Here is a 226,239-nt window from a genome sequence, read left to right as displayed (position 1 = left end):
TGTACACGGCGGCCGGCGCCGCGGACGACGAGCGCCCGGACGGGGCCTGGCACGCCGAGTGGCCCGCGCTGCGCCGCCTGCTGCGGGTGGCCGGCGGGACCGCGGCCCTGACCCGCGAGCTCGTCTCCGGCCTGCGCGTCCACGAGGACCGCATGCGGCGCAACCTGGAGCTCACCGGCCCGCTGCTCGTCTCCGCGCCGATCATGGCCGAGCTGGCTCCGGAGCTGGACGAGGCCTCCGGCGAGCCGGGCTCCGGGAAGCGGCTGATCCAGGACGTCGTGGACCGCTCCCTGGCGTGCGAGGGGAACTTCCGCGCCCTGCTGCGCGCGGCGGTCCCGGAGTCCGTTCCGGACGCCCGCCTCGACGACCTCCTCGACCCCGCCGCCTACACGGGGGAGGCCGAGGCCCTCGTGGACCGCCTCCTCGCCGCCCGCCGGGGCACGACGACGCCGCCCCGCACCTGAGACCATCTCCGTCAGAACCGGCCGCGCCCCTCGGGGTGCGGCGCCGCCGCAGAGGAAGGACCGCCCATGAGCACCCCCCGTGTCACCACCACCCTCCTGAAGCCCGCCCAGGACCCCGCCCGCGTGCTCGTGGTCGGCGCCGGCCTCGGCACCGGCGTCCAGGCCCTGTGGAGCCTCGCCGCGCAGCAGCTCCCTGAGGACACCGTGGTGGTCGGCTACGACCTGCCCGGCCACGGCGCCTCCGAGCCCCACGCCGAGCCGTTCTCGATGGCGGAGCTGGCGGACGCCGTCGTCGCCGCCGTGCAGGCGCTGCAGGAGGACGGCACCGTTCCCGCGGACCTGCCCGTGCACTTCGCGGGCGTCTCCCTCAACGGGTGCGTGGCGCTGCAGCTGGCCCTGGACCACGCGGACACCGTCTCCGGTGTGGCCGTGATCTGCTCCGCCGCGAAGATCGGCGAGGCGGGGTCCTGGCGCGAGCGCGCCGAGCTCGTGGAGCGTGCCGGCACCCCGACCCTCGTCGAGGGCTCGGCGCAGCGCTGGTTCGCCGACGGGTTCATCGCGGCCCACCCGGAGCGGACGACGGGCCTGCTGCACACCCTGCAGGAGGCGGACCGCCATTCCTACGCGCGCTTGTGCGAGGCGCTGGCCGACTTCGACGTGCGCGGGCGCCTCGGGGAGATCGCCGTCCCCGTCCTCACGATCCACGGCGTGGCGGACCAGGTCACCCCGCCCTCGGCGGGCGAGGAGATCGCCGCCGCGGTGCCGGGCACCGTGACCCACGTGTTCGACGAGACCGCCCATCAGGCCCCCCTCGAGCAGCCCGAGCGCACCGCCGCGGCCCTGGCCGCCTTCCCGGCGCGCTGAGCCGCCCGCCCCCTCCCGCCCTGCCCCGCACGACGACGCCCCCACCACGAGGAGAGACTGCGCATGAGCGCCGAGCAGCCCATCGGGCACGACATGGACCGCACCTCCCAGGAGGTGCTCGACGCGGGCATGGCCGTGCGCCGCGAGGTCCTGGGCGACGCCCACGTGGACCGCGCCGAGGCGAGGAAGGACGCCACCACCGAGGACTTCCAGAACCTGATCACCCGCTACGCATGGGGGACGATCTGGACGCGGCCCGGTCTGGACCGGCGGATGCGCTCAGCCGTGACCATCTCCGCCATGGTGGCCGGCGGCTACTGGGACGAGTGCGCCATGCACCCGCGCGCCGCCCTGCGCAACGGCCTGACCCGGGAGGAGATCCAGGAGATCCTCCTGCAGACCGCGGTCTACGCCTCCGTGCCGGCGGCGAACATCGCGTTCAAGCTCGCCCAGGAGGACGCCGACCTCGCCGAGGGCAGGCCGCTCTGAGCGCAACGTTCACAGCGCGCACGAGGCCCCATGCCCGGGAAGGACATGGGGCCTCGTCTGCGCGCTGATCAGTCGAGCTCGACGACCACCGGCTGATCGAGGGAGAGGCCGCCCCCGGAGACCTTGACCTGGGTGATCTCGGTCCCTGCCGGAACGTCGAACCACAGGTAGCCGCTGGCCACGTTGCCCGGGTTGGTCGGCTCGATGTTCATGCCGTTCTCGGTGCCGTAGATCGATGCGTCCGTGCTGTAGCTGTACTCGGCCCCGTCTGCGCTGACGAGCTTCACGCTGTCGGCGAAGAACGTCCGCTCCTCCTTGGCGTTGTTCTTCGCGCTGATCTGCACGGGCACGAACTCGCCCTGGGCCTCCGTGGAGAAGCCGGACGGGCCGACGCTCGCGACGGGCGTATCGACCGACTCAACGGTCGTGGCCCAGTCGCCCACGGTGAACTCCTGGCCGAGGCCGACCTTGGCTGCCTCGTCGCTGGAGCTGGTCTCGCCCTGGGAGGCGGCCTCTCCGCCCCCCTCCGAGGTGCTGTTCGAACCGCCGCCCATCATGGAGGCGAGGACGGCGATCACGATCAGGGCGAGCAGGCCGATCAGGGCGTACTTGAGACACCCCCCTTTCTTCTTCGCGGGGGGCTGCACGACATTGCCGTTGGCGTCGTAATACACAGGATTGCTCTTGCGGGCCACGATGCTCCTTCGGGAGGGCGCAGTGATGTCACATGCCGTTGTGGCCAACGGCTGCCATGCACGGCGCGTGAATTGAGTAATGAATGATGGGAGTATCGCATGCCGTAGAGGAAGCTGGGAGTACTCCCCGGAGCATCGCGTTCCAGCTGGCCCAGGAGGTCTTCGCCCGGCACGATGCCGACCTTGCCGACGCCGGGTCCGGCGTCGTGCTGGGCATGTGGGACCCGGCCGGCCTCCTCTACGGCCTCGGACTCATGGCCGTGGCGGCCGTGACCCTTGTCCGCCGCGCCCCGTTCGGCGGGTCGATCATGGTGCGGGTGGCCCGCTGCACTTGTGACCCTTCTGGCGGCCGTTCCACCCCGGAGAAGGGTCAGAACCGCAGTCGATTCGCGGGGGCCGGTGCTACGGTCGGGCCGAGCCGCCCCACCCCCACTCTCGGAAGGACACCCATGCGTGAGCGCGTCGCCCTGATCGGAGCCGGCCCGTCCGGCATGGCCCTGCTGAGGAGCCTCGCCCTGGCCGAGGACGCGGGGGCGGCGGTCCCGGAGGTCGTGGCGTTCGAGCGCCAGGACGACTGGGGCGGCCAGTGGAACCTGGACTGGCGCACCGGCGCGGACCGCCACGGCGAGCCCGTGCACTCCGCCATGTACCGGGACCTGTGGATCAACGGGCCCAAGGAGTGCATGGAGTACCCGGACTACCCGTTCGATGCGCATTTCGGCCGCGCCGTGTCCTCGTACCTCCCGCGGGAGGCCATGCGGGACTACATCGTGGGCCGGGTGGCCGAGGTGGCCGGGCGCATCCGCCCGCAGATCCGGTTCGCCACGGCCGTCCGCTGGGTGCAGCCGCTCGACGACGGCGGGTTCGGGGTGACCTCGGAGGACCTGGTCACGCGCGAGGCCGTCACCGAGCGGTTCGACCGCGTCGTGGTGGCCACCGGGCACTTCCACACCCCGCACCTGCCGTCCTGGCCCGGCGTGGAGACCTTCCCCGGGCAGGTCCAGCACGCCCACGACTACCGAAGCCCGGAGCCGTACACGGGCCGTCGCGTGCTCGTGGTGGGCTCCTCCTACTCCGGGCAGGACCTGGCCCTGCAGCTGCACCGCGCCGGCGCCGCCCACGTGACCACCGCCTACCGTGCCCGCCCGCAGGACATCGCGTGGCCGGCCGGCATGGACGAGGCCCCCGAGGTGCAGGGGTTCGACGGTGCGGAGGTCACCTTCGCGGACGGCTCCACCGCCGAGTACGACGCCGTGCTGCTGTGCACCGGCTACCGCCACCACTACCCCTTCCTGCCGGGCGAGCTGGCGCTGGCCGGCCCGAACCTGCTGGCCCCGTTCGGGCTGTGGAAGGGCGTGGTCTGGCACGCCGACCCGCGCGTGCTCTACCTGGGTGCCACCCAGCAGCTGTTCACCCTGACGCTCCTGGACGCGCAGGCCTTCTTCGCCCGCGACGTGCTGCTCGGCCGCGTCCCGGTGCCCGGCGATGAGGAGCGTCGGGCCGACATGGACGCCTGGTTCGAGCGGATGACGCGGATCGACGGGCCGCCGGCCGCGCTGGCCTACCAGGGCGCGTACATCCAGGACCTGTCCTCCCACACGGACTGCCCGGAGGTGGACGTCGAGGCGGTGGCCCGCACCTTCCTCGAGATGCGCGACGCCCGGATCGAGGACGTCCGGACGTTCCGCGACCGGCGGCACCGCTCGACCGTGACCGGCACGCTGGCCGCGGCGCACCCGGTGCCGTGGATGGACCGCCCGGACGACTCCCTCGAGGAGTACCTCCGCCGCTTCCCGGCCTGACCCCCCACCCTGCCCTTCCCGTTCCGAATCCACTGCACTTCCGACCCTTCTGGCGGCCGTTCCGGGCCTCAGAAGGGTCAGAACCGCAGTCGATTCGCGGGGGCGGGTGCTGGTGCTGGTGCGGATGCGGGTGCGGGGAGTGCTGAAGGGGGTGGGCGCTCAGCGCTGGAGCGCGGCCAGGGCGGCCTCGGCGTCGTCCGCGGCGGCGCGCAGCACCGGCAGGGCCTGCACGACGGCGGCCGCCACCTCCGGCGTGCGCGGCGCCGGGACGCGGGCCCCGGTCCGCAGGGCCGCCCGGCGCGCGCCCGGGTCGCGATGGTCCGGCCCGAGGGACAGCGCCGTGTTGATCGCCACGGCCACTCGCCCCTCGGCGTCGCGCACGGGCACGGCGACGCTGCTCAGATGGGCGTCCAGCTCCGCGGTCACCACGGCGTGGCCCTGCTCCCGCACGCGCGCCAGCTCGGCCATCAGCGCGTCCACGTCCGTGAGGGTGTGCTCCGTGGCGGGGGTGCGCGGGGCGCCTGCGAGCAGGGCACAGGCCTCGTCCTCGGGCAGGTCGGCCAGCAGCACGCGGCCCATGGACGTGGTGAACGCGGGCAGGCGCGTGCCGACGTCGAGGTTCACCCGCAGGATCCGCTCGGTGTGCACACGCGCGATGTACATCAGGTGCGCCCCGTGGAGCACGCCCGCGGAGCAGGACTGGTGCAGGCGCTGCGAGGCCTGGGTGAGGATCGGCCGGAGGATCTCGGAGACGGACCGGCCGGACCAGTAGCCGTGGCCGAGCTCCAGCACGCGCGGGGTCAGCGCGAACCGCCGCCCGTCCTGCACGGCGTAGCCGAGCTCCGTGAGCGTCAGCAGCATGCGCCGCGCCGTGGCCCGGGTGACCCCCGCGGCGGTCGCGGCCTCGCTCACCGAGAGCGTGGGGGTGTCCGGGGTGAACGCGCGCAGCACCGCCAGACCGGACGCCAGGGCGCGCACCACGTCCCCGCCCGACGCGGGACGTGCGCCGGGGGCGTCGACGTCGTCGGTCATGTCCGCCAGCGTAGTCCGCTATGCGCACAGCGCACGCCCGTGCGCGTCACGCACACACCCTTCCCCGCCCGCCGAGGCGGTCCTACGGTGAGGCCATGAGCCTCACCGATGCCTACGTGTTCGACGCCGTCCGCACCCCCTTCGGCAAGGTCGGCGGCGCGCTGTCGGGGGTGCGCCCCGACGACATGGCCGCCCACGTGGTCCGCACCCTCGTGGACCGCGCCCCGGGCCTGGAGGGCCTGCGCGCCGCGTCCGCCCAGGCCGTGGCCGACGCCGCCGCCGGCCGCCCGATCGAGGCCGGCACGGACGCCGCCGCCCCGCAGCGGATCGACGAGGTCGTCTTCGGCAACGCCAACGGCGCGGGCGAGGAGAACCGCAACGTGGCCCGCATGGCCACCCTCCTGGCCGGCCTGCCGCTGTCCATCCCCGGCACCACCGTGAACCGCCTCTGCGGCTCCTCCCTGGACGCGGCGATCATCGCCTCCCGCCAGATCAACACCGGCGAGGCGGACGTGGTCCTCGTGGGCGGCGTGGAGTCGATGTCCCGTGCCCCGTGGGTGCTGCCCAAGACCACCCGCCCGTTCCCCATGCACGACCTGGCGGCGGCGAACACCACGCTCGGCTGGCGCCTGATCAATGACGCGATGCCGCCGGAGTGGACCGTCTCGCTCGGCGAGGCCACGGAGCTGCTGCGCGAGCGCTTCGGCATCTCCCGCGAGCGCCAGGACGAGTTCGCCGCGCGCTCGCACCGCCTTACCGCGCGGGCGTGGGACGAGGGGCGGTATGACTCCCTCGTGGCCGCCGTGCCCGGCACGGACCTGGAGCGGGACGAGACCGTCCGCCCGGACTCCACCCCCGAGACCCTCGCCGGCCTGCGCACCGTGTTCCGCCGGGAGAACGGCACCGTCACGGCGGGCAACGCCTCGCCCATGAACGACGGCGCCTCGGCCGCCCTCCTGGGCTCGTCGACGGGCGCCGATGTGCTCGGCCTGGAGCCCCTGGCCCGCATCGCCGGCCGCGCCACCGCCGCCAACGAGCCCGACTTCTTCGGCTACGCGCCGGTGGAGGCGGTGAACCGGGCCCTGTCCCGCGCCGGGATCGGCTGGAAGGACGTGGCCGCCGTCGAGCTCAACGAGGCCTTCGCCGCCCAGTCCCTGGCCTGCACGGACGCCTGGGGCGTGGACCCGGAGATCGTGAACGCCTGGGGCGGCGCGATCGCGATCGGCCACCCCCTCGGGGCCTCCGGCACCCGCGTGCTCGGCACGCTGGCCCGCCGCCTCGAGGCCTCCGGTGAGCGGTGGGGCGTGGCCGCGCTGTGCATCGGCGTGGGCCAGGGCATCGCCGTCGTCCTCGAGAACGTGGCCGCGCGCTGACGCGTCCGGCCGAGCACCCACCCGACCCCCTCATCCAAGGAGTCCCCATGCTGGAGTTCGTGGACACGGCCGCGCAGGCCGTCTCCCGCATCACCGACGGCGCCACGGTGCTGATCGGCGGGTTCGGCAACGCCGGCCAGCCGATGGAGCTGATCGACGCGCTGCTCGAGTCCGGGGCCACCGGCCTCACGGTGGTCAACAACAACGCGGGCCAGGCGGACGCGGGCCTGGCGCTGCTGATCAAGGAGCGGCGGGTCGCCAAGATCATCTGCTCGTTCCCGCGCCAGTCCGACTCGTGGCATTTCGACGAGGCCTACCGTGCCGGGGAGATCGAGCTGGAGCTCGTCCCGCAGGGCAACCTGGCCGAGCGCCTGCGCGCCGGCGGCGCCGGCATCGGCGGCTTCTTCACGCCCACCGGCTACGGCACGCAGCTGGCCGAGGGCAAGGAGGTCCGCGAGATCGACGGCACGCACTACGTGCTGGAGGCCCCGATCCGCGGCGATGTCGCGCTCATCAAGGCGTACGCGGCGGACCGCCACGGCAACCTCGTGTACCGCAAGACCGCCCGCAACTTCGGACCCGTCATGGCCGCGGCCGCCGCCACCACGATCGTCCAGGTGGACGAGGTCCGCGAGGAGCCGATCGACCCGGAGCACGTGGTGACCCCCGGCATCTACACGGACACCGTGGTGCGGATCGACACCGAGTCCGGGGAGAAGGAGCGCGCCGAGCGGGCTGCCCTGGCGGAGGGCCGGCCGAAGCCGTGCGCGGCCACGACGACCGCGGCCGAGCCGGCCGCCGAGGGGAAGTGAGGAGAGCGATGAGCATCACCCAGACCGACACCCCGCTGACCCAGGACGAACTGGCCCGTACGATCGCGGCGGACATCGCCCCCGGCTCCTTCGTGAACCTGGGCATCGGCCAGCCCACCACGGTGTCCAACTACCTGGAGGCGGAGAAGAACGTCACCCTGCACACCGAGAACGGCATGCTGGGCTTCGGCCCGCAGGCCGAGGGCGAGCAGATCGATGAAGACCTCATCAACGCCGGCAAGATCCCCGTCACCGAGCTGCCCGGGGCCGCGTACTTCCACCACGCCGACTCGTTCGCCATGATGCGCGGCGGCCACCTGGACGTGTGCGTCCTCGGCGCCTACCAGGTCTCCGCGACCGGCGACCTCGCCAACTGGTCCACGGGCAAGCCCGGGGCGATCCCCGCCGTCGGGGGTGCGATGGACCTGGCGATCGGCGCCAAGGACACCTACGTGATGATGGATCTCTTCACCAAGAAGGGCGATCCGAAGCTGCTGGCCGAGTGCACGTTCCCCCTCACCGGCGTCGGCTGCGTCTCCCGCATCTACGCGGATCGGGGCGTCTTCCTGCTGGACGCCTCCGGGGTCGTGCGGGTCCGCGAGCTGCACGGCATCACGTGGGAGGAGCTGGAGGCGGCGCACCCCGGCGTGCGGTTCGAGAAGCTCGAGGACTGAGCCGCGGCGCCGCAGCCACCGGCCCCACGGGCTCTCGGAGGCCTGCGCCCTCGTCGACTTCTCGTGGGGAGCAACGTCGGTTGACTTATCCCGGGTGCAGCGGCCTGCGACCGGTGATAACTCAACCGACGACGGCGGCCCGCACCTTCACGCGCAGGTGCGGGCCGACGTCGTCCCGGCGGGGCGCTCAGGCGGTGCGCAGCACCATGCCCGGGTGGAGCATGGTCGAGACCGTCATGCCGTTGAGGCGTTGCAGGCGCTCCATGGAGACGCCCGTGCGCTGGGCGATGAGCCACCAGCCGTCGTTCGCCTGGACCACGTACGTGGCGGGCGAGGGCGCCGGGGCGGAGGCGGTCTGGCCGGTCCGCAGCACCATCCCCGGGTGCAGCACGGTGGTCGCGGTCATGCCGTTGAGGCGCTGGAGGGTCTCCATCGTCACGCCGGTGCGGTGGGCGATGATCCACCAGCCGTCGCCCTCGCGGACCGTGTACGTGCCCGGGGCGGGGGCCGGGGCGGGCGTGGGCGTGGCGGCCGGCGCCGTGGCGGCCGTGATGAGCACCATCCCCGGGTGCAGGACGGTCGACGCCGTTATGCCGTTGAGCCGCTGGAGCTCCGCGGCGGACACGCCGGTCCGTCGGGCGATGACCCACCAGCCGTCGTTCGGCTGCACCGTGTACGTGCCGGTGGTGATGGGGGTGGGCTCCGGGGCGGTCGGGTCGGCGACGGTGCGCAGCACCATGCCCGGGTGGAGCACGGTCGACTCGGTCATGCCGTTGAGCTCCTGGAGGGTGGCCGCGGGCACGCCGGTGCGGCGGGCGATGGTCCACCAGCCGTCGTTCGGCTGCACCGTGTACGTGCCGGCGGTCGACGGCTCGGTCGACGGGGCCGGCATCGGCGCCGGGGTGGCCGGTGCCGGCGGCTGGCCGGCCGCCGTCGCGATGGCCTCGGCGCGGTCCCGCAGGTCGTCGAAGCGGGCCATCAGGTGCTGCCCCGGGCACGCGGTCGCGGACGTGGCCCGGTGCGGGAAGATCGTGTCCACGGTGACGGGCGTGCCCGCGGCGTACTTCGTGCTGCCGCCCGAGGTCAGGGTGACTCGGCCCCGCGCGTCGATGCCGTCGCGGTACAGGTAGTAGGCGGTGGCGCGGGCCATCGCGTCCACCACCTCCTCGGACGGGGCGAGCACGTCGTAGTTGCCCATCGTGGAGACGCCCATCGTGCCCCGGTTGAACCCGCCCGCGTGCGTGCCCAGCGGGTTCGAGTCCAGGGCGCCGCGACGGCCCTCGTAGATGTTGCCGAAGCGGTCCGTGATCAGGTGGTACGGGAAGTCGCCCCAGCCGAGGGTCTTCGTGTAGTACGCGTAGATGCCGCGCATCTGCTCCACGGCCTGGGCGCGCGAGTAGTCGTTGGTGCCGGCCGTGTGGTGGATGGTCAGCGCGCGCACCTGGTCGAACTGCGGGGAGTCCTCCGCCCAGGACTCGTCCGCGCCCCACTGTGCGCGGGTGATCACGTCCGGGAGGATCTTCGCGCGCGCATCCGAGGCCGTGGCCACGGCGTGGCCCTCGGCGGGCTCCGCGCCCCCGACGACGGCGCTCGACTTCACGCCCCGGGGCAGGCCGGCCGTCTCCGCGGCCTGCTCGGCGGTCACCGCCGGGTGCGCGCTCGCAACGGTCTCGTCCGTGGCGGCCGTGCCCGGGTCGATGAGGGACAGCTCGAGGCCGGCCGGGGCCGCGCCGTCGACGGTGGTCACGCGCAGCTGGGCGCCGTCCGCGCCGAACGCGACGAACGGGTCCGTGCCGGTGCGCGCGGGGGCGGCGTCCTCGGGCAGGACGGGCCGATCCAGGACCTGCCACGGGCCCCAGGCCCCGTCCTGACGCACGCGGATCTCCACGCGCTCGACGGCGTCGTCCGCCGCGGCGTCCCACACGGCGGCGGCCACCGTGAACGGGCGGTCCACCACGGGCTCGCCGAGCACGACGCCGGCCGGAGCCTCCTCGGCCGGGACGAGGTTCTCGCCCTCCTGCGGGACGGTCGCGACGCCGGCGACCGCGACGGCGGGCGCGAGCGGGCGGGGGGACGCGGCGGAGCCCGGCAGGAGAATCTTCATGCGGATGCCTTCGGAAGGTGGAGTGCCCGAGGAATGACAGGCGCGGGCCGTGTCGCTTTCCCGGGTCGGTGACGTGGTGCGGGCGGGATGACGGCCGGAGAGCCGTCGTGATCGTAGCGTGATCGACCATTACCGGGAACCTTTTTCTCAGGCTTGTCGGGTCATTTCATGCCCCCGTGATGTCCGGTTCATCCATTCACAGGTGGGCACGGTGTGGCGCCGGTGCGGTGCACAGCGGAGGGGTGTCGGGTCCGCGCCGGGGGATACGGTGACGGGAGACCACCACGGGCCGCCCGGCCCGGGAACCAGAGGAGGCAGACCATGGCGGAGCCGATCCACATCGGCGCGGCGGCGGACGTCCCGGAGGGTGAGGCGATCGTCGTCCCGGCGGCGACGGCGGGGACGAGGGACGACGTCGCGGTGTTCCACACGGACGCGGGCGAGTTCCACGCGATCGACGACACCTGCACCCACGAGGACGCCTCGTTGGCCGAGGGCTGGCTCGAGGACGACCGCGTGGAGTGCCCGCTGCACGCCGCGCAGTTCTGCCTGCGCACCGGCGAGGCGCTCTGCCTGCCCGCCACCAAGGGCGTCGGCGTGCACCGCGTCGAGGAGCGCGAGGGCCAGCTCTACCTCGTCCCCGGCGCATGAGCCACGACGTCGAGGCCCCGGCAGGCGTGCCCGGCTCGGTCGCGGTGGTGGGCGGCGGCGTCGCGGGCTTCGCCGTGGTCCGCGAGCTGCGGCGTCGCGGTTTCGCGGGCGAGATCGCCCTCGTGGACCCGCAGGGCGTGCCCTATGACCGGCCACCCCTGAGCAAGGAGTTCCTGACCGGCGACGCGGACGCGCGCCGCCTGCTGCTCGCCCCGCCGGCGTGGTTCGCCGAGCACGGGGTGGAGCTGGTGGAGGACCTGGCGGTCCGGGTGGTGCCGGGCGGTGTCCACCCCGACGGCGGCCCCGCGCCCCACCGGGTGGAGACGGCCTCCGGGCGGGTCCTGGAGGCGGACGCGGTCGTGCTCGCCACGGGCGGGCGACCCCGGGCCCTCGACGTCGCCGGCGCCGACCACCCGGACCTGATCACCCTGCGCACCCGCGCCGACGCCGAGACCCTGCGCGACCGCCTGACGTTCGGGACCGAGGTGGCGGTCGTGGGCGGCGGCTTCACGGGGGCGGAGGTCGCGGCCGCGGCGCGCCGCTCGCTCGCCGCGGTGACGCTCGTGACCGGGACGGACGCCCCGGCTCGCGCGGCGGTCGGGCCAGCGCTGGCCGCCCGCCTGCACCGGATGCACGCCGAGCACGGGGTCGCGGTCGAGGTCGGGCGGGCGGCCTGGATCGAGCACCGGGACGCCGACGGCGGCGCCGCACTGCCGGCCGCCCACCGGCTCCACCTCCACGACGGGCGGACCGTGGACGCCGACGTCGTGGTGCTGGCCGGCGGCACCGTGCCGGACACCGCCCTCGCCGAGGACGCCGGTCTGGAGGTGGCCGACGGCGTGCTCACGGACGCGACGGGCCGCACGACCGTGCCCGGGATCCTGGCCGTGGGCGATGCCGCGCGGGCCCGGGGGTCCGCGTGGGCGCCGTCGCGGCACTGGGAGCCGGCGCTGCGTTCCGGTGCGGCCGCCGCGGCGGCGATCCTGGGGGAGCAGGCGGACGCCCCGGGCGCCCCGTGGTTCTGGTCCGACCGGTACGACGCCCACGTGGAGGCCGTGGGGGACATGACGGTGCCGGCCGGCGGGCGGATCGTGGACCGCGAGGTGCGCGGCGTCGTGGTGGCGAGCTTCGCCCTGGCCGCGGACGGGACCCTGCGCGGGGCCGCGTCGATCGACGACCCCATGACCGTCAAGGCCGCCCGGCGCATCATCGACCGGGGGATCGTGGTGGACGCCGCCGCGCTCGCGGACCCGGCCGTGCCGGTCAAGTCGCTGGCGCGGGGGTGAGAGCGCCCGTTTCGTCAACGAAAGTGCCCTGGAGGGCGTCCGTTTCGTCAACGACAAGCGGTCAGGTGCCGCAGTAGGTGACGAACGGGGCCCCGTCCGCCGGACCCGGCTCCGCGTACCGCTCGAACCCGGGGCGCGGAGTGAAGGGATCCGTGACGGCCTCGAGCAGCCGGTGGACGGCGGTGAGGTCCCCGTCCTCCGCGGCCGTCAGGGCCTCGTCGAGCAGGTGGTTCCGCGGGATGTAGACGGGGTTCACCGCGCGCATGCGGGCCGGATCGGGACCCATCGCCCGCCACTCCGCGAGCCAGGCGGCGAGCCCCGCGGGGTCCGGGGCGCCGGGGACGAGCCGTGCCGCCTCGGTGCGCGCCGCGTCGTCGTCCACGGGCGCCGCCGTGTGCTCGGCCAGCCGCACCCAGAACGAGGTCCAGTCGGCCCGCGCCGCGGCCAGCCACGGGAACAGGCGGTCGGTGAGCGCGGCGACGTCGTCCTCCGCCACGGACGCCGGGAGGCCGAGCTTGTCCCGCAGTCCGCCCCGCCACGCCGCGAGATGGGCGCCGTGGAACCTGCCCAGCGCCTCCTGGGCGAGTGGGACGGCGCGGTCGGGGTCGTCGTCGAGCACGGGCACGAGGGCCTCGCCGAGTCGGGCGAGGTTCCACGCGGCGATGGGCCCCTGGTTGCCGTACGCGTACCGGCCCTGGGTGTCGATCGAGGAGAAGCTCGCGGCCGGGTCGAAGGCGTCGATGAACGCGCAGGGGCCGTAGTCGATGGTCTCGCCGGACAGGGTCATGTTGTCCGTGTTCATCACACCGTGCACGAAGCCGACGAGCATCCAGCGGGAGACGAGCTCGGCCTGCGCGGCGATCACCGCCTCGTAGAGCGCGAGCGCGGGGTGCTCGGCGTCGGTGGCGTGCGGGTGGTGGCGGGCGATGGACTCGTCGACGATCCGGCGCAGCACCTCCGTGGGGTGCGCCTGCTCGGGGAGGGCGGCGGCGTACTGGGCCGTGCCGACGCGCAGGTGCGACGCGGCCGTCCGGGCCAGCACCGCGCCCGGCAGCACGGTCTCGCGGCGGACCGGGTGGCCCGTGGCGACGACGGCGAGCGCCCGCGTGGTCGGCACGCCGAGGGCGTGCATCGCCTCGGAGACCACGTACTCGCGGAGCATGGGGCCGAGTACGGCCTGCCCGTCGGCGTTGCCGCGCGCGAAGGGCGTGCGACCGGAGCCCTTGAGATGCAGGTCGTGGAGCCGACCGTCCGGAGCCGTGAGCTCGCCGAGGAGGAGGGCGCGCCCGTCACCCAGGCGGGGGGAGTAGTGGCCGAACTGGTGGCCCGCGTACGCCTGCGCGACCGGCCGCGCGTCCGGGCCGGACTGCTCGCCGGTGAGGAAGCGGACGCCGTCGTCGCTGGCGAGCCACTCGGCGTCGAGGCCGAGCTCCGCCGCGAGGCCGGCGTTGAGCAGGACGAGCCGCGGGCCGTCCGTGGCCTGGGCCTGCCAGGGCAGGGCGAGCTCGGGGAAGGTGTCGGCGAAATGCGAGCTCAGGGCGGGAACGGACGTGGTCATAGGGCCACGCTACGTGGGGGAGGACGGGTGTTCACGGGCCGACTCCCACCGCACCCGTCCTTTCGAGGCGGGAAATCGACCCCACGGGCGTGGACCAGAGCGCTTTGACCTGGATTTCCCGCCTCGAAACGGGGGGCCGTGGCGGACTGCGGTGACCGTGGATCTCACCGGGTCACCCACCGAACGCGGCCGCCCGGCGCCGCACCCGCGCGACGACGTCCGCGTAGTCGTTCCGAGCGTCGGCCCACATGACCTTGATCGAGAGCCAGTCGTGGTCGGCGCACCAGCGGTCGCGCAGCACGTCGCGGGCCTGCTGCTCGGCGGTGCGGTGGTGCTCGCCTTCGTATTGCAACGCGAGGCGCCACGGCCGATACCCGAGGTCGACCGTCGGAGCGCGGCGGTCTGACGGGTCCAGCCGGCACTGCACCTCGGGCTCCGGCAGCCCGGCATCGACGAGCGCCAGCCGCAGACGCGTCTCGCGCGGCGAATCCGCCCCCACGCGCATCCTCGCCAGCGCTGCCCGGGCCAGTCCGCGCCCCCGGAAACGTCCCCGTTCGGCCAGCGATCGGACGAGCTCCTCCGGGGTGTAGGCGGGATCCCCGCGTCCGCCGCCGGGCAGCCACGGCGGGCAGAGCAGGGCGTCACCGGCGACGACGACGTCCCGCTCGGTGAGCGCCGACCGTGCCGCGCACAGGTCCCACAGCGTGCGGGCCGGCGTCGTCACGAGCACGCCGCCCCGCGTCATCCGCTGTCCCTCCGGCACCTCGATGCGGTGCGGCACCAGACCCGCCTGGACCGGCCGGCCGCCCGAGGTGCCGACGCTGACGTGCACCGCACCGGGGGCCAGCAGCCGTGCGGGCACGGTCAGGCCGTGCAGGCGGGCGGCGGTCTCATGGCTGACGACGACGCCGGGGTGGCGCCGCTGGTACGCGCGGACCTCGTCCATCGTCCACTCACGGACGGAGGCCGCCGCAGGGCCGGCCGGCCCGTAGATGCCGTGGCGCAGCCGCCGCAGGTCTGAGGACTGCAGTCGGGACCACGTCACACCCGCCCGGCGCGCGTCGTCGACCGTGAAGGCGGCGGGGTCGATCGACGGCGGCAGCGGGGCGGGACGACGGGGCATGCGGCGAGCGTGCTCCGTCGGTCGGCATCCCGAGACAGACGAGCGGGGGCCTGGGGACGCGCGAGGGGGCCCGGCGCGGTTGTGCAGGAGGCGGTGACGTCCCCCGGGGCGCCGGCCCCGAGCCATTCGAGGCGGGAAATCCACGTCATGGGCCAGGATCGGGCGTCCATGGGGTGGATTTCGCGCCCCGAAGTGAGGGGATGACCGGATCAGTACGACGCGCGGGGCGCGCTCTGCCCGTCGGCCGCGGCGTTGCTCGGGGCCGGGCACCAGCGGTCGGCGAGGGCCTCGGCGGCGCGGGCCAGCAGGGCGACGTCGGCGCCCACGTTGACGTAGTCCGCACCGGCGGCGGCGTAGGCGTCGGCCTGCGCGGGCACGAACGCGTTGACGCCCACGATCTTCCCGGCGGCCTTGACCTTCGTGATGACCTCCTCGACCGCGGCCACCACGTCCGGGTGCGACTGCTGGCCGAGCAGGCCCAGGGACGCGGAGAGGTCCGAGGGGCCGATGAAGACGCCGTCGATCCCGTCCACCGCCGCGATCTCGTCCGCGTTCCGCACGCCGGCGGCCGTCTCGATCTGCACGATCACGGAGACGTGGTCCGCCGCGCCGGGCAGGTAGCCGGGGATCCGGTTCCAGCGGCCCGAGCGTGCCAGGGCGGAGCCCACGCCGCGCACCCCGCCCTCGGCGGAGCCGTCCGGGTAGCGGGCGGCGGCCACGGCGCGGCGGGCCATCGCGGCGTCGTCGACCATGGGCACCAGCAGCGACTGGGCGCCCAGGTCCAGGAACTGCTTGATGGCCACGGTGTCCAGCGCCGGCACGCGCACCAGGGTGGGCACACGGTAGCCGGCGATCGTGCGCAGCTGGGCGAGGACGTCCTGCAGGGTCAGCGGTGCGTGCTCGGCGTCGATGAGCAGGTAGTCGAGGCCCGCGCCGGCGCAGATCTCCGCCGTCGTCGGGTCCCCGGAGGAGAGGAACATGCCGGCGGCGGGGCGGCCCCCACGGGCGGCGACGGCCTCGGGCGTGAAGAGGTCGCGGAACAGCGGCTGCGGGTTGTGGCGGACGGGCATGGGACGTTCCTCCGGGGTTCTCCGCGCCCTCCACCCGACGCGGGTTGAGTTGTCGCGGGTGGAGCGGGGTCGTACTGGTGATAGGTCAACCCGCGTTGCGGGGCGGGCGGGGCGGGACGACGACGGCGACGCGGGCGGGGCGACGACGACGGGCGGGTCAGGCGAAGCGGCAGGTGATGGTGCCGAGCGGGCCGTAGTCGGCGTAGACGGTGTCGCCCTCGTACACCCACATCGGGCGGGTGAAGGAGCCGGCGAGCACGATCTCACCGGCTTCGAGCGCGTCTCCGTGCTCGGCGATGCGGTTGGCCAGCCAGTGCACGCCGTTGGCCGGGTGGTTCAGCACGCCCGCGGCCACGCCGGTCTCGATGATCTCCTCGTTGCGGGAGAGGATGCCGGAGACCCACCGCAGGTCGACGTCGTGCACGCCCACGGGGCGGCCGCCGATCACCAGGGAGCCCAGGGCGGCGTTGTCCGAGATGGTGTCCGTGATGGTGCGGCCGGCCATCTCGATGCGCGAGTCCAGCACCTCGAGCGCGGGCACCACGTACTCGGTGGCGCGCAGCACGTCCATCAGGTTCAGGCCGGGCCCACGCAGCTCGTCCTTGAGCACGAACGCCAGCTCCATCTCGATGCGCGGATGGGTGTACTTCTTCCACTCGTACACGTGGCCGGACTCGAACACCTGGTCGTCGAAGATCACGCCGTAGTCCGGCTCGTCGATCCCGGTCGCGTCCTGCATGGCCTTGGAGGTCAGGCCGATCTTGTGGCCCACCTTGCGGCGGCCCGCCTCGACCTGGCGCTCGGCCCAGATGCGCTGGACGGCGTACGAGTCCTCGATTTCCATCTCCGGGTAGCGCGCGGTCAGCCGCGGCACGGGCACGCGGTCGATGCCCGCGCGGTGCAGCTCGTCGGCGATCTTGACGTGGGTCTCGTGGTCCAGCACAGCGGTCTCCTTCACGACGACGGGCAGGGGCCTGGCCTTGATCGTATACGATTACGCGGCTCGGCCCCGTCGCCATCCTGTCACCGCCCCGGATCAGTCCGGGGTGCGCGTCCCGATGCCCAGCCCGGGCTGGCGGCGGTGCACCGTGAGGCAGGCCCGCCCCTCGACGCCCGTCTGCGAGGCGGGACACCCCTGCTCCCCACGCTTCGAGGCGGGAAATCGAGCTCAAACCGGCCCTCCCGGCTCGAAAGAGGTGGATTTTCCGCCTCGAACGGCGTGGGGCGGGGAGACGCGGAGGATGGTAGGGAGGGCGGACGCCGACGGCGGGCACCTGCGTTGGGTGCCCGCCGTCGTCGTGGTGTCCCGAAGCGGTGCCGGCCGTGCCGGTCAGAGCTGGTTGCCGAGCTTGTACTCGCCCTGCTTCCACTCCGGCATGGACTCCTCGCCCTGCCCCTCGCGGGTGTAGGAGAAGCCGTCGGCGCCGATGGTCACGGCCATCTCCGAGTCGTCGGTGCGGGAGACCAGCGGCTGCAGGTTGCCGTCGAGGTCCAGCACGCGGGAGGCATCGGTGTACCAGGACGGCACGATCGGGGTGCCCCACCAGTCGCGGCGCTGGTTGTCGTGCACGTCCCAGGTGACCACGGGGTTGTCCGGGTCACCGGTGTAGTAGTCCTGGGTGTAGACCTCCACGCGGTGGCCGTCCGGGTCGCGCAGGTAGAGGTAGAACGCGTTGGAGACGCCGTGGCGACCCGGGCCGCGCTCGATGTGGTCGGACATGCGCAGGGCGCCGAGCTTGTCGCAGATCGCCAGGATGTTGTGCTTCTCGTGCGTGGCGAAGCACACGTGGTGCATCCGGGGGCCGTCGCCGCCGGTCATGGCGGTGTCGTGCACGGTGGGCTTGCGGCGCATCCACGCGGCGTAGACGTTGCCGTTCTCGTCCTGGATGTCCTCGGTGACGCGGAAGCCCAGGTCCTGCATGTAGCGGGCGGCGCGCGGCACATCCGGGGTCACCTGGTTGAAGTGGTCCAGGCGGACCAGGGCGCCCGGGGTGTAGAGGTCGTAGCGCCAGGCCAGGCGCTCCACGTGCTCGACGTCGTGGAAGAACTCGTAGGGGAAGCCCAGCGGGTCCTCGACGCGCACGGAGTCGCCGACGCCCTTGACGAAGCCGTCCTTCCGGCGCTCCACGCGGCAGCCCAGCTCCTCGTAGAAGGCGACCGCCTTGTCCAGGTCCTCGGGGGTGCGCACGCGGTAGGAGAACGCGGCCACGGCGGCGGTCTCGCCCTGGCGCAGCACCAGGTTGTGGTGGATGAACTCCTCCATGGAGCGCAGGTAGACGGTCTCCTCGTCCTCCTCGGTGACCACCAGGCCGAGCACGTCCACGTAGAACTCGCGGGAGACGGCGAGGTCCGTGACCACGAGCTCCATCGAGGCGCAGCGCAGGATGTCCGGTGCCTCGGACGTCGGGGTGGGGAGGGGGTTCTCCGGGTCGATGGGGGCTTCCTTCGTGACGAAGAAGCCGGAGGAGGTCTTCTGGCGGCTCTCGAGGTTGGTCATCGGTGCTCCTTGGTGAGGGGGCGGTGCGCTGTGGCCTGGGACACGGTCAGTGGCTCGATCGTATACGATCCGGGCGACCGACGGAAAGGCTCTCGAGGAACGCGGGTTGAGTTGTCGCGGGTCCGGGGCGCCCGCACCCGCGACAACTCAACCCGCGTCGGGTGGGCCGGGGGAGGAGCCCGGCCCGGCCCCACCACGACGACGGCGCCCGCACCGTCGCGGGGACGGTGCGGGCGCCGTCGTGGTCACCGGTCGGCGCGGGCTCAGCCGTCGATCTTCGCCGCGGCCTGCTCCTGCTTGCCGAACACCGGGTTGTGGACCTCGCCGAGGTTGATGTGCACGGCCTGCTGATCGGTGTAGAAGTCGATCGAGCGGTAGCCGCCCTCGTGGCCCAGGCCGGAGGCCTTCACCCCGCCGAACGGGGTGCGCAGGTCCCGCACGTTGTTGGAGTTCAGCCACACCATGCCGGCCTCCACGTTCTGCGCGACGTTGTGGGCGCGCTTGAGGTCGTTGGTCCAGATGTAGGCGGCCAGGCCGTACTTGGTGTTGTTGGCCAGCTGCAGGGCCTCCTCCTCCGTGTCGAAGGGGGTGATGGCCACCACCGGGCCGAAGATCTCCTCCTGGAAGATCCGGGCGTCCGGGGCCACGTCCGCGAACACGGTGGGCTGCACGAAGTTGCCCTCCGGGAAGCCCTCCGGGCGGCCGCCGCCGGCCACCAGGCGAGCCTCGGTCTTGCCGATCTCCACGTAGGACATGACCTTCTCGAAGTGCTCCGGGTGCACGATGGCGCCGACCTCGGTGGTCTCGTCGTCCGGCAGGCCGACCTTCACACGGGAGGCCTGGGCGGCGTAGCGCTCCACGAACTCGTCGTAGACGGAACGCTGGACCAGGATGCGGGAGCCGGCGGTGCAGCGCTCGCCGTTCAGGGAGAACACGCCGAAGATGGTCGCGTCGATCGCCGCGTCCAGGTCCGCGTCCTCGAACACCACGGCCGGGGACTTGCCGCCGAGCTCCATGGACAGGCCCTTCAGGTGCGGGGCGGCGTTGGCGAAGATGATCTGGCCGGTGCGGGACTCGCCGGTGAAGGAGATCAGCGGCACGTCCGGGTGCTTCACGAGCGGGTCGCCCGCGTAGCCCTCCTCGCCGAAGCCGTGCACCATGTTGAACACGCCCTGGGGCAGGCCGGCCTCCTCGAAGATCCCGCCCCACAGGGAGGCCGAGAGCGGGGTGAACTCCGCCGGCTTCAGGACCACCGAGTTGCCGGTGGCGATGGCCGGGGCCAGCTTCCAGGACTCCAGCATGAACGGGGTGTTCCACGGGGTGATCAGGCCGGCGACGCCGATCGGCTTGCGGTTCACGTAGTTGATCTGGCGACCCGGCACCTTGAAGGTGTCGTCGTGCTGGGCCACGATCAGGTCCGCGAAGAAGCGGAAGTTCTCGGCGGCGCGGGCGGCCTGGCCCCTCGCCTGCTTGATCGGCAGGCCGGTGTCGAAGCACTCCATCTCGGCCAGCTGGTCGCCGCGGGTCTCCATGATGTCGGCGATCCGGTGCAGCACACGGGAACGCTGGCGCGGCAGGGCCTGGGACCATTCGCCGGACTCGAAGGCCCGCTTCGCGGCGGCGACGGCGCGGTCGATGTCCGCGGCCTTGCCGGAGGCGGCCGTCAGGTACGGCTCGTTGGTCACCGGGTCGAGCACCTCGAAGGTGTCGCCGTCGATCGAGTCGACGAACTCGCCGTCGATGTAGTGGCGCAGGACGTCGGGCAGGCCCTCGGGCTTGCGGGCCTCGATGCTGGTCTTCTCCGTCATGGTGTCTCTTTCGCTGAGTGCTTCGGGGGCGGATGGTCGGGGTCTGGCGCCGACGACGTCGGCGCCGGTCCGGCCGGCGGTCACGCGGACGGCTCGGCGCTGTGCTCCAGGTAGGCGCGCAGGGTGTTCAGGCGGTGGGCGCGGGCGGCGGCCTCGATCTCCTCGAAGCGCGCCCCGTCCTCGATCAGGCGCAGCAGGTGCTCGTGCTCGTCCACGGAGGCCACCGCCCGGCCGGGCACGTACGCGAACGTGGAGGAGCGCAGCGCGGCCAGGCGGTTCCAGCCGCGGTGCACCAGGTCGTGCACGTGCTCGTTCTGGTGATGCTCGAACAGGATCGAGTGGAAGCGGCGGTTGAGCTCGGTGAACGTCACCGGGTCCCAGGCCGTCTCCGACTCCGTCATCGCGCGCATGGTCGCGTTCACCTCGCGGGCCGCCGCGAGGTCCTCGGCGGTCACGTGCGGGGCGCACTGGGCGGTGGAGAACCCCTCCACCAGCGCCAGCGTCTCCATGGTGTGGCGGTACTCGACCGGGTCGATGCCCACCACGGTGGCGCCCACGTTGCGCTCGTAGGCCACCAGCTTCTCGGACTGCAGGCGGCGGATCGCCTCCCGCACGGGCACCACGGACATGCCCAGCTCCGCGGCGATCTGGGACAGCACCAGCCGATCGCCCGGCTCGTGGCGCTGGTCCCGGATCCCCTCCAGGATCGCCTGGTAGGCACGGTCCGCCTTGGAGACGGGGGCGCTTCCGAGGCTGACCGTTCCGATGCCCGTACGGCTCATGCTCGCCCGTCGCCCTCCGGGGCCGGGGCGTCCGGCAGGGTCTTGCGGTACTCGTCGAATTTGGCCTTCCACTCGGCGTTCGGGGGGAACATCCCGTCCACCGGGTGGCCGGCCTTGACCTGCTCGTACGCCCAGGCGTCCTGGAGCTCCTGCTCGTAGGCGTCGTCCACGACCTCCTGGAGCAGGGACGGCGGGATGACCACCACACCGTCGTCGTCGCCGACGATGATGTCGCCGGGCTGCACGGTGGTGCCGCCGCAGGCGATGGTGCCGCCGACCTCCCAGGGGATGTGACGGCGGCCCAGCACGGCCGGGTGCGTGGCGCCGGCGTACACCTGGAGGCCGACCTCGGCGACGGCGGCGGAGTCGCGGATGCCGCCGTCCGTGATCACGGCGTTCGCGCCGTTCACCTGGGCGCGCAGGGCCAGGACGTCCCCGAGGGTGCCGGTGCCGTGCTCGCCACGGGCCTCCATGACCACCACGTCGTCCGGCTGCACCGAGTCGATGGCCCGCTTCTGGGCGTTGAAGCCGCCGCCGAACTCCTTGGCCAGGTCCTCGCGCTTGGGGATGTAGCGCAGGGTCTTGGCGTAGCCGAGGACGCGCCGACCCCGGTGGATCGGGCGCGGGCCGTCGATGGTCGCGTTCTGGACGCCGCGCTTCTGCAGCTGGGCGGTGAGGGTGGCCACCGCGATGGCGTCGATCTTGGCGCGCAGCTCCGGGGTCAGCAGGGAGCGGTCCGGCTGCGGGGCGCTCGCGACCCAGTGGCCGTTCTCGTCCACCGCGGACGACGACGGCGCCGCGGCCTGCGGGGCCAGGCCGGCGGCCTCGCGGGAGCCCCAGGCCTCCTCGCGCTGCACGTCGTCCACCTGCGGCTGCGCGCCGAACGGGGCCAGGGAGTGCTCCGAGTCGACGACCGTCGTCACCAGGCGGCCGGTGGTCGGTGCGCCGGGGGCGCTGGGGGCGTCCACCTCCACCTCGACGACGTCGCCCGGCTGGGCCACGGAGGACCCGGCGGGGGTGCCGGTGAGGATGACGTCGCCCTCCTCGAGCGTCATGAGCTGCGAGAGGTCGGCCACGAGCTGGCCGAACGGGAAGACGAGGCCCTCGGTGGTGTCGTCCTGGACGATCTCGCCGTTGACCCAGGTGCGCACGCGCAGGGCGGCCGGGTCCAGGCCCGCGGCGGAGATCACCGCGGGGCCGAGCGGGGTGTAGCCGTCGCCGGACTTGTTCTTGACGTTGGAGCCCTTGTCCGCGTGGCGGAGGTCGTAGAGGCCCCAGTCGTTGGCGGCGGTGATGCCGGAGACGTGCGACCAGCCCTCCTTTGGGCTGACGCGCCGGGCGGTGCGGCCGATGATCAGCGCGATCTCGCCCTCGTAGGCGAGCAGCTCGGTGCCGGCGGGGCGCTCGATGGTGTCGCCGGTGCGGGCGAGGGAGGTGCCGGCCTTGAGGAAGTAGCCGGGGGCCTGCGGGGACCGGCCGCGCTGGGCGATGCGGGAGGGGTAGTTCAGGTGGACGGCGAGCACCTTGCCCGGCCGGTTCTCCCGGACGGTGAAGTCGTGCTCGGTGACGGTGGGCGTGGGATCCGGTGTGCTCTGCGTCATGGTCTAGATCGTATACGATCTCGCGGGCCCGGGGAAGAGGTCGCACGTCCGGCAGACGCGCCGGGCCGACGTCGTCGTGGGCGCCCGCCGCGGCTCAGCGGGCCCGGTCGATCGACTCGTTCACCGCCGGGGCCAGGCGCCGCACGCCCTCCAGGAGCTTCTCGGCCGCCACGAACGAGTACGCCAGGCGCAGGGTGGAGTGCGTGCCCTCGACGGGGGTGAAGGCCGCCCCCGGCACGAACACCGCGCCCGCCTCGATGCCGCGGTGCATCACCTCGAGGGTGTCCACCCCGGCCGGCAGGGTGGCCCACAGGAAGAAGCCGCCCTGCGGGGTGATGAACTCGACCGCCGGGTCCCAGTGCTCACGCACCGCGTCCACGAGCGCCGCGGCCCGCTCGCGGTACAGCCCGGTCACGTGGCGGACGTGGCCCTGCCAGTCCAGCTGCGTGACGAAGGCGGTGGAGAGCATCTGCGAGTACGTGGACGCGTGGATGTAGGCGGACTCCGCGCACAGGTAGAACTCGCGCTTGAGCGCAACCGGCACGAGCGCCCAGCCGATGCGCACGCCCGGGGAGAAGATCTTGGACATCGTGCCGAGGTGGACCACGTTGTCCCGGTGGTCTGCGGCGATCGGGGCGACGGGCTCGCCGTCGAACGCGATCTGCCCGTACGGGTTGTCCTCCACGATGAGCACGCCGTGCTTCTCGCAGATCGCGCCCACCTCGGCGCGGCGGCCCGGGGGCAGCAGGGCGCCCGAGGGGTTCGCGAACGAGGGGATCGTGTAGAGGAAGGCCACGCGGCGGCCCTCGGCGGCCAGGCGGGTCAGGGTCTCGTCGAGGGCCGCGGGCACCAGGCCGTGGTCGTCGGTGCCCGTGGCCACGGCCTCGAGCTGCCAGGTGGTGAAGGTGGTCAACGCGCCCACGAACGTGGGGTCCTCCACCACGACGACGTCGCCCGGGTTCGCGAACGCCCGGCAGGCGGTGTCGATCGCGGCCTGCGAGCCGGGGGTGATGACCACGAGGTCGGGATCCGCGTCCGGGATGCCGTCGGCGGCCATCACGGCGGTCGCGGCGGCACGCATCTCCTCGGTGCCCTGGCCCGGGCCGTACTGCAGGGACTCCGTGCCGAACCGGGTCATCAGGTCGGAGGCGATCCGGCCCAGCTCGTCGAGGGGCAGGTCGGCGAGCCACGGGTTCCCGCCCGCGAGCGAGATGAGGTTCGGGTCCATCGCGATGTCGAAGACGTCGCGGACCGCGGACTGCTTCACGCCGACGGCGCGCTGGGACAGGTGTTCTCGGAGGTTCCGCACGCTCGGCACCCTATAGCACGACGCGGCCGACGATGCAGGCCCGATGACGGGCGACGACGGCGGGTCGCGCGATCAGGGGGTGCTCGGCTCCTGGGCGGGGGACCACGTGCCCTGGGTCGGCTCGGCGGGACCCCAGGACGACTCGCCCTCCGGCGCCCACGTCTGCTCACCGGATCCGTCGCTCGGCTCCCCACTCGGCGCGGGGTCCCCCTGCGGGACGTCCACGGGCTCGCCGAGGCGGAGCGGCTCGAGCCCCAGCACGTCGTCGAGGTCCCGGCCGTCCACCTCGAGCCGGACCTGTCCCGCTGACGTGAAGGCGGCGGCGGTCGCCTGCAGCTGGGCGCGGATCCGCTCGGCCGTGCACTCGTCCTCCGGCGTCACGGTGCCGGTGAAGGTGAAGATCTCCACGTCGCCCGCGCGGCGGTGCCCGGTCGGGGTGAGGGTCTCGCGCGCGTCGAACACGGCGTTCCACAGCGACGGGTCGCCGTGCCAGCCGCGCTCGTCCGCGAACAGGAAGTCCAGGGCGGTGTCCGCCTCGTCCTCGGTGTCCGTCGGCACGGTCTGCACGGGCACCAGCAGGTCGCCGCAGCCGAAGGGCCGGCCGCTCGTCCCCGGGACCGCCTCCGCCTCGGCGACGGCGAGGTAGACCGTCAGCGGCTGATACCCCTCCGTCGCGGGCAGGGGCACGCCGTCGTCGGACGCCGAGTCCTCGGCCAGTCCGGGGTCGACCGCGCAGCCGGCCAGCAGGCACGCGGCGGCCACGGCACCCGTGATCCGCAGGGCGCGGGAAGGGGAGGTCGGGCGCATCGGGTACTCCTGGCGGTCGGGGGTCGGCGGCGTCGGACGGACCGACGGCCTCTCCATGCTACGGCCGTCCGTCTCGCCCGCCGCGAGCGGATGTGAGGCCTCCCGCGGGTGGGAAGGGGCCCGCGGGCGGACGGCCGCGGCGGGCTAGGCTGGAGGCCATGCCCGTGAGGAACCGTCGCGCCGCCGCCCTGCCCGCCAAGCTCAGCCGCTCCTGGCTGCTGGTCAACGCGGCCACCCCCGACGCGTTCGCCCCCGCCCTGGCCTCCGAGGCCGACTCCGTCATCTTCGACCTCGAGGCCGCCGTGCCGGAGGAGCAGAAGGACGCGGCCCGCCAGCACGTCGTGGACGCCCTCTCCGGCGGCATGACGGCGTGGGTGCGCATCTCCGCGACCTCCACGGACCACTGGCAGCGGGACCTCGAGGCGCTCACGGGTCTCGACGGCGTGCGCGGCGTCGTGCTGGCCGAGACCGAGGAGCCGGAGCAGGTCACGTTCACCGCGATGCGTCTGCGCGCCGGCACCCCGGTGATCGCCCTGCTGGAGTCCGCCCTGGGCATCGAGAACGCCACGGCCGTGGCCAAGGCGCCGGGCACGTTCCGTCTCGCCTTCGGCGTGAACGACTTCCGCAAGGACGTCGGCGTCGGCGAGGACCCGCTGGCCATGGCCTACGCCCGCTCCCGCATGGTGATCGCCTCCCGCGTGGGCGGTCTGCCCGGGGCGATCGACGGACCGCCCGGCAACACGGACGGTGAGGACGCGGTCATCCGCTCCTGCGCCGTCACCGCCTCGATGGGCATGACCGGCCGCCTCGTCCTGAACCCGGATCAGGTGGACTGGGTCAACCGGGCGATGTCCCCGTCCGAGGACGAGCTCGCGTGGGCCCGCGACCTGCTCGAGAAGCACGCGCAGGGCGCCGCCGTCGGCGACGGCTCGTACCTGCCCCGCGTGCTGCGTGCCCAGAAGATCGCGGACCTCGCGGACTCGTACGGGCTCTGGAACGCGTGAGCACGGCCGGGGCGCGCGCTTGAGTCCCCGCACCGACGGGTGGCTCCGCCCATGATGGCGTGGATCGACGGGCTGCCGCTGCTGTGGTCCATCGGGTTCTTCTGGATGCTGGCGATCCTGCGCACCCTGATCGTGTTCTCGCTCGGGCGGGGGCTGGCCTCCGGCGTCGAGCGGACCCGATGGTTCGCCCGCGTGATGGAGGGTCCCGTCTATGTCCGAGCCCAGCGCTTCATCCAGCGCCACGGGGTGTGGGCCATCCCGTTCTGCTACCTCACGGTGGGCATCCAGACGGCGGTGATCGGCTCCGCCGGCGTCGCCCGCATGCCCTGGCGCCGGTTCCTGCCGGCGGCCGCGCTCGGCACGTTCCTGTGGGGCGTGGTGTACGGGACCGTCGGGATGGCCGTGGTGTGGGCCGTCATCGGCGCGGCGCTCGGAGAGGGCCGGGGCGTCCTCGCCCTCGTGCTGATCCTCGCGGCCGTGGTCGCGTTCGTCGTCTGGCGCCGACGCCGTACGCTGCGCCGGCACGGGGCCGGGTGACGTCGTCGTCCGTGACGCGGGCCGGGGTCCGCCGCCGGGGGACTAGAGTTGGCCGCGTCTTCGCCCCGGCCAGCCGCCCCGCGGCCGGGGCCGCCACCCCTTCGGAAGGACCACCATGAGCGACGAGCGCGCCCGCAGCTTCTCCGCCTCCACCGCCTCCGCCGCCGACGACGGCGCCCGCGGCACCGGCACGACCCGCGTCAAGCGCGGCCTGGCGGACATGATGAAGGGCGGCGTGATCATGGACGTCGTCAACGCGGAGCAGGCGCGCATCGCCGAGGACGCCGGTGCCGTGGCCGTCATGGCGCTCGAGCGGGTCCCGGCCGACATCCGCGCCCAGGGCGGCGTGGCCCGCATGTCCGACCCCGACCTGATCGACGGCATCGTCGAGGCCGTGTCCATCCCCGTGATGGCCAAGGCGCGCATCGGCCACTTCGTGGAGGCCCAGGTGCTGCAGGCGCTCAAGGTGGACTTCATCGACGAGTCCGAGGTGCTCTCCCCGGCGGACTACGTGAACCACATCGACAAGTGGGACTTCGATGTGCCCTTCGTGTGCGGCGCCACCAACCTCGGCGAGGCCCTGCGCCGCATCACCGAGGGCGCGGCCATGATCCGGTCCAAGGGCGAGGCCGGCACCGGCGACGTCTCCGAGGCCGTGAAGCACATCCGCACCATCCGCAAGGAGATCGCCCAGCTCCAGGGCCTGGCCCAGGATGAGCTGTACGTGGCCGCGAAGGAGCTGCAGGCGCCGTACGAACTGGTGCGCGAGGTCGCCGAGACCGGCGCCCTGCCCGTCGTGATGTTCACCGCCGGCGGCGTGGCCACCCCGGCCGATGCGGCCCTGATGATGCAGATGGGCGCCGACGGCGTGTTCGTGGGCTCCGGCATCTTCAAGTCCGGCAACCCGGCCGAGCGCGCCCGCGCCATCGTCAAGGCCACCGCCCAGTTCGATGACCCGATGGCGGTCGCCGAGGCCTCCCGCGGCCTGGGCGAGGCCATGGTGGGCATCAACGTGGGCGACCTGCCCGCCCCGCACCGCCTGGCCGAGCGCGGCTGGTGAGCCGCGGAGTCCCGGGTGCCCGGAGGCCCTAGGGTCGGGGCCATGGTGAGTCCACAGAAGACCGTCGGCGTGTTCGCGCTCCAGGGCGATGTGCGGGAGCACGCCCACGTGCTCGGGTCACTGGGCGCGCGCACGCGCCCGGTGCGCCGCCCCGCGGACCTCGAGGGTCTGGACGGCATCGTGCTGCCCGGCGGCGAGTCCTCCGTGATGGACCGCCTCGCCCGGATCATGGGGCTCAAGGACCCGCTCATCGCCGCCCTCCGCGACGGCCTGCCCGCCTACGGCACGTGCGCGGGGCTGATCATGCTGGCCCGGGAGATCCGCAACCCGGCGCCGGATCAGGGCGGGCTCGGCGTGCTGGACGTGGCCGTGCGGCGCAACGCCTTCGGCGCGCAGGTCGACTCGTTCGAGGAGGACCTGGACGTCCCCGCGGTCGCGGCGGAGCCGGTGCACGCCGTGTTCATCCGCGCCCCCGCCGTCCTCCAGGCGGGGGAGGGCGTCGAGGTCCTGGCGAGCGTGCCGGCGTCGCGTCTGTCCGTGCCCGCGGCGGACCCGGGGCTCGACGGCGACGCGCGGCTGCCCGTGGCCGTGCGGCAGGGCCACCTGCTCGCCACGGCCTTCCACCCCGAGGTGACCGGCGACTGGTCCTTCCACCGGGCGTTCCTCGCGGGGCTCTGAGCGGCCGGCCCCGCGCGCGACGGGCGCGGGGCTCAGGCCTCCGCGAGGACCTCGGAGGTGACGCGGACGTCCTTCCGGGGGTCCAGGCCGAGCTCGTCGGCCACGGCCGTGGCGACGGAGGGCAGGGTGAGCACGCCGTCGTGCGCGTTGAGGCCCCCGGCGAAGCCCTCGTCCGCGGCCAGGGCCGCACGCCATCCGAGGTCGGCGATGCGCTTGATGTAGGGCAGCGTCGCGTTGGTCAGGGCCGAGGTGGAGGTCTGCGGCACGGCGCCGGGCATGTTGGAGACGCAGTAGTAGATCTTGTCCCCCACGAGGTACGTCGGATCCTGGTGGGTGGTGGCCCGCGAGTTCTCGAAGCAGCCGCCCTGGTCGATCGCGATGTCCACCAGCACGGAGCCGGGCCGCATGGACTCCACCATCTCGGCGGTCACCAGCTTCGGGGCCGCAGCGCCGGGGATCAGCACGGAGCCGATCACGAGGTCCGCGTCGGCCACGGTCTCGCCGATGTTCAGGTGGGACGAGGCCAGCGTGCGGATCCGGCCCTGGTGGACGGCGTCCAGCTGCGCGAGCCGCTCGAGGGAGATGTCCAGGACGGTCACGTCCGCGCCCATGCCCGCGGCGATCACGGCCGCCGCCTCGCCGGCCACACCTCCGCCGATCACGGCCACCCGGGCGCGGCGGGTGCCGGGCACGCCGCCCATCAGCACGCCCGAGCCGCCCTGCGGCTGGAGGAGGTGGTAGGCGCCCGCGGCGGGGGCCAGACGGCCGGCCACCTGGCTCATGGGGGCCAGCAGCGGCAGGGCGCGACCGCGGGTGACCGTCTCGTAGGCGATCGCCGTCGTCCCGGCGTCCAGGATCGCCCGCGTGCACGCGGGGGAGGCGGCCAGGTGCAGGTAGGTGAAGAGGACCTGGCCGCGGCGCAGGCGGCCGTACTCCTCCGGCTGCGGCTCCTTGACCTTGAGGACCAGCTCGGCGCGCTCCCAGAGCTCGTCGACGTCGTCGACCAGCTCGGCGCCGGCGTCGCGGTAGTCCTGGTCCGAGGCGCCGGAGCCGACACCGGCCCCCGACTGCACGAGGACCTGGTGGCCCGCGCGCACCAGCTCCTGGACCCCGCCCGGCGTCAGGGCGACACGGAACTCGTTGTTCTTCACTTCGGTGGGCACGGCGACCAGCATGCGGCGAATCTAGCCCATCCGGCCCGTCCCGTCATACTGGTGCGGTGACTCCCGCGCTGATCTCCCTCGTGGCCGTGCTCCTGCTCCTGGTGGGGCTGGTGGGCACCGTGTACCCCGTCCTGCCCGGCTCGCTGCTCAACCTCGTGACGGCTCTCGGCTGGGCCGCGCTGCTGGGTTCCCCCGCGTCCTGGACGTTCGGCGTCATCGCGGCCGGTCTCGCCGTGGCGGGGCTGAGCGCGTCCGCGGTGCTGACCGGCCGGCGGCTGCGGCGTGAACGCGTCACCCGTGGCCCGATCCTGTGGGGGGTGGCCGGCGCCGCCGTCGGGTTCTTCGTGATCCCGGTGGTGGGTCTGTTCCTCGGCTTCGCCGTCGGCCTGTTCGCCTCCCAGTGGGCCCGCACCCGGGACGCCCGGACCGCCCTGAGCAGCTCGATCGGCGCGCTCACGGCCATGGGTGTGGGCATGCTCGTGGAGTTCTGCTGTGCGCTGGGCTCGCTGACCGCCGTGGGCGTGGGCGCCCTGGTGCACGGCGTCACCGCCTGAACCGCCCGAGCCGTCCGCCCGGGTCACCCGGCGGCGGGCACCCTGCCGGTCTGGGCGAGGGCGGCGAAGCCGAGGACGTGCTCCCGCAGCTCCTGCGCGGCCGCCCGGCCGTCCCCGGTGGTGGAGGCGGCGAGGATCCGCCGATGGTCAGCCTGCAGGCCGGCGCGGACGGCGGGCCAGTCGGACAGCCCGGCCACGGTCTCGGTCACGTAGCCGATGGTCGCCTGGCGCAGGGAGTCCAGCATCATCGCCGTCACGACGTTCCCGCCCAGCGTGGCCAGCCGCACGTGGAACTCGGTGTCGAGCAGGTGGAAGTCCTCCTCCGGCAGCGCGGGGTCGTCCATCCGGTCCAGCAGGGCTTCCGCCTCGGCCAGGACGGCGACGCTCTCGGGGTCGCCGGACGTGGCGGCGGCAGCCTGCGCCGCATCGGTCTCGAGGAGCACGCGCGCGGCGACGACGTCGGCCATCGGCAGGGACCGCGTGGCGATGTGCAGGCGCAGCGCCCAGCCCAGCGCCGCGGACGGCTCGGAGACGACGACGGCGCCCGAGTTCGGCCCGGAGCCGGCGCTGGCGCGGATCAGGCCCATGGCGTCGAGCATCCGGGTGGCCTCCCGCACGGACGCCCGGGAGATGCCGAAGCGTTCGGCCAGGGTGCGTTCGCCGGGCAGCTTGTCCCCCACGGCCACGGCGCCGGAGCGCAACTCGGCCTCGAGCCAGTCGAGCACGATGGTGTAGGCGGGGGCAGCGGTCATGGACGGACCTTCCGAGGGGGCGGGACGGCGACCGCCCATCCTATCGACGGACGCCGCCCCGCTCGGGTGGTGCAGGTGGTCAGCCCGCCGCCGGCAGCATCCATGCCAGCACGTTGGACTGCAGGTACACGAGCGTGCACACCGCCAGCAGGAGCACGAGCGACCACACCACCACGCGGCGCAGGATCTCGGACTCCCGGCCCTCCATGCCGACCGCCGTCGCGGCGATCGCCAGGGACTGCGGGGAGATCATCTTGCCCACGACGCCGCCGGAGGTGTTGGCGGCCACCAGCAGGGCCGGATCGGCGCCGATGTTCGTGGCGGCGGTCTGCTGCAGGGTGGAGAACAGCGCGTTCGCGGAGGTGTCCGAGCCGGTCACGGCGGTGCCGAGCCAGCCGAGCACCGGGGACAGGAACACGAAGGCCGTGCCCAGGCCGGCCACCCACGTGCCCATGGCGACCGTCTGGCCCGAGAAGTTCATGACGTAGGCCAGGGAGAGCACGATCACGATCGTCAGGGCGGACCAGCGCATGCGGGCGAAGCAGCGGCCGATCTCGGCGAGCGCGTTCCCCACCGAGAGCGGGAACCGGCCGTCATGGTCGAACCGGGAGTAGACCACGGCCATGATCAGGCCGGCGATCAGCAGCAGCGTGCCGGGGGAGGCCAGCCACTCGAACTTGTACACGGTGCTTGCCAGCGGTGCGCCGGAGGCGTCGACGAGGTGCCCGTCGAGCCCGGGCCACGGGATCTTCGCGGTGACGGAGTTCAGGGCCGCGGTGATCGGGGGGACCAGCTTGGCCAGGGCGAACACGGCCACGACCACGATGTAGGGCAGCACGGCCATGAAGATCCGGCCGGGGGTGAGGTCCTGCGCCGCCGCGCGGGCGGGGGCGTCGAGGCGCTGGCGGGCCTCCTCGGCGCCGCGCGGCCGCCAGAAGCGCAGCAGCAGGACGGCGGCGGCGAGGGAGACCAGGGAGGCCACGACGTCGGTGAGCTCGTAGGAGAAGTGGGTCGAGGCCAGCCAGATGGCGACGGCGAAGCTCGTGCCGATCACGATCAGCGCCGGCCACGTCTGCCGCACGCCGCGCAGCCCGTCGATGATGAACACGAGCAGGAACGGCACGAACACGGCCACGAACGGGGCCTGGTGGCCGACGATCGCACCGATGTGCGAGGCGGGGATGCCGGTGAGCGTGCCGGCGGTGGTGATGGGGGTGCCCACGGCGCCGAAGGCCACGGGCGCGGTGTTCGCCAGCAGCACGGCGGTGGCCGCCCGCAGCGGGGGCACACCCAGGCCGAGCACCATGGTGGCCGTGATGGCCACGGGGGCGCCGAAGCCGGCGAGGGCCTCGAGCAGGCCGCCGAAGCAGAACGCGATGAGCACGGCCTGGATGCGGATGTCTCCGCCGCCGAGCGAGTCGAAGATCGCGCGCATGTCGTCGAATCGCCCGGAGAGCACGGTGACCTGGTAGAACCACAGCGCCATCACGACGATCCAGACGATCGGGAACAGGCCGAAGGTCGCTCCCTGGGCGGCGGCCAGCGCCGCCAGGTGGGCCGGCATGTGGAAGCCCAGCACGGCCACGAGCAGAGCCACCACGAGCGCGGCGAGTCCCGACTGCCAGGCCTTGAGGCGCAGGCCGAGGAGGGTGGCGAAGAACGTCAGCAGGGGCAGGACGCCGAGCGCGGCGGAGAGCGCGACGCTGCCGGCGGCATCGGGGGTGGGGGTGAAGGTGTGCACGGGGGTCTCCCGGTGGGCGAGGGGACGGGGCGGAATCCGGTCGGGCCGGTGATGGTCGGACCACTGTGGTCAGACCAAGGAGCGTACTGTGAGGGCGGTCACCTTGCAAGGGGCTGGCGTGATATGGTCTGACCACTACGGCACCCGTGTGCTGCCGCACCGCACGGCGCCCCAGGCGCCCCGTCCGGAACGGAGACCGGCATGAGAATCGCCCTGTTCGCCACATGCATCGTGGACGCGATGTATCCCAAGGTGGCCCTCGCCACCGTCCGCATCCTCGAGCGGCTCGGCCATGAGGTGGTCTTCCCGCCCGGCCAGGGCTGCTGCTCGCAGATGCACGTCAACAGCGGGTACGTGGAGGACGCCCTGCCCGTGGTGCGCAACCACGTCCGCACCTTCATGGAGGCCGACTACGATCTCGCCGTCGCCCCCTCCGGCTCCTGCGTGGCCTCGCTCGGCCACCAGCAGCCGGACGTCGCCCGCTCCTGCGGGGACGAGGGGCTGGCCCGCGACGCCGAGGTCGTCGCCTCCCGCACCCTCGAGCTGTCCCAGCTGCTCACGGACGTCCTCGGGGTGACGGACGCCGCGGCCCAGCTCGGCTCCTGGTTCCCGCACACCGTGACCTACCACCCCTCCTGCCACGGCATGCGCCTGCTGCGCCTGGGCTCGCGCCAGGAGGACCTGCTGCGCACCGTGGCGGACATCGACCTGCGCCCCCTGCCGGACGCCGAAGAGTGCTGCGGCTTCGGCGGCACCTTCGCCCTCAAGAACCCGGACGTCTCCGCCGCCATCGCGGAGGAGAAGATCGAGAAGGTCACCGCGTCCGGCGCCTCCCTCTGCACGGGCGGGGACGCCTCCTGCCTGCTCCACCTGGACGGGGCCATGCACCGTCGAGAGGCGCGCGGCCAGGACGGCCGCCCGCTGCGCACCGTGCACCTCGCCGAGATCCTCGCGGCCACCCGGGAGAACCCGCTCGAGGTCGACGGCCCCGTCGAACTGTCCATCCCCGCGTCCGCCGGCGTCCGCCGCGGACTGTCCGCCCGTGTACAGGAGGCCCGCCGATGAGCACCGCACCCACCCGCGTGCGCCTGGGAATGCCCACCGTCCGCCCCGTCCACGGCGAGGGCGAGATCCTGCTGAACACCCCGTTCCCCGAGTCCGCCCGCGAGCAGCTGAAGAACGGCCAGATGCGCGCCAACATCCGCCGGGCCACCCACACCATCCGTGCCAAGCGTGCCGGCGTCGTCGAGGAGCTGCCGGACTGGCAGGAGCTGCGCGCCGCCGGCTCCGCGCTGAAGCAGTCCGTCATGGCGGACCTGCCCGCGCTCCTGGAGCGGCTCGAGTCCGAGGTCACCGCGCGCGGCGGCGTCGTGCACTGGGCCCGGGACGCGGCCGAGGCCAACCGCATCATCACGGAGCTCGTCACCGCCAAGGGCGTGGACGAGGTGATCAAGGTCAAGTCCATGGCCACCCAGGAGATCGGCCTGGACGCCGCGCTCGAGCATGCCGGCGTGGCCGCCGTCGAGACGGACCTGGCCGAGCTCATCGTCCAGCTCGGCCACGACCGGCCCAGCCACATCCTCGTCCCGGCGATCCATCGCAATCGCCGGGAGATCCGGGACATCTTCCTCCGGGAGATGCCGGACACGGACGAGAGCCTCACCTCCGAGCCGGCCGATCTGGCCGAGGCCGCACGCCGGCACCTGCGCGAGAAGTTCCTGAGCACGAAGGTGGCGATCTCCGGGGCGAACTTCGGCGTCGCCGAGACGGGCACGCTCTCCGTCGTCGAGTCGGAGGGCAACGGCCGCATGTGCCTGACCCTGCCGGAGACGCTGATCACCGTGATGGGCATCGAGAAGCTCGTGCCCACCTTCGAGGACCTCGAGGTGTTCCTGCAGCTGCTGCCGCGCTCGTCCACGGGCGAGCGGATGAACCCGTACACCTCCATGTGGACGGGCGTCACCGAGGGCGACGGTCCTCAGGAGTTCCACCTGGTCCTGCTGGACAACGGCCGCTCCGCGGTGCTGTCCGACCCGAAGGGCCGTTCCGCGCTGCACTGCATCCGCTGCTCGGCGTGCATGAACGTGTGCCCCGTGTACGAGCAGACCGGCGGCCACGCCTACGGCTCGGTCTACCCGGGCCCGATCGGCGCCATCCTCTCGCCGCAGCTCACCGGTGTGGACGCGGGGGAGAACGGCACCCTGCCCTACGCCTCCACGCTGTGCGGGGCGTGCTACGACGTCTGCCCCGTGGCCATCGACATCCCCTCGATCCTCATCCACCTCCGGGACGAGGACGTGCAGGCCACCCACGCCGCCCGGAAGGCGCTGCGCACGGAGGAGGACGCCGCCGGCGGCCCCCTGGCCCGCGCCAAGGCGGCGGTGGAGTCCGTCACGCCCTCGCAGATGGACGTGGCGATGAAGGGCGCCTCCGTGGTGATGTCCTCGGGTCGGCGCATGTCGCTGGCCGAGCGGGGCCTGGGGCTGGGCCGGGTCGCGGCCGGGCCGGACCGGGTGCTCGGCTGGCTGCCGGGCATCGCCGGCGGCTGGACCGACGAGCGCGACGTGCCGGCGCCCCCGCGGGAGTCCTTCCGCAACTGGTGGGCCCGCCACAAGGATGAGACCGAGCACCGGACCGCCCTGGACGGCGTCACCGGGCTGGACCGGCCGGAGGACGAGCACGTCGAGGAGGACGGACGATGAGCGAGGCGAAGGCCGAGATCCTGCGGCGCATCCGCGAGGCGACGGCGGACGGGCCGGTCGCGGACCCGGTGCAGCGCACCTACCGGCGGACCTCCTCCCGGGACCGGGCCGAGGTGGTGGAGATGCTGCGTGACCGGCTGATCGACTACCGCGCCTCCGTGCGGGACGAGACCGAGGAGACGGTGGCCGCGGCCATCGCCGAGCTGCTCGGCCCGGACGCCCGGTACGTGGTGCCGGCCGGTCTGGAGCCGGACTGGCTCCCCGCGGACTCGCGCGGGGCCGGCCGGGAGCGCATCACGGAGCCCGCGGTGGGCCACACGGGGGAGCGGGCCGCGGTCCGCGGCGCCCACGACGGCGAGCGCGAGCCCCTCAGCGTGGACGCGCTGAACGAGGTGGACGCGGTGGTGACGTCCTCGACGGTCTCCTGCGCGGAGACCGGGACGATCTTCCTGACCGGCCGCCCGGACGAGGGCCGCCGGGCGATCACCCTGGTCCCGGACCACCATGTGTGCATCGTGCCGCTGGACTCCGTGGTGGAGCTCTTCCCGGAGGCGCTGGCCCGTGTGGAGGCGACGGCGCCGATCACCATGATCTCCGGGCCCTCGGCCACGAGCGACATCGAGCTCGAGCGGGTCGAAGGCGTGCACGGGCCGCGCCGCCTGGACGTGATCCTGCTCGACCGCGCTCGCTGACGCGGGCGCGGCCGGGCAGGGGTCGGGCGGCTCAGGCCCCCTCGACGACGGCGCCGCCGACGCGGCCCGTCTCGAGGCGGGCCTGCCGCTCGCGCACACCGCTGTACAGGGCGACGAACAGCAGCGCGAGACCGGCGGTCACGAGCATGTGGCCGAGTCCGGCGATGCCCGGGATGACGGCCGAGGTCTCGGCGGGGGTCAGGCCGTCCACGGTGAGGACGCCGCGCACGGCCATCATCACGGACGTGACCAGGACGCCCAGGTGGAAGAGCCAGAAGAACCAGGTGAACGGGCCGCGGCCGGTCAGGCCGAAGACCGCGTCGAGGGCGAGGACCACCAGGGTCACGGTCAGCCCCAGGCCCAGCAGATGCGTGTGCACGGTGCCGAGCTCGGTGGCGCCGGTGAACTCGTGGGCCTGGGTGTACTCGCGGTAGAACAGGCCCGAGGCGAGGCCGAGGACGGTGTACATCAGGGCGGCGTAGTAGTGGCGCATCATGCCCTCCACGCTAGGGAGCGACCCGTGCCGGGGCATCGCCCGAACGGTTGATCCGGGCCGCTCGGCGTGGCCGGTCAGCCCCAGGCGGATGCCTCAGATGATCGAGCGGCCCTCGCGGCGGGCCGCGGCCCAGTCGGCGAAGAAGCCGCGGGCGATCGAGACGAGGACGGCCAGCACGAGGACGGGCCACATCAGGACGTACAGGGTCAGACCGACGGTCATGCGGATGCTCCTTGCGAGTCGGGGGACGGGGGATCAGGACACGGGGGCCGAGGCGCGCTCGACCTGCGGCAGGTCCTCGGTCGCGGGGTCGAAGTCGCCGGTCACGCGCGCGATCCGGTCGAAGTCGAAGTCCTGGCCGGAGCGGACGGACAGCCCCCAGCACACGAGGAAGGACACGGCGTAGGCCACGAGCGAGCCCGTGAGGGTGGCGTAGTCCCGCAGGAAGCCGTAGCCGAGGAACAGCATCACGACCGAGGCGATCGCGCCGACCACGGCCGCCGGACGCAGGCCGAAGAAGCCGAAGCACATGATGCCCAGCACGACGCCCACGCCGAGGATCGCGAGGGTCTCCACCACGAACGCCCAGGCTCCCTCGATCGGGATCCACTCGAAGCGCACGGGCAGGAACACGGCCAGCGCGGCGAGCACGGACGCCGTGAACGCGACGTTGGTGATCCTGCCCCAGTAGAAGGACGCGATCACGGGGAACACGAGGCAGCCCCACAGGGCGCCCACGAAGACCAGCAGGTCAAGGATGTCGAACTTGGCGGTGGCGAAGTACAGGGCCGCCGCCGTCGCCACGATCATGGTGATGCGGCCGATCAGCAGCATGGTCTTCGGGTCGGCGTTCTTGCGGCCGACCGACTGGCCGTAGACGTCCGTCATCACGATCGACGAGAGGGCGGACAGGTCCGAGTCGGCGGTGGAGGACAGCGAGCCGATGATCATCAGGAACGCCAGGGCCACGAGCGCCAGCGGCAGGTGGTCGGCGACCATCTGCGGCAGGAGGTTGTTGACGTCGCCGTCGAGCGGCTCGACGCCCAGGTAGAGCGCCATGACGCCGAGCATGCCGACGCCGATCACGGTGCCGCCGTAGCCGAGGGTGGCCGTGACGAAGGTGGGCTTGATGAGGTCCTCACGCACGGCGAAGAGGCGCTGGGCGATGGTCTGGTTGCCGATCGCGTAGGCCAGCACGGCGGCGATGTACGGCGCCCCCTGGTTCATGAACGCGTCGGAGGAGAAGAAGCTCTGCTGCTGGGCCGTGACGTGGCCCGCCTCGACGCCGGCCTGGAACATGTCCGGGCCGCCGGCGGCGAAGAACACGGCGGGGATGATGATGACGGTCGCGCCGAGCATGGCCATCACCTGGGCGAAGTCGGTGAGCACGGAGGCGCGGAAGCCGGACCACAGGGTGTACAGCAGCACGCCCGCGGCCACGATCAGGATGCCCGCGCCGAAGGACAGCGGGGACAGCAGGGAGATCAGGGCGCCGCCGGCGATGAAGTTGGAGGTCAGGGAGATGACGGAGCCGAGCACGGGAGACGCCGTACGTGTAGCCGGCGGTCACGGAGGCGTACATGGAGGCGGCCCAGATCCAGGTGGCCGTCATGGAGGCGGCGGACACGCCGAAGCCGATCCGATTGCCGGCCGTCATGTAGGCGTCGGCGTTCTCCTTCTTCTTGGAGATGGCCACGGACATGATCATGGTCCCGCCGTAGAACAGCGCGACGAGCAGGATCACCCCGATCACGCCGAGCTGGGTCAGGGATGCTGCGTCCTGGGAGGGCGGCATCGAACTTCCTTTCGCGCGAGTGACTACGGACGTCCCGATCTCCCGGCGCGGTCCGGTCCGGGCATGGCTCCGCAGGGCGGAGGGTGGCGTACCGATCACGTCGCGGCCAGGGGCCGGGGAGGTGGAGGGCATCCCGCCGGGTCCCGAGTCCACGAACGGCGAGCTCTCTGCTCAAGCCATCGCGGTCCCTCGGCCCTGGGCGGCGCTGTCAACACCGGCATCCCGGCGGGACGAGCCCGCCCGGATGGGCTGATCCTCACATGGTCGGCGCAGAAATGGCAAAAACATAGAGCCTTTTCAGCGGGGTCGGGATCAGGAGCGCCCGGCACGGAAGCCGGACAGAATGGGCGGATGACCGTTCCCTCCGGCTCCCCGGCCGCCCCCTCCGCCCCCGCTTCCCGACGACGGCGCCGCGCCCTGGCGGCGGCGCTGGCCGTCGCCGTCGTGGTGCAGCTGGTGGTGCTGTACCTGCCGGGCGAGCAGGTGCCGGAGGCCGGGTTCGCCGTGCCGGGGCTGGACAAGGCGATCCACGTGGCCGTGTTCGCGCTGCCCGCGTTCCTCGCCGTGTGGCGGGGGCGGAGCGCGTGGTGGGCGCTGCCGTTCGCGGTGCACGCGCCGGTGAGCGAGCTCGTGCAGCACGCGTGGGTGCCGCTGCGGACGGGGGACCCGGTGGATGTCGTCGCGGATCTGGCGGGTGTGGTGCTCGGCGTGGTCGCCGCGCGGCGTCGCCGAATTGGAGGATCGGGGGCGTCGGGCGTATGATGGTCCGGTGCACTCCCGCGGGAGGGCACGACCTGGGGCTATAGCTCAGTTGGTAGAGCGTTTCGTTCGCAATGAAAAGGTCAGGGGTTCAATTCCCCTTAGCTCCACGGACCGTCCCGGTCCGCGATCCTCGAGGTCGCGGGCCGGGACTTTCTCGTGACGGGGGCGTGAGCGCCTGCCCTGCCCTCACCCCCGGGAGGGGGGCCGGCGCTTCCGGGGGGACCCCCCGGGTGTCTACAGTGCCGGGGTACGTCAGCGCGGACGTGATGCGGTCGTCTCACCGCAGGTCAGTCGCGCTTCTGCCGCCCCGCACGGGGCCGTTCGGCCCGGCCCGGGCCGGGAAGGGGACGCCGATGCGCATCAGCGTGCTCACCCACATGCTCCACCCCATCCGTTCGCCCTACGAGGGCGGGCTGGAGATGCACACGGCCATGACCGTGGAGCACCTCGTGCGCCGGGGCCACGACGTCACCGTCTACGCGCGGGAGGGCACCCGGCTGCCGGGCGACGTCGTCGCCGTGCTGCCCGCCGAGGGCGCCGGCCCGGGCCGCGCGGGCACCCGCGTGCGCGAGGCGGCCGCCCGCCGGGCCTGCGCGCTGATCCTCGACGACGACTCCGACGCCGTCCTGAACAACTCCCTCTCCCCGGCGCCGCTCGAGCTGCTGCGCGCCCGCCCCGTGGTCACCGTCCTGCACACGCCGGCCACGCTGGCGGAGGTGCTGGCCGTCGTCGACGCCCCGGGCTGGACGGCTCCCGACCACCACCGGTGGGCCTCGGTGTCCGCGTCGAACGCGCTGGCCTGGCAGCACCGGCTGCCGCGCGTGGACGTGGTGCCCAACGGGATCGAGCTGCACCAGTGGGTCTCCGACGCCGTCCCCGTGCGCGGCCGCGCCGTGTGGTCGGGCCGGATCACGGCGGAGAAGGGCCTGCACGTGGCGATCGACGCCGCCCGGATCGCGGGCATGGAGCTGCACTTCGCCGGGCCGATCTCGGACGAGGAATACCACGCCCGGGAGGTCGTGCCGCGGCTCGGCCCGGACACCGTCTACCACGGCCACCTCGACCACCAGACGCTGCCGCACATGCTGGCCACGGGCGAGGTCTTCCTGGCCACCCCCCTGTGGGCCGAGCCGTTCGGGCTCGCCGTGGTCGAGGCCATGGCGCTCGGCGTGCCGGTGGCCGCGCTGCTCAGCGGCGCGATGGGGGAGATCGTCGCCCCGCAGGCCGGCGCGCTGGCCGTGCACCACACGGCGCAGGAGCTCGCGGTCTCGATCCGCCACGCCCGCCGCAAGGACCGGGGACGCGTGCGTGCGTGGGCCTGCCGGTTCAGCGCGGAGACCATGGTGGAGGGCTACGTGGACCTGCTCGAGCAGGCCGCGGAGGACGCCCGCGACCTCGCCGCCGGCGAGGACACGTACGGGTTCGACCCGCAGGGGGTCCCGCGCCCGTCCGCCGACGCGGCAGACCTGGAGTCCCTCTGATGGCCCCGGCCCGCAGGCGGGTCCTCTACTACGCCCACCAGCACGGGGCGGGGCACCTGCGGCACGCCGCCGGCCTGGCGTCGACCGGGGCGTTCGACGTGACGGTCGTGACCGCCCACCCTCGGGCGGCCGAACTGCTGCCTGCGGACGTCCCCGTCATCCCGCTGCCCTCGGACCTCGTGCCCGGCCACGAGCAGCCGGCGCGCTCGCCCCTGCACTGGTCCCCGGCGGGGCCTGAGATCCGGGCGCGCTTCGACGCCCTCCACGCGGCGGCGCGGCGGGTGGGCCCGGACGTGTGCGTGGTGGACGTGTCCGTGGAGGCGGCCCTGTTCCTGCGCCTGGCGGGCTGGCCCGTGCTGCACCGCCGCATGCACGGCGAGCGCACCGACCCCGCGCACGCCCTCGTCTATGCCGAGGCCGACGGCCTCTTCGCCCACTACGCCGCCGAGCTCGAGGTCCCCGCCTGGCGCGCTGCCCACGCGGACCGGGTCACCTACCTCGGGGTCGCGGACGTCACCGGCCGGCTCGGCACCCGCACCACGACGACGTCGACGGCCCGCGCCGCCCCGCGCGTCGCCGTGATCGCCGGGACGGGCGGCGGCGGGGTGCGGGCAGCGGACCTGGCCCGGGCCGCGTCCGCCGTGCCGGAGGCGACGTGGGAGGTGTACGGCCCGATCGCCGGGGTGGGCGAGCCGGAGGCGCCGGGCGGGCTCGCGGCGGAGGCGATGCCCGCCACCGTGACGCTGCACGGCTGGGTCCAGGCGCCGGCCCGCCGGGCCGCGGACGCCGACGTCGTGGTGGTCTCGGCCGGGCACAACGCCGTGGTGGACGCCGCCCGCTCCGGCCGCCCCGTGGTGCTCGCCCCCGAGCCGCGGCCGTTCGACGAGCAGCGCGTGTTCGTCCGCGAGATCCACCGGGCCGCGGGCGTGCCGTGGTGCGCGTGGGAGGACCCGGACGCGGACTGGGCCGGCGCGGTGCGCGGCGCCCTCGCGGACCCGGCCGCCGCCGATCGGCTCGCGGGCCTGCTGCTCGTGGCGCCGGACGAGTACCGGCGGCGCTGGGAGGCGGCGATCGAGGGCGCCCTGGGCTGAGCCCCGATCGCCCCCGGCGCGTCGCCCCTCAGTACGCGGCGTCGTCGCGGCGGGCGGCCGTCAGCTCCGCCTCCGTGGGGTGACGCAGCAGCTCGAGCCGCTCGCCCTCGGGGTCCCACGCGATCAGCCCCGCGTCCGCGAACGCGCGCAGCCACCCCTCCATGGCCCAGCGGCCGTGCACCTGCCGGAAGCGGCGGGCGTTGACCAGGATGTCCTCGAGGTGGTGCAGCGGCGGGGTCATCACGCCGTGGTGCTGGTGGAACGCCTCGGCGGGGCTGAACCGCAGCGTCAGGCCGGCGCCGCGGGCGCGGAAGGCCAGGTCCGTGTCCTCGGCGCCGTAGCCGGTGAAGCCCGCGTCGAAACCGCCGATGCGGGCCAGGTCCGCGCGCCGCAGCGCCAGGATCAGCGTCCACACGAGGTGCCACTCGTCCGAGGGCCCGGCGGTCAGGTGCGCGCGCGCCCGGTGGGGCACGGAGAGGCGGCGCAGCAGGGCGTCCGCGCGATGCGAGGTCAGGTCGGCCTCCTCGACGGCCCGGGTCCAGCCCGGCCGCAGGTAGCGGGGCCGGCCCATCACCACGGACCCGGGGTGGGCCGCGACCTCGGTGGCCAGCACGCCGACGGTCTCGGCCGCCGGGATGCAGTCCACGTCGAGGAAGACGAGGATCTCGCCGGTGGCGAGCTCGGCCGCGCGGTTGCGGGCCCGCGCCAGCGGCAGGCCGGCCTCGGCGGCCACGTGCCCCACGGTGACGGGCAGGTCCGTGGCCGGGACGCGGCCGTCCGGCTGGCCCATGAACACCACGACGACCTGGTCCGGGCGGCGGTGGGAGCGTTCCAGCCCGGCGATCACGCGGGCCAGGTGTTCGTCCCGATGCCCCGTGATGACCAGCACGGACACGCTCGGCAGCGCCCCGCGCGCCCGGGCGAGGGCCTCGCGGTAGACCGCCACGTGGGCGGCGGCCACGCGACGGCGCTGCCGGGCCCGGGCGGCCGGGTCGGCGGGGGCCGTGCGCGCGCGGGCGCGCACCAGCGTCTCGAGCGCGTCGGCGAGGGAGTCAGGATCCTCCGGGTCGAACGCGGCGAGCGAGTCGGGGGTCAACCAGGCGCCGGACTGGTCCGCGATGTGCCCGATGTCCGCGACGGCGACCGGCACCCCCAGGTCCCGGCACATCTCCACCCAGCCCGAGTGGGTGCCGATGCGGTACGGCAGTACGGACACGTCCACGTCGCGCAGCAGCGCGTGCAGGGCGGGGTCGTCGAGCCGGTCGTGCTGCCACAGCTCGAAGCCGTGGTGGGCGCAGCCTGCGCGCAGCGCGGCCAGGGCGTCCTCGTCCTGCACGGTGTCCTGGACCTCCACGGTCACCCGCGCGTCGACACCGCGCTCGGCCAGCGTCCCGACGGCGGCGGCGAGCACCGGCAGCAGCGCCACCGGGGCCACCTGGGCCCGCAGGTCCTTGGCGTGCACCAGCAGGCGGGCGGGGACGGGCGCGCCGTCGCCGTCGTCGGACGCGTCGGGGGGCAGCAGGCCGGGGGCGTCGTCGTCGCCCTGCGCCACGAGGTCCTCGAGCGGGACGATGTGCGGGTGGGGGACCACGAGGGCGCGCACGCCGTAGTCGCGGGCGAGGGTCGCCGCGGCGCCGGGGGTGAGCGTGAGCACGGCGTCCGCGCGGCCCAGCAGCACGGCCAGGCGGTCTCGGTGGGGGCCCTGGTCCGTCAGGTGCGGGTTCTCGAGGTCGTGCACGGTCACGACGACGGCGCCCCCGTGCGCGTGCTGCGCGTCCAGGGCGGCGGCCAGCTGGGCGGGGCTGAAGTGCTCGAAGCCGAAGTGTACGTGCAGCACGTCCGGGCGGTGCTCGGCCAGCCACTCCGCGTGCAGGGCCCGGGGCGGCCACCACTGGTGCGCGGGCGCGCCCGGCACCGGCGGGTCCGGCAGGAACTCCACGTCCGGCGCGGCGCCCGGGTCGAGGGGGCGGATCGCGCGGGTGTACGGGTGCTGCGCGGGCACGTGCTGGACGGTGATGCTCACGGGGGAGGGCCTCCTGACCTGGGGGATGCGATGCCGCGCGGGCGGCGTGTCCCCGTCCCGGGTCGGGGGTCGCGAAATCTAGTCTGTCAGGGCAGGATCGGAGAAACGGAGCAGCGGCATCCTGTCCGTTCCGGCGCGCCGCCGCGTCGAGGAGCGCCGCCGCAGGTGAAGGGGATCGTGGACGTGGACTCGCAGCCGCAGGGACGTGTGCTGTACGTGACCGTGGGCGCACCGGAGCACGGCGTGGTGCGCCACGGGCGGCAGACCGCCGCCGCCCTCCGGCGGGTGGGCGCCGAGGTGGAGCTGCGCACGGCGGAGGACGTCGCGGCGTTCCGGGGCCTCGTGCCCCTGATGGAGGAGGCGCGCGCGCTGGGCGCCGCCGTGCACCTGGACGTCACGGACGCACTGTTCGGCCCCACCGCGACCGCCGCCGCGGACCTGCTCGTCGACGTCCTGCCCGCGGGCGCCACGCTCACCCTGCACGACATCCCGCAGCCCGCCGAGGGCGACGGCCGCTACCGCCGCCGCGGCGAGGCATACGCGCGGCTCGCCCAGGCGGTGGACGGCGTCGTGGTCTCCTCGCAGCACGAGCGGGCGCTGCTGGCGGACCTGGTGGACGTGGCCGCGGACGTGGTCCCGCTGCCCGTTCAGGACCGCCGGGCCGCGGCCGCCCGCGCCGAGCCGGTGGTGCCGGAGAGCATGGCCGGCCTCGACCGGGACCTCGTGCTCTTCGGCTTCGTCTACCCGGGCAAGGGGCACGCCCTCGCCCTGGAGGCCCTCACCGAGCTGCACCGCCAGTGGGGCCCGGACTCCGGGGCGCCGCGCCGGCTGACGGCGCTCGGACCCGTCAGCATCGGGCATGACGACCTCGTGGCGGAGCTGACCCGCGACGCCGAGGCGCGCGGCCTGGAGTTCCGCGTCACCGGGTTCGTGCCGGACGAGTTCGCGGACGCGGCCCTGCTCTCGGCGGGCATCCCGTTCGCGGCGCACCGCAACGTGTCCGCGTCCGGGTCCCTGGCGGCGTGGACCTCGGTGGGGCGGCGGGCCATCGCCTCCGCCGGCCGCTACACGGAGGAGATGGAGCGCCTGCGCCCGGGCACCCTGCGGCTCGTGCACCCCAACGGGTCGCCGGCCTTCGCGATGGCCGAGGCGATCGCCGAGGCGGTCGAGGACCCCGAGCGCACGTGGCTCGACCCCGCCGTGGACCTCTCGCCCGGGGCCGAGGACTGCGCGCGGATGCTCTTCGACGTGCTCCGCCGCGTGCACAGGTGGACGTGAGCGCCGCCGTCTCCGTGGTGGTGCCCTACTACCGGGCCCAGGCGGACCTCGACCGGCTCACGGCCGCGCTCGCGGCCCAGCGCGGCCTGACCGGCGGGCTGCAGCTCGTGGTGGCCGACGACGGCTCGCCCGTCCCGCCCCGGGTGGACCCGGGCCTGCCGTTCGACGTGGTGACCGTGCGCCAGCAGGACCGCGGGTTCCGCGCCTCGGCGGCCCGGGCGCTCGGGGCGGAGGCGGCCGACGGCGACGTGCTCGCCTTCCTCGACGGGGACATGCTCCCCGAACCCGGGTACCTCACCGCGGCGCTGACCGCGGTGGCGCAGGCGCCCCGGGACGCCGCGGTGGTGGGCCGGCGGCGGCACCTGGCCGAGGCCTGGCTGGAACGGGCCTGGGCGCACGGATGGCGGCCCGGGCACGAGGTGCCCGCGGACGCCCGCCTGGCCGAGCCGGCCTGGCTGCGCGAGGGGTACCGCGCCACGGACGACCTGCGCCGCGCCGACTCCACCGGCTACCGGTACGTCATCTCGGCCGTGCTCACGGTGGCGCGCGAGGTCTACGAGGACGGCGGCGGCTTCGACCCCGCCTTCGTGGGCTACGGCGGGGAGGACTGGGAGCTGGCGTACCGGCTGTGGCGCGTGGGGGCAGCGCTGCGCCACGCGCCGGACGCGGTGGCGTGGCAGGCCGGCGCCGACTTCGGCGGACGCGGCGACGCCGCCGAGGCCGCCCGGGTGAAGGCCCGCGAGGCGCTCGTGCTGGCCACCCGCATCCCCGCGACGACGGCCCGCGGCTACGGCCTGTCCCTGGCCGGCCCGCTGCGGGTCGAGGCGCGCGTGCGGGTGCCGGAGGGCGCGGACGGCGCGGCGGCGGCCGTGGTGGCGGTGGACGCCGTGCTGCGCGCGGCGCCGGGGGCGCGGGTCGGCGTCGTGGGCGGCCTCGACGAGGCGGCGGCGCGCGCGCTCGGCGACCCCCGCGTGCGGCTGTTGGGCGAGCCCGACGGCGGCGCGGCGGCGCCCGAGGACCTGCCGCCGACGCCGGCGCGCGGCGACCTCGAGGCCGTGCGGTCGGTGCCCGACTGGTCCGTGGACGTGCGCATGCCGCTGCGGCCCGCCGCGGCCGGAGCCCGGCCTGACGCGGACGCCGTCGCCGCGTGGCTGCTGCGCCTGGAACGGGCCGGCGTCGAGCGCGTGGAAGTGCTGGGCGAGCCGGGCGAGCCGGGCGAGCGCGACGTGCTCGCCGTGCTGACGTGCGCGCGGGCGCGGTGGCGGCGTCGGCGGGGCGGGACGGCGCGGGTGTGGCGGGTGCCCGCCTCCCGGCTGGGCTGGGCGCCCGTGGCCGCCGTGCCGGACCTCGAGGCGTGGTGGGGCGGCTGGGGCTGAGCGGGCCGGTGCCCGCGGGGCGGGGCTGGCACAATCGCGGACAGGACGGAACACGGGAGGACCGATGAGCGAGCTGGACGAGCTGGACTTCGCGGCGCTCGCCGCGTTCCTGGCCTGGTGGTTCGGGACGGCGGGCGTCGGCTGGATCCGGCGCGTGGACGGCTGAGGAGAGAGGACGCACGGATGCAGTGGGATGAGGGACGACGCCGGCACTACGGGCACTTCTACGGGCTCGAGGACCTGCCCGAGGGCGACCTGCTGCTGGTGTGGGGCAACTGCCAGGGCGAGTCGTATCGGCGGCTGCTCGGCGGGGAGCCCGGCACACCGCTGCACGGGGCGGACCTGGTGAGCGTGCGCGTGCCGCCCGCCTTCGAGGTCCAGCCGGACGAGGTCGAGCACCTGGAGCGGCTGCTGCCGCGCGTGAAGGCGCTCGTCACCCAGCCGATCCCCCACGACTACCGGGGCATGCCCATCGGCACGGACCAGCTCGTGGCCCGGCTGCCGAAGGACGCCGCCGTGGTGCGGATCCCCGTGGTGTACGACGTCTCGCGCTTCCCCTGGCAGGTCACCCTCCGCAACTGGAAGTTCGCGCCCGGGGCGGCCGAGCGGCCGGGGGAGGACCCGCCCGTCGTGCCATACCACGACCTGCGCGTGCTGGCCGAGGCGGCGACGGGCCGTCGCCGGGAGGTGGCGCCGGCGGCGATCCGCGAGGCCGCGGCCGCGTCCGTGCAGGCGCTGCGGGCGCGGGAGGAGGCGAAGGGGACGCTGTCCATGGCGGATCTGGTGGCGGCGGAGCGGGGCGTCGGCTTCTACACCGTGAACCACCCGACCAACACGCTGCTGACCCGCGTGGCCGAGCGCGTGGCCGAGCGCCTGCCGGGCGACGTCGCCGTCCAGCCCGTGCCCGCCTCCCGCGTGCTCCTCGGCGGGGTGCGCGCGCCCCTCGAGGCGGTCGTGGTGGAGGCCCTCGACCTCGACGCCGAGCCGACCGAGGACTGGACCGTGGCCGGACAGACCGTCCCGGCCGAGCAGCTGCGACAGACCCACCTGGACTGGTACGCGCAGAACCCGCAGGCCGTGGAGGCCGGGATGCGCAAGTACGCAGACCAGCTGCGGCTGCTGGGCCTTACGGGCTAGCGCCGGCCCCGGCCACCAGTGGAGGATGGGCGGCACGTCCCGTCTGCCGCGGAGCACGTCTGCGGGGGCGGCCGTACCGTTCCTTTGACCCCGTCACCCCACGGAGGACCACGTGACCGAGCAGTACGACATCCTGATCGTCGGCGGCGGCAACGCCGGCGTGTCCTTGGCCGCCGCACTGCGGCGGAAGCGGCAGGGTCGGGTCGCCATCGCCGACGGCCACCAGCTGCACCGCTACCGGCCGATGCTGAACTACGCGGCGGGCGGGCAGGCGGACATGGCCCGGTTCGAACGGCCGATGCGGGCCGTCATCCCGGACGGGGTCGAATGGATCCCGGACCACGTCGTGGCCGTGGACGCCGAGGAACGGACCGCGGTGACGAGCACCGGGCTGACCGTGGGCTTCCGCCACCTCGTGCTCTGCCCGGGGCTGACCCCGTGGTGGGGTGCGATCGACGGTGGGCTGACCCCGTTTCGTAGGTCCAGTCGTTATGAGAGTCGTCCTGTTGCCCGCGGTCGCGGGCAGGGAGACTGGTCAGATCATGACGAACAGCAGGAAGCGTCACACCCCCGAGCAGGTCGTCCGTAAGCTCGGGCAGGCCGACAGGATGCTCGCCGATGGTCAGGACGTCGCGGCGGTGTGCCGGGAGCTCGGGGTGTCCGAGCAGACGTACTACCGGTGGCGGAACCAGTACGGCGGCCTCAAGGCCGACGACGCAAAGCGCCTGAAGGAGCTGGAGAAGCAGAACGCGACCCTGAAGCGTCTGCTCGCGGAAGCGGAGCTGGAGAAGGCCGCGCTCAAGGAGCTGGCTGAGGGAAACTTCTAAGCCCGGACAGGCGCCGCGCCGCCGTCGATCACCTCAAGGGCAAGTTGCGGGTGAGCGAACGGATGGCGTGCCGTCTGGTCGGGCTGAGCCGCTCCGCGTACCGGCGACCGCTCAAGGGCGACACGGTCGCGGACCCGGATCGGGCGCTCAGGGAGTGGCTGCGCGCCTGGGCGAAGGACCATCCCCGCTACGGGTATCGGCGGGCGTATCACGACGCCCGCGCCGAGGGGTGGGTGGTGAACCACAAGAAGATCCAACGCCTGTGGCGTGACGAAGGGCTCCGGGTCCCGCAGCGGCGTCGACGCAAGCGCGTCGGGTCCTCGACCGTCGACGCGCCGACGGCGGACGCGCCGAACGTGGTGTGGGCGGTGGACTTCCAGTTCGACGCCGACGAGCACGGACGACCGATCAAGATCTGCTCGATCGTCGACGAACACACCCGGGAGTGCATCGGCGGGCTCGTGGAGCGCTCGATTGCCGCCGACCGACTCACCGCCCACCTCGGGGACCTCGTCGCCGCCCGGGGGCGTGTCAACTTGTCTGTGTAAGCGGGGTGGTCACAGGTAGGGGTTGATCCGGTCGGGGTAGGCCGCGGCGAGCTGGGCGAGGGCCTGCTTCCAGTTCGTGACGGCCTGACCTTCGACGAGCCGGCCCTGGGCTTTGCGCTGGCCGGCGGGTTTGCCCCGGTCCCGAGCGCGTTCGGCGGCGCGTTTGTCTTCGATGTTGCAGATCGCCAGCCAGAGCAGCTTCACCGCCGCCTCGGTCGAGGGGAAGTGGCCGCGGTTCTTGGTCACCTTCCGTAGCTGGAAGTTCAGCGACTCGATGCTGTTGGTCGTGTAGATGACCTTGCGGAGCATGGGTGGGAACTGCAGGAACGGGATGAACCGCTCCCAGGAGTTCGCCCAGGTCGCGGCTGCAGACGGGTACTTCGTGCCGAGCTCGGAGGCCTCGAACTCGGCCAGCGCCTTCCTCGCGGTCTCTTCGTTGGGGGCGGTGTAGATCGGCTTCAGCGCGGCGGCGACCTTCTTGAGTTGAGTCCCGGATAGTGGTGTAACCCTCCCCGGTGGCCACGACCATCTTCGAGACGGACGCGGTCACCGTGGGAGCCTTCGAGCGAACCTTCCACAGCACTCTCGAAAGGACATCACCACGATGACCGCTCCTCATATTGTCGACCCTGAACGGCTGCTGCGCGAAGCTCTCGGGGAGGCCTCTCCCGATCTGTTGCGCCACCTGCTGCAGACCGTGATCAACGCACTGCTCTCCGCCGACGCTGACGCGGTCTGCGGGGCCGAGTACGGCAAGCCCTCCGAACATCGGACAGCGCAGCGCAACGGCTACCGCCACCGACCCCTGGACACCCGCGCCGGCACGATCGATGTGGCCATCCCCAAACTCCGGGCCGGCACGTACTTCCCCGAATGGCTGCTCGAGCGCCGCAAACGGGCCGAGTCCGCACTGATCACCGTGGTCGCGGACTGCTACCTGGCCGGGGTCTCGACCCGGCGCATGGACAAGCTCGTACGGCAGCTGGGCATCGACTCGCTCTCGAAGTCCCAGGTCAGCCGGATGGCACAGGAGTTGGACGAGCACATCGAGGCTTTCCGCCACCGGCCTCTGGGCGAGGCCGGCCCGTTCGTGTTCCTCGCCGCCGACGCCCTGACCATGAAGGTGCGTGAGGGCGGGCGTGTGGTCAACGCGGTGGCCATGGTCGCCACCGGGGTCAACGCGGACGGGCGCCGCGAGGTCCTCGGGCTGAGGGTGGCCACCACGGAGTCCGGGGCGGGGTGGAACGAGTTCTTCGCGGATCTGGTGGCCCGGGGGCTGGCCGGGGTGGCACTGGTGACCTCGGACTCCCATCGCGGCCTCGTGGAAGCAGTGGCGGCGAACCTGCCCGGGGCCGTGTGGCAACGCTGCCGCACCCATTACGCGGCGAATCTGATGGCCGTGACCCCGAAGAGCATGTGGCCGGCGGTGAAGGCCATGCTGCACAGCGTGTATGACCAGCCCGACGGGCCGGCCGTGCACGCCCAGTTCGAGCGCCTGTTGGACTACGTGCAGGACAGGTTGCCCGCGGTGGCCGCCCACTTAGACGCCGCTCGACAGGACATCCTCGCGTTCACCTCGTTCCCGAGGGACGTGTGGTGCCAGATCTGGTCGAACAACCCCGCCGAGCGGCTGAACCGGGAGATCCGGCGCCGCACGGACTCGGTGGGGATCTTCCCGAACCGGGATGCCGTGGTGCGCCTGGTCGGGGCCGTGCTGGCCGAGCAGACAGATGAATGGGCCGAAGGCCGCCGGTATCTCGGCCTGGAACTGCTCGCCCGGTGCCGTGAGCCCCTGACCACGGAGCAAGAGACCGTGATGAGCACGGAGGTGATGCCGACCCTGCAGACCTGACAGGTACAAGCCCCCTACAACCTCGAAGACGGTTACACCACTTCCAGGGACTTGACCTCCGAGGCGAACAGCTGACGCTTCAGTGCGGTGAACTTCGCTCCAAAGCCTCGTGCGGCAGACTCCGGCATGACGAATCCGGCATAACCGAAGGCTGGGCTTGTCCGGAAGCGAGGATGGTCCGGGCCGACGTAGGCGCCCGGCTCGCCGATCTCGTCGATGTACGCCAGCAGCATCTGACCATTGTGCAGGGCACAGCGGACACTGCAGACAAGCGCAGAGGCCCACGCAAGCGTGGGCCTCTCGAATTGGTGCTCGGGGCACTGTCTCAGCCCTAGCTACCACACGCGAGCGTACTCGCGCGCGCAGAGCATAGGCAAGTGTGGTTGTGTATGATCCGTCGCCCTGTCGGGTCGCTGCGGGGTCGGAATGGGTCCCGTCCAGCGGCCCGCCCCCACCATTCGAAGGACCCCATGACCACCCCCGCCACGCGCGGCGCTGCCTCGGCGCCCCACCGCTCTCCCCAGAACCTCTCGAACTTCGTGTGGGGGATCGCGGATCAGCTCCGGGGCGTATTCAAGCCGAACCAGTACGGCACCCTCGTCCTTCCGCTCACCATCCTGCGCCGCATGGAGGCGGTCATGGCCCCGCACCGGGAGTTCTTCGCTGAACTGGCGGCCAAGGGCCATCCAGACTTCATGCTGGACAACCTGGTGGAGTCGCGCACGGGCCTGACGTTCTACAACCTCAGCCCCTTCACCCTGGACCGCATCCTGCAGGAGCCGGACCTGCTCCGCACGAACCTGCTGGCCTACGTGGACGGCTTCTCCCAGAACGTGGCGGACCTGTTCACCTACTACGAGTTCGACAAGACGGTCGCCAAGCTGGACGAGCACGACCGCCTCTTCCTGGTCCTGCAGCAGTTCGCCTCCATCGACCTCTCCCCGGATGCCGTCTCCAACGCGGAGATGGGGACCCTCTTCGAGGACCTCATCCGCCGCTTCGCGGCCGCCTCCAACGAGACCGCCGGTGAGCACTTCACCCCGCGCGACGCGGTGAAGCTCCTCGTGGACCTGCTCACCGCCAACGACGACGACGTCCTCACCGGCTACCCGGTCCGCACCGTCTATGACCCCACGGCCGGCACCGGCGGCATGCTGTCCCTGCTGGACGAGCGCCTGCGCCGCATGAACCCGAACGCGGAGGTCCGCCTGTTCGGACAGGAGCTCAACGACCAGTCCTACGCCATCTGCAAGTCCGAGCTGCTCGGCAAGGGCCAGGACGCGGACGGCATCGCTCGCGGGGACACCCTCAAGAACGACGCCCACCTGACCGAGCGCTTCGACTACGTCCTCTCCAACCCGCCCTACGGCGGCGACTGGAAGGCCTCCCGCACCGCGGTGGAGAAGGAGATCGCCGCCGGTGGCGCCACGAACCGCTTCCCGGGTGGCACCCCCGCCATCAGCGACGGCCAGATGCTGTTCCTCCAGCTCGTGGCTTCGAAGCTCCGCCCGGTCTCGGAGGGTGGAGGTCGGGCCGGCATCGTCCTCAACGGCTCCCCGCTGTTCACGGGCGGGGCGGGCTCGGGCCCGTCCGAGATCCGCCGCTGGCTGCTGGAGTCGGACCTGGTGGATGCAATCGTCGCGCTGCCCACGGACATGTTCTACAACACCGGCATCGCCACCTACGTGTGGGTGCTGGACAACAACAAGTCGGAAGAGCGCCGCGGCAGGGTGCAGCTGATCGACGCCCGCACGTTCTTCACCAAGCTGCGCCGCAACGTGGGCTCGAAGAACAAGGAGCTGTCCAAGGCGGACCGCCAGCGCGTGCTGGACATCTACCGGGACTTCGACGCCCAGTCCGAGGCCAACGCCGAGTTCTCCAAGGTCCTCACCGCGCAGGACTTCGGCTACCGGGAGATCTCCGTGGAGCGCCCGCTGCAGCTGCGCTTCGAGGTGGAGGACGCCACCATCGCGGCGGCGCTCGCCACCAAGCCGGCGGACAAGCTTCCCGACGACGGCCGCTCGGCTCTCGGGGCCGCCCTCGCCTCCCTGCGTGGCCGGGTCTGGGACCACCAGCCCACTTTCGTGCTGGACCTGAAGAAGGCGCTGAAGGAGCACGGCGTGACCGCCGGCGCTCCACTGGTGAAGGCCCTGACCGGGGCGATCGGCGTGCACGACCCCGAGGCGGAGGTCGTGAAGAACACGAAGGGCGAGCCGGAGCCGGACACCTCACTGCGGGACACCGAGCTGGTGCCCTTCGGCCAGGACATCCACGAGTACTTCGAGGCTGAGGTGGCCCCGCACGTGCCCGGCGCCTGGATCGACGAGTCCAAGACGAAGATCGGCTACGAGATCCCCTTCACCCGGCTCTTCTACACGTACGTGCCGCCGCGCCCCCTCGAGGAGATCGACGCCGAGCTCAAGCAGCTCACCGCCGAGATCATCGAGCTCCTGCAGGAGGTCGAGCGGTGATTCTCGACACAGACTCGACTCCGCCGGGTTGGAGGCTCTCCACATTCGGCCGAGAGATGTTGGTTCGAGGAGGATTGGTCGATCCCCGCGACCCGGTGTGGTCCGGCACTGTCCTGATAGCTCCTAACCACATCGAGTCGGGAACGGGCCGTGTCCTGGCGAGAGAGACCGCCGCGGAGCAGGGTGCAGACTCGGGCAAATACGTCGTCCGTGCGGGCGATCTCATCTACTCGAAGATCCGGCCTGCGCTCAACAAGGTGGCCGTGGCGACCGAAGACTGCCTGTGCAGTGCAGACATGTACCCAGTGGTCCCGGCCAAGGAGGCTGACGTTCGCTTCTGCCAGTACTACATGCTGGCTGACCCGTTCCTTACCTATGCAGCCCTCGCTGCCGACCGAGTGAAGATGCCGAAGGTTAATCGCGAGGAGCTCTCCGGCGCGCCTTGGCTCGTGCCTGCGCTAGCGGAGCAACGGCGTATCGCGGACTACCTCGACCGCGAGACCGCCACGATCGACGCCCTGATCGAGAAGCAGCGACAGCTCATCGAGGGCCTGCGCGAACGCGGTGATGCTTCGTGGAGGAGGCTCTACGACAGTGTCCTCAAAACGGTTCGGCCACTTCCGTTGAGACGCCACGTCCAGTCTATTTCGGACGGCCCCTTCGGGTCAGCGCTGACCTCGGCCCACTACGCGGCGTCTGGAGTTCGTGTGATCCGTCTGGGAAACATCGGCCCGGGAGTTTTCAAGCTTGATGATGAGGCGTTCATCTCGCACGAGTACGGCGAAAAACTCAAGCGATACGCGGTATCACCTGGAGACCTCATCATGGCGGGCCTCGGAGACTCGAACGTGTCCCTTGGCCGAACAGCAGAGGTCCCGGAGGGGCTTGGACCGGCAATCAACAAGGCGGACTGCTTCCGGCTCCGACTTCACGCAGGTGTCGACTCGCGCTACATGGTGGTCGCGCTCAACGCTCCTCAGACTCGCGAACTCGTCCTTCAACTGGCGCAGGGGTCAACGAGGCAACGCATGAACACGAGCGTCGCCGCCCGTCTGCCTGTCGCCGTGCCCGACCCGCGCTGCCAAGCCCAAGTTGTTGAGCAATGGGAGAGTGAGACCGCCAAGATCGACGCTCTGATCGCCAAGGCGGAGCGGTTCATCGAGCTCGCTCAGGAGCGCCGGGCCGCGCTGATCACCGCCGCCGTCACCGGCCAGATCGAGATCCCCACGGAGGACTGACCGCCATGGCCATCCACAACGAGAGCGAGCTCGAGACCTACATCTGCGAGTACCTCCAGGCCCACGGTTGGCTCTACTCGGACAACGATGCCGGCTACGACCGCAAGAACGCGATCTTCTCCGAGGACATCCACGCCTGGCTGGCCGAGAACCAGCCGGAGGACTACGGGCGCATCGTGAAGGCCGACGCCCCCGCCTCCGCGCAGCAGGCACAGCGGGACCAGATCACCACCCGCCTGATCGACGTGCTCAACAAGCCGCAGGACACCGGCGTCGGCGGCACCCTCAACGTGCTCCGCAAGGGCTTCAAGGTCGGCACCTCCGCCACCCTGCGCATGGCCGAGCCGCGGCCGGCCACGAACCTGAACCCGGCCGCCGTCGCCTCCTACGAGCGCATGCGGCTGCGCGTGATGCGTCAGGTGCACTTCAACCCGGCCACCAACCAGTCCGTGGACCTGGTGCTGTTCGTCAACGGCCTGCCCGTGGCGACGATCGAGCTGAAGACCGACTCCACCCAGTCCATCGGCCACGCGAAGAAGCAGTACCGCGAGCGCAACCCCAAGGCCACGCCGCTGTTCGGGTTCGGCACCCGCGCCGTGGTCCACTTCGCCGTCTCCAACCGCGAGGTCTGGATGACCACCAAGCTGGCCGGGAAGGACACCTTCTTCCTGCCGTTCAACCAAGGCGACGACGGCCACGCCGGCAACCCGCTCAATCCGAACGGCGGTTCCTCCACGGCCTACCTGTGGGAACGGATTCTCCAGCGGGACACCTGGCTCGAGATCCTCCAGAAGTTCGTCTTCCTCAAGAAGGAGACCGTGGAGGACGAGCACGGCCGCTCGCGCCGGAAGTCCACGCTGATCTTCCCGCGCTTCCACCAGTGGGAGGCCGTCACCTCGATGCTCGCCGCCGTCCGCGATGAGGGCGCCGGCAAGTCCTACCTGATCGAGCACTCCGCGGGCTCCGGCAAGACCAACACCATCGCCTGGACCGCCCACCGGCTGCTCTCCACCTACGGGGCGGACGAGCAGCGGGTGTTCGACTCGGTCATCGTGGTCACCGACCGCACCGTGCTGGACGACCAGCTTCAGGAGGCCGTCCGGCAGATCGAACGGACCTCCGGCACCGTGGTGGCCGTGGACCGCAAGAACCTCGGGGGAGAGGCCACCAGCAAGTCCGCCCTGGTGAAGCAGACCCTGCTGCAGGGCAATCGGATCATCGTGGTGACGCTGCAGACCTTCCCCGCCGTACTCGAGCTCCTCAAAGGTGACTCGACACTCGCCGGCCGCACCTACGCGGTGATCGCGGACGAGGCGCACTCCTCCCAGACCGGCTCCGCCGCAGCCAAGCTCAAGCGCGTCCTCACCCCAGACGAGCAGGCCGACCTCGAAGACGGGGGAGAAGCGGACACCGAGTCCATCCTCGCCGCCGAGGTCGCCGCCACCGGACGCCCGGAGAACATCAGCTTCTTCGCCTTCACCGCCACCCCGAAGGACAAGACCCTGCAGATGTTCGGCCGCCCCTCCGGCGAATACGACGAGAAGGGCCAGGAGATCCCGGCCTCCTTCCATCGGTACACCATGCAGCAGGCCATCGAGGAGGAGTTCATCCTCGACGTGCTGAAGAACTTCACCAACTACGGCACCGCCTTCAAGCTGGCCCTGGCCGGACAGCAGGGCGAGTTCCGCCCGGAAGGCGACCGGGCCGCCGTCGGGAAGCCGACCACCGAAGTGGACCAGACCGAGGCGAGCAAGAAGCTCATGAGGTGGGTCAAGCTGCACCCCACGAACATCGCCCAGAAGGTCAAGATCATCGTGGAGCACTTCCGCGCCAACGTGGCCGGACTGCTCGACGGGCAGGCCAAGGCCATGGTGGTCACCGACTCCCGCGCCGCCGCCGTCCGGTACAAGCGCCAGATGGACCAGTACATCCAGGACATGGGGTACACGGACGTGGACACGTTGGTGGCCTTCTCCGGCGAGATCACCGACGACGAATTCGGGCTCGAGAAGGTCACCGAACGGTCCATGAACCCGTCCGTGACCGGCAACCTGGCGAAGGCGTTCGACGGGGACGGCTACCAGGTGATGATCGTGGCCAACAAGTACCAGACCGGCTTCGACCAGCCGAAGCTCTGTGCCCTGTACGTGGACAAGAAGCTCTCGGGCGTGCTCGCCGTGCAGACGCTCTCGAGGCTCAACCGTGCGGCGCCCGGCAAGGACACCACCTACGTGCTGGACTTCGTGAACTCCGAAGATGACATCCAGGCCGCCTTCGAGCCGTACTACGCCGGCGCGAAGCTGGAGACGGTGACGGACCCGAACCTGATCCATGACCTGGGGACGAAGCTCGACGCCGCGGGTGTGTACGACTGGGACGAGGTCGACGCGTTCGCCGAGGTGTGGGTCGCGTGGAAGCCGGGGAGCGGGCAGGAGGGCCTGCAGGCCGCGCTGGAGCCCGTGGCATACCGGTTCCGCAAGGAGCTGGCGCATGCGCGGATGAACAACGACGAGACACGCGTGAACGAGCTCGTGCTGATGCGCAAGGACATGCGGTCCTTCGTCAGCCTCTACGACTTCCTCTCCCAGATCTACGAGTTCGGGGACACCGAGCACTACAAGCGGGCGCTGTTCCTGCGGCACCTGGTGCAGCTCGTGGGCGATCAGCCCGGCGGTGAGGAGCTGATCGACTTGAGCGATGTGCAGCTGGTGAGCATCCGGCAGAAGAAGACGTCCTCGGGGGACATCGGGCTGACCGGTGGGGCCGCGCTGAAGGGGACCACCGCTGTGGGAGGCGGGCAGGTGCGGGAGAAGCAGCGCGGTCCGTTGGAGGAAGTGATCGAGAAGATCAACGAGATCTTCGCCGGCGAAGGCGTGGATGCCTCCCCGTCCCAGCAGGAGGCGTGGGTCAGTGCCCTCGTGGCGCCGCTCATGGAGGACGAGAAGCTGCTGGGCCAGGCCGGAGCGAACTCGCTGGAGCAGTTCCTCGCGAGCCCGAACCTGGAACGGTCGGCGATGGGAGCCGTGTACGCGAACGAGGACGCCTTCGCGAAGATGACGGACATCGTGGGGCGCGGCGGCGACCCGTCGAAGATGATCGTCGCCGCGATCGGGGAGTACCTGTACTGGAAGGTGCGGAGCGAGGGGGCTGGGCCGGTGGACGTTGCTCATGGACGGTCCGCCGTTTTCGCTGACGAAACGGCCCCTTCGCAGGGCACTTCCGTCGATGAGAGGGCGAGCGCGACGCCGTCGCGCGTCCGGAAGGGGAACTGAGATGGCACATCCCAAGACACTGCAGGTCTTCCTGATGGACGGTGCACCCACCGGTCGGCTGAAGTGCACCCTCGACAACTGGACGGGCCTCGTCTACGTGGTGCCACGCACCAGTCTCAACGCGGACGGGCACCCCGAGGCGTTCGAAGGCACCGGTGTGTACCTGCTGCTGGGGCAGGACGCCGATTCCGGCGACGACGTCGTCTACGTCGGGCAGGCTGTCGGGCGGGCCAACGGCAACGGCATGGTAGGCAGGATCCGGGAGCACGTCCGGAAAGAGGCGCACGACTTCTGGAACCGAGCCATTCTCCTCTCCACCCTCGGGGACACCTTCGGTCCCACGGAGGTGACCTACCTGGAGCACTACTTCCACCAGGCTGCATCCACGGCCGGGCGTTTCACCGTGGACAACGCGGTGGCGCCCTCCCAGGGCAACGTCACGGAGGAGAAGAAGGCGGAGCTGGAGGAGTACGCCGACAAGGCCAAAATCCTGATCAGTGCCCTGGGGCATCGCGTCTTCGAGAGCGCCGACGGCTCACATGCCGTGGCCGCGGCGGGCCGGACCACCCAGGCGCCCGAGACGGTGCCGGAACGCACCCTGTTCACCATGACGGTCAACGGCGTGGGTGCGCAGGGGCACCCGACGCCGGACGGGTTCGTCGTCCTGCGGGGCAGCGGCCTCATGGAGGGGCTGCGACCCAGCGCGCCCGCGGGTGTCCGGGCGAGCCGCGAGCGCTTCGCCGACCACATCGGTCCCGATGGGGTGCTGACCGAGGACGTCTCCTTCACCAGCTCCTCGGCCGCGGCCGGATTCGTGGCCGGCGGGAGCATGAGCGGGCCGTCCTCATGGCGGGCGCCGGATGGGCGCACCCTCGGCGAGGTCGAGGCCGCCTCGGCCGCGCCGGAGCCCATGGAAGACGACGCCTGATGAAGACGCGGCCGACCGCTTTGGATGCCGCCGTCGACCATCCGCGGGGTGCCCAGAGCAACGCCCAAGGACCGGGGACGGGGCGCTCCGGGTCGTTGACCGCGAACGTCATGACCGTCGCGGACGCACTGCGCGACCCTCGTCTCCGTATCCCCGAGTACCAGCGGCCCTATACGTGGTCCACGACGAACACGGGGCAGCTCGTCGAGGACATCCGTCGCTTCCGTGCGGCCGCGTCCTACCGGATCGGCACCATGATCGTGCACGTCGAGGGCGGCTGGCTGGACATCGTCGACGGCCAGCAGCGGTACATGACCTTCGCCCTGATCGCGCTCGCACTGCAGGAGGTCCTGGGCAACACTGCCGAGCGCGCCGAGCACCAGCGTGCGGCCCTGGACCGCGCGGCGGCCATCGAGCTGCCGCCGGGCCGCCGGGACGTGTCGGAGTGCCACGTCATCGAGAACCACCGCCTCATCCTGCAGACATTCCGGTCCTGGGACAGCTCCGAGGTCGAGGACTTCGCGGACTACTTCCTCGACCGGTGCACGCTGGTGCGGCTGACCGTCACCGACCTCGACGCCGCTTTCCAGATGTTCGACTCGCAGAACACACGCGGCCGGCCGCTCCTGCCCACGGATCTGCTGAAGGCCTACCACCTCCGCGCCTACGGAGAGACGACAACCGACCGCGGCGCGATCATGGCGGCCGTGAAGGACTGGGAGTCCACCCCGCCGGACGAGATCAACCACCTCTTCTCGCGTTTGCTCTATCCGGTCGTCCGCTGGTCCGCCGGTGAGTCCTTGCCGAGGGACGGTTTCACATCCGCACAGATCGGGGCGTTCAAGGGCATCTCGGCTGGGGCTGCGAGTTTCGGGCGGCTCCCCTGGGCACATGGGCTGCTGATGGCCAAAGCGCACGTGGATGACTACAACACCAGGAATGCGGCGCTGATCGCCCACGGAGCCCTCGCTCCGCTGGAGTTCCCTTTCCAGCTTTCCCAGCCGATCATCGACGGCGAGATGTTTTTCCGATTCGTCCGGCACTACACGAGCTTGGCCAGAACGCTTGGCGTCTCCGCGACCGAAGCAGACCAGACCGTCCAGGACGATGCCCGTCGCCATCGTGAGATCCGGCGGGTCCATGCCATCACGGGGCTCGTACGTTCTTCAGGCAACGGCGCCGGATATCGCTACACACAGGAGCTCTACGGAGCTCTACTGTTGGCCTATGCGGACCGCTTCGGAGCCGAGGACCTCGAGCGCGCGGCCCTCGTTCTGGCGCGACACGCCTTTGCGCTGAGGACTCGTCTGCGCCGGGTCTACCCACGTTCGACCGAGCTGCACGCGCTGGGGCTGAACAAGGCCGTGGACTCGGCAGAGCAGGTCAACCTGTTCCGTCTGATGATGGGCACTATGGACCCGGCTGCGATCACCGGGCGCGTGGCGGCCCTCCCCGGGCCGTACGTGGACGAGGCCTCCCCGGTGGAGCGTCTCTACTCGGACACGCCCTGGGACACGGAGGAAGCCCACGATGCAGACTGAGAAGCACGCGCCTGAGGCGCTGACGATCGAGGAGGTCTTCACCGCCGCCCGGCACTACCGGGTGCCGGTCTACCAACGGGCCTACGCCTGGACGCAGGTCGAGATCGCGACACTCCTCGCAGACGTGCGCCGCGCTCGCCTCCGCTCGGAGAAGCCGGATACGCAGGGAGCCTCGTCCGACTACTACCTCGGCTCGCTGGTCGTGAACCGAGCCACGACTCCTGAGGGCGTGCCGATTGACGAGGTGGTCGACGGGCAGCAGCGCCTGACCACGCTGACGGTGCTGGCGGCCGTCGCGGAGCGTGTCATCCGTGCCGGTGTCCTCGACCCCCGAGCGTTGGCCGTCCTGGATTACGAAGGGCGCCCCGAGGCCGGGGAGGACCTCGCGACACTCCGCCGTCGGGGCGCCCCCGCCGGGACGTCGTTCCAGGTGGACACCATCGGGGTGGCCGCCGAGACGATCGCTGCGGCCTGCCGGCGGGCCATGGACCGGCAAACCCCGGCAGACGATCAGGAGGTGATGTTCGACGGCGACGACCTCGCGTACCTCTGGAAGCATGTCCGGTTGCTGCGCACCGAGCTTCCGAAGGGCACGGACCTCAACCACTATTTCGAGGTGATGAACACCCGCGGTGAGCAGCTCGCCAAGCACGAGATCCTCAAGGCCACATTGATGCGGCCTCTCCAGGACGCCACGGACCGGAAGGTGTTCGCGCACGTCTGGGACGCTTGCGCCGTTCTGGACCGCCACGTCCAGCTCCAGTTCTCAACCGAGCGGCCGAAGGATGGGGGTGAGGCGGCAAGAGACGCCGTCTTCGGAGCGTCCTGGTCGTCCCTCCTCACACGGGATTTCGCGTCGCTGCGGGCAGCTCTCGCGCCGAGCCTGACCGCGACGGTGTCGGGCGCCCGCACCATCATTGGGGCTCTGCGGGCCGCCGGGCAGACCGCCGTGGAGTCCTGGCCCCCGTCCGACCAGCGCCAGGACGACGCCGATACCGGCGCCTACGGGACTATCGTCGACTTCCCGAACTTGCTGCTGCATGTGCTGCGCGTGATGCAGGAGAAGGGTGAGGGGGCCGAGCCCGGCCTGCCGCGATGGGGCCAGGACTCAACGGGGGCCGTGCGGCTCGAGGACGGCTCCCTGCTGGAGCAGTTCGCCCAGCACGGCCATGTCGACGCGGCCTGGTCTCAGCGCTTCCTCGTGACGCTGCTCCGTATGCGCCTTCTGCTGGACACCTATGTGATCAGGACTCTGGCGACGACGGGAACACAGGCGGACGAGGAGAACTGGGTGCTCAGCCGAGCTCAGAAGCTCGAGACGGAGGCCGGCGAGCGCTCGCCGCGCCGACGGCTGGGTGTGAAGAACACCTTCCAGGATCCGCAGGTCCAGGACGCCGTCCGGAACCTTCAGGCCATGTTCCAGGTCACCGACACGCGCCGCACGTCCAAGTACTTCCTGTACCGCATCCTGCGATGGCTGGATGCGCAGCCGGTGGACTGCGTGGACGGCGAGGCCTTCCAGCGCATGCTGGAGGACCTGGCCCGCGAGCGGCTTCGCGCCTACGACGCGGACGAGGGATTGGACCTTGGGGTCAAGGTCCCGAATTTCGTGTTCAACGTCCTGGATTACATCCTCTGGGATCTCGGACGTAATCCGTCCGCCGAAGCGGGGCCGCTCTGGGCTGCACTCGGCGACGTTGAACGGAGTGTCCTGTCCCAACGTGCAGGCTCATTCCGCTTCCGGTACCGGACCTCGGTGGAGCACTTCTATCCCGTGATTCCTGGCGAAGGACAGAAGGTCCTGACATCAACGGAGGTGAACCGTTTCGGGAACCTGTGCATCATGGGCCGACGCGAGAACTCCCAGCGGAACAACCTGATGCCCGTCTCGAAGGTGAAGCAGTACTCTTCGGACGAGCAGAGCCTCAAGTTCCAGCTCATGGCCGGCATCCTTCACGCCGAGGGCGACTGGGACGTCCCTCAGATCAAGGAACACGGGAACAGCATGCGGCGGGTGATCCAGGAGTGGCAGGGCAAACGGCCCTGACACCTCGGGACGATCTGGCCTCAGAGCCCCCGTTAGGCTCGTCCCATGGTTGCCGCGCGCGAAGTCACCCTTCAGGAGCTCCTCGGGGGCTCCTACCAGTACACGGTCCCGCTCTATCAGCGGACGTACTCCTGGGGCCGCCCGCAGTGGCAGCGACTGTGGGAGGACGTCGTGGACGTCGCCGACCGCCGCCGGCACAACCTTTCGGCGACTCACTTCATCGGCTCCCTCGTTCTCGCCGGCTTCCGGGACAACGGGCCCGGTGGCGTCCAGCGGTGGCTCGTGGTGGACGGGCAGCAACGGCTGACGACTCTGACGCTCCTCCTCGCCGCTGTCCGCGACCACCGGGCTGAGCACGAAGGCCCCATGCACGCCGATCGGGTCAACGAGAAGTACCTGGTCAACAAGTGGGAGGACGGCGATCTCCGCTACAAGGTCCTGCCGACCCAGGCCGACCGCAGCGCCTACCGCGGACGGATCGAGCACGCCCCGGACGCTGCCGAAGGCTCCAGGATCAGCGAAGCCCACCAGTTCTTCCTGACGAAGCTGCTCGGGTTGAGCCAACCGTCTGCTGACGGTGAAGAGGAGCCGCTGACCTTGGCGGAGGTCGAGTCCGCCGTCGTCGCCGGCCTGTCGATCGTGTCCGTGACCACCGGGGAGAACGACAACGCCCACCGCATCTTCGAGTCGCTGAACAACACCGGCCTCAAGCTCACCCAGGGCGACCTGCTCAGGAACTACCTGTTCATGCAGCTGCCCACCCGGGCGGATGAGGTCTACACCACCCTGTGGCTCCCGTTGCAGAACCTGCTCTCCAATGAGGAACTGGAGACCCTGTTCTGGCTTGACCTGGTGCAACAGGATCCCAAGGTCCGCCAGACGGAGATCTACGCGGGGCAGCAGCGTCGCATGCGTGGCCTGCAGGATGAGTCGCAGGTCAGGGCGGAAGTCGAGCGGTTCCTGGCGTTGGGGCGTCTCTACGACGTGATGCTCCGCCCGGAGAAGGAGAAGGACGACGCAGTGCGCTTCCGCTTGGCACGCCTGCGCGCCTGGCGCACGACGACGACGTTCCCGATCACACTGCACCTGATGGAGCGCCGGTCGTTGGGGGACATCGACTCGGACGAACTGGCCCGTGCGCTCCTCTACCTCGAGTCGTACCTGGTCCGGCGCCTCGTCTTCGGCCGCTATTCCGACGGTCTCAACACCACCTTGCTCGCGGCCACGGCCGACATCCAGGGTCAGGACGACCCGGCGGATGCCCTGCAGCGCTTCCTCTCCAGCGGACGGAAGCACTTCGCCTCCGACGATCAGATCCGCCAGGCCGTGATGACGGCACCCTTCTACACGACGGGCCGGGCGGCCCACCGGAAGCTGATCCTCCGGTGGATCGAGGAGTCCTACGGCAGCAAGGAACCGGTGGACCTCGACAGCGCGACCATCGAGCACGTCATGCCGCAGACCCTCACGGAGGAGTGGGAGCGCGCTCTGGCCGGCCAGCTCGAGGCGCACCAGGACCTTCGAGAGATGCACACCGAACTCCTCCACACCTTGGGCAACCTCACCCTCACCGGGTACAACAGCGAGCTGAGCAACGGGCCCTTCGCGGTCAAGCGTGCGGAGCTGGCCAAGAGCGGCATCCGCATGAACCAGGAGATCTCCGCTGAACCGGTATGGGGTCCCGCGCAGATCCGTGCTCGCGCCGAGCGGCTGGCGGACCGGATCGTCGGTATCTGGCCGGGGCCCTCAGCAGAGGCCGCCTCCGGAGTCGCCCACACGGCCTGGCAGACGCTGTCGGATGCCGTCGAGGCCATTCCCGCCGGGTTCTGGACCTCCTACGGCGAACTCGCACGGCTGATCGGAAGCCATCCGGTCCCCGTGGGGACCTACCTCGCACGGACTGCCCTGCCGCACGCTCATCGTGTGCTCCAGGCGGGAGGCACCGTCTCTCCGTCCTTCCGGTGGACCGACGTCCACCGCACGGACGATCCGCACGACGTCCTCGCGGCCGAAGGCGTGCGCTTCTCCGAGGACGGACGTGCCGACGGCGGCCAGCGGCTGCTGGCGGAGCAGCTCGCCGAGCTCATCGACGTCGACGTCGACCTGACCGATCCCCGGTCGCTCGCCGCCCCGGGCAACGACCCTGCGCTGCGGGACCGCTGGGTCGACCGACTTCACGACCACAACGATCCCGAATCGGCCCGCGCACTGATCGAGGTCCAACGAGGCTGGGTCGAGCGCGGTGGCCGGGCGGAATTCGCGGACAATGCCGCCGGCGGTTGTTTCTTGGTCGTCCCGCGCACGTCAGCACGCGCCATCTGGCCGGTGATCCTGTACCCGACGTACGGCGTCGAGGTCGTCTTCTATCATCTGGCGAATTGGCCTCCCTTCACGGACGAGGCGCTTCTCGACGAATTCCGGGGACGTCTGAATCTCATCCCCGGGGTGGAATTCGGCCCCGAGTCTCTCCGCCGGCGCCCGAGCATCAAGCCGCAGACCCTTCAGCCGGCCGCGGCACAGGAGGCGTTCCTCGACGCGCTGGAATGGTTCCTGCGCACCGTCCAGGAGGACGACAGGACTTCCTGACAGCCCTGCCAGGGGCAGGCCCTGGCGAGGCGCTGACCCCCTCACCCCGTCCACCCCACCCAGTACGCTCGCCCCATGAAGATCGGTCTCCGCAAGCCCAGCCTGAAGAAGTCCATCAAGGCCCGCACCACGGGCCGCGCCAAGCGCGCGATCAAGCGCAAGGTCATCCCCGGCTACGGCCGCAAGGGGATGGGCTGGCTGCGCGATCCGAAGCGCGCCGCCTACAACGCCGTCTACCGGCGCACCACGGTCGGCCTGGGTGACGTCCTGAAGATGTTCAAGTGACCTCCGCGCCCTCGCGGACCTGACCGGGGTCGGCCCGGTGGAGGAGCGCCGCCGGCCTGGGCTGCAGCCCGCCCCTCATCGGCCCGCGAACGCCTCCACCCACCGCACGGCCTCCAGGTGCTCGGACGCCGCCGCGATCGACGCCGCCTCCTGCCGCACGTGTGCACGCAGCGCCTCGACGTCGGCCCCGCGCGCCAGCGCCTTCGTCGGCCCATAGGTGTGCGCCGGACCGGCCACCAGCTCGTCCTCGAGCTCCGCCAGACGCGCCGCGAACGCGTCCCCGGCCACCGCCTCGGTCGCCAGGCCCCACTCCACGGCCTCGGTCCCGTTCAGGCGCCGCCCGCCGAGCAACAGCTGCGTCGCGCGCACCGGCCCGAGCACCCGCGGCAGCCAGTAGGACACGCCTGTGTCCGGTGTCATCCCGAGCGCGGAGAACGCCGTCACCAGCTGCGCATCCTCGCGCACCAGCACGACGTCGCCGCCCAGCATGAGCCCGAGCCCCGCCCCGGCGGCCGTCCCGTTGACGCCGGCCAGCACCAGCAGGCGTGAGCCCGTCAGCGCCACCGCGACCTCGCCCGCCGCCTCGCCGAGTTCCTGGATCATCGCGCGCCGCTCCGGCCCGGCAGGCGCGGCAGCCATGGCCTGGACGTCCCCGCCGCCGCAGAAGATCCGCCCGGCGCCGGTCAGCGTGAGCACGTGCACGGACTCGTCCGCCTCGGCCGCGGCGATCGCCGCGAGCACCTCGCGCGCCATCGTCAGTCCGAGCGCGTTGCCCTTCGCGGGCCGGTTCAGCGTCAGCCGCACGACGCCGGGCCGCGTCTCGACGAGGACGGCGGGGGCGTCGTCGGAGGAAGAAGGGGTGGGTGCGGTGCTCATGTCAGCTCCTGGGGTTGGCGGGTGCGGTGCACGGGTGCCGGCCGCGAGGACGGCCGGCCGGGCATGGGGTGGGTGCGCGATCCGAAGCGCGCCGCCTACAACGCGGTCTACAAGCGCACCACGTTCAGCGTCTGGGACCTGTTCCGCTGAGTCTGTTCCTCACGCGGGCTGGTCCGCCTCGTCCTCGTCATGCTCCTCCACGCTGCGGATCAGGGCCCGCAGGAACGCGGCCGCGCCGGCGAGCTCGGCCGGGGTGAGGCCCTCCACCGCGGCGAGCATACTGCGGTGCATGGCGCCCAGGGTGGCGCGGACCTCGTGGTCCGTCTTGGCCGTCGGCTCCACCACCACGGATCGGCGGTCCTGTGGGTGGGGTGCCCGTCGGGCGTAGCCGTCTCGGACCAGTCGGTCCACCAGGGCGCTGGCGGAGGCCGGGGTGATCTCCAGGGCGCTGGCCAGATCCCGCTGACGGACCTTGTGGCCGCGTCGGTCGGCCCGCAGCAGGTAACGCAGGGCTGACAGGTGGGTCTCTCCCATCCCCATGCTGTCCCGGGTGCGGGCGCGCATGCGCCGTTCGGCCTCCCGGTAGCGTCGCAGCAGGTTGAGCACGTCCACAGGTTCGATCTCGCGGGCGCCGCGGGTGTACCAGTAGCCCGACGTCGGTTCGCCATCCGTGCTGGTCAGCGTGGTGTGCTCCTCACCCATGCGCTCTTGAACCTCCCTATTCACGTCACCCCGAAAATTTGGTTAGTCTTCCTAACGCATAGTTACACTAACATTATCCAGGTCACGGCGATCTCTGTGAGGGGGCGCCCGGGCCGCGGCGAGAGGAATGTCATGACAGCAACGCTGGAGGCCCCCCAGGCCATGGGGCGGACCCTGTCCGCCGTCCCGCCCGTCCTCGAGTCCCCGGCGCCCCAGCCCGCCGCCTTCCGTCAGCGCTGCGCCCGCCTGGCCATGAGTGCCGCGCGGGCCGTCACCGTGTTCCCCGAGGTCGCCGAGGCGAGGTTCGCCATCACCGGCACCCCCTCCGCCCCGGAGCTGGAGGTGGACTGCATCCTGCGGGACGGAGAGGACACCGCGGCGGTCATCGAGACCATCACGGTGCACCTCGTCGAGGACCTCGAGGAGCTGCTCGGCGCACGGTTCCACGAACGTCGGCTGGAGCTGGTCGTGGACCGCAGCCTGCCCCGGGTGGGCGTGGGGGTCGTCTCCGCGCCCTGAGGGAGGCGCTCACGCGAACGCGCTCATCCCGGTCAGGTCCCGGCCGAGGATCAACGCCTGCACGGACTCGGTGCCCTCGTAGGTGTGCAGCGCCTCGACGTCGGCGAAGTGCCGCATCACCCGGTGCTCAAGGAGGATGCCGTTGCCGCCGAGCATGTCGCGGGCGATCTGCGCCACCCGCCGCGCGCCCCGCGTGCAGGCGTACTTCAGCAGGGACGCCTGCTCGTCGCGCAGCCGCCCCGCCGCCTGCAGGCGGGCCACGGCCACGCAGCGGGTTTGCATCGCGGTCACCTCGTCCAGCATCTGCGCGAGCCGTTCCTGCACCATCTGGTGCGCTCCCAGCGGCTTGCCGAACTGCTCGCGCTGCCGGGCGTACGCGAGTGCGGCCTCGAACATGGCGGTCGCGTGGCCCAGCGCGGACCAGCCCACGTTCACGCGGGTGGCCACCAGCACGCGCGCGGCGTCCTTGAACGTCGCCACGTCCGGCAGCCGGGCGTCGTCGCCGACCCGCACGTCGGTCAGCGTGATCTCCGCCTGGTGGATGGCCCGCAGCGCGCCCTTGCCCGTGATCACCTCGGCCTCGTAGCCGGGCGTGGACTGCTCCACCACGAACCCCTTGACCTGGCCGTCCTCGGTGTCGCGCGCCCACACGATCGTGATGCCCCCGGCGGCCCCGTTGCCGATCCACTTCTTGGCGCCGTTCAGCACCCAGCCGCCGGCGCCGTCGGGCCGCGCGGACGTCTCGAGGGACACCGAGTCCGAACCGTGCAGCGGCTCCGTGAGCGCGAACCCGCCCGGCAGCGTGCCGCGCGCCACCGGCTCGAGGTACCGCTCCTTCTGCTCCGGGCTCGCGCAGTGCACCAGGGCGCGCAGCACGAGCCCGCCCTGCACCGCCGCCGCGGCCGCCATCGACCCGTCCGCGCGGGAGATCTCCATCGCCACCAGGCCCGCGGCCAACGGCGACATCACCGCGTGCCCCGGCACCTCCAGCCCGTCGGTGAGCAGGTCGAGCTCGCCCGCCCGCGCCACCAGGTCCAACGGGTACTCCGCCCGGTCCCGGTGCCCGTCGATCCGCTCGAGCACCTCCCGGCCGTAGGCACGGGCGCGGTCCCAGTGCGCGCGGTCCTCCTCCGTCGCCTCCCCGAACGCGTCCAGGTAGTCGACGTCCAGGGGCGTGACGACGTCGTAGGTCGGCTTCTGCCTGCGCGTCACCGGGCCTCCTGCGTCCGCTCGGCGCGCAGCGCGCGCTTGAGCAGCTTGCCCGACTGGTTCCGCGGCAGCTCCGCCACGAAGTCCACGCGCTTGGGCACCTTGAAGCCTGCCAGGCGCTCCTTCACGTGGGTGCGCACGGTCTCCGCGGTCAGCTCGGCGCCCTCCTTGAGCACGATGACGGCGGTCACCGCCTCGATCCACCGCTCGTCCGGCAGGCCGATGACGGCGACCTCGGCCACCTCGTCGAGCTCGTAGATCGCGTCCTCGACCTCGCGCGGGGCGACCAGCACGCCGCCCGTGTTGATGACGTCCTTGATGCGGTCCACCACCTGGATGTAGCCGGCCGCGTCCTGGGTGACCTGGTCGCCGGAGCGGAACCAGCCGTCGTCGGTGAACGCGTCCGCGGTGGCATCCGGGCGGTTCCAGTAGCCGGAGAGCAGCTGCGGCGAACGGTACTGGATCTCGCCGGGCTCGCCGGGCGCGGCGGGGGCGCCGTCGGCCGTCATCACCCGCGCCTCCACGTGGAACACGGGGCGGCCGCACGAGGCCGGCCGCGCGTCGTGCTCCTCGGGGCGCAGCACGGTGCACAGCGGGCCCAGCTCGGACTGGCCGAAGCAGTTGTAGAAGCCGATGCCCGGCTGACTCTGACGGAGGCGCTGCAGCACGGTCACCGGCATGATCGAGGCCCCGTACTGGGCCTTGTGCAGCGAGGAGAGGTCACGCGTGGCCAGGTCCGGATGGTTCGCCAGCGGCACCCAGACGGTGGGCGCCAGGAACAGGGAGCCGATGTGCTCGGTCTCCACGAGCTCGAGCATCCGGGGGATGTCCGGGGCGGCCAGCAGGCGCACCGTGGCGCCGAGGCTCAGGTAGGGGAGCAGGAACACGTGCATCGCGGCCGAGTGGTACAGCGGCATGGCCACCAGGGGGCGGTCCTCGGCCGTGAAGTCCAGCGCGATGATCGAGGAGAGGTACTCCGCCACGAGCGCCCGGTGGGACATCATGGCGCCCTTGGGGGTGGAGGTGGTGCCGGAGGTGTAGAGCAGCTGGGCCAGGTCGGTGGCCGACACCTCCGCCTCCGGGGCGGCGGCGTCCAACGTCTCGTCCCGGGCGGTCTCCAGCACGGAGGGCTCGGCGTGGCCGGCGGGGAGCATGGTCCACACGTGCCGCAGAGCCGACGCGCGGCCCTCGGCCCGGACCTGGTCGACCCGCTCGAGCATGCCGGCGTCGGCCACGAGCAGCTCCGCGCCGGAGTCCTCGAGGGCGTGGGCGAGCTCGCCGCCCTTGAGCGCGAAGTTCACGGGCACGTGCACGTAGCCGGCCGTGACGCAGGCGAGGAAGAGCAGCGCGTAGGCGTCCGAGTTGGTGGCATAGGCGGCCACCCGGGTGCCGGCCGGCAGGCCGGTGTCCTGGAGGCGGCGGGCCACGCGGTGCGCTCCGTCCCGGAGCTGGGCGTAGGTCCAGTCGCGGTCCTCGAAGCGCAGGGCGACGGCCTGCGGGGAACGGGCGACCGCGCGTGCGAACACGCGGCCGATCGTGTCCTCCGGGGCGGGGGAGAGGTGGCCGGCGTCGGTGGGGTGGGTGATCTGGCCTGGCATGGAAACCTCCGGGGGATGGGTCAGAGACGCTCGATCACGGTGACGTTGGCCTGGCCGCCGCCCTCGCACATGGTCTGCAGGCCATAGCGGCCGCCGCTGCGCTCGAGCTCGTGCAGCAGCGAGGTCATCAGGCGGGCGCCGGTGGCGCCGATGGGGTGGCCCAGGGCGATCGCCCCGCCGTTGACGTTGACCTTCGCCGGGTCCGCGCCGGTCTCGGTCAGCCAGGCCAGCACGACGGCGGCGAACGCCTCGTTGATCTCCACGAGGTCCATGTCGTCGATGGTCAGGCCCATGCGGTCGAGCGCGTACGCCGTCGCCGGGATCGGGGCGGAGAGCATCATGACGGGGTCGGCGCCGCGGGCGGAGAGGTGGTGGATGCGGGCTCGCGGGGTGAGGCCGTGGCGGCGCACGGCCTCCTCGGAGGCGAGCAGGAGGGCGGCCGCGCCGTCGGACATCTGGGAGGCGGTGGCGGCGGTGTGCAGCCCGCCGGGGACGATCGGGTCGAGCGAGGCGATCTTCGCGGCGTCCGGGGTGCGCGGCCCCTCGTCCGCGGTGAGGCCGGCGACGGGCAGGATCTCGCGGTCGAAGCGACCGTCGGTCTGCGCGGCGAGCGCGCGCTCGTGGGAGCGCACCGCGAACTCCTCCAGGGTGTCCCGGTCCAGGTTCCAGTGCCGGGCCATCATCTCGGCCCCGCGGAACTGGGAGATCTCCTCGTCCCCGTAGCGGGCGGCCCAGGACTCGGAGCCGGTGAACGGGTCGGGGAAGCCGAGCTCGCGGGCGGCCGTGTTGGACCGGGAGAGCGGGATCGCGCTCATGGACTGCACGCCACCGGCGACGACGAGGTCCGCCGTCCCGCTCATGACGGCCTGCGCGGCGTAGTGGACCGCCTGCTGGCCGGAGCCGCACTGGCGTTCGACCGTGGTGCCGGGGACGTCCTCGGAGAGCCCGGCCGCGAGCCAGGCGTTGCGCGCCACGTCCATGGCCTGCGGGCCGAGCTGGTCGATGCAGCCGAGGATGACCTCGTCGTACTCGGCCGAGTCGATGTTCTGGCGGGCAACGAGCTCGCGCAGCGGCGCGGCCGCCAGATCGAGGGGATGCACGCCGGCGAGCCCCTTCCCTCGGCGACCCACGGGGGTGCGGACGGCGTCGATGATGTAGGCCTCGGGCATGGGGGCTCCTCCGGACGGCGGGAACGTGACGCCGATCACGCTATTGCTTGGACGTCCAACGATCAAGAGTGTGACGGGATCCGTCGCGGCGGCGCGGGCGTGGCGGAGGGCGCCGTTTCGTCAACGAAAGCGGCTCGGGGCGCGCCGTTTCCGCCACGAAAGCGCTGGGGCGGGCGTCGCCTCGCCCTGGTCAGGACCCCCTGCCCCGGGCCTACCGTGAGGGCCAGCGGCGCGCACCCGTGCCGCTGAGACGAGAGGAGCCGGCCATGGCCACCCCGCACACCCCCGACCCCCAGGACGCCCGGCGCGCACGCGAGGCGACGGACGAGACCTCCGGCGTCGCGTTCGACGGCGACACGCCCCCAGCCGAGGGTGCGGGCGTCGGCCCGGACAACCCGGGCATGGACGTGGAGCAGACCGGCGAGCGCTCGGCGGGCAAGATCGTGCTCGGGCTGATCATCGCCCTCGTGGTCATCGGCGTCCTGCTGTTCATCCTGGGCCGCGTCGCCGGCCTCGGCTGAGCCGGGACGCAGACGCCTGGGGCACGCCACCGGCCCACCACGACCACGGGGCGGGCACCGATCCGTCGGTGCCCGCCCCGTGCCGTGTCCGCTCCGCGGTGATGGTGTTCAGCGGCGACTCCGCGCCCGCGCAGCGGTCAGAAGCCGCCGCCCACGGTCCGGCGTCCGCCCGCCGTGCGTCGGCTGGCGGCACCGGACCGGCCGCGGGAGGCGAGGGCCCCGCCGAGCAGCCCGCCCAGCAGGCCGGTGCCGAGGCTGCCCGTGGACCGGGCCGAGGGCCCGAAGCCGCCGCGGTACGCACCGGAGCTGCGCCCGCGCGTCGTGCCCCCGGCGCCGCGGCGCGAGAGCTCACGCAGCGCCAGACCGCCGAGCGTGCCCAGGAGGGCACCGCCCAGGCCGCTGGAGCGGCGTCGCTGAGAGCGGGCCTGCCGGCCGAAGCCGGGGGGCCGGCCGACGTGCGCACCGATGGTGGGTCGGCTGGCGCGGCGGCCGCCGCCGAGAGTGCGGGTGAGGCTGGAGAGGATGCCCATGGTGTCCTCCTCGGACGTCGTGCCGGCCGCTCGGGCGTGGCCGGTCGGGTGCGCCTCAACCTAGGCGCCGGCCCCCGCGCGGTGTCCAGACCGGGCCTCCTCACGCATCGAGGCGGGATATCCACCCCACGGCCGCCCGCGGCAGCCGGATGGGGTCGATATCCCGCCTCGAAACGCGGGGGAGGGAGGGGCGTCAGTCCTGGAGCGGGGAGGTCTTCGGCTCGTCCCGCCAGAGGGCCACGTTCCGCGCCTCGGGCAGGTCGGAGAGGTGGAAGCCCGGATCCATGCCCGCCTTGAGCTTGCGCTCGTAGTCCCGGAGCAGCTTCACGGCCAGCCCGCCCAGCGGGATGATCGCCACGAGGTTGATGGTCGCCATGAGGGCCGCGAACGTGTCCGCGAGGTTCCACACCAGCGCCACGGAGCCCAGCGCGCCGCCGACCACGCACACCAGCACGAGCACGCGGAACACGGTGATGGCCCGACCCGCGTGGCGGCCGGCCAGGTACCGGATGTTGGCCTCGCCGTAGTAGGTGTTGCCCAGCACGGAGGACCAGGCCAGGAAGAAGATGATGACGGTCAGCGCCGGGCCGGCCCACGCGCCCACGGCCTGCTGGAGCGCACCCTGGGTCACCTGCATGCCGAGCGCCTCCCCGCGTCCGTAGGCCGGGTTGGAGAGCAGGATGACGAACGCGGTGGCCGAGCACACGATCAGGGTGTCGAAGTAGACGCCCAGGGACTGCACGAAGCCCTGCTTGGCCGGGTGGGAGACGGCCGCGGTGGCGGCGGCGTTCGGGGCGGAGCCCATGCCGGCCTCGTTGGAGAACATGCCGCGGCGCACGCCCTGCATCACCATCGTCATGCCGACGGCGGCGCCCGCGACCTCGCGCAGGCCGAAGGCGTGGCCCACGATCAGCGCGATCATGCCCGGGACCTCGGTGATGTTGACGACCATCACGATCAGGGCCAGGAAGATGTAGAACGTGGCCATCACGGGGACCAGCACGTTGGTCACGGCCGAGAGCCGGCGCACGCCGCCGAAGATCACGAGGCCGGTGAGGGCGGCCAGGCCCAGGCCCACGATCCACGCGGTGGTGGAGGACGCGCCCCAGTTGGCCTGCACGGACTCGGAGATCGAGTTGGACTGCACGGCGTTGAACACGAAGCCGTAGGTCACGGTGATGGCGACGGCGAACACGGCCGCCAGCCACTTCGCGCCCAGACCGTCGCGGATGTAGTACGCGGGGCCGCCGAAGTAGCCGTCTGCGCCCTTCTGCTTGTACAGCTGGGCCAGCGTGGACTCGACGAAGGCGGTGGCGCCGCCGATGATCGCCAGCAGCCACATCCAGAACACGGCGCCCGGGCCGCCGATCACGATCGCGATCGCCACGCCGGCCACGTTGCCGGTGCCCACGCGCGAGGCCGCCGAGATGGTGAAGGCGCGGAACGGGCTCACGCCGTCGTTCTCGAACCCGGTCTGGGACTTGGCCGTCACCGACCGCAGCATCTCCGGGAGCATGCGCACCTGCACGCCCACGGTCCGGATGGTGAACCACACCCCGGCCACGAAGAGCAGCGCCATCACGACGTACCAGTACTTGTCGTTGAGGGCCGAGATGGCCGCTGTGATCTGTTCCACTGTCGCTTCCACAGCCCCACCTTAGAGGCTGGGGCGGAGGACGGGGAATCGGGGGCCGGGGTCAGCCGGCGGCGGCGTCGTCCTCGACGCGGAGCTGGATCAGCTGCCCCATCCGCTCGGGCAGGTCCCCCTCGGGGGTGCCGACGCTGGCATGGCGGGCGGCGGCCCGGGCGAGGTCGTCGGCCAGTTCGTTGCCGTGCACGCCCACGTGGCCCTTGACCCACGTGGTGTCCACCTGGACGTCCGCGGCCTGCGCCAGGTCGACGGCGGCCAGCAGGCGCCGCAGGGTGCGGCGGATGCGCTCGCCCCGGGCGCCGCCGAGGGTGAGCCGCTCGCGGCGGGCGGCGTTGAGCAGGGCCAGCGCGGCGCGCGAGTCCGAGTGGATGGTGACCCGGCCGCCGGGGGTGCCCGCCCACGCGCAGATCACGTGCCCCAGCACGAGCGCCTCGAGTTCCACCTCGAGCGGCATCGTGGCCCCGGCCACGGCCTGCACGGCCCACATGCTCGGCCCGGCGACGGCGGCCGCCCCGCCGATGCGGGAGCCGCGCAGCACGGAGCCGTCCACGTACACGTCCGTCACGTCCGCCTCGTCCGCGAACGTGAGGCTGTGGGTCACCCCGGGCAGGTTGCGGCGCAGGAAGCGGTCCGTGCGGCGGCGGGAGAGGAAGACGCCGGAGGAGCGGCGCAGCGCGTCCTCCTCCTCCTGGGCGGCCTCGATGGCCTCGAGCGGGATCCGGGCCGCGCCCGTCTGGGCGACCGTCTCCGGGTCCACGTCCGGCAGCAGGTAGCTGGAGCGCTGCGTGCCCACGGGGGACTCGTCGAGCCGGTAGGAGACCACGCGCGTGTCCACGGGGGCGAGGACCTCGAGCAGGGCGAGCAGCTCGGCGTCCCGGTCCGAGCGCAGCCGCACGATCACCGGGCGCTCCGGTGGCAGGTCGACGGTGACGGTGGACCAGAAGACGCTCAGATGCGCCGTGCCGACCATCCCGGTGTAGACGTGGCCGCGGACGTCGTCGCCGAGCTCGCGCAGCTCGAGCTCGCGGGCCACGTAGACGATGCCCCCCGTCGTCGGGTGCAGGTCCAGGCGGAGGGCGGGGCCGTGGTCCACGCCGGGCAGCATGGCCAGCGGGCTGGCCACCACGCGGACGCCGTCCCGGCGGATCCGGGTGCGCGGCGGGGAGGGGCGGGGGACGACGGGGCCGGTGCGCGTGAGGTCGACGCCGTTCCGGTCCCGCGGGGTGCCCCGAGGCCGGCGGGCACGGACCACGCGCAGCGGGCGGTGCTGCTCCTCCGCCTTGGCGCCCGGGCCACGGAAGTCCCAGCCCACGTCGACGAGCGCCGCGGGGTGTGCGGGCTCGACGTCGTGATGCAGCGTCCGGTCCACGACCGTCCGCGGGTGGTTGATCCGTGCTCCCATGGCTTCGCCGGCTGTGTCGAAGGGGACCGCGCCGGAACTGTGAGCCGGGTCCGGCGGGCCATGCTGGTCCTGCGGCGGTCGGGCGGGATCGCCGTGGACGAAGGGGACGACCCGTCCCGACCTGTTCTGCTCTGGGCGACCTTACCGAGCGCACCTGTGAGGAGGCAGGTCTCCTCTCCTCGGCCTCCCGCGCGGCCGCGTCGGACGAGGCGTCAGAGCGGGTCCGTGCGGTGCCGCTGCACGTCCGGGCCGGTCGGCACGCCGAGCGCCTGCGCCTGCGCGCGCTGCTGCCGCAGGGACACGGTGCCCAGCAGCAGCGCCAGGGCCCGCTCCCCGTCCTCCGGGGTGTCCGCCGCCTCGGTGAGCAGACGGTGCAGGCCGAGGCCGCCCAGCCCGAGCGCGAGGGCGGAGAGCACCACGTCCGCCCCGTCCCGGTGCCGCAGCAGGGCGGCCTCCGCGGCCTCGGCGCGGCCCGCCAGGTCCGTGACGCGGCGGGCGCGCACGGTCTCCTCCGCCTCGGCGACGATCCGGTCCGCCACCCGCGCCAGCAGCGACTGCTTGTCCGGCACGTGCCAGTACAGCGCGGAGGCCTGCACGCCCAGCACCCCGGCCACGCGCCGCATGGACAGGTCGCCCATGCCGAAGTCCTGCAGGATCCCGACGGCGGCGTCCACCACGTCCTGGGCGGTCAGCCGGGGGCGGGGTGCGGGCGGGGTCATGCCTGAGAGGCTACCGCCGGGCCGTCCTCCTCCGCCGCGATGCGTCCCCCCGCGCCGAGGCGCACGGTGCGGTCGGCCATCACGGCGGCCTCCGCGAGGTCGTGGGTGACGACGACGCCGGTCGTCCCCGCCGCCCGCAGCACCGCCCGGATGTCCTCGGCCAGGCGCCGGCGCAGGTCCGCGTCGAGCGCGGACAGCGGCTCGTCCAGCAGGAGCACCCGCGGGGCCGGGGCCAGCGACCGGGCGAGCGCCACGCGCTGGGCCTGCCCACCGGAGAGTCGCTGCACGGGCCGGTCCGTGAGCTCGGTCAGGCCCACCAGGTCCAGCAGCTCGGCCACGCGTGCCCGCCGCCGGGCCCGGTCCCAGCCGGCGGACTCGAGGCCGTACGCCACGTTCCGGCCCACGGTCCGGTGCGGGAACAGCTGCCCGTCCTGGAACACCATCCCCACGCCCCGGCGGTGCGTCGGCACCGCCGCCACGTCCCGCCCGTCGAGCTCCACCGTGCCCGCCACGACGTCCTCGAGCCCGGCGATCCCGCGCAGGATGGTGGACTTGCCCGAGCCGGAGGCGCCCACGAGCGCCACGATCTCCCCGGCGGCCACGTCCAGGTCCGTCCCCCGCACGGGGGTGGAGCCGTCCGGGTAGCGGATCGCCACATCCCGCAGCCGGAGGGAGGCCCCCGTCGTCGTCGGCGTCATCAGAGACCTCCCGCCCCGGCCGGGCCCCGGGGGCGCAGCCGCTCGCACACCAGCATGATCCCGGCGCTCAGCACGGCCAGCACCGTGGCCGCCGCGAGCGCCATCCCGTAGTTGTCCGCGCCCGGCCGGCCCAGCAGCCGGGCGATCAGCACCGGAAGGGTGGGCGCGGACGGGCTCGCCAGGAAGCTCGTGGCCCCGAACTCGCCCAGGGACACCGCGAACGCGAAGCCCGCCGCCACGCCCACGCCGCGGGCGAGGAACGGACCGTCCACCGTGGCCAGCACCCGCCACGGGCCCGCCCCGAGGGTGCGCGCGGCCTCCCGCAGCCGCGGGTCCACCGCCGCGAGCACGGGCACGAGCGCCCGCACCGCGAGCGGCAGCGCCACCACCGCCTGGGCCAGCGGCACGAGCACGCCCGAGGCCGCCAGCTCCGGGAACGCGGCCCGCAGGGACACGACGAAGCCGAAGCCCACGGTCACCGCGGACACCCCGAGCGGCAGGAGCAGGGCGCCGTCGAGGGCCCGCTGGGCCGCCAGCGCGGCGCGTGAGCGGAAGGGCCGGGTCAGCAGCAGCGCCAGCGGCACGGCCACCACGAGCGTCACGAGCGTGGCGTCCACGGCCACCCGCAGGGACTGTTCGAGCGCCTGGGCCGGCGTCGACCCGCCCACGAACCCGCTGCCCGCGCTCGTGGACAGCAGCCGGTAGTTGCCCAGCCCCCAGCCGTGGCGGGTGTGGAAGGAGCGCACCACGAGCGTGAGGATCGGGGCCACCACGAGCGCCACCACCGCGAGCATCACGGCCACCGGGACCGCGTCCGCACGCGTGAGCCGGGCCGGCGGCGTCTCCCGCAGGCGCAGCGCCCGCTGGGTGCGCGCCGCCGTCACGCCGGAGACCACGACGGCGGCCAGCACCACCGCGAACTGCAGCACGGAGAACACCGCCGCGGTCCGCAGGTCCAGGTAGACGGAGGTCTGCACCCAGATCTCCGACTCGAGCGTGCCGTAGCCGGGCCGGCCGAGCGTCTGGACGATGCCGAACGCGGACGCGCAGAACAGGAACACCAGCGCCGCGCTCGCGGCGATCGCCGGGGCGAGCTGGGGCAGCGTCACGGTGCGGAACGCCCGCCACGGCGAGGCGCCCAGGGTGCGGGCGGCCTCGGTCTGGCGCGGGTCCAGCGCGTTCCACAGCGCGCCCACCTGGCGCACCACCACGGACACGTTGAAGAAGACCATGGCCAGCACGACGGCGGTGGTCGTCTGGTCCAGCCCGGTGAAGCCGAGCGGTCCGCCGGGGGCGAGCAGGGCGCGGAACGCGACGCCGACCACCACCGTGGGCAGCACGAACGGCACGAGCACGAGGGCGCGGAGCACGGCCCGCCCCGGGATGCGACGCCGGTGCAGCACGAACGCGGTCGGCAGGCCGAGCGCCACCGAGACCACCGTGCCGGCGGCGGCCATGCCGAGCGTCTGGCCGAGGATGCGCCACGTGCGCTCGCGGGCGAGGGTCTCCCCGAAGGCGGTGAGGTCCACGGCGCCGGTGAACGCGTCGGCGTCGCCGCCGATCCCGCGCCAGAGCATGGCCGCCACGGGCCACGCGAAGAAGACGAGCAGGAAGGCGACCGGCAGGACGGCGGCCACCAGCCACCACGGGCCGAGCCCGTCCCCCCGGCCGCGGGCCCGCCGGCGCGGCAGGTCCGTGCCGGGGGCCGCGACCTCGGTGAGCGCGGACATCAGCGCCGGGAGGCCTCGGACAGGGCGGTCCACTCCTTCAGCAGGTCCTCGCGGCGCTCGTCGATGCGGGCGGGGTCCGGGGTGATGGCGTCCTCGACGAGCGGCGCGTTCTGCGCCCACTCCTCGGGCAGCTGCACCGACTCGTCGATCGGGTACATGTACATCGACTCGGGCAGGGCGGACTGGACCTCCTCGGTGAGCATGAAGTCCACGAACGCCTGCGCGCCCTCGGGGTTCTTCGCGCCCTCGAGCACGCCGGCGTACTCGACCTGCGGGGTGCAGGAGTCCTCGATCACCTCGGTCTCGGGGGCGAACGCGGGGGAGGAGGAGTAGGAGAGCACCACCGGGAACCGACCCTTGCCCTCGCCGCCGGAGAAGTCCGAGTTGTAGGCGTCGGACCAGCTGTCGGCGACCTTGCCCCCGTTCTCCATCAGGCCCCGCCACCAGTCCTGCCAGCCGTCGTCGCCGTACTTCTCCGTGGTGGCCGCGAGCAGCGCCAGGCCGGGGGAGGAGGCCACGGGGGAGGTGGCGACCGTCAGCTTCGCGTACTCGGGGTCGTCGAGCTGGTCGATCGAGGTGGGGGCCTCGACGTCGTGGGCCTCGAACCATGCCGGATCCGTGTTGAAGCACACCTGGCCCTGGTCCACCGGGGTCATGCGGTCCTCCACCATCCGGTCCTGCGCGGAGGCGGGCAGGTCCTGCGGGGTGTATTCGGCGACGACGCCCTCGCGGACGAGGCGGTGCGCCGAGTGGTCCTCCACGCCGTAGACGCCGTCCACGGTGGGCTCGTCCTTGGCCAGCAGGAGCTGGTTCACCACGCTGCCGGCGTCGCCGGGGGCCGTGGTCTTCAGGGTGTAGCCGGACTCCTGCTCGAACTTCTGGACGAGCTCCTGGGGCAGGTTGAACGAGTCGTGCGTCATGATCGTCACCGTCGTCGGCTCGCCGCCGCCGGCGCCGGAGGCGGACGACGACGCCCCGTCGCCGGACGAGCCGGACACCGAACAGCCGGTGAGGGCGAGGGCGGCCACCGAGAGGGCGGCGAGGGCGCGGTGCGGGGTGCGGGACATGGCGGTTCTCCTCTGGGACGGCGGAGGGGCCGGGACGAGGCCGCCACCGGAATCCCGGGACGACGTCGACCGGGAGACTCGACTTCCTTCGCCGGTGCGGACCGGAGCAGGTTCGAGGGTCTGCGGCGGACCGCACTCTCAGCGCCGCGCGGGCGCTCCCCTGTCGATGTGGACTGGTCCCGACCCTACCCCGTCCGGCCCGCGCATAGACTGCCCGCGTGAGCGCCGCACAGCCCGCGGGGGTGACCCCGCCGCCCGCCTCGTCCAGCCCCGCCTCCGACTGGGACATCCGCCGCCCCCACCGCATGTGGCCGCGCATGCTGGTGATCGTCCTGACGCTCGCGGGCCTGGTGCTGGTGGTGCAGTTCTTCCAGGGGATCGCCTCCATCGCGGCGCCCGTCTTCCTGGGGCTGAACCTCGTGATCGTGGCCTACCCCCTGCAGGCCTGGCTCATCCGCCGGGGCCTGCACCCCGTGCTCGGGGCCGCCACCACCGTCCTGCTGGTCGTCGCGGTGATGGCCGTGTTCGGGGGCATGATGGTGTGGTCCGGCCTCGAGCTGGTGGCGGAGCTGCCGAAGTACGCGGACCGCTTCCAGCAGATCGTCCTGGACGTCTCGCACTGGCTCAACGAGCGCGGCGTGACCCCGGACATGGTGTCCCAGCAGCTGGCCTCGATCGACATGAGTGCCGTCACCGGGACGGCCGTCAGCGCCATCACGAAGATCGCCACGAACGTCTACGCGGTCTTCGGCCTGCTCGTCACCGTGATCATGGGCATGTTCTTCCTCGCGATGGACTCGATGGACGTCGAACGCCGCGTCCGCCTGCTCAGCACCGCCCGCCACGAGTTCGGCCACGCCCTGGTCGAGTTCGCCCAGGGCGTGCGCCGCTACTGGGTGGTCACCACGGTGTTCGGCCTGATCGTGGCGGTGCTGGACGTGATTGCCCTCATGCTGATCGGCGTGCCGCTCGCGCTCGTGTGGGGCGTGCTCAGCTTCCTCACCAACTACATCCCGAACATCGGCTTCATCATCGGCCTGCTGCCGCCGGCCGTCCTGGGCCTGGCGGCGGGCGGCTGGTCCGACTTCCTGTGGGTGGTGGTCAGCTACTCGGTGCTGAACTTCGTGCTGCAGTCCGTGATCCAGCCCAAGGTGGCCGGCGACGCGATCGGCGTGATCCCCACCGTCAGCTTCCTCTCCCTGCTCTTCTGGGCCTGGGTCCTCGGCCCGCTCGGCGCCATCCTCGCGCTGCCCTGCACGCTGCTGGCCAAGGCCGTGCTGATCGACGCCGACCCGAACGCCCGCTGGATCAATGCGCTCATCGCCTCGGACCTGAAGGGGATGGAGCGCCGTCAGTCCTCGCTCCTGGAACGGCTGCGCCCGGCGGCCTGGCGCTCCGACGCGCACGGGGGAGATGAGGACCGCGCCCCCGCGGACGGCGGGGACGACGACGGCCCCGCGACGGAGGAGGTCACGGGCGGGGCTGGAGCAGCACCAGGTCGTTGAGCGCGCCGGCCAGCCGCAGCAGCGGCGGGGCGGGGAACGACAGCTGGGGCAGCCCCGGGTGCAGTGCCGCGCACGCGGCGGCCGCGGCCTCCTCGCCCGCGGCGTCCTCGAACGCCGGCCGCAGCACCGCCGCGCCCAGCGGCAGCGTGTCCAGGAGGGAGCGGGGGCCCCGCTCGGCCGGGTCGTACTCGGCGGGCTGCGCCGCCCCGGTCACCGTGCGCACGCGCAGGGGCCGGCCGCCGGCGTCGTCGGCGCCCTGCAGGAAGCGCAGCGCCGCCGCCGCGTAGGGGTGCTCGGGGTGGAACCGGTCGCCGCGCCAGTGCACGGCGGCCTCGCCGTCGCCCCCCAGCCGCACCCACGAGGCCAGGTGGCCGGGCCCGCCCCACGGCCCGGTGTCCGGCCGCGGTGCCGGCGGCACCCACAGCACCCGGGTGATCCCCAGCAGGGCGGCGAACTCGGCGGCCACCTGGCCGGGGGTCCACGCGCCGTTGATCCGCCCGTCCAGCACGGGGTCCGCGGCCACCACGGCCGTCCCCTCGCCGTCGGTCACCCAGGCCCCGCGCGGGGCGCACAGCAGGGGGGTGAGCAGCGGCAGTCCCGCCGCCTCCGCCACGGCCGTCGCGGCCGCGCCGTCGAGCGGCCCGGTCCCGGTCAGTCCCGCGGCGCTGCGCCAGGCGACGGCGGCCAGGCCCTCGGGGCGGCGGACGAAGCTCGGCCCGGTGCGGCCCAGCAGCGGTGAGCCCACGGGCGCGCGCAGCAGGTCCACCTCCGGGGGCACCAGCCGCGCCGCCCCGGCGTCGCGCGGGTGGGCGAGCACGGTGACCGGCAGCACGGCGGCGAGCGTCTCGGCCAGGCCCACGACGGCGTCCCGCGTCTCCTCCAGCAGCGTCGGCACCGGGTGGCGGTGGGGCAGGACGAGCCAGGCCCGCTCGGGCGGGTCCTCGGGTCCGGGCACGGGCACGACGAGGTCCCGGCGCTCCCGCGCGTCGGTGGGGGCGGGGTCGACGGCGGCCATGGCGGACGGGCTCCTGGGAAGACGGCGGCGACGCGCGGGCGCGCGGCGAGGGGATGTCCATCGAGCATAGGCGTCTGACAGGAAGCCGCGGCGGTTTGACCTGTGACCCGGAACACGTGCAGAGTGCGGCCATGACCGCGATGTTCTCCGCCCAGGACCATGACGATCTCGACCGGGTCCTCGGCGCGACCGGCGGGATCCCCGACCCCGCCGACCTGCACGCCCTCGCCGACGATGCCGTCGTGCAGGTGCGGCGCTGGCTCGCCGAGTCCCGGGACCACGAGGCCGACTTCGCGGCCCGCCAGCTGGCGGGCGCCCTGAAGGAGTCGGGCGGACTCGACTTCATCGTGCGCTTCGTGGACCACGTGGTCCGCCCCGAGGACCCCGCGATCGCCGCCCGGGCGCTGCGGGAGCTCGCCGGCCGCGCCCCCGGCTTCCTGCCCCCGGCCCTGCGCGCCGTCCTCGGCGTCGGCGGCCGCGCCGCCCCGCTCGTGCCGCGCATCGCCGTCCCCACGGCCCGCCGCGTGCTGCGGCACATGGTCTCCCACCTGATCGTCGACGCGCGGGACCGACAGCTCGGCAAGGCCATCGCGGCCCTGCGCGACGAGGGCACCCGGCTGAACATCAACCTGCTGGGCGAGGCGATCCTCGGCCAGGGCGAGGCGGACCGCCGGCTCGAGGGCATCGCCGCGCTGATCCGCCGCGACGACGTCGACTACGTGTCCGTGAAGGTCTCCGCCGCCACCGCCCCGCACGCGCCCTACGCGTTCGACGAGGCCGTCGCGGACATCACCGAGCGGCTCACCCCGCTGTTCGAGCTCGCCCGGGATCGGGACACCTTCATCAACCTGGATATGGAGGAGTACCGCGACCTCGACCTCACGCTCAACGTGTTCACCGCCCTGCTCGAGCAGCCGGGCCTGCGCGACTACGAGGCCGGCATCGTGCTGCAGGCCTACCTGCCGGACGCGCTCGCGGCCATGGTGCGCCTGCAGGAGTGGGCCGCGCGCCGCGTCGCCGCCGGCGGCGCCCCGGTCAAGGTGCGCGTGGTCAAGGGCGCCAACCTGCCCATGGAGCGGATGCAGGCCTCCCTGACGGGCTGGCCGCTGGCCACGGTGGGCTCGAAGCAGGAGGCGGACACCAACTACAAGCGCGTGCTCAACTACGCGCTCACCCCGGAGCATCTGGCCCACGTGCGCATCGGCGTGGCCGGGCACAACCTCTTCGACGTCGCCCTGGCCCACCGGCTGATCGAGCGCCGCGGGCTCGACCCGGCCGCGGTGGAGTTCGAGATGCTGCTCGGCATGGCCACCGGCCAGGCCGCCGCCGTCCGGGCCGACGTCGGCGCCCTGCTGCTCTACACGCCCGTGGTGCGGCCCGAGGAGTTCGACGTGGCGATCTCCTACCTCGTGCGCCGCCTCGAGGAGGGCGCCTCCCCGGAGAACTTCATGTCCGCCGTGTTCGACCTGGACGCGGACGCGGACCTGTTCGCCCGCGAGGAGGAGCGCTTCCGCGCCTCGCTGCGCCACCTGGACGCGGCCGTGACCCGTCCGAACCGCCTCCAGGACCGGTCCCGCGGGGAGGACGGGCCGACCCCCGCCCCCGTGGACGGCTTCGCCAACACCCCGGACACGGACCCCGCGCTGCCCGGCAACCGGGAGTGGGCCCGCCGGATCCTCGCGGCCGTCCCGGGCTCGGACCTCGGGACGGACACCGTCCGCGCCCACCGCGCCACCACGGCCGACGACGCCCGTGCCGCCATCGCCGCCACCGCCGACCCCGGCGCCCGCTGGGGCGCGCTCACCGGCCACGAGCGCGCCGACGCGCTGGACGCCGTCGGACGGGCCCTGCACGCCGGCCGGGCCCGCCTGCTGGAGGTGGCCGCCGCCGAGACCGGCAAGACCCTGGACCAGGGCGACCCCGAGGTCTCCGAGGCCGTGGACTTCGCGCACTACTACGCGCGCCTGGCCCGCGGCCTGGACGCGGTGGAGGGCGCCCGCGCCGTGCCCGTCCGCCTGACCCTGGTGATCCCGCCGTGGAACTTCCCCGTGGCCATCCCGGTCGGGGGCGTCCTTGCCGCGCTCGGCGCCGGCTCGCCCGTGGTGTTCAAGCCGGCCCCGCAGTCCGAGCGGACGGGCGCGGTCGCGTGGGAGCTGATCGTGGCCGGGCTGCGGGACTCGGGGCTGTTCGACGACGGCGGCCCGCTCGCCGGGCACGACCCCGCGGACCTCGTGCGCCTGGTGACGCTGGCGGACGAGGACGAGGCGGAGGTCGGCGCGGCGCTCGTGACCGACCCGGCCGTCGAGCGGCTCATCCTCACCGGCAGCTGGGACACCGCACGGCTGTTCAAGGGGATGCGCCCCGACCTGCACCTGCTCGCCGAGACCTCCGGCAAGAACGCCGTGATCGTGACCCCGTCCGCGGATCTGGACCTGGCCACGAAGGACGTGGTCCAGTCCGCGTTCGGTCACGCCGGCCAGAAGTGCTCGGCGTCCTCCCTCGTGGTGCTCGTCGGCTCCGTGGGCACCTCCGAGCGCTTCCACCGGCAGCTGCTGGACGCGGCCTCGTCCCTGCACGTGGCGCACCCCGTGGACCCGCGCGCCGAGATGGGCCCCGTGATCGAGGCCCCCGGCGAGAAGCTGCGTCGCGGGCTCACCGAGCTCGGCCCGGGGGAGCGGTGGGCCCTGCGTCCGCGGCAGCTGGACGAGACGGGTCGCCTGTGGAGCCCGGGCATCCGCTCCGGCGTCCGCCCCGGCGCCGACGCCCACCTCACCGAGTACTTCGGCCCCGTGCTGGCCGTGATGACGGCCGAGACGCTCGAGGAGGCGATCGGGATCGTGAACGCCGTGGATTACGGCCTCACCTCCGGGCTGCACTCGCTGGACCGGGAGGAGATCGACGTGTGGCTGCGCGGCGTGCGCGCCGGCAACCTCTACGTGAACCGCGGCATCACCGGGGCCATCGTGCGCCGCCAGCCCTTCGGCGGCTGGAAGCGTTCCGTCGTCGGCCCCACCACGAAGGCCGGCGGGCCGCACTACCTGCATGGCCTCGTGGACTGGGAGGACGCGCCCACGTGGGCCGGGGGAGAGGGACGGCCCGGGGCCGAGGCCGACGGTGCGGGCGCATCCTGGCTCGAGACCGCCCGCGCCCTCGACACCCACGCGTGGACCACCGTGTTCGGGGTGGCCACGGACGTCTCCGCGCTCGAGGCCGAGCGGAACGTGCTGCGTCACGTCCCCACCCCGGTCCTCGTGCGCCGGCACTCGGGGCCCGCCGACCACCTGCTGCGCATCGTCTCCGCCGGCCTGCGCGCCGGGGCGCCCATGACCGTGAGCCTGCGCCCGACCCCCACCGCGGAGGGGCCCGACGCGGACGGGCTCTCGGCCGAGGCCGTGCGCGGCCGGGTGGAGGAGCTGGTCCGGTCCGTCCGCACGGAGGGTGCCGGCACGTCCGCGCCGGTGGACGTCGTCGTCGAGGACGACGCCGCGTTCCACGACCGCGCCCGGCGGCTGGCCCTCATCCCGCCCGCAGCGGAGGGCGGCGGCGACGCACGGATCCGGCTCGTCGCCGACTGGGCCGGCGACCGGGAGGCGGCCGAGGCGGCGCGGAGCGCGCTCCACGCGGCGCTCGGCGACACCCCCAACGTGGCGGTCTACGCTGGCCCCGTGGTGAGCGCCGGCGAGGTGGAGCTGCTGCCGTTCCTGCACGAACAGGCCGTGTCCGTGACCGCCCACCGGTTCGGCACGCCGGACCATCTGACCGAGGGGGTCCTGTGACCCCGAGGAGGAACATCCGATGCATCTGATCCCCCGCACGATCTGGGTCGTCGCCCGCGCGCGTCGCCGCCCGCGCGCCGGACTCTGGGAGCCGACGACGCTGCCGATGCGCGCCCTGCCCACGGACGTGGACATGGCCCTGCACGTCAACAACGGCCAGTACTTCGGGCTGTTCGACCTCGGCCGCTTCGACGCGATGGTCCGCACCGGCCTGTGGGACGAGATCCGCCGTCGCGGCTGGACGCCTGTGGTGCAGGCCGAGCAGATCGCGTTCCGCCGCTCGGTGACCCTGGGGCAGCGGTTCGACGTGGAGACGCGGATGATCGGCCTGGATGAGCGCGCAGTGTGGTTCGAGCAGCGCGTCGTGGTCGACGGCGACGTCGCGGTGCGCGCGTACATCTGCACGCGCCTGCGCAAGAAGGACGGCCGCCCCGTGGAGAACGACGAGGTCCGGGCGATCGCGGCGGCGGCCGGCCACGACCTCGCGGGGGAGCCAACGCTGCCGGAGTGGCTGCACGAGTGGCGGCGCAGCGTGGCCCTGCCGTCGGCCCGGACGCCCCTGCCCCACACGTGGGACCTCGACACAGTGCGGCGAGGATGAACGTTCGAGTGATATAGGGCACGATGGTCGGGTGAACAACAGACTCCTGATCGTCGCGACCCTCTCGCTGGCCGCGCTCGTCGTCGTGCTGGTGGCCGCCATCGGCGGCGGCGCGTGGTGGGTGCTGGCGGTGCTCCTGGTGGCGCTGCTCGTGCTCGCCGTGTGGGACATGACCCAGAAGCGGCACGCGATCCTCCGCAACTACCCCGTGCTCGGCCACATGCGGTATCTGCTGGAGTCGATCCGCCCCGAGATCCAGCAGTACTTCATCGAGCGCAACTTCGACGGCAAGCCGTTCGACCGGGACACCCGCTCGATCGTCTACGCCCGTGCGAAGGGACTGGACAGCCACAAGGCGTTCGGCACCGAGCGGGACACCTCGGAGATCGGCTACGAGTTCCTGTTGCACTCCACCGCCCCGGTCAACCCGCCGCAGGAGCCCCCCACGGTGCGGATCGGCGGCCCGGACTGCCGCCGACCCGTGGACATCTCGCTGATGAACATCTCGTCCATGTCCTTCGGCTCCCTCTCCGCCAACGCCGTGATCGCCATGAACAAGGGCGCCGGCCTGGGCGGGTTCATCCACGAGACCGGCGAGGGCGGCCTCACCAAGTACCACCGCGGCAACGGCGCGGACCTGTTCTGGGAGATCGGCTCCGGCTACTTCGGCTGCCGCAACGAGGACGGCACCTTCAGCCCGGAGAAGTTCGCCGAGAAGGCGCTGCTGCCCGAGGTCAAGGGCATCACCATCAAGATCTCCCAGGGCGCGAAGCCCGGCCTGGGCGGCATGCTGCCCAAGGAGAAGATCTCCCCCGAGATCGCCGAGGCCCGCGAGATCCCTATGGACAAGGACTGCCTGTCCCCGGCGTCCCACTCCGCGTTCCGCACCCCGCGCGAGATGGTCAAGTTCATCGAGCAGCTCCGTGAGCTCTCGGACGGCAAGCCGATCGGCATCAAGTTCTGCGTGGGCTCCCGCGTGGACGTGCTGGCCATGACCAAGGCCATCTGGGAGGAGCGGATCGCCCCCGACTTCATCATCGTGGACGGCTCCGAGGGCGGCACCGGCGCCGCCCCGCTCGAGTATTCGGACCGCGTGGGCACCCCGCTGACCGAGGGCCTCATGCTCGTGCACAACGCGCTCGTGGGCACCGGTCTGCGCCACATGATCAAGCTCGGCGCGGCCGGCAAGGTCGCCACCGGTTCGGACATCGTCAAGCGTCTGATCCAGGGCGCGGACTTCACCATGTCCGCCCGCGCGATGATGATGGCCACCGGGTGCATCCAGGCGCAGAAGTGCCACACGAACGAGTGCCCCGTGGGGGTGGCCACGCAGGACCCGCGTCTGATGCGCGCCCTCGACGTGGAGGACAAGGGCAACCGCGTCTTCAACTACCACCGCCTGACCGTGCGCGAGGCCGTGCAGATCATGGCGTCCATGGGCCTGACGCATCCGTCCCAGCTGAACACCCGCATGCTGCGCCGCCGCGTGGACCACCTGAGCACCCGCTCGTACGCGTCCATCTACCACTGGCTGCGCACGGACGAGCTGCTCAACGACCCGCCCGCCGGCTGGGCCATGGACTGGGAGGAGGCGGACGCGGACCACTTCGGCGAGCACGCCCGCGTGGACTACCTCACCGAGCGCGACCCCCAGTGGCGCTCCGAGCTGCTGATCCCGGGCCGCAAGGCGGCCGGCGCCCCCGTGCAGGGCTCCCCCATCTCCGGGACGGGCTCCACGCTCGTCGACGCCCGGCAGACCGAGTCCGTGCCGCTGACGACGTCGCCGATGCCGCGCGTCAGCTCGTTGGGTGAGGGTGAGTCGCTGTCCCCGCACGGCGGCCGTCGTCGGGCCCCGCAGGATCCGGCACCCGCCGCCACCGCCGGCGAGACGCCCACCGACGAGAACGAGGGCCTGCCGGCGGAGGCCGGCGAGCGGCCCGAGCGCCAGGACGGCGAGGAGGTCACCCAGCGGGGGACCACCGGCCGCGTCGAGGGCGAGCACCGCGGCGAGGGCCGCGTCGGCTGACCCACCCCCGCAGTCACCCCCGCTTTCGAGGCGGGAAATCCACCTCACACGACGCCCCCGGGCGCCCATGAGATAGATTTCCCGCCTCGTCGCGTGAGGGGTCGTAGCCTGGGGCCGTGACCCTGCCCGCCCCCGCCGCTCGCCGCCCCTCCGCGGCCCTGCTGTGGGTGCTGCTGGCGGCGATGGGCGCCGGGCCCCTGTTCAACTACGGCGTCTCCGCCTCCTCCACGGTCGTGATGGAGCGGCTCGACGTCACCTCGGGCCAGCTCGGCACCGTGATGACGGTCGTGTTCGCGGCGGCCGCCGTCACCTCGCTCGGCCTCGGCCGGGCCGCCGACCGCCTGTCCGCCCGCGCACAGCTGAGCATCATCTTCGGCGGCACCGCCGCGGCGCTCGTGCTCGGCGCCGTCGCCCCGTCCCTGCCCGTGCTGTACGCGGCGGCCGCCGTCGCGGGCGTCACGCAGGCCATCTCCAACCCCACCACGAACCGGATCATCCGGACCGTGGTGCCGCCGGAGAGGCGCATCGGGTGGGTCGGGGTGAAGCAGTCCGGCGTGCAGGCGGCCCAGCTGGTCGGCGGCCTGTTCTTCCCGGCCGCGTCCCTCGCCCTCGGCTGGACGGGCGCCGCGCTGGGGGCCGCGGTGCTCATCGGGGCGCTCTGGGTGCTCGCGCTGGTCGCCGCCCCGCCGCTGCCCGGGGCGCCGCCGCCGGCCACCGGCCCCGTCGGCGGACGACGACGGCGGGACACCTCGCCCCTGCCGGCCACGGTCTGGTTCTTCGCGGCGATCGCGTTCCTCACCGGCCTGGGCATGCAGGCCACGAACACGTACCTGCCGCTGTTCGCGGTCGAGACGCTGGGGATGACGCTCGTGGCCGGCGGTGCCGCGGCGGCCGTGTCCGGGGTGGTGGGGGTGCTCTCCCGGATCGGGTGGAGCCGGCGGATGAGCTCCGGAGACCGGCCCACCACCCTGCTGACCGTGATCTGCCTGGGTGCCGTGGCCGGCGTCCTGGTGTTCCTCGCAGCGGACCTGCTGGATCTGCCGGTCCTGCTGTGGGTGGGCGCCGCGGTGCACGGACTGACGGTGCTGGGCGCCAACGTGGTGATCAACGCGGGCCTGTTGAGCGAGGTGCCGGCCGAGCGGCTGGGCCGTGCGACCGGGGCGAACTCGATGGGCATGTACGCCGGCTTCGCCCTGGGCCCGCTGCTGATGGGCCTGCTGCGCGACGTCACGGGCGACTACCGGGCCGGCTTCGCGGTCGTCGCGGCCGGGTATCTGCTGGCCCTGGGCGTGGTGCTGCTGTTGCGTCGCCACGTGGGTCGGCGGGGCGCGGCCTGACGCGCAGGGCCAGGACGAGGCCCACCCCGGAGGACCGCGCCTCAGCGACATCACCGCAGTGCAGCCCTGCGGTGATGTCGCAGCGCCGCGGTCGAACGGGCGTACGGCGGAGTGCGGCGCAGTGCGCGGCGGGGCGTGGACGCCTGACACACGACGACGCCCCCGGTCCGTGTGGACCGGGGGCGTCGGAAGCCGTGCGTCAGGCGAAGATCAGAGCTTCGTCACGTTGGCGGCCTGGAGGCCCTTGGGGCCGTCCTGGGTCTCGAACTCGACGCGGTCGTTCTCCTGGAGCTCCTTGAAGCCGTTGCCCTGGATGGCGGAGAAGTGCACGAACACGTCCGCGGAGTTGTCCTCGGGGGCGATGAAGCCGTAGCCCTTCTCAGCGTTGAACCACTTGACAGTACCGACAGCCATGATGGTGTCCTTTCGATGTGCCCCCGCGGTGCGGTGGCGGTGTTGGACCGCGGCCCGGATGTGGGACGCGGGTGAAGCGGCGAGACTGAACCGCTTGCCCAACACTCATCGACGCCGGCGATGCCGGGCTGACGAGCAGTGAAGATGGCGGGATACAGCTTGATCAACTTCAGGCTCCATCATTGCACGGATCTCGCCGACCGGGAACCAGGGGCCCGATTGTTCACCTGGAGTTCGCTCAGAGCGCGCGCAGGCCGTGGAAGAGGTTGCGGTGCAGGGCGGCCGGGGGAGCGGCGTCCGTGTGATCCGCGAAGGCCGTCACCTCCAGCAGCACCACCGTGTGGTCGCCCGCCGGGACCTCGGCGTGCACCCGCGTCTCGAGCCAGAGCGAGGAGCCCCCGATCAGCAGGGCGTCGTGCGGGCTGCGGTGCACGTCGAGACCGGCGAAGCGGTCGCCCTCGCGGGAGGCCAGCTGGCGGCACAGCGGCGTCTGGTCCGCCGCGAGCAGGGAGACGCCGATCGCCCCGGCCCGGCGCAGGCGCGGCCAGGTGCGGGAGCTGTTCTGCGCGGAGAAGGACACGAGGGCCGGCTCCCAGGAGATGCCCACGCCGAAGGAGGAGGAGACCATCACCTCGGGGACGCCGTCGGCGAGGCCTGCCAGCGCGACGACCCCGGTGGGGAAGGCCGAGAGGCCGGAGCGGAGGTTGCCGAGGGACAGGTCGGTGTCCCACGTGGCGGTGTGGGGTTCGTGGGTCAGGGTCATGGCGCGCGTCCTCTTCCGATGACTGGCGCGGCTCCGCAGAAGGCGGGAACGCGGATCGCCCGGATCCGCGGAGGCGCGGTACTTGCCCGTCGGGGTGTCCGAGGGGCCGAATCATCACCTGGAGCACCCCACTACTGCGTGAGAGGGTTGCCGTCCCGCCGGCCAGGGCCGTGAATGACGGGAACTCGTGATTCTGGGGTCAGCCTACGGAGGGGTCCGTGGGGTGGTCAAAGCGCGGCGGTCGCGCGGCGTCATCCGAGCTGCCCGATGTGATGCTTGACACACCGCGCATCGCCAGCCAGGATCAAGCCACTCGAGAGGGGGGCTCGAGACCGCAGCCCGCGGCCCCGCAGTCGGTTCTCTGAGAGGGATCGGATCATGCGGATGGACATCGAGAAGAAGCGTGCGGCATTGTCGGCCGCCGTGGTCGTCGCGGCTCTCCTCGGTATCGCCATCTCGGGATGCTCCGCTTCCCCGGGCAGCGTCTCCTCCACCGCGGATGCATCCACCGCTGCGGCGTCCTCCGTCACCGTGACGTCAGCGGCCCCCTCGGCAACCCGGTCGGCCTCCGCCACCGGTTCGTCCGCGTCGTCACCCGCCGGTGAAGAAGCACTCCCCGCCGCGCTGTTCGAGGAGGACGGGATGACGTTGGTCGAGTACACGCGCCGGCATCCGGATGCGGGCTATCTCGACCCGGAGAAGGAGTCCGTCCTGGAGGAGGCGGTCGGGACGGGCACACAGCAGATCACCGTGGACGCTCAACAGGGTGCGGTCCTTCGGGTCATCGTGCTGTGTCCTTCGGATGCCACCGGTGAGACGGAGATCCTGACCTCACGGGGTGGCGGGGGAACGAAGACCTGGATGGCCGGGTCGGAGGCGCTGTGTGGCGGCTGGTCGGCGGCGACTCCCCCCGTGGATGAGGCGGGGCCGATGACGTTCACCGTCACGGTGGACAACGACAAGCCGTTCCGGATGGTGCTGACCGCACCCTCCGCATGAGGCTGCCATCACGACGGCGGATGACGGCGCGGGGAGGACTGAGTCGCTCAGCGTCGGTCGCGGCCGCGCAGCGCGTCCAGCTGCCGGCGGTCCCGTTTGGTGGGCCGGCCCGCGCCCCGCTCGCGGTACGGCACCGCGAGCAGCTCACGCGGCACGGGCGGCGGGGAGTGGTCCACGTACTGCTGCCGGGCCACGGGGGCACCCACCCGCTTGGCGATCAGCCCCGTGACCTCGAGGATCCGCTCGCGTCCGTCCTGGCGCACCCGCACCCGGTTCCCGACGACGACGGGCGTCGCCGCCTTCACGCGCTCGCCGTCGATGCGCACGTGGCCTGCGCGCACGGCCGCCGTGGCCGCCGACCGGGTCTTGTACAGCCGCACGGCCCACAGCCACGCGTCGATGCGGACGCCGCTCACGCCCGCCCCCTCACGCGAAGCGGGCGCGGATCGCGGCGCCGTGCGCGGGCAGGCGCTCGTCCTCGGCCAGCACGCCGATCTCGTCCGCGACCTCCTCGAGCCCGGTCTCCGTGTAGCGGATGCGCTGCTGCAGGCGCAGGAACGTCACGGTGTTCAGACCGGAGGAGTGCCGGGCCGTCCCCGAGGTGGGGAGCACGTGGTTGGACCCGGCCGAGTAGTCGCCCAGCGGCACGGGGGCGTACGGGCCCACGAACACGGCGCCGGCGTTGCGGATGCGCCCCACGAGGGCCTCGGGGTCGCGCGTCTGGATCTCGAGGTGCTCGGTGGCGTAGCGGTCGGAGACCTCCACGGCCTGGTCCATGTCCCGCACCAGCAGCACGCCGGACTGGGGGCCGGTGAGGGCCTCGCGGATCTGGTCCTCGTGGAACGCCCCGGGCACCTGCGCCTCGATCGCCGCCAGCACGTCCCGGAGCAGGTCCTCGGAGTCCGTGATGAGCACGGAGGCGGCCAGCGGGTCGTGCTCGGACTGGCTGATCAGGTCCGCGGCCACCCAGTCGGCGCGGGCGGTGCCGTCCGCGATCACGGCGATCTCGCTCGGCCCGGCCTCGGCGTCCACGCCGATCACGCCCTGCAGGGCGCGCTTCGCGGCGGCCACGTACACGTTGCCGGGCCCCGTCACCAGGTCGACGGGCGCGCAGAGCCACCCGCCGTCGTCGTCCTGGACGCCGTGCGCCAGCATGGCCACGGCCTGGGCGCCGCCGGCCGCGTAGACCTCGTCCACGCCCAGCAGCGCGCACGCGGCGAGCACGGTGGGGTGGGGCAGGCCGCCGTGGTCCCGCTGCGGGGGCGAGGTCACCGCGAGGCTCCCCACGCCGGCCGCCTGCGCGGGCACCACGTTCATCACCACCGAGGAGGGGTACACGGCGCGGCCGCCGGGCACGTACAGGCCCACGCGGCCCACGGGGATCCAGTGGTTCTCCACGACGGCGCCCTCGCCGAGCTCGACCGTGGAGTCCTGGGGGTGCTGGGCGTCGTGCACGAGCCGGGCCCGGCGGATCGACTCCTCCAGGGCGGCGCGCACCCGCGGGTCGAGCCCGGCCAGGGCGGCCTCGAGCGCCTCCGCGGGCACGCGCAGGGCCGGCGGACGGACACCGTCGAACCGCTCGGCCAGCTCCAGCAGGGTCTGCTCGCCGCCGTGGCGGACCCGCTCGATGATCGGGGCGACCACCGGCACCACGGAGGACACGTCCACGTTCGCCCGCGGGATGATGCGGGACAGGTCCGCGGTGGCGGTGTCGAGTGGGCGCAGGTCGGTGACGGAGAGCACGGATTCCTCCAGAGGGGCGGCGGCGGGCCGGCGGGACGGGGCGCGACGACGGCCGGGCCCGGACCGCGCGGACGGTCAGGCTCCATTGTGCTCTTCTCCGGGGCGCGTCCGGGGGCGGGTGTCAGACTGTCGTCATGGTCTTCCCCGTCCTGCCCGCCCTCGCGACCCCGCCCCTGCTGACCGCCCTGGACCGCCTCCTGGCGGGCGAGACCGTGCCGACCGGGGTGGAGGGGGACTTCCAGGACGGGGCGGCCGCCACCACGCGGGCCTTCGGCGTGGAATGGGGGACGCTGCTGACCGTGCTGATGGCGTTCGCGATCGGCGCGGCGGTCGTGTACCTGGCCCTGCAGGTGGCACGCGTCGTGCTCGTGCGCCGCCCCGCGTTCCAGCAGGGCGCCGCGCGGCTGAGCCTGCCGGCCGCCGTCGCCGCCGGCCTGCTGGCCTCCCGGATCTGGCTCGGGGTCATGGCCGAGGAGCAGACCTGGTACCGGCCGGCGTCGTTCCTGATGCTCATCGCCGTGGCCGCGGCGGTCGCATGGGCCGCGTGGCGCCTGGTCGGCGTGATCGAGAAGGGGATCCTCGGCCGCTACCAGGAGACCGGCGTCGAGCACCGCCGCGAGCGACGCATCCGGACGCAGACCATCCTGATCCGGCGCATCCTCAACGCGGTGATCGTGGTGGTGGCCGTCGCCGTGGTCCTGCTGGGGGTGCCCGAGGTGCGCTCGCTCGGGGCCGGTCTGCTCGCCTCCGCCGGTGTGATCTCGGTGATCGCCGGCCTGGCCGTGCAGTCCACGCTGACCAACGTGTTCGCCGGCTTCCAGCTCGCCTTCACGGACGCGATCCGGGTGGGCGACGTGGTGGACATGGAGGGCGTGTTCGGCACCGTCGAGGAGATCACCCTGTCCAACGTGGTGCTCAAGCTCTGGGACGGTCGCCGCATGGTCTACCCGTCCTCGCACTTCACCACCCAGCCGTTCGAGAACTGGACGCGGGTGGGCGCCGAGGTCTCCGGCGTCGTGGAGCTGGACGTGGACTGGCGCGTGCCCATGGACGTGCTGCGCGCACGACTCACCCAGCTGCTCGAGTCCACGGACCTGTGGGACGGACGCGAACACGCGCTGCAGGTGACCGACGCGACCGGCGGCGTCGTGCGCATCCGCGCCGTGGTCTCCGCCCGCAACTCCGGCGACCTCTGGGACCTGCGCTGCCTCGTGCGCGAGGACCTCGTGGCCTTCCTGCGCCACGAGCACCCCGAGGGCATCGTGGTGCAGCGCATGGTGGACCGGCACCCCGCCCACGACGACGCGGCGCCCGCCTCCGAGGGATCCGACGCGGGGGCCCGCGGTGGCGACCGGACGGGTGAGCCGGGCCCGGACGGCTCCGGGGTGGCGGCCCGCGAGCCGCGCCCGCGCACCGCGCCGCTGCCGCGCGTCGACGGCGCCGATCCACGCCCGGACACCCTCACCACACCGCTGACCCGCGTGGGTGACCACTCCGGCCTGTACACCGGCTCGATGACGGCGGTGCAGCGCAACCGCGAACTCGCCGGCCCGGGCGAGGAGGCGTTCGCCGAGCGGCGCGCGCAGCAGGCCAAGCAGGCGGCGGAGGCCGCGGCGGCGGACGAGGCCGGGCGGCGCAGCGGCGCCGGCTCCCACACGGACGGCCTCCTCGACGACGCCGTCACGCGCCGCCGTCAGGACGACGAGGACTGAGGCCCGGCGGGAGCGCTCAGCGCTCGAGCGTCGGGTCCCCGGGATCGACGGGCGTGAGCCGACGCCGCTCGGCCATCGGCTCGGACGCGGGCAGGCCGTGGGTGCCCGGGTCCGTCTCGGCGACGTGGCTCACGGCCTCGGGCGTGTGGTCCCCGTACTGCCGGTACTCCTTCACGCACAGCACGGGCTGATCGATCTCCTGCAGCAGCTCGTCCGAGACCGATCCCATGACGAACCGGCCGAAGCCGCCGCGGCGGCGCACGCCGATGACCACGATGGACGGGTCCAGCTCCGCGGCGACGTCCTTCATCTCCTCCACCGTGGACCGGCCGCGCGCGTACTGGCGGAACTCGGCCGTCACGCCGGAGGCGTCCAACCGGGCCTGCACGCCGCGCTGCTGCTCCTCCGTGACGAGGGACTTGGTGCGGTGCTCGCCGCCGGGGCCCGCGTTGACCACCACCACGTGCTCGCCGGTGGAGCGGGCGATGTCCAGGGCGGTGTCCAGAGCGGCGTCCGCGGCCTTCGAGGGGGCGTAGCCGACGAGGATGGTCATGGGGTGCCTCCGCGGGGTCGAGGGGACGGGTCTGAGGTCAGCGTAGTGCGGGCCGGGCCCGCGGCGGAGGGGCTCAGCCCTCGCGCAGGTGGCGCAGGTGCGCGGCCACCGTCTGGACGGCCACGCGGGCCACGGTGCCGGTGAGGCCGGGGTAGATGCGCGGGGCCAGGTCCTCGGGCGTGATCGTCGCCGCCTCGGTCTCGGGCAGCGCGGCCAGGGCGGCGCGGATCTGCTCCAGGCGGCCCTCGCGGTGGTGCCGGTAGTCGCGGGCGACGACGTCCAGCGGCCCCGGCACGGGCCCGTGCGCGGGCAGCACCGTGAGCGGGCCCGCCGCCTCGAGGCGGCGCAGGCTGGCCAGGTAGTCGGTGAGGGTGCCGTCCGGGTGGTCGAGCATGGTGGTGCCCGAGCCGAGGATGGTGTCGCCCGTGATGACCGCGCCGTGCGCGCCCGCGTCCGGGACGGCGAACGAGTAGGAGTCTGAGGTGTGGCCCGGGGTGTGCCACGCCAGCACCGGGGTGCCGGCGACGTCGATCCGCTCGTCCGGCGTCAGGACGGCGGCCCCGCCGCGGCACCAGTCCGGGTCCGCGGCGCGCACGGGCGCGTCCGTGGCCGCGTGGAACGCGTCCACCCCGCCGGTGTGGTCGGCGTGCCGGTGCGTCACCAGGATGAGCGCGATCCGGCGCCCCTCGGCCGCCGCACGGACGCGCTCGAGGTGCGCGGCGACGTCGTCTTCCGGGCCCGGGTCCACCACGACGGCCGCGTCCGAGCCCGGTGTGGCGACCACGTACGTGTTGGTGCCCGCGAGGGTCATCGGGGAGGGGTTCTGGGCGGTCACGCAGCGCACCAGCGGGGCGGGCGTGGGGCCGGGCGTGGCGGTGGTCGTCGTCATAGGCTCGAGTGTATGGAGAACCAGCAGACCGGCCAGGCCGCGGACCGCGGCACCATCGACTCGCGCGAGGGGCTCAAGGGCAACTACGTGCAGTCCGGGGCGGAGTTCACGCGGGACACGAACTACATCGCGGACCGGATCGTGGCGGACCCGGAGGCCGCGCGGGTCCTGCCCGTGGCCGAGCCGTCCACGGTCGGTCGCGTGGGCGGCGGGCTCACCGAGGGGGCCGAGGCGTGGCCCGTCGAGGCGGGCCGCTACCGGCTCGTGGCGGCGCGGGCGTGCCCGTGGGCGAACCGGACGATCATCGTGCGGCGCCTGCTCGGTCTGGAGGACGCGATCTCGCTGGGCACCCCGGGGCCGACCCACGACGAGCGGTCCTGGACCTTCGACCTCGACGAGGGCGGGAAGGACCCCGTGCTCGGCACCGAGCGGATCCAGGAGAACTACTTCACGCGGTTCCCCGACTACCCGCGGGGCATCACGGTGCCGGCGATCGTGGACGTGCCGACGGGCGGCGTCGTGACCAACGACTACCCGCAGATCACCCTCGACCTCTCGACGGAGTGGACCGCGTTCCACCGCGACGGCGCCCCGCAGCTGATCCCCGACGCCGGGCCGGAGCGGGACGAGATGTTCGAGGTGATCGAGCGCGTGTTCACCGAGGTGAACAACGGCGTGTACCGGTGCGGCTTCGCGGGGTCCCAGGAGGCGTACGACGCCGCGTACGAGCGGCTGTGGACCGCGATGGACTGGCTCGAGGAGCGCCTGACGACGCGCCGCTTCCTGATGGGGGAGCGGATCACCGAGGCCGACGTGCGGCTGTTCACCACGCTGGTGCGGTTCGACCCCGTGTACCACGGGCACTTCAAGTGCAACCGGAACAAGCTGACCGAGATGCCGGCGCTGTGGGGCTACGCGCGCGACCTGTTCCAGACCCCGGGCTTCGGCGACACGATCGACTTCGCGCAGATCAAGGAGCACTACTACGTGGTCCACGAGGACATCAACCCGACGGGCATCGTGCCCGCGGGCCCGGAGCTGGCGAGCTGGCTGAGCGAGCACGGGCGTGAGGCGTTCGGCGGGGACCCGTGGGGCGGCGGCACCGCACCCGGGCCCGTGCGCGAGGGCGAGCGCGTGGACCCGGAGCACACGCCGCTGCGGTGAGGCCGCTCGGCCCGGCCCGCAACGCGGGTTGAGTTATCGCGGGTCCTGGGCGGGGACACCCGTGAGAACTCAACCCGCGTTGGCGTGCGGTGCGGGGGTCAGTCCCAGAGCCCCGGGCCGTCGGTCCACTGACGCAGGGTGACGCGGCGGATCGTGCGCAGGTGGGTGCGCATGGCCTCGCGGGCGGCCTCCGCGTCTCCGGACTCCACCGCGTCCACGATGCGCGCATGCTCATCGAGCTCGACGTCCGACTCCATGTGCGCGTTGAGACCGCCGAGGACGTGATGGGCCCGGGCCGTCTCATCGAAGCACCGCTCCAGCGACGTGGACAGGCGCCCGTTCCGTCCGAGCAGGGCGAGGGATCGGTGCAGGTCGGCCGCGTGTCGCATCCGCTCCAGGGGATCGGTGGCGACGCCCTGGTCCGCGAGGAGGGTGCGCAGACGGGCCACGCCCGCGGCATCCGCGTACCGCGCCGCCTCGGCCGTGGCGTGCGGCTCCAGGAGCATGCGCAGATCGAGCACCTCGGCGAGGTCCTGCGGCGTCATCGTGGCGACGAGATACCCCTTCTTCGGCAGCACGGTCACGAGGTGCTCGGCGGCGAGGACGTGGAGGGCCTCGCGGACAGGGGTCTTGGAGGTCGCGAAGCGGGCGGCGAGCTGGGGCTCCACGAGCACCTCACCGGGACGGATCGCCCCGGTCAGGATCAGGCCGCGCAGCTCGGAGAGCACCCGTTGACCGCGAGGGGTCCGGGAGGCACCCGGTGCTGGGGCGCCCAGGGCCGGGCCGTCGCGACCGTCGTCGCTCCGCCCACCTGTCCCGTCATGCATGTTGTGGACTGTATCACCGTGCTGATAGAAAGATATTTCATGGACACCACTCGATCCGCGGTAAGCCCCCACACCCCGGAGCCTTCCGTCGACTCCCGCCCGGACCACTCCCGCGGCATGACCCCTGGCGCACGTCGCGCCCTGACGGCGGCCGTCACGGGCACGCTCATCGAGTGGTATGACTACGCCCTCTACGGGGCCGCCGCCGGCCTCGTCATCGGCCCGCTCTTCTTCGCCGGCGTCGGTTCGGGTGCATCGCTGGCCGCCTTCGCCACCTTCGCGGTCGGTTTCGTGGCGCGCCCGCTGGGCGGGGCGCTCATCGGCCATCTCGGCGACCGCCATGGTCGCCGCCCGGCCATGCTGCTCACGATCCTCATGATGGGCGTGGCCACCGTCGGCATCGGCCTCCTGCCCACTGCGACGGCGGTCGGTGCCCTGGCGCCCGTGCTGCTGGTCCTCCTGCGGCTGCTCCAGGGCATGGGAGCCGGCGCCGAGCTCGCGGGGGCCATGACGCTCGTGGCGGAGTTCGCGCCGCCGGCCCGCCGCGGCCTCTACACCTCCTTCGTGCTGGCCACACCGCCGGCGGGCATCGCCCTGGCCACCGCGGCGTTCCTGGGTGTGGCCTCCCTGGGCGACGAGGCACTCTTGGCAGGCGCCTGGCGCTGGCCGTTCCTCGCCTCGGCCGTGCTGTTCGTGCTCGCCTGGTTCATCCGCCGCAGGCTGGACGAGACACCGGAATACCGCGAGGCGCAGCGCCGCGCCGCCGAACGGGGCGAGCGGGAGAAGACCCCCGCCGTCGAGCTGGTCCGGACGCGGGGGCGGGCCCTCATGGCGGGCTTCCTCTCCATCACGGGCCACAACGCACTGAACTACGCCATGGCCGTGTTCGCCCTCTCGTTCCTGACCTCCGCGTCGGTGGGCCTGACCCGGCCCGAGGCGCTCGGCGCCGTGACCCTCGGGTCCCTGGCCGGCGTCCTCGCCACCCCCGTCGGCGGCTGGGCGGCGGACCGCTTCGACGCGGGCCGCGTGCTGGCCCTCGGCTCCCTCCTGGGGGCCGGGTACGTGTTCGTGCTGTTCGCAGGCATGGCCAGCGGTTCTGCTGTGACCGCAGGCCTGGCCATCGCGGGTGGCTACGCGTTCGTCATCGCCCTGACCTCGGGCGCGCAGGGCTCCTTCCTCGCCGGGCTGTTCCCGCCCCGTCAGCGCTTCTCCGGCATCGGCATCGCCCGCGAGGCCAACGGCGCCGTCGTCGCCGGATTCACCCCCATGGTCGCCGCGTGGCTCGTCGGGCAGGCCGGCGGTGCCTGGTGGCCGGCGGCGTGCTTCGTCGCGGCGTGCTGCCTGACGTCCGCCGCCGCCGTCGTCCTCTGGCTCCGCGCCCGCCCCGCCGCCGAACACTGAGCCGACGCCCGCCCTCGCCCCTCCGATCCACCGACCCCGAAAGGACCCCATGTCCCGCCCCTCCCGCCTCACCCCGCTGACCCGCCGCCTGCCCGACGTCGCCGAGCTCGCCCCGCTGATGCGGTTCTCCCCGCCTGGGCTCGGGCGCCAGGCCCGGCTCGCCCGGGCGGCCGACGTCGCGGACCTGCGCGCGATCGCCAAGCGTCGCACCCCGGCCGCCGCGTTCGACTACGTGGACGGCGCCGCCAAGCGCGAGGTCACCGCGCGCCGCTCCCGCGAGGTCTTCGATTCGGTGGAGCTGCTGCCGCGGATCCTGCACGGCGTGGCCGCCCCGGACCTGTCGGTCGAGATCGCGGGAGCCCGGTCCGCGCTGCCGTTCGGGATCGCGCCCACCGGCTTCACACGCTTCATGCACGCCGAGGGGGAGGACGCGGGCGCCGCGGCCGCGGCCGCCGCGGGCATCCCGTTCAGCCTCTCCACGATGGGCACCCGCTCGATCGAGGAGACGGCGGCAGCGTCCGGCGACGGCGACCGGTGGTTCCAGCTCTACCTCTGGAGGGACCGCGACCGCGCCCGCGACCTCATCGAGCGCGCCGCCGCGTCGGGCTACGGCGCCCTGCTCGTCACCGTGGACACGCCCGTGGCCGGCCAGCGGCTGCGCGACGTCCGCAACGGCATGACCATCCCCCCGCGGCTGAGCGCCAAGACCGTCGTGGACGCCTCGTACCGTCCCGAGTGGTGGTGGAACTTCCTGACCACGGACCCGCTGACCTTCGCCTCGCTCTCGGACTCCGCCGGCGATCTGCCCAGCATCATCAACGGGATGTTCGACCCCACGCTGAGCCTGCGCGACCTCGAGTGGATCCGCTCGGTGTGGCCCGGCACGCTGATGGTCAAGGGCATCCTCACGCGGGAGGACACGAGGCGGGCGCTCGACGTCGGCGCGGACGGGCTGGTCGTGTCCAACCACGGCGGCCGGCAGCTGGATCGGGCGCCGGTCTCCCTGCAGGCGTTGCCCGCGGTGCGCGAGGAGGCCGGGGCGGACGTGCCGATCGTGCTCGACTCCGGCATCCTGACCGGCGAGGACATCGTGGCCGCCCTCGCCCTGGGCGCCGACTTCACGCTCATCGGCCGGGCGTACCTCTACGGGCTCATGGCCGGCGGCCAGGAGGGCGTGCGTCGCGTGATCGAGCTGCTCGCGAAGGAGGTCGAGGTCGCGATGTCCCTCATGGGCGCCGCGACGACGGCGGACCTCACCCCCGCCAGCGTCCGCGCGCCCTGGCTCGAAGGCTGAGCGCGCCATCGCGGCGCCGCGCTGACGTCGCTCGGCCCGGCCTGCAACGCGGGTTGAGTTGTCGCGGGTCCTGGGCGGGGACACCCGTGAGAACTCAACCCGCGTTGCCGTGCGGACCGGGTGAGCGCCAGCAGGGCGCGCCGGGGATTGTTGAACAATCATCCTTCATGCCTCAAGATTGTGTGACCGGCACCTCAGCCGGGCCCGATCCGAGAGGACTGCACCGTGTCTCACGCGCCGCAGATCGACCTGAACTCCGACGTCGGCGAGTCCTTCGGCTCGTGGACGATGGGGGACGACGCCGCCATCATGCCCTCCGTCTCCTCCGCCAACGTCGCGTGCGGCTTCCACGCGGGCGATCCCTCGGGGATCGCCCAGACCTGCCGTGACGCGGTCGCCGCCGGCGTCACGATCGGCGCGCACGTGGGCTACCGCGACCTCGCCGGATTCGGCCGCCGCTTCCTGGACTGCACGCCCACCGAGCTGGCCGATGACGTCCTCTACCAGATCGGCGCCCTCGACGCGCTCGCCCGCGCGGCCGGCGGCCAGGTCCGCTACGTGAAGCCGCACGGCGCCCTCTACAACACGATCGTCCGTCACGAGGCGCACGCCCAGGCCGTCGTCGACGGCGTCAAGGCGTTCGGCTCCGACCTCCCGCTGCTGCTCCTGCCCGGCTCCGTCGCCCTGGACAAGGCGGCCGCCGCGGGGCTGCGCGGCGTCGCCGAGGCCTTCGCGGACCGCGGTTACAACCCGGACGGCACGCTCGTCTCCCGCCGCGAGCCCGGCGCGGTCCTCCACGACGAGGACGACGTCGCCGCCCGCATGGTGCGCCTGGCAACCGAGGGCGTCGTCGCGGCGGTGGACGGCACGGACGTGCGCGTCGACGCCGAGAGCATCTGCCTGCACGGCGACACGCCCGGCGCCGTGGCCATGGCCGCGGCCGTGCGCCGCGCGCTCGAGGGCGCGGGCGTGGCCATCAAGGCCTTCGCATGAGCGCCCCACATCACCCCGCCGCCGAGCCGCCGGCCCGCCCGATCCGCTGGGTCGGCACCCAGGGCTTCCTCGTCGAGTGCGCCTCGCTTGAGGACGTCATGGCCGTCCACGCCCACCTCACGGCCCACCCGGAGCGCGGCCAGCGCCAGGTCATGGCCGCCGCCGCGACCGTCCTGGTGACCTTCACCTCGCAGGCCGCCGCCGAGCACGCCGCACCGCGGGTCAGCACTCTCACCCCCGACGCCGGTGAGCTGACGGGGGGCCGCGTCGTCGAGATCCCCGTGGTCTACGACGGTGAGGACCTCGCCGAGGTCGGCCGGCTCACCGGGCTCGGCGTCGACGGCGTCATCCGGGCCCATAGCGAGGCCGACTGGTTCGCCGCGTTCGGCGGCTTCGCGCCGGGGTTCATGTACTGCGCCTCCGAGGCGGCCCCGTTCGAGGCGCCCCGCCGCAGCTCGCCCCGCACGGCCGTCCCCGCGGGCGCCGTCGCCGTCGCCGGGGCCTTCTCTGCCGTCTACCCGCGCACCTCGCCCGGCGGCTGGCAGCTGCTGGGGCACACCACCGCGGCCCTGTGGGACCTCGGCCGCGAGCAGCCCGCCCTGCTGCAGCCCGGCGACCGTGTCCGCTACGTCCCCGTGCGCCCGACGGCGTCCGTCACCTCCGGCACGGACGCGGCGGTCGACGCCACCCCGCCCGCCGACGCCGCGGCCGGCCTCCCGTCCGTGGCCGGCCGCCGCGGCGTCACCGTCGTGGACCCGGGGCTCCTGACCCTGGTCCAGGACCTGGGCCGCCCGGGCCTGGGCGACCTCGGCGTCGTCGTGTCCGGCGCGGCCGATCGGGACGCGGCGCGCCAGGCGAACCGGCTCGTGGGCAACCGCTCACGCGAGGCGGTGCTGGAGACCGCCCTGGGCGGCCTCACCCTCACCGCGCACGGCCACCAGGTGATGGCCCTGGCCGGCGCCGAGGCCGGCGGGACGATCACCGCGGCCGACGGCGCCACGCGCCGGGTGCCCGCCCGCACGCCGTTCGTCGTGCTGGACGGCCAGACGCTGACGGTGGACGAGCCGGTTGGCGGCCTGCGCGTGTACGTGGGCCTCCGGGGCGGGATCGACGTGCCGCCCGTGCTCGGCAGCCGCTCGACCGACACCCTGTCCGGGCTCGGCCCCGCCCCGCTGACGGCGGGGGACCGCCTCGCCCGCCGCGTCGGCCCGGATGCGAGGGGCGCCGCCGGCGCCTCCGCCGCGAGCCCGACCGCCGCCGGCGCCCCCGCCTCGGCGGAGGCCGGCGTCGCGACGGTGGGGGACCCGGAGACCTCGCTGCGCCCCATGCCCGCGCCCGGCCAGGTGGCCGTGCTGCGCGTGGTCCCCGGCCCCCGCGACGACTGGTTCGGCGAGGCGGGCCTGGAGCGGCTGTTCACGCAGGTCTGGGACGTGAGCCAGCAGACCGACCGGATCGGGGTGCGCCTCACGGCCCCCGACGACGGCGCACCGCTCGAGCGCGTGCGCGAAGGTGAGCTGAAGTCCGAGGGCGCCGTGCGCGGCGCGCTGCAGGTGCCGCCCTCGGGTGAGCCCGTCCTGTTCCTCTCCGACCATCCGGTCACCGGCGGCTACCCGGTGATCGGCGTCGTGGCCCGCGCGGACCTCAGCCTGGCGGCCCAGCTGCCGCCGGGCGCCCGCGTCCGCTTCGTCCCCCATCCCCGCCCCGGCGCCGAGACCGTCGTCGACTCCGCATCGCCCTCCGAGGAGACCCCCGCATGACCACCACCCCCGTCGCCCGCCCCGTCACGCGGGTGCTCATCGCCAACCGCGGCGAGATCGCCGTGCGCGTGGCCCGCGCCGCCCGCGACCACGGCATCGCCTCGATCGCCGTCTACTCGGATCCGGACGCCGACGCCCTGCACGTGGCCGTCGCGGACGAGGCCTTCCACCTGCCGGGCGCGTCCTCGGCGGACACCTACCTGAAGATCGACGCGGTCCTCGACGTCGCCCGCCGCGCCGGCGCCGACGCCGTGCACCCGGGCTACGGCTTCCTCTCCGAGAACGCCGACTTCGCGCAGGCCGTGATCGACGCCGGGATGACCTGGATCGGCCCGTCGCCGGACGCCATCCGCGCCCTCGGCGACAAGATCACCGCCCGCTCCCTCGCCCAGCAGGCGGGCGCCCCGCTCGTGCCGGGTTCGGACGGCCCCGTGCCGGACGCCGCCGCCGCGCGCGCGTTCGCCGAGGAGCACGGCCTGCCGATCGCCATCAAGGCGGCCTTCGGCGGCGGCGGCCGCGGCATCCGCGTGGTGCGTGAGCTCGGCGACGTCGAGGACGCGTTCGAGGCGACCGTCCGCGAGGCCGTGGCCGCGTTCGGGCGCGGCGAGTGCTTCGTGGAGCGCTTCCTGGACCGCCCCCGCCACGTGGAGGCCCAGGTCCTCGCCGACGAGCACGGCCACGTGGCCGTGCTCGGCACCCGCGACTGCTCCCTGCAGCGCCGCAACCAGAAGCTCGTGGAGGAGGCCCCGGCGCCGTTCCTCACGGACGAGCAGCGCGAGCGCATCCACACCTCCGCCCGCGAGATCTGCCGCGCCGCCGGGTACACCGGGGCCGGCACGGTCGAGTACCTCGTGGCCCCGGACGGCCTCATCAGCTTCCTGGAGGTGAACACCCGCCTGCAGGTGGAGCATCCGGTCACCGAGGAGGTCTTCGGCGTGGACCTGGTGCGCGAGCAGTTCCGCGTCGCCGCCGGCGAGCCGCTGAGCATCCCCGAGGACCCGACGCCGCGCGGCCACGCCCTCGAGTTCCGCCTCAACGCCGAGGACCCGGCGTACGGCTTCCTGCCCGTGCCCGGCCCGATCGACGCGTTCGAGGCCCCCACCGGCCCCGGGGTCCGCATGGACTCCGGCGTCCGCACCGGCTCCGTGGTGCCGGGCGAGTACGACTCCCTGCTCGCCAAGCTCATCGTGTGGGGCGAGGACCGCGCCCAGGCCGTCGCCCGCGCCCGCGACGCCCTGGCCGAGCTGCGCATCGACGGCGTGCCCACCGTGGTGCCGTTCCACCGCGCCGTGCTCGAGCAGGACGCCTTCACCTCGGGGGACCGCCTCGGCGTCTACACCACGTGGATCGAGTCCGAGTTCGCCGAGCCGCTGGCCGAGTCCCCCTACCTGAGCGCCGAGGTGCCCGCCGGCGGCCGCACCGCCGTCACCGTCGAGCTGGACGGCCGCGCCGTGCGCCTGGGCCTGCCCGCCGATCTCTACGCGGCCCTCCTCGGAGGCGGCGGCGCGGGTGCCGCGGCCCCGGCCGGCGCTGCCGGCGCCGGGAAGCCCGACGACGACGGCGCCGTGGCCTCGCCGGTCACCGGCACCCTGGCCTCGTGGAAGGTCGAGGACGGCGCCGAGGTGGTCGAGGGTGACACGGTCGCGATCGTCGAGGCGATGAAGATGGAGACGCCGATCCGTGCCCCGCGTGCGGGCCGGATCCAGCTCCTCGTGGCCGAGACCCCGGCCTCGGTGACGCGCGGCCAGGCGATCGCCCGGCTGGGGGCGTGAGGGTGCCGGCGCGCGGCGGTGTCACCGGGGAAGGCCTCGCGCCCGGCGTCGGCGGCGGCGAGTCCGCCCCGGCTCCGGCTCCCGTGGCCGCGGCCGCACAGCTGCGGCAGCGGATCGCGGCGGCCGGGCTCGTGCCGGGGGAGCGACTGGGAGAGGTGGCGCTGGCCGCCGAGCTCCAGGTCAGCCGCAACAGCCTGCGCGAGGCGTTCACCATGCTGGCCTCGGAGGGCCTCGTGGAGCGCCGGCCGCACCGCGGGGTGTTCGTGGCGGCGCCGGGTCCGGAGGACGTGCGTGGGCTGTACCGCACGCGTCGGGTGATCCAGCTCGGCGCCCTCGAACACGGCGAGCTCACCCCCGGTGCGGCGCGCCAGCTGCGCTGTGCCCAGGACCTGCTCTCGGGCGGCCCGGACACCCCCGCGCGGGTCCTGGGCGACGCCAACCATCGCGTCCACGTCGGCATCGTGGACCTGGCCGGCGCCCCCGAGCTCACGCGGCTCATGGCGTCGGTGCAGGCCCGCGTGCGCCTGGCGTTCCATCCCATGGACGAGCAGACGCGCCTGCACGTGCAGTTCGCGGACCGCAACCGGTGGATCGTGGAGCGGCTGCTGGCCGGCGACCTCCCCGCGGTGCACGCCGTGTTCGGCGACTACCTGGACGAGGCGGAGCAGTTCGTCCTGGCGCACCTCGCCGCCGTGGGGGACTGACCGCCTCCCCGGGCCCGGACGGTCACGGGACCTGGAACATCCGGTCCGGCAGGTCCGTGATGAGCATGTGCCCGGGCGCGTGCGTGATGGCCAGCGGCGGGCGGGACTCCATGATCGCCGCCTGCGGCGTCACCCCGCACGCCCAGAACACGGGCAGGTGGCCCTGCGGGACCTCGACGGCGTCGCCGAAGTCCGGTGCCGACAGGTCCGTGATCCCGAGGCCGGCCGGGTCGCCCACGTGCACGGGCGCGCCGTGCACCGCGGGGTAGCGGGAGGTGATGCGCACGGCGTCGGCCACGCGGTCGGCGGGGATGGGGCGCATCGAGACCACGAGCGGGCCCGAGAGGCGGCCCGCCGAGGCGCAGCGCCGCGTGGTGCGGTACATCGGCACGTTCACGCCGGCGTCCTGGTGGGCCATCCGGATGCCCTCGGCCACCAGGGCGGACTCGAAGGTGAACGAGCAGCCGATCACGAACGTCACGAGGTCGTCCCGCCACACGTCGAGCAGATCCGTGGGGCGGTCCGTCTCGACGCCGTTGCGGTACACCACGTACTGCGGCACGTCCGTGCGGACGTCGCCGTCCAGCGCGGGGCCGTTGACCTCGCCGGCCTCGAACACGCCGAGCAGCGGCAGGGCCTTGGGGTTGCGCTGGGCGAAGAGCAGGACGTCGTAGGCGTGGTCCTGCGGGATCGAGACGAGGTTCGCCTGCGCGTAGCCGTCGGCGATCCCCGAGGTCGGCCGCACGAGCCCCGCGCGGAACCGCTCGCGGGCCTGCGCGGGGGTCGTGGCGGCGTCCAGCGGCGGCAGCGGCGTCGTCGTGGTCATCTCAGGCACCGGTGATCATCTCGACCATGGGGATGAACCCGCGCACCGCGATGAACACGGACACGATCCACGCGAGCGCGCCGATCACGAGCAGCCACCCGGGGTAGCGGTAGCCGTGCAGCAGGTCGCGGCGGCGCCAGGCCACGTACAGGAGGGCGGCGAAGCCGACCGGCAGGATCATGCCGTTGAACGCGCCGGCGAACACGAGCAGCGTCTGCGGTGCCTGGCGCAGGGCCAGGTAGAGGGCGGTGCAGACCACGATGAAGGCGACCGTCAGCAGGTTGCGGGTGCGGGCGCTGGTGGTGGAGCGGGTGACGAAGCTGATCGAGGTGTACGACGCACCGATCACGGAGGTGACGGCGGCGGCCCACAGGACGATGCCGAACATGCGCAGGCCGATGTCGCCGGCGGCGGCCTGGAAGGCGGAGGCAGCCAGGTTGTCCTTGGACAGCACCGCGCCCGAGGCGACGACGCCGAGGATCGCCAGGAACAGGAGGGCGCGCATCAGGCCGGTCACGAGGATCGAGGCTACGGAGCTGCGGGTGATGTCCTGGACGTCGTCCACGCCCTTCACTCCGGAGTCGATCATGCGGTGGGCGCCCGCGTAGGTGATGTAGCCGCCGATGGTGCCGCCCACGAGGGTGACGATCACGAAGAAGTCGACCTCCTCCGGCATCACGGACTGGCGCAGGGCCTCGCCCACGGGCGGGGCGGAGGTGATGGCCACGTACAGCATCAGCAGGATCATGACGGCGCCGAGCGCCACCACGATCCGGTCCAGGGCCACGCCGGCGCGCTTGGAGAGGAAGATCAGCAGCGCGATGAGCGCGGAGACGCCGCCACCGATCAGGGGGTCGACGCCGAGCATGGCGTTCGCGCCGAGGCCGGTGCCGGCGATGTTGCCGATGTTGAAGACCATGCCGCCGAGGAACACGAGCGCGGCGAGGACCCAGCCGAGGCCGGGCAGGACGCGGTTCGCCAGCTCCTGGGCGCGCATGCCGGAGACGCCGATGACGCGCCACACGTTCATCTGGACGGCGATGTCGATGAGGATCGAGACCAGGATGGCGAACGCGAACGCGGCGCCCATCCGGACGGTGAACGTGGCGGTCTGCGTGATGAAGCCGGGGCCGATGGCCGAGGTGGCCATGAGGAACATGGCGCCGAGCAGTGCGGTGCGCCGGGTGGCGCTCGCGGCACGGGAGTCCGTCTTCGGTGCGGTGCCCGAGGGGGTCGAGCCGTCCGGCCCGGCGTGGGGGATGTCTGCGTGGGACACGGTGGTCACCTTCGTCGAGGGCGCCAGGCGAGGTGACGGGCGTCACGAGGCGCTGGGGGAGACGGTAGCTGTTGTTGAACAATCCTGGCAACAGCGAGACCGGGTGTCGTGGCGTCCCCGCCCGAAGGAACGCCTCACCTGCCTGGCGCGCCCCGCCCCACGCCGCGACCATGGAGACATGTCGCACACGTCTGAACAGTCCTCGCCCCTGGCCGATCAGCTCCCGCCGGGCGGTCCCGACGAGCCGCACGCCGCCGGCGGCGTGCATGCCCGCCTCAACTGGCTCCGCGCGGGCGTGCTCGGCGCCAACGACGGCATCGTGTCCGTCGCGGCCACCGTCGTCGGTGTCGCCGGTGCGACGACGGCGCTCACCCCGATCCTGCTGGCCGGCGCCGCCGCCGTGGTCGGCGGCGCGTTCTCCATGGCGCTGGGCGAGTACGTGTCCGTCTCCTCGTCCTCCGACTCGCAGAAGTCGCTGATCGCCAAGGAGCGCCGTGAGCTCGAGGAGGATCCCGAGGGCGAGCTGGAGGAGCTCGTGCAGCTCTACGAGGCGGACGGCCTGAGCCGGGCCACGGCCGAGGCCGCCGCGCGGGAGCTCACCGAGAAGGACGCGCTCGCCGCGCATCTGCGCATGGAGCTGGGCATGGCGGAGGAGGACGTCGTCAGCCCGTGGGCCGCCGCCGGAGCGTCCTTCCTTGCGTTCCTCGTGGGCGCGCTGCTGCCCTTCCTGACGGTCGTCCTGGCGCCGGTGGGCCTCCGCGTCCCGTTCACGTTCGGCGTCACCCTCGTGGCCCTCGCCGTCACCGGCTGGGTCGGGGCCCGGCTCGGCGACGCGCCCGCGCTGCGGGCGGCCGTGCGCGTCGTCCTCGGCGGCGCCCTGGCACTCGGCCTGACCTTCGCGGTGGGCTCGCTGCTGGGGGCGTCGGTCGCCTGATCCGCGCCGGAAGGGGTGGGCCGGCCCAGCGCCCGTGGCCGCGCCGTGGCGCGCGCGGAGCGGTCCTGGAAGCCGAGGACCGTGCGCATACCACAGGCGCCCCCCGTCGAGTTGAAGCGACGCCCACGGTTCGCGTAAGGTGGGACGGCGCACGCCGCGTTGTTCTCGTCGTTCCATCGGTCAGGTGACCGGGCGGACGGCGGGTCGGAAAAGCAACGCGCTCCCGCAGACCGGATCCCGGGACGCCCTCAGGGCGGACCGGGGCTCACCGTCCACACCAGCGATCCCATAAGGAACTTCGGTTGGCTCTCACCCAGCCTGGTCCACCTTTTCGAGAAGTCGCAGTAAGAGTGCGGTGTCCACACCCGGGGCGGGGCTCACAACAGGTGTCCGCGGACAGGTCCGCGGCTCGCCGCCATGCGGGTTCCGCCCGTCCTTTTACTACTACTTGCCACGAGGAGTGATCATGGCAGCTCACTGCCAGGTAACCGGGGCTGGGCCGGGATTCGGCCACAGCATCTCCCACTCGCACCGTCGCACCAAGCGCCGGTTCGACCCGAACATCCAGAAGAAGACCTACTGGGTCCCCTCCCTGCGCCGCAACGTCATGCTGACGCTGTCCGCCAAGGGCATCAAGACCATCGACGTGCGCGGGATCGACGCCGTCGTGGCGGACCTGATCGCGAAGGGAGTGAAGCTCTGACATGGCCAAGGACAAGGACGTTCGTCCGATCATCAAGCTGAAGTCCACCGCCGGCACCGGGTTCACCTACGTGACCCGCAAGAACCGCCGGAACAACCCGGACCGCATCACCCTGAAGAAGTACGACCCGGTGGTCCGCAAGCACGTCGACTTCCGAGAGGAGCGCTGAGATGGCCAAGAAGTCCAAGATCGCCAAGAACGAGCAGCGCAAGGCCATCGTGGCCCGTTACGCCGAGAAGCGTCTCGAGCTGCGCAAGACCCTCGTGGACCCGAACGCGTCGGACGAGGCCCGCGAGGCCGCCCGCCTGGGCCTGCAGAAGCTGCCCCGCGACGCCTCCCCGGTCCGCGTGCGCAACCGCGACGCCATCGACGGTCGCCCCCGCGGCACCTTCCAGCGCTTCGGCATCTCCCGTGTGCGCTTCCGCGACATGGCGCACCGTGGCGAGCTGCCCGGCGTGACCAAGTCCTCCTGGTGACCTGAGGCCCGGTCTCCGGGCGCTCGGCACCACCGCGACGGCGGCGCCCCTCCTTGAGAGGGGCGCCGCCGTCGTCGTGCCCCGGGGATGAGGGCCACCCGGGTCACGGGAAATCGCGGATTCTCGCGGTTCAGGGGGCGATTCGCCCGCGGAGAGGTGGTACGTTCACAACTGGCAGCCCGGTCCGAACGGCCCGGGAACCGTAACCGACGTCCCATAGGGAGGACCCATGGCCATGAACCGCAAGGAACTCGTCGCCGCCGTCGCCGAGCGCTCCGGCAACACCCAGGCCGCCGTCAGCGATGTGCTGGACGCCCTCTTCGAGGTGTTCACCGCCCAGGTCAAGAAGGGCGAGAAGGTCTCGATCCCGGGCTGGCTGGCCGTGGAGCGCACCGAGCGCAAGGAGCGCACCGGCCGCAACCCGCGCACCGGCGAGGAGATCACCATCCCGGCCGGCCACTCCGTGAAGGTGACCGCCGGCTCCAAGCTCAAGGCCGCCGCCTCCGAGTGATCCCGGCCGCGGTGCGCGTCCCCGGACCCACGCCGCACGCCGCAGGACGGGCGTCCCACCCTCGGGTGGGGCGCCCGTCGTCGTCTCCGGCCGCGTAGGATGGGCGGACGATCGTCCGGCCGACGTGGGCCGGGGCCGTCAGGAGAGGAGTCGTGGCATGCGCAGCGCCGTCGCCGCCGCTCCGTGGGCCCCGTCCGGCCTCGAGGACCCCCGTCCGCGCGTCGTGCGTGGACCGGCCCGTCTGGCCCGGGGCTGGGCCGGGGCCCTGGCGATGACCGCCCTGGCCGCGCTGTTCCACACCGCCGCCGAGCCCGGTCACGGGTTCCCCGAGGTCGGCGTGGTCGCCTTCGCGGCCGTCCTCGCCGCCCCGCTCTGCACCGCCCTGGCGGGCCGCGCCCTCTCGCTGTGGCGCACCGCCGCGGCCGTCGCGATCGCCCAGGGGCTGTTCCACGTGCTCTACGGGCTCGCCGCCGGCGGGCACGCCGTGGCGCCGGCCGCCGGCGTCGACCCGGCCCACCTCGGCCACGCCCGTCCCGGCACCGGGGCCCTCCTGGCGTCGGGGGAGGCCCTGTCCGGCGCCCCCACCGGCCACCTGACCGACCTGCGCATGCTCGCGGCCCACGTGATCGCCGCGGTCCTCACCGTGCTGGTGCTGCGGCGCGGCGAGGCCCTCGTGCTCACCATCGCCGAACGCGTGGTGGCCGCCGTCTGCCCGCCGCCGGCCGCGCACGGCCCCCTGCCGACGCCGGCCCGCGTCCGGGTCCCCGTCCCGCCGGTGCTCCGGCCGGCGACGTCCCTCGTCCTCCTCAGCTCTCCGGGGCGGCGCGGCCCGCCGTTCGCCCTCGCGGCCTGAGGACGCCGGCTCCGTCCGCGTCTCGAGGCCCGACCGCGCCCGACGACCCTTCGGAACGGTCCGCCCGCGACTCCCGTCCGGGACCGCGGCAGACCCGTGAGGACACCACCATGCATCACCAGACCACCCCTGTCCGCCGCGCTGCTCGCGCCGCCGCCGGACTCGCCCTGCTGCCCGCCCTCGTCGTCGCCGGGGCTGCCCCCGCGGCCGCGCACGACGAGCTCATCCGCACCGCCCCCGCCGTCGACGAGACCGTCACGACGGCGCCGTCGGAGGTCTCGCTGACCTTCAGCGGCGAGCTGATCGACGGCGAGGGCATCCAGAACCTCCTGCAGGTCCGCGACGCCGACGGCAACCAGTGGCAGTCCGCCGCCGGCACCGTGGACGGCCCCACCTTCTCCGCGCCGCTGTGCGAGGGGCTGCCCAACGGCGACTACGAGGTCGCCTACCGCGTCGTCTACTCGGACGGGCACTCCGAGGAGCGCTCGTTCGACTTCGCGGTGGACGACCCGGCCGCACCGGCCGCCGGCACCGCGCCCCAGGGCTGCGGCTCCGCCGTCGCCGGGGCCTCGATCGCCGCCTCCCCGGAGGCCACGGCAAGTCAGGGCGACGCCGCCTCGGCCGCGGCGACCGCGCAGGCGGACGCCTCCCACGCCGCGCAGCCCGCGGACTCCGACGCGCTGCCCGCCTGGGTGTGGGTCGCCGGCATCGCCGGCCTGGCCGTGCTCGTGGTCGCCTTCCTCCTGATGGGCCGCCGCGCCCGCGCGCTCGGCCACCTCGACGACGGCCGCTGACCTCTGATCCCCGGCCGGCCCCCTGAGGGGACCGGCCCCGTCCTCGCGCGTCCGAACGCCCCGCGCGTCGTCGCGCGCCCGCCTGACAAGGAACCCCACAGACGTGACCACCACCTCCCCCCGCGCCCCTCGCCGCCTCGGCGCCGCCGCCGTGCTCGCCGTCGCCGCCCTCGGCCTGACGGCCTGCGCCGGAGACGACGCCGGCTCCGCCCCGAGCGCGTCGGACGCCTCGAGCGTCGCGCCGGCCACGGGCGCCTCGTCGGCCGCGTCCACCGCGGACGGCCAGGCCGCCGGCCTCACGATCACCGACCCCTGGACGAAGGCCACCGAGGAGGGCATGACCGGTTCCTTCGGCATGCTCGAGAACTCCTCGGACCAGGACCTGCACATCGTCGGCGTCCGCTCGGAGCTGGGCGAGACGGTCGAGCTCCACGAGATGGTCTCCGGCGAGGACGGCCAGATGGTGATGCAGCAGAGCCCCGACGGCTTCACCGTGCCCGCGGGCGGGAGCTTCGAGCTCGCCCCGGGCGGCAACCACGTGATGTTCATGGGCCTGACCGACCCGATCGAGCCGGGTGAGGACGTGACCTACGACCTCGAGCTGGAGGACGGCTCCACCCTCGAGGTCACCTCCGTGGTCCGGCCCTTCACCGGCGCCAACGAGTCGTACCACGGCGGCGAGTCCCACGAATCGGAGGACCATGCCGACCACTGACCCCGTCGTCCGGTCGGACGACCACCACGGGCCGGACGACCACCACGGGCCGGACGGGCGCGAGGGCGCCCGCCCGACCCCGGGGGGCCCCTCCCGCCGCGGCCTGCTCCTCGGGGCGGGCGCGGTGGGCGGCGGCCTGCTGGGCACGGCACTCGGCTACGGCGCCGGCCACGCGTCGGCCTCCACCGCCCCGGGCGCGTCCGCCGCGTCCGGGACGGGGGCCTCGCCCTCCGAGGTCATGGGCGACACCGGCATCGAGGGCGACGTCGGCCGGGCCGGCTGGGCCGAGCCCGGCGGCCAGGCCGCCCGGGTGGCCGTCAGCTCGCCCGTGGGCACGGACACCGTGCCGTTCCACGGGCCGCGCCAGGCCGGCGTCGACACCCCCGCCCAGGCCCACGCCGTCTTCCTCGCCTTCGACCTGCACGAGGACACGGACCGGGTGCGCATCGAGCGGATGCTGCGCCTGCTCACCGACGACGCGGCGCGCCTGACCCAGGGCCGCGCCACGATCGCCGACACCGAGCCGGAGCTCGCCGCCGCCCCCGCTCGGCTCACCGTGACGTTCGGCTTCGGCCCGGAGCTCGTCCGCCGCGTGGCCCCGGACCGGGCCCCGGCCTGGCTGCGCCCGCTGCCGGCGTTCGAGCAGATCGACCGCCTGGACCCCGCGTTCAGCGACGGCGACCTGCTGCTGCAGATCTGCGGCGACGACCGGATGTCCGTGGCCCACGCCCGGCGCATGCTCCTCAAGGCGGCCCGGCCGTTCGCCACCGAGCGCTGGGTGCAGGAGGGCTTCCGCTCCGCCCGCGGCGCCCACCCCACCGGCACCACGATGCGCAATCTCTTCGGGCAGGTGGACGGCACCGGCAATCCGGCGGCGGACACCCCGCACCTCGACCGCGTGGTGTGGGGCGTGGGTGCCGAGCAGGTGGGCGTCACCCCGTGGATCGCGGACGGCACGTCCGTGGTGATCCGGCGCATCGAGATGCTCATGGACACGTGGGACGAGCTCGACCGCCCGGCCAAGGAGAAGGTCATCGGCCGCCGCCTCGGCACCGGCGCCCCCCTCACGGGGGAGCAGGAGCACGACGAGCCGGACTTCGACGCCGTCGGCCCCACGGGCTTCCCGGTCATCTCGGACATCGCGCACCTGCGGCGGGCCCGCGGGGAGGAGCCCGAGTACGGGATGCTGCGTCGCGGCTACAACTACGACGACCCGCGCGGGGCGCTGGAGGCGGGCTCCGGCCTGATCTTCGCCGCCTACCAGGCGGACGTGGACCGACAGTTCGTCCCCGTCCAGGCCCGGCTCGCGGAGTCGGACCACCTGAACCTGTGGACCGTGCCCGTCGGCTCGGCGGTCTTCGCGATCCCGCCCGGCTGCGCCGAGGGCGGGTTCGTGGGCGACGCCCTGTTCGCCTGACCCAGGGGCCCGACGACGGCGGGGCCGCTCCCGTCGTCGCCGGGCGTCCGCATGCTTTGAGAGGATGGACCCCATGTCCGCCGCCACCGCCCCCGCCCGGGGCAGCCATCCCGCCGAGAACGACGACGCCGCCCGCCCCGGTCCGTCGGGGCCGGTCGGAGTGCCCCGGTGGATCTGGGTGCTCGTGGCCGCCGCGGGAGCGGCCGGCCTCGCCGCCGCCGGCTGGCTGACCGGCGTCACCGCCGCGCGCCAGCTCTCCGACCCGGGGTGGATCACCCGCTGGGGCGTGCCCGTGGGGGAGCTCGTCTCCAACGTGGCGATGTCCCTGACCATCGCCGCGCTGATCTTCGCGGCCGGGGTCCTGCCGCCCCACGCGGCGGGCACGGAACGGTGGCACCGCTCCGCCCGGCAGCGGCGCGAGGACGCGGACGCCGCACCGCTGCCCGAGCACCCCGCGTTCACCCGCGTGATGCGGATCGCCGCCGTCAGCGCCGGCGTGTGGACAGTGGCCGCGCTGGCCGTCGGCGTGCTGTCCTACTCGGATCTCGCCGGCATCCCCGTCACGGCGGGGCAGGGCTTCACGGACGGCCTGGCGGCCTACGTGGTCGGCATCTCGGTGGGCCAGGCGTGGTTCTGGGTCACCGTGATCGCCGCCGTCGTGACCACGTTGGCGATCGCCGTCCGCTCCCACAACGGCCTGTTCTGGACCGGCATCCTGGCGATGCTCGCCCTCGTGCCCCTGGCCCTGATCGGGCACGCGGCGGGCGGTGACGACCACACCGGCGCCGTGAACTCGATCGGCCTGCACCTGCTCGGCGTCGTCGTGTGGGTGGGCGGACTGCTCGTGCTCGTCGCGATCTCGGACACCCTCGTGGGGCCCAACGGGGCGCAGGGGCGGGGCCGCAGCCTGCGCCGGCAGGGCCCGGCGCCCCTGCTGCACACGGTCCTGACCCGCTACTCCGTGCTCGCCGGGCTGGGCCTGGTCACGGTGGCGCTGTCCGGCGTGGTCAACGCGTCGATCCGCATGGACGATCCGGCCCAGCTGCTGAGCCCCTACGGCATCCTCGTGTCGGCCAAGTTCCTGGCGGCCCTGGGCCTCGGCCTGATCGGCCTGCTGCACCGCCGGTGGGTGATCCCCCGCCTCGACGCCGGCCCGGACCGTCCCAGCCCCGCCCCCGCGCGTCGCCTGCTGTGGCAGCTCATCGCCGTGGAGGCCGTGATCATGGGCGCCGTCATGGGCGTCTCCTCCGTGCTCTCCCGGACGGCCCCGCCCGTGCCGGAGGAGCTCGCGCCGGACGCCTCCCCGGCCCGCATCCTCACCGGCTACGAGCTGCCGCCGGCCCTCGAGGGCGCCCGGTGGATCACGATGTGGCGGTTCGACTGGCTGTGGGTCGCGATCATCGCGTTCCTGACCCTCTGGTACCTGCGCTCCGTGTGGCAGCTGCGCCGCCGCGGCGACCGCTGGCCCGTGCTGCGCACCGTCGCGTGGCTCGCGGGCCTGGCCGTGCTGCTGTGGGCGACCTCCGGGTCCCCGGCCGTGTACGGCCGCGTCCTGTTCAGCGCGCACATGGTGGGCCACATGACGCTGACGATGCTCAGTCCCGTCTTCCTCGTCCTGGGCGCACCCATCACCCTGGCGCTGCGGGCCCTGCCGTCCCGCACGGATGGGACGCGCGGCCCCCGCGAGTGGATCCTGTGGATCGTGCACTCCCCGTGGGGGCGGTTCATCACGAACCCGATCGTGGCGGGGGTCAACTTCGCCGGCTCGATCCTGGTGTTCTACTACACGGACTTCTTCCGGTTCTCGCTGGAGACCCACGTGGGCCACGAGTTCATGAACGTCCACTTCCTGCTGACCGGGTTCCTGTTCGCCCTGGTCATGATCGGCTCGGATCCGCTGCCGCGCCGGCCCCCGTACGCCCTGCGGCTCGTGCTCCTGATGGCCACGATGGTCTTCCACGCCTTCATCGGCGTCGCCATGACCACCTCCACCGGTCTGCTGCAGGCGTCCTGGTTCGGCAACATGGGCCGCGACTGGGGCCCCACCGCCCTCGAGGATCAGCGCATCGGCGGCGCGGTGATGTGGGGCATCGGCGAGTTCCCCACCGTGATGATGGCGGTGATGGTGGCCGTGCTCTGGTATCGCAGCGACCGCAAGAACGCGGTCCGGCTGGACCGGCAGGCCGACCGCGACGGCGACGCGGAGCTGCGCCGCTGGAACGAGATGTATGCCCGCATGCACGGCACCCCGGCCACCGACGCCCCGAGCGGCGCCGAGCCCGCGGCCCGTGACTCCTCCACCGGCCCCGAGGAGGCCCGTGATGTCCGCTGACCGTGTCCGTCCCCTCCGCCGCCCGGCCGCGCCCCGGCGTGGTCGGCTGCGCCTCGTGGCCGCCGTCGCCGCCGGCCTGCTGGCCCTGACGGGCTGCGGGGCCGGGGACAACGATCCGGCCGCCGCGTCCGTGCCCGCGGACGGGGTCCACGACGACGCCGGCACCGCGGTGCACACGGAGTCGGCGGCCCCGGAGGGGCTCGGCCTGGGCGACCGTCAGGACGAGCGCATGGCGGAGGCCGCGGCCGAGCGTGCGGCCACGTTCGGCTTCGTCCGGCAGCGGGCCGCCACGGCGGAGGAGATCGACGCGGCCCGCGAGGACTCCCGGGACCGGCGTGCGGACGCGGACCGGACCACCGTGCAGCCGGCGCAGTGCAAGGCGCCGCTGACCGCCCTGGACTTCTCTCCGATCGCCCTCGACGGGGCCGAGGCCACGCGCGTGGACGTCGGCGCCGACACCTTCACGGGCACGGGCACCGTGGAGGTCGCCCGGCTCACGGGCCAGGGCCGCCAGGACGTCGAGCGGCACATCCAGACCGTCAACGCCCTGCGCGCCGACTGCCGCGAGATGACCATGACCGTGCAGGAGGGGGACGCGACCGTCGACTACCGCCTCGAGGTCTCCGACGCGCCGCTGTCCGACGGCACGCCGGCGCAGTCCGCCCTCGTGTGGGAGCGGACCGTGGCCTCGGAGTCCGAGCCCCAGCTCACGGCCCAGGTGCTCACCGCCGTCACCTCCGACGCCGTGGTGATGGTCTCCTTCGTGGGCCGGCCCGAGGCCGGGCGCAAGGAGTTCACCCTCATCGCGGAGGAGATGCTGGCCGCCGCCCTGGCCGCCGACTGAGCCGGACCCGCCCGGCGGCGTCGTCTTTCCCCCTGTGACGCCGCGGCGTCCGCTCACGGCTGACGCGTCCGGGACGTGCGCCATGATGGTGGGCATGACCGCACCGCAGACCCCGAACCCCGTCCCGTCCGCTGACGCCCCCGCCGCCGTGCCGCGCGCGGCCACCCGGGTGCGCGCGTCCGAGCTGGTGGGCCGCGGCTGGCTGAACACCGGCGGTGAGCAGGTGACCCTCGAGGACCTGCGCGGCAAGGTCGTCCTCCTCGACTTCTGGACGTTCTGCTGCATCAACTGCCTGCACGTCCTGGACGAGCTGCGCCCGCTCGAGGAGGAGTTCGCGGATGTGCTCGTCACGGTGGGCGTGCACTCGCCCAAGTTCGAGCACGAGGCGGACCCGGACGCGCTCGCGGCCGCCGTCGAGCGCTACGCCATCGAGCACCCCGTGCTGGACGACCCCGAGCTGACCACGTGGCAGGCGTACTCGGCGCGCGCCTGGCCCACCCTCGTGGTGGTGGACCCGGAGGGCTACATCGCCGCGCACCTGTCCGGCGAGGGGCACGTGGCCGGGCTCTACGGGCTCGTGCGCGAGCTCGTGGCCGAGCACGAGGCCAAGGGCACGCTGCACCGCGGCTCCGGCCCCTACGTCCCGCCCGCGCCCGTGGCCCGGGACCTGTCGTTCCCCGGCAAGGCCGTGTCCCTCGGCGGCCGCGGCTCCCGCCCGGGCTCGTTCCTCGTCTCGGACACCGGCCACCACCGCCTCCTGGAGGTCGCCGAGGACCTGACCACGGTGCTCCGCGCGTTCGGCGGCGGGGACCCCGCCACGGCGGACGCGGGCCAGGCCGAGCTCGCATTCCCCACGCCCGGGGAGAAGGGCCACGCGGACGGCGGGCCGGACGAGGCGCTGTTCAACGAGCCCCAGGGCCTGGCGCTGCTGCCCGAGGACGTCGCGGAGCGCGTCGGCTACGACGTGGTCGTGGCGGACTCCGTCAACCACCGGCTGCGGGGCCTGCGCCTGTCGGACGGGCACGTCAGCACCCTCGCCGGCAACGGCGTGCAGAAGCTCATCGACTCCGAGCGCGCCAAGGAGGCCGCCGCCGTCGACGACGAGGGGGACATCGCCGTCGACCTCGCGGACCTGCCCGGGGAGCCGACCGCGATCTCGCTGTCCTCCCCGTGGGACGTCGTGTGGCACCCCGCCCTGGGGCGTGTGGTGATCGCGATGGCCGGCACGCACCAGCTCTTCGACTTCGACCCCGTCACGGGCGCGCTCGCGGTGCACGCGGGCACGGCGCTCGAGGGCCTGCTGGACGGCGACGCCGGACGGGCCTGGTTCGCGCAGCCCTCGGGGCTGTCCGTGGGCGCGGACGGCGCGCTGTGGGTCGCGGACTCGGAGACCTCCGCGGTGCGCTGGGTGCGGACCGGGGAGGACGGGCGCCGCGAGGTCGGGACCGCCGTCGGGGCGGGCCTGTTCGACTTCGGCCACGTGGACGGGGAGGCGGACCGCGCGCGCCTGCAGCACCCGCTGGGCGTCACGGCCCTGCCGGACGGCTCCGTGCTGATCGCGGACACGTACAACGGCGCGATCCGCCGGTACGCCCCGGCCGGCGAGGACGCTGCGGGCCGGGCGGTCCCGGCCACGGTGACCACGGTGGCGCGGGGGCTGCTCGAGCCCTCGGACGTGCTCGTGGAGCACGACGCGGACGGGAACGACACCGCGATCGTGGTGGTCGAGTCCAACGCCCACCGGCTCACGCGGCTGGCGGTGCCGGAGGAGTTCCTCACCGTGGACGAGGGCGCGCGGCAGACGCAGCGTCCCCGCACCCCGGTGGTGGCCGGCGACCTGGACCTGACGATCGGCTTCGCCGCGCCCACGGGGCAGAAGCTGGACGACCGCTGGGGCGACCCCACGCAGCTGAAGATCTCCTCCTCCCCGGAGGAGCTGCTGCTCGAGGGCGCGGGCACGTCCACGGGGCTGCACCGGACGCTGCGGCTGAACCCCGAGGTCGAGGAGGGCGTCCTGCACATCACCGCCCGGGCCGCCGCATGCGACGGGGAGAAGGGGCAGCCGATCCCCGACCACGCCGCCTGCCACCTGTACCAGCAGGACTGGGGCATCCCGGTCACGGTGCACACCCCGGACCGGGCCCCGGAGGGCGCCGAGACCCGCCTGGACCTGGACCTGCGCGGGATACACTGAGCGCGTCGTCCGCCCCCGACCCCGAAGGCTGCGCCCCACCATGACCACGCTCATCGTCACCTCGTCCGCCCACGGATCCACGCGAGAGATCGCCGAGCGTGTCGCGGAGGTGCTGCGCACGTCGCAGGCCGTCCCGACCGTGGTGGAGGACGTCGAGGGCGCCGCCGCCTGGCTGGCCACGGCGGACGCGGTGATCGTCGCGGCTCCGGTCTACACGGGCTCGTTCGCCGCCGACGCCCGGGCGTTCCTTGACACCCGTCGGGCCGAGTTGACGGACCTGCCGCTCGTGATCCTGGCCTCGGGCGGCGCGCCCGAGCTGGCCCGGCCGGTGCGGGAGAAGCTCGAGTCCTACGGTCCGCGCGAGGTGGCGTACTTCCGCGGGGCGCTCTTCGAGGAGCGCCTGGGCCGGCTGGAGAAGCTCAAGCTCAAGCTCTCCCGCAACGAGCACTACGGCGACTTCCGCGACTGGGACGCCATCGAGGCCTGGGCCAAGACCCTCCCCGGCGCCGGCGTGCGCTGACCTCACCCGCCGCTGTCGTCGACGAGACGGTGGAGGCGGAGGAGCCTCCACAGCCGCTTTCGTTGACGAAACGGCGCCGGAGGCTCTCGTGTCCGCAGCGGAGGCGAGCGGTTAGCCTGGCCGCATGTCCCCTTCCGCCCGTCGCCCCGCCGCGTCCTCCCGCCCCGCCCGGCCCCGCCCGACGACGGCGCCCTTCGCCCTGCCCGACCGGCCCGGCTGGGTGCGGCTCGCCGCGGGTGCGGTGGTCCCGGGCGTCATCGCCGCCGCCGCGGCGCTCGCGGCCCTGCAGGTGTTCGTCCTCAACCCGTTGGCCGCCGCGCCCGGCGACCGCGGCCTCGGGAGGATCTACGCGGACCTGAGCGCGGCGGGCCAGCTCGGCGTCCCCTTCGTCCTCTCGGCCGTGATCCTGGCGGCCGGGCTCGGCGTGGCCGCCGTCCTGTGGTTCCTCACGTGGCGTCGCGAGGAGGTCGACCCGCTGGCGGTCCTCGCCCTGGGCCTCGCCTCGCTCGTCGCCGCGTCCCCGGCCTACTTCATGGCCTCGTTCGGGCCGGGCATGGCGCTCGCGGACACCTACGGCATCGGCGGGGCCGACCACAGCCCGTGGGCCTGGCCGATCTACGTGGTCAGCATGCTGGCGTTGACGGGGCTGGTCGCCGTCGTCGTGCTCCTGCTGCGCGGTCCGGCGGGCGGACTCGGCGCCCCGCGGCGCCGGGCCTAGGCTGGCGGGACCGACCTGACCACGACCCCACCAGGAGGACGCACATGACCATCCGCGCCGGCATCGTCGGATACGGGAACCTCGGCCGCAGTGTGGAGAAGCTCGTGAAGCTCCAGCCGGACATGGAGCTGGTGGGCATCTTCTCGCGCCGCACCGGCCTGGACACGGACACGCCCGTGCTCCCGGCGGAGCGAGCCGCCGAGCACGCCGGGGAGATCGACGTGCTGTTCCTCTGCCTCGGCAGCGCCACGGACATCCCTGAGCAGGCGGCCGGCTACGCGCGGCACTTCACCACCGTGGACACCTACGACAACCACCAGCTCATCCCGGGGCACCGCGCCGAGATGGACGCCGCGGCCCGGGAGGGCGGGCACGTGGCGATGATCTCCACCGGCTGGGACCCGGGCCTGTTCTCGGTGAACCGGGTGCTGGGCGCCGCGCTGTTCCCGCAGCCGCAGCAGAACACGTTCTGGGGCAAGGGTCTCTCGCAGGGCCATTCCGACGCCGTCCGGCGGGTCCCCGGCGTGCGGCGCGGCGTGCAGTACACGATCCCCAGCGAGGAGGCGATCGCCGAGGCCCGCGCCGGACGGGGCGCCGAGATCACCGGCGCCTCCGCGCACGTGCGTGAGTGCTACGTGGTGGCCGACGAGGCCGACCACGCGGCCATCACCGAGGCCATCACCACGATGCCCGACTACTTCGCCCCGTACGAGACCACCGTGCACTTCATCTCCGAGGAGGAGTTCGAGCGCGACCACCAGGGCATGCCGCACGGCGGCCACGTCGTCACCTCGGGCGACCTCGGCGGCTCGCGCAGCGCTGTCGAGTTCGTGCTGGAGCTGGAGTCCAACCCGGACTTCACCGCCGCCGCGCAGGTCGCCTACGGCCGCGCCGCCGCGCGTCTGAAGGCCCAGGGGGAGACGGGGGCGCGCACCGTGCTCGAGGTCGCCCCGTACCTGCTCTCGCCCACGGGGCTGGACGAGCTGATCCGCCGGGACGTCTGAGCCGCGGCGAGGCGTCCGGCGCGGGGCACCGGGCCGGGCGCCGCCGTCGTCGGCCTCAGGCCAGCAGCAGTGCGACGGCGATCATCGCCGGGATCGCGACGATCGTGGTGACCAGGATCGTGTCCTTCGAGACGCGCAGCCCCGCGTCGTAGCGCACGGCGGTGACGAACACGTTCTGTGCGGTCGGCAGGGAGGCCAGGACGACGGCGACGAACACGTGCCGCGCATCCAGGCCGAACACGAACTGCGCGAGCAGCCAGGCCAGCAGCGGATGCACCACCAGCTTCACCGCCGAGGCGAGCAGCACGTCCGCGCGTCGCCCGCCGGCCCGCTCGAGCGGCCGCGAGCCGACCAGCGACATGCCGAACGCCAGGAGCATCGCCGGGATGGACAGCCCGCCGATGAGCTCCACGGACTCCATGAGGGGGCCCGGCAACGACCAGCCGGTGAGGGAGAAGACCAGGCCGGCCACCGAGCCCAGGATCAGGGGGTTGGTGACCGTGTGGCGGACCTGGTCGGCCACGGCGCGCCCGGGGGAGCGGCGCACCGCCCGGCGCCGGCCCGCCGTCGTGCGTCGTCGGACCTCGCGCGCGGTGGCGGCGTCCATCGCGGCCACGTAGAGCGGCGTGTAGATCGCCAGCTGGAAGATGAGCGCCGGGGCGGCCAGGGCGGCGTCGCCGAGGACGTAGGCCGCGATGGGGATGCCGAGGTTCGCCGAGTTCACGAGCGAGGCGCTGAGCGCGGACATGATCCGCTCCGAGGCCGACCTGCCCTTCAGCAGCGGGACCGTCACCGCGAGGTACAGTGCGGCCGCGGTGAACGCGGACAGCGTGGCCACCCACAGCTGGGGGCCCAGCACGGCGCCCACGTCCGCGCGGGAGAGCGTGACGAACAGCAGCGCCGGGTTGCCGATGAAGAACGCCGCGCGGGAGAGCACGGTGCGGCCGTGCTCGCCGAGCACCCCCGTGCGCCCCACCAGGACGCCCACGAGGATGATCACCCACACGACCGCGAAGCCGGAGAGCACCTGGGTCACGGACGGGCCTCCACGGGTCGGGGTGGGGCGGTCCGCGGAGGGGTCAGGGGCATGGCGCGATCCTACGCCGCGGGCGTGGGCTAGCCTGGATCACGACGGCGGCGCCCACCGCCGAGCGCGCCACGCGGCCCGGTCCCGCGCGGCAGGGCCCTGCAGCCCGGCGCGAAGGGGAGCGGATCCTCGGGCCCACCCGCACGCGACGGACGTCGTCCCCGACCCGCGGCGCGGCATGGCCGGGAGCGCGCCGGCGAGGATGCACCATGACCCGTCAGTCCGACCTCAAGACCCTGATCCGCGCCCGCATGGCCGTCACCGGTGAGCGGTACACCGCCGCGGCGGCGGCCCTCGCCGACGAGTGGCAGTCCGCCGAGCGCTACCACGCGACCGTGCTCGCCCGCTTCTTCGACGGGGACCGGCTGCGCTCCATCCCTGCGCGTCGCAAGCCGCGGGTGGCCGTCCTTCTCGAGTTGCTGCGTCGCTTCAGAGCGGGCCGCGCCTACGCGGAGGCCGAGGTCAACGACCTGCTGCGCCCCGCCCACGAGGACGTGGCCACGCTGCGTCGCGAACTCGTGGACTACGGGTTCCTCGCCCGCGCCGACGGCGTCTACCGACTGGCGGACGCCGGGCCCGACCTCGACCCGCGCTTCGCCGCGGACCTGCCGGTCGACCTGGAACGCCGGCTGCGCGAGATCCGCGCGGGCCGTTGAGGGGAGCGGGACCCCGCACGTCGACCTGGAACGCCAGCGGTCGCCATGACGCCGGAATGTGGCCGCATTCCGACGTCTCGCGTTCCCGGTGCGGCCGTGGCGGGGCGACGTGGGCCGACACGGCCCCGGGTCCCTCGCGTGAGGGGCCCGGGGCCGTCGTCGTGGTGTGGAGCGGGCGACGGGAATCGAACCCGCGTATCTTGCTTGGGAAGCAAGCGCTCTACCATTGAGCTACGCCCGCGCAACCGCTCGGCTTCCGCCTGCGGCGCGGGCACCACCATACACCAGCCCGGCCGGTGCACCGGCCCCGCGTCGTCCTCGCGCCCCACGGCCCCGTACGTCAGTGCACCGGGTCCGCCACGGCGACCTCGCGCGCCTGCACCCGCCGCGTCGCCGCCCGGGCGCGCGAACGACCGAACGCGTCCGCGTACCGCGTGAGCACCGGCCCGGCGATCACGATGGAGAACTCCCCGCGGATGGTCAGGGCCGCACCCGCGCGCCAGCGGCCGGCCACGCCGTTTCCCGAACGAAAGCGCACCAGGGGCCGCCGTTTCCCGAACGAAAGTGCGCCGGGGGCCGCTGGTAGAGTCCGAACCGCGCCCGGCCGCGGCCGGACGCGTCCGGCAGCCCCTGTCCCGGAAGGACGTCCCATGCGCGACACCACGGCCGACGCGGCCCAGGTCCCCGCCCGCCCCGACGACGCGGCGGTGTACCGCTACCTCGCGTTCGGGGAGGCGGACCGCCCCTTCCTCGTCGGCGGTCCCCGGCCCGCGCCGCTGGCCCCCGCTGCGACGCCGTCCCCGGTCGCCGACCTCGAGTCGGTCCGCGCCGCGATCCGCGCCCACGGCGGCCCCTTGGCCTCGACCGCGCACGTGTGCGGCCGCCCCGTCCCGACGCCTCCGGCCGCCGACGCGTCCCGCGGCCTGCGCGGTGCCGCGCGCACCCTGACCGCGACCCGCCGCGACGTCGCCGCCCGCCTGGCCGACTCCCGCGAGCGCGCCGACGTGCCCGTCGAGGCGCTGCTGAACTCGGCCTTCGTCGACGCCCACGCGGACGAGCGCCCCGCCGATCGCGGCGTGCCGCGCGGGCGGCTCGCCGGCCTGGTGGACGCCGTCCTCCCGCCGGCCCGCCACGCGGACGACGACGCCGCGGCCGGCCTGCTGCTCGCCCTGCGCGAGCCGGTCCGCGAGGTGTTCGCCTCCGACTCGTTCGCCGCCCGCCCGTACGCCGACGCGCCCACCGTCCGCGCGCTCTTCGAGGACTTCCTCGCCCACCCGCGCCGGCACGACCCCGAGCGCTTCTGGCGCCTGCTCAACCTCGAGCTCTGGCTGCGCGACGCGGTGGACGCGGACGCCGCCCCGGCCGGCCCCGCCACCGCGGTCGACGAGGCCCCCACCGCCCCGGCACCGGCCAAACCGGACCACGAGCCGAACCCGGGCAAGGAGCTCGACCTGGTCTCCGCCGAGGACGGCCGCCGCTACCGCCGCTTCCCTGTGCAGACCGGCCTGGTGGACCGGGACACGGACCTGCAGGCCTACCTGCGCGGCGAGATTGAGGACTTCTTCCGCGACCTGCCCGCGGACGCGATGCCGCAGGACGCCCCGTGGCACTTCTCCGTGTCCGAGAAGATCGTGGCCATCACCCAGGGCCGCTCCTACTACACCTGGGAGGTCCGCCCCTCCGTGGCCGCCCGCGCCCTCTCCCGCCTGGTCACCCGCACGCCCGCGGGCATCGGCCTGGGCGACCCCACCACCATGCAGCTGGCCATCCAGGAGGCCGGCCTGCCGCGCATCGTGCTCTCCGCGGCCGCCGGCGCCGCCGGCAAGGTCGCCGGCAAGCGCGGTGTGTTCTACAACGTGGTGGGCGGCAACGTCCGCGCGATCGACGGACCCACCACCTACTCCACGTTCCCGGCCAACGTCTCCGCCAAGCTGCCCCCGGCCGAGCCGGACCGGGTGGCCGCCGAGGTCTCGGCGATGATCCGGGCGGCGGACATCCCGGCCTGGGCGAAGGCCTCCTTCGCCGGCACCGTCGTGATGGACGCCAACGACATCGGCCGCAACGCCCTCGGCAAGGACACGGCCGCGTCGGCCGCCGCCCTCGAGGCCGCCTTCGCGGACAACCCGCTGGGCCAGGGCCGCGAGCGCACCCCGCTGGCCGTCGTCGTGCGAATGGACTGAGCCGTGCTGCTCTCCGACCGCGACATCCGCGCCGAGCTCGACTCCGGCCGCGTGGGCCTGGACCCCCTCGACCCGGCGATGGTCCAGCCCGCGTCCGTGGACGTGCGCCTGGACCGGTTCTTCCGGCTCTTCGACAACCACCGGTACGCGCACATCGACCCGCGTCAGGAGCAGGACGAGCTGACCCGGCTGGTGGAGGTGGACCCGGACGAGGCGTTCATCCTGCATCCGGGGGAGTTCGTGCTCGGCTCCACCTATGAGCAGGTCACGCTGCCGGACGACCTCGCCGCCCGCCTCGAGGGCAAGTCCTCGCTGGGGCGGCTGGGCCTGCTGACGCACTCGACCGCCGGGTTCATCGACCCCGGGTTCTCCGGGCACGTCACGCTCGAGCTGTCCAACGTGGCCACGCTGCCCATCACGCTGTGGCCGGGGATGAAGATCGGCCAGCTGTGCTTCTTCCGGCTCTCCTCGGCGGCCCAGTCGCCGTACGGCACCGGGGCCAACCAGAACCGGTACCAGGGTCAGCGCGGGCCCACGGCCTCCCGGGCGCACCGCGACTTCCACCTCACCCGCATCGAGCGATGACCGGCGCCGCGCTCCCGCCGGTCGCCTCCGCCGCCCCGCGTCGCCAGGTGGCCGCGTGGGCGCTGTGGGACTGGGGCTCGGCCGCGTTCAACGCGGTCATGGTCACCTTCGTGTTCGGCACCTACCTGGCCTCGGACGCGTTCGGGCCGGACGAGCGGGGCACGGCGTGGCTGTCCACGGCCCTGGCGATCGCCGGCGTCGTGATCGCCCTGACCGCGCCCGTGATGGGCCGGCGCGCGGACGGCGCGGGCCGGCGCCGCCTCTGGCTGGGGGTGATGACGGCGGCGGTGATCGCGTGCACCGCGGCCTGCTTCTGGGTCACCCCGGAGGAGTCCTCGCTGCTGCTGGGCGTCACCCTGATCGCCCTGGGCACGGTGTTCTTCGAGTTCGCGGAGGTGCAGGTCAACGCGATCCTCGTGCACATCTCGACGCCGGCCACGATCGGCCGGATCTCGGGCATCGGCTGGGGCGCGGGCTATCTCGGTGGCATCCTGCTGCTGCTGATCGTGTTCGTGGGCTTCGTCTCGGGGGACGCGCACTGGTTCGGCGTCACGGAGGACGCGGCGCTGAACATCCGGGTGGTCGCGCTCGTGGCCGCGGCGTGGTTCCTGGTGTTCGCGATCCCGGTGCTGGTGGCCGTGCCGGACCCGGCGCCCGCGCCGTCCCCCGGCGGCGGCCCGCGGCGGGAGTCCCTGGCGGCCTCGTACCGTGCGCTGGGGTCCACGCTGGCGCGGATGTGGCGCGAGGACCGGAACACGCTGTGGTTCCTCGTGGCCTCGGCGGTGTTCCGCGACGGCGTGGGCGCGGTGTTCGTCTACGGCGCCATCCTGGGCACCACGGTCTACGGGCTGGCGGCCTCGGACGTGGTCCTGTTCGCGATCGCGGCCAACGTGGTGGCCGCCCTGGGCGCCTTCGTGGGCGGGCAGCTCGACGACGCAGTCGGCCCGCGCCGGGTGATCCTCGGTTCGCTGGCCGCCATGGTCCTCGTGGCCGGGGCGCTGTTCTTCGCCTCGGGCACCCTCGCGTTCTGGGTCGGCGGGCTGGCGCTGTGCCTGTTCGTGGGCCCGGTGCAGTCGGCCTCGCGCGCGTTCCTGGGCCGGCTCACCACGCCGCGGACGGCGGGCGAGGTGTTCGGGCTGTATGCCACCACGGGCCGCGCGGTCGGGTTCATCACGCCCGCGCTCGTGACGCTCGCGCTCGCCCTGCACCCGGACAACCGGGTGGTCATCCCCGTGATCGCCGTCGTGCTCGTGGCCGGTGGGCTGCTGTTCGCCCGGGTCACGGAACCGATCACGCGGAGCGCGGAATCGGTCCGCTGACCCCGGACCGAGGGCGTCCCTCCGCTAGGGCGTGTCTGAGAATAGATGCACGAGTCAGCTGAGACCCTGGGGACATGTCCCGGTTCCAGATGCTCTCCGACGCCCAATGGGAGTTGATCGCCCCGATGCTCCCGACCCGGACCGGCCGCGCCGGCAGGCCGTTCGCCGACGCCCGCACCATGGTGGAGGCGATCATCTACCGATACAGGTGCGGAATCGCTTGGAGGGATCTGCCCGAGGTCTACGGGCCCTGGCAGACCGTGTGGACCTGGCATCGGCGCTTGGCCGAAGAAGGCACATGGGACACGGTGCTGGCCACGCTGACCGCCGCCGCTGACGCCGAAGGCCTGATCGATTGGTCGGTCTCGGTGGACTCCACGATCGCCCGCGCGCATCAGCACGCGACGAACATCACCCGCCTCACAGGGGGATGGGTCGAACTACAAGAATCCGCGTGAGGAGCCGGCCGATCACGGCATCGGGCGCTCCCGTGGCGGGCTGAGCACGAAGATCCATCAGCTCGTGGACGGGACCGGGCTGCCGCTGGTCAGCCTGATCACCCCCGGCCAGGCAGGGGACTCCCCGATGCTGCTTCCTCTTCTGGAGCAGCTGCGCGTGACCCGGCCAGTAGGGCGGCCCCGGACCCGCCCTGCGGCGGTGCTGGGCGATAAGGCGTACTCCTCCCGGGCGATCCGCACTCACCTACGTGCCCGTGGGATCAAAGCGGTCATCCCCGAACCGGCCGACCAGCAGGGCCACCGCAGACGGCGCGGTGCCCGCGGCGGGCGCCCCGTCAGCCTCGACGCGGACGCCTACAAGGGCCGCAACGTCATCGAGCGTCAGTACGCTCACCTGAAGCAGTGGCGGGGTCTGGCGACCCGGTATGACAAGTACGCGATCATCTACAGGGCCGCTGTGGTCCTGAATGCTGTGCTCGCATGGTCAAAACGATTGTCAGACATGCCCTAGGCTGGACCGGACCCTCGCCCGTGTCTGACGAAGGGACCGCATGCTCGTCACCCTGACCGCGCTCTTCGTCGTCGCGCTCGCCGCCCCGGTGATCTTCCGGTGGACGGGACGTCAGGGGTTCTATCTGCTCGCCGCCGCTCCCGCGGCGGGTTTCGTCTGGCTGCTCACCCAGCTGCCGCACGTGTTCGCGCTGCAGGAGGCGCTCGACGCCGGCCGGCCGGTCCCGGCCTCGGCGGCGCACCTGGACCGGTCCCTGCCCTGGGTGCCGTCCCTGGACATCACGCTCGCGTTCCGCATGGACGCGCTCTCCGCGTTCATGTCCCTGATCGTGCTCGGCGTCGGTGCGCTGGTGCTGGCGTACTGTGCCCGCTACTTCCGGGAGCACGAGGCGAAGGACGCCGTGTTCGGCGGCCAGCTGCTGGCCTTCGCCGGCGCGATGTTCGGCCTCGTCACCACGGACGACCTCATGGTGCTCTACACCTTCTGGGAGGTCACCTCCGTCCTGTCCTTCCTGCTGATCGGCTACTCCGGCCACCGCATCTTCGCGCGCCGCTCGGCCATCACCGCGCTGATCGTCACCACGGTCGGCGGCCTGGCCATGCTGGCGGGCCTGATCATGCTGGCCCACATGGCCGGCTCCTGGCGGATCTCCGGCGTGCTGGCCGCGGCCCCCGGTCTCCTCGCGGACGACGGCGGGCGCGTCCTGCTCGAGGTCGCCGTCGGCCTCGTGCTGATCGGTGCGCTGACCAAGTCCGCCCAGGCGCCGTTCCACTTCTGGCTGCCGGGCGCGATGGCCGCCCCGACCCCGGTCTCGGCCTACCTGCACGCGGCCGCGATGGTGAAGGCCGGTGTCTTCCTCGTGGCCCGTCTGGCCCCGGAGTTCCACGGCCTCGCCATGTGGCAGGTCCTCGTGATCGGCGTGGGTCTGTGGACCCTGCTGCTCGGCGGCTGGCGGGCCCTGCGGCAGACCGACGTCAAGCTCGTGCTCGCCTACGGCACGGTCTCCCAGCTCGGCTTCCTCATGGTGGCCAACGGGCTGGGCGTCCGCGACGCGGCGCTGGCCGGCCTCGCGATGCTTCTGGCGCACGCCCTGTTCAAGGCCCCGCTGTTCATGGTGGTCGGCATCATCGACCACGAGGCCGGCACCCGCGACCTGCGCGAGCTCTCCGGCATCGGCCGCCGCCATCCCGTGCTCGCCGCCGTCGCCGTCCTGGCCGCCGCCTCCATGGCCGGCCTGCCCCCGCTGTTCGGGTTCGTGGCCAAGGAGGCGGTCCTGCAGAGCCTGACAGACCACGGCGCGGGCCACGGCGGCCTGCTGGCGTGGGCGCCCCTCGTGCTGATGGCCGCGGGGTCCGTGCTCACCGTGGCCTACACGTGGCGCTTCCTCTGGGGCGCCTTCGCCACCAAGCGCACCCCCGACGGCGCCGCCGTGCCCGCCACCCGATTCCACACGCGCGTGACCTTCCTCGAGCTCGCCCCCGCCGCGCTGCTGGCGCTCACCGGTCTGGTGCTCGCGGTCCTGCCCGGGCCCCTCGAGCGCCTGCTGGCCGCCCACACGGCCACGATCCCGGCCCTGGACCCGGCCGCGTCTCCGGCCCACCTGGCCCTCTGGCACGGCTGGACGCCCGCCCTCGCCGTCTCCGCCGCGGTGTGGCTGCTCGGCGCCCTGCTCGCCCTCGGCCGGCCCCGGTTCGAGGCGTTCCAGCGCCGCGTCGAGTTCCCGGTCGACGCCCTGCGCACGTACCGGAAGATCACCGGCGCCCTCGACGAGGCCGCCATCTGGGTCACGGGCCGCACCCAGACCGGCTCCCTGCGGCGCTACCTGGCCATCATCCTCACGACGGCGGCCGGTCTGCCCCTCGCCTTCCTCCTGTTCCCCGTCGGGCGGGAGGACCGCGTCCTGGCCACCGCGTTCCTCGACGGGGACCTCCTCTGGGCGGAGAGCCCGGCGCAGCTGGTCATCGTCCTCATGATCGCCGTGGCCACCGTGTTCGCCGTCCGCGCCCGTCGCCGGTTCATGGCGATCATGCTGGTGTCCGTGACCGGCTACGGCTCGGCCGCCCTGTTCGCCCTGCGCGGCGCCCCGGACCTGGCGATCACCCAGGTGCTCGTGGAGTCGATCATCCTGGTCACCGTGGTCCTGGGCCTGCGCGTGCTGCCTCCGGACTGGCACACCCGCCGCACCGGGTCGCGGCGGCTCGGGCGGCTGACCGTGGCCGTCGGCTTCGCCGTGTCCATGATGTGGATCGCCGCCACCGCCCTGACCGCCCGCACCGCCGAGCCCATCTCCCTGGCCATGCCGGAGCAGGCCTACGTCCACGGCCACGGGCTGAACGCGGTCAACGTGACCCTCGTGGACCTGCGCGGGTGGGACACGTGGGGCGAGATCACGGTGCTCGCCGCCGCGGCCACGGGGGTGGCCTCGCTGATCTTCCTGCAGCACCGGGACGGGCGCACCCGCAGCATCGACGACGTCGCCCCCGGCTCCGTCGGCGATTTCGGCGCCGACTCCTCGCTCGGGGCGCGCGAGCTGTCCGTCGTGCGCAGCTTCGCCGTGGACGACCGCGAGGGCCAGTGGCTCGTGGCGGGGCACACGATGGCCCCCGAACGGCGCTCGATCATCCTGGAGGTGGTCACCCGCTTCCTGTTCCCGATCATGATGCTGCTGTCCGTGTACCTGCTGCTGGCCGGGCACAACACGCCGGGCGGCGGCTTCGCGGGCGGCCTGCTGGCCGGGTTGGCCCTGACGCTGCGGTTCCTGGCCGGCGGCCGCTTCGAGCTGCAGGAGGCCTCGCTCATCCCGGCCGGCGCCATGCTCGGCCTGGGCCTGGCGATCGCCACGGCCACCGGCCTGGCGCCGCTGTTCTTCGGCGGTCAGGTGCTGCAGTCCGCCGTCGTCGAGTTCACCGACCTGCCGCTGTTCGGCGACTCCCTGAAGCTCGTCTCGGCCACCGCGTTCGACATCGGCGTGTACTTCGTGGTCGTGGGCCTCGTGATGGACGTGCTGCGCTCGCTCGGCGGTGAGGTGGACCGCCGAGGCGAGGAGGCCCGCCGCGCGCGGGCGCGCGCCGCGGCCCGCCGTCGCCACCCCCGCATGGCCACCCCGTCCACGCCGAAGCCCGAGGAGGCCACCCCGTGACGACCGTCGACCTGGCCCTGCTCGCCGCGATGGGCGTGATGTTCGCCGGCGGCATCCACCTCGTGCTCGAGCGCAACCTGACCCGCATCCTGATCGGCGTCATGCTGATCAACAACGCCGCCGTCCTGCTGCTGTTCCTCTCGTCCGGCGGCACGGGTGCGGCCCCCCTGTTCGTGCCGGGCCGCGACCCGCGGGAGTACGCGGACACCCTGCCGCAGGCGCTGATCCTCACCGCGATCGTGATCGGCTTCGCCGTGATCGCGTTCCTGACCGCCATGATCTACCGCTCGTGGCTGCTCATCCGCGAGGACGAGGTCGAGGTGGATGCGGAGGACGTCAAGATCGCCCGGATGCCCGCCTGGGACGCGGAGGACGACGCGGAGCTCGTGGAGGAGTCCTCCGAGTTCCTGGACGACGCCGCGGACCCCAACGCCCACTACGAGCACGCCACGGAGTCCCGACCCCACGTGCGCCACGCCTCGCCCACGCCGCCCGCCCATCCCGGCCCGGCGTCCGTCGTCCGTGCCCACCGCGCCGACGGGGGGCCGCGCCCGTGAGCATCGGCACCCTCCCCCTGACCGACCTGGCCCCGCTGGCCGTCATGCTGCCCGTGCTGGGCGCGGCCGTGACCTTCATGCTCGTGCGCCGCCCCCGCGCGCAGATCACCGTCACGGTCTCCGCGCTCGTGCTCACCCTCGTGCTGGACGCGCTGCTGCTGGCCGCGGTCTGGGACACCGGGGTCGCGGCCGTCCACCTCGGCGGCTGGCCGGCCCCGCTGGGCATCAGCCTCGTGGTGGATCGGCTCTCGGCCCTCATGCTCGTGGTGTCGGCGCTGATCACCCTGGCGGTGTTGCTGTACGCCTCGGCGCAGGGGCTGATCAACCGGGACGAGGGTGGGCCGGTCTCGATCTTCCACCCCACGTTCCTGATCCTCGTGGCGGGCGTGTCCAACGCGTTCCTCGCCGGCGACCTGTTCAACCTCTACGTGGGCTTCGAGATCCTCCTGACGTCCTCCTACGTGCTGCTGACCATGGGGGGCACCGCCCAGCGCATCCGCGCGGGCATCACCTACGTGGTGGTCTCCGTGCTCTCCTCGGTGGTGTTCCTGATCGCGATCGCGATGATCTACGCGGCCACCGGCACCGTGAACATGGCGGACCTGGCCGTGAAGCTGGGCGAGCTGCCCACCGACGTGCAGATGGTCCTGCACGTGCTGCTCCTGGTGGGCTTCGGCATCAAGGCGGCCGTGTTCCCGCTGTCCTTCTGGCTGCCGGACTCGTACCCCACCGCGCCCGCCCCGGTGACCGCGGTGTTCGCGGGCCTGCTCACCAAGGTGGGCGTGTACGCGATGATCCGCACCGAGACGCTGCTCTTCCCGGGGGAGCACGTCAACGCGCTCCTGCTCGTGGTGGCCGCGCTGACCATGGTGGTGGGCATCCTCGGCGCGCTGGCCCAGACGGACATCAAGCGCATCCTGTCCTTCATCCTCGTCTCCCACATCGGCTACATGATCTTCGGCCTGGGCCTGGCCACGGAGGCGGGGCTGGCGGCCACCGTGTACTACGTGGCCCATCACATCACCGTGCAGACCACGCTCTTCCTCGTCACGGGTCTGATCGAGAACCGCGCCGGCACCGCGAACATCGACCGCCTCGGGTCCCTGGCGAAGGTCTCCCCGTTCGTGAGCGTCCTGTTCCTCGTGCCCGCGCTCAACCTCGGCGGCATCCCGCCGTTCTCCGGCTTCCTCGGCAAGGTCGGCCTGCTGCGCGGCGGCGTCGAGCAGGCCACGCCCCTGGCCTACACGCTGGTGGGCGTGTCCCTGCTCGTGTCCCTGCTGACCCTGCTCGTGGTGGTGCGCGTGTGGACCCGCGCGTTCTGGCGCCGCGTCGAGGACCTGGAGCACCCGCCCGCCCAGCTCGTGGCCGCCTACGAGCGGGCCGTCGCCCGTGGCGAGCGCCCCCGCCCGCTCGAGCCGGGCCTCGTGCTGCCCACCACGGCGCTCGTGGGCCTGACGCTGGTGTTCACGGTGGCCGCCGGTCCGCTGTTCGCCCTGGCCGACGAGGCCGCCACGGACATGCTCGACCGCTCGCCCTACATCGCGGCGGTGCTCGACGACGCCGCGGCCGAGCGGGCCGCGGCCACCCTCAGCGTCGACCCGACGGAGGTGCACGATGCCCGGAAGTGACTCCGCCCGCCGCGACGTGGTGCGCCCCGACCGGGTCCGGGGCATCGTGGCCCAGTGGCCGCTGATCCTCGTGATGGTGGCCGTGTGGTGCGCCCTGTGGCAGGACTTCGCCCCGCACGTGGCCCTGACCGGCCTCGCCTTCGCGCTGCTGATCCTCGGGCTCTTCCCGATGCCGGACATCCCGTTCAGCGGCCGTCTGAACCCCTGGTGGTCCCTCGTGTTCACGGTGCGGTTCCTCGTCGACGTCGTGCGCGCCTCGGTCAACGTGACCGGGGTGGTGCTGCTGCGTGGCCGCCGCGCCCGCGGCTCGATCGTGGGCGTCCCGCTGCGCAGCCACGACGACCTCATCATCACGCTCGTCAGCCACGCCCTGGTCCTGGTGCCGGGCTCGATCGTGCTGGACGTGGACCGGGTCCGCTCCGTCCTGTACCTGCACGTGCTCGACGCGACCACGGACGAGGACGTGGAGGGCTTCCGCGCCAAGGCCCTCGACGTGGAGGCGGGCATCATCCGCGCCGTCGGCACGCGTGAGGACCTCGAGCTGGTCCGCCGCTTCCCGAGTTCGGCGCCCCCCGCCGCCCGCCCCCCGAAGGAGGAGGCCTGATGGACCCCATGGACCTGGCCACGTGGGCCGGCGGGGCGCTGCTCGTGGTCGGCGCCGTCGGTGCGCTCTACCGGATCGTGCGCGGCCCCTCGCTGCTGGACCGGGCGGTCGCCACGGACGTGCTGCTCGTGGTGTTCTCCGGGATGCTCGTCCTGGAGATGGCCGTGCACCGCCACACCCACCACGTGGTCCTCGTGGTGCTGGCCGCCACCGTCGGCTTCGTCGGCTCGGTGACGGTGGCGCGCTTCGCGGAGGACCGGCGCCCGGACCACTCGCTCGAGGACCAGGCGCGCGTGCCCGGCACCACGGACGTGCCGGGCGGGGAGGAGGGCCGATGACCGACACCGCCACGCTCCTGGACTGGCTGGCCGCGTTCCTGCTCGTCAGCGGCGCCTTCTTCTCCCTGGTGGCCGGCGTGGGCCTGTTCGTGCTCCCGGACCTGCTGGCCCGCATGCACGCCGCCGCCAAGCCGCAGGTCCTCGGCCTGCTGCTCATGCTCGCCGGGCTGGGGATCGTGTGGCGGTCGTGGGTGTGGCTGCCCGTGCTGTTCCTGGCGTGGATCACCCAGATGGTCACGGCCCCGGTGGCCTCCCACCTGGTGGGCCGCACGGGCTACCGCACCAAGCACGCCCGCCGTGAGCTGCTGCACCGGGACGAGCTGGCCGCCGTCGGCCGTCGGGCCGAGCCCCCGGCGGACCCCGGGCCCCGCCGCGCCGGCGCCCGGCCGCGTGGGCGCCGCTGACGCCACCGCGCACAGCACGACGGCCGCCGTCCGGATCCCTCCGGACGGCGGCCGTCGTCGTGGTGGCGGGGCGGCTCAGACCTCGTGGTCCACGCGGTGCGCGGTGGACTCGGACACCTTGCGGATCGCGGCGCCGGCGCCGCGCTGGCCGGCGACCTTCAGCAGCGCCGCGACGCCCGCGGAGATGAACGCGAAGGACAGGGCCTCGACGAGGGGCAGCGTCTCGTCGGCCGCGTCGTCCGGGGCGCTGTGGCCGGTGACGAGCCGCCAGCCGCCCGCGACCACGCGGGAGCCGACGATGCCGCCGACCAGCGTGATGCCGGCGGACAGGGCTTTCTGGACGAGCGTGTTCATGGTGCGCCTTCCGTGGTCGGGGATATCACGTGCGGTTGCGGTCGCGGCCGACGACGTCGGACGGGCCGGTCTCCAGCCTAGCCCGCGGTGGGCACCGGGTCGCCGCTGACGTGCCGGCCGGGGTCGCCGTCGGCGTCCAGATGGGCCTGCAGCATGCCGGTGAGCTCGTGGTCCACGGGGATCTCGACGCCGTCGACGGCGCGCACCGGCAGGACGCCGCGCACCGAGGAGACGAGCCAGACGCCCTCGGCACCCTGGAGGTCCGCCGGGACGAGCGGGCCGTAGCCGAGCTCCCAGCCGTCCGCGTGGGCGGCCGCGAAGATCACGGCCTGCGACGTGCCGGCGAGGATGCCCTTCTGGCGCAGCGGGGTGAGGAGGCGGCGGACGCCGTCCTCCCCGGTGCGCACGATCAGCACCGTGGAGGTGGGGCCCTCGAGCAGGTAGCCGTCCGCGCTGGTGAAGACGACGTCGTCGGCGCCGTGGTCGCGGGCGTGGCGCAGGGCGGCCATGTTCACGGCGTAGGAGAGGGTCTTGGCGCCCGTGAGCAGCCACGGGGAGCGCTCCGGCGCCCGGGAGTCCAGGCCGCGGTCCAGCAGGAGCACGCGCAGCCCGGTGCGGCGCTCCTCGTCCTCGACGGCGGGGGCGGGGCTGAGCAGCGCCCAGGCGGAGGGCTCGGGCACGGCGCCGGGCGCGGCCTCGGGCCCGCGGGTGACGGTCAGGCGCACGGAGAGGCGGTCCCCGGCGGCCACGTCGTTGGCCGCGGCGAAGGCCTGCAGGCCCCGCTCGACGGCGGCCTCCCACGCCGCGGCGCTCGGCGCCGGCAGCTGCAGGGCGGCGGCCGAGGAGGCCAGGCGCCCCAGGTGGGCGCCGAGCTTGCGCATCCGCAGCACCCCGGCCTCGTCCGCGACGGCGAGCGCGGTCTCGAACAGGCCGTCGCCGCGCGTGACGCCCTGGTCGCTCACGCGCAGGTGCGGGACGGCGGGGTCGGCCACGCGGGGCAGGCGGGCGCCGTCCGCGCCGGCCTCGAGCAGCACGAGGACGGGCTCGCCGGGGGAGGGGGAGAACGGGGTGGGGGACATGCGCCCAGGATAGTCCGCCGCCCCCGGCCGCAGTGGCCGGGGGCGGCGGTGTCCCGCGCGGTCGGGCGCGCTCAGGCGCGGTGCGCGCCGCCGTCGACGGCCGGGGTGCGGCCGGCCTCGGGAGCCGGGGCGGACGCGGCCTCGGCGGCGGGGGCGTGGCCGCGCTCGAGCTGGGCGCCCTCCACGTCCACGTCCGGCATGATCCGGTCGAGCCAGCGCGGCAGCCACCACGCCTTCTCGCCGAGCAGGTGCATCAGCGCCGGCATCAGGAGCAGGCGCACCACGAACGCGTCCAGCAGCACGCCGAAGGCCAGGCCGAAGCCCATCGGGCGGATCATCGCGTCGTGGGCGAAGATGAACCCGCCGAACACGGAGATCATGATGATCGCCGCGGCGATCACGACGGCCCGGCCCGAGCGCAGGCCGGTCAGCACGGCCTGGCGGGCGGGCAGGCCGTGGGCGTAGGCCTCGCGCATGCCGGAGGCGATGAACAGCTGGTAGTCCATGGCCAGGCCGAACAGCACGCCGATCATGATGGTCGGCAGGAAGCTGAGCACGGGGCCGGGGTTGTGGACCCCGAACACCGAGCCGAGCCAGCCCCACTGGTAGATGGCCACCACGCCGCCCATGGCGGCGAACATGGAGAGCACGAACCCGCCGGTGGCGATCAGCGGCACCAGGATCGAGCGGAACACCAGCACCATGATCAGCAGGGACAGGCCCACCACCACGCCCAGGTAGAGGGGCAGGGCGTCGGAGAGCTTCTCCGAGACGTCGATGAACCCGCTGGTCATGCCGGCCACGCCGAGGTTGGAGGCCTCGCCGGCCGGCTCGGTGGCGCGCAGCTCGCGCACCAGCTCCTCGGTGGAGACGGCGTTCGGGCCCTCCTCGGGCAGCACCTGGAACATGGTGACGGTGCGGTCCTCGTTGAAGCCCGCGGGCACCACGGCGTGCGCGTGCTCGAGGCCGGCGAGCTGCTCGCCCACCGCCAGGCGGGCGTCCTCGGCCGCGTCCTCGTCCAGGCCGGCGGGCAGGTCCACGGTCACCACGAGCGGGCCGTTGTAGCCCTCGCCGAACTTCTCGGCGGTGAGCTCGTACGCAACCTGCGAGTCGGAGCCCTCCGGCTCGGACCCGCCGTCCGGCAGGCCCAGGCGCATCGAGCCGACCGGCAGGGCCACGAGCACCAGCAGGGCGACGGCCGCCAGGGCCGAGGCGATCGCGGCCGGGGTGGACATGGTCGAGCGGCGCCCGGCGCGGCGCACGGCGGCGGAGCCCTCGGCGACGGAGGCGGGACCCTCGTCGGCGAGGCGGGCCCGCTCCTTCTTCGAGAGGATCCGCATCCCGGCCAGGGAGAGCAGGGCCGGGGTCAGGGTGACGGCCACCAGCACGGCCACGGCCACGCAGACCGCGCCCACGGTGCCCATCAGGCCCAGGAACGGGATGCCGGTGACGTTCAGGCCCACGAGGGCGACGATCACGGTGATGCCGGCAAACACCACGGCGTTGCCGGAGGTGCCGGTGGCCAGGGCGATCGACTCGTGCAGGCTCGTGCCGCGACGCAGCTCATGGCGGTGTCGGTTGACGATGAACAGCGCGTAGTCGATGCCCACGGCCAGGCCCAGCATCACCCCGAGCACCGGGGTCACGGAGATCATCTCCACGGCGGAGGAGAACGCGAGCGCCCCGGCGGCGCCCACGCCCACGCCCACCAGCGCATTGACCAGCGGCAGGCCCGCGCCCACGAGGGTGCCGAGCATGACCACCAGCACGATCGCGGCGACCACGAGGCCCACGACCTCGCCCGGGCCCAGCAGGGAGGACACGGTGGCGTTGAGCTCCTGGGAGGGATGCACGGCGACGCCGTCGATGTCCGCGCCGGTGAGGGCGCCGGTGACCGCCTCCTTGTCCTCGGCGGTCACGTCCAGGGTCGGCGTGGTGAAGGTGACGATCCCGACGGCGGTGCTGCCGTCCTCGGACACGGTGCGGAAGTCCTCCGCGAGGGCCAGGGTGCGCTCGCCGCGCTCGGCCTCGACGCGGCCGTCCTCCAGCTCGGCGCGGCCGTCGGCGAGGTCCGCCTCGGCCTGGTCCAGGCGCTCCGCGCCGGCGGCCAGCTGGGCCCGGCCGTCCTCGAGCTCGGCGACGCCGCGCTCGTACTCGGCCCGGCCCTCGTCGATCTTCTGCTGCTGCGCGTCGAGCTCGGCCTCGGCCGCGTCCAGGGCCTGCTGCCGTCCCGCGGCCACCTGCTCGCGGCCGGCCTCGAGCTCGGCCTCGGACTCCTGCAGCTGCTGCCGGCCGGCGGCGAGTCGGGCGGCGCCGTCGTCGGCCTCGGCCTGGGCGGCCGCGAGCTGTTCGGCGCCCGCGTCGGCCTCGGCCTGGGCGGCCTCCAGCTGGGCGCGGGCGGCGTCGGCCTGGTCCTGACCGGCCGCCAGCTGTGCCTCGGCGGCGGCGAGCTGCGCCTCCTGGTCGGCGAACTGCTCGGTGACCTGCTCCGCCGGGATGCCGGCGGCCTCGGCCTCGGCCAGTGCGGCGTCCCGGGCCTGCTCGAGCTCGGCGCGGCCCGCGGCCAGCTGCTCGGCCCGGGCGTCGAGCTCGGCCTGCCCGGCCTCGAGCTCGGCCCACCGGGCGTCGAGCTCGGCCTGCGCGGCCTCGAGCTCCTGACGCTGTGCGTCGAGCTTGGCCTGCCCGGCCTCGAGGCGCTCCGCCTGCTCCTCGAGCTCGGCGCGGCCGGCGTCGAGCTGCTCCTGGCCTTCGGCCACCTGCTGCTCGGCCTCCCGGAGCGGGGCCAGGGCCTCGGCCGGCAGGGCGTCCAGGCCACGCTCCTCGAGGTCGGCGCGCGCGGCGTCGAGCTTCGCCTGCCCCTCCTCCAGCTGGGCGGCGGCCTCGGCCAGGCGCTGCTCGGCCGCGTCGGCCTCGGCCGTGCGACGCTCGAGCTCGGCCCGGCCGTCCTCGATCTCCTGGCGTCCGTCCGCGAGGCGCTGCTCGCCGTCGGCCAGCTCGGTGCGGCCCTCGTCCAGCCGGGTGCGGGCGTCGTCCTGCTGGGCCTGGGCCTCGAACGGGTTCACGACGCCCTCCACGGCCGGCTGCTCGGCGACGTCGTCCAACAGGGCGGTGATCTGCTCGCGCTGGGCGTCGGTCAGGGGGGAGCCGTCCTCGGTGGTGAACACGACCTGGCCCCTGCCGCGGGAGGCCTCGGGGAACTCCTCCTTGAGGCGGTCCGTGACCTGGGCGGTGGGCGTGCCGGGGATGGTGACGGTGGAGGAGAGCGTGCCGCCGAAGGCGAGGAACCCGCCGACGGCGAGGGCCAGGGCGAGCACCCAGGCGAGGATCACGAGGAGGGGGCGGCGGGCGGCGCCGAGGCCGAGACGGTAGAGCAGTGTTGCCATGGGAAGGGGAGGTCTCCGTGCGCTGGGGTGGGACGCGGCCGGACGCGGCGCGCCGCCTCCGATGCTACACCTAAGCGGAGCGAACCGCTCCGGTCCCAGCGCGGGCGCCCGACCGGCCCGCACGCAGACCCCGACGCCCCCGGCCCCGGGCACCGCCGCCGTCAGGCGGAGGGCAGACGCAGGATCAGGTCCGCCGCGGCGCGCGGGGCGTGCCGGGCCAGGTAGTCCTCCTCCTGTGCGGCCCAGCGGTCCCAGTGCGGGGCGAAGGTCTCACCGTCCCGGGCCAGCGCCCGCGTGCGTCGCGCGGGGGTCTCGAGCTCGAGCCACACCGCCAGGTCGAGCAGCGGTCGGGCGGCGGTGCTGAGCGCACCCACGCCCTCGCACACCACGACGTCGGCCGGCGCGGTCCGCCGCGGCGGGCCGGGGGCGGCGCGGTGCCAGTCCCACGTGGTCCAGGTCGCCGTGCCCCGCTCCCGCAGCGCGCGCACGACGCCCGGGTAGGGGCCGTCGTCGTCCACCGCGGCGGCCAGCCCGTCCCAGCCCCGGTACATGGACTCGATCTCGATCACCTCGACGCGCGCGAACGGCGCGATCCGGGCCGCGAGCGCGGCGGCGAGGACGGTCTTGCCCGACCCCGAGCGGCCGTCCAGGCCGATGAGCGCCGGTCGGGTCACGGGTCCTCCGGGGCGGGGTCCGTCAGTGCGGCGGTGGCCGCCTCGAGCACCCGCACCGCGGCCCGCAGCTCCGCGGCGGAGAACCCCTCGAGGGCGGCGCTCAGCCGCTGGGACATCGGTTCGAACGCGCGCTGTCCGTCGCGGCGGGCCGTGTCCGTGTGCTCCACCAGCACGCGCCGCCGGTCGCCCTCGTCCCGGTGGCGGCGGACGTGGCCCGCGGCGGCCAGGCGGTCCACGAGGGCGGTGGCCGAGGCCCGGGTGAGGTGCAGGTGGGCGCCGAGGTCCGAGGCCGTGACGGGCTCACCGGCCGCCGCGCGGGCCATCAGGTACGCGAGGGCTCTGAGGTCCGTGCGGTGCAGGCCGACGCCGCGGCCGGCCTCGTCGACGGCGTGCTCCGCGCTCTCGCTGAAGACGCGCAGGGCGTGGACCACGGCGAGGTGCTCCGCGGGGGCGGAGGGGGGCTGCGTGGTCATGGCCGGGAGTCTAGCCAGCCCCCATGGTTGTTTGATCATCGAACCATCCCCTACGCTCGGGGCATGCCCACCCCGCCCGACCTCTCCGCCTTCCGCACCCCCGCCGCCACGGGGCGTCCCCCTCGGGGGCTGCGGCTGGGCCTGGCCGCGGCGCTGGCCGTGGTCTGGTTCGCCGTGCTCGGCCTGGGCGGCCCCGTGTTCGGCAGGATCGGCGACGTCTCCTCGAACGACCAGGCCACCTTCCTGCCGGCGTCGGCCGAGTCCACCCGCGCGGGACAGGAGGCGGCGGCGTTCCAGGACGGCGAGGCCGTGCCCGCCGTCGTCGTGGGCCCGGCGAGCACCGCGGACCCCGCGGCCGCCTTCCCCGCGCTCGCGGACCTCGCGGGCCGGTTGGGCGAGGTGCCGGGCGTGACCGACGTCGCCGGCCCGATCCCCTCCGACGACGGCGCGGCGGTGCAGTTCCTGGCCTTCGTCGACTCCTCGGCCGGGGCCGAGCGGCCCGTGGCCGACGTGGTGGCCGACCTGCGGGAGGTCGTGGCGGACCCGGCGGCCGCCGACCCCGCCCTCGCCGGCACCGTGGCCGCGGACACCGAGTGGCACGTGGGCGGTCCGGCGGGCCTGGTCGCGGAGCTGGGCGGCGCGTTCGCGGGCATCGACGGGCTGCTGCTGCTCGTGGCGCTCGCGGTGGTGTTCGTGATCCTCGTGGCGGTCTACCGCTCCGTCCTGCTGCCGGTCCTCGTGCTCCTGACGGCCGTGGCCGCGCTCTGCGGCGCGATCGTGGCCGTCTACGGGATGGCACTGGCGGGCTGGATCCAGCTCAACGGCCAGGCCCAGGGCATCCTCTCGATCCTCGTGATCGGCGCGGCCACCGACTACTGCCTCCTGCTCGTGGCCCGGCACCGCGAGGAGCTGCTGGTCCGGGCGGACGTCGGGGAGGCGCTGCGGGCCGCCGTGCGCGGGTCCTTCGGCGCGATCACCGCGTCCGCCTCGACCGTGGCCCTCGCCCTGCTGATCCTGATGGCCTCGGACCTCAACTCGACGCGCTCCCTCGGCCCCGTGGCCGCCACGGGTGTGGCGTTCGCGTGGCTCGCCGCCCTGACCCTGCTGCCGGCGCTGCTGCGGCTGACCGGGCGTGCCGCCTTCTGGCCCACGATCCCGTCCCCCGAGCGCGCTCGCCGTCGCGCGCAGCGCAGAGCCGCCCGGGGCCGGGCCTTCACCCCGCCGCTCGACGGCGCGGGCCGACCCGTCGCCGGCCTCGAGGAGGACCACGGGGTGTGGACGCGGGTGGGCGCCGTCGTCGCGCGCCGGCCCCGTCTCGTCTGGGTCGCCACGACGGTCGTGCTCCTCGCCCTCTGCGGCGGTCTGCTGCAGCTGCGCGCGGACGGCGTCGCCCAGGAGGACGTGCTGCTCGGCGACTCCGACGCCCGGCAGGCCCAGGCCCTGCTGAGCGAGCACTTCGACGCCGGCGCGGGCGCCCCCGCCCAGATCCTCGCCCCGGCCGGGGACGCGGAGGCGGTGCTCGCCGCCGTCGCGGAGGACCCCGGCGTGGCCGAGGCCGAGGTCACCACGGACGCCCCCGAGGCCGCCGCGGGCCCACCCCCGGGCGTGACCGACGCGGAGGGCGGGGCGGGCGCCGCGTCCGCGCCGGAGCCGCAGCCCCGCGTGGTGGACGGCCGCGTGCTGGTCTCGGCCACCCTGGCGGACCCGGGCGAGTCCCTTGCCGCGCAGCAGACCGTGGCCCGCCTGCGCGACCGGCTCGCGGACCTCCCGGCCACGGGCGAGATCCTCGTGGGCGGCCCGGCGGCCCAGGCGCTGGACACGAACGTCACCACGCAGCGCGACCTGCGGGTCGTCATCCCGCTGATCCTCGCGATGCTGCTGGTCATCCTCGCGGTGCTGCTGCGCTCGCTCCTGGCACCCGTGCTGCTCGTGGCGGCCACCGTGGTCAGCTTCGGCGCGGCCCTGGGCGTCTCGGCCCTCGTGTTCCGGCACGTGTTCGGCTTCGAGGACGCCGACCCCACCGTGCCGCTGTACGGCTTCGTCTTCCTCGTGGCGCTCGGGATCGACTACACGATCTTCCTGATGACCCGGGCGCGGGAGGAGACGCCGCGGCACGGCACGCGGGCGGGCGTGCTGCGCGCCCTCACCGTCACGGGCGGGGTCATCACCTCGGCCGGCGTCGTGCTGGCGGCCACCTTCGCCGCGCTCGCGGTGATCCCGCTGATGTTCATGGTGCAGTTGGCGTTCATCGTCGCGTTCGGCGTGCTGCTCGATACGCTGATCGTGCGCTCCCTGCTGATCCCGGCGCTCGTGCGGGACATCGGCCCGAAGGTGTGGTGGCCGGCGAAGGTCGACTGAACCGCGCAGGAGGGAGGGGCCCGACCGTCAGTGCGGTCGGGCCCCTCCGGTGCACGGGCGCCTCAGGGGCGCGCGGTCACTTCTTCTTGGACTTCTTCGCGTCCGACTTCTTCGTGCGCCCGGCCTTCGGGGCGGGCGCGGACTGGGCGCCCTTCACGCGGCCCGCGGCGGCGGCCTCGGTGGTGGTGCCTGCGCTGCTCAGCCGGCCGTCGTCGGTGGTCAGGAACGAGCGCATGAACCACTGGAACAGCTCGAGCTGGGCCACCTGGTCGATGAGGATGTCCTGCGTGACCGGGTCGAGGTCCTCGGTGGCGTCGATCGCGGCGCGGTGGTCCGTCACGACGCCGTCGTAGACGAGGTCCAGCGCGGCCAGGTGCTCCAGGGTCGACGCGCGGCCCAGCGTGTAGTCGTCCCACGCGCGGGCGGCCACGAGTGCGCCCGGGGTGCCGGCGGGGGAGACGCCCAGGGTGGCGATGCGCTCCGCGAGGACGTCCACCATCCCGCGGACCAGCTCGATCTGGGGGTCGAGCATCTCGTGCACGCCGATGAAGCCGGGGCCCACCACGTTCCAGTGGGCGTGCTTCAGGGTGAGCTGCAGGTCGTTGAGGGCGTGCAGACGGCCCTGGAGGATCTCGGCGGTGCGTCGGCCCGTGCTCAGCGACAGGCCCGGGACGGTGTACTCGGCGGCGTTCTTCTCGGCCATGGTGGTGCTCCTTCTCCGTTGGGGTGGGCGCGCCGTCGGCGACGCCCCGTGATCCGCCATCCAACCGCGTGAGGTCGTCGTGTTTCCAGGTCTGAGCGGCGTGCGCGGGCGGGTCCGGAGCGGATCCGCGGCGCCGGGAATGGATCGCGGACGGCCCGCGTTGACCCCCGCAGAAGCAGAAGTGAGTGAAGTCGACTCAGGTTCACTTGACAGTCCACCGACCCGGTGGCAACCTGAGTCATGAAGGCTCAAGTCCCTGTGGCGTCGGTGCCCCCGGCCCGCGGGTCCGGCCCCCGCTTCACCGTCAGACAGGAAGGACCCCACCATGTCCCGTGCAGTCGGCATCGACCTCGGCACCACCAACTCCGTCGTCGCCGTCCTCGAGGGCGGCGACCCGGTCGTCATCGCGAACGCCGAGGGCGCCCGCACCACCCCGTCCGTCGTCGCGTTCTCCAAGGGCGGGGACGTCCTGGTCGGCGAGGTCGCCAAGCGCCAGGCCGTCAACAACCCCGAGCGCACCTACGCGTCCGTCAAGCGCCACATGGGCACCGACTGGACCACCGAGGTGGACGGCAAGAAGTACACCCCGCAGGAGATCTCGGCCCGCACGCTGATGAAGCTCAAGCACGACGCCGAGGAGTACCTGGGCGAGAAGGTCACCGACGCGGTGATCACCGTGCCCGCCTACTTCAACGACGCCGAGCGCCAGGCCACCAAGGAGGCCGGCGAGATCGCGGGCCTGAACGTCAAGCGCATCATCAACGAGCCCACCGCGGCCGCGCTGGCCTACGGCCTGGAGAAGGGCAAGGAGGACGAGCTCATCCTGGTCTTCGACCTGGGCGGCGGCACCTTCGACGTGTCCCTGCTCGAGGTCGCCAAGGACGAGGACGACTTCGCCACCATCCAGGTGCGCGCCACCGCCGGCGACAACCGCCTCGGCGGCGACGACTGGGATCAGCGGATCGTGGACTGGCTGCTCCAGCAGGCCAAGTCCAAGGGCGCGGACCTGTCCAAGGACAAGATCGCCCTGCAGCGCCTGAAGGAGGCCGCGGAGCAGGCCAAGAAGGAGCTCTCCTCGGCCACCTCCACCAGCATCTCGCTGCAGTACCTGTCCGTGACCCCCGAGGGCCCGGTGCATCTGGACGAGCACCTGTCCCGCGCCAAGTTCGAGGACCTCACCAAGGACCTGCTCGAGCGCACCCGCAAGCCGTTCGAGGACGTCATCAAGGAGGCCGGCGTCAAGGTCTCCGACATCGACCACGTGATCCTCGTCGGCGGCTCCACCCGCATGCCCGCCGTCTCCGACCTGGTGAAGGAGCTGACCGGCGGCAAGGAGCCCAACAAGAGCGTGAACCCGGACGAGGTCGTCGCCATCGGCGCGGCGGTGCAGGCGGGCGTGCTCGCCGGTGAGCGCAAGGACGTGCTCCTGATCGACGTGACCCCGCTGTCGCTGGGCATCGAGACCAAGGGCGGCGTGATGGCCAAGCTCATCGAGCGCAACACGGCCATCCCGACCAAGCGCTCCGAGACGTTCACCACGGCCGAGGACAACCAGCCCTCCGTGTCCATCCAGGTCTTCCAGGGCGAGCGCGAGTTCACCCGGGACAACAAGGCGCTGGGGACCTTCGAGCTGACCGGCATCGCCCCGGCCCCGCGCGGCATGCCCCAGATCGAGGTCACGTTCGACATCGACGCGAACGGCATCGTGCACGTCTCCGCGAAGGACAAGGGCACCGGCACCGAGCAGTCGATGACCATCACGGGCGGCTCCTCGCTGTCCCAGGAGGACATCGACCGCATGGTCAAGGACGCCGAGGCCCACGCGGACGAGGACAAGAAGCGCCGCGAGGCCGCCGACCGCCGCAACCAGGCGGAGCAGTCCGCCTACTCCGTTGAGAGGCTCCTGCAGGACAACGGCGACAAGCTGCCCGAGGACGTCAAGACCGAGGTGCAGGCCGACGTCGACGCCCTGAAGGCCGCCCTGGAGAAGCAGGACAACGACGACGAGGTCGCCGCCGCGTTCGAGAAGCTCCAGGCCTCCCAGGTCAAGATCGGCGAGGCCCTCTACGCCCAGCAGGGCGCGGAGTCGGCCGACGCCGGCGCCGAGTCCGCCGCCCCGCAGGGCGACGATGAGGACATCGTCGACGCCGAGGTGGTCGACGAGGACGACGAGAAGAAGGCCTGACACCCCGGGGCCGGGGCGGGCGTCCACGCCCGCCCCGCCCGGAGGCCCACGACGCCGGCGGGCCGGCCCGGCAGCGCCCCTGCCGGGCCAGCCCGCCGGCCTTCCCGCACCACCCCCGCGCGGCGGACCCGCCGCGCCCACCCGCTTCGAAAGGACACACCATGAGCGCCGACCAGCAGCGTCCGCACGGCTCCTCCGACGCCGAGCGCGGCTCCGAGGAGGAGCCCATCGTGTTCAACGACCGTCGCCGCATCGACCCCGAGACCGGTGAGCGCCGTGTCTCCGCTGAGAGCGCGGCCGAGCAGGCCGAGGACGGCGACGCCCTCGCCCAGGCCGAGCGCATCCTCGACGAGGCCGGCGCGGAGGCCGGGACCGAGGCGCCGCAGCCCGCGGCCTCGGACCGCGAGGCCGAGCTCGAGACCGACCTGCGACGTCTGCAGGCCGAGTTCGTGAACTACAAGCGTCGCGTGGACCGCGACCGCGACCTGGCCAGGGACGCCGGCGTGCTCAAGGCCGTCACCGCGCTGCTGCCGGTGCTCGACGACATCGACGCCGCCCGCGCCGCCGGCGACCTGACGGACGGCCCGTTCGCCGCCATCGCGACCAAGCTCGACACCGTCCTGGCCGGCCTCGGCCTCGAGCGCCACGACCAGGCGGCGCTGGCCGGCGTCGAGTTCGACCCGGCCCTGCACGAGGCCGTGATGCGCCAGCCGCACGCGGAGGTGCCCGCGGACCACGTGGTCCAGGTCTTCCGCAACGGCTACGTCCGGGACGGCCGCGTGCTGCGCGCCGCCCAGGTGATGGTCTCCGCCGGAGACGAGTGACCCCGTCGGCCGGCGGCCCACCCCGCCGCCGGCCGACCCCCTGACCGATGCACACGAGAGGAGGCACCATGGCCTCGCAGGATTGGATGGACAAGGACTTCTACGCGACCCTGGGGGTGTCCAAGGACGCCTCCGATGCGGATGTGAAGAAGGCCTACCGCAAGCTCGCCCGCACCCACCACCCGGACCAGAACCCCGGGGACGAGGCGGCCGAGAAGAAGTTCAAGGAGATCTCGGAGGCGTACGCCGTCCTGAGCGACCCCCAGGAGCGCCAGGAGTACGACGCGATCCGCGCGATGGGCGGCGGCGCCCGGTTCTCCGCCCCGGGCGGTGCCGGCGGCGGCGGCTTCGAGGACGTCTTCGGCGGCATGTTCGGCGGCGGGGGCGGCCCCCGCACCACGCAGTCCGGGCCCGACCTGTCGGACCTGTTCAGCGGGATGTTCGGCGGCGCCGCCGGCCAGACCGGCGGCTTCGGCCCCGGCGGCTTCGGTGACGCCGGCTACGCGCGGCCGCGCCCCACGAAGGGCGCGGACCGCACCGCCACCACCACGATCTCCTTCCGCGGCTCGATCCAGGGCACCACGGTGTCCCTGCGCGGCCCGGACGGCGAGACGATCGAGGTGAAGATCCCGAAGGGCATCCGCGACGGCCAGAAGGTCCGTGCCCGCGGCAAGGGCTCGCCCGGCCCGGCCGGCCGCGGCGACCTGCTGGTCACCGTACACGTGCGCGAGCACGAGTTCTTCCGCCGGGACGGGGACGACCTGCGGATCACCGTGCCCGTCACCTTCCCCGAGGCCGCCCTCGGCGCCACGATCGAGGTGCCGACGCTGGAGCGCCCCGTGAAGGTGAAGGTGCCGGCGGGCTCCCAGTGTGGCCGCGTGCTGCGCCTGAAGGGCCGCGGTGTCGAGCGCGGGACGACGACGGGTGACCTGCTCGTGGAGCTGCGCGTCACCGTGCCCACCACGCTCAACGACGACGCCCGCGCCGCCGTCGAGGCCCTGCAGTCCGCCACTGCCGGCGACGATCCGCGGCGGGAGCTGGCCCGGAAGGCAGCCTGGTGAGCGCCCGCGACGGCGCCGCCCGTGCGGACCGGGGCCGCGAGGGGGGTCCCGACCGGCACGCCCCGGTCTTCGTGATCTCCGTGGCCGCCGAGATGGCGGACATGCATCCGCAGACCCTGCGCCAGTACGACCGGCTCGGCCTCGTGGTCCCCGCCCGCCAGGACGGACGGCACCGCCGCTACTCCCTCGCCGACGTCGAGCGGCTGCAGACCGTGCAGACCCTGAGCCGTGAAGGCATCTCGCTGGAGGGCATCCGCCGCGTGATCGCGCTGCAGCGCGAGGTCGAGCAGCTGCAGGACACCGTGGTCGAGCTGGCTGCCCAGGTGGACCGCCTCCACCACGCCTCCCGCCTGGCCCGCGTCTTCACCGTGGGCTCCGGCGGTGACGTCTCGGCCCGCTACGCCGACCGGATGGCCGTCCGCCGTCACGCCGCGGCACGGGCCGGGGCGGACACCGCGGGCGAGGCCTGCCCGAGCGGCCTGCGGAGGCTGCCCTCCGGCGTCGCAGGCCTCCGACGGGTGCCCACGTGGCAGTCCGAGCAGGACTGAGCCGGGCGTCGTTCGGGGCGGCCGCGCGGTCCCGCGTGCAGGAGCGGCTGCGCGCCGACATGGCCCGGCGCGACGGCCTCGGCCGGCAGGCCCGGAGCGCCCTGGACGGGATCGTCCACGCCCTCAAGCCGGAGGGCATGGACCCGCACCTGCCCGCCCGGCATCTGCTGGACTACGTCCTCGAGGGCCCGGACGGGCCGCGCGCGGTGGTCGCCGCGGGGGACCCCGCGACCGCCACCCACCTGACCTGGCTCGTCTCTGGCATGGGCATCCGCCCCCAGACGGCCATGTGGGGGACGGCCCGGGAGGCCGCCCACCTCGCCGCCGCCCAGCGCGCCGCCGGCGCACCCCGCCCCGTCGTCATCGGGTGGCTCGGCTACCCCGCACCCACGCCCTGGCGGGTGGTGCTCGACGGCCCCGGCCGGCGCGGCGGCGCGATGCTCGCCGCGGATGTGCGGGCCTGGTGGGAGTTCCTGCGCCACGGGCCGGGGGAGGACGACGATGTCGCCCCGGCCCTGCGCGCCCGCGGGACCGCCGTGCACGGGGCCGTGGAGGCCCACTCGTACGGCTCGCTCGTGGCCGCGCACGCCCTGCGCCTGCTCGCGGACCGGGGCCTGCAGCCCGACGACGCGGAGGCCCCGTGGCCGGCCGAGCGTCCCGTCGAGGCCCTCGTGGTCTCGGGCACGGTCGGCCTGCCCGCCGCCCTGGCGGCCCGGGCCGCGCACCTCGGCCTGCGGTCCGGGCGGACGTTCCGCGCCCTGGCCCCGGGCGATCTCCTCGCCCGGGTCGGCCGCGCGGTCGGCCGTCGTCGGGACTGGACGGACGCCGCCGCGCTGCCGGTGGCCCCGCGGCCCGGCCTGGCGGGGGCCGCCGTCCGCGGCCACCGCACGGCCCGCTGGTCGCCGACGGCCCCCGAGGACGCCCCGAGGGGCTACCGGGACGCCGGGTCCGTGACGCTCGCGGCGACCGCGCGGGTGACCGCCGGCCTGCCGCTGTCGCCCGTTCCGGACGGCGCCGACCCGGCCGGGCCGGTCGCCCCGGCCTGAGCGACCCCGTCGGGCCCCGTGCTCAGCGGCGGCGGTACGCCAGGTCGAACACGAGCCGCCCGGCCCGCTGGGACTTCGCCTCGAAGCTCGTGATCGGTCGGCCCTCGAACCGGGGCGCCCAGCCGCCGTCGTGGTCCACGGGGTCCGCGGCCGCCGCGCCGGCCCGCGCCTCGCCCAGGCCGGCGCGCAGGGGGCGCTCCTCCTCGGCCGCGCTCTCCCATCCCGCGGGCAGCGGCTGGGCACCCACCTCGGTCTCCCTGCCCTCGCGGCGCACCCGCGTGAGCGGAGAGTCCTCGCCCGCGGCGCGCCCGGGGAAGAGGTTCTCGAACTCCGGGTGCGCCTCGAGCACCTCGCGCATCTGCACGGCGTAGCCCGACCAGTCCGTCGCCAGCCGCAGCACCCCGCCGGGGGTGAGCACCCGCGCCACGCGATCGGCGAAGGCGGGGGAGACCAAACGGCGTTTGTGGTGCCGCTTCTTGTGCCACGGGTCCGGGAAGAACACCCACACCTCGGAGACGGAGCCGGGCGTGAGCAGGGCGTCCAGCAGCTCGGGCGCGTTGGCCTCCACGGCGCGGACGTTCTCCAGGCCCTGCTGCTCCACGCGCGTCATGAGCGCGGCCAGGCCGGGCACGTAGACCTCGACGGCGAGCACGTTCCAGTCCGGCCGGTCGGCGGCGGCCTGCGCCGTGGACTCGCCCAGCCCCGAGCCGATGTCCACCAGCAGGGGAGCCTCGCGCCCGAACACCCCCGCCCAGTCCAGTCGGGCCCGGGCGTCCACCGAGGTGGCGCCGCGGCCGCGGGGCACGTCCACGAGGACCCGCTCCGCCTGGCGGTCCCACACCGCCTGTCGCCCCGCGTTCAGGCGCGCGCCGCGCCGGACGAAGGAGACCGGCTCCCGTCGGACGAGGGCGGGGTCCTTGTCCCGATTGTGGTCGTGCGCGTGGACGCGCTCGGCGGGCGGCGGCACGGCGTCGGGGCCGGGTGCGTCCGGGCAGGGGCGGGGCAGGTGCTCAGTCATCGCCCCGATCCTGCCACGGCCGCGCGTCGACGGTGCAGACCGCGGCCGACGACGGCGCCCGGCGCCGGGGTCAGGGGGTGCTGCTGGAGCGGTCCCCCGACGTGGGCGACGCGGACGCGGAGGCCGTGGTGGCGGTCGGCTCGGGTGCGGACTCGGTCGGGTCCGGCGCAGGGTCCGTGGCCGGCGCGCTCGTGGACGGACCGGACGCGCTCGTGGACGGACCGGACGGGCTCGGGGACGTCGGGGTCGGGGACGTCGGGGTCGGCGTCGCGGAGGTCGGCGTCGGGTCGGGGGTGCTCGGCGTCGGACTGCCGGATCCCGTGCCCGACGGCGAGGACGAGGTGGGGGGAGACGACGGGGAGGACGGCGTGGCCGAGCGGGTGGGCGCGGGGGCCGAGGAGGACGGGGCCGTGCTGCTCGGCACCGGGGTGGTCACGCTGGGCGTCGGGGCCGCCGTGTCGGCGGGCGCGGACGGGGGCGGCACGGGTGCGCCGGTGGCCTCCTCCGTCCACGAGGACGTCTCGGGCTCCGGCTCGGGGGCGGGCTCCGGTTGCTGCTCCTCGGGGGTCGGGGTGGAGCGGTCCGGCAGACGCAGGTCGGCGGGGGCGGAGGCGGCGTCCGCGGCGACGTGGCCCAGGTCGGACAGCCAGGCGGTCGCCGTGTCCCGAGGGATCCGCACCGTCAGCACGCCCGCGGCGGCCGGCGCCATGGACGCCTGGTCCGCCTCGAGCATCAGGCTGCCGTCCGGCAGGAAGACCACCGCGTCCCAGACGCGACGGTTCTCCACCTGCTCCGGGGCGTCGACCGCCGAGTCCAGGCGCGAGCCGATCACGTCCGGGTCGTTGGCCATGCGCTGGCGCACCTCGGCGCGGAACGCGTCCCAGCCGTCGGGGGTGAAGAGATCGGCGGTCTCGAGCACGCGGTCCTCGCGGGCCGAGTACCAGATCACGTGCGAGGTGGACACGGAGTCCGTGCCGCGCCGCTCCGTGGCGAGCAGTCGGGCCGCGGCGATGTCCTCGGCCACGACGGCGAGCTGCGGCTGGATCTCCAGACGCGGGTCCGCGCTCGGGTCGGTGTCCCGGCGGTACTGGTCGATCTGGGCGCGCACGGCCTCGGCCATGGCCTCCGTCCAGGCCGGCGCCCCGGGCACCTGCAGCCACGCCCCGTGGTGGTCCGGGTCCTCGCCCTCGAGCACGGCGACGCTCGCCTCCGGCACCCGCTCGAGGTCGTGCGAGGGGACCTCGACCGTGAACGGGGCCATGTCCATGGACGGCAGGGCGGAGGCCGCCGTCGTGGCGGGCGCAGGCTCAGGCTGCGGCTCGGTGCGGGCACAGGCGCTCAGCGTCACCAGGGCGACGGCGGCCAGGCCGAGGGCCGCGCGGCCACGGCGGGGGGAGGGCAGGACGGGGTGCATGCGATTCACTTCCGGTGGTCGGAGGACTCCAGGATGGCCTCGACGCGGGCGGCCATCTCGTCCGCGGTCGGCGGGCGCCAGTCCGGGTCGTTCCGGCGGCGGGCGTCGCGGCGCAGGCGCAGGACCACCCAGGTCGCGAGGAAGGCCAGGATCAGGACCAGGACGACGTTGGAGAAGACGTCCGCGTACTCGGAGATGAGGTGGAACCGCTCCCCGAGCGCGTAGCCGCCGTACACGAAGATCGCGTTCCAGATCAGGGAGCCCAGCGCCGTGAACAGGGTGAACTTCGCGAGGTTCATCCGCTCGATGCCCGCGGGGATGGAGATCAGGGAGCGGAACACGGGGACCATGCGGCCCAGGAACACGGTCCAGTAGCCGTATCGGATGAACCAGCGCTCGGTCTTGGCCACGTCCTCCATGTCCACCAGCGGCATGCGGTCCGCGAGGCGGTACATGCGGTGGCGGCCGAGCCACGCGCCGAGGCCGTAGAGGGCCAGCGCTCCGACGATCGAGCCGACCGTCGCCCAGACCAGCGCGGCATGCGGGCTGAAGGCGCCGCCGGCCGCGGTGAAGCCTGCCAGGGGCAGGATCACCTCGGACGGGATGGGCGGGAAGATGTTCTCCGCGAAGACGGCCAGGCCGACGCCGATCGGGCCGACCGCCTCCATGATGTCCACGACGATGTTGCCGAGCCAGCCGTAGTCGGTGGGCGCGGCGGCGGCCACGGTCAGGGGTGCGACGAGGGGGAGCATGCGCCCCATTGTCCATCATCGACCGCCTCCGCGACGTGGTGGAGGCGCCGACGTCGTCCGCTCTGCGCGCACAGCCGCGCCTCCGGGCGGGCGGGAGCGGGCTGCCGTTGGTACTGTCGGAGGTGCAGACCGCTCACCGACCGTTCGCGCCACACCCCACTCCACGTGCGTGCCGCGGGCCCTACTGGAAGGAAGACTCCATGAGCATCGTCCAGATTCCGCTGCGCCTGGCCTCCGGCGCGTTCATCCTGAACTCCGGCCTGAACAAGCGCGGCATCTCCGCGGAGCAGGCCCAGGGCCTGCGCGACATGAGCGCCCGCGGCCTGCCCGCGCTGGCCAACCTGTCACCGGAGCAGTTCAAGAAGTTCCTCGTGACCACCGAGATCGGCGTGGGCTCGGCCCTGCTGGCCCCGTTCGTCCCGGGCTGGCTCGCCGGCTCCGCCCTGACCGCGTTCTCCGGCGGCCTGTTCTCCATGTACCTGAACACCCCGGAGATGACCGAGGCGGACGGCGTGCGCCCGTCCCAGGAGGGCACCGCCGTCGCCAAGGACATCTTCCTGGTCGGCTCCGGCCTGGCCATCGCCGCCGACTCCGTGGCCAACCGCCCCGGCAAGCGCCGCAAGGCCGCCAAGAAGCGCGCCGCCCGCATCGAGGGCGCCCGCGACGCCAAGGTGCAGGCCATCCGCGACGCCCAGGACGAGAAGGTCGCCGCGATCCACGCCGCCCGTGAGGAGCAGGTCGCCGCGCTGCGCGAGGCCCGTGACGAGCTGAAGAAGCTGCGCAAGAAGGCCTGACGCCCCCGCCGCATGCCTGAGGGGCCCCGCCCGGACCACGGTCCAGGCGGGGCCCCTCACGCATGCGCCCGCCCACCGGGGCACGGCGGGCGGGCAGGCTCAGAGATCGATCTCGGTGGGGTGCAGCACGCGGCGCAGGAAGTCCTGGGTGCGCGGCTGCTGGGGATCGGAGATCACCGCGGCGGCCGGGCCGGCCTCCACCACGACGCCGCCGTCCATGAACACGACCCGGTCGGCCACCTCGCGGGCGAAGCCCATCTCATGGGTGACCACGAGCATGGTCATGCCGTCGCGGGCCAGCTGACGCATGATCGCCAGGACGTCGCCGACGGTCTCGGGGTCGAGGGCCGAGGTGGGCTCGTCGAAGAGCATCAGCTGCGGGTCCATGGCCAGCGCACGGGCGATCGCCACGCGCTGCTGCTGACCGCCGGAGAGCTGGTCCGGGTAGCGGTCCTCGAGCTCGGCCAGGCCCACGCGGGCCAGCTGCCGACGGGCGACGTCCACCGCCTCGGCCTTGCCCCGCTTGAGCACCTTGAGCTGGGCCACGGTGCAGTTCTCCAGCACGGACAGGTGCGGGAACAGGTTGAACTGCTGGAACACCATGCCCACGTGGCGGCGCAGCACGTCCAGGTCCACGTCCTCGTCCGTGACCGTGAACTCACCGACCGTGACGACGCCCGAGTCGGGCTTCTCCAGCAGGTTCACGCAGCGCAGGAGGGTGGACTTGCCCGAGCCGGACGGGCCGATCAGGCACACGACCTCGCCGGGGGCGACGTCGAGGTCGATGCCGCGCAGCACGTGGTTGGCGCCGAAGGACTTGTTGAGGCCGGCCACGTGCACGCCGGCGGCGTCCGCGGCGGCCACCGCGCCGAAGGATCCGGTGATGGGGTTCTGCTGGGCCATCTCAGTGCCCCTTCTTGGTCGAACGGGCCTCGAACCGGCGGGCCAACAGGGACAGCGGCACGGTGATCACGAGGTAGAACAGGCCGGCCACAAGGATCGGCGTCATGCCGGCGTCGAGGGCGGAGATGCCGTCGCGACCGAACTTGGTGAGCTCGTACTCGTGCGCGGCCAGGCCGAGCACGTAGACCAGCGAGGAGTCCTTGGTCAGGAGGATGACCTCATTGGTGAGCGGCGGCAGCACGATGCGGAACGCCTGGGGGATCACGATGGTGACCATGGCCCGCCACGTCGGCATGCCGAGGGACCGGGCCGCCTCCATCTGGCCGCGGGGCACCGCCTGCAGGCCGGCACGCAGGGTCTCGGCGATGTACGCGGCCGAGACCATGCCCAGGGCCACCATCACGACGACGGGGATCGGCCAGGACACCCCGAACGCGAAGGGCACCCCGTAGCCGAAGGCGAGGAACACCAGCAGCGCGGGGACGCCGCGGAAGAACTCCACGTAGGCGGTGGCCAGCCACCGGTACGGGCCGAACGAGCTCAGGCGCATGAGCGCGAGCACGATGCCGCCCAGCAGGCCGACGACGAACGAGGTGACCGTGTAGAACAGCGTGTTGCCCAGCCCCACGAGGATCACGTTGGGGAACATCGGGGCCACGGCGGGGAAGTTCAGGACGTTCTCGGCGAGCGCGCCCCAGTCGATGAGGACGGCCAGGACGACGAGGGCGAGGACGAAGACGGCCGCCTGGATGATCAGGGACAGCCGACGACGGCGGCGCGCGCGGCCGGGCTTCATGGCCGGTGCCGGCGAGACGGGGGCCTGCGTGCTCATCGGTAGTCCTCCTGTGCCTGACCGAACCAGCGCTCCTGGAGCTCGGCCACGGTGCCGTCGTTGCGCAGCTCCTGCAGCGCGCGGTTCACGGCGGAGCCGAGCTGCGCCTTCTGCGGGCCGACCGCCATGCCGAGCTGCTCGCCCGTGGGCAGCGACTCGACCACCTCGAAGCGATCGTCGTCCTTGAGGGAGTAGAGCAACACGGACTGGTTGCCCAGGGCGGCGTCCACGGTGCCGGCCTGCAGGGCCTGGACCTGCATGCCGCCGTCCTCGAACTGCACGGGGCTCAGGCCGTTCTGCTGGGCGTATTCGTCGCCGGTGGTCGCGGCCTGCACGCCGATCCGGCGGCCCTTCGCGGAGTCGACGTCGGTGATGCCGGAGCCCTTCTTCGCGACCAGGACGAGGTCGTCGTCGAGGTAGGGGAGGGTGAAGGCCATGACGCGCTGACGGGCCTCGGTGATGGAGATCGACGAGGCGTTCACGTCGCAGCCGGTGAGCGAGGCACCCGACTCGATGGCCTCGAAGGAGGAGTCGATCACGTTCACCCCGAGGCCCAGCTTCTCCGCCACCGCCTCGACCAGCTGGATGTCGTAGCCGGTCAGCTCACCGTTCTCCTCGAACTCGAAGGGCGGGTAGGGGACGTCGGAACAGACCGTCAGGACGCCGGGCTGGACGAGGCCGTACGAGGTGCTCAGGTCGTCGTCGGACACGATGCCGGCGGATCCGGCGTCGCCGCCGAGGACGGCGCAGCCGGTGAGCAGCGCCGCCGACGCGGTGAGCCCCACGGTGCCGAGGAGGCGGGAGTGGATGCGGGTCATGGAGGGCCTTCTGTGTCGCCGTCGGGAGGGGGCGGGTCGGAGGGAGCCGGCAGAGTGACGTGTTCCGCCGTGATTGGTGGTCATCGTAGTGCGTCGGGCCCGTCGCGGGCGCCGGGAGACGGCTCGTCGCCGCGGAGCGAGCCAATCGACCGGTGGCCCTGCCGCGACCCGCCTCCGCAGGCGAAAGCTGGCCCTGCGCTGTGGGGATTGTCAGGCTGGTCACATCGTCGTCACCCGGTCTGAGAGGTCTCTCATGCTCCGCCCCGCCGCCCCCGCTCGCCCCGCCGTCGCCCTGTCCCTGCTCGCCGTGGGCGCCCTCGCGCTCGTCGGCTGCGGCGGGGGAGGCGGCGAGGCCTCGTCCTCCTCGGCCGACGCGTCCGAGTCCGCCCCGACGGGGGCCGGCTCGGACCTCACGGACGAGCAGGAGGAGCGCGTGGAGGCGCTCGAGGACGTCCTGCTCACCCCGGAGACCGCGCCCGGCGGCGTGTTCACGGGCATGGAGACCCAGGCCGGCGGCGGCGAGCCGATCAGCACCAGCCTGAGCCTGACGGGCGTCACCCCCACGGGCGCCTGCGCGGACCTCATCGAGCAGATCAACACGCAGCAGGCGCCCGGGCTCGGCGGTGCGCTGGCCCAGTACGAGGTGGACCCGGCCGCCGTCACCGGCCTGGCCGGTTCCCAGGCCGGGGCGTTCGGCATGGTCGCGGTCACCGACGACGGCACCGATCTGCTGGCGCCCTTCGGCAAGCTGGCCGACACGTGCGGCACGTTCGGCGACCCGGACGGCGTCCAGGCGGCCTTCACGAAGGTGCCCGGCGTGCCGGACGCGGTCCACATCGCCCTGGTCAACTCGGGCATGGACACGGCCCTGTTCACCATGACCGTCGGCGGCGTCACGGACGGGGACGAGCTCGTGTACCTCGGCATGGTGGGCCTCGACGAGGAGATCGCGGCCGAGACGCTGCGTGCCCAGGTCGAGGCGTTCGAGGCCCGGGAGCGCTGACCTGTCAGTCGTCGGGCCGGGACGTCGGCTCGAGGCGGGCGCCATCGTCGGACACCGGGTCCGCGTGGAACGGGCTGCCCGAGCTGACGTCCTCCGGGTCCCGCCGCCCCGACTCGACCGCGAGGAGGCGCCCCTCCTCGGAGAGCAGGGGTGTGGCCTCGATCGTGAGGTCCTCGCCGGCGCGCACGGCGTCGGCCACGAGCCGGGCCAGGCGGCGGTTGCGGGCCTCGTACCGTTCGGAGGCCTCGAGCACCGCGGTGTGCCGCGTCGCCAGCTGGATCTCGACGGAGGCGTCGATGCCGACGGCCAGCTGGCGGGCACGCAGCACCTCCGCGTCGAAGGCGGCCCCGGCCAGCAGCACGATGCACGCCACCCACGCGAGGGCGAGCACGCCGATCGCGGAGTTGATCCGCCCGACCACGGCGAACTGGCCGAACCGGTCCGTGATCCAGCCCAGGGCCACGGTGGCGCCGAAGAGCAGGACCACCACGGCCACGGCGCCGAGCGAGAGCGGGCGGTAGCGGGGCTGCCGGACGTTGGGCCCCAGGCGGTAGGCGAGGGTCACGATCAGGGCGATCACCACGAGGATGACCGGCCACTTCACCACGTTCCACGTCTGGACCGTCTCCTCCGGCAGGCCGACGGCCTGGCCGAGGCGCAGGGAGAGGTCGCCGCCGACGACCACCAGGATCGTGATCAGCACGGCGCCGAGCATGAGGGCGAGCGTCTCGACGAAGACCACGAGGCGGAAGTGGAGGAAGGGCCGGCCCTCGCGGGTGTCGTGGATGCGGTGCATGGCCCGGTGGAACGCGCCGACGGCGCCCGAAGCGGACACCACGGTGCCGACGGCCCCGAGGACGACGGCGCCGGTGCCGGGCCCGGCCGAGCCGAGGGTCAGGATCCATTCGCGGACGACGTCGGGCGTCAGCGACGGCCAGATCTCGGCGGCCAGGTGGGCCGCGGCGTCCACGGTCTCCTCCTCGACGCCCAGCAGCGAGACCACGGAGAGCAGGGCGATGACGGTGGGCAGCAGGGACAGCGCCCCGTAGAAGGTCATGGCGGCGGCCACATCCCAGACCTGCAGCTCGAAGAGCCGGTGCAGGGTGCGGCGCAGGACGTACAGCAGGGACACCCGCGGTCGGGTGTACGTGCGGAGGCGCCGGGGCGCCGCTGTGGAGCCGGCCATGGCACCAACGTACCGGCGCGAGGGGGAATAGCCCTGGTGCGTGGAGGGTTGAGCTATATAGACTCAACTTCGTCTGCGGCGGGAACGGCCCGCGGTCGACGGTTGTCCGACACCCCGGGACACGGGAGAGAAGGAGCCAATAGTCCATGGATGCCAAGTTCACCACCAAGAGCCAGGAGGCGCTCTCGGCTGCGGCCATGAACGCCTCCACCGCCGGCAACCCCCAGGTCGAGCCGGCCCACCTGCTGAAGGCCCTGATGGACCAGCGGGAGTCCGTCGCCGTGGCCGTCCTGAAGGCCGCCGGGGCCGACCCCGACGCCGTCTCCACGGCGGCCTCCTCGGCCATCCGACGCCTGCCCTCCACCCAGGGCAGCACGGTGGCCCAGCCCCAGTTCTCGCGCGCCGCCCTGCAGGTCGTGCAGAACGCGCGCACCCAGGCCGAGCAGCGCTCGGACGAGTTCGTCTCCACCGAGCACCTGCTGCTCGGCGTGGCAGCGGACTCCGGCGAGGCCGGTGAGGCACTGCGCTCGAACGGGGCGAGCCTCGAGGCGCTCGCCGCCGCCCTGACCCTGGTGCGCGGCGACTCCCGCGTCACCACCCAGGACCCGGAGACCACCTTCCAGTCCCTGGAGAAGTACGGCACGGACCTCACCGAGATCGCCCGCTCCGGCAAGCTCGACCCGGTGATCGGCCGCGACGCCGAGATCCGCCGTGTGGTGCAGGTGCTCTCGCGCCGCACCAAGAACAACCCCGTGCTCATCGGCGAGCCCGGCGTCGGCAAGACCGCCGTCGTCGAGGGCCTGGCCCAGCGGATGGTGGCCGGGGACGTCCCCGAGTCCCTGCGCGGCAAGACGCTGATCAGCCTGGACCTGGGCGCCATGGTCGCCGGCGCCAAGTACCGCGGCGAGTTCGAGGAGCGCCTGAAGGCCGTCCTCGAGGAGATCAAGGCCGCCGAGGGGCAGGTCGTCACGTTCATCGACGAGATCCACACCGTCGTGGGCGCGGGCGCGTCCGAGGGCGCCATGGACGCCGGCAACATGCTCAAGCCCATGCTGGCCCGCGGCGAGCTGCGCCTGATCGGCGCGACCACCTTGGACGAGTACCGCGAGAACATCGAGAAGGACCCCGCCCTGGAGCGCCGCTTCCAGCAGGTCTTCGTGGGCGAGCCCAGCGTGGACGACACGATCGCCATCCTGCGCGGGCTCAAGGAGCGCTACGAGGCCCACCACAAGGTGGCCATCGCCGACTCCGCGCTCGTGGCCGCGGCCACGCTGTCCCACCGGTACATCACCGGCCGCCAGCTGCCGGACAAGGCCATCGACCTCGTGGACGAGGCCGCCTCACGCCTGCGCATGGAGATCGACTCCGCCCCGGAGGAGATCGACGTCCTGCGCCGCCAGGTGGACCGCCTGACCATGGAGGAGCTCGCCCTCGAAGGCGAGACGGACCCCGCGTCCATCGAGCGGCTCGACGCCCTGCGCGCGGAGAAGGCGGACCGCGAGGAGGAGCTCACCGCCCTCACCGCCCGCTGGGACGCGGAGAAGGCCACCCTCAACCAGGCCGGCGACCTGCGCGCCAAGGTGGACGAGCTGCGTTCGCTCGCCGAGAAGGCCCAACGCGACGGCGACCTCGCCGAGGCCTCCCGCCTGCTGTACGGCGAGATCCCCGCGCTGGAGAAGCAGCTCGAGGAGGCGGACCGCGCCGCCCGCGAGGCCGACCGCTCGGCCACCGAGCCGATGGTCTCCGAGGAGGTCACGGCGGACGACATCGCCGAGGTGGTCTCCGCCTGGACCGGCATCCCCGCCGGGCGCATGCTCACCGCCGAGTCCGAGAAGCTGCTCACCATGGAGGAGCACCTCGGCGAGCGGCTGATCGGGCAGCGGGACGCCGTCGTCGCCGTCGCGGACGCGGTGCGCCGCTCGCGGGCCGGCATCGCGGACCCGAACCGGCCCACGGGCTCGTTCCTGTTCCTGGGCCCCACGGGCGTGGGCAAGACCGAGCTGGCCAAGGCGCTCGCGGAGTTCCTCTTCGACGACGAGCGCGCCATGGTGCGGATCGACATGTCCGAGTACGCGGAGAAGCACTCCGTCTCCCGCCTGGTCGGCGCCCCTCCGGGCTACGTCGGCTACGACGAGGGCGGCCAGCTCACGGAGGCCGTGCGGCGTCGCCCGTACTCGGTGGTGCTGCTGGACGAGGTGGAGAAGGCCCACCCCGAGGTCTTCGACATCCTGCTCCAGGTGCTCGACGACGGCCGCCTCACCGACGGCCAGGGCCGCACCGTGGACTTCCGCAACGTGATCCTGATCCTCACCTCGAACCTGGGCTCGCAGTTCCTCGTGGACCCGACCCTGGACGAGGCCGCCAAGCGCGAGTCCGTGATGTCCGTGGTGCGCGGGGCGTTCAAGCCCGAGTTCCTCAACCGCCTGGACGAGATCGTGCAGTTCGACGCGCTCACCGTGGCCGAGCTGACGCGGATCGTGGACCTGCAGGTCGAGTCCCTGCAGGCGCGCCTGACGGACCGCCGCCTCACCCTCGAGGTGTCCGACGCCGCCAAGGCGTGGCTCGCCGCGACCGGGTTCGACCCGGCCTACGGCGCCCGGCCCCTGCGCCGCCTGGTGCAGCGCGAGATCGGCGACCGCCTGGCCCGCGGCATCCTCGCCGGGGAGATCGCGGACGGGGACACCGTGGTCGTGGACCGTGTCGAGGGCGAGAACGGCCTCACCGTGACCCGGAAGGGCTGACGCCGGGACCGACGGACCGTGTTCCTCCTCCCTCTGGCGCGTCGGGGGCGGTTTCGGGTGGTATCCGGCCTGGATACCACCCGAAACCGCCCCCGACGGCATCTGTGAGACGGACGGAGCCGCTCGGGTCAGCGGGTGCCGAGGGCGTCGGCGTCCTGCTGGAGGGTGCCGATCAGGTTCGCCACCGCGCGGGCCGTGTGGGTCAGCGTGGTGATGGAGACGTTGTCGATGTCGTCCTGGGGCGTGTGGTAGTTGTCGTCGCGGATCGAGAGCAGGCCCGTCGAGGCGATGCCCGCGTCCACGAACGGCGCGTAGTCCGAGCGGCCGTTGCTGCCCTCGGGCTGGTGCGTGTGGCCGTCGCGGTCGAGCTGCGCGCCGAGCAGGGACTCAGCACCGATCGACCAGTCGGCCGTGAGCACGCCGAGCGTGTTCTGGTGGTCCAGCGGGGCCACCATGTCCAGGTTGGTGTAGAGGATGATGTCCTCACGCTCCGCGGCGGTCAGGGTGTCCACGTAGTGGTGCGAGCCCAGCAGGCCGATCTCCTCGGCACCCCACAGGGCGAAGCGGACCTTGCTCTCGGCCTTGTTGGCCTTGGCGGCCTGGCGCGCGACCTCGAGGGTCGCCGCGACGCCCGAGGCGTTGTCGTGGATGCCCGGGCCCTCCGGCACGCCATCCAGGTGGGCGCCGAGCATCACGACGTCGTCGTCGCTGCCCGTGCGCGTCTCCGCCAGCACGTTCCAGGTGGGCCGCTGCTCCACAAGCTGCTCGAGGTCCAGGGTGACGGTGGCGCCGCCGGCGCGGGTCTGGGCCAGCAGATCGGCGCCCAGCTCGCGGGTCACGCCCACGGTCCCGACGACGTCGCCCGGCGCGGCGCCCAGGGTGCCGTTCAGCGCGCCCTCGGCGTTGTTGTAGATGATGACGGCCTCGGCGCCGGAGGCGGCCGCGACCTGGGACTTCTGGGCGAAGGTGCAGTCGCCCCGGGAGACCAGGGCGACGCTGCCGGTCAGGTCCGCGTCGGCCCAGTCCGCGTCGGCGCAGCCGGTGGCGGCGCCGGCGGGGGCCGCGAGCGGGGCGTCGGTGACCTGCGCCGAGGGCGAGGACGTGAAGACGGTGTGCTCGAGGTCGCGCTGGACGGGTCCGGTCTGCGCGAGCCGGTCCCGCAGGGTCTCGGTGTAGGTGATCTCGAACTCCTGGAGCTCGACGTCGTAGCCGGCCTCCTCGAGCTCGCCCACGGCGTAGTCGAGCGAGGCCTGGAAACCCGGCGTGCCCGCGGCGCGGTTGCCGTGCTCGTCCGCGATGGCCGCGAACGCCTCGATGTCCTGGCGGAGGTGGTCCGAGGAGATGGATCGGACCAGCTTCTCCGGGGAGTTCGGGTTGCCGCCGGCACGGTTCTGGCCGGGGCCCAGGCCCCGGTCGGCGGTCTGCGTGGTGGCGGCGCTGGCCTTCGCCGGGGCGGCCGGGGCGGCCGGGGCGGCGAGTGAGACGGGGGCGGCGGTCAGCGTGGCGGCCAGGGTAGCGGCGGCCAGCAGGGTGGGGGTGCGGCGCATGGGCATCCTCATCGTAGGAGTGGGTGTGACGTACGCAACCTAGCCGGTCGTCCAGCGTCCGTACAGGGTGTGTGTCACGCCCGTCCAGCCGGATGCCGCCCGTGCCGCGGCCGCCCGCGCCGCACCCGGCGCCACTGCACGCCCCGCCGGACCGGGCCGGTCGTCGTCGTCCACAGGCCGTCCGGCGGGTCATGTATCCTTGTCCGCACGAACCATATTGACCAGTGAAGACCTCGGCGGGCCCCTGTGCGCCACAGATCCGAGGCGGCGAGAGATGCGAAGGGGGTCACGCTCATGGGGCGCGGCCGTCAGAAGGCGAAGGCCACGAAGCAGGCACGGGAGATGAAGTACTTCTCTCCCGGAACAGACCTCTCGGCACTGGAGCGAGAGCTCACGGGCGGACGCACGCGCGGCCCGGAGCAGGACCAGGAGCCCGAGTACGAGGATCCGTACGCGGACCTCTACGCGGAGGACGAGGACGACGACGCGCGGGCGCGATGACGCCCGCACGGCATCCGGCCCTGGACGGGCATCAGGCCGCCCTGCGGTCGATCGCCAGGGTGGTGGATGAGACAGCACCGCTGCAGGACCCCGAGACGGCGTCTCGAGGTCTGCTGCGTCTGATGGAGGAGTCCCGCCCGCTCGTGATCACCGGGGCCGGCGTGTCCACGGACTCCGGCATCCCGGACTACCGGGGGCCGAACGGGTCCCTGCACCGCCACCGGCCGATGACGTACCAGGAGTTCCGGGACGACCCGGCCGCCCGCCACCGCTACTGGGCGCGCTCGTTCGTGGGCTGGCGCCGCATGGACCAGGCCCGCCCGAACGAGGCGCACCGCATCCTCGCGCGCTGGGCGGCCGAGGGGCGGATCGCCGGCGTCCTGACCCAGAACGTGGACGGGCTGCACGCCGAGGCCGGACGCGCGGCGGGGATGCCGGAGGACCGGCTGATCGAGCTCCACGGGGACCTGGCGCGCGTGGCCTGCCTGAACTGCGGGGCCACCGAGTCCCGCCGTGACCTGGACCTGCGGCTCGAGGCCGCCAATCCGGGCTACCTCGAGCGCGTGGCGATCGACCCGGACGCCGTGAACCCCGACGGGGACGTCTCCCTCGACCAGCACTGGGTGGAGGAGTTCACGATGGTCGGCTGCCGGGTGTGCGGCTCCGTGAAGCTCAAGCCGGACGTCGTGTACTTCGGCGAGTCCGTGCCCGCGGCGCGGCGCGCGGCCGCGGAGGCGATGGCCGACGACGGCGGCACGGTGCTCGCCGTCGGCACCTCGCTGGCCGTGATGAGCGGCTACCGGTTCGTGCTGCGGGCCGAGCGGGCCGGGCATGAGACGGGGCTGATCAACCTCGGCCCCACCCGCGCCGACGCCAAGGCCCGCTGGCGCTGGCGCACCCCGGTCGCCGACGCGCTGGCCTGGCTCGACGCCCGCCTCTGACCCCCACCCACGTTTTCGTTCGGGAAACGGCGGACGCCGGGGCGTTTTCGTGCGGGAAACGGCGGGCGCCGGGGGTGTGGACACCGGGTGGCCCGGGGCCACGCACGACTCCTGCACAGGTGGCGCCGCCGGCGTCGTCGTCCACGGTGGGTGCTCCTGAGCGGGCGGGACTAGGCCGGGTTGAGCCATCGTCACGGGCATGGCCACGTCTTCCCTGCCCCTGCCGGACATCGTCGAGACCGGCCGGCCGTTCACCCGTGGCGACCTGCGCGCGGCCGGGGTCTCGGAGCGACTGGTCCGCGGCGGTGACGTGCGGCGCGTGACGCATGGGGTCCATCGGCTCCGGACTGACCACCTCGGCTCGTGGGCGGATCTCGGCTACGCCGAGGCGCCCGCTCCCTTCGCGCCGGAGGAGACGGTCGCGATCGTGGAGGCGAGCGGGGGAGTGGCGTCCCACCTCACAGCGTTGCTCCTGCACCGCGTGCCGCTGCCGCCGTTCCTGGCGGAGGACGGCACCGTGCACGTCTCCCGGCCACACCCGCGCGGGGCGAGCGTCCGACCGGAGATCACCTCGCATGCCCGCCTGGTCCCAGCTTCGGATGTCACCGTCCTCCACGGGATCCGCCTGACGAGCCTGGAGCGATCCTGGGCGGATCTGGCCGCACTGCTCCGTCCAGGCATGCTCGAGCCCGTCGTGGTGGCCGGGGACGCCCTCGTCCACCGGCCCTGGTCGCCGGAGGGGCGCCGCTCACCACGGACCACGACGGCGGCCTTGCGGTCCGCGCTCCTGCGTGCCGGGCGGTTCAAGGGAGTGCGCACCGCCCGTGCCGCCCTCGAGCTGATGCGGGTGGGCGCGGACTCCCCACAGGAGACAGCCCTGCGCCTGGCCCTGCTCCACGCCGGCCTGCCCGAGCCGGAGCTCCAGCTGGTGCTGCACCCGGGCCGGGCGCGGTCGCCGGACGCGGATCTGGGGTGGCGGCAGTGGCGCATGGTGGTCCACTACGACGGCGGTCACCACCTCGACCCGGCACAGGTCGCCGTGGACGCGTGGCGAGACGAGGGATGGGCGCGCGCGGGCTGGACGCAGATCTGGGCCACGGTGGACGACGCGCGGGACGACTTCCGGCGCGTCGTCGCCGAGGTGCAGACGCACCGGACCCGGCTCGGCGGGCGGATCTTCGCGTCGTGAACCGCCGTTTCCCGAACGAAAACGCCCCGGAGGCCGCCGTTTCCCGAACGAAAACGCTCCGGAGCCCGCCGTTTCCCGAACGAAAACGCTCCGGAGCCCGCCGTTTCCCGAACGAAAACGCTCCGTGGGGGTCAGGCGGCGTACTGGCCGCGCATCAGCACGGCGCCGCCGTCGACGCCCTTGGCGCCCTGCACGAAGTCCAGGCCTGCGGCCGCCGCGTCGTCGGTGAGGGCGCCGATGGTGCCCATCTCCCACGCGTCGATGCCGGCGTCCACGAGCACGGAGATCGACTTCGCGGCCACCTCCGGGTCCACCACGGCCACCATGCCCACGCCGAGGTTGAGGGTGCGCTCGAGGTCGGACTGCGGAACGCGGCCGAGCTCGCCCACCAGGCGGAACACGGGCGGCAGGGACCAGGTGTCGCGCTCGACGGTCGCCATGAGGCCCTGCGGGAGCACGCGCGCCAGGTTCGCGGCCAGGCCGCCGCCGGTCACGTGGCTGAACGCGCGCACCGGCAGGTCCGAGCCGCCCTCGTGGCCGTTGAGGCGCTGCACCAGGTCGAGGCAGGCGCGGGAGTAGATGCGGGTCGGCACGAGCAGCTCCTCGCCGAGGGTGCAGCCGAGCTCGGTGACCTCGCGGTCCAGGGACCAGCCCGCGGCGTTCACCACGCGGCGCACGAGCGAGTAGCCGTTCGAGTGGATGCCGGAGGAGGCCATGCCGATCACGACGTCGCCGGACTGCACCCGCTCCGCGCCCAGGACCATGTCCGCCTCGACCACGCCGGTGGCCGCGCCCGCCACGTCGTACTCGTCTGCGGCCAGCAGGCCCGGGTGCTCGGCGGTCTCGCCGCCCACGAGCGCGGTGTCGGCCAGGCGGCAGCCCTCGGCCACGCCGCGCACGATGTCCGCGATGCGCTCGGGCACGACCTTGCCGCACGCGATGTAGTCGGTCATGAACAGGGGCTGGGCACCGACCACCACGATGTCGTCCACGACCATGCCCACGAGGTCCTGGCCGATGGTGTCGTGCTTGTCCATCGCCTGCGCGATCGCCACCTTGGTGCCGACGCCGTCCGTGGACGTGGTCAGCAGCGGCTTGCGGTACTGCAGCAGCGCGGAGGCGTCCCACATGCCGGCGAAGCCGCCGATGCCGCCCATGACCTCGGGGGTGTGGGTGGCCTTCACGGCGTCCTTCATCAGCTCGACGGCGCGGTCGCCGGCCTCCACGTCGACGCCGGCCGAGGCGTAGGTGATCGGGGCGGCGGAGGAGGGGGTCTGGTTCGGGGTCACAGCGGGGTCCTGTCCGTCTCGGTGAGCAGCTTCTCGTCGTCGGCGTCCGGGCCGGGCTCGCAGCCCGTGGCGGTCACGGTGGTGGTCTCGCCGTCCTCGTCCAACACCACGGTGGACGCGGGCGACACGGCGACCGGCTCCAACAGGCCCTTGCCGCGTTCGCCCTCGTCGGCCAGCGGGATCGGGTAGTCGCCGGTGAAGCAGGCGGTGCACAGGCGCTCGCGCGGCTGCCCGGTGGCCTCGATCATGCCCTTCTCGCTGATGTAGGCCAGCGAGTCGGCGCCGATGGATGCGGCGATCTGGTCCACCGCGGCGCCGTTGGCGATGAGCTCGGCGCGGGTGGCGAAGTCGATGCCGTAGAAGCAGGGCCACTTCACGGGCGGGGAGGAGATCTTCACGTGCACCTCGGCGGCGCCGGCCTCCTTGAGCATCCGCACGACGGCGCGCTGGGTGTTGCCCCGCACGATCGAGTCGTCCACCACCACGACGCGCTTGCCGGCCACCACGGTGGACTCGACGTTGAGCTTGAGGCGGATGCCGAGCTGGCGCAGCGTCTGGGACGGCTGGATGAAGGTGCGGCCCACGTACGCGTTCTTCACGAACCCCTGGCGGAACGGCAGGCCCGAGGCGTCCGCGTAGCCCACGGCGGCGGGCGTGCCGGACTCGGGCACGGGGATCACGACGTCGGCCTCGACCGGCTGCTCGAGCGCGAGGCGGCGGCCCATCTCCACGCGGGACTCGTACACGGAGCGCCCGGCGATCGTGGCGTCCGGCCGGGCGAGGTAGACGTACTCGAACACGCAGCCGGCCGGCTTGGACTCGGCGAAGCGGGTGGAGCGGATGCCCTCCTCGTCGATCGCGATCATCTCGCCGGGCTCGACCTCCCGAATGAAGGAGGCGCCGACGGTGGCGAGGGCCGACTGCTCGGAGGCCACCACCCAGCCCCGCTCGAGGCGGCCGAGCACGAGCGGGCGCACACCCTGCGGGTCGCGGGCGGCGTAGAGGGTGTGCTCGTCCATGAACACGAAGCAGTAGGCGCCGCGGATCTTCGGCAGCAGCTCGAGGGCGGTCTCCTCGAGGCGGTCCCCGGGGGCCCCGTGCAGCAGGGCCGTGACCAGAGCGGTGTCCGTGGTGTTGCCCTGCTTCATCTCACCGTGGGTGTGGCGGCCGTCCGCGGCGTGCACCATGCGCAGCAGCTCCGCGGAGTTCACGAGGTTGCCGTTGTGCGCCAGGGCGACCGTGCCGTCGTCGGCGGTGGCGCCCAGGGTGGGCTGGGCGTTGGCCCACTTGTTCACGCCGGTGGTGGAGTAGCGGCAGTGGCCGACGGCGATGTGGCCGCTCAGCGCGGTCAGGGTGGCCTCGTCGAACACCTGGGAGACCAGGCCGATGTCCTTGTAGACGGCGATGCGCCCGCCGTCCGAGACGGCGATGCCCGCGGACTCCTGGCCGCGGTGCTGGAGGGCGTACAGGCCGTAGTAGGCCAGCTTCGCGACCTCCTCTCCCGGCGCCCACACGCCGAACACGCCGCATTCGTCCTGCGGCCCCTGGTCCTGGGGGTCGAGGGCGGCGGTCAGGCGGCCGTCGCCTCGTCGGGTGCGCGGTGCGATCACTGCTCGGGGGTCCTTTCGGTGGGGGTGGTGCGGGCGGGCGGGGCACCCGCGTCCACACGGTCCAGGCGGACGTCCGCCACGGCCGGGTCGTCGGTGCGCTCGAGGACCACGGTGCGCGCGGTCGACCGGGAGCGGCGGTCCAGCAGCAGCCACACGAGCAGCCCGAGCACGCTCGTGCCGAGCATGCTCAGCAGCGATGCGAAGCCGAACGTCTCCGAGAAGGAGAGCGGGATGCCGGAGTACGGGTCCGCGGGCGGGGTGGGGGAGGCGTGGACCGCGGTGGTAATCACGAGTGCGATCAGCAGGCCGAGCGCGAGCGCCACCGCGAGCACCGCGGTCAGCCGCGGGGCGCGACGGACGGTGTAGGCGCGCTGATCGGGGGTCGGCTCGGGGGCGGAGGTCATGCGCGCCAGTCTATCGAGTCGGCCGCTGGGGCCAGTCGCGCGTGCCCGCGGCGGTGGCGGCACTCCCGGAGCACGCTCTGGCCGGCGCGTTGCGTGACGTTGAGCTCGTCGACCGCGGCCTGATACTCCTCCAGCGGGAGCACGACCTGCCCGCAGGCACGGGCGAGCTGTGCCTTCGCCGCGGTGTCCGGGGCGGGATCGGCAGAGCTGCATCCCGCGACGAGGAACGGTGCCGACGTTCGAACGGTCGGTGCCGCCGAGAGGACTGCCGGACACCCCTCGCTCACGGCCGCACGAGCGGCAGGTGCGCGCCGAGGTCGGCCCGCACGCCCGAGGCGCGCACGCCGCCGGCCGCCGTCGCGTCCTCCCAGGTCGTCAGCCCCGTGGCCAGGGACAGCCATGTCACGGCGTCCATCTCCACGACGTTGGGCGGGGTGCCGCGTGTGTGCCGGGGCCCGGGGAGGCACTGGGCGACGCCGAAGGGCGGCACGCGCACCTCCACCGAGTTCCCGGGCACGCGGGTCGCCAGCTCCTCGAGCGCGAAGCGCACCGCCGTCGCCCGCGTGGGGCGCGGCAGCGCGGCGGCCGCCGCGGGGTCCTCCTCGTGGGCGCGTGCCCACGCCAGCAGCGCCGCGTGGCCCTCGACGACAGGCACCCGGCGGCGGGGCACGGAGCCGGTGGTCACGCCCGCGCCTCGAAGGCCGGCAGGACGTCCCCCACGAGGTCCCGCACCGGCGCGGCCAGGCGGATCTCACCGACCGGCTCACCCCGGCCGAGCACCGGGGGCACGACGGCGGCCAGCACGCCCGGCAGCGTCGCCCGGTCCACGTGGTCCGGGGCGAACCGGGCCAGCAGCGCGAGCGCGACCAGGTCGCCGGCCCGCGTGCCGCCGTCGAGCGCCTTGACGGCCACGGCCGTGCCGTCCGGCGCGGCCATGACGAGCACGCCGTCCGCGCCCGCCTTGGCGAGCAGGCCGAGCTCGCGCATCACCACGGTGTTGGAGCTCGTCTCCCCGTGGACGGCCCACGGGTGCTCGAGCATCGCGGTGGCGACGGCGGCCGCGTGCGGGTCCGCGTCGGCGCGGCCGGGTGCCGCGGCGACCCGCCCGATGCCGCGGGCCAGGCCCGCCAGCGAGATGACGGCGGCGGGGGCGCCGCAGCCGTCCACACCGGTGTGGGCCACCGGCTCGCCGCAGTATTCGGCGATCACCGCGTCCACCTCGCGCTGCAGGGGGTGCGCCGGGTCGAGGTACGTGGCGACGTCGTGCCCGGATGCCGCGCAGGCCGCGAGGAAGCCGGCGTGCTTGCCGGAGCAGTTGAAGGCCAGCGGGGTCGCGGCGGCGGCCTCGCCGTCGCGGCGGACCTGGGCCACGACCTCGGAGGTGTCCGCGGGCCAGGCCGGCGGACACCGCAGGGCGGACGCGTCGAGGCCGGCGTCCGCGAGCATGCGCTCGGCCAGCGCCTGGTGCCGGAGCGTGCCCCGGTGCGAGCCGCACGCGATGGACAGGGCCTCACCTGCCAGCGCCGCCCCGTGGCGCAGCGACGCGATGGCCTGGAACGGCTTCAGCGTGGAGCGCGGGTAGATCAGCGCGTCTGCGGGGCCGAGCCCGGCCAGCACCCGCCCGTCGGGGCCGGTCACGACGGCGGCGCCCGCCGTGCGGGACTCGACGAAGCCGTTGCGGACGGTCTCCACGAGCTCGACGGCGTCGGACAGGGCGAAGGTCTCGCCCGCGGGGGCGACGGTGGCGTGGGTCATGCGGTCCAGGGTAGCGAGGGCCCCAGACGCGCCGGGCGTCCGGGGCCGGTGGGCCGGGTCAGGTCCGGCGGCATCACCGGCTCACTCCGCGGAGAGCCGCCCGTCCACCATGGTCAGGGTGCGGTCCGTGGCGGAGAGGAACTCGTGGTCGTGCGTGACCATGAGCGTCGCCACCTGCTCCTCGCGGGTCAGCGTGCCCAGCAGGTCCACGACGGCGGCCGAGCGCTCGCGGTCCAGCGCGGAGGTGGGCTCGTCCACGAGCAGCAGCGTCGGCGAGGCCATCAGCGCGCGCACGATGTTCACGCGCTGCCGCTGACCGCCCGAGAGCTGGTGCGGGCGCTTGCCGGCCTGGTCGGCCAGGTCCACACGCTCGAGCAGCTCCAGGGCCCGCGCCTTGGCGGCCCTGCGGTCGGCGCGGGTGGCGTCACGGTCCAGGTGCACGGTCAGCTCCAGCTGCTCGGCCGCCGTGAGGGACGGGATGAGGTTGGGCTGCTGGAAGATCATGCCGATCTCCTGGCCGCGCAGCGCGGTGCGCTCCTTCCGGGACAGCCCGGCCATCTCGCGGCCGGCCACGGACACGCAGCCGGAGGTGGGCGTCACCAGGCCCGCGGCCACCGCCAGCAGGGAGGACTTGCCCGAGCCGGACGGGCCGACCATCGCGGTGAACGTGCCGGGGAGCAGGTCCAGGCTCACCTCGTCCAGGGCGCGCAGCACGCCGCGCTCGCCGTCCGGGTACTCCAGCACGAGGTCGCGCACGGACAGCGCGGGGGTGGCGTCGGCCGCGGCGGCGGGGCGCTCGCCGGCGACGCGGTGGGCGGCCGCGGCGGCCGGGGTGCGGAGGGCGTCGAGGTCGGCCTGCGGGGCGGTGAGGGTGGTCATGGGGAGGTCCTTTCTCCAGGCGGGGGCGAGGCGGAGCCGAGGGGGACGACGGCGCCGGGCGGCGCCGTCGTCGGGGCGGTCAGTTGCCGCCGAGGGCGACCAGCGGGTCGATCCGGGTGACGCGGTAGACCGCGACGACGGCGGCGAGCATGCCGAGCACGAGGACCCCGGCGGCGGGCACCGCGGTGGTGGCCCACGAGAGCTCGAACGGGACGGCCCGCCCCGCGAACGCGCCGACCACGGCGGCCAGCCCGGTGCCCACGGCCACGCCCCCGACGAGCACGAACGCGGCCTGCGCGAGCGAGTCCTTCAGCACCCAGCCGTTCGAGCCGCCGAGGGCCTTGAGCACCGCGATGTCGCGGGTGCGCTGCACCGTCCAGATGGACAGGAACGCGATCACCACGAGCGCCGAGATGCCGTACAGGAAGCCCTGCATGGTCATCAGGGAGCCGTTCTCGGACCGGTAGCTGGGCAGGGCGGCGTAGGAGCCCTTCACGGTCTCGGCGACGGTGCCCGCGGCGTCGTCACCGGCGGCGGCCACGGCGTCGACGTCGGCGCCGGCGTCGAAGCGCACCAGGCCGGCGGTGCCGAGCACCGCGTCGTCGGCGGTGTGCGAGATGGCGTTCCAGTCCTCGAGCGCCAGCCACGTCACGGGGGAGTGGGAGTAGTACTCGGTCGGCACGACGTCGGCCACGGTGTAGACGAAGCCGGAGACCGCGACGGCGTCACCCTCCTGCGCGTGGAGGGAGTCGGCCACGTCCTGGCTGAGCACGATCTGCCCGGGCTCGACGCCGGCCGGCGCGTCGGAGCCGCCCGGGGTGAGACCGATGAACGCGGTGGTGGCCACGCCGGTGGTGGGCTCGCCGGACACGTCCGCGCGGCCCTGCGGGTCCGTGTCCACGGGGTGCTCGAGGCCGATGGCCCGGCCCTGGCTCACACCGAGCGGCTCGACGGAGGCCACGCCGTCCGTGGCCGCCCACGCGTCGCGCTGGGCCACGGTGAACTCGGACTGGGTGAACGACGCGGTGGGCTCCTGGCCCGCCGCGCCGCCGAAGACCAGACGCTGCACGCCCTGCTCGCCGAGGCGGTCGATCGCGGCGGTGTTCTGCCCGCCCAGGCCGGCCGTGAGGCCGGAGAGCATGACGAGCAGCAGGCTGATGAGGGCCACCACGGAGCCCATGAGGGCGAACCGTCCGGTGGCGAAGCGGAGGTCGCGGAGTGCGAGGAACACGGGGCGCGTCCTTTCCTGGAGAGGTCTGTCCTGAGGTTGCCTCCACGGTCTCGCGCGGGCAGGGGTCGCCACATCGCCCGCGGCGGCTGGACCCGGTCAACCGAATGGTTGATTCCGGCGACGGGGCGGCGCGGCCCCGGGGCGGCGCGGCCCCGGGGCCGCGGGCCGTCGTCGCGTCCGGGGTGCGCCCTAGGGTGGAGCCATGTCCGTCGCACCCCGCGCCGCCGCGCCCACCGAGACCGGCACCACTGCCGTGCTCGCCGGCCTGCGCGTGGCCCTGCACGTCACGTTCGCCGCGCTGCTCACCGTGGGGCTGGCGCGCGCGCTCGCGGACCGGTCCCCGGAGGCGTCCTCCGGTCCGTTCCCGGCCACCACCCTGGTGCTGCTGACCGCCGCGCTGGCGGGCGTCTACCTGGCCGGGACCGTGCTGGAGCGGCGCCGGTGGGCCCGGGGCGACGACGTCGGCCGCGGTCCGGCGGTCGCCTGGCTGGCCCTGGTGCTGCTGCTGTGGGGCCTGCTCGTGGCCCACCACGGCGACTTCGCGTGGGTCGCCTTCCCCCTCTTCTTCGTCGTCCTGCACGTGGTCGACCGGGTGGCCCGGCAGGCGTGGGTGCGCCACGTGGTCGGGCCCGCGCTGGTGGTGGCGATGGCCGTCGTCGTGGTGGCCGGGATGGCGGCGGGCGCCGGTGGCGTGCGGGTGCCGGCCGTGATCGGTCCGCTGGTGGGCGCCGCCGTGGCCGTGGTGCTCTCCGGGGCGTACCGCGCCCTGCACGCCGAGTCCGAGCGCCAGCGTGCCGTGGCCGAGCAGCTGCGCGCCGCGCAGGCCGAGCTCGCGCGCACCGAGCACCGGGCGGGGGTGAGCGCCGAGCGGGAGCGGCTCGCCCGCGAGATCCACGACACCCTCACCCAGGGGCTGGCCTCGATCGTGCTGGTCTCGCGCGCGGCCCAGGACGCGCTCGACGCCGCCGACCCCGCCCTCGCCCGGCAGCGCATGGAGACCGTGCGCGCCACGGCCGCCGAGAACCTCGCCGAGTCCCGCCGCTTCGTCCGCGACCTGCGCGGCACCGGGGCGCCGTCCCTCATCGAGGCGCTCGAACGAGCGGTCACCGGGTTCGCCGACCGGCAGGCCGCCGCCGGGACACCCGTGGCCGCGGACGTCGAGGTCGTGGGCGAGCCGGTCGCGGTCGCCGAGGCCGTGGAGACCGCCGTGCTGCGAGCCGTGCAGGCCTCCCTGGCGAACGTCGGCGCCCACGCGGGCGCCCATCGCGCCCGCGTCACGCTGGGCTACCTCGGCGACGAGCTGACGGTGGACGTGGCCGACGACGGCGCGGGGTTCGACCCGGCCGTCGTCGCGGCCCGCGCCCGGGCCGGAGCCGCCGGTGCCGACCTGGGGGTGGGGACCGGCGTGGGACTGGCGAGCGTGCGCGAGCGCCTCGCGGCGGTGGGCGGCGAGGCCACCGTCGAGTCGGCCCCCGGCGAGGGCACCGTGGTGGCGCTGCGGGTGCCGCTGGTCGCCGCCGGGGCCGGCCGGAGCGCTGATCCCGAGCAGACCGAGAGCGAGGAGACCGCATGAGCGTGCGCGTGATGCTGGTGGACGACCACCCCGTGGTCCGGGCGGGGGTGCGGGCCGTCGTCGAGGCGCACCCGGACCTGACCGTGGTGGCCGAGGCCGCCGACGGGGCGGAGGCGATCGGCGTCCTGGAGGCGGGCGAGCCCGCGGTGGACGTCGTGCTGATGGACCTGCAGATGGGTGCGGGCATGGACGGCGTGACCGCCACCCGCGCCGTGCGGGAGCGGTGGCCGGGGGTGCAGGTGCTGATCCTGACGACCTTCGACACGGAGGCGGACATCCTCGCGGCCGTGAACGCGGGCGCCGCCGGCTACCTGCTCAAGGACGCCCCGAGCGAGGAGATCGCCTCGGCGGTGCGGCAGGCGGCGGCGGGACGCAAGGCGCTGGCCCCGCAGGTCGCGGCCACGCTGATGGGGCGCATGTCCGGCGGCTCCGAGGTGCTGTCCGAGCGGGAGATCCAGCTGCTCGAGCTGATCGCGCGGGGCGCCACGAACAAGGTGGCCGCGAAGGAGCTGTTCATCTCCGAGGCCACCGTGAAGACGCACCTGGTGCACATCTTCCAGAAGCTCGGCGTGGACAACCGCACCCGCGCCGTCGACGAGGCCCGGCGACGGCGCATCATCCGCTGACGGACAGGCCGGGGCGGCCGACCCTGGAGGGCCCAGCCCCGCTCAGCGGCGCCGCACGTACCGGGTGATCACCGCCGCGGCGACGGCCGCCAGCGCCAGCACGCCGAGCGCGGCGGGCAGGCTGAGGTCGCCGCGCTGGACGCCGAGCCCCCGCAGCGTCCAGAAGACGATCAGGGCGCACGTGAACATCACGCCGACGAACGTCCAGGCCGAGCGCAGCCCGGGTCCCAGCCCCGCGCCGGGCCGGTGGCGGGGGTCACGGGGGTCGCCGTCGTCGCCGGGCTGACCGTGGTGGAGGGGAGGCATCGTCATGCGCTCCACCGTAGGGGCCACGGGCCGGGCCGGGCCAGGGCCACCGCGTAGGCTTGAGGCTCGTGAAGACCCTTGTGCTCGGCAACGGCGGCCGCGAACACGCGCTGCTCACCGCCCTCTCCCGTGATCCGCAGGTCAGCGCCCTCCACGCGGCGCCCGGCAACGCCGGCATGGCCGACCTCGCCACCCTCCACGCCGTCGAGGCCACCAACCCGGCCGCCGTCGTGGAGCTCGCGCGCGAGCTGGGGGCCGACCTCGTCGTCGTCGGACCCGAGGCCCCGCTGGCCGCCGGCGTCTCCGACGCCCTGCGCGAGGCCGGGTTCGCCGTGTTCGGCCCCTCGCAGGCCGCCGCGCAGCTCGAGGCGTCCAAGGCCTTCGCCAAGGAGGTCATGGCCGCCGCGGGCGTGCCCACCGCCGGCTCCCGCGTGTGCACCACCGCCGCGGAGGCCGCCGCCGCCCTCGACGAGTTCGGCGCCCCGCACGTCGTCAAGGACGACGGTCTGGCCGCGGGCAAGGGCGTCGTGGTCACCTCCGACCGCGCCGAGGCCCTCGCCCACGCCGAGGCCTGCTTCGCCGCCGGCGGCACCGTGGTGATCGAGGACTTCCTGGACGGCCCCGAGGTCTCCCTCTTCGTGATCTGCGACGGCGAGGCCGCCGTCGCCCTCACCCCCGCCCAGGACTTCAAGCGCATCCACGACGGCGACGCCGGCCCCAACACCGGCGGCATGGGCGCGTACACGCCGCTGCCGTGGCTGCCCGAGGGCTTCACGGACGAGGTCATGGACCGCGTGGCCCGCCCCGTGCTCGCCGAGATGGCCCGCCGCGGCACCCCGTTCACGGGCGTGCTGTTCTGCGGCCTGGCCGTGACCGCCGAGGGCGTGGAGGTCATCGAGTTCAACGTGCGCTTCGGCGACCCCGAGACCCAGGCCGTGCTCGCCCGCCTCGAGACGCCCCTGGGCGGGCTGCTCGCCGACGCCGCGGCCGGCCGGCTCGGCGCGGACCGTCGACTCGAGTGGAGCGACGACGTCGCCGTGGACGTGGTCATGGCCTCGGCCGGCTACCCGGCCTCCTCCTCGACGGGCGACGTGATCACCGGGCTGGCCGACGCGGCCGGCCTCGAGGGCGTGCACGTGATCCACGCGGGCACCGCGGTGTCCGGTGAGGACGTGGTGACGGCGGGCGGCCGGGTGCTGGCCGTCGTCGGGCGCGGGGCGGACCTGGCCCAAGCGCGCGAGCGCGCCTACGCGGGCGTCGAGCGCATCCGGTTCGACGGCGCCCAGTGGCGCACGGACATCGGACTCAAGGCCGAGCGCGGCGAGATCACCGTGCCGGGGACGGAGGGAGCGAAGTGAGCGGGGAGCGCGTGGGGTTCACGGGGGCCGAGGCCCTCGAGCTGCCGGGCTGGCGGCACGTCTACTCGGGCAAGGTGCGGGACCTGTACGAGCCCGCTGACGCCGAGCCGGGACGGTCCGCGACGCTGCTCGTGGTGGCCTCCGACCGGATCAGCGCCTACGACCACGTGCTGGAGCCGCCGATCCCGGACAAGGGCACCATCCTCACCCGGCTGACCCTGTGGTGGTTCGAGAAGCTGGCCGAGGGCTACAACGGGGCCCACGCCGAGCCGGTCGAGCACCACGTGGTGGGCACGGACGTGCCCGCGGCCGTGGCCGGGCGGGCGATGGTCGTCAAGCGCCTGGACATGTTCCCCGTGGAGTGCATCGCCCGCGGCTACCTGACCGGCTCCGGCCTGGCCGAGTACCGCGCGTCGGGCACGGTGGCCGGCCTGCCGCTGCCCGCCGGGCTCGTGGACGGCTCGCGGGTCGACCCGCCGATCTTCACGCCGTCCGCGAAGGCCGAGGTCGGCGAGCACGACGAGAACATCACGTTCGAGCAGATGGTCGAGCGCGTGGGCACCGAGGCCGCCGAGCGCCTGCGGTTCCTCACCCTGGACCTGTACGCCCGCGCCGAGGCGATCGCCCGCGAGGCCGGCATCATCCTGGCGGACACGAAGGTCGAGTTCGGCGTGGACCCGGCCACCGGCCAGGTGGTGCTGGGCGACGAGGTCCTCACCCCGGACTCCTCCCGGTTCTGGGACGCCGAGGACTACGAGCCCGGCCGCCCCCAGGCGAGCTTCGACAAGCAGTTCGTCCGCGACTGGCTCACGGGCCCCGACTCCGGCTGGGACAAGACCAGCGGGGAGGCCCCGCCGGAGCTGCCCGCCGACGTCGTGGCCAAGACGCGCGACCGCTACGTGGAGGCGTACGAGCGCCTGACGGGCCGCCCCTTCGACGCCTGACCCGGACTTTCGAACGTGAGATATGTCCTCTCTCACGTTCGAAAGTCCCCATTCGCCCGATTTCACGTTCGAAAGTCCGGGGAGGGGCGGGGCGGGGCGGCTCCTGCACAGGGGCCCGGCCCCGCACAGGAGGGGGTCGGACGCCCGCCCACGACGACGGCGCCCGCATCCTGGCCGCATGCCACGCCGCCCCGCACCCCTTCCGCCAGCCCTCGCCGGCCGCGTCTTCACCCGGCGCGAAGCCCTGGACCGCCTCTCCCTCTCCTCCGACCGGCTGCGCAGCCTCGACCTGCGCCAGGTCACCCACGGGGCACACCGCGCGGTCGTCGACGTGCCGGGGTCGTGGGCCGCGCTCGGATACCCCCGCCCCGTGGCGGCCCTGCCGCCGGAGGAGGCCGCTGTCGTGGTGGCTCTGACCCGTGGGGTCGCCTCGCATCTGACGGCGGCGCGGCTGCACGGGCTCGTCCTGCCGTGGTGGGCCGAGGAGGACACACGGGTGCACGTGAGCCGGCCGCACCGCACGGGTCGGACGGGGCGCGCGGGCGTCGCCTGCCACGGACGCACGGTGCCGGCCGAGGACCGCGTGGAGGTGCACGGGGTCCCGGTCACCTCGCTCGAGCGGACGTGGGTGGACCTCTGCTCCCTGCTGCGGCCGGATCAGGTGGCGGACGCCGTCGTCGCGGGGGACGCGCTCGTGAACCGTCCGTGGGTGGACGGGTCCCGACTCCCGCCGCGCACGACGGCGTCGCGGCTCTCCGCGGCGCTGGAGCGGGCGGGCCGGTTCAAGGGCGTGCGGGTGGCTCGGGCCGCGCTGGCGCTGATCCGGGTGGGGGCGGACTCGCCTCCCGAGACGCGACTGCGGCTGGCGCTCCTCGACGCCGGCCTCCCCGAGCCGCGCCTGCAGGCGCAGCTGGTCTCACCGGCGGGGGAGCGGACCGACGCGGACATGGTGGTCGAACGGTCCCGCGTGGCCCTCCACTACGACGGCGGCCACCATCGCACGCCGGAGCAGCAGCGACGCGACGCACGGCGGGACCGTCTCTGGCAGGAGGCCGGCCACCTGTCCATCACGGTGATGGGCGCCGACCTGGCCGAGGACTTCCGGACCGTGGTGGCCGCCGTCGTCCGCCACGACCGGGCCGCGCGGGCGACCTCCACCATCTCCGCTCCCGCCCCCGCCGCAGGACTTTCGAACGTGAAATCGGGCGAATGGGCACTTTCGAACGTGGGATAGGCCCTCTCTCACGTTCGAAAGTGCCCGGCCCGGGGCCCATCAGGCGAGTGAGTCCTCCCAGGCCCGGTGCAGCGCCGCGAACCGCCCGTCGGCCGCCACCAGCTCGGCGGGGCTGCCGTCCTCGACAATCCGGCCGTCGTGCATCACGAGCACCCGGTCGGCGGTCTCGACGGTGCTGAGCCGGTGGGCGATGATCAGTGCCGTCCGGTTCCCCAACAGCCGCTCCAGCCCGGCCTGCACGAGTCGCTCGCTCGGCAGGTCCAGCGACGACGTCGCCTCGTCCAGGATCAGCACGGCGGGGTCCGCGAGGAACGCCCGCGCGAACGACACGAGCTGCCGCTGTCCCGCGCTCAGCCGCCCGCCGCGCTTGGCGACGTCGGTCGCGTAGCCCTCGGGCAGCCCCAGGATGAAGTCGTGCGCCCCCACCGCCCGGGCGGCCGCCTGGATCTCGGCCTCGGTGGCGTCGGGCCGGCCGAGGGCGATGTTCTCCGCGATCGACCCGGAGAACAGGAACGCCTCCTGGGTCACCATCACCACGTTGCGCCGCAGATCCGCCTGGCTGAGCTCGCGCAGCTCCACCCCGTCCAGCGTCAGCGAGCCGGCAGAGACGTCGTAGAACCGGGCGATGAGCTTGGCCAGCGTCGACTTGCCCGCACCCGTCTGGCCCACCACGGCCACGGTCTGCCCGGCCGGGATCACGAGGTCGAACTCCGGCAGCACCACCCGGTCCGGTCCGTAGCTGAACACCGCGTCCCGGAACTCCACCCGCCCGGACGCCACGCCCGTCCCCGGAGCGTCGGCCCCGGGCAGCGGCGTGGGCTCGGCGGCCTCCACCACGGTGGGCTCCTCCTCGAGCAGGCCGGAGACCTTCTCGAGCGCCGCCGTCGCGGACTGCAGCGACGAGTAGAACATCGCCACCATCTCCATGGGCTGGAACACGCGCCGTCCGGCCAGCAGGAGCGCCACGAGCACCCCCACCTCGAGGTCGCCGTCGAGGACGCGCAGGCCCCCGGTCACGAGCAGCGCCGCCACCGTCAGGTTGCCCGTCGCCACGAGCACCGGCTGCAGGATGCCGAACAGGTTGAGCGTGGCCACCATGTCGTCCCGGTAGGCCGTGGCCAAGTCGCGGTACCGCGCGTCGTTGTCCCGTTCCCGCCGGAAGGCCTGGACCGCGCGGATGCCGGTCATGGTCTCCACGAAGTGCACGATCGACCGCGCCGAGGACACCCGTGACCGCCGGTACGCCTCCTCGGACCGCACCTGGTACCAGCGCGTCACGATCGCCACCGGCACGGCCGCGCCCAGCAGCACGAGGAACGACGGCGGGTCCAGCAGCAGGATGGACGCCGCGGTGAACGACATGAACATCAGCCCGGACACGAGCGAGGACACGCCCTGGTCCAGCAGCTCCCGCAGCGCCTCCAGGTCCGAGGTCTGCCGCGAGATCACCCGCCCGGACGTGTACCGCTCGTGGAAGCCGAGGCTCAGCCGCTGCGTGTGCCGGAACACGCGCAGCCGCAGGCTCAGCAGCATGGCCTGGCTCGCCCGCGCGGTGAGCCACGTGTACGCCCCCAGGAGGCCGCCGGAGATGAGGGCCGCCGCCACGTACGCCCCGCCCACGGGGACGAGGATGGGCCAGACGGATTCGCCGGCCCGCACGGCCTCGACGACGCGCGGCAGCTCCGCGTCGATCGCCCAGGCGATGATCAGCGGCCCGGCCGCCCGCGCCGCGTTGGACACGAGCACGAAGACCACGGTGAGCAGCAGCGTCCCCCGGACCGGCCGCGCGAGCTCGCCGAGCAGGCGGAAGGATCGGCGCCGGATGTGGCGGCGCTCCGCGCGGGTGTAGTCGAGGTCCTCTTCGGCCCCCACGCCGCGCACGCGGCTCACGTCGGCGGCGCTCATGCCTGCTCCTCCGGTCGGCTCGAGATGATGTGCCGGTACACGGCGCTGCGGGCCAGCAGTTCGGGGTGCGTCCCCACGTCCTCGATCCGCCCGTCCGCCAGCACCGCGACCCGGTCCGCGAGGGCCACGGTGGAGGGACGGTGCGCCATGATCAGGGTGGTCGTCCCGTCGAGGACCTCGCGCAGGCGCGCGGTCACGGCCTCCTCGGTGCGCACGTCGAGGGCGGAGAGGGGGTCGTCCAGCACGAGCACGTCCGGGCGTGCCGCGATCGCGCGGGCGAGGGCGATCCGCTGGCGCTGTCCGCCGGAGAGGCTGAGGCCCTCCTCGCCGATCTCGGTCTCGACGCCGTCCGCCAGGTCCGCCACGAAGCCCGCCTGCGCGGTCTCGAGCGCGAGGTCGAGCAGGGCGTCCGCCGCGGGGGAGTGGAGGCCGTCCGCGAGCACGTCCGCCGGGGCGCCGAGCAGCACGTTCTGCCGGATGGTCGCGGAGAACAGCGTGGCGTCCTCGAATGCCACGGACACCCGCCGGCGCAGCTCCTCGAGCGGCATCCGGCGCACGTCCATCCCGTCCACGCAGACGGAGCCCGCCGTGACGTCGAGCAGCCGGGGGACCAGCTGCAGCAGCGTCGACTTGCCGGCGCCGGTCGCGCCGACCAGGGCCATCGTCTCGCCGGGCACCAGCTCGAGGTCGACGCCGTCGAGCAGGTCGCGCTCCCCGCGCCCCGGGTCCGCGTCCGGCCAGCGGAAGCGCACCCCGCGGAACGCGAGCGCGCCGGTGGCCGGGGGCACGACGGCGGCCTCCCCGGTGGGCGAGGCGATGTCCACGGGCGTGGCGAGGACGTCCACGTGGCGGTCGATCGCCGTGCGGGCCGAGAGCGTCATGCCCATCAGCTGGCCCACCGACTCGACCGGCCCGGCCAGCACGGCCGCGGTGGCGAAGTAGGCGGCGAGCGCGCCCACCGTCAGCTCCCCGGTCGCCACGAGCCACAGGCCCAGGGCGAGGCCCAGGCCCAGCACCGTCTCCGGCAGGGCCACGATGAGCGCGATGAACCGGGCCAGCACCGAGGCCTTGTGCACCTCGGTGCCCTGCAGCGTGCGGGCGCGCCCGCGGAAGCCGTCGAGGGCGTGCGCGCCGCGGCCGAACGCCTTGAGGACGCGGATGCCGTGCACCGACTCCTCGACGGACGTGGCGAGGTCCCCGGCCTGGTCCTGGGAGAGCCGGGACGCGGCGCGGAAGTCGTTGCGGAACCCGAACGACGCCCACATGATCGGCACGGCCGCGGCGAGGTAGAGCAGGGCCAGCTGCCAGGACAGCAGGAACAGCAGGACGAGGCCGACGGCGATGGTCACCACGTCCACCACGAGCATGACCGAGCCGAACGCGATCCACCGCCGCAGCAGCGAGAGGTCGCCCTGGGCCCGGGAAAGCAGCTGCCCCGAGGGCCACGCGTCGTGGAACGCCACCGGCAGGCGCTGGAGCCGTTCGAACAGGGCGATGCGCGCCCGGTTCTCCACCCCGGCGGCCGGCGGGAGGATGAAGTACCGGCGCAGGCCGATGAACGCGGCCTCGGCGAGGCCGAGCACGGTGAGCAGGCCGGCGGCCCGCCACACGTCCGCGCGGGAGTCGGGGGAGGAGGGCCCGGCGAGCACAGTCTGCGTGAACACGGTGTCCACGAGCAGGTGGATGACCTGCGGGATGGCCAGGGCCACGAGGCCCGCCGCCGTGGCCGAGGCGAGCCCGAGCACCCAGCGCGCCCGCACGCCCTCGAGGTACGGTGCGATCCCGCCCAGGGCGTCACGCAGGGACGAGGCGGCGGGAGAGGTGGCGCGGGTCACGGGGCTCCACTGTACCCGCGGCCGCGGACGGGACAGGCGGCTCAGCCCCGCGGGACCAGGTCCAGCACCACGGCCTCGGGCCGGCACGCGAACCGCACGGGCGCGGACGGCGCGGTCCCCAGGCCGGCCGACACCTCGAGGGGGACGGTCCGCCCCGCGGCCGTCCACGTCGAGACCCCGGAGGCCTGTCGGCGGGGCAGGTCGCAGTTGGTGACGAGCGCGCCGAGGAACGGCACGCACACCTGCCCGCCGTGGGTGTGGCCGGCGAGCAGCAGGTCGGCGCCGTCGGCGGTCATGGCGTCCAGCACGCGGCGGTACGGGGCGTGGGTGACGCCCAGCCGGAACCGCCCGTCGTCGCCGGGCCGCCCGGCGCCGTCGTCGGGCGCGGAGCCGGGGAAGCCGGCCCAGGCGTCCAGACCGAGGTGCGGGTCGTCGGTGCCGGCGGCGAGGACCTCGAGCGTGGTCCCGGCGCGGGTCGGCACGGCCAGAGCGGCGCCCCGGTTCGTCAGGTCGGCCCAGCCGGCGGCGCGGAACGCGCCGAACAGGACGTCGGAGGGAAGCCGGGGCCGGTCCGCGTCCATGCGCGAGGGGCCCGCGAAGTACCGGAGGGGGTTGGCCGCCTTGGGCGCGTAGTAGTCGTTGGAGCCGGGCACGAACACGCCGGGCCGCGCCAGCAGCGGCCCGAGCGCGTCGAGCACGAGCGGCACCGACGCCGCGGCGGACACGTTGTCACCCGTGTTGACCACGAGGTCCGGCTCGAGTGCATCCAATCCGCGCAGCCACGCCCGCTTGGCCCGGTGCCGGGGCAGCAGGTGGATGTCCGAGAGGTGCAGCACCCGCAGCGGCGCCGACCCGGCCGGCAGCACGGCCAGTCGGTGCGTGCGCACCGTCCGGGCCTCGGCCTCGGCGAGGCCCCAGGCCAGGCCGAGGCCCGCCGTCGCGGCCAGCCCGGCGGCGGCAGGCGCTGCGGCGCGGAACATGCGCCGGGCGGGGGAGGCGGCGGGGCGCATCGCGGTCAGAAGCCCGGGACCGCCTGGGGCTGCGGCCCGCCCCGGTCCAGGTCGTCGATGGTGAACTGGCGTCCGTCCGGGTGCTCGCCGGCCTCGCCCGGGTCCTCCGACTGCGGGCCGTCCCACTCGGGCAGTTCACCCGGCGGGAACTTCTCCTTGGCCAACTGGTTGTACTCGAGCCAGGACGGGCCGTTGATGGAGGTCGAGTAGAACGGGTTGCGGACCTCGCCGTTGACGGTCTCGCCCGTCATGGACTTCAGGTTGTTGTAGCGGCCGGTCCACACGGCGGTGGCCAGCTCGCTGGTGAATCCGACGAACCACGTGGAGGACACGTTGTCGTTCGTGCCCGTCTTGCCGCCGAACTCGTAGCCGGCGCCCTCCTCGGCGATGTTGAAGCCGCCGATGTGGCGCAGGACCGGCATCAGCTCCCGGACGTGGTCCGGGTCGATGACCTGGTCGCACTGCGGGTCGGCGACGTCGTACTGGTTGCCGGCGGTGTCCGTGACCTCCAGGATGGCGCGCGGCTCGCAGTACAGGCCGTTCGCGGCGATGGCGGCGTACGCGCCGGCCAAGGACAGCGGGGCCACCGAGTCCTTGCCGAGCAGGAAGGACGGGTCGTCCGGCTGCAGCGGGGAGCTGTCCAGGGCGCGGGTGATGCCCAGCTGGGTGGTGAGGCTCGTGATGTCGCACAGGTCCAGCTGGTACGCGGTGGCGACGGTCGGGGTGTTCACGGACCAGAAGAGGCCCTCGTCCACGCGCACCTGCCGCAGCATGCCCGGGATCACGTTCTTGAACTGCCAGGTGCCGCCGATCGTGGTGTAGCCGCCCGGGCGGCACGAGGCCGCGAAGCGCGTGCCCGTGGGGTAGACGTTCCGGGAGGCGTCCACGGAGTCGACCAGGCGGTTGCCGTTGCGCAGCCACGTCAGGGCCACGAAGGGCTTGAGCGTGGAGCCGGCCTGGAAGCCCTGGCCGCCGCCCCACTGCTTGTCCACATTGAAGTTCAGCGAGGTGTGGCCGAGCTCGTCCTGGATGGCGTACTCGGTGTTCTGGGCCATGGTGCGGATGTTGCCGGTGCCGGCCTCCACCGAGGTGAGCGCGTGGCCGGCGCCCAGCGACTCGTTGTTGGGCACGGAGGCGCGCAGGTTCTTCTCGGTCTCCTTCTGGAGCGTCGAGTCGATCGTCGTGCGGATGGTGAGTCCGCCGCGGTCCAGCAGGGCCTGGCGGGACTGGACGTCCGGGCCGAACGTGGGGTCGGCGAGGATCTGCCGCTCCACGTAGTCGCAGAAGTAGGCGCCGAACTTGGCGTAGAGGCAGCCCGAGGGGCGGGACTCCATCACCACCTCCATCGGCTGGGCGACGGCGTGGTCGTACTCCTCCTGGGAGAGGTAGCCGTTGTCCTTCATCGCGTTCAGCACGAGGTTGCGCCGCTCCGTGGCCTCCTCCGGATTGCGGGCCGGGTTGAACCGGGTGGGGGACTGGACCATGCCGGCCAGCGTGGCGGCCTCCCAGCTCTCCAGGTCGGCGGCGGACTTGCCGAACACGTACTGCGAGGCGGCCTCGACGCCGTAGGCGCGGCCGGAGAACAGCACGATGTTGAGGTAGCCCTCGAGGATCTCGTCCTTCGACATCTGCTTCTCGACGGCGACGGCGAGCTTGATCTCCTTGACCTTGTCCGCGATGTTCTTGGAGCCGGAGAGGGTGAGGCGGGAGTCGCCGCGGATCTGCTGCACGTTCACCAGCATGTTGTTCACGAACTGCTGGGTGAGGGTGGAGGCGCCCTGCGTGGAGTCGGAGGTGGCGTTGTTCACGGTCGCGCGGATGAGGCCGCGCGCGTCCACGCCGTCGTGATCGTAGAAGCGCTCGTCCTCGATGGCCACGATCGCGTGCTGCATGTGCTCCGAGATCTCGTCCAGCGGGACCGGGGTGCGGTTCTCCTCGTAGAAGACGGCGATCTCCTCACCGTCCTCCGAGAGGATGCGCGACGGCACGGAGACCGGCTCCGTGGGCAGCTCGTCCGGCAGCTCGTCCAGCATCTCCCGGCCCGACGCGGCGGCGACACCGGCCAGGCCCGCGACGGGCAGCAGGAGGGCCGCCACGAGCAGGCCGGCCACCGCCGAGAGGCCCACGAAGGCGAGGAGGCGGCCGAGGGCGCTCGAGGGCGCGGGGAAGCGGGTCGTGCGGGAGGCCATGGGCGCGAGTGTAGCGCGGGCGCCTGGGACCTCTTCCGGGGTCCGCGCCGGTGGCTAGGGTGGGTCCCATGACTCAGCAGACGCAGTGGGAGTACGCCACGATCCCCCTCCTCATCCACGCGACCAAGCAGATCCTCGACCAGTGGGGCGAGGACGGCTGGGAGCTCGTCACGGTGATCCCGGGCCCCGAGGGGAACAACCCCGTGGCCTACCTCAAGCGTCCGAAGGCGGCGTGAACGTGACGGAGCAGTCCTCGGCCCCCACCTGGGGCGACGGCGCCGTCGCGGCCCGCCTCGCGGAGCTCGGCATCGACCGACCCGCCGTCGCGGCGCCGGTCGGCTCCTACGTCCCGGCGCTGCGGGACGGCGACCTCGTGCTGACCTCCGGCCAGCTCCCCTTCGTGGCCGGCGCCCTGCCCGCCACCGGCAAGGTGGGCGCGGAGGTCACCCCCGAACGCGCCCAGGAGCTCGCGCGGGCATGCGCCGTGAACGCGGTGGCCGCGGTGCACGAGCTGGTGGGCGACCTGGACCGGGTCGCCCAGGTCGTCAAGGTCGTCGGCTTCGTGGCCTCCGACCCCGCGTTCACCGGTCAGCCCGGCGTGGTGAACGGCGCCTCGGACGTGCTGGCCGAGATCTTCGGCGAGGCCGGCCGCCACGCGCGCTCCGCCGTCGGCGTGGCCGTGCTGCCCATGGACGCTCCCGTCGAGGTGGAGATCACCGTCCGTGTCCGCTGACCCGGCCGGCCTGCTGCTGCCGGTCCCGGGGCAGGAGGAGGACCTCACCCGCCAGTGGCTGGACCGGCGCTTCCGCCAGGTCCGCCCCGCCCGGCCCGGGTCGTTCGTCGTGCTCGTGCGGGACGGCGACGACGGCCCGGAGGTCTTCCTCCGTCACCGCGCGGGACGCACCCCGCTCGGCCGCGTGGGTCTGCCCGGCGGCGCGCTCATCGAGTCCGACGCCGACTCCTGCCCGTGGTACGGGCCCGAGCCCTCCCAGTGGGCCCGCACGTTCGGGACCACGGACCGGCGGCGTGCGCGGCAGCACGTGGTGGCCGCCGTCCGTGAGCTCCACGACGAGGCCGGAGTGCTCCTCGCCGGTCGCTCCGACACGGACGTCGTGTCCACGGCGCGCATCGAGACCTGGGGCGGGGGCCGCAGCTCCCTCGAGGAGGGCTCGGAGAGTCTGCCCCATCTGCTGGCCGCGCGTGGCCTCGGGGTGCGCGCCGACCTGCTGCGCCCCGTCATGCGCTGGCGATCCGCGCCCCACGTCCACCGACGCTTCGACACGGCCGTGTTCGCCACGATGACCCCACCGCTGCAGTCCGCGCCGGCATCCGAGGAACCCGGTCCCGAACTTCAGGCGTGGGTGTCCGCGCGTCGCGCGCTCGCCGGCCCGCTGCGGCTGCCCGGACCCGCCGGGGCGGAGGGCACGGCACCCTTCGACCAGGTGGCGACCCCGCTGACGCAGGTGATCGTGCGTCGGGTCGCGGCACACCGGACGGCCGCCGCCTTCCTGCTCTCCGTCACGCCCTGTGCCCGGCGCGGCCCCGTGCCGGAATACCACCTGGTCACCGAGGCCGGCGACGACGGCACCCCCCGGATGCGCGTGGAGCGGGCCACCCGGGTCTGACCGGGGTGGCCCGCTCCACGGCGGCGGGGGGCGTCAGCGCGAACGCTGGCGCAGACGCTGCAGGTCCAGGATGACCACGGCGCGGTTCTCCAGGCGGATCCAGCCGCGCTGAACGAACTCGGCCAGGGCCTTGTTCACGGTCTCGCGGGACGCGCCCACCAGCTGGGCGAGCTCCTCCTGCGTGAGGTCGTGCGCCACCAGCAGGCCGTCCGCGGCCGGGCGGCCGAAGCGGTCCGCGAGGTCCAGGAGCGCCTTGGCCACGCGGCCCGGCACGTCCGAGAACACCAGGTCCGCCAGGGATTCGTTGGTCTTGGACAGGCGCTGGGCCAGGGCCTGGAGCAGCTGGACCGACACGTCCGGCGACGAGGCGATGGCGCGGCGCAGGTTCTCGTGGCGCAGACCGGCCAGGCGCGTGGCGGAGACCGCGGTGGCGGTGGCGTTGCGCGGGGCGGGGTTGAACAGGGCCATCTCGCCGAAGATCTCGCCGGGGCCGAGCACGGCCACGAGGTTCTCGCGGCCGTCCGAAGCGGTGCGGCCGAGCTTGATCTTGCCGGACATGATCACGTACAGCTGATCGCCCTGGTCGCCCTCGTGGAACGCGGACGCGCCGCGGGAGAGCTCCACCTCGGTCAGCTCCGAGGTGAGGATGGCGAACACCTCGTCGTCCAGGTTGGTGAACAGCGGAGCCTTCCGCAGAACCTCGAGATCCATGTGTGCGTGTCCTCTCTGTGGGCAGTTCCTCACACCGCGGCGGAGGAGCCGCCCGGTTCACTGGCGTCCATTGTGCCCCATACCCCCGTGCGGGCCGATACCCTGGATCCTCGACCGGGCGCGCGGGCGGTCCCCGTGCGTGGCCGGTGCCGTCGCATCCGAAGGAGGTCGCCCATGCCGCTGGGTCTGACGTGGCTGGACGTCCTGCTCATCGTCGCGCTCGCGATGCTCCTGGTCCAAGGTCACCGTCGTGGCCTGTGGGTGGTGCTGGGCAACCTCGTCGGCCTGGTCGGCGGTGCCGCGATCGCGTTCTACGCCCTGCCGGAGGTGGCGGAGTTCGTCACCGCGCCGCAGTGGCGGTGGGCCGCGCTGATCGCCACCCTCGTCCTGCTCGTGGCGGCGGGCCAGTACGTGGGCGCCGCCATCGGCGAGGCGATCCGGCTGCGCGTGAACCTGCCGGCCCTGCGACTCGTCGACCGCCTGCTCGGCGCGCTCGCCGCCGGTCTCGCGGGCGCCCTCGTCCTCTGGCTCGTGGCGTTCTCCATCGCGGCCTCCGGCTCCACCGCGGTCACCCGTGAGGTGAACCGCTCGCAGGTGATCACGGCGCTGGACACCGTGATGCCCGACTCGCTCCTGGCCTGGGCCGCCCGCTCGCGCTCCGCCGTCGCCGACCTGGACGTGCTGCCGGAGCTCGAGCTGCCCGCCCCCGTCCCGGAGTCCGACGACGGCGTCCGCGCCGCCCCGGCCCCGGCCGCGACGCCGGGTCTGCCCTCGGCCGCCTCCTCCCCGTCCGACACCGCGACGTCCGCCCCGTCCGCCTCGGCGACCCCCGAGGAGCCCGACGACGCCGCCGCGCCGTCGGCCACGACGACCGCCCCCGCCTCGTCGACGTCGACGGCCGCCCCCTCGACTCCCGCCGCCTCCTCGGCGTCGGCCGCCGTCGTCCGGCTGACCGGGACGGCCGCGCAGTGCAGCCAGGTGCAGAGCGGCTCGGGCGTGGCCGTGGCCCCGGACCGCGTGCTCACGAACGCGCACGTGGTCCTCGGCGTGGACGCCCCCACCGTGACGGACCGCGCCCGCGGCGTGCACGCGGCGCGGATCGTCCACCTGGACACGGCGCACGACCTCGCCGTCCTGGCGGTCGACGACGCGAACCTGCCCGTCATGCCGGTCGGCGCCGAGCTGACGGGCGGCGCGTCGGCCTCCGTCCTGGGCTATCCCGACGGCGGCCCGTTCGCCTCCACCCCCGCGACCGTGCAGGCCGTCGGCGAGGTGCCGCTCGGCGACGTCCTGACCGGTGCCGCGAGCATGGTGGACGTCTACACCCTCGCGGCGGACATCCGCCACGGCTACTCGGGCGGCCCGGTGGTGGACACGGCCGGGAACCTGGCCGGTCTGGTGTTCGCCCGGGCCCCGGGCTCGGACGCCGTCGGCTACGCCCTGACGGCGGACACCATCGCCCCCGTCGTCGCCGCGGCCCCGGAAATGACGGCCACGGTCCCTTCGGGGGACTGCGTCCCGGGCGGCTGAGCCGGCGCCGCGCCACGCGCCTGATGCCCGCATTCCGGACCGGACTGTCCGGCAACGGCCCGTGTCGACTATTGTGTCCTCCGTCACACTCGAGTTTTTCCCGACCCCCGGAGGTCCTGCATGTCCAGCACCGTCTCCGCGCCCGCGTCGGCGCCGAAGCGCACCCGGGAGGAGTTCACCGGCCGGTGGGCCTTCATCCTGGCGGCCATCGGCTCCGCCGTGGGCCTCGGCAACATCTGGCGCTTCCCCTACGTCGCCTATGAGAACGGCGGCGGCGCGTTCGTCATCCCCTACCTGATCGCGCTGCTCACCGCGGGCATCCCGCTGCTGTTCTTCGACTACGCGATCGGCCACCGCTTCCGCGGCTCCGCGCCGCTGGCGTTCCGGCGCCTGTCCCGGTGGACCGAGACCGTCGGCTGGTGGCAGGTGCTCATCTGCGTCGTCATCGGGATCTACTACGCCGCGATCATCGGCTGGGCGATCATGTACACCTGGTTCTCCGTGGACCAGCGGTGGGGCGACGACCCGGAGACCTTCCTCATGGGCGACTACCTGCAGGTCGCCGACGACCCGTCCCCGTCCTTCGACGTCGTCTCGGGCGTCTTCTGGCCCATGCTCGCCGTCTGGGTGATCACGCTGCTCATCATGGGCTTCGGCGTGCGCCGGGGCGTGGCCCTGGCCTCGATGGTCGGCATCCCGCTGCTCGTCGTGATGTTCCTGATCCTCGTCGGCATCGCCCTCACCCTGCCGGGCGCCGCCCAGGGCCTGGACGCGCTGTTCACGCCGAACTGGGCCGCGCTGGCGGACCCGGGCGTCTGGATCGCCGCCTACGGTCAGATCTTCTTCTCGCTGTCCGTCGGCTTCGGCATCATGATCACCTACGCTTCCTACCTCAACCGCCGCACGAACCTCACCGGCTCCGGCCTGGTGGTCGGCTTCTCCAACTCGGGCTTCGAGATCCTGGCCGGCATCGGCGTGTTCTCCGCCCTGGGCTTCATGGCGCAGGCCTCCGGCGTGTCCGTGGCCGAGGTGGCCGGCAGCGGCATCGGCCTGGCGTTCATCGCCTTCCCCACCCTGATCTCGCAGGCCCCGCTCGGCGCCCTGATCGGCGTGCTGTTCTTCGGCTCGCTCGTGGTCGCCGGCTTCACCTCGCTGATCTCGATCCTCGAGGTCGTCATCTCCGCCGTGAAGGACAAGCTCGGCTGGGGCCGCTGGACGGCCACGATCGTGGTGATCGGCCTGTCCGGGGTGGTCTCCCTCGCCCTGTTCTCCACCACCACGGGCCTGCAGATGCTGGACACCATGGACGCGTTCGCCAACAACTTCGGCATCGTGGGCGCGGCGCTCCTGTCGGTGCTCCTGGTCACCGGTGCGCTGGGCTCGGCCCGTCGCATCACGGCGCACCTCAACGCCGTCTCCTCCTTCAAGGTCGGCCGCGGGTACGTGCTGCTGATCGGCGTGCTCATGCCGATCGTGCTCGCCTACATCTGGCTCTCCTGGATCATGAAGGTGATCGCGGAGGGCTATGAGGGCTACCCGGGCGACTTCCTCGGCGTCTTCGGCTGGGGCATCGCGCTCGGCTCCGTCGCCCTGGCGATCCTGCTCTCCCTGATCCCGTGGTCCCGCAAGTCCAACCTCTACGCCGAGGACCTGGACAGCGAGATCCACGGCGACCTCATCCCGCACAACGCCGTGCCCGAGGGCACCGTCCCCACCGGCGCCCTGCCGGTGGTGCCCGCGGCCGCCACCCGGAAGGAGCTCTGACCGATGAGCACCGCAGCGATCGTCATGATGTCCCTGGCCATCCTCCTGGTGTGGGGCGGCCTCGCGGTCTCCGCCGTCCACCTGCTCCGCCACCCGGACGACTCCTCGGGCGACCTCGCCATCGAGGACGAACTGGCCCCCGCCGTGTGGGAGCGCGAGGATGGCCGTCTCGACGCGCAGCACCGGTGAGTCGATGAGGGCCCCCGGTCCGTCCGCAGCGGCCCCGTCCGCGGCCTCGGTCGCCGACGGGGCCGCGGGCGTGGTCTCCGCCTCCCTGCCGGTCGTGGCGGTGGACGGGAGCCTGCCGGCCCCGCCCTACCGGCAGATCGTGGACGCGGTCCTGGCCGGCGTCGCCTCCGGATCCCTCGCCCGCGGGGACCGACTGCCGCCCGTGCGTGCGCTCGCGGCCGAGCTCGGCGTGGCACCGGGCACCGTGGCCCGGGCCTACAAGGAGCTCGAGGCGCACGGCACCATCCGCACCCGGGGGCGCGCGGGCACGTTCGTGGCCGCCTCGGCGGACGCCCGCGCGGACGCCGCGCACCAGGCCGTGCGCCGCTGTCTCGACACCCTGCTCGAACGCCTCGGCTACACGCCCGACGAGGCCGTGGAGCTGGTCCGGCGGGACGCGGCCGCCCGCGCCTGAGCCGGGCCCGCCCACCGACGACGCCGCCCCGGACCGCACGCAGCGTGCGGACCGGGGCGGCGTCGTCGTGCCGGCTCAGGCCTTCGGGGCGAGCGTCTCCACGATGCGCTGCATGACCGTGGGGTCGGCCAGCGTGGTGGAGTCGCCCGGGTCGCGGCCCTCGGCCACGTCCTTGAGCAGGCGGCGCATGATCTTGCCGGAGCGCGTCTTGGGCAGCTCGGGGACCACGAGCACGCGCTTGGGCTTGGCGATGGGGCCGATGTTCTTGCCCACGTGCTGCCGCAGCTCCTCCTCGACCTCGGCGACGTCGCGATCGGCCGCGGCGGCGTCCTCGGTGAGCAGGACGAACGCGACGACCGCCTCGCCCGTGGTCTCATCCTTCGCGCCGACCACCGCGGACTCGGCCACGGACGGGTGCGCCACGAGGGAGGACTCGATCTCGGTGGTGGACAGGCGGTGGCCGGAGACGTTCATGACGTCGTCCACGCGGCCCAGCAGCCAGATGTCGCCGTCCTCGTCGTAGCGGGCGCCGTCGCCGGCGAAGTACATGCCGGGGAAGCGGGACCAGTAGGTCTCCTTGAAGCGCTCCCGGTCGCCCCAGATGCCGCGCAGCATGGACGGCCACGGCTCGCGCACCACGAGGAAGCCCGCGCTCGTGTCCGTCATGGGCTCGCCGAGCTCGTCCACGACCTCCAGCACGACGCCGGGCACCGGCCTCTGGGCGGAACCGGGCTTGAGGGTGGTCACGCCGGGCAGCGGGGTGAGCATGTGGGCGCCTGTCTCGGTCTGCCACCAGGTGTCCACGATGGGGCAGCGGCCGGCGCCGATGACCTCGTGGTACCAGCGCCAGGCCTCCGGGTTGATGGCCTCGCCCACGGAGCCGAGCACGCGCAGGCTGGAGAGGTCGTACTCGTCCGGGATGTGCCGGCCCCACTTCATGAACGTGCGGATCGCCGTCGGCGCCGTGTAGAGGATGCTCACGCCGTACTTCTGCACGATCTCCCACCAGCGGCCCTGGTGCGGGGAGTCCGGGGTGCCCTCGTAGATCACCTGGGTGGCGCCGTTGACCAGCGGCGCATAGGCGACGTAGGAGTGCCCGGTGACCCAGCCGACGTCGGCGGTGCACCAGAAGACGTCCGACTCCGGGTGCAGGTCGAAGGTGTCGTGGTGGGTGGCCGCGGCCTGCACGAGGTAGCCGCCGGTGGTGTGCAGGATGCCCTTCGGCTTCCCGGTGGTACCGGAGGTGTAGAGGATGTAGAGCGGGTGCTCGGCGTCGTGCCACACGAGCTCGTGCTCGTCGGACTGGGCGTCCACGACGTCGTGCCACCACAGGTCGCGGCCCTCGGTCATCTCGACCTCGGCCTCGTTGCGGCGGACCACGAGCACGTGCTCGGCGGTGTGGCCGGGCGCGGAGAGGGCCTGGTCCACGGCGGGCTTGAGCATGGAGGGCTTGCCGCGGCGGAAGGAGCCGTCGGCCGTGACGACGAGCTTGGCCTCGGCGTCGTCCACGCGGGAGCGCAGGGCGTCGGAGGAGAAGCCGCCGAAGACCACGGAGTGGACCGCGCCGATGCGCGCGCACGCGAGCATCGTGATGACGGCCTCCGGGATCATCGGCAGGTAGACGGCCACGCGGTCTCCCTTGGTCACGCCGAGGGACTCGAACGCGTTGGCGGCGCGCCGGACCTCGGCGGCCAGGTCGGCGTAGGTGTAGGTCCGGGTGTCGCCGGGCTCGCCCTCGAAGTGGATGGCCACGCGGTCGCCGTGGCCGGCCTCGACGTGGCGGTCCAGGGCGTTGTACGCGGCGTTGGTGGTGCCGCCGACGAACCACTTCGCGAAGGGCGCGTCGGACCAGTCCAGGACGTCGGTGAAGTCCTGCTCCCAGTGCAGGATCTCGCGGGCGCGGCGGGCCCAGTAGGCCAGGCGGTCCTCGGCGGCCTCCTCGTAGAGGTCGGCTCCGGCCACCGCCTGGGCGGCGAACTCGGTCGGGGGCGGGAACGTGGGGATCTGCTCGTCCATCGACGGGGTCCTTTCGGGGTGGTGCGGTCGGTGCGCGGCACGGATGTGACGCGTCCCACACTAGTCTCCCGCCTCAGCATGCCGCGCGCGGCGTCGTCGCCACAAATCCTCGGGTCCTGTGTGTCGCATCGCACCCAGAAGCGGGGGCCGGACGCGGTGCGGACGTCGGCATGTGCCCCGCTCCCTAGGATGGTCGGACCTGAGCGGATCGCACGAGGGCGGGAGGACGCGCGGATGGAGACGGAGTCGACGGGCACGCCGACCGGGGAGACCCGGCTGGCCCTGGTGCGCCGGGCGCGGCGGATCGACCGGATCCTGGCCGAGACGTACCCGTACGCCGTCGCCGAGCTGGACTTCGAGACGCCGTTCGAGCTGCTCGTGGCCACGGTGCTGTCCGCCCAGACCACCGACGTGCGCGTCAACGCGGCCACGCCGGCGCTGTTCGCCCGCTTCCCGGATGCCCACGCGATGGCGGCGGCCACCGAGCCCGAGCTGCAGGAGCTCGTGCGCTCCACGGGGTTCTACCGGAACAAGGCCTCGGCGATCCTGCGGCTGTCCCAGGAGCTCGTGGCCCGGCACGACGGCGAGGTCCCCGCCCGTCTCGAGGACCTCGTGGCGCTGCCCGGGGTGGGGCGCAAGACCGCGTTCGTGGTGCTCGGCAGCGCCTTCGGCCAGCCCGGGATCACGGTGGACACGCACGTCGGCCGGCTGGCCCGACGCCTGGGGTTCACGGACGAGACCGACCCGGTGAAGGTGGAGCACGCCGTGGGCGCCCTGTTCCCGCGCCGTGACTGGACGATGCTCTCCCACCGGCTGATCTTCCACGGCCGCCGCGTGTGCCACGCGCGCCGCCCGGCGTGCGGGGCGTGCCCGATCGCCCGCTGGTGCCCGTCCTACGGCGAGGGGGAGACCGACCCCGAGCGGGCGCGCGCCCTGCTCGCCTACGAGCTCAAGCCCGGCCGGGAGGAGCTGCTCGAGCTCCTGCGCGCGGGGCGGACGCGCCGCGAGCTGCGCGCGCTCGGCCACGGACTGGAGGCCTGACCGCCCGGCTGGTCCACCCGCTCAGCCCGCGGTGAGGCCCGCGAGGATCGCGTCGACGGCCCGGCGCGCGTGCACCCCCACGCCCGCGAGCGTGGCCGAGGCGGCCCCGCACCAGTCGTCGTAGCCGAGCAGGTGCAGCCCCGGCACGTCCACCGAGGCGGTCGGCAGCGCACGCTCCGTCGCCGGCGCCCCGGAGGGGCGGCGGGTCAGCTCGAGGCTCCGCAGGTGGCGCAGGTCCGCCCGGAAGCCCGTGCACCAGACGACGTCGTCCACCGGGTGCTCGGTGCCGCGCACCCGGGCCGCGGCGCGGCTGGCGGCGGGCCAGCCGTGGCTCGCGCCGGCGTCGTGGTCCCAGCGGACGCCGTCCGGCGTGAGCGCGGTGGGCGCGGGGACCGCGTGGAGCCCGGCCTCGTCGCGGGCGCGGATCACCGAGGGCACCATGACGATGTCCCCGAGGTCGCCCACGCGCGCCTCGGAGCGGCCCAGCACGCGCGCCGAGGCCCGGTCGAAGAGCACCCGCCCGTCCACGTCGTCCGGCATGAACCGGGGCGGACGCCGGGTGGCCCACGTGGTGGCGACACCCGCCAGCAGCAGGTCAGCCGCGATCTGGGCGCCCGAGTTGCCGCCGCCCACCACGAGGACGCGCCGCCCGGCGAACGCGTCGGGGGAGCGGTACGCGGCGGAGTGCCGCTGCGTGCCGCCGAAGCGGTCGGCGCCCGGGAGAGCCGGCACGAACGGGCGGGTGAACGAGCCGGTCGCGGAGACCACCGCGCGGGCGCTCAGGGCCGTGCCGTCCTCGAGCCGCAGGGTGAACGGCGGGGACGCGGCGGCGTCGTGCGTCACCTCCGCGACACGCACGCCCCGGCGCACCGGCAGCCCGTAGCGGTCCTCGTAGTCGGCCAGGTAGGCGACGACGTGCCCGGCGTCCGGGGTGCCGGGACCGGGCGACGGCGGCATGGGTCGGCCCGGCAGGGAGGAGTGCTCGGCGGGGGAGAACAGGCGCAGGGAGTCCCAGTGGTGCGGCCACGCGCCGCCGGGCTGGGCGGACGCGTCGAGCAGGACGAACGACGGCGGCGGGCCCGGCCGGCGCCCGCGGTCGACGTCCCGCGCGGCCCGGGCCAGGAAGTAGCCGACCGCCAGTCCGGCCTGTCCGGCGCCGATCACCGCGACGTCCACCGGATCCGGGGACGCGGCGTCCGCCGGGGGCGAGGTCAGGGGAGCCGTCATGCCCCGAGGCTACGACCGGCGGCTAGCGTGGGGGCTATGCCTGAGACCCCCGCGAGCCCCCGCCCGACCTCCCGCGACGCCGCCGGGACGTCCGAGGCGTCGCTGACGGGTGCGCGGGACCAGCTGGCGGACCTCGTGGCCCGGTGGGGCACGGCCCCTGCGGACGCGCCCGGTCACCACGACCCGGCCTCGCTCACCACCATCCCGCCCGAGGCCGTGCCGATGTGGGGCTTCGAGTGGCCCCGGTCCGGCGATCCGCGCCCCTCCGCCGTGCTGATCCTGTTCGGCGCCCTCGACGACGTCCCCGCCCGTCACGACGCCGAGCGCGTGCACCCGCACGTGGACGTGCTGCTGACCCAGCGCGCCGCCACCCTGCGCCAGCACGCCGGGCAGATCGCGTTCCCCGGCGGTCGCGTCGACCCCGAGGACGCCGACGTCGTGGCCACGGCCCTGCGCGAGGCGCAGGAGGAGACCGGCTTGGACCCGGCCGGCGTGGAGGTCCTGGGCGTGCTGCCGGCGGTGCCGGTGGTGGTCTCCGGGCACGTGGTGCACCCGGTGCTCGGGTGGTGGCGGGACCCCAGTCGCGTGGCGGTGGTCGACCAGGCCGAGGCCGCGGCCGTGTTCCGGATGCCGGTCGCGGACCTGGTGGACCCCGCGAACCGGTGCCGCGTGGCCCGGCCCGGCGGCCGCCGCGGCGAGACGCCGGGCTTCCTCGTGGGCGAGCGCCTGGTGTGGGGGTTCACGGCGGCGCTGCTGGACCGTGTGCTGGCGCTGCTGGGCTGGGACGTGCCGTGGGACGACTCCCGCGTGCGCGACGCGCGGACCCACGAGATCCTGCGCGGTTGACGGCTGCGCGGCGCCGTCCGCTCCTGCACAGGCGCCGGGGGGTGGGCACGTGTCCCCAGCCGGACGACCGGGGCAGGCGGGCGCGCGGGCGAGGCGGTGGACTGGACGGGCCGGCGGCCGCGGACCGCGGCGGCCGCCCCCCATCCCGCAGGAGGTCCGCCATGCGCCCGTTCGTCCCCGCCGCCCCGGCCCGCCCGCCCCGGGGCCGACGGTCCCGCCTCGCCCCGCCCGAGGTCGGCCGACGGTTCCCGTGGCCCCGCACCGGTGCGGCCGAGCCGGAACGCACGCAGGTCGCCGCGCCGCCGCTCGCCGCACCCGCAGCAGGCCCCTGCGGGCTGGACGTCGCCGCCGTGCGCCGACGCGTGGCCGAGGCCCGCGCGTCGGCCGCGGACGGTGCGGAGCCGCCGCTGGCCCCGCTGATCGCCGAGGCCCTCGACGCGCCGATCGACGACCCGCGCGTGGCGGCGCTGGTCGATGAGCTCGACGGCTTCGGCCCGCTCGCACCCTGGGTGCGCACCCCGGGCGTGACTGACGTGCTCGTGGACGGCGCGGGCGCGGTGTGGACCGACGGGGACGAGGGCCTCGTCCGCCGCCCCGGTCGGCTCGACCCCGAGACCGCCGGGGCGCTCGCGGTGCGGCTGCTGCACCGGGCCGGCCGCCGCCTCGATGCGGCGGTGCCGCTGGCCGACGCCCGCGTGGGCGGCGTGCGCGTCCACGCGGTCCTGCCCCCGGTCAGTGGCGGCGGCACCCTGCTGAGCCTGCGGATCCCGGCCGCGACGACGCCGTCGCTGGCCGCGCTGGCCGACGGCTGGCCGGACGGCGCCCTCTGGGCCGACGCCCTCGAGGCGCTCGTGCGCGACCGCGCCACCGTCCTGGTCAGCGGCGCGACCGGGGCGGGCAAGACCACCCTGCTCTCCGCGGCCCTCGGCCGGGTGCCGGGGGACGAACGGATCGTCGTCGTGGAGGACACGGCCGAGGCCGCGCCCGATCACCCGCACGTGGTCGCCCTGCAGTGCCGCGCCGCCAACGCGGAGGGCGCCGGCGAGGTCGGACTGGCCGAGCTCGTCCGCCACGCGCTGCGGATGCGGCCGGACCGGCTCGTGGTCGGCGAGTGCCGCGGCGCCGAGGTGGCCGATGTCCTCACCGCCCTGAACACGGGCCACCAGGGCGCGTGGGGCACCCTGCACGCCAACGCCGCCGCCGAGGTGCCCGCCCGGCTGACGGCCATGGCCTCCCTGGCCGGCTGGCGGCCCGAGACGGTGGCCGCGCAGGCCCGCGCCGGCGTGGACGCCGTGCTGCACCTCGCCCGCGACGGCCACGGGCGGCACCCCGTCGAGCTCGCCGTCCCGGACCCGCGCGCCGACGGGTTCGCCCTGCTGCCCGCCCTCACGTGGCGACCCGGGACGGAGGCGGCGGGCGGGCGGACCATCGAGGGACCCGGCGTGCCCGCGCTCGCGGCCCGGCTCGCGGGGCGGAGCGGCCGGTGAGCACGACGACGGCGGCCGGGCAGGCACGACGGTCGCGCGCTGGGCGTGCCGCGGCGCTGCTGCCCTGGCGGGCGGGGCGGCCGACGCCGGAGGAGGAGACGGAGGTGCTCGTCGGCGTGCTGCGCCGCTGGGCCGCCCTCGTCTCGGCCGGCCTGACCGAGGAGCAGGCCTGGCGGGAGACCGCGTGCACCCTGCCCGCCTGCGGGCCGGGCCCGAGCGAGGCGGGCACCGCGTGCTGTGCCCATCACCGCGCCCGACGCCGGGCCGAGGCGCTGGCCTGGGATGTGCCGGCGTCGCATGCGCCGACCGGGGAGGCTGCGACCGGCCGTGGCGGCGGGACCCCGTCCTGGCGGACCGGCGCACGGGACCCGGGCTGGGCGCTGGTCGACGCGACGCTCGCGGCCGGGGCCCGGGCGGGCGCGGCCCCCGCAGCCGTGGCCCGGCGGCTGGCCCACAGCCTCGAGGCGGACGTGGACGCGGCCCGGGCCCGCCGCTCAGCCGCGGCGGGGCCGGGCGCGACGTCCCGACTGCTGCAGTGGCTGCCCCTGGGCGGCCTCGGCCTCGCGTGGCTGCTCGGCACCTCCCCGTGGGACCTGGTCCGCTCGCCCTTCGGCGCCGTGGTCGCCGGGGTGGGGCTGCTGTTCTGGCTGGCCGGGCGGTCCTGGACGCGCCTGCTGCTGCGTTCGGCCGCGCGCGAGCCGGCGGCCGTGGGCGCCGCCGTCGTGCTGGACGTGCTGGCGGCGCTGCTCAGCGCCGGCCGATCCCTGCCCGCCGCGCTGGACGACCTCGGCCGGACCCTGCCGGGCGCCCGCGACCTGCGCGCCACGGCGGCGCTGCTGCTCTGGGGCCGGGACTGGGACGAGGCGTGGGCGGGCCTCGACACGGACCCGGTGTGGACCGAGACCGCCGCCCGACTGCGACCGCTGCACCGGTCCGGGATGGCCGGCGCCCGCACGCTGGCCGAGACCGCCGCTGCCGTCCGTCAGCAGACCCGGCGGGCCGACGAACGGGCGGCCGAGGAGCTCGCCGTGCGCCTGGTGATGCCGCTGGGGCTGTGCCTGCTGCCCGCCTTCGTGTGCTGGGGCGTGGTGCCCGTCGTCATGGCCCTGCTCGGGGCGGGACCGGGCTGAGGCCGTGGCGACGCCAGGGCGTCCGGTCCTGCACAGGGCCCCGATCGCCCCGGCCCATCCCCGGATCCGCATCGCCCCCGGCGCGCGGGCCCCGGAGCGGGCCAGCCTGGGACCAGCGGCCCGGCCGGGCCGTCACCACCGCCCCGCACCGCGGGGCCCACTCCAGGAGGACCACCATGACCCACCGCTCCCACACCGCCCAGCCCGCCGTCACCCGCCCCAGCGACCGCGACCGCCTCGCCCGCGTCGTCGACGCCGCGGGCGAGGAGACCGGCGCGATCACGGCCGAGTACGGCATCCTCACGCTCGCCGCCGTGGGCTTCGCGGGCGTGCTGGCCGTCGTGCTCACCAGCCCGGACGTGCAGTCGCTGCTCGTGGACCTCGTCACCGGGGCGCTCCAGCGTGACTGAGCACCCGGCCTCCGCCCCGCCGTCCGCGCGCCGCCCGGGCGCCCGGACGGCGGGGCGGCCCCGGGCGCTCCGGGGCGGCGAGACCGGGGCCGTCACCGCCGAGTACGCGGTGCTGCTGCCCGTGATCGCATTCGTGCTCGTATCCGTCCTGCTGGCCGGCGCCGCCGCGGTGCAGCAGGTGCGGGGTCAGGACGCGGCGGCGTCGGCCGCCCGCATCCTCGCCCGGGGCGACGACGAGGCGGCGGCCCGGGACGCGGTGGCGCGCATGGCCGGCGACGATGCCTCGCTCTCGCACACCGTCGAGGGCGGGTGGGTGACCGTCGAGGTCGTCCAGCCCGGCCCCGGGCCGCTCGCCTGGGCCGAGGTGCTCACCCTCACCGCGCACGCCGCCGCCCCCGACCAGCGGCCCGGAACGCCCGCCGCTTCGCCGGAGGACCGGTCATGACCCGCGGGAGGGCGCCCGCGCGGGGCGAACGAGGCTCGGGCACCGTGTCCGTCCTGGGCACGGCCGCCCTGGGGGCGGGGCTGCTGCTGGCGGTCGCGGCGCTGGGGCAGGCCTCGGTCACCGGCGCCCGGGCGGCCGGGGCCGCCGACCTGGCGGCGCTCGCCGCCTCCGACGCCCGGCGCGGGCTCTCCGACCATGAGCCGTGCGCGCTGGCCGGGCGGACCGCCGCACGCAACGGGGCCGCCGTCGTGGCGTGCGAGGTGCGCGAGGACGGGACCGTGCGCGTCGCGGTCGAGCTCGCCCGCGCCCCGCTGCCGGCGGCCACGGCCGACGCCGTCGCGGGCCCGCCGCGGTCTCAGGCCCCGGGCGCCGCGTCCGTGGCCCCGCCGGAGGAGGCGCCGCCCGAGCCGTCGGTCGAGGCGTCCGCCGGGACGAGGTGATCGGCGTGGTCCATCAGGAACCGCAGGACGGTCAGCGCGCCGGCCTTGTCCAGTGGGCTGTTGCGGTTGCCGCACTTGGGGGACTGCACGCAGGACGGGCAGCCCTCCGCGCACTCGCAGGCCGCGATGGCCCCCGCCGTCGCCTCGACCCAGCGTCGCGCCTGCTCGAAGCCGCGTTCGGCGAAGCCCGCCCCGCCGGGCCGGCCGTCGTAGACGAACACGGCGGGGGAGCCGGTGTCCGGGTGCAGGACCATCGAGACGCCTCCGATGTCCCAGCGGTCGTTCGAGGCGACGAGCGGCATCATGCCGATCATCGCGTGCTCGGCCGCGTGCAGGGCGCCGGGAAGGCGATCCGTGGTCAGTCCCGCGGCGATGAGCTCGTCCGAGGCCGCCTGGAACCACACCGCCGAGGTGAACAGGTCCCGCGCCGGCAGGTCGAGGGGCTCCTCGCCGAGCACCTCCCCGGAGGCCAGGGCCTTGCGCTGGAAGGACACCACCTGGGTGCGGACCTGCACATCCCCGAGGCACCAGCGCAGGGTGCCCTCCCGCGCGTCCAGGCGGCGGTGCACCGCCACGATCTCGACCTCCGTGACGTCCCGGGCCTGCGTGGTGAAGTCCGGCCAGGCGCGCGTGACCACCACCGCGTGCGCGTCCTCGTCCAGCTCCTCCACGAGGTACGTGCGGTCCTGGTGCACGTACACCGCGCCGGGATGCGCCTGGTAATGGGTCTGGGGCGAGTCCATCGTGCCCAGCAGGGCGCCGGACTCGGCGTCGATGATGTCCATGGGGCCGCCGCCGTCGTCCCGCAGGGAGACCATGCCGGCGGCGTGCTCGGGGTGCGTCCAGAACCAGCCGGCCGGCCGACGGCGCAGCAGCCCCTGCTCGACCAGCACGTCCAGCAGGGCGCGCACCCGGTCCGGCTCCCCGAACCAGCCGAACGCCTCGGGCGTGATCGGCAGCTCCGCGGCGGCCGCGCACAGCTGCGGGCCGAGCAGGTGCGGGTTCTCCGGGTCCACCACGGTGTCCTCCACGCCCAGGTCGAACACGGCCTCCGGGTGGTCCACCACGAACGTGTCCAGGGGGTCGTCCGAGGCGACGAAGAACGCGAGCGCGTCCTGGCCGCCGCGCCCGGCGCGGCCGATCTGCTGGAAGAACGACGCGCGGGTGCCCGGCCAGCCGGCCACCACCACCGCGTCCAGCCCCGCGACGTCGATGCCCATCTCCAGTGCCGGCGTCGAGGCCATGCCCAGCAGCCGACCCGAGCGCAGGTCCGCCTCCAGCTCCCGCCGCTCCTCGGGCAGGTAGCCCGAGCGGTAGGCCGCGATCCGGGTGCCGAGCCCCGGCTCGACCTCCTCGAGCTGCCGCTTGGCCGCGCTGGCGATGGCCTCGGCCCCGCGCCGCGAGCGGATGAACGCCAGCGTGCGCACCTGCTGCAGGGCCAGGTCCGTGACCAGGTCGGCGGCGGCGGCCATCGCCGAGCGGCGGACGGGCGCGCCGTTCTCGCCCCGACGGTCCGTCAGCTCCGGCTCCCAGAACGCCACCGTGACCGCCCCGTGCGGGGACGCGTCCTCGGTGACGGCCGTGGCCGGCGCCCCGATCAGTCGAGCGAAGTGCCCGGCCGGATCCGCCGACGTCGCCGACGCCCCGATGAACACGGTCTCCGGCCGGTCCCCGCGGTAGTGGGCGGCGATGCGCCGCAGCCGGCGCAGCAGGATGCCCACCTGCGAGCCGAAGACGCCCCGGTAGGTGTGCGACTCGTCCACCACCACGAACGCCAGGTTCCGGAAGAACGCGGCCCACCGCTCGTGGTGCGGCAGGATCCCGACGTGGAGCATGTCCGGGTTGGTCATGAGCACGGTGGCGTGCTCGCGGGCCCAGATCCGGTCCTGCGGTGCGGTGTCGCCGTCGTAGGGAGCCGCGCGCAGCCCCGGGGCGCCGTCCCGCTCGAGGGCGCGCCAGGAGGTCAGCTGGTCCGCAGCGAGGGCCTTGGTGGGGGCGAGGTAGAGCGCGGTGGCCCGGGGGTCGGCGGCGAGCCGGGTGCCGACCGCCAGCTGGTAGCCCAGCGACTTGCCCGACGCCGTGCCCGTGGCGAGCACGGTGTGCGTCCCCGCACCGGCCAGGTTCGCGGCGCGCACCTGGTGCAGCCACGGCCGCTCGACGCCGCGCGCCGCGAACGCCCTGACCAGGCCCTCCGGAGCGTCCGCGGGCCAGTCCGTGTGCCGGGCCTGCCGTGCGGGCAGCTCGGTGACGTGGCGGATCTGCTCGGGCAACCCGGTCCGACCCAGCGCCGCACGGAGTCCGGCCCCCGCCGGGGTGTCCGGGCGCAGGTCGCCGGGTGCCGTGACGGACAGCCCGGCCACGACGTCGGCCACCACCTCACCGACGGGCTGCGGCTCCGGTCCGGAGGAGTCCGGGGCGGCGTCGTCGACGGGCGGCGCGGCGTCCGCCGTGCCGGGCGGCCCCCAGCCGCCCGCGGGATCCGCCCAGGGATCGTGCTCCGGCAGGTGGCCGGTCACGCCCCCATGGTGCCGGTGTGCTCGGCGGTGGGGTTGTCCTCGGCCAGGCCGCGACCCCAGATGGACACGGGGCCGAGGTCGGTCCAGGCCAGGTGGCGGTACAGCTTCTGGCCGTCCGGGGAGGCGACGAGCAGGCCGCGGCTGATCTCACCCTCGCTCATGACCTCGGAGGTGAGGTAGCGCATCACGAGGGAGCCGAGGCCGCGGCGACGGTGGTTCGGGGACGTCCAGATCCGGTCGTAGACGGCGGTGCCGTCCTCCTCGGTGACCCAGCCGAGGGCGGCGAGCTCCTCCTCGCCCTCGGGCGCGGTCGAGGCGCCGACGGCCAGGATGCGCAGGCGACGGCTGCCCTCCATCGGCTGGTCCACGCGGGCCTCATAGCCCTCGGGCAGCAGCGGGGGCTCCACGTCCTGCAGCTCGGGGTCCATGTCCATGGTCATGAAGCGCTCCGGCTCGGCCTGGGCCTTCAGACCCATGGCCTTGGGGTCCTCGCCGGCGTCGCCGAACACGGTGAGCAGGATCTGCTCCTGGTCCCGCACCGCCTCGCGCAGGTCCTCCAGCTCCGCGCGGGAGGGGTTCACCACCACGTGCTCCCACGTGGCCGGCACGTCCACCGTGGCGCGACCGGAGCCGCCGGGGATCATGTGGGCGGGGCGGGGGGTGCGCAGGGCCGCGCGTCGCCCCGCCTCCTGGCTCGTGCGGTAGCCGCGCGATCGCGACCAGGCCGCGAACCAGATGTCGACCAGTGCCGGATCCAGATGCTCAGTCATGTCTGAAGGGTAAGGCGTGAGGCCGGTGCGGGCCAGGCCCCGCCCGTCCCTCACGGCCGTCACGTCCGGGGCCGCGCACTAGCTGTTGTGGGTCATGAGGTTCTTGCCACGGGGTACGGGCTGAGATGAGACGAGCGGGCCTCTCCGGGCGTGTCAGATGGTCTGTGTAAGCCGTACCGAGAGGAACGGTAAGAATCATGACCATGATCGACGAGAAGAACCCAGGCGAGCCCTCGGGCCAGGACCTGGTCGAGCAGCTGAAAGCCTCAGGGCAGCTTGATGCCCTGTTCGCGCAGATCGACGCGGGCGGCGTCGAGCTCACCGGTGACGGCGGGTTCGTGCCCGCGCTGGTCAAGGCCGCGCTCGAGCGGGGCCTGCAGGCCGAGCTGACCAGCCATCTGGGCTACGAGAAGGGCTCGAGCGAGGCGCTGAAGCACGCCAACTCCCGCAACGGGACCACCCCGAAGACCGTGGAGTCCGAGGTCGGGCCGATCGAGCTGGACGTCCCGCGAGACCGGGGCGGGTCGTTCACCCCGCGCCTGGTGCCCAAGGGCCAGCGGCGCCTCGGGGGCCTGGATGACATGATCATCAGCCTCTATGCCGGCGGAATGACGATCCGGGACATCCAGCACCACCTGGCCTCCACGATCGGCACGGACCTGTCGCACGAGACGATCTCCAACATCACCGACGCCGTGAGCGAAGAGGTCCTGGCGTGGCAGTCGCGGCCGCTGGAGGAGTTCTATCCGGTGATCTATCTCGACGCAATCCGGATCAAGATCCGAGAGAACAGCCAGGTCCTCAACCGTGCCGCCTACATCGCCGTCGGCGTGGACCTCGAGGGCATCAAGCACGTGCTGGGGATCTGGGTCCAGGACACCGAGGGCTCGGCGTTCTGGGCCCACGTCTGCGCCGATCTCGCCAACCGGGGCGTGCAGGACGTGCTGATCGTGTGCTGCGACGGGCTCAAGGGCCTGCCGGAGGCGGTCGAGGCGACGTGGCCGGACTCGATGGTCCAGACCTGCGTGGTTCACCTGATCCGGGCCGCGATGCGGTTCGTGGCCTACCAGGACCGCAAGAAGGTCGCCGCCGCGCTGAAGCCGATCTACACCGCCCCCAACGAAGAGACCGCGAGGAAGGCGCTGGCCGAGTTCGAGGCCTCCGAGCTCGGCACGAAGTACCCGTCTGCAGCCGCGACCTGGGCGAACTCCTGGGAGCGGTTCATCCCGTTCCTGCAGTTCCCACCCATGCTCCGCAAGGTCATCTACACGACCAACAGCATCGAGTCGCTGAACTTCCAGCTACGGAAGGTGACCAAGAACCGCGGCCACTTCCCCTCGACCGAGGCGGCGGTGAAGCTGCTCTGGCTGGCGATCTGCAACATCGAAGACAAACGCGCCGCCGAACGCGCTCGGGACCGGGGCAAACCCGCCGGCCAGCGCAAAGCCCAGGGCCGGCTCGTCGAAGGTCAGGCCGTCACGAACTGGAAGCAGGCCCTCGCCCAGCTCGCCGCGGCCTACCCCGACCGGATCAACCCCTACCTGTGACCACCCCGCTTACACAGACAAGTTGACACGCCCGCCTCTCCCGCAGGATGGAAGTTCCTACACCACCCACCTGCCAGAAGAGACCCACTCATGACTCACGCTAACGCACCCCTGACCCCGACCGGCCGTCTCAGGATGGTCCACCGCCACCTGCACGACGGGATCCCGCAGGCACACGTGGCCGCCGAGTTCCGGGTGAGCCGGCCCACGGTGGCCACCTGGGTCGCCCGCTACCGCGCCCAGGGAGAAGCCGGCCTTCAGGACCTGCCCAGCCGGCCGCACCGTTCACCTGCCCAGCTCGATCCGGTCCTGGTCGCCCAGATCCACGCCCTGCGGCGGGAGCGCAAGTGGTCCGCACGGCGCATCCATCACCACCTCGTCTCTGAAGGCCACCGGGTGTGTCTTCGTACCGTGGGACGGTGGCTGCACCGGGCCGGGATCTCCCGCCTACGGGACCTGACCCCGGCCGGAGAAGACCTGCGCCAACGACCCCAGAAGATCACCGCGAGAGGGCCGGGGCACATGGTGCACCTGGACGTGAAGAAGATCGGACGCATCCCCGAGGGGGGAGGCTGGCGTGCTCACGGCCGGGACTCCGAGAACGCGCGAGCGGCCAAACGCGGGCCTGGCCGGCGGGTCGGGTACACCTACCTGCACTCGGCGATCGACGGGTTCACCCGCCTGGCGTACACCGAAGCGTTGGAGGACGAGAAGGCGGTCACCACGATCGGGTTCTTCTGCCGGGCGCGGGCGTTCTTCGCCGCCCACGGCATCACCGTGGACCGGGTGATCACGGACAACGGCAACAACTACCGGGCCGTGGACTTCACCCGGAAGGTGGTCTCGCTCGGGGGCCGGCACCACCGGATCCGCCCCTACACCCCGCGCCATAACGGGAAGGTCGAACGGTACAACCGGCTGATGGTGGACGAGGTCCTCTACGCCCGCCCGTACTCCTCAGAGCAAGCTCGGCGTGAGGCCCTGCAGGTGTGGGTGAACCACTACAACTACCATCGGCCTCATACCTCCTGCGGAGACGCTCCTCCGGCCTCACTGGCCCCGGCCCGAGTCAACAACGTCATGCCCTCCTACAACTAGCCTGGACCTCGATGAGCACCGCCGCCCTCTCCCGCATCGCGCTGTACTACCGGTTCACCCCGCTCGCCGACCCCGAGGCGGTGCGGCTGTGGCAGCGCACGCTCGCCGCGTCCCTCGGCCTGACCGGCCGGATCATCGTGTCGCCGCAGGGGATCAACGGGACCGTCGGCGGGCCGGTCGACGCGGTCAAGCGCTACGTGCGCGGCACGCGGGAGCATCCGGCGTTCCGGGACCTCGAGGTGAAGTGGTCGGGCGGCTCGGCGGCGGACTTCCCCCGCCTCTCCGTCAAGGTCAAGCCCGAGCTCGTCGCGTTCGGGGCCCCCGAGCGCATCACCGTGGACGCGGACGGCGTCGTTGGCACGGGGGAGCGGCTCACCCCCGCCCAGGTGGACGCGCTCGTCGCCGAGCGGGCCGGCACCGCGAACCCCGTGCGCTTCCTCGACGGCCGCAACACGGTGGAGGCGGCCATCGGCCGCTTCGACGGGGCCGTGGTCCCGGACGCGCACACCACCCGCGACCTGCTCGCCGCCGTCGACTCCGGGGCCCTGGACCACGTCAAGGACGCGCCGCTGATCACCTACTGCACGGGCGGCGTGCGCTGCGAGGTCCTCTCGGCCCTGCTCAAGGACCGCGGCTTCGCCGAGGTCTACCAGCTCGACGGCGGCATCGTCCGCTACGGCGAGGCCCGTGGCGACGCCGGACTGTGGCGGGGCGAGCTGGCCGTGTTCGACCGACGCCTGTCCACCCGCTTCACCGCCGACGCCGAGACCATCGGCCGGTGCGTCACGTGCGAGGCACCGACCTCGGCGCTGCGCAACTGCGCCGACCCGGCCTGCACCACGCTCGAGGTCCGCTGCGCGGCCTGCGCCGCCGACGACCCCGAGCACCGCTGCCCCTTCTGCGCCCACCGCCCCCACCCCGCCGAGAGGACCGAGGCATGAGTCCCGTCCCGACACCCCCGTCGCCCCCCGCCCCGCGGCTGACCCCGGCCACGGCCGCGGCCCTCGCCGCGGACCTGGCGGCCCTGCCGTTCACCACCGCCGCCGTCGAGGGGCTGCTCGGAGCCGTGGCCACGCTCGCCCTGGACCGCGAGCACGCCGAGGCCGCCCGCCGCGTCGTCGCCGGTCACCTGGCGGGCCCCGGCCGGCACGACGACGCAGCCGGCCCCGGCGACCGGCACGGCACGCGGGGCCTCGCCGCCGCCGTCGGGGCCTGGCTGCTCGGCGACCCCGTCCCCGCCGCCGACCTCGACGCCGCGCTGCCCAGCCTCGGTCTGGCCGGGGCCGTGGCGGCCGGGCTCGTCGTCGAGGGGCCGGACGGGCGCGTGCGCGGCGCGGTGGACCTCTCGCCGTACGACGCGGACGAGCCGGGCCGGATGTGGATCGCCTCGGACCTGACGGCCCTGCAGCGGCGCGGCCCGCTGCCTCCCGAGCACGTGCTCGGCATCGGTCGGGCCTCCCTCACGCTCGCCGGCGCCACGCAGCGCCGTCCCGTGGCCCGCGCCCTGGACGTGGGGGTGGGCTGCGGGATCCAGACCCTGCACCTGCTCGCCCACGCCGACCACGTGACCGCCACGGACCTCTCCGAGCGCGCCCTCGCCTTCACCCGGTTCAACCTGCTGCTCAACGCGGACGTGCTCGGCCTCGACCGGGAGCGGCTCGAGGACCGGGTCCGGCTGGCGGCCGGCGATCTGCTGGCGCCGGTGGCGGGGGAGCGGTTCGACCTCGTGGTCTCGAACCCGCCGTTCGTGATCACCCCGCGCACGGACCCGGACGCGCCCGTGCTGACCTACCGCGACGGCGGCCGTGAGGGCGACCGGATCGTCGCGGAGCTGATCGCGGCCCTGCCGGACGTGCTCGCCGAGGGCGGCACCGCGCAGCTGCTCGCCAACTGGGAGATCCCGGCGGGGGACACCACCGACGCCGACACCGCACCGTGGAACGCGCGCCCGCGTTCGTGGGTGGCGCCGGGGATGCAGGCCTGGTTGCTCCAGCGCGACCGGCAGGACCCCGCGGGCTACGCGGAGACGTGGCTGCAGGACTCCTCGCTCGAGCTCGACCCGCCCGCCTATGAGGCCGCCTACCGCGGGTACCTGGAGGACTTCGACGCCCGCGGCGTGGCCGGGGTCGGCTTCGGACACGTGTGGCTGCGTCGGCCCGCCGCGGACGGCTCCCAGGGCCGGGGGTGGGTGGTCGTTGAGGAGCTGACCCAGCCCGTGGATGAGGCCCTCGGCGCCGCGTGGGCCGCCGCCGTCGCCCGCCGGGACCGGCTCGCCGCGGGCGCCGGGGCCGGGGACGCCGTCGGGGACCCGGCCCTGGCCGCGCTGCGGGGCCTGCACCTGCGCGTGGCCGCGGACGTCACGGAAGAGCGGCACCAGCGGTTCGGGGCGGAGCACCCCGAGGTGATCCTGGCCCGGCAGGGCTCCGGGTTCCGGCGCGTGGCGCGCCTGGACACCGCGACGGCGGGCGTGCTGTCCGCCAGCGACGGCGAGCTGTCCGTGGGGCAGCTGGTGGGCGCGGTCGCCGCGCTGCTGGAGCTGGACGACGTCGGGCGGGCCGGCCTGCTGGCCGCGCTGCGGGAGCTGTACGAGGACGGGTTCCTGGTGGAGGGCTGACGATCGGGCGGTGGCGGGCGCGGGGACGCCGGGCGTTATCGTGGTCAGCGCGCCCTACGATGTGGGGACGTCCGTCCGCGGCGGACGCGGGTCGGCTCGCGTCGGCCCCGGATCCGCAACAATCCCGTCCCAGGAGGACCCGTTGTCCACTCCCCCCGCTTCCGTGACCGCTCCCGTGCCCTCGGGCAAGAAGCTGGTCATCGTGGAGTCCCCGGCCAAGAGCAAGTCCATCGCGAAGTACCTCAACGCGGTGGGCGAGGGCTGGGTGGTGGACTCCTCCGTGGGGCACATCCGCGACCTGCCCAAGCCCTCGGACCTGCCGGCGGAGATGAAGAAGGGCCCGTTCGGCAAGTTCGCCGTGGACACGGAGCACGGCTTCACCCCGTACTACGTGGTGCACCCGGACAAGAAGAAGAAGGTCACCGAGCTCAAGCGCGAGCTCAAGGACGCCGAGGCCCTCTACCTCGCCACGGATGCGGACCGCGAGGGCGAGGCCATCGCCTGGCACCTGCTGGACACCCTCAAGCCCACGGTGCCGGTGTACCGCATGACCTTCGGCGAGATCACCAAGGAGGGCGTGCGCCGCGGTCTGGAGAACATCCGTGAGCTGGACACGGCCCTCGTGGACGCCCAGGAGACGCGCCGCATCCTCGACCGCCTGTTCGGCTACGAGCTCTCGCCGGTGCTCTGGCGCAAGGTCTCCCGCGGGCTCTCGGCGGGCCGCGTGCAGTCGGTGGCCACCCGCCTCGTCGTCGAGCGCGAGCGGGAGCGCATGGCCTTCGTCTCCGCCCACTACTGGGGCGTGGAGGGCACCTTCACGGTGGCCGAGGGCGCGCAGGCCGCGGACGCCGTGGGCAGCTCGTTCACGGCCCGCCTCAGCACGGTGGACGGCCAGCGCGTGGCCACGGGCCGCGACTTCGACGACGCCGGGCGGCTCAAGGCCTCCGCCGGCAAGAAGGTGACCCACCTGGACGAGGCCGGCGCCCGCTCGCTGGCCGAGGGTCTGCGCGGGGCGGACTTCACGGTCGACTCGGTGGAGGACAAGCCGTACACCCGCCGCCCGGCCGCCCCCTTCACCACCTCCACGCTGCAGCAGGAGGCCGCCCGCAAGCTCCGCATGAGCTCCCGCGTCTCCATGCAGGTGGCCCAGCGCCTGTACGAGAACGGCTACATCACGTACATGCGCACGGACTCGGTGAACCTCTCGCAGGAGGCCGTGCAGGCCGCCCGGCGCCAGGCTACCGAGCTCTACGGGGCGGACGCCGTGCCGGCCCAGCCGCGCGTCTACGCCAAGCGCAACGAGACCGCGCAGGAGGCCCACGAGGCCATCCGGCCCGCGGGGGACTCCTTCCGGACCCCGGCCCAGGTCAAGGCCGAGCTGCGCCCGGACGAGTTCCGCCTGTACGAGCTGATCTGGAAGCGCACCGTGGCCTCGCAGATGGCCGACGCCAAGGGCTACACCGCCACGCTGCGGCTCTCGGCCACCGCGCAGGACGGCCGCCTCGCGCAGTTCAGCGCCTCGGGCACGGTCATCACGTTCAAGGGCTTCCTCGACGCGTACGAGGAGGGCCGGGACGCCGAGGTCGACGGCGAGAACGCGGAGGCCAAGGACCGCCGCCTGCCGCAGGTGGCCCAGGGCGAGCGCCTCACCGGTGACCCGATCGAGGCCACCGGGCACGAGACCTCCCCGCCGGCCCGCTACACCGAGGCGTCGATCGTCGCCGAGCTGGAGCGCCGCGAGATCGGGCGTCCCTCCACGTACGCCCCGACGATCTCCACGATCATGGACCGCGGCTACGTGTCCAAGCGCGGCACCGCGCTCGTCCCGTCGTGGACCGCGTTCGCGGTGATCGGGCTGCTCGAGGACTACTTCGCGAAGTACGTGGACTACGACTTCACGGCCCGCATGGAGGACGACCTCGACCGGATCGCGGCGGGCGAGCTCGGCCGCGAGGCCTGGCTGCAGACCTTCTACTTCGGGGCCCCCGCCGCGGAGACGGAGAAGGGCGTCGAGGGCCTCAAGCACGTGGTGGACAACCTCGGCGAGATCGACGCGCGGGCCGTGAACTCGCTGCCGATCACCGAGGACATCACCCTGCGGGTGGGCCAGTACGGCCCGTACCTGGAGCGGTCGCTGCCGGCCGACGCGGAGGCGGGCGCCACCCCGCCGCGCGCCAACGTCCCCGAGGACCTGGCCCCGGACGAGCTCACCCCGGCCAAGGCCGAGGAGCTGTTCGCCACCGCCCAGCCCTCCGAGCGCGAGCTCGGCACGGACCCGGAGACGGGCCGGACCGTCGTCGCCAGGGACGGGCGCTACGGGCCCTACGTCACCGAGGTCATCCCGGAGATGACCGAGGAGGAGCTGCAGGCCTGGCTCGACGCCCAGCCCACCGAGTACTACAAGAACGGCAAGCCCAAGCCGAAGAAGAAGCCGGCCAAGGAGAAGCCCCGCACCGGCTCCCTCTTCAAGAGCATGTCCGTGGACACCGTGACCCTCGAGCAGGCGCTGCAGCTGATGTCCCTGCCGCGCGTCGTGGGCGCGGACGCCGAGGGCGAGGTCATCACCGCCCAGAACGGCCGCTTCGGGCCCTACCTGAAGAAGGGCTCGGACTCGCGCTCGCTCGAGTCCGAGGACCAGATCTTCAGCATCACGCAGGAGCAGGCCCTCGAGATCTACGCCCAGCCGAAGCAGCGTGGCCGCGGGGCCGCCAAGCCGCCGCTGGCCGAGTTCGGCGAGGACCCGGTCTCCGGCAAGAAGGTCACCGTGAAGGAGGGCCGCTTCGGCCCGTACGTCACGGACGGGGTCACCAACATCACCGTCCCGCGCGGCCGTCAGCCCGAGGAGCTCACGGCGGAGGAGGCCTACCAGCTGCTCGCGGACAAGCGTGCCAAGGGCCCGGCCACCCGCGGCGGTGCCAAGAAGCCGGCGGCCCGCAAGGCCCCGGCCAAGAAGACCACCGCGCGGAAGAAGGCCTGAGCGCCATGCGCCTCGGCGTCCTGGACATCGGGTCCAACACCGTCCACCTGCTGCTCGTGGACGCCCACCCGGGGGCCCGCCCCGTCGCCTACGCGGAGCACAAGCGCTCCCTTCCGCTGATCCGCTACCAGGACGCCGACGGGGCGATCACGGAGGAGGGACAGCGGGAGCTCGTGGACTTCGTCCGTGAGGCCGCCGCGTTCGCGGAGGAGCATCGGGCGGAGGACATGATCTCGTTCTGCACCTCGGCGATCCGCGAGTCCGCGAACGGCGCCGCCGTGCTGGCCCGCGTGCAGGCCGAGACCGGTGTGCACCTCTCCGAGCTCACGGGGGACCAGGAGTCGGCCATGACGTACTTCGCCGTGCGCCGCTGGCAGGGCTGGGGCGCCGGCTCCATCCTGAACTTCGACATCGGCGGCGGCTCCTTCGAGATCGCCTACGGCCAGGACGAGCTGCCCTCGCACGCCCTGTCCCTGCCGCTGGGCGCCGGCCGCCTCACCCGCGACTGGGTGCTCGAGGACCCGCCCAGCCCCAAGGCGGTGAAGAAGCTCCGCAAGCACGTGGAGAAGCGACTCGAGGAGGCGTATACGGCCTTCCCGCGCATCGAGTCGCCCGTGGTGGTCACCGCCACCTCGAAGACGTTCCGCTCCCTCGCCCGGATCACCGGGGCGGCGCCGTCGGCGGCGGGCCCCTTCGTGAAGCGGCACCTGCGCGCGGACGACCTGCACCTGTGGGTGAACCGCCTCGCGGCGATGACCGTCGCGGAGCGGGCGGAGCTGCCCGGCGTCTCGGACGTGCGCGCGCACCAGGTGTTCGCGGGGGCGATCGTCGCGCTGACGGCCATGCGCACGTTCGGCATCGCCCAGCTCGAGATCTGCCCGTGGGCGCTGCGCGAGGGCCTGATCCTCAACCGCCTCGACGCGCTCATGCTCGAGGGCCACCTCACCCGGGACGGCCGGCCCGGCGTCGGCCACGTGAACCTCAACCCGGACACCCTCCTGCCGGGACTGAGCCTGGGGGTGCGCTGACCATGCCGGACTCCACCGCGCACCTGGCCCCCGCGGCGCGCTTCGGAGCGGACATCCCCGTGACCCTGTCCTCCTCGTCCGTGTTCCCCCTGGGCACCCAGGACGTGTTCGCCACCGCCGAGGACCTCGGCTACGACGGCGTGGAGGTCATGGTCACGCACAACGCGTGGAGCCAGGACGCGCGGCGGCTGACGCGGCTGTCCGAGCGGCACGGGATGCCCATCGACTCCATCCACGCGCCCACCCTGCTGTTCACGCAGCAGGTCTGGGGCTCCGCGTGGTCCAAGATCCGCCGCTCCGTGGAGCTGGCGCAGGCCGTGGGCGCGGCCACCGTGGTCGCCCACCCGCCGTTCCGCTGGCAGGGCACGTACGCGGTGCGCTTCGCCGAGGGCATCCACGAGCTCATGGCGGAGACCGGCGTCGTGATCGCCGTGGAGAACATGTACCCGTGGCGGGCCTACGGCCGCAAGGCCAAGATGTACCTGCCGCACTGGAACCCGCTGCCCGAGCCGTACGAGCACATCTGCTGGGACTTCTCCCACGCGGCCATCGCGCGGGCGGACTCCCTGGCGGCCGTCCGCGAGCTCGGCCCGCGGCTGCGGCACGTCCACCTCACCGACGGCAACGACTCCGGCAAGGACGACCACCTGGTCCCCGGCGAGGGCACCCAGCCCGTGGCCGAGACCCTGCGCCACCTGGCGACCGCGGGCCTGGCCGGCACGGTGTGCGTGGAGGTGGGCACGCGCGGCGTGGAGTACGCGGGCCAGCGGGAGGAGATGCTCGCCGCCTCGCTCGCCTTCGCGCGCGATCACCTGGCCGCCGGCGGGACCGACCACCACCACGACGACGCCCCGCGCCCGACCACGAAGGAGACGGACCGACCATGAAGCTGACCATCCTGGGCCTGGGCACCATGACCGGGGCCATCCTCGCCGGAGCCCTCGAGGCCGGCGCCGTGCGCGCCGAGGACGTCACCGCGACCACCCGCTCCGCCGCCTCCGCCGAGAAGGCCGCCGCGCAGCACGGCGTCACCGTGACCTCCCAGGAGCGGGACGAACGCGCCAACCATGCCGCGGTCGCTGAGGCGGACATCGTCCTGGTGGGCGTGAAGCCGAAGGACATGGTCGCCACCCTCACGGACCTGGCGCCGTCGCTGCGCCCCGAGACCGTGGTGGTGTCCGTGGCAGCCGGCGTCACCGCCGCGACCATGGCCGCCGTGCTGCCGGCGGGGCAGCCGATCGTGCGGACCATGCCGAACACGCCCCTGACGGTGGGCTCCGGCGTCGTGGGCGTGGCCCCCGGGCCGGGCGTCACCGAGGAGCAGACCACCGCCGTGCGCGCTCTCTTCGAGGGCTCCGGCCTGGTGGTGCCGGTGGCCGAGGAGCAGCTCTCCGCCGTGGTGGCGACCGCCGGCTCCGCCCCGGCCTACGTGTTTCTGCTGGCCGAGCTGATCGCCGCCCACGGTGCGGAGATGGGACTGGACGCCGCCTCCGCCGAGGCCATGGCCGCGGCCACCGTCAAGGGAGCCGGCATCATGCTCCAGCAGGAGGGGGCCAGGGCCGAGGCTCTGCGCAAGGCCGTGATGAGCCCGAACGGGACCACCGAGAAGGCCGTGGAGGCGTTCCTGGACGGCGGCATGGGCGACCTCGTGAACCGTGCCATGGACGCGGCCGCGCAGCGCGACAAGGAGATGGCCGAGGAGTTCGGGGCCTGACGGCGCGGGCATGCCTCAGGGCCGGGCCGCGAACCGGTCGATGAGGTCGGTGTGGCCAGAGACGATGAGGGTGTCGCGCGGGCCCACCCGGGTGTCCGGCTGGGCGTAGGTGAAGTCCTCGCCCGGGGTCTTCACGCCCACCACGGTCACGCCGTACTTGGAGCGCACCTTGGACTCGGCGAGCGTGAAGCCCACGCACTCGGCCGGCGGGTACATCTTCACGATCGCGAAGTCGTCGTCGAACTCGATGAAGTCGAGCATGCGCCCGTTCACGAGGTGGGCGGCGCGCACGCCGGCGTCGTGCTCCGGGAAGATCACGTGGTTCGCCCCGATCCGCTTGAGGATCGTGCCGTGCGCCTCGCTGATCGCCTTCACCCAGATGTGGGGGATCTCCAGGTCCACGAGGTTCACGGTGATCAGCACCGATGCCTCGATGGAGGTGCCCACGCCGACCACCGCCGTCGAGAAGTCCTGCGCGCCGAGCTGGCGCAGGGCCTCGGGGTCGGTGGCGTCCGCCTCCACCACGTGGGTGAGCGAGGGGGCGAAGCGCTGCACGAGGACGGGGTCCCGCTCGACGGCGAGCACCTCGCGGCCCTGGGCGACGAGCTCCTCGGCCGTGGCGGCGCCGAAGCGGCCCAGCCCCACGACGAGCACGGGGGCGTTGGGATCGGTGCGCTGCGGGGTGTCAGCCAATGACCGGCCTCTCGACGGGGTAGCGGTAGAGCACGCGCCGCTGGCGCAGGGCCAGGGCGGCGGCGAACGTGATCGTACCAACGCGGCCCGCGAACATCATGGCCGTCAGGACGTACTTGCCGGTCGGTGGGCTCTCCGCGGAGACGCCCACGGAGAGCCCGCACGTCCCGAACGCGGAGATCACCTCGAACAGGGGCCGCTGGAGGGACTCGTCGGTGATGTGCACCAGCGCCAGAGTGGCCACGAGCACGAGGGTGGCACCGAGGGCGAGCACCGCGATGGCCACGCGCAGGGACTCGGGGGCGATCGTGCGGCCGTGCGCCGTCACCTCGCGGTCGCCGCGCGCCTCCGCCACGATCGCGAGGAACATGATCGCCAGCGTGGTCACCTTGATGCCGCCCGCGGTGGAGGCGGACCCGCCGCCCACGAACATGAGCGCGTCCATGAGCAGCAGGGACTCGGGCTGGTGCGCGTTCGTGTCGTCGATCGCGAAGCCGCCGGAGCGGGTCATCACGGAGCCGAAGAGCGAGTGCCCGACCCGCTGCCAGAAGCCCATGCCGGCCTGGGTCGCCGGGTTGTCCGCCTCGAAGAAGAAGAGGGCGACGGCGCCGAGCACCAGCAGTGCCAGCGTCACCTCGACCGTGAGCTTGGTGTGCAGGTTCCACTGCCGGAACCGCCACCCCTTCTCCAGCAGCACCATGACCACGGGGAAGCCGAGCGCACCGAGGAACACGCCGACGCCGAGCACCGTGATGATCACCGGGTCGTGCATGATCTCCGGCAGGCCGTCCACGTGGAGGGTGAACCCGGCGTTGTTGAAGGCGCTGACCGAGTAGAAGACCCCGTGCCACAGGCCGGTGAGCCACGAGCCGGAGATGGCCGCGAACCGCGGCACGAGGAAGAACGCCAGCGCGGCCTCGGCGGTCAGCACCGTCACGACGACGACGCGCAGCAGCCGGCCGACCTCGCCGAGATTCCCGGAGGTCATGCCCGCCTGCTGCGTCGCCAGCTTCGACCTCAGACCCAGATGCCGGGAGACGGCCAGCGTGAGCAGCGAGGCCATCGAGAGGATGCCCAGGCCGCCGATCTGGATGGCCACGAGGATGATCACCTGGCCCGCGGGGGACCAGTGCACGGCCGTGTTGACGGTGGTCAGACCGGTCACGGAGAAGGCGGAGACCGCGGTGAACATGGCGTCGTGCAGGGGGGTGGCGTGGCCGTCCGCCGCGGCCCACGGCAGGGCGAGGAGCCCGGTGAACACCAGGGCCATGAGGGCGAAGGCGGAGAGGGCGGCGCGGGCCGGGGAGCCGCCCACCACGGAGCTGACGGCGCGGCCCGAGCGCCGCAGCGCCGTGCGCAGGTCGGTCGAGGACTCCAGCGTGGAGGCCTGGCCGGGCCGGGGGAGTCCGCCGGGCCGGCGCACCCCGCCGCGGCGGCGGGCGTGCGGGGTCGGACGGGGACCTGCCACGGGGCACCTCCTGCACGGGGACGGGGAACGGACCGGCTCCCAGTATCGCGCGCCCCGTGGCCCGCGCGTCACGCGGGCGAGACATCCGAGGCGATCGTCGCCACCGTGCCGCCCGGAGCCCTAGGCTGGACCGTGATGAGCACCACGTCCGCCCCTCCCGCTCCCACCCCCGCCGCTGTGGTGTGGGACTCCAGCCTGCTCCGCTACCGGTTCAGCGCGGAGCACCCGATGGCGCCCCTGCGGCTGGACCTCACGCACCGGCTCGTGGAGGCGTTCGGCCTGTTGGACGCGCCCCACGTGCGGATCGTGGAGCCGCCCGTGGCCACGGACGAGCAGCTCGCCCTCGTCCACGACCCCGAGTACGTCGCCGCCGTCCGCCGGGCCGCGGCGACGTCGTCGGCCGAGGACGGCCGCTTCGGCCTGGGCACCGAGGACTGTCCCGTGTTCCCGGACCTGCACGAGTCCGCCGCCCGGATCGCGGGCGGCTCCCTCGTGGCCGCGGAGGCGATCTGGTCCGGCGAGGTGGACCGCGCCGTGAACTTCGCGGGCGGCATGCACCACGCCGCCCGGTCCTCGGCGTCCGGGTTCTGCATCTACAACGACTGCGCCGTGGCCATCCAGCGCCTGCTGGACCTCGGCGCGGAGCGCGTGGCCTACGTCGACGTGGACGCGCACCACGGCGACGGCACGCAGTCGGTCTTCTACGACGACCCCCGCGTGCTCACCATCTCCCTGCACGAGACGGGCATCAGCCTGTTCCCGGGCACGGGCTTCGCCAATGAGATCGGCGGCGCGGCCGCCCAGGGCACGGCGGTGAACGTCGCGCTGCCCCCGCGCACCGGCGACGCCGGCTTCCTGCGCGCCGCCCACGCCGTGGTCCCGCCGCTGCTGCAGGCGTTCGCCCCGGACGTGCTGGTCAGCCAGCACGGCTGCGACGGCCACCTCACGGACCCGCTCGCCGACCTGCGGCTGACCGTGGACGGCCAGCGCCAGCTCGCGTTCGACGTCGGCGACTGGGCCGACCGGTTCGCGCACGGCCGGTGGCTGGCCACCGGGGGTGGCGGCTACAACCCGCTGCGGGTGGTGCCGCGCGCGTGGGCCCACCTGACCGCCGCCGTCCTGCAGACCCCGATCCCGGTGAAGAGCGAGATCCCCGCCGCCTGGATCGAGCACGTCCGGGCCCTCACCGCGGACGAGCTGACCGGGGACATGTCCGTGCACGTGGGGGACGACGCCGAGCGGATCCCCACCGTGATGGGCGAGGACGCGGACGTGTGGTGGCGCTCGTGGGAGGTGGGCTACGACCCGGCCGACCCGGTGGACCAGTCGATCATGGCCACGCGCCGCGAGGTGTTCCCGCTGCACGGGCTGGACTCCTGGTTCGACTGAGCCGGCCCGCGTCCCGGTTCGACCGCGGCCCGTGCGGCCGGTATTGTGGCCGAGAACGTTTCCAGGCGTTCCACATCCGGTGGAATGCGGGTCGGCGTGTCCGGCGCCCCGGATGCCTGCGGTCCCACGACCGCCGACCCTCGCCCCGATTCAAGGAGTCCCCATGGGATCTGTGATCAAGAAGCGCCGCAAGCGCATGTCGAAGAAGAAGCACCGCAAGCTGCTTCGCAAGACCCGTCACCAGCGTCGCAACAAGAAGTGACGCCCGCGCCCTCCGGGCGCTGACGAGACGAAGCCGCCGTCCCCTTCCGGGGGGACGGCGGCTTCGTCGTGGACGGCGATCCGTAGAGTGGGGCCATGACCGCCGACCTGCCCGCCGCCACCGCCCGCGTCCAGCTGCTCGTGAAGCCCGGCTGTCACCTGTGCGCCGAGGCCGAGGCCACGGTGGCGCAGGTGTGCGACGCGCGGGGCGAGGCCTGGGAGGCCGTCGACGGCGCCGCGCACCCGGCCCTGCTCGAGCGGTTCGCGGACGAGGTGCCCGTGCTGTTCGTCGACGGCGTCCAGCGCGACTTCTGGCGCGTGGACCCGGCCCGCCTGGGCCGTCTCCTGGACGCCCCGCGGGTCTGAGCGGGCTCAGCGGCGCGCGAAGCGCTGCCAGGCCTTCAGCCGCATGTACTCCGTGGCGTCCGGGCGGTAGGCGAGCACGATGCCGGCGACGCCGAGGCCCACCCACACCAGGTCCAGCGGGCTGAACGCCCCCATCACGGCGTTGGAGACCAGCACCAGCACGGACAGGGCCGCCAGCACCGTTCCGACGATGCGCGCGGCGCGCGAGCCGCCGCGGATCGCGAACGCCACCCACAGGTAGACGAGGAACGCGAGCACGCCGAACACGGCCGCCGTCGTGGCGAGGGTCGGGAGCATCCCGTCCATCATGGCGCGCATCTGCTCCGCCTGGTCGGCGGGCAGATCCATCTGCTCGACGGACCGGTCCAGCTCCTGCTGGATCGCGGCCTGGCCTTCCGGCTGGGTGAGGGCGAAGGCCGCCAGCAGGGTCGTCGCCAGCAGCAGGAGGCCGCCCGAGACGATCAGCCAGAACGCGGCCGTCAGGGAACGCGGCCGCGGGGGCAGCTCGACCGGGCCGGGAGGCTGCCAGCCGGCCGGGCCGTGGGGGGAGGGGGCCTGGGACATCCCCGTCTGGCCCGGGGCGCCGTACGGAGTCGCCGGCGGTGCGCCGTAGGGGTTCTGGCCGTACGGGCTCGCGCCCGCCGGGTCAGGGGAGCCCGGGGTCGGCCCCTGCGGGGCGGTGCCGTACGGGTTCTGGCTGCCGTGGGGATCGGTGGGCGAGGTGCCGGACATGGGGCCTCCTAGCGACGCCGACGCTCGCGGCGCCTCGGTGCGGACGGGGGTGGCGGCGCGGTCGCGCCGAGCTGTGCCCCACGCTACCGCCGGGGCCACCGGTCCGCCTCTGCCAGACTGGCCCCATGCAGACGCTCGCCACCGTCCACCTGGTCCGCCACGGAGAAGTCCACAACCCCGATCGTGTCCTCTACGGCCGCCTGCCGGAGTTCGGGCTCTCGGAGCTCGGCCACGAGATGGCCCGGGGCGTGGCCGCGTGGTTCGCGGAGCGCGCCGCGCAGACCGGCCGGGCGCCCGCCGTCGTCGCCGCCTCCCCGCTGACCCGCGCGCAGCAGACCGCCGCGCCCATCGCGGCCGCGTTCGACCTGCCGCTGGTCACCGAGCCGGACCTGATCGAGGCGGAGAACGCCTTCGAGGGCATGTCCCAGGTGGCGGCGTCGCTGAAGCGGAACCCGCGGCTGTGGCCCCGGCTGCGCAATCCCCTGCGCCCGTCCTGGGGCGAGCCGTACCGCGCGCAGGCCGCCCGGATGCTGGCCGTCGTCGACCGGCTCCGCGGCGAGGCCGTGGCCGCCGAGGGGCCCGGCGCCGAGTCCGTGCTCGTCTCGCACCAGCTGCCGATCTGGGTGACGCGCCTGGCCGTCGAGGGCCGTCCGCTGTGGCACGACCCGCGCCGGCGTGAGTGCTCGCTGACCTCCGTGACCTCGCTCGTGTACGAGGAAGGGCGCAGGGTGCCGCGCGTCGAGTACCACGAACCGAACCAGGCCCTGCTCAAGGACGCCTCCTCCCTGCCGGGCGCCTGAGGCCCCGACGGCGGCCGGCGTCGACGACGCCGGCCGCGGCCTCCCACGGGGTGGGGGTGTGACGTCCAGGGTTCAGTCAGAATGCGGGGCGGACAGTAGACTCCCCAGGTCCCCGGAATCCAGCGCCGCGCATCCCCTGGAGGGCAGTCACGCCATGCACACCCCGCCCCGTCCGTCCCGCCGCACCCTGCTGACCGGCCTCGCCCTCGCCAGCCTGGCGCCGGCGCTCGCGGCCTGCTCGGGCGGTGACGACTCGCTCGCGCGGCAGGCGGGCAACGCGGACGGCAAGAACTACGTCGCCGGCGACGGCTCCGTCCTGGAGATCGCCCCCGCCGAGCGCGGCGCCCCCGTGGAGTTCGCCGCCGAGCTCTTCGACGGCACCCCCGTGACCGGCGCGAGCCTGCGCGGCACCCCCGCCCTGCTGAACTTCTGGTACGCCGCCTGCGCGCCGTGCCGCGTCGAGGCCCCCCACCTCGTCTCCCTGCACGAGCAGTTCGCCCCGCAGGGGGTGCGGTTCCTCGGCGTGAACGTCCGGGACACCGTCACCACCGCGCAGGCCTTCGAGCGCACCTTCGAGATCCCCTACCCGTCCATCGAGGACGCCCGCGGGGACGTGCTCCTGAACATGACCGACTACGTGCCCCCGCAGGCCGTGCCCTCCACCCTCGTCCTGGACGTCGAGGGCCGCGTGGCCGCGCGGGTGCTCGGCGCCGTGGAGGAGTCCACCCTGCGCGCGCTGCTGACCACCGTGGTGGACGAGGCCGCGGCCTGAGTGGCCGCCGTGTCCATGCAGAACAATCCCTTCGCCGATATCGCGCTGGACGGCTCACTGCTGCTCGCGGCCCCGATCGCCCTGCTCGCCGGGCTCATCTCCTTCCTCTCGCCGTGCGTCCTGCCGCTCGTGCCCGGCTGGCTCGGCTACGTCACCGGCCTGGGCGGTGACGTCCTCACCACCCGGCGCCGCGGCCGCCTCGTGCTCGGCGCCGTGCTGTTCGTGCTCGGCTTCGCCGTGGTGTTCGTGGCGATCAGCGTGGTCTTCACGCAGGCCATGGTGTGGCTGCAGCGCGACGGCCAGTGGGTCACCCGCGTGCTCGGCGTGCTCGTGGCGCTCATGGGTCTGGTGTTCATGGGCGGTGGCGGACGTCTCCAGCAGGAGCGCCGCCTCCACCTCAAGCCCGCCGCCGGCCTGGCCGGGGCGCCGCTGCTCGGCATGACCTTCGGCCTCGGGTGGGCCCCGTGCATCGGCCCGACCATGGCGGCCGTGCTCGCCATGTCCACTGCGGGCTCCGGCTCGCTCGGGCGCGGGGCGCTCCTGGCGTTCCTGTACTGCCTGGGCCTCGGCGTGCCGTTCGTGCTCATCGCCGTCGGCATGGAGCGCGGCATGCGGGCGGTCGGGTTCTTCACGCGGCACCGCGTGCTGATCATGCGGCTCGGCGGCGCCCTGCTGGTGCTGCTCGGCCTGCTCATGGTCACCGGCGTGTGGACGCACTGGACCACGCAGCTGCAGTTCTGGTTCGCCAACGAATGGAGGATGCCCCTGTGAGCTCGAAGGCCGACCGCGCCCGCTCGGAGGACGTCGCCCTCCCTCAGCTGGGCCTCACCGGCACCCTGCGCTGGATCTGGACCCAGCTGACCAGCATGAGCACCGCGCTCATGCTGCTGCTCCTGCTCGCCGTCGCCGCCGTGCCCGGCTCCCTCGTGCCCCAGCGCCGTGCCGGCCCCGAGATCGTGGACCAGTGGATCGAGGACAACCCCGTGTGGGGCCCCGTCCTGGACGCCCTGCAGTTCTTCGACGTCTACAACTCCGTCTGGTTCTCGGCCATCTACCTGCTGCTGTTCGTCTCCCTCGTGGGCTGCGTGTGGCCGCGCGCCATCCAGCACGCCAAGGCCCTGCGCCAGCCCCCGGCCCGCACCCCCCGCAACCTGACGCGCCTGCCGGCCTCCGGCGTCGTCGTCCTCGAGGAGGGCGGCCCGAGCCCCGAGGAGGCCGTGGCCAGAGCCCAGGCGTGGCTGCGCAAGCGCCGCTACCGCGTGGAGCACCGCCCCGAGGCCGGCGGCGCGTCCGTGGGCGCCGAGCGCGGATACCTGCGCGAGATCGGCAACATCCTGTTCCACGTCTCGCTGATCGGCGTGCTCGTGTTCATGGCCTACGGCGGCATGACCAAGTACGGCGGGCAGAAGATCATCGTGGAGGGCGAGGGCTTCGCCAACAACCTCGTGGCCTACGACTCCTTCACCCCCGGCACCTACTTCAGCGCGGACGACCTCCAGCCGTTCTCCCTCACCCTCGACTCCTTCGACGCCGTGTTCGACCGCGAGTCCGAGACCCACTACGGCCAGCCGCTGGACTACACCGCCGTCATGGACGTCCGCGAGGGCTCCGGCGGCGAGCTCCAGCGCCAGATCCTCAAGGTCAACCAGCCGCTGGACATCGACGGCGTGCGCGTCTACCTCGTGGGCAACGGCTACGCGCCCGTGGTGACCATCCGCGACGGCGCCGGGGACGTGGCCTTCCAGGGCCCCGTGGTCACCCGCGTGTTCGACCAGAACTACGGCTCGCAGGCCACCATCAAGGTCCCCGACGCGCGGCCGGACCAGCTGGGCTTCGTCGGCTTCTTCCTGCCCTCGGCGGTGGAGGACGAGGAAGGCGCCGCGTTCTCCGCGGACCCCGAGCTGCTCAACCCGGAGCTGCAGCTGAACTCGTACTACGGGGACCTCGGCCTGGACACCGGCCGCCCGCAGAACGTGTACGTGCTGGACACCGCATCCCTCACCGAGCTCAACAGCCGCACCAACGAGAACGGCGGCATCGTGCTCAGCCCGGGCCAGACGTACGAGCTGCCCGAGGGCAAGGGCTCCATCAGCTTCGACGGCGTCCGCCGCTACGTCGGCCTGGACATCCACTACGACCCGGGCAAGTGGGGCGTCGGCGTGTTCGCCGGCACCGCCCTGCTCGGGCTGGTCATCAGCCTGTTCGTCCGCCGCCGCCGCGTGTGGGTCCGCGCCCGCACCGACGAGGCCGGCCGCACCCGCGTGGAGTACGCGCTGCTCGCCCGCGGCGAGGAGTTCGGCTTGCACGAGGAGCACGTGGCCCTGCGCTCGGCCATGGAGCGCTGGTGGCCCGTCGCCGCCACCGAGACGGCCGACGACGCCGCGGCCGGTGCCGCCCCCCAGTCCACCCCCACCGCCCCCGAGACCCCCGCCGGCCCCGCCGACGCCCGATCAGGAGACTGACAGTGTTCAACCCCACGGCCCCCGTGAACGAGCAGCTGGCGCTGTACAGCGACCTCTTCATGCTCATCGCCGCGCTCGTGTACGCGGCGGCGTTCATCCTGTTCACCATCGACATGGCCACCGCCTCGGCCACCATCCGCCGCCTCGAGGCCGACCTCGCGGCCCAGCGCGGGCAGGTGCGCACCGCTCCGGCCCGCGAGACCGTGGGGGTCGCCGTCGGCGGGTCCACGGCGGTCGGCGCGAGCGACTCCGACACGGCCCGGCCGGCCGCCGCCGAGCCCGGCGTCGACGCGGACGACGACCTCGTGGACGAGGACATGGACTACACGGGCGGCGGCCGCCGCCCGGTCGCCAACGTGGCCGTGGCCGTGCTGGCCGTCGGCTGGGCGCTGCACGCGTTCGCCGTCGTCGCCCGCGGCCTCGCCGCCTCCCGCGTGCCGTGGGGCAACCTGTACGAGTTCATGACCACGGGCGCGCTCGTGATCACGACCGTCTACCTGCTGTTCCTCTTGCGCAAGGATCTGCGCTTCGTGGGCACGTTCGTCACCGGCATCGTCGTGGCGATGATGTGCGCGGCCACCATGGGCTTCCCGACGCCGGTGGGCCACCTCCAGCCGCCGCTGCAGACGCCGTGGCTCGTCATCCACGTGTCCATCGCCGTGCTGGCCAGCTCGCTGTTCGCGCTGACCGCCGCGATGTCCGTGCTGCAGCTGCTGCAGGACCGCGCGGAGAAGCGCGCTGCGGCGGGCGAGCGCTCGTGGGCGTTCCTGCGCCTCGTGCCGGCCGCGCAGGGGCTGGAGAACTGGTCCTACCGCCTCAACGCCGTCGGCTTCGTCATGTGGACCTTCACGCTGATCGCCGGTGCGATCTGGGCCGAGGCCGCGTGGGGCCGCTACTGGAACTGGGACACCAAGGAGGTCTGGACCTTCGTGATCTGGGTGGTGTACGCGGCGTACCTGCACGCCCGCGCCACCCGCGGCTGGACCGGTGCCCGCGCCGCGTGGCTGAGCATCGTGGGCTTCCTGTGCATCGTGTTCAACTACACGATCGTCAACACGTACTTCCCGGGCCTGCACTCGTACGCGGGTTTGCCCGGCTGAGTCCGGCGGGGCCCCTCAGGCGCGCGGCCCGTCGCCGTCCGGGTCGGCGTCGTCGTCGCCCTGCTCCCGACGACGGCGCAGCTCCTCCTCGCGGGCCCGCAGCTCGGCCTCGCGGCGGTCCAGGTCCTGCTCGCGGGCGTCCTGGCGGCGCTGCACGCGCAGGCTGCGCAGGAACGCCTCGTCGTCGTCCGGGGCCCCGGAGGGC

The 226,239-nt window shown here is 73.7% G+C and carries 200 protein-coding genes, 2 tRNA genes, 5 pseudogenes and 2 riboswitches (2 of these 209 running past the window's edge); of the genes and pseudogenes, 125 read left to right on the top strand and 82 right to left on the bottom strand.

Going from position 1 to position 226,239, the window contains the following annotated elements; genetic code table 11:
- The 3 genes from AC0VX2_RS10245 to AC0VX2_RS10235 form a co-directional block, all read left to right on the top strand.
- A protein-coding gene (locus tag AC0VX2_RS10245) for a lyase family protein (protein ID WP_260845875.1) crosses the window boundary here: on the top strand, positions 1-464 show its end. Its footprint begins 628 nt before the window's first position; only the last 464 of its 1,092 coding nucleotides appear in the window; its start codon lies off the left edge, out of view; the stop codon is at positions 462-464.
- A 66-nt stretch (positions 465-530) separates the two neighbouring features.
- The gene (locus AC0VX2_RS10240; RefSeq protein ID WP_020625038.1) at positions 531-1,328 is read left to right on the top strand and encodes an alpha/beta fold hydrolase; all 798 of its coding nucleotides are present in this window, start codon (positions 531-533) and stop codon (positions 1,326-1,328) included.
- 63 nt (positions 1,329-1,391) lie between these two features.
- On the top strand, positions 1,392-1,817 hold the full coding sequence (locus AC0VX2_RS10235; RefSeq protein WP_020625039.1) for a carboxymuconolactone decarboxylase family protein: 426 nt from the start codon (positions 1,392-1,394) through the stop codon (positions 1,815-1,817).
- Positions 1,818-1,885: 68 nt separating this feature from the next.
- Here AC0VX2_RS10235 and AC0VX2_RS10230 read toward each other — a convergent pair whose 3' ends face one another.
- Positions 1,886-2,512, bottom strand: coding sequence for a DUF4352 domain-containing protein (locus AC0VX2_RS10230; protein WP_129867092.1), 627 nt, complete (start codon positions 2,510-2,512; stop codon positions 1,886-1,888).
- A 449-nt stretch (positions 2,513-2,961) separates the two neighbouring features.
- On the opposite strand from AC0VX2_RS10230, the gene AC0VX2_RS10225 reads away from it, so the two are divergent.
- The gene (locus tag AC0VX2_RS10225; RefSeq protein WP_020624472.1) at positions 2,962-4,314 is read left to right on the top strand and encodes an NAD(P)-binding domain-containing protein; all 1,353 of its coding nucleotides are present in this window, start codon (positions 2,962-2,964) and stop codon (positions 4,312-4,314) included.
- Between the two features lie 159 nt (positions 4,315-4,473).
- Here the strand turns inward: AC0VX2_RS10225 and AC0VX2_RS10220 are convergent, their stop codons facing one another.
- Entirely contained in the window at positions 4,474-5,346 is an 873-nt protein-coding gene (locus AC0VX2_RS10220; protein WP_020624471.1) for an IclR family transcriptional regulator domain-containing protein, read from the bottom strand.
- 95 nt (positions 5,347-5,441) lie between these two features.
- On the opposite strand from AC0VX2_RS10220, the gene AC0VX2_RS10215 reads away from it, so the two are divergent.
- The 3 genes from AC0VX2_RS10215 to AC0VX2_RS10205 are packed head-to-tail and all read left to right on the top strand — an operon-like array spanning position 5,442 to position 8,205.
- Entirely contained in the window at positions 5,442-6,719 is a 1,278-nt protein-coding gene (locus tag AC0VX2_RS10215; RefSeq protein ID WP_020624470.1) for a thiolase family protein, read from the top strand.
- Positions 6,720-6,766: 47 nt separating this feature from the next.
- Complete coding sequence (locus tag AC0VX2_RS10210) at positions 6,767-7,531, top strand: 3-oxoacid CoA-transferase subunit A (protein ID WP_020624469.1); 765 nt, start codon at positions 6,767-6,769, stop codon at positions 7,529-7,531.
- An 8-nt stretch (positions 7,532-7,539) separates the two neighbouring features.
- Entirely contained in the window at positions 7,540-8,205 is a 666-nt protein-coding gene (locus tag AC0VX2_RS10205) for a 3-oxoacid CoA-transferase subunit B (RefSeq protein ID WP_020624468.1), read from the top strand.
- A 187-nt stretch (positions 8,206-8,392) separates the two neighbouring features.
- On the opposite strand, the gene AC0VX2_RS10200 is transcribed toward AC0VX2_RS10205, so the two are convergent.
- Positions 8,393-10,309 carry a LysM peptidoglycan-binding domain-containing protein gene (locus tag AC0VX2_RS10200; protein WP_144820228.1) on the bottom strand — a complete coding sequence of 639 codons (1,917 nt, stop codon included), beginning with the start codon at positions 10,307-10,309 and terminating at the stop codon, positions 8,393-8,395.
- A 321-nt stretch (positions 10,310-10,630) separates the two neighbouring features.
- On the opposite strand from AC0VX2_RS10200, the gene AC0VX2_RS10195 reads away from it, so the two are divergent.
- Complete coding sequence (locus AC0VX2_RS10195; protein WP_002857882.1) at positions 10,631-10,960, top strand: bifunctional 3-phenylpropionate/cinnamic acid dioxygenase ferredoxin subunit; 330 nt, start codon at positions 10,631-10,633, stop codon at positions 10,958-10,960.
- Complete coding sequence (locus AC0VX2_RS10190) at positions 10,957-12,246, top strand: NAD(P)/FAD-dependent oxidoreductase (RefSeq protein WP_101965930.1); 1,290 nt, start codon at positions 10,957-10,959, stop codon at positions 12,244-12,246. Before AC0VX2_RS10195 ends, AC0VX2_RS10190 begins: the two co-directional genes overlap by 4 nt.
- Before the next feature lie 61 nt (positions 12,247-12,307).
- Here AC0VX2_RS10190 and AC0VX2_RS10185 read toward each other — a convergent pair whose 3' ends face one another.
- The 10 genes from AC0VX2_RS10185 to AC0VX2_RS10140 all read right to left on the bottom strand — a co-directional run bounded on the left by AC0VX2_RS10185 (position 12,308) and on the right by AC0VX2_RS10140 (position 24,801).
- The gene (locus AC0VX2_RS10185; RefSeq protein WP_036313565.1) at positions 12,308-13,804 is read right to left on the bottom strand and encodes a protein adenylyltransferase SelO; all 1,497 of its coding nucleotides are present in this window, start codon (positions 13,802-13,804) and stop codon (positions 12,308-12,310) included.
- Positions 13,805-13,976: 172 nt separating this feature from the next.
- Positions 13,977-14,927: a hypothetical protein gene (locus AC0VX2_RS10180; protein WP_101965929.1), complete on the bottom strand. Its 951-nt coding sequence runs from the start codon at positions 14,925-14,927 to the stop codon at positions 13,977-13,979.
- A gap of 209 nt (positions 14,928-15,136) precedes the next feature.
- Positions 15,137-15,997 carry an HpcH/HpaI aldolase family protein gene (locus AC0VX2_RS10175; protein ID WP_069941119.1) on the bottom strand — a complete coding sequence of 287 codons (861 nt, stop codon included), beginning with the start codon at positions 15,995-15,997 and terminating at the stop codon, positions 15,137-15,139.
- Positions 15,998-16,154: 157 nt separating this feature from the next.
- Entirely contained in the window at positions 16,155-16,940 is a 786-nt protein-coding gene (locus AC0VX2_RS10170) for a 2-keto-4-pentenoate hydratase (RefSeq protein ID WP_101965928.1), read from the bottom strand.
- Between the two features lie 387 nt (positions 16,941-17,327).
- Positions 17,328-18,494: a 3,4-dihydroxyphenylacetate 2,3-dioxygenase gene (hpaD, locus tag AC0VX2_RS10165; protein WP_101965927.1), complete on the bottom strand. Its 1,167-nt coding sequence runs from the start codon at positions 18,492-18,494 to the stop codon at positions 17,328-17,330.
- A gap of 263 nt (positions 18,495-18,757) precedes the next feature.
- Positions 18,758-20,302 carry a 5-carboxymethyl-2-hydroxymuconate semialdehyde dehydrogenase gene (gene hpaE / locus AC0VX2_RS10160; protein ID WP_070708902.1) on the bottom strand — a complete coding sequence of 515 codons (1,545 nt, stop codon included), beginning with the start codon at positions 20,300-20,302 and terminating at the stop codon, positions 18,758-18,760.
- Between the two features lie 80 nt (positions 20,303-20,382).
- The gene (locus AC0VX2_RS10155) at positions 20,383-21,084 is read right to left on the bottom strand and encodes a GntR family transcriptional regulator (protein ID WP_070708901.1); all 702 of its coding nucleotides are present in this window, start codon (positions 21,082-21,084) and stop codon (positions 20,383-20,385) included.
- Positions 21,081-22,685, bottom strand: coding sequence for a fumarylacetoacetate hydrolase family protein (locus tag AC0VX2_RS10150; RefSeq protein ID WP_070708900.1), 1,605 nt, complete (start codon positions 22,683-22,685; stop codon positions 21,081-21,083). The genes AC0VX2_RS10155 and AC0VX2_RS10150 overlap by 4 nt, the downstream gene beginning before the upstream one ends.
- A gap of 94 nt (positions 22,686-22,779) precedes the next feature.
- Entirely contained in the window at positions 22,780-23,994 is a 1,215-nt protein-coding gene (locus AC0VX2_RS10145) for an aminotransferase-like domain-containing protein (protein ID WP_070708899.1), read from the bottom strand.
- A gap of 72 nt (positions 23,995-24,066) precedes the next feature.
- On the bottom strand, positions 24,067-24,801 hold the full coding sequence (locus AC0VX2_RS10140; protein WP_036339682.1) for a GerMN domain-containing protein: 735 nt from the start codon (positions 24,799-24,801) through the stop codon (positions 24,067-24,069).
- A gap of 158 nt (positions 24,802-24,959) precedes the next feature.
- On the opposite strand from AC0VX2_RS10140, the gene AC0VX2_RS10135 reads away from it, so the two are divergent.
- The 4 genes from AC0VX2_RS10135 (at position 24,960) to pdxT (ending at position 28,080) form a co-directional block, all read left to right on the top strand.
- On the top strand, positions 24,960-25,805 hold the full coding sequence (locus tag AC0VX2_RS10135) for an HpcH/HpaI aldolase/citrate lyase family protein (protein ID WP_036339679.1): 846 nt from the start codon (positions 24,960-24,962) through the stop codon (positions 25,803-25,805).
- A 51-nt stretch (positions 25,806-25,856) separates the two neighbouring features.
- Positions 25,857-26,342: a DedA family protein gene (locus AC0VX2_RS10130; protein WP_036339675.1), complete on the top strand. Its 486-nt coding sequence runs from the start codon at positions 25,857-25,859 to the stop codon at positions 26,340-26,342.
- A gap of 115 nt (positions 26,343-26,457) precedes the next feature.
- Positions 26,458-27,402: a pyridoxal 5'-phosphate synthase lyase subunit PdxS gene (gene pdxS, locus AC0VX2_RS10125; RefSeq protein WP_036313496.1), complete on the top strand. Its 945-nt coding sequence runs from the start codon at positions 26,458-26,460 to the stop codon at positions 27,400-27,402.
- 42 nt (positions 27,403-27,444) lie between these two features.
- A complete protein-coding gene (gene pdxT, locus AC0VX2_RS10120; protein ID WP_036339672.1) occupies positions 27,445-28,080 on the top strand; it encodes a pyridoxal 5'-phosphate synthase glutaminase subunit PdxT in 636 nt (211 codons plus the stop codon).
- 32 nt (positions 28,081-28,112) lie between these two features.
- On the opposite strand, the gene ald is transcribed toward pdxT, so the two are convergent.
- Complete coding sequence (gene ald / locus AC0VX2_RS10115) at positions 28,113-29,255, bottom strand: alanine dehydrogenase (RefSeq protein ID WP_070708898.1); 1,143 nt, start codon at positions 29,253-29,255, stop codon at positions 28,113-28,115.
- A gap of 44 nt (positions 29,256-29,299) precedes the next feature.
- On the opposite strand from ald, the gene AC0VX2_RS10110 reads away from it, so the two are divergent.
- Complete coding sequence (locus AC0VX2_RS10110; RefSeq protein WP_020628226.1) at positions 29,300-29,797, top strand: DUF456 domain-containing protein; 498 nt, start codon at positions 29,300-29,302, stop codon at positions 29,795-29,797.
- A 23-nt stretch (positions 29,798-29,820) separates the two neighbouring features.
- On the opposite strand, the gene AC0VX2_RS10105 is transcribed toward AC0VX2_RS10110, so the two are convergent.
- Complete coding sequence (locus tag AC0VX2_RS10105; protein WP_070708897.1) at positions 29,821-30,549, bottom strand: FadR/GntR family transcriptional regulator; 729 nt, start codon at positions 30,547-30,549, stop codon at positions 29,821-29,823.
- A gap of 79 nt (positions 30,550-30,628) precedes the next feature.
- Positions 30,629-32,290, bottom strand: coding sequence for an L-lactate permease (locus AC0VX2_RS10100; protein ID WP_070708896.1), 1,662 nt, complete (start codon positions 32,288-32,290; stop codon positions 30,629-30,631).
- A gap of 201 nt (positions 32,291-32,491) precedes the next feature.
- Between AC0VX2_RS10100 and AC0VX2_RS10095 the strand changes: the two genes are divergently transcribed.
- The 3 genes from AC0VX2_RS10095 to AC0VX2_RS10085 are packed head-to-tail and all read left to right on the top strand — an operon-like array spanning position 32,492 to position 35,684.
- Positions 32,492-33,355, top strand: coding sequence for a (Fe-S)-binding protein (locus tag AC0VX2_RS10095; protein ID WP_070708895.1), 864 nt, complete (start codon positions 32,492-32,494; stop codon positions 33,353-33,355).
- On the top strand, positions 33,352-34,992 hold the full coding sequence (locus tag AC0VX2_RS10090; RefSeq protein WP_101965926.1) for a LutB/LldF family L-lactate oxidation iron-sulfur protein: 1,641 nt from the start codon (positions 33,352-33,354) through the stop codon (positions 34,990-34,992). The genes AC0VX2_RS10095 and AC0VX2_RS10090 overlap by 4 nt, the downstream gene beginning before the upstream one ends.
- Positions 34,989-35,684: a LutC/YkgG family protein gene (locus AC0VX2_RS10085; protein WP_101965925.1), complete on the top strand. Its 696-nt coding sequence runs from the start codon at positions 34,989-34,991 to the stop codon at positions 35,682-35,684. The genes AC0VX2_RS10090 and AC0VX2_RS10085 overlap by 4 nt, the downstream gene beginning before the upstream one ends.
- Positions 35,685-35,715: 31 nt before the next feature.
- On the opposite strand, the gene AC0VX2_RS10080 is transcribed toward AC0VX2_RS10085, so the two are convergent.
- The 3 genes and pseudogenes from AC0VX2_RS10080 to AC0VX2_RS10070 form a co-directional block, all read right to left on the bottom strand.
- Positions 35,716-36,180 carry a DUF2871 domain-containing protein gene (locus tag AC0VX2_RS10080; protein ID WP_101965924.1) on the bottom strand — a complete coding sequence of 155 codons (465 nt, stop codon included), beginning with the start codon at positions 36,178-36,180 and terminating at the stop codon, positions 35,716-35,718.
- Between the two features lie 93 nt (positions 36,181-36,273).
- The gene (locus AC0VX2_RS10075; RefSeq protein WP_210411798.1) at positions 36,274-36,402 is read right to left on the bottom strand and encodes a putative transporter small subunit; all 129 of its coding nucleotides are present in this window, start codon (positions 36,400-36,402) and stop codon (positions 36,274-36,276) included.
- 33 nt (positions 36,403-36,435) lie between these two features.
- Positions 36,436-37,975: pseudogene (locus tag AC0VX2_RS10070) on the bottom strand (sodium:solute symporter family transporter).
- A gap of 351 nt (positions 37,976-38,326) precedes the next feature.
- Between AC0VX2_RS10070 and AC0VX2_RS10065 the strand changes: the two are divergent.
- From AC0VX2_RS10065 to AC0VX2_RS10050, 4 genes are all read left to right on the top strand, one after another.
- Positions 38,327-38,737, top strand: a complete 411-nt coding sequence (locus AC0VX2_RS10065; RefSeq protein WP_101965923.1) for a VanZ family protein — start codon at positions 38,327-38,329, stop codon at positions 38,735-38,737.
- A gap of 34 nt (positions 38,738-38,771) precedes the next feature.
- Positions 38,772-38,844 (top strand) — tRNA-Ala (locus tag AC0VX2_RS10060).
- Between the two features lie 246 nt (positions 38,845-39,090).
- Entirely contained in the window at positions 39,091-40,218 is a 1,128-nt protein-coding gene (locus AC0VX2_RS10055; RefSeq protein WP_101965922.1) for a glycosyltransferase, read from the top strand.
- The gene (locus tag AC0VX2_RS10050) at positions 40,218-41,309 is read left to right on the top strand and encodes a glycosyl transferase (protein ID WP_101965921.1); all 1,092 of its coding nucleotides are present in this window, start codon (positions 40,218-40,220) and stop codon (positions 41,307-41,309) included. The genes AC0VX2_RS10055 and AC0VX2_RS10050 overlap by 1 nt, the downstream gene beginning before the upstream one ends.
- A gap of 28 nt (positions 41,310-41,337) precedes the next feature.
- Here AC0VX2_RS10050 and AC0VX2_RS10045 read toward each other — a convergent pair whose 3' ends face one another.
- The gene (locus AC0VX2_RS10045; RefSeq protein ID WP_101965920.1) at positions 41,338-43,332 is read right to left on the bottom strand and encodes a glycosyltransferase; all 1,995 of its coding nucleotides are present in this window, start codon (positions 43,330-43,332) and stop codon (positions 41,338-41,340) included.
- A 165-nt stretch (positions 43,333-43,497) separates the two neighbouring features.
- Between AC0VX2_RS10045 and AC0VX2_RS10040 the strand changes: the two genes are divergently transcribed.
- From AC0VX2_RS10040 to AC0VX2_RS10020, 5 genes and pseudogenes are all read left to right on the top strand, one after another.
- On the top strand, positions 43,498-44,610 hold the full coding sequence (locus AC0VX2_RS10040; protein WP_136940126.1) for a glycosyltransferase family protein: 1,113 nt from the start codon (positions 43,498-43,500) through the stop codon (positions 44,608-44,610).
- Complete coding sequence (locus AC0VX2_RS10035) at positions 44,607-45,986, top strand: glycosyltransferase (RefSeq protein WP_251393478.1); 1,380 nt, start codon at positions 44,607-44,609, stop codon at positions 45,984-45,986. Before AC0VX2_RS10040 ends, AC0VX2_RS10035 begins: the two co-directional genes overlap by 4 nt.
- Before the next feature lie 183 nt (positions 45,987-46,169).
- Positions 46,170-47,123, top strand: a complete 954-nt coding sequence (locus AC0VX2_RS10030; protein ID WP_101965917.1) for a WcbI family polysaccharide biosynthesis putative acetyltransferase — start codon at positions 46,170-46,172, stop codon at positions 47,121-47,123.
- 112 nt (positions 47,124-47,235) lie between these two features.
- A complete protein-coding gene (locus tag AC0VX2_RS10025) occupies positions 47,236-47,712 on the top strand; it encodes an FAD-dependent oxidoreductase (protein WP_475432581.1) in 477 nt (158 codons plus the stop codon).
- Positions 47,666-48,477 (top strand): annotated as a pseudogene (locus AC0VX2_RS10020) (IS3 family transposase); the annotation flags it as partial. The gene AC0VX2_RS10025 and the pseudogene AC0VX2_RS10020, both read left to right, overlap by 47 nt.
- A gap of 30 nt (positions 48,478-48,507) precedes the next feature.
- On the opposite strand, the pseudogene AC0VX2_RS10015 reads toward AC0VX2_RS10020, so the two are convergent.
- Positions 48,508-48,978 (bottom strand): annotated as a pseudogene (locus tag AC0VX2_RS10015) (transposase); the annotation flags it as partial.
- A gap of 124 nt (positions 48,979-49,102) precedes the next feature.
- On the opposite strand from AC0VX2_RS10015, the gene AC0VX2_RS10010 reads away from it, so the two are divergent.
- Positions 49,103-50,350, top strand: coding sequence for an IS256 family transposase (locus AC0VX2_RS10010; protein WP_036337348.1), 1,248 nt, complete (start codon positions 49,103-49,105; stop codon positions 50,348-50,350).
- A gap of 32 nt (positions 50,351-50,382) precedes the next feature.
- Here AC0VX2_RS10010 and AC0VX2_RS10005 read toward each other — a convergent pair whose 3' ends face one another.
- The gene (locus AC0VX2_RS10005) at positions 50,383-50,583 is read right to left on the bottom strand and encodes a hypothetical protein (protein ID WP_251393435.1); all 201 of its coding nucleotides are present in this window, start codon (positions 50,581-50,583) and stop codon (positions 50,383-50,385) included.
- A 237-nt stretch (positions 50,584-50,820) separates the two neighbouring features.
- Here AC0VX2_RS10005 and AC0VX2_RS10000 point away from each other — a divergent pair, with 237 nt between their 5' ends.
- The 8 genes from AC0VX2_RS10000 to AC0VX2_RS09965 all read left to right on the top strand — a co-directional run bounded on the left by AC0VX2_RS10000 (position 50,821) and on the right by AC0VX2_RS09965 (position 64,718).
- Positions 50,821-52,821, top strand: coding sequence for a type I restriction-modification system subunit M (locus AC0VX2_RS10000; protein WP_158184005.1), 2,001 nt, complete (start codon positions 50,821-50,823; stop codon positions 52,819-52,821).
- Positions 52,818-54,059 carry a restriction endonuclease subunit S gene (locus AC0VX2_RS09995; protein WP_159228085.1) on the top strand — a complete coding sequence of 414 codons (1,242 nt, stop codon included), beginning with the start codon at positions 52,818-52,820 and terminating at the stop codon, positions 54,057-54,059. The genes AC0VX2_RS10000 and AC0VX2_RS09995 overlap by 4 nt, the downstream gene beginning before the upstream one ends.
- Positions 54,060-54,064: 5 nt before the next feature.
- Entirely contained in the window at positions 54,065-57,331 is a 3,267-nt protein-coding gene (locus AC0VX2_RS09990) for a type I restriction endonuclease subunit R (RefSeq protein ID WP_251393436.1), read from the top strand.
- 1 nt (position 57,332) lies between these two features.
- Complete coding sequence (locus AC0VX2_RS09985) at positions 57,333-58,259, top strand: GIY-YIG nuclease family protein (RefSeq protein ID WP_169577812.1); 927 nt, start codon at positions 57,333-57,335, stop codon at positions 58,257-58,259.
- Positions 58,259-59,800 carry a DUF262 domain-containing protein gene (locus tag AC0VX2_RS09980; protein ID WP_169577813.1) on the top strand — a complete coding sequence of 514 codons (1,542 nt, stop codon included), beginning with the start codon at positions 58,259-58,261 and terminating at the stop codon, positions 59,798-59,800. The genes AC0VX2_RS09985 and AC0VX2_RS09980 overlap by 1 nt, the downstream gene beginning before the upstream one ends.
- The gene (locus AC0VX2_RS09975) at positions 59,790-61,847 is read left to right on the top strand and encodes a GmrSD restriction endonuclease domain-containing protein (protein ID WP_020627965.1); all 2,058 of its coding nucleotides are present in this window, start codon (positions 59,790-59,792) and stop codon (positions 61,845-61,847) included. Before AC0VX2_RS09980 ends, AC0VX2_RS09975 begins: the two co-directional genes overlap by 11 nt.
- A 45-nt stretch (positions 61,848-61,892) precedes the next feature.
- Positions 61,893-64,433, top strand: a complete 2,541-nt coding sequence (locus AC0VX2_RS09970) for a GmrSD restriction endonuclease domain-containing protein (protein WP_101966117.1) — start codon at positions 61,893-61,895, stop codon at positions 64,431-64,433.
- A 75-nt stretch (positions 64,434-64,508) separates the two neighbouring features.
- Positions 64,509-64,718: a hypothetical protein gene (locus AC0VX2_RS09965; protein ID WP_002857973.1), complete on the top strand. Its 210-nt coding sequence runs from the start codon at positions 64,509-64,511 to the stop codon at positions 64,716-64,718.
- Between the two features lie 75 nt (positions 64,719-64,793).
- Here AC0VX2_RS09965 and AC0VX2_RS09960 read toward each other — a convergent pair whose 3' ends face one another.
- Positions 64,794-65,594: an enoyl-CoA hydratase/isomerase family protein gene (locus AC0VX2_RS09960; RefSeq protein ID WP_020627967.1), complete on the bottom strand. Its 801-nt coding sequence runs from the start codon at positions 65,592-65,594 to the stop codon at positions 64,794-64,796.
- Positions 65,595-65,615: 21 nt separating this feature from the next.
- On the opposite strand from AC0VX2_RS09960, the gene AC0VX2_RS09955 reads away from it, so the two are divergent.
- Entirely contained in the window at positions 65,616-65,744 is a 129-nt protein-coding gene (locus AC0VX2_RS09955) for a hypothetical protein (RefSeq protein ID WP_255351296.1), read from the top strand.
- A 9-nt stretch (positions 65,745-65,753) separates the two neighbouring features.
- Here the strand turns inward: AC0VX2_RS09955 and AC0VX2_RS09950 are convergent, their stop codons facing one another.
- Positions 65,754-66,296, bottom strand: coding sequence for a MarR family winged helix-turn-helix transcriptional regulator (locus AC0VX2_RS09950; protein WP_002857975.1), 543 nt, complete (start codon positions 66,294-66,296; stop codon positions 65,754-65,756).
- Positions 66,297-66,428: 132 nt separating this feature from the next.
- On the opposite strand from AC0VX2_RS09950, the gene AC0VX2_RS09945 reads away from it, so the two are divergent.
- Entirely contained in the window at positions 66,429-66,815 is a 387-nt protein-coding gene (locus AC0VX2_RS09945; protein ID WP_051050341.1) for a hypothetical protein, read from the top strand.
- 9 nt (positions 66,816-66,824) lie between these two features.
- On the opposite strand, the gene AC0VX2_RS09940 is transcribed toward AC0VX2_RS09945, so the two are convergent.
- Genes AC0VX2_RS09940 through AC0VX2_RS09930 form a run of 3 tightly spaced genes read right to left on the bottom strand, consistent with a single transcriptional unit; the run spans position 66,825 to position 70,791 of the window.
- Positions 66,825-68,027, bottom strand: a complete 1,203-nt coding sequence (locus AC0VX2_RS09940) for an acyl-CoA dehydrogenase family protein (protein WP_020626691.1) — start codon at positions 68,025-68,027, stop codon at positions 66,825-66,827.
- A complete protein-coding gene (locus AC0VX2_RS09935; RefSeq protein ID WP_136940207.1) occupies positions 68,024-69,622 on the bottom strand; it encodes a fatty acyl-CoA synthetase in 1,599 nt (532 codons plus the stop codon). Before AC0VX2_RS09935 ends, AC0VX2_RS09940 begins: the two co-directional genes overlap by 4 nt.
- Positions 69,623-69,642: 20 nt before the next feature.
- Positions 69,643-70,791 carry an acetyl-CoA C-acetyltransferase gene (locus AC0VX2_RS09930; protein ID WP_101966114.1) on the bottom strand — a complete coding sequence of 383 codons (1,149 nt, stop codon included), beginning with the start codon at positions 70,789-70,791 and terminating at the stop codon, positions 69,643-69,645.
- Between the two features lie 266 nt (positions 70,792-71,057).
- On the opposite strand from AC0VX2_RS09930, the gene AC0VX2_RS09925 reads away from it, so the two are divergent.
- Complete coding sequence (locus tag AC0VX2_RS09925; protein ID WP_010080161.1) at positions 71,058-71,312, top strand: DUF6480 family protein; 255 nt, start codon at positions 71,058-71,060, stop codon at positions 71,310-71,312.
- Positions 71,313-71,449: 137 nt separating this feature from the next.
- Here AC0VX2_RS09925 and AC0VX2_RS09920 read toward each other — a convergent pair whose 3' ends face one another.
- From AC0VX2_RS09920 to AC0VX2_RS09890, 7 genes are all read right to left on the bottom strand, one after another.
- On the bottom strand, positions 71,450-71,842 hold the full coding sequence (locus tag AC0VX2_RS09920; RefSeq protein WP_101966113.1) for a hypothetical protein: 393 nt from the start codon (positions 71,840-71,842) through the stop codon (positions 71,450-71,452).
- Between the two features lie 193 nt (positions 71,843-72,035).
- Positions 72,036-73,478 carry an alanine/glycine:cation symporter family protein gene (locus tag AC0VX2_RS09915; protein ID WP_101966112.1) on the bottom strand — a complete coding sequence of 481 codons (1,443 nt, stop codon included), beginning with the start codon at positions 73,476-73,478 and terminating at the stop codon, positions 72,036-72,038.
- 61 nt (positions 73,479-73,539) lie between these two features.
- Positions 73,540-74,895: an RNase H family protein gene (locus tag AC0VX2_RS09910; RefSeq protein WP_063188895.1), complete on the bottom strand. Its 1,356-nt coding sequence runs from the start codon at positions 74,893-74,895 to the stop codon at positions 73,540-73,542.
- A gap of 212 nt (positions 74,896-75,107) precedes the next feature.
- The gene (locus AC0VX2_RS09905) at positions 75,108-75,614 is read right to left on the bottom strand and encodes a TetR family transcriptional regulator (protein ID WP_002857997.1); all 507 of its coding nucleotides are present in this window, start codon (positions 75,612-75,614) and stop codon (positions 75,108-75,110) included.
- Positions 75,611-76,312: an ABC transporter ATP-binding protein gene (locus tag AC0VX2_RS09900; protein ID WP_036316162.1), complete on the bottom strand. Its 702-nt coding sequence runs from the start codon at positions 76,310-76,312 to the stop codon at positions 75,611-75,613. Before AC0VX2_RS09900 ends, AC0VX2_RS09905 begins: the two co-directional genes overlap by 4 nt.
- On the bottom strand, positions 76,312-78,042 hold the full coding sequence (locus AC0VX2_RS09895; protein WP_041102656.1) for an ABC transporter permease: 1,731 nt from the start codon (positions 78,040-78,042) through the stop codon (positions 76,312-76,314). Before AC0VX2_RS09895 ends, AC0VX2_RS09900 begins: the two co-directional genes overlap by 1 nt.
- Complete coding sequence (locus AC0VX2_RS09890; RefSeq protein WP_144825960.1) at positions 78,042-79,109, bottom strand: thiamine ABC transporter substrate-binding protein; 1,068 nt, start codon at positions 79,107-79,109, stop codon at positions 78,042-78,044. Before AC0VX2_RS09890 ends, AC0VX2_RS09895 begins: the two co-directional genes overlap by 1 nt.
- A 66-nt stretch (positions 79,110-79,175) precedes the next feature.
- Positions 79,176-79,281, bottom strand: a riboswitch (TPP riboswitch).
- Between the two features lie 46 nt (positions 79,282-79,327).
- On the opposite strand from AC0VX2_RS09890, the gene AC0VX2_RS09885 reads away from it, so the two are divergent.
- The gene (locus tag AC0VX2_RS09885) at positions 79,328-80,614 is read left to right on the top strand and encodes an AI-2E family transporter (RefSeq protein WP_144825959.1); all 1,287 of its coding nucleotides are present in this window, start codon (positions 79,328-79,330) and stop codon (positions 80,612-80,614) included.
- Here the strand turns inward: AC0VX2_RS09885 and AC0VX2_RS09880 are convergent.
- On the bottom strand, positions 80,580-81,629 hold the full coding sequence (locus tag AC0VX2_RS09880; RefSeq protein WP_145950681.1) for an agmatine deiminase family protein: 1,050 nt from the start codon (positions 81,627-81,629) through the stop codon (positions 80,580-80,582). The two genes, AC0VX2_RS09885 and AC0VX2_RS09880, sit on opposite strands and share 35 nt — an antisense overlap.
- A gap of 131 nt (positions 81,630-81,760) precedes the next feature.
- Here AC0VX2_RS09880 and AC0VX2_RS09875 point away from each other — a divergent pair, with 131 nt between their 5' ends.
- From AC0VX2_RS09875 to AC0VX2_RS09860, 4 genes are all read left to right on the top strand, one after another.
- The gene (locus tag AC0VX2_RS09875; protein ID WP_475432580.1) at positions 81,761-85,405 is read left to right on the top strand and encodes a bifunctional proline dehydrogenase/L-glutamate gamma-semialdehyde dehydrogenase; all 3,645 of its coding nucleotides are present in this window, start codon (positions 81,761-81,763) and stop codon (positions 85,403-85,405) included.
- 19 nt (positions 85,406-85,424) lie between these two features.
- A complete protein-coding gene (locus AC0VX2_RS09870; RefSeq protein ID WP_036316171.1) occupies positions 85,425-86,006 on the top strand; it encodes an acyl-CoA thioesterase in 582 nt (193 codons plus the stop codon).
- Between the two features lie 31 nt (positions 86,007-86,037).
- Positions 86,038-88,032 carry an FMN-binding glutamate synthase family protein gene (locus AC0VX2_RS09865; protein WP_186315394.1) on the top strand — a complete coding sequence of 665 codons (1,995 nt, stop codon included), beginning with the start codon at positions 86,038-86,040 and terminating at the stop codon, positions 88,030-88,032.
- A gap of 116 nt (positions 88,033-88,148) precedes the next feature.
- Complete coding sequence (locus tag AC0VX2_RS09860; RefSeq protein ID WP_355504464.1) at positions 88,149-89,369, top strand: MFS transporter; 1,221 nt, start codon at positions 88,149-88,151, stop codon at positions 89,367-89,369.
- 210 nt (positions 89,370-89,579) lie between these two features.
- Here the strand turns inward: AC0VX2_RS09860 and AC0VX2_RS09855 are convergent, their stop codons facing one another.
- Entirely contained in the window at positions 89,580-89,783 is a 204-nt protein-coding gene (locus AC0VX2_RS09855; protein WP_010080175.1) for a cold-shock protein, read from the bottom strand.
- A gap of 238 nt (positions 89,784-90,021) precedes the next feature.
- A complete protein-coding gene (locus AC0VX2_RS09850) occupies positions 90,022-90,546 on the bottom strand; it encodes a flavin reductase family protein (RefSeq protein WP_020628180.1) in 525 nt (174 codons plus the stop codon).
- A gap of 73 nt (positions 90,547-90,619) precedes the next feature.
- A riboswitch (SAM riboswitch) is annotated at positions 90,620-90,739 on the bottom strand.
- Between the two features lie 191 nt (positions 90,740-90,930).
- Between AC0VX2_RS09850 and AC0VX2_RS09845 the strand changes: the two genes are divergently transcribed.
- Positions 90,931-91,545 carry a hypothetical protein gene (locus AC0VX2_RS09845; RefSeq protein ID WP_240739714.1) on the top strand — a complete coding sequence of 205 codons (615 nt, stop codon included), beginning with the start codon at positions 90,931-90,933 and terminating at the stop codon, positions 91,543-91,545.
- A 47-nt stretch (positions 91,546-91,592) separates the two neighbouring features.
- Here AC0VX2_RS09845 and AC0VX2_RS09840 read toward each other — a convergent pair whose 3' ends face one another.
- Both AC0VX2_RS09840 and hisD read right to left on the bottom strand, forming a co-directional pair.
- Positions 91,593-91,961: an RNA-binding S4 domain-containing protein gene (locus AC0VX2_RS09840; RefSeq protein WP_129867170.1), complete on the bottom strand. Its 369-nt coding sequence runs from the start codon at positions 91,959-91,961 to the stop codon at positions 91,593-91,595.
- 10 nt (positions 91,962-91,971) lie between these two features.
- The gene (hisD, locus tag AC0VX2_RS09835; protein ID WP_144819998.1) at positions 91,972-93,288 is read right to left on the bottom strand and encodes a histidinol dehydrogenase; all 1,317 of its coding nucleotides are present in this window, start codon (positions 93,286-93,288) and stop codon (positions 91,972-91,974) included.
- A gap of 134 nt (positions 93,289-93,422) precedes the next feature.
- Here hisD and AC0VX2_RS09830 point away from each other — a divergent pair, with 134 nt between their 5' ends.
- On the top strand, positions 93,423-95,000 hold the full coding sequence (locus tag AC0VX2_RS09830; protein WP_251393437.1) for a mechanosensitive ion channel family protein: 1,578 nt from the start codon (positions 93,423-93,425) through the stop codon (positions 94,998-95,000).
- Positions 95,001-95,016: 16 nt separating this feature from the next.
- On the opposite strand, the gene AC0VX2_RS09825 is transcribed toward AC0VX2_RS09830, so the two are convergent.
- Both AC0VX2_RS09825 and AC0VX2_RS09820 read right to left on the bottom strand, forming a co-directional pair.
- Entirely contained in the window at positions 95,017-95,553 is a 537-nt protein-coding gene (locus AC0VX2_RS09825) for a universal stress protein (RefSeq protein WP_020628186.1), read from the bottom strand.
- A 73-nt stretch (positions 95,554-95,626) separates the two neighbouring features.
- On the bottom strand, positions 95,627-96,442 hold the full coding sequence (locus AC0VX2_RS09820; RefSeq protein ID WP_101966105.1) for an MBL fold metallo-hydrolase: 816 nt from the start codon (positions 96,440-96,442) through the stop codon (positions 95,627-95,629).
- A gap of 12 nt (positions 96,443-96,454) precedes the next feature.
- Between AC0VX2_RS09820 and AC0VX2_RS09815 the strand changes: the two genes are divergently transcribed.
- The gene (locus AC0VX2_RS09815; RefSeq protein ID WP_475432579.1) at positions 96,455-97,606 is read left to right on the top strand and encodes a glutathione S-transferase family protein; all 1,152 of its coding nucleotides are present in this window, start codon (positions 96,455-96,457) and stop codon (positions 97,604-97,606) included.
- A gap of 98 nt (positions 97,607-97,704) precedes the next feature.
- On the opposite strand, the gene AC0VX2_RS09810 is transcribed toward AC0VX2_RS09815, so the two are convergent.
- Positions 97,705-98,433: a GntR family transcriptional regulator gene (locus AC0VX2_RS09810; RefSeq protein WP_144819996.1), complete on the bottom strand. Its 729-nt coding sequence runs from the start codon at positions 98,431-98,433 to the stop codon at positions 97,705-97,707.
- 39 nt (positions 98,434-98,472) lie between these two features.
- On the opposite strand from AC0VX2_RS09810, the gene AC0VX2_RS09805 reads away from it, so the two are divergent.
- From AC0VX2_RS09805 to AC0VX2_RS09780, 6 genes are all read left to right on the top strand, one after another.
- The gene (locus AC0VX2_RS09805) at positions 98,473-99,834 is read left to right on the top strand and encodes an MFS transporter (protein WP_269295325.1); all 1,362 of its coding nucleotides are present in this window, start codon (positions 98,473-98,475) and stop codon (positions 99,832-99,834) included.
- A gap of 49 nt (positions 99,835-99,883) precedes the next feature.
- Positions 99,884-101,128, top strand: coding sequence for an alpha-hydroxy acid oxidase (locus AC0VX2_RS09800; RefSeq protein WP_119217813.1), 1,245 nt, complete (start codon positions 99,884-99,886; stop codon positions 101,126-101,128).
- Positions 101,129-101,353: 225 nt separating this feature from the next.
- Positions 101,354-102,121: a LamB/YcsF family protein gene (locus AC0VX2_RS09795; RefSeq protein WP_036338774.1), complete on the top strand. Its 768-nt coding sequence runs from the start codon at positions 101,354-101,356 to the stop codon at positions 102,119-102,121.
- The gene (locus AC0VX2_RS09790; protein ID WP_144918912.1) at positions 102,118-103,878 is read left to right on the top strand and encodes a 5-oxoprolinase subunit B/C family protein; all 1,761 of its coding nucleotides are present in this window, start codon (positions 102,118-102,120) and stop codon (positions 103,876-103,878) included. Before AC0VX2_RS09795 ends, AC0VX2_RS09790 begins: the two co-directional genes overlap by 4 nt.
- Positions 103,875-105,650 (top strand): acetyl/propionyl/methylcrotonyl-CoA carboxylase subunit alpha, encoded by a 1,776-nt coding sequence (locus tag AC0VX2_RS09785; RefSeq protein WP_396729673.1) that lies wholly within the window; start codon positions 103,875-103,877, stop codon positions 105,648-105,650. The genes AC0VX2_RS09790 and AC0VX2_RS09785 overlap by 4 nt, the downstream gene beginning before the upstream one ends.
- Positions 105,647-106,354, top strand: a complete 708-nt coding sequence (locus AC0VX2_RS09780) for a GntR family transcriptional regulator (RefSeq protein WP_095694948.1) — start codon at positions 105,647-105,649, stop codon at positions 106,352-106,354. Before AC0VX2_RS09785 ends, AC0VX2_RS09780 begins: the two co-directional genes overlap by 4 nt.
- A 22-nt stretch (positions 106,355-106,376) precedes the next feature.
- On the opposite strand, the gene AC0VX2_RS09775 is transcribed toward AC0VX2_RS09780, so the two are convergent.
- Together AC0VX2_RS09775 and AC0VX2_RS09770 are read right to left on the bottom strand one after the other, a co-directional pair.
- Complete coding sequence (locus AC0VX2_RS09775; protein ID WP_102708537.1) at positions 106,377-107,189, bottom strand: putative hydro-lyase; 813 nt, start codon at positions 107,187-107,189, stop codon at positions 106,377-106,379.
- Positions 107,182-108,465 carry an NRAMP family divalent metal transporter gene (locus AC0VX2_RS09770; protein ID WP_041104497.1) on the bottom strand — a complete coding sequence of 428 codons (1,284 nt, stop codon included), beginning with the start codon at positions 108,463-108,465 and terminating at the stop codon, positions 107,182-107,184. Before AC0VX2_RS09770 ends, AC0VX2_RS09775 begins: the two co-directional genes overlap by 8 nt.
- A 169-nt stretch (positions 108,466-108,634) precedes the next feature.
- Here AC0VX2_RS09770 and AC0VX2_RS09765 point away from each other — a divergent pair, with 169 nt between their 5' ends.
- The 15 genes from AC0VX2_RS09765 (at position 108,635) to AC0VX2_RS09695 (ending at position 122,471) form a co-directional block, all read left to right on the top strand.
- A complete protein-coding gene (locus tag AC0VX2_RS09765) occupies positions 108,635-109,390 on the top strand; it encodes a VIT1/CCC1 transporter family protein (RefSeq protein ID WP_044658834.1) in 756 nt (251 codons plus the stop codon).
- Positions 109,391-109,856: 466 nt separating this feature from the next.
- Positions 109,857-110,093 (top strand): 50S ribosomal protein L28, encoded by a 237-nt coding sequence (rpmB, locus tag AC0VX2_RS09760; RefSeq protein ID WP_044658835.1) that lies wholly within the window; start codon positions 109,857-109,859, stop codon positions 110,091-110,093.
- Between the two features lies 1 nt (position 110,094).
- Positions 110,095-110,262: a 50S ribosomal protein L33 gene (rpmG, locus tag AC0VX2_RS09755; protein WP_002858336.1), complete on the top strand. Its 168-nt coding sequence runs from the start codon at positions 110,095-110,097 to the stop codon at positions 110,260-110,262.
- 1 nt (position 110,263) lies between these two features.
- Positions 110,264-110,569: a 30S ribosomal protein S14 gene (gene rpsN, locus AC0VX2_RS09750; RefSeq protein WP_002858338.1), complete on the top strand. Its 306-nt coding sequence runs from the start codon at positions 110,264-110,266 to the stop codon at positions 110,567-110,569.
- Positions 110,570-110,798: 229 nt separating this feature from the next.
- On the top strand, positions 110,799-111,080 hold the full coding sequence (locus AC0VX2_RS09745) for an HU family DNA-binding protein (RefSeq protein WP_002858339.1): 282 nt from the start codon (positions 110,799-110,801) through the stop codon (positions 111,078-111,080).
- 157 nt (positions 111,081-111,237) lie between these two features.
- Positions 111,238-111,933 (top strand): hypothetical protein, encoded by a 696-nt coding sequence (locus tag AC0VX2_RS09740; RefSeq protein ID WP_102708538.1) that lies wholly within the window; start codon positions 111,238-111,240, stop codon positions 111,931-111,933.
- 110 nt (positions 111,934-112,043) lie between these two features.
- Positions 112,044-112,727, top strand: coding sequence for a copper resistance CopC family protein (locus AC0VX2_RS09735; protein WP_102708539.1), 684 nt, complete (start codon positions 112,044-112,046; stop codon positions 112,725-112,727).
- A gap of 103 nt (positions 112,728-112,830) precedes the next feature.
- Positions 112,831-113,442 carry a copper chaperone PCu(A)C gene (locus AC0VX2_RS09730; RefSeq protein ID WP_095694943.1) on the top strand — a complete coding sequence of 204 codons (612 nt, stop codon included), beginning with the start codon at positions 112,831-112,833 and terminating at the stop codon, positions 113,440-113,442.
- Positions 113,429-114,859 (top strand): Dyp-type peroxidase, encoded by a 1,431-nt coding sequence (locus AC0VX2_RS09725; RefSeq protein WP_102708540.1) that lies wholly within the window; start codon positions 113,429-113,431, stop codon positions 114,857-114,859. The genes AC0VX2_RS09730 and AC0VX2_RS09725 overlap by 14 nt, the downstream gene beginning before the upstream one ends.
- Positions 114,860-114,932: 73 nt before the next feature.
- Entirely contained in the window at positions 114,933-117,191 is a 2,259-nt protein-coding gene (locus AC0VX2_RS09720) for a bifunctional copper resistance protein CopD/cytochrome c oxidase assembly protein (RefSeq protein WP_061873116.1), read from the top strand.
- A complete protein-coding gene (locus AC0VX2_RS09715; protein ID WP_228070732.1) occupies positions 117,181-118,035 on the top strand; it encodes a hypothetical protein in 855 nt (284 codons plus the stop codon). Before AC0VX2_RS09720 ends, AC0VX2_RS09715 begins: the two co-directional genes overlap by 11 nt.
- 94 nt (positions 118,036-118,129) lie before the next feature.
- Positions 118,130-120,229 (top strand): NHL domain-containing thioredoxin family protein, encoded by a 2,100-nt coding sequence (locus AC0VX2_RS09710; RefSeq protein ID WP_078025517.1) that lies wholly within the window; start codon positions 118,130-118,132, stop codon positions 120,227-120,229.
- 40 nt (positions 120,230-120,269) lie between these two features.
- Complete coding sequence (locus AC0VX2_RS09705) at positions 120,270-120,749, top strand: flavodoxin domain-containing protein (protein WP_078025518.1); 480 nt, start codon at positions 120,270-120,272, stop codon at positions 120,747-120,749.
- Between the two features lie 124 nt (positions 120,750-120,873).
- Positions 120,874-121,467 (top strand): hypothetical protein, encoded by a 594-nt coding sequence (locus tag AC0VX2_RS09700; protein ID WP_078025519.1) that lies wholly within the window; start codon positions 120,874-120,876, stop codon positions 121,465-121,467.
- 44 nt (positions 121,468-121,511) lie between these two features.
- Positions 121,512-122,471: a diaminopimelate dehydrogenase gene (locus tag AC0VX2_RS09695; RefSeq protein ID WP_098094361.1), complete on the top strand. Its 960-nt coding sequence runs from the start codon at positions 121,512-121,514 to the stop codon at positions 122,469-122,471.
- A 55-nt stretch (positions 122,472-122,526) separates the two neighbouring features.
- Here the strand turns inward: AC0VX2_RS09695 and AC0VX2_RS09690 are convergent, their stop codons facing one another.
- Positions 122,527-123,507 (bottom strand): AEC family transporter, encoded by a 981-nt coding sequence (locus AC0VX2_RS09690; RefSeq protein WP_036317140.1) that lies wholly within the window; start codon positions 123,505-123,507, stop codon positions 122,527-122,529.
- 260 nt (positions 123,508-123,767) lie between these two features.
- On the opposite strand from AC0VX2_RS09690, the gene AC0VX2_RS09685 reads away from it, so the two are divergent.
- The gene (locus AC0VX2_RS09685) at positions 123,768-124,214 is read left to right on the top strand and encodes a DUF2087 domain-containing protein (protein WP_036317141.1); all 447 of its coding nucleotides are present in this window, start codon (positions 123,768-123,770) and stop codon (positions 124,212-124,214) included.
- Positions 124,215-124,381: 167 nt separating this feature from the next.
- Here the strand turns inward: AC0VX2_RS09685 and AC0VX2_RS09680 are convergent.
- A tRNA-Gly gene (locus AC0VX2_RS09680) sits at positions 124,382-124,455 on the bottom strand.
- Between the two features lie 99 nt (positions 124,456-124,554).
- Positions 124,555-124,743, bottom strand: a pseudogene (locus tag AC0VX2_RS09675) (cation:proton antiporter); the annotation flags it as partial.
- A 121-nt stretch (positions 124,744-124,864) separates the two neighbouring features.
- Between AC0VX2_RS09675 and AC0VX2_RS09670 the strand changes: the two are divergent.
- From AC0VX2_RS09670 to mnhG, 10 genes and pseudogenes are all read left to right on the top strand, one after another.
- Positions 124,865-126,394 (top strand): hypothetical protein, encoded by a 1,530-nt coding sequence (locus tag AC0VX2_RS09670; protein ID WP_206496707.1) that lies wholly within the window; start codon positions 124,865-124,867, stop codon positions 126,392-126,394.
- A 3-nt stretch (positions 126,395-126,397) separates the two neighbouring features.
- A complete protein-coding gene (gene dcd / locus AC0VX2_RS09665) occupies positions 126,398-126,979 on the top strand; it encodes a dCTP deaminase (RefSeq protein WP_036317147.1) in 582 nt (193 codons plus the stop codon).
- A pseudogene (locus AC0VX2_RS09660) lies at positions 126,898-128,298 on the top strand (MFS transporter); the annotation flags it as partial. The gene dcd and the pseudogene AC0VX2_RS09660, both read left to right, overlap by 82 nt.
- A 74-nt stretch (positions 128,299-128,372) precedes the next feature.
- Positions 128,373-129,267, top strand: a protein-coding gene (locus tag AC0VX2_RS09655) for an IS5 family transposase (protein ID WP_136940265.1) whose coding sequence is annotated in 2 segments (ribosomal slippage) — positions 128,373-128,729 and positions 128,731-129,267 — 894 coding nt in all. Because the reading frame shifts where the segments join, the coding sequence is not laid out codon by codon here.
- 40 nt (positions 129,268-129,307) lie between these two features.
- Positions 129,308-132,406, top strand: coding sequence for a Na+/H+ antiporter subunit A (locus AC0VX2_RS09650; protein ID WP_144819991.1), 3,099 nt, complete (start codon positions 129,308-129,310; stop codon positions 132,404-132,406).
- Positions 132,403-132,963, top strand: a complete 561-nt coding sequence (locus AC0VX2_RS09645; protein WP_070708910.1) for a sodium:proton antiporter — start codon at positions 132,403-132,405, stop codon at positions 132,961-132,963. The genes AC0VX2_RS09650 and AC0VX2_RS09645 overlap by 4 nt, the downstream gene beginning before the upstream one ends.
- Complete coding sequence (locus tag AC0VX2_RS09640) at positions 132,960-134,591, top strand: Na+/H+ antiporter subunit D (RefSeq protein ID WP_377562216.1); 1,632 nt, start codon at positions 132,960-132,962, stop codon at positions 134,589-134,591. Before AC0VX2_RS09645 ends, AC0VX2_RS09640 begins: the two co-directional genes overlap by 4 nt.
- Positions 134,578-135,195, top strand: coding sequence for a Na+/H+ antiporter subunit E (locus AC0VX2_RS09635; protein ID WP_356972320.1), 618 nt, complete (start codon positions 134,578-134,580; stop codon positions 135,193-135,195). The genes AC0VX2_RS09640 and AC0VX2_RS09635 overlap by 14 nt, the downstream gene beginning before the upstream one ends.
- Positions 135,195-135,533, top strand: a complete 339-nt coding sequence (locus AC0VX2_RS09630; RefSeq protein WP_036383645.1) for an MrpF/PhaF family protein — start codon at positions 135,195-135,197, stop codon at positions 135,531-135,533. Before AC0VX2_RS09635 ends, AC0VX2_RS09630 begins: the two co-directional genes overlap by 1 nt.
- Positions 135,530-135,937 carry a monovalent cation/H(+) antiporter subunit G gene (gene mnhG, locus AC0VX2_RS09625; protein WP_041104525.1) on the top strand — a complete coding sequence of 136 codons (408 nt, stop codon included), beginning with the start codon at positions 135,530-135,532 and terminating at the stop codon, positions 135,935-135,937. Before AC0VX2_RS09630 ends, mnhG begins: the two co-directional genes overlap by 4 nt.
- Before the next feature lie 75 nt (positions 135,938-136,012).
- Here mnhG and AC0VX2_RS09620 read toward each other — a convergent pair whose 3' ends face one another.
- The 5 genes from AC0VX2_RS09620 to AC0VX2_RS09600 all read right to left on the bottom strand — a co-directional run bounded on the left by AC0VX2_RS09620 (position 136,013) and on the right by AC0VX2_RS09600 (position 141,900).
- A complete protein-coding gene (locus tag AC0VX2_RS09620; protein WP_036317169.1) occupies positions 136,013-136,291 on the bottom strand; it encodes a DUF4235 domain-containing protein in 279 nt (92 codons plus the stop codon).
- Between the two features lie 77 nt (positions 136,292-136,368).
- Complete coding sequence (locus tag AC0VX2_RS09615; RefSeq protein WP_101966067.1) at positions 136,369-137,370, bottom strand: aminotransferase class IV; 1,002 nt, start codon at positions 137,368-137,370, stop codon at positions 136,369-136,371.
- A 71-nt stretch (positions 137,371-137,441) separates the two neighbouring features.
- Complete coding sequence (locus AC0VX2_RS09610) at positions 137,442-140,753, bottom strand: MMPL family transporter (protein WP_036317217.1); 3,312 nt, start codon at positions 140,751-140,753, stop codon at positions 137,442-137,444.
- A gap of 161 nt (positions 140,754-140,914) precedes the next feature.
- A complete protein-coding gene (locus AC0VX2_RS09605) occupies positions 140,915-141,427 on the bottom strand; it encodes a nucleoside/nucleotide kinase family protein (RefSeq protein ID WP_036317220.1) in 513 nt (170 codons plus the stop codon).
- On the bottom strand, positions 141,424-141,900 hold the full coding sequence (locus AC0VX2_RS09600; protein ID WP_036317223.1) for a MarR family winged helix-turn-helix transcriptional regulator: 477 nt from the start codon (positions 141,898-141,900) through the stop codon (positions 141,424-141,426). Before AC0VX2_RS09600 ends, AC0VX2_RS09605 begins: the two co-directional genes overlap by 4 nt.
- Before the next feature lie 63 nt (positions 141,901-141,963).
- Here AC0VX2_RS09600 and AC0VX2_RS09595 point away from each other — a divergent pair, with 63 nt between their 5' ends.
- The gene (locus AC0VX2_RS09595; protein ID WP_036317226.1) at positions 141,964-144,258 is read left to right on the top strand and encodes an MMPL family transporter; all 2,295 of its coding nucleotides are present in this window, start codon (positions 141,964-141,966) and stop codon (positions 144,256-144,258) included.
- Positions 144,259-144,334: 76 nt separating this feature from the next.
- Here AC0VX2_RS09595 and AC0VX2_RS09590 read toward each other — a convergent pair whose 3' ends face one another.
- Entirely contained in the window at positions 144,335-144,961 is a 627-nt protein-coding gene (locus AC0VX2_RS09590; RefSeq protein ID WP_036317229.1) for a Dps family protein, read from the bottom strand.
- Positions 144,962-145,286: 325 nt separating this feature from the next.
- On the opposite strand from AC0VX2_RS09590, the gene dnaK reads away from it, so the two are divergent.
- From dnaK to AC0VX2_RS09565, 5 genes are all read left to right on the top strand, one after another.
- A complete protein-coding gene (gene dnaK, locus AC0VX2_RS09585) occupies positions 145,287-147,146 on the top strand; it encodes a molecular chaperone DnaK (protein WP_036317232.1) in 1,860 nt (619 codons plus the stop codon).
- Between the two features lie 161 nt (positions 147,147-147,307).
- Positions 147,308-147,970: a nucleotide exchange factor GrpE gene (locus tag AC0VX2_RS09580; protein ID WP_036317235.1), complete on the top strand. Its 663-nt coding sequence runs from the start codon at positions 147,308-147,310 to the stop codon at positions 147,968-147,970.
- Positions 147,971-148,038: 68 nt separating this feature from the next.
- A complete protein-coding gene (locus tag AC0VX2_RS09575) occupies positions 148,039-149,031 on the top strand; it encodes a DnaJ C-terminal domain-containing protein (protein ID WP_036317238.1) in 993 nt (330 codons plus the stop codon).
- Positions 149,028-149,579, top strand: a complete 552-nt coding sequence (locus tag AC0VX2_RS09570; protein ID WP_020626477.1) for a heat shock protein transcriptional repressor HspR — start codon at positions 149,028-149,030, stop codon at positions 149,577-149,579. The genes AC0VX2_RS09575 and AC0VX2_RS09570 overlap by 4 nt, the downstream gene beginning before the upstream one ends.
- Positions 149,558-150,625 (top strand): alpha/beta hydrolase, encoded by a 1,068-nt coding sequence (locus tag AC0VX2_RS09565; RefSeq protein WP_251393439.1) that lies wholly within the window; start codon positions 149,558-149,560, stop codon positions 150,623-150,625. The genes AC0VX2_RS09570 and AC0VX2_RS09565 overlap by 22 nt, the downstream gene beginning before the upstream one ends.
- 22 nt (positions 150,626-150,647) lie before the next feature.
- On the opposite strand, the gene trmB is transcribed toward AC0VX2_RS09565, so the two are convergent.
- The 3 genes from trmB to AC0VX2_RS09550 all read right to left on the bottom strand — a co-directional run bounded on the left by trmB (position 150,648) and on the right by AC0VX2_RS09550 (position 153,809).
- The gene (gene trmB / locus AC0VX2_RS09560; protein WP_036317245.1) at positions 150,648-151,643 is read right to left on the bottom strand and encodes a tRNA (guanosine(46)-N7)-methyltransferase TrmB; all 996 of its coding nucleotides are present in this window, start codon (positions 151,641-151,643) and stop codon (positions 150,648-150,650) included.
- Positions 151,644-151,713: 70 nt separating this feature from the next.
- Positions 151,714-153,057 (bottom strand): hypothetical protein, encoded by a 1,344-nt coding sequence (locus AC0VX2_RS09555; protein WP_101966068.1) that lies wholly within the window; start codon positions 153,055-153,057, stop codon positions 151,714-151,716.
- Between the two features lie 5 nt (positions 153,058-153,062).
- Positions 153,063-153,809 carry a DedA family protein gene (locus AC0VX2_RS09550; protein WP_036314296.1) on the bottom strand — a complete coding sequence of 249 codons (747 nt, stop codon included), beginning with the start codon at positions 153,807-153,809 and terminating at the stop codon, positions 153,063-153,065.
- A gap of 200 nt (positions 153,810-154,009) precedes the next feature.
- Here AC0VX2_RS09550 and AC0VX2_RS09545 point away from each other — a divergent pair, with 200 nt between their 5' ends.
- Positions 154,010-154,603: a hypothetical protein gene (locus AC0VX2_RS09545; protein ID WP_020626481.1), complete on the top strand. Its 594-nt coding sequence runs from the start codon at positions 154,010-154,012 to the stop codon at positions 154,601-154,603.
- 99 nt (positions 154,604-154,702) lie between these two features.
- On the opposite strand, the gene AC0VX2_RS09540 is transcribed toward AC0VX2_RS09545, so the two are convergent.
- Genes AC0VX2_RS09540 through AC0VX2_RS09530 form a run of 3 tightly spaced genes read right to left on the bottom strand, consistent with a single transcriptional unit; the run spans position 154,703 to position 157,156 of the window.
- Positions 154,703-155,506 carry an amino acid ABC transporter ATP-binding protein gene (locus AC0VX2_RS09540; RefSeq protein WP_036314233.1) on the bottom strand — a complete coding sequence of 268 codons (804 nt, stop codon included), beginning with the start codon at positions 155,504-155,506 and terminating at the stop codon, positions 154,703-154,705.
- A gap of 1 nt (position 155,507) precedes the next feature.
- A complete protein-coding gene (locus AC0VX2_RS09535) occupies positions 155,508-156,338 on the bottom strand; it encodes an amino acid ABC transporter permease (protein ID WP_020626482.1) in 831 nt (276 codons plus the stop codon).
- Entirely contained in the window at positions 156,335-157,156 is an 822-nt protein-coding gene (locus AC0VX2_RS09530) for an ABC transporter substrate-binding protein (protein ID WP_036314235.1), read from the bottom strand. Before AC0VX2_RS09530 ends, AC0VX2_RS09535 begins: the two co-directional genes overlap by 4 nt.
- Positions 157,157-157,409: 253 nt before the next feature.
- On the opposite strand from AC0VX2_RS09530, the gene AC0VX2_RS09525 reads away from it, so the two are divergent.
- A complete protein-coding gene (locus tag AC0VX2_RS09525) occupies positions 157,410-158,159 on the top strand; it encodes a hypothetical protein (protein WP_230297322.1) in 750 nt (249 codons plus the stop codon).
- A gap of 4 nt (positions 158,160-158,163) precedes the next feature.
- Here the strand turns inward: AC0VX2_RS09525 and AC0VX2_RS09520 are convergent, their stop codons facing one another.
- Positions 158,164-159,345 carry a YihY/virulence factor BrkB family protein gene (locus AC0VX2_RS09520; RefSeq protein WP_251679816.1) on the bottom strand — a complete coding sequence of 394 codons (1,182 nt, stop codon included), beginning with the start codon at positions 159,343-159,345 and terminating at the stop codon, positions 158,164-158,166.
- A 146-nt stretch (positions 159,346-159,491) separates the two neighbouring features.
- Here AC0VX2_RS09520 and clpB point away from each other — a divergent pair, with 146 nt between their 5' ends.
- Positions 159,492-162,086 carry an ATP-dependent chaperone ClpB gene (gene clpB, locus AC0VX2_RS09515; protein ID WP_070709419.1) on the top strand — a complete coding sequence of 865 codons (2,595 nt, stop codon included), beginning with the start codon at positions 159,492-159,494 and terminating at the stop codon, positions 162,084-162,086.
- Between the two features lie 128 nt (positions 162,087-162,214).
- Here clpB and AC0VX2_RS09510 read toward each other — a convergent pair whose 3' ends face one another.
- Positions 162,215-163,633: a M20/M25/M40 family metallo-hydrolase gene (locus tag AC0VX2_RS09510; protein ID WP_051995232.1), complete on the bottom strand. Its 1,419-nt coding sequence runs from the start codon at positions 163,631-163,633 to the stop codon at positions 162,215-162,217.
- Positions 163,634-163,927: 294 nt separating this feature from the next.
- Here AC0VX2_RS09510 and AC0VX2_RS09505 point away from each other — a divergent pair, with 294 nt between their 5' ends.
- The 3 genes from AC0VX2_RS09505 (at position 163,928) to AC0VX2_RS09495 (ending at position 166,264) form a co-directional block, all read left to right on the top strand.
- On the top strand, positions 163,928-164,134 hold the full coding sequence (locus AC0VX2_RS09505; RefSeq protein WP_036314242.1) for a DUF3073 domain-containing protein: 207 nt from the start codon (positions 163,928-163,930) through the stop codon (positions 164,132-164,134).
- Positions 164,131-165,075: a Sir2 family NAD-dependent protein deacetylase gene (locus AC0VX2_RS09500; protein ID WP_070709149.1), complete on the top strand. Its 945-nt coding sequence runs from the start codon at positions 164,131-164,133 to the stop codon at positions 165,073-165,075. Before AC0VX2_RS09505 ends, AC0VX2_RS09500 begins: the two co-directional genes overlap by 4 nt.
- Positions 165,076-165,274: 199 nt before the next feature.
- The gene (locus AC0VX2_RS09495; RefSeq protein ID WP_070709099.1) at positions 165,275-166,264 is read left to right on the top strand and encodes a type IV toxin-antitoxin system AbiEi family antitoxin domain-containing protein; all 990 of its coding nucleotides are present in this window, start codon (positions 165,275-165,277) and stop codon (positions 166,262-166,264) included.
- 131 nt (positions 166,265-166,395) lie between these two features.
- On the opposite strand, the gene purM is transcribed toward AC0VX2_RS09495, so the two are convergent.
- The 7 genes from purM to AC0VX2_RS09460 all read right to left on the bottom strand — a co-directional run bounded on the left by purM (position 166,396) and on the right by AC0VX2_RS09460 (position 173,432).
- Positions 166,396-167,553, bottom strand: coding sequence for a phosphoribosylformylglycinamidine cyclo-ligase (gene purM, locus AC0VX2_RS09490; protein ID WP_036314247.1), 1,158 nt, complete (start codon positions 167,551-167,553; stop codon positions 166,396-166,398).
- On the bottom strand, positions 167,550-169,163 hold the full coding sequence (gene purF / locus AC0VX2_RS09485) for an amidophosphoribosyltransferase (RefSeq protein WP_036314249.1): 1,614 nt from the start codon (positions 169,161-169,163) through the stop codon (positions 167,550-167,552). The genes purM and purF overlap by 4 nt, the downstream gene beginning before the upstream one ends.
- Positions 169,160-169,567 carry a hypothetical protein gene (locus AC0VX2_RS09480; protein WP_044658862.1) on the bottom strand — a complete coding sequence of 136 codons (408 nt, stop codon included), beginning with the start codon at positions 169,565-169,567 and terminating at the stop codon, positions 169,160-169,162. The genes purF and AC0VX2_RS09480 overlap by 4 nt, the downstream gene beginning before the upstream one ends.
- A gap of 283 nt (positions 169,568-169,850) precedes the next feature.
- Positions 169,851-170,252: a sterol carrier family protein gene (locus AC0VX2_RS09475; protein ID WP_036314253.1), complete on the bottom strand. Its 402-nt coding sequence runs from the start codon at positions 170,250-170,252 to the stop codon at positions 169,851-169,853.
- Positions 170,249-171,322, bottom strand: a complete 1,074-nt coding sequence (locus AC0VX2_RS09470; protein WP_049146831.1) for an asparaginase — start codon at positions 171,320-171,322, stop codon at positions 170,249-170,251. The genes AC0VX2_RS09475 and AC0VX2_RS09470 overlap by 4 nt, the downstream gene beginning before the upstream one ends.
- A gap of 81 nt (positions 171,323-171,403) precedes the next feature.
- The gene (locus AC0VX2_RS09465; protein ID WP_041103971.1) at positions 171,404-172,201 is read right to left on the bottom strand and encodes an ABC transporter ATP-binding protein; all 798 of its coding nucleotides are present in this window, start codon (positions 172,199-172,201) and stop codon (positions 171,404-171,406) included.
- 79 nt (positions 172,202-172,280) lie between these two features.
- Positions 172,281-173,432 carry an ABC transporter permease gene (locus tag AC0VX2_RS09460; protein WP_049146829.1) on the bottom strand — a complete coding sequence of 384 codons (1,152 nt, stop codon included), beginning with the start codon at positions 173,430-173,432 and terminating at the stop codon, positions 172,281-172,283.
- A 202-nt stretch (positions 173,433-173,634) separates the two neighbouring features.
- On the opposite strand from AC0VX2_RS09460, the gene AC0VX2_RS09455 reads away from it, so the two are divergent.
- Together AC0VX2_RS09455 and AC0VX2_RS09450 are read left to right on the top strand one after the other, a co-directional pair.
- Positions 173,635-175,005, top strand: a complete 1,371-nt coding sequence (locus AC0VX2_RS09455; RefSeq protein WP_119217828.1) for a sensor histidine kinase — start codon at positions 173,635-173,637, stop codon at positions 175,003-175,005.
- On the top strand, positions 175,002-175,631 hold the full coding sequence (locus tag AC0VX2_RS09450; protein ID WP_060973807.1) for a response regulator: 630 nt from the start codon (positions 175,002-175,004) through the stop codon (positions 175,629-175,631). The genes AC0VX2_RS09455 and AC0VX2_RS09450 overlap by 4 nt, the downstream gene beginning before the upstream one ends.
- 42 nt (positions 175,632-175,673) lie before the next feature.
- Here AC0VX2_RS09450 and AC0VX2_RS09445 read toward each other — a convergent pair whose 3' ends face one another.
- Positions 175,674-175,943: a hypothetical protein gene (locus AC0VX2_RS09445; protein WP_020624424.1), complete on the bottom strand. Its 270-nt coding sequence runs from the start codon at positions 175,941-175,943 to the stop codon at positions 175,674-175,676.
- 62 nt (positions 175,944-176,005) lie between these two features.
- On the opposite strand from AC0VX2_RS09445, the gene purD reads away from it, so the two are divergent.
- The 3 genes from purD to AC0VX2_RS09430 all read left to right on the top strand — a co-directional run bounded on the left by purD (position 176,006) and on the right by AC0VX2_RS09430 (position 179,473).
- Entirely contained in the window at positions 176,006-177,295 is a 1,290-nt protein-coding gene (gene purD / locus AC0VX2_RS09440; protein WP_049146825.1) for a phosphoribosylamine--glycine ligase, read from the top strand.
- Complete coding sequence (locus tag AC0VX2_RS09435; RefSeq protein ID WP_070708987.1) at positions 177,292-178,239, top strand: phosphoribosylaminoimidazolesuccinocarboxamide synthase; 948 nt, start codon at positions 177,292-177,294, stop codon at positions 178,237-178,239. Before purD ends, AC0VX2_RS09435 begins: the two co-directional genes overlap by 4 nt.
- Before the next feature lie 178 nt (positions 178,240-178,417).
- Entirely contained in the window at positions 178,418-179,473 is a 1,056-nt protein-coding gene (locus AC0VX2_RS09430; RefSeq protein ID WP_069941148.1) for a hypothetical protein, read from the top strand.
- Between the two features lie 39 nt (positions 179,474-179,512).
- Here the strand turns inward: AC0VX2_RS09430 and AC0VX2_RS09425 are convergent, their stop codons facing one another.
- From AC0VX2_RS09425 to AC0VX2_RS09410, 4 genes are read right to left on the bottom strand one after another with little or no spacing between them, the layout of a single operon-like run.
- Positions 179,513-181,378: an ABC transporter ATP-binding protein gene (locus tag AC0VX2_RS09425; protein ID WP_101966071.1), complete on the bottom strand. Its 1,866-nt coding sequence runs from the start codon at positions 181,376-181,378 to the stop codon at positions 179,513-179,515.
- Positions 181,375-183,213, bottom strand: a complete 1,839-nt coding sequence (locus AC0VX2_RS09420) for an ABC transporter ATP-binding protein (RefSeq protein WP_101966072.1) — start codon at positions 183,211-183,213, stop codon at positions 181,375-181,377. Before AC0VX2_RS09420 ends, AC0VX2_RS09425 begins: the two co-directional genes overlap by 4 nt.
- Positions 183,214-183,254: 41 nt before the next feature.
- Positions 183,255-184,223 carry a metallophosphoesterase gene (locus AC0VX2_RS09415; protein WP_036314271.1) on the bottom strand — a complete coding sequence of 323 codons (969 nt, stop codon included), beginning with the start codon at positions 184,221-184,223 and terminating at the stop codon, positions 183,255-183,257.
- 5 nt (positions 184,224-184,228) lie between these two features.
- The gene (locus AC0VX2_RS09410; RefSeq protein ID WP_102708561.1) at positions 184,229-186,412 is read right to left on the bottom strand and encodes a transglycosylase domain-containing protein; all 2,184 of its coding nucleotides are present in this window, start codon (positions 186,410-186,412) and stop codon (positions 184,229-184,231) included.
- A gap of 68 nt (positions 186,413-186,480) precedes the next feature.
- Here AC0VX2_RS09410 and AC0VX2_RS09405 point away from each other — a divergent pair, with 68 nt between their 5' ends.
- From AC0VX2_RS09405 to AC0VX2_RS09395, 3 genes are read left to right on the top strand one after another with little or no spacing between them, the layout of a single operon-like run.
- Positions 186,481-186,648: a DUF4177 domain-containing protein gene (locus tag AC0VX2_RS09405; RefSeq protein ID WP_010080276.1), complete on the top strand. Its 168-nt coding sequence runs from the start codon at positions 186,481-186,483 to the stop codon at positions 186,646-186,648.
- Complete coding sequence (locus tag AC0VX2_RS09400) at positions 186,645-187,145, top strand: RidA family protein (RefSeq protein WP_020628330.1); 501 nt, start codon at positions 186,645-186,647, stop codon at positions 187,143-187,145. The genes AC0VX2_RS09405 and AC0VX2_RS09400 overlap by 4 nt, the downstream gene beginning before the upstream one ends.
- A complete protein-coding gene (locus tag AC0VX2_RS09395) occupies positions 187,135-188,037 on the top strand; it encodes an NUDIX hydrolase (RefSeq protein ID WP_102708562.1) in 903 nt (300 codons plus the stop codon). Before AC0VX2_RS09400 ends, AC0VX2_RS09395 begins: the two co-directional genes overlap by 11 nt.
- A gap of 33 nt (positions 188,038-188,070) precedes the next feature.
- On the opposite strand, the gene AC0VX2_RS09390 is transcribed toward AC0VX2_RS09395, so the two are convergent.
- The gene (locus AC0VX2_RS09390; protein WP_002854021.1) at positions 188,071-188,748 is read right to left on the bottom strand and encodes a Crp/Fnr family transcriptional regulator; all 678 of its coding nucleotides are present in this window, start codon (positions 188,746-188,748) and stop codon (positions 188,071-188,073) included.
- A 174-nt stretch (positions 188,749-188,922) separates the two neighbouring features.
- Between AC0VX2_RS09390 and AC0VX2_RS09385 the strand changes: the two genes are divergently transcribed.
- From AC0VX2_RS09385 to AC0VX2_RS09370, 4 genes are all read left to right on the top strand, one after another.
- Complete coding sequence (locus AC0VX2_RS09385; protein ID WP_041103985.1) at positions 188,923-190,278, top strand: MarP family serine protease; 1,356 nt, start codon at positions 188,923-188,925, stop codon at positions 190,276-190,278.
- 120 nt (positions 190,279-190,398) lie between these two features.
- Positions 190,399-192,042, top strand: a complete 1,644-nt coding sequence (locus AC0VX2_RS09380; protein ID WP_041103987.1) for a sodium-dependent transporter — start codon at positions 190,399-190,401, stop codon at positions 192,040-192,042.
- A gap of 3 nt (positions 192,043-192,045) precedes the next feature.
- Positions 192,046-192,231, top strand: coding sequence for a methionine/alanine import family NSS transporter small subunit (locus tag AC0VX2_RS09375; protein ID WP_049144840.1), 186 nt, complete (start codon positions 192,046-192,048; stop codon positions 192,229-192,231).
- Positions 192,203-192,685, top strand: a complete 483-nt coding sequence (locus AC0VX2_RS09370) for a GntR family transcriptional regulator (RefSeq protein ID WP_049144842.1) — start codon at positions 192,203-192,205, stop codon at positions 192,683-192,685. Before AC0VX2_RS09375 ends, AC0VX2_RS09370 begins: the two co-directional genes overlap by 29 nt.
- 75 nt (positions 192,686-192,760) lie before the next feature.
- Here the strand turns inward: AC0VX2_RS09370 and acs are convergent, their stop codons facing one another.
- On the bottom strand, positions 192,761-194,701 hold the full coding sequence (gene acs, locus AC0VX2_RS09365) for an acetate--CoA ligase (protein WP_061867654.1): 1,941 nt from the start codon (positions 194,699-194,701) through the stop codon (positions 192,761-192,763).
- A 234-nt stretch (positions 194,702-194,935) separates the two neighbouring features.
- On the opposite strand from acs, the gene nth reads away from it, so the two are divergent.
- Entirely contained in the window at positions 194,936-195,742 is an 807-nt protein-coding gene (gene nth / locus AC0VX2_RS09360; protein ID WP_070709151.1) for an endonuclease III, read from the top strand.
- 21 nt (positions 195,743-195,763) lie between these two features.
- Here the strand turns inward: nth and AC0VX2_RS09355 are convergent, their stop codons facing one another.
- The gene (locus tag AC0VX2_RS09355) at positions 195,764-196,969 is read right to left on the bottom strand and encodes an NAD(P)-binding domain-containing protein (protein WP_102708564.1); all 1,206 of its coding nucleotides are present in this window, start codon (positions 196,967-196,969) and stop codon (positions 195,764-195,766) included.
- A 36-nt stretch (positions 196,970-197,005) separates the two neighbouring features.
- On the opposite strand from AC0VX2_RS09355, the gene AC0VX2_RS09350 reads away from it, so the two are divergent.
- The 6 genes from AC0VX2_RS09350 (at position 197,006) to AC0VX2_RS09325 (ending at position 201,727) form a co-directional block, all read left to right on the top strand.
- The gene (locus AC0VX2_RS09350; protein ID WP_041103998.1) at positions 197,006-197,815 is read left to right on the top strand and encodes an NUDIX hydrolase; all 810 of its coding nucleotides are present in this window, start codon (positions 197,006-197,008) and stop codon (positions 197,813-197,815) included.
- A 161-nt stretch (positions 197,816-197,976) separates the two neighbouring features.
- Complete coding sequence (locus AC0VX2_RS09345) at positions 197,977-199,302, top strand: TadA family conjugal transfer-associated ATPase (protein WP_002856982.1); 1,326 nt, start codon at positions 197,977-197,979, stop codon at positions 199,300-199,302.
- Entirely contained in the window at positions 199,299-200,432 is a 1,134-nt protein-coding gene (locus tag AC0VX2_RS09340; protein WP_102708565.1) for a type II secretion system F family protein, read from the top strand. Before AC0VX2_RS09345 ends, AC0VX2_RS09340 begins: the two co-directional genes overlap by 4 nt.
- Positions 200,433-200,608: 176 nt before the next feature.
- Complete coding sequence (locus AC0VX2_RS09335) at positions 200,609-200,842, top strand: DUF4244 domain-containing protein (protein WP_044658881.1); 234 nt, start codon at positions 200,609-200,611, stop codon at positions 200,840-200,842.
- Positions 200,835-201,287, top strand: a complete 453-nt coding sequence (locus AC0VX2_RS09330) for a TadE family type IV pilus minor pilin (protein WP_044658882.1) — start codon at positions 200,835-200,837, stop codon at positions 201,285-201,287. Before AC0VX2_RS09335 ends, AC0VX2_RS09330 begins: the two co-directional genes overlap by 8 nt.
- Entirely contained in the window at positions 201,284-201,727 is a 444-nt protein-coding gene (locus AC0VX2_RS09325; protein ID WP_044658883.1) for an Rv3654c family TadE-like protein, read from the top strand. The genes AC0VX2_RS09330 and AC0VX2_RS09325 overlap by 4 nt, the downstream gene beginning before the upstream one ends.
- On the opposite strand, the gene AC0VX2_RS09320 is transcribed toward AC0VX2_RS09325, so the two are convergent.
- Positions 201,643-204,243: a DEAD/DEAH box helicase gene (locus tag AC0VX2_RS09320; RefSeq protein WP_102708566.1), complete on the bottom strand. Its 2,601-nt coding sequence runs from the start codon at positions 204,241-204,243 to the stop codon at positions 201,643-201,645. The two genes, AC0VX2_RS09325 and AC0VX2_RS09320, sit on opposite strands and share 85 nt — an antisense overlap.
- Positions 204,240-205,013, bottom strand: a complete 774-nt coding sequence (locus AC0VX2_RS09315) for a GNAT family N-acetyltransferase (protein WP_020626505.1) — start codon at positions 205,011-205,013, stop codon at positions 204,240-204,242. The genes AC0VX2_RS09320 and AC0VX2_RS09315 overlap by 4 nt, the downstream gene beginning before the upstream one ends.
- Before the next feature lie 203 nt (positions 205,014-205,216).
- Between AC0VX2_RS09315 and AC0VX2_RS09310 the strand changes: the two genes are divergently transcribed.
- From AC0VX2_RS09310 to proC, 8 genes are all read left to right on the top strand, one after another.
- Positions 205,217-206,560 carry an IS256-like element ISMlu11 family transposase gene (locus tag AC0VX2_RS09310; RefSeq protein WP_044658726.1) on the top strand — a complete coding sequence of 448 codons (1,344 nt, stop codon included), beginning with the start codon at positions 205,217-205,219 and terminating at the stop codon, positions 206,558-206,560.
- Positions 206,561-206,650: 90 nt separating this feature from the next.
- Positions 206,651-207,658: an IS481 family transposase gene (locus AC0VX2_RS09305; RefSeq protein ID WP_475432578.1), complete on the top strand. Its 1,008-nt coding sequence runs from the start codon at positions 206,651-206,653 to the stop codon at positions 207,656-207,658.
- Positions 207,659-207,669: 11 nt separating this feature from the next.
- The gene (gene trhO, locus AC0VX2_RS09300; RefSeq protein WP_396729098.1) at positions 207,670-208,599 is read left to right on the top strand and encodes an oxygen-dependent tRNA uridine(34) hydroxylase TrhO; all 930 of its coding nucleotides are present in this window, start codon (positions 207,670-207,672) and stop codon (positions 208,597-208,599) included.
- Complete coding sequence (locus tag AC0VX2_RS09295) at positions 208,596-210,272, top strand: DUF7059 domain-containing protein (RefSeq protein WP_144818502.1); 1,677 nt, start codon at positions 208,596-208,598, stop codon at positions 210,270-210,272. The genes trhO and AC0VX2_RS09295 overlap by 4 nt, the downstream gene beginning before the upstream one ends.
- A gap of 142 nt (positions 210,273-210,414) precedes the next feature.
- Positions 210,415-213,249 carry a type I DNA topoisomerase gene (gene topA, locus AC0VX2_RS09290; RefSeq protein ID WP_036341214.1) on the top strand — a complete coding sequence of 945 codons (2,835 nt, stop codon included), beginning with the start codon at positions 210,415-210,417 and terminating at the stop codon, positions 213,247-213,249.
- Between the two features lie 5 nt (positions 213,250-213,254).
- Positions 213,255-214,277, top strand: a complete 1,023-nt coding sequence (locus AC0VX2_RS09285; RefSeq protein WP_036341216.1) for a Ppx/GppA family phosphatase — start codon at positions 213,255-213,257, stop codon at positions 214,275-214,277.
- Between the two features lie 2 nt (positions 214,278-214,279).
- Positions 214,280-215,164 carry a sugar phosphate isomerase/epimerase family protein gene (locus AC0VX2_RS09280; protein WP_355504547.1) on the top strand — a complete coding sequence of 295 codons (885 nt, stop codon included), beginning with the start codon at positions 214,280-214,282 and terminating at the stop codon, positions 215,162-215,164.
- Positions 215,161-215,991, top strand: a complete 831-nt coding sequence (gene proC / locus AC0VX2_RS09275) for a pyrroline-5-carboxylate reductase (protein WP_036317279.1) — start codon at positions 215,161-215,163, stop codon at positions 215,989-215,991. Before AC0VX2_RS09280 ends, proC begins: the two co-directional genes overlap by 4 nt.
- A gap of 15 nt (positions 215,992-216,006) precedes the next feature.
- On the opposite strand, the gene AC0VX2_RS09270 is transcribed toward proC, so the two are convergent.
- Positions 216,007-216,684, bottom strand: a complete 678-nt coding sequence (locus tag AC0VX2_RS09270; RefSeq protein ID WP_396729101.1) for a potassium channel family protein — start codon at positions 216,682-216,684, stop codon at positions 216,007-216,009.
- Positions 216,677-218,152: a TrkH family potassium uptake protein gene (locus AC0VX2_RS09265; RefSeq protein ID WP_102708767.1), complete on the bottom strand. Its 1,476-nt coding sequence runs from the start codon at positions 218,150-218,152 to the stop codon at positions 216,677-216,679. Before AC0VX2_RS09265 ends, AC0VX2_RS09270 begins: the two co-directional genes overlap by 8 nt.
- A gap of 135 nt (positions 218,153-218,287) precedes the next feature.
- Here AC0VX2_RS09265 and AC0VX2_RS09260 point away from each other — a divergent pair, with 135 nt between their 5' ends.
- From AC0VX2_RS09260 to AC0VX2_RS09250, 3 genes are all read left to right on the top strand, one after another.
- The gene (locus tag AC0VX2_RS09260; protein WP_100058714.1) at positions 218,288-219,541 is read left to right on the top strand and encodes an acetoin utilization protein AcuC; all 1,254 of its coding nucleotides are present in this window, start codon (positions 218,288-218,290) and stop codon (positions 219,539-219,541) included.
- Positions 219,542-219,704: 163 nt separating this feature from the next.
- The gene (locus AC0VX2_RS09255; RefSeq protein ID WP_005504750.1) at positions 219,705-219,803 is read left to right on the top strand and encodes a 30S ribosomal protein bS22; all 99 of its coding nucleotides are present in this window, start codon (positions 219,705-219,707) and stop codon (positions 219,801-219,803) included.
- A gap of 95 nt (positions 219,804-219,898) precedes the next feature.
- Positions 219,899-220,168, top strand: coding sequence for a glutaredoxin family protein (locus AC0VX2_RS09250; protein WP_070709880.1), 270 nt, complete (start codon positions 219,899-219,901; stop codon positions 220,166-220,168).
- A gap of 6 nt (positions 220,169-220,174) precedes the next feature.
- Here the strand turns inward: AC0VX2_RS09250 and AC0VX2_RS09245 are convergent, their stop codons facing one another.
- Positions 220,175-220,900 carry a Bax inhibitor 1 family protein gene (locus tag AC0VX2_RS09245; RefSeq protein WP_070709878.1) on the bottom strand — a complete coding sequence of 242 codons (726 nt, stop codon included), beginning with the start codon at positions 220,898-220,900 and terminating at the stop codon, positions 220,175-220,177.
- Positions 220,901-221,025: 125 nt separating this feature from the next.
- Here AC0VX2_RS09245 and AC0VX2_RS09240 point away from each other — a divergent pair, with 125 nt between their 5' ends.
- From AC0VX2_RS09240 to ccsB, 5 genes are all read left to right on the top strand, one after another.
- On the top strand, positions 221,026-221,700 hold the full coding sequence (locus tag AC0VX2_RS09240) for a histidine phosphatase family protein (protein WP_041104030.1): 675 nt from the start codon (positions 221,026-221,028) through the stop codon (positions 221,698-221,700).
- 154 nt (positions 221,701-221,854) lie between these two features.
- Entirely contained in the window at positions 221,855-222,472 is a 618-nt protein-coding gene (locus tag AC0VX2_RS09235) for a TlpA family protein disulfide reductase (protein ID WP_070709690.1), read from the top strand.
- Between the two features lie 15 nt (positions 222,473-222,487).
- Entirely contained in the window at positions 222,488-223,243 is a 756-nt protein-coding gene (locus AC0VX2_RS09230; RefSeq protein WP_041104065.1) for a cytochrome c biogenesis CcdA family protein, read from the top strand.
- Positions 223,240-224,934: a cytochrome c biogenesis protein ResB gene (gene resB, locus AC0VX2_RS09225; RefSeq protein ID WP_102708766.1), complete on the top strand. Its 1,695-nt coding sequence runs from the start codon at positions 223,240-223,242 to the stop codon at positions 224,932-224,934. Before AC0VX2_RS09230 ends, resB begins: the two co-directional genes overlap by 4 nt.
- A 2-nt stretch (positions 224,935-224,936) precedes the next feature.
- Positions 224,937-226,034 carry a c-type cytochrome biogenesis protein CcsB gene (ccsB, locus tag AC0VX2_RS09220; RefSeq protein ID WP_049147932.1) on the top strand — a complete coding sequence of 366 codons (1,098 nt, stop codon included), beginning with the start codon at positions 224,937-224,939 and terminating at the stop codon, positions 226,032-226,034.
- 15 nt (positions 226,035-226,049) lie between these two features.
- Here ccsB and AC0VX2_RS09215 read toward each other — a convergent pair whose 3' ends face one another.
- Positions 226,050-226,239, bottom strand: partial view of a PLDc N-terminal domain-containing protein gene (locus tag AC0VX2_RS09215; protein WP_036381004.1) — the 3' portion only. The gene runs 215 nt beyond the window's last position; only the last 190 of its 405 coding nucleotides appear in the window; its start codon lies beyond the right edge, outside the window — the gene reads right to left on this strand; it ends in the stop codon at positions 226,050-226,052.

The organism is Micrococcus sp. iso_239 (assembly GCF_056173395.1).
This window is presented reverse-complemented; position numbering and strand designations above follow the sequence as displayed.

Coding starts and splice junctions, on each gene's coding strand:
- AC0VX2_RS10215 (WP_020624470.1), top strand. CDS start 5,442: ATGAGCCTCACCGATGCCTACGTGTTCGACGCCGTCCGCACCCCCTTC.
- nth (WP_070709151.1), top strand. CDS start 194,936: ATGGAGACGGAGTCGACGGGCACGCCGACCGGGGAGACCCGGCTGGCC.
- AC0VX2_RS09725 (WP_102708540.1), top strand. CDS start 113,429: ATGCCGACCACTGACCCCGTCGTCCGGTCGGACGACCACCACGGGCCG.
- AC0VX2_RS09450 (WP_060973807.1), top strand. CDS start 175,002: ATGAGCGTGCGCGTGATGCTGGTGGACGACCACCCCGTGGTCCGGGCG.
- AC0VX2_RS09875 (WP_475432580.1), top strand. CDS start 81,761: ATGACCGCGATGTTCTCCGCCCAGGACCATGACGATCTCGACCGGGTC.
- AC0VX2_RS09510 (WP_051995232.1), bottom strand. CDS start 163,633: ATGCGCCGCACCCCCACCCTGCTGGCCGCCGCTACCCTGGCCGCCACG.
- AC0VX2_RS10135 (WP_036339679.1), top strand. CDS start 24,960: ATGCCCGTGAGGAACCGTCGCGCCGCCGCCCTGCCCGCCAAGCTCAGC.
- AC0VX2_RS09945 (WP_051050341.1), top strand. CDS start 66,429: ATGACAGCAACGCTGGAGGCCCCCCAGGCCATGGGGCGGACCCTGTCC.
- AC0VX2_RS09845 (WP_240739714.1), top strand. CDS start 90,931: ATGGACATCGAGAAGAAGCGTGCGGCATTGTCGGCCGCCGTGGTCGTC.
- AC0VX2_RS09230 (WP_041104065.1), top strand. CDS start 222,488: ATGCAGAACAATCCCTTCGCCGATATCGCGCTGGACGGCTCACTGCTG.
- AC0VX2_RS09405 (WP_010080276.1), top strand. CDS start 186,481: ATGACTCAGCAGACGCAGTGGGAGTACGCCACGATCCCCCTCCTCATC.
- pdxS (WP_036313496.1), top strand. CDS start 26,458: ATGAGCGACGAGCGCGCCCGCAGCTTCTCCGCCTCCACCGCCTCCGCC.
- AC0VX2_RS09470 (WP_049146831.1), bottom strand. CDS start 171,322: ATGACCCACGCCACCGTCGCCCCCGCGGGCGAGACCTTCGCCCTGTCC.
- AC0VX2_RS09935 (WP_136940207.1), bottom strand. CDS start 69,622: ATGCCAGGCCAGATCACCCACCCCACCGACGCCGGCCACCTCTCCCCC.
- AC0VX2_RS09235 (WP_070709690.1), top strand. CDS start 221,855: ATGCACACCCCGCCCCGTCCGTCCCGCCGCACCCTGCTGACCGGCCTC.
- AC0VX2_RS09540 (WP_036314233.1), bottom strand. CDS start 155,506: ATGGCCCAGCAGAACCCCATCACCGGATCCTTCGGCGCGGTGGCCGCC.
- AC0VX2_RS09850 (WP_020628180.1), bottom strand. CDS start 90,546: ATGACCCTGACCCACGAACCCCACACCGCCACGTGGGACACCGACCTG.
- AC0VX2_RS09965 (WP_002857973.1), top strand. CDS start 64,509: ATGAAGATCGGTCTCCGCAAGCCCAGCCTGAAGAAGTCCATCAAGGCC.
- AC0VX2_RS10195 (WP_002857882.1), top strand. CDS start 10,631: ATGGCGGAGCCGATCCACATCGGCGCGGCGGCGGACGTCCCGGAGGGT.
- AC0VX2_RS10220 (WP_020624471.1), bottom strand. CDS start 5,346: ATGACCGACGACGTCGACGCCCCCGGCGCACGTCCCGCGTCGGGCGGG.
- AC0VX2_RS09260 (WP_100058714.1), top strand. CDS start 218,288: ATGAGCACCACGTCCGCCCCTCCCGCTCCCACCCCCGCCGCTGTGGTG.
- AC0VX2_RS09630 (WP_036383645.1), top strand. CDS start 135,195: ATGGACCCCATGGACCTGGCCACGTGGGCCGGCGGGGCGCTGCTCGTG.
- trhO (WP_396729098.1), top strand. CDS start 207,670: ATGAGCACCGCCGCCCTCTCCCGCATCGCGCTGTACTACCGGTTCACC.
- AC0VX2_RS09550 (WP_036314296.1), bottom strand. CDS start 153,809: ATGCTCCCCCTCGTCGCACCCCTGACCGTGGCCGCCGCCGCGCCCACC.
- AC0VX2_RS09970 (WP_101966117.1), top strand. CDS start 61,893: ATGGTTGCCGCGCGCGAAGTCACCCTTCAGGAGCTCCTCGGGGGCTCC.
- AC0VX2_RS09520 (WP_251679816.1), bottom strand. CDS start 159,345: ATGGCCGGCTCCACAGCGGCGCCCCGGCGCCTCCGCACGTACACCCGA.
- AC0VX2_RS10155 (WP_070708901.1), bottom strand. CDS start 21,084: ATGAGCCGTACGGGCATCGGAACGGTCAGCCTCGGAAGCGCCCCCGTC.
- AC0VX2_RS09410 (WP_102708561.1), bottom strand. CDS start 186,412: ATGGCCTCCCGCACGACCCGCTTCCCCGCGCCCTCGAGCGCCCTCGGC.
- clpB (WP_070709419.1), top strand. CDS start 159,492: ATGGATGCCAAGTTCACCACCAAGAGCCAGGAGGCGCTCTCGGCTGCG.
- AC0VX2_RS10150 (WP_070708900.1), bottom strand. CDS start 22,685: ATGACGCAGAGCACACCGGATCCCACGCCCACCGTCACCGAGCACGAC.
- AC0VX2_RS10050 (WP_101965921.1), top strand. CDS start 40,218: ATGGCCCCGGCCCGCAGGCGGGTCCTCTACTACGCCCACCAGCACGGG.
- AC0VX2_RS09820 (WP_101966105.1), bottom strand. CDS start 96,442: ATGACGACGACCACCGCCACGCCCGGCCCCACGCCCGCCCCGCTGGTG.
- AC0VX2_RS09280 (WP_355504547.1), top strand. CDS start 214,280: ATGCCGGACTCCACCGCGCACCTGGCCCCCGCGGCGCGCTTCGGAGCG.
- AC0VX2_RS09610 (WP_036317217.1), bottom strand. CDS start 140,753: ATGGCAACACTGCTCTACCGTCTCGGCCTCGGCGCCGCCCGCCGCCCC.
- AC0VX2_RS09245 (WP_070709878.1), bottom strand. CDS start 220,900: ATGTCCGGCACCTCGCCCACCGATCCCCACGGCAGCCAGAACCCGTAC.
- AC0VX2_RS10185 (WP_036313565.1), bottom strand. CDS start 13,804: ATGACCACGTCCGTTCCCGCCCTGAGCTCGCATTTCGCCGACACCTTC.
- AC0VX2_RS10140 (WP_036339682.1), bottom strand. CDS start 24,801: ATGCGCCCGACCTCCCCTTCCCGCGCCCTGCGGATCACGGGTGCCGTG.
- AC0VX2_RS09910 (WP_063188895.1), bottom strand. CDS start 74,895: ATGGGAGCACGGATCAACCACCCGCGGACGGTCGTGGACCGGACGCTG.
- AC0VX2_RS09380 (WP_041103987.1), top strand. CDS start 190,399: ATGTCCAGCACCGTCTCCGCGCCCGCGTCGGCGCCGAAGCGCACCCGG.
- AC0VX2_RS09455 (WP_119217828.1), top strand. CDS start 173,635: ATGTCCGTCGCACCCCGCGCCGCCGCGCCCACCGAGACCGGCACCACT.
- ald (WP_070708898.1), bottom strand. CDS start 29,255: ATGCTGGTCGCCGTGCCCACCGAAGTGAAGAACAACGAGTTCCGTGTC.
- AC0VX2_RS10065 (WP_101965923.1), top strand. CDS start 38,327: ATGACCGTTCCCTCCGGCTCCCCGGCCGCCCCCTCCGCCCCCGCTTCC.
- AC0VX2_RS09785 (WP_396729673.1), top strand. CDS start 103,875: ATGACCACCACCCCCGTCGCCCGCCCCGTCACGCGGGTGCTCATCGCC.
- AC0VX2_RS09715 (WP_228070732.1), top strand. CDS start 117,181: ATGTCCGCTGACCGTGTCCGTCCCCTCCGCCGCCCGGCCGCGCCCCGG.
- AC0VX2_RS10030 (WP_101965917.1), top strand. CDS start 46,170: ATGCAGTGGGATGAGGGACGACGCCGGCACTACGGGCACTTCTACGGG.
- AC0VX2_RS09600 (WP_036317223.1), bottom strand. CDS start 141,900: ATGACCACGCAGCCCCCCTCCGCCCCCGCGGAGCACCTCGCCGTGGTC.
- AC0VX2_RS09325 (WP_044658883.1), top strand. CDS start 201,284: ATGACCCGCGGGAGGGCGCCCGCGCGGGGCGAACGAGGCTCGGGCACC.
- AC0VX2_RS09825 (WP_020628186.1), bottom strand. CDS start 95,553: ATGACCATCCTCGTCGGCTACGCCCCCTCGAAGGCCGCGGACGCCGCT.
- AC0VX2_RS09790 (WP_144918912.1), top strand. CDS start 102,118: ATGAGCGCCCCACATCACCCCGCCGCCGAGCCGCCGGCCCGCCCGATC.
- AC0VX2_RS09315 (WP_020626505.1), bottom strand. CDS start 205,013: ATGACTGAGCATCTGGATCCGGCACTGGTCGACATCTGGTTCGCGGCC.
- AC0VX2_RS10005 (WP_251393435.1), bottom strand. CDS start 50,583: ATGCTGCTGGCGTACATCGACGAGATCGGCGAGCCGGGCGCCTACGTC.
- AC0VX2_RS09350 (WP_041103998.1), top strand. CDS start 197,006: ATGCCTGAGACCCCCGCGAGCCCCCGCCCGACCTCCCGCGACGCCGCC.
- AC0VX2_RS09415 (WP_036314271.1), bottom strand. CDS start 184,223: ATGCGCCCCGCCGCCTCCCCCGCCCGGCGCATGTTCCGCGCCGCAGCG.
- AC0VX2_RS09670 (WP_206496707.1), top strand. CDS start 124,865: ATGCGCGACACCACGGCCGACGCGGCCCAGGTCCCCGCCCGCCCCGAC.
- AC0VX2_RS09575 (WP_036317238.1), top strand. CDS start 148,039: ATGGCCTCGCAGGATTGGATGGACAAGGACTTCTACGCGACCCTGGGG.
- AC0VX2_RS09805 (WP_269295325.1), top strand. CDS start 98,473: ATGGACACCACTCGATCCGCGGTAAGCCCCCACACCCCGGAGCCTTCC.
- AC0VX2_RS10175 (WP_069941119.1), bottom strand. CDS start 15,997: ATGCCCGTCCGCCACAACCCGCAGCCGCTGTTCCGCGACCTCTTCACG.
- AC0VX2_RS09980 (WP_169577813.1), top strand. CDS start 58,259: ATGAAGACGCGGCCGACCGCTTTGGATGCCGCCGTCGACCATCCGCGG.
- AC0VX2_RS09740 (WP_102708538.1), top strand. CDS start 111,238: ATGCGCAGCGCCGTCGCCGCCGCTCCGTGGGCCCCGTCCGGCCTCGAG.
- hpaD (WP_101965927.1), bottom strand. CDS start 18,494: ATGACCAACCTCGAGAGCCGCCAGAAGACCTCCTCCGGCTTCTTCGTC.
- AC0VX2_RS09700 (WP_078025519.1), top strand. CDS start 120,874: ATGTCCCCTTCCGCCCGTCGCCCCGCCGCGTCCTCCCGCCCCGCCCGG.
- AC0VX2_RS10200 (WP_144820228.1), bottom strand. CDS start 10,309: ATGAAGATTCTCCTGCCGGGCTCCGCCGCGTCCCCCCGCCCGCTCGCG.
- AC0VX2_RS10075 (WP_210411798.1), bottom strand. CDS start 36,402: ATGACCGTCGGTCTGACCCTGTACGTCCTGATGTGGCCCGTCCTCGTG.
- AC0VX2_RS10210 (WP_020624469.1), top strand. CDS start 6,767: ATGCTGGAGTTCGTGGACACGGCCGCGCAGGCCGTCTCCCGCATCACC.
- AC0VX2_RS09310 (WP_044658726.1), top strand. CDS start 205,217: ATGATCGACGAGAAGAACCCAGGCGAGCCCTCGGGCCAGGACCTGGTC.
- AC0VX2_RS09345 (WP_002856982.1), top strand. CDS start 197,977: ATGCGCCCGTTCGTCCCCGCCGCCCCGGCCCGCCCGCCCCGGGGCCGA.
- AC0VX2_RS09985 (WP_169577812.1), top strand. CDS start 57,333: ATGGCACATCCCAAGACACTGCAGGTCTTCCTGATGGACGGTGCACCC.
- AC0VX2_RS09905 (WP_002857997.1), bottom strand. CDS start 75,614: ATGACCCCGCCCGCACCCCGCCCCCGGCTGACCGCCCAGGACGTGGTG.
- AC0VX2_RS09255 (WP_005504750.1), top strand. CDS start 219,705: ATGGGATCTGTGATCAAGAAGCGCCGCAAGCGCATGTCGAAGAAGAAG.
- AC0VX2_RS09975 (WP_020627965.1), top strand. CDS start 59,790: ATGCAGACTGAGAAGCACGCGCCTGAGGCGCTGACGATCGAGGAGGTC.
- AC0VX2_RS09925 (WP_010080161.1), top strand. CDS start 71,058: ATGGCCACCCCGCACACCCCCGACCCCCAGGACGCCCGGCGCGCACGC.
- AC0VX2_RS09735 (WP_102708539.1), top strand. CDS start 112,044: ATGCATCACCAGACCACCCCTGTCCGCCGCGCTGCTCGCGCCGCCGCC.
- AC0VX2_RS10235 (WP_020625039.1), top strand. CDS start 1,392: ATGAGCGCCGAGCAGCCCATCGGGCACGACATGGACCGCACCTCCCAG.
- AC0VX2_RS09765 (WP_044658834.1), top strand. CDS start 108,635: ATGTCGCACACGTCTGAACAGTCCTCGCCCCTGGCCGATCAGCTCCCG.
- AC0VX2_RS09950 (WP_002857975.1), bottom strand. CDS start 66,296: ATGGGTGAGGAGCACACCACGCTGACCAGCACGGATGGCGAACCGACG.
- AC0VX2_RS09295 (WP_144818502.1), top strand. CDS start 208,596: ATGAGTCCCGTCCCGACACCCCCGTCGCCCCCCGCCCCGCGGCTGACC.
- AC0VX2_RS09305 (WP_475432578.1), top strand. CDS start 206,651: ATGACTCACGCTAACGCACCCCTGACCCCGACCGGCCGTCTCAGGATG.
- AC0VX2_RS09505 (WP_036314242.1), top strand. CDS start 163,928: ATGGGGCGCGGCCGTCAGAAGGCGAAGGCCACGAAGCAGGCACGGGAG.
- AC0VX2_RS09590 (WP_036317229.1), bottom strand. CDS start 144,961: ATGGCCGAGAAGAACGCCGCCGAGTACACCGTCCCGGGCCTGTCGCTG.
- AC0VX2_RS09620 (WP_036317169.1), bottom strand. CDS start 136,291: ATGAACACGCTCGTCCAGAAAGCCCTGTCCGCCGGCATCACGCTGGTC.
- AC0VX2_RS09815 (WP_475432579.1), top strand. CDS start 96,455: ATGGAGAACCAGCAGACCGGCCAGGCCGCGGACCGCGGCACCATCGAC.
- AC0VX2_RS09745 (WP_002858339.1), top strand. CDS start 110,799: ATGGCCATGAACCGCAAGGAACTCGTCGCCGCCGTCGCCGAGCGCTCC.
- AC0VX2_RS10240 (WP_020625038.1), top strand. CDS start 531: ATGAGCACCCCCCGTGTCACCACCACCCTCCTGAAGCCCGCCCAGGAC.
- AC0VX2_RS09385 (WP_041103985.1), top strand. CDS start 188,923: ATGCCGCTGGGTCTGACGTGGCTGGACGTCCTGCTCATCGTCGCGCTC.
- rpmB (WP_044658835.1), top strand. CDS start 109,857: ATGGCAGCTCACTGCCAGGTAACCGGGGCTGGGCCGGGATTCGGCCAC.
- AC0VX2_RS09900 (WP_036316162.1), bottom strand. CDS start 76,312: ATGACGCCGACGACGACGGGGGCCTCCCTCCGGCTGCGGGATGTGGCG.
- AC0VX2_RS09535 (WP_020626482.1), bottom strand. CDS start 156,338: ATGAGCACGCAGGCCCCCGTCTCGCCGGCACCGGCCATGAAGCCCGGC.
- AC0VX2_RS09445 (WP_020624424.1), bottom strand. CDS start 175,943: ATGACGATGCCTCCCCTCCACCACGGTCAGCCCGGCGACGACGGCGAC.
- rpsN (WP_002858338.1), top strand. CDS start 110,264: ATGGCCAAGAAGTCCAAGATCGCCAAGAACGAGCAGCGCAAGGCCATC.
- rpmG (WP_002858336.1), top strand. CDS start 110,095: ATGGCCAAGGACAAGGACGTTCGTCCGATCATCAAGCTGAAGTCCACC.
- AC0VX2_RS09800 (WP_119217813.1), top strand. CDS start 99,884: ATGTCCCGCCCCTCCCGCCTCACCCCGCTGACCCGCCGCCTGCCCGAC.
- AC0VX2_RS10130 (WP_036339675.1), top strand. CDS start 25,857: ATGATGGCGTGGATCGACGGGCTGCCGCTGCTGTGGTCCATCGGGTTC.
- AC0VX2_RS09895 (WP_041102656.1), bottom strand. CDS start 78,042: ATGTCCGCGCTCACCGAGGTCGCGGCCCCCGGCACGGACCTGCCGCGC.
- hpaE (WP_070708902.1), bottom strand. CDS start 20,302: ATGACGGAGAAGACCAGCATCGAGGCCCGCAAGCCCGAGGGCCTGCCC.
- AC0VX2_RS09705 (WP_078025518.1), top strand. CDS start 120,270: ATGACCACGCTCATCGTCACCTCGTCCGCCCACGGATCCACGCGAGAG.
- AC0VX2_RS10085 (WP_101965925.1), top strand. CDS start 34,989: ATGAGCGAGGCGAAGGCCGAGATCCTGCGGCGCATCCGCGAGGCGACG.
- AC0VX2_RS09240 (WP_041104030.1), top strand. CDS start 221,026: ATGCAGACGCTCGCCACCGTCCACCTGGTCCGCCACGGAGAAGTCCAC.
- AC0VX2_RS09285 (WP_036341216.1), top strand. CDS start 213,255: ATGCGCCTCGGCGTCCTGGACATCGGGTCCAACACCGTCCACCTGCTG.
- AC0VX2_RS09810 (WP_144819996.1), bottom strand. CDS start 98,433: ATGCATGACGGGACAGGTGGGCGGAGCGACGACGGTCGCGACGGCCCG.
- AC0VX2_RS10080 (WP_101965924.1), bottom strand. CDS start 36,180: ATGATGCGCCACTACTACGCCGCCCTGATGTACACCGTCCTCGGCCTC.
- AC0VX2_RS09425 (WP_101966071.1), bottom strand. CDS start 181,378: ATGAGCGCCGCCGACGTGAGCCGCGTGCGCGGCGTGGGGGCCGAAGAG.
- AC0VX2_RS10055 (WP_101965922.1), top strand. CDS start 39,091: ATGCGCATCAGCGTGCTCACCCACATGCTCCACCCCATCCGTTCGCCC.
- AC0VX2_RS09480 (WP_044658862.1), bottom strand. CDS start 169,567: ATGACCTCCGCCCCCGAGCCGACCCCCGATCAGCGCGCCTACACCGTC.
- AC0VX2_RS10205 (WP_020624468.1), top strand. CDS start 7,540: ATGAGCATCACCCAGACCGACACCCCGCTGACCCAGGACGAACTGGCC.
- AC0VX2_RS10000 (WP_158184005.1), top strand. CDS start 50,821: ATGACCACCCCCGCCACGCGCGGCGCTGCCTCGGCGCCCCACCGCTCT.
- AC0VX2_RS09370 (WP_049144842.1), top strand. CDS start 192,203: ATGGCCGTCTCGACGCGCAGCACCGGTGAGTCGATGAGGGCCCCCGGT.
- AC0VX2_RS09650 (WP_144819991.1), top strand. CDS start 129,308: ATGCTCGTCACCCTGACCGCGCTCTTCGTCGTCGCGCTCGCCGCCCCG.
- AC0VX2_RS09595 (WP_036317226.1), top strand. CDS start 141,964: ATGCCCACCCCGCCCGACCTCTCCGCCTTCCGCACCCCCGCCGCCACG.
- AC0VX2_RS09555 (WP_101966068.1), bottom strand. CDS start 153,057: ATGCACCCCGTCCTGCCCTCCCCCCGCCGTGGCCGCGCGGCCCTCGGC.
- AC0VX2_RS10225 (WP_020624472.1), top strand. CDS start 2,962: ATGCGTGAGCGCGTCGCCCTGATCGGAGCCGGCCCGTCCGGCATGGCC.
- AC0VX2_RS09990 (WP_251393436.1), top strand. CDS start 54,065: ATGGCCATCCACAACGAGAGCGAGCTCGAGACCTACATCTGCGAGTAC.
- AC0VX2_RS10090 (WP_101965926.1), top strand. CDS start 33,352: ATGAGCACCGCACCCACCCGCGTGCGCCTGGGAATGCCCACCGTCCGC.
- AC0VX2_RS09880 (WP_145950681.1), bottom strand. CDS start 81,629: ATGGCCGCCGTCGACCCCGCCCCCACCGACGCGCGGGAGCGCCGGGAC.
- AC0VX2_RS09720 (WP_061873116.1), top strand. CDS start 114,933: ATGTCCGCCGCCACCGCCCCCGCCCGGGGCAGCCATCCCGCCGAGAAC.
- AC0VX2_RS09495 (WP_070709099.1), top strand. CDS start 165,275: ATGGCCACGTCTTCCCTGCCCCTGCCGGACATCGTCGAGACCGGCCGG.
- AC0VX2_RS10180 (WP_101965929.1), bottom strand. CDS start 14,927: ATGCCCCGTCGTCCCGCCCCGCTGCCGCCGTCGATCGACCCCGCCGCC.
- proC (WP_036317279.1), top strand. CDS start 215,161: ATGAAGCTGACCATCCTGGGCCTGGGCACCATGACCGGGGCCATCCTC.
- AC0VX2_RS09430 (WP_069941148.1), top strand. CDS start 178,418: ATGCCACGCCGCCCCGCACCCCTTCCGCCAGCCCTCGCCGGCCGCGTC.
- AC0VX2_RS09375 (WP_049144840.1), top strand. CDS start 192,046: ATGAGCACCGCAGCGATCGTCATGATGTCCCTGGCCATCCTCCTGGTG.
- AC0VX2_RS09685 (WP_036317141.1), top strand. CDS start 123,768: ATGACCCGTCAGTCCGACCTCAAGACCCTGATCCGCGCCCGCATGGCC.
- pdxT (WP_036339672.1), top strand. CDS start 27,445: ATGGTGAGTCCACAGAAGACCGTCGGCGTGTTCGCGCTCCAGGGCGAT.
- AC0VX2_RS09530 (WP_036314235.1), bottom strand. CDS start 157,156: ATGACCCGCATCCACTCCCGCCTCCTCGGCACCGTGGGGCTCACCGCG.
- AC0VX2_RS09355 (WP_102708564.1), bottom strand. CDS start 196,969: ATGACGGCTCCCCTGACCTCGCCCCCGGCGGACGCCGCGTCCCCGGAT.
- AC0VX2_RS09930 (WP_101966114.1), bottom strand. CDS start 70,791: ATGCCCGAGGCCTACATCATCGACGCCGTCCGCACCCCCGTGGGTCGC.
- AC0VX2_RS09710 (WP_078025517.1), top strand. CDS start 118,130: ATGACCGCACCGCAGACCCCGAACCCCGTCCCGTCCGCTGACGCCCCC.
- acs (WP_061867654.1), bottom strand. CDS start 194,701: ATGGACGAGCAGATCCCCACGTTCCCGCCCCCGACCGAGTTCGCCGCC.
- AC0VX2_RS09580 (WP_036317235.1), top strand. CDS start 147,308: ATGAGCGCCGACCAGCAGCGTCCGCACGGCTCCTCCGACGCCGAGCGC.
- AC0VX2_RS09695 (WP_098094361.1), top strand. CDS start 121,512: ATGACCATCCGCGCCGGCATCGTCGGATACGGGAACCTCGGCCGCAGT.
- AC0VX2_RS09830 (WP_251393437.1), top strand. CDS start 93,423: ATGGTCTTCCCCGTCCTGCCCGCCCTCGCGACCCCGCCCCTGCTGACC.
- mnhG (WP_041104525.1), top strand. CDS start 135,530: ATGACCGACACCGCCACGCTCCTGGACTGGCTGGCCGCGTTCCTGCTC.
- AC0VX2_RS09545 (WP_020626481.1), top strand. CDS start 154,010: ATGAGCATCGTCCAGATTCCGCTGCGCCTGGCCTCCGGCGCGTTCATC.
- trmB (WP_036317245.1), bottom strand. CDS start 151,643: ATGACTGAGCACCTGCCCCGCCCCTGCCCGGACGCACCCGGCCCCGAC.
- dnaK (WP_036317232.1), top strand. CDS start 145,287: ATGTCCCGTGCAGTCGGCATCGACCTCGGCACCACCAACTCCGTCGTC.
- AC0VX2_RS09525 (WP_230297322.1), top strand. CDS start 157,410: ATGCTCCGCCCCGCCGCCCCCGCTCGCCCCGCCGTCGCCCTGTCCCTG.
- AC0VX2_RS09500 (WP_070709149.1), top strand. CDS start 164,131: ATGACGCCCGCACGGCATCCGGCCCTGGACGGGCATCAGGCCGCCCTG.
- AC0VX2_RS09465 (WP_041103971.1), bottom strand. CDS start 172,201: ATGACCACCCTCACCGCCCCGCAGGCCGACCTCGACGCCCTCCGCACC.
- AC0VX2_RS09855 (WP_010080175.1), bottom strand. CDS start 89,783: ATGGCTGTCGGTACTGTCAAGTGGTTCAACGCTGAGAAGGGCTACGGC.
- AC0VX2_RS10105 (WP_070708897.1), bottom strand. CDS start 30,549: ATGACCGCTGCCCCCGCCTACACCATCGTGCTCGACTGGCTCGAGGCC.
- AC0VX2_RS09615 (WP_101966067.1), bottom strand. CDS start 137,370: ATGTCCCCCACCCCGTTCTCCCCCTCCCCCGGCGAGCCCGTCCTCGTG.
- AC0VX2_RS09920 (WP_101966113.1), bottom strand. CDS start 71,842: ATGGGCATCCTCTCCAGCCTCACCCGCACTCTCGGCGGCGGCCGCCGC.
- AC0VX2_RS10190 (WP_101965930.1), top strand. CDS start 10,957: ATGAGCCACGACGTCGAGGCCCCGGCAGGCGTGCCCGGCTCGGTCGCG.
- AC0VX2_RS09390 (WP_002854021.1), bottom strand. CDS start 188,748: ATGGATCTCGAGGTTCTGCGGAAGGCTCCGCTGTTCACCAACCTGGAC.
- AC0VX2_RS09960 (WP_020627967.1), bottom strand. CDS start 65,594: ATGAGCACCGCACCCACCCCTTCTTCCTCCGACGACGCCCCCGCCGTC.
- AC0VX2_RS09635 (WP_356972320.1), top strand. CDS start 134,578: ATGCCCGGAAGTGACTCCGCCCGCCGCGACGTGGTGCGCCCCGACCGG.
- AC0VX2_RS09335 (WP_044658881.1), top strand. CDS start 200,609: ATGACCCACCGCTCCCACACCGCCCAGCCCGCCGTCACCCGCCCCAGC.
- AC0VX2_RS09250 (WP_070709880.1), top strand. CDS start 219,899: ATGACCGCCGACCTGCCCGCCGCCACCGCCCGCGTCCAGCTGCTCGTG.
- AC0VX2_RS09890 (WP_144825960.1), bottom strand. CDS start 79,109: ATGTCCCGCACCCCGCACCGCGCCCTCGCCGCCCTCTCGGTGGCCGCC.
- AC0VX2_RS09870 (WP_036316171.1), top strand. CDS start 85,425: ATGCATCTGATCCCCCGCACGATCTGGGTCGTCGCCCGCGCGCGTCGC.
- AC0VX2_RS10010 (WP_036337348.1), top strand. CDS start 49,103: ATGACCGCTCCTCATATTGTCGACCCTGAACGGCTGCTGCGCGAAGCT.
- AC0VX2_RS10095 (WP_070708895.1), top strand. CDS start 32,492: ATGAGAATCGCCCTGTTCGCCACATGCATCGTGGACGCGATGTATCCC.